At 72.6% G+C, this 224,779-nt stretch carries 213 protein-coding genes, 4 pseudogenes and 1 riboswitch (2 of these 218 cut by a window edge); of the genes and pseudogenes, 99 read left to right on the top strand and 118 right to left on the bottom strand.

Features of this window, described 5'->3' with window-relative positions; translation table 11 throughout:
- The 4 genes from SCK26_RS13855 to SCK26_RS13870 form a co-directional block, all read left to right on the top strand.
- Positions 1-140 carry the 3' portion of a hypothetical protein gene (locus tag SCK26_RS13855; protein WP_318201620.1) on the top strand. It extends 127 nt beyond the left edge of the window, so 140 of the gene's 267 nt are visible here — the last part of the coding sequence; its start codon lies off the left edge, out of view; it ends in the stop codon at positions 138-140.
- Positions 137-1,465, top strand: coding sequence for an NAD(P)/FAD-dependent oxidoreductase (locus tag SCK26_RS13860; RefSeq protein ID WP_318201621.1), 1,329 nt, complete (start codon positions 137-139; stop codon positions 1,463-1,465). The genes SCK26_RS13855 and SCK26_RS13860 overlap by 4 nt, the downstream gene beginning before the upstream one ends.
- Positions 1,466-1,501: 36 nt before the next feature.
- Complete coding sequence (gene sbnB / locus SCK26_RS13865) at positions 1,502-2,503, top strand: 2,3-diaminopropionate biosynthesis protein SbnB (RefSeq protein ID WP_318201622.1); 1,002 nt, start codon at positions 1,502-1,504, stop codon at positions 2,501-2,503.
- 110 nt (positions 2,504-2,613) lie between these two features.
- Positions 2,614-3,429 carry a 4'-phosphopantetheinyl transferase family protein gene (locus SCK26_RS13870; protein WP_318201623.1) on the top strand — a complete coding sequence of 272 codons (816 nt, stop codon included), beginning with the start codon at positions 2,614-2,616 and terminating at the stop codon, positions 3,427-3,429.
- 777 nt (positions 3,430-4,206) lie between these two features.
- Here the strand turns inward: SCK26_RS13870 and SCK26_RS13875 are convergent.
- On the bottom strand, positions 4,207-4,989 hold the full coding sequence (locus SCK26_RS13875) for an AfsR/SARP family transcriptional regulator (protein ID WP_318201624.1): 783 nt from the start codon (positions 4,987-4,989) through the stop codon (positions 4,207-4,209).
- A 626-nt stretch (positions 4,990-5,615) separates the two neighbouring features.
- Here SCK26_RS13875 and SCK26_RS13880 point away from each other — a divergent pair.
- The 4 genes from SCK26_RS13880 to SCK26_RS13895 all read left to right on the top strand — a co-directional run bounded on the left by SCK26_RS13880 (position 5,616) and on the right by SCK26_RS13895 (position 10,042).
- A complete protein-coding gene (locus tag SCK26_RS13880) occupies positions 5,616-5,786 on the top strand; it encodes a hypothetical protein (RefSeq protein WP_318201625.1) in 171 nt (56 codons plus the stop codon).
- A complete protein-coding gene (locus SCK26_RS13885; RefSeq protein WP_318201626.1) occupies positions 5,783-8,071 on the top strand; it encodes a TOMM precursor leader peptide-binding protein in 2,289 nt (762 codons plus the stop codon). Before SCK26_RS13880 ends, SCK26_RS13885 begins: the two co-directional genes overlap by 4 nt.
- Before the next feature lie 214 nt (positions 8,072-8,285).
- Entirely contained in the window at positions 8,286-9,410 is a 1,125-nt protein-coding gene (locus SCK26_RS13890; protein WP_318201627.1) for a sensor histidine kinase, read from the top strand.
- A gap of 20 nt (positions 9,411-9,430) precedes the next feature.
- On the top strand, positions 9,431-10,042 hold the full coding sequence (locus SCK26_RS13895) for a DNA-binding response regulator (RefSeq protein ID WP_318201628.1): 612 nt from the start codon (positions 9,431-9,433) through the stop codon (positions 10,040-10,042).
- 138 nt (positions 10,043-10,180) lie between these two features.
- Here SCK26_RS13895 and SCK26_RS13900 read toward each other — a convergent pair whose 3' ends face one another.
- Complete coding sequence (locus tag SCK26_RS13900) at positions 10,181-11,086, bottom strand: hypothetical protein (protein ID WP_318201629.1); 906 nt, start codon at positions 11,084-11,086, stop codon at positions 10,181-10,183.
- Positions 11,087-11,526: 440 nt separating this feature from the next.
- Here SCK26_RS13900 and SCK26_RS13905 point away from each other — a divergent pair, with 440 nt between their 5' ends.
- Together SCK26_RS13905 and SCK26_RS13910 are read left to right on the top strand one after the other, a co-directional pair.
- The gene (locus SCK26_RS13905) at positions 11,527-12,096 is read left to right on the top strand and encodes a hypothetical protein (protein ID WP_318201630.1); all 570 of its coding nucleotides are present in this window, start codon (positions 11,527-11,529) and stop codon (positions 12,094-12,096) included.
- 211 nt (positions 12,097-12,307) lie between these two features.
- Positions 12,308-12,577 carry a type II toxin-antitoxin system Phd/YefM family antitoxin gene (locus SCK26_RS13910; protein ID WP_318201631.1) on the top strand — a complete coding sequence of 90 codons (270 nt, stop codon included), beginning with the start codon at positions 12,308-12,310 and terminating at the stop codon, positions 12,575-12,577.
- 135 nt (positions 12,578-12,712) lie between these two features.
- Here the strand turns inward: SCK26_RS13910 and SCK26_RS13915 are convergent, their stop codons facing one another.
- Positions 12,713-12,901 (bottom strand): hypothetical protein, encoded by a 189-nt coding sequence (locus SCK26_RS13915; RefSeq protein WP_318201632.1) that lies wholly within the window; start codon positions 12,899-12,901, stop codon positions 12,713-12,715.
- Positions 12,902-13,278: 377 nt separating this feature from the next.
- Here SCK26_RS13915 and SCK26_RS13920 point away from each other — a divergent pair, with 377 nt between their 5' ends.
- The 4 genes from SCK26_RS13920 to SCK26_RS13935 all read left to right on the top strand — a co-directional run bounded on the left by SCK26_RS13920 (position 13,279) and on the right by SCK26_RS13935 (position 15,674).
- Complete coding sequence (locus SCK26_RS13920; RefSeq protein WP_318201633.1) at positions 13,279-13,455, top strand: hypothetical protein; 177 nt, start codon at positions 13,279-13,281, stop codon at positions 13,453-13,455.
- Positions 13,456-13,739: 284 nt separating this feature from the next.
- The gene (locus tag SCK26_RS13925) at positions 13,740-14,282 is read left to right on the top strand and encodes a DUF6879 family protein (RefSeq protein ID WP_412080848.1); all 543 of its coding nucleotides are present in this window, start codon (positions 13,740-13,742) and stop codon (positions 14,280-14,282) included.
- 23 nt (positions 14,283-14,305) lie between these two features.
- Complete coding sequence (locus tag SCK26_RS13930) at positions 14,306-15,151, top strand: helix-turn-helix transcriptional regulator (RefSeq protein ID WP_318201634.1); 846 nt, start codon at positions 14,306-14,308, stop codon at positions 15,149-15,151.
- A gap of 142 nt (positions 15,152-15,293) precedes the next feature.
- Entirely contained in the window at positions 15,294-15,674 is a 381-nt protein-coding gene (locus tag SCK26_RS13935) for a glutamate ligase domain-containing protein (protein WP_318201635.1), read from the top strand.
- On the opposite strand, the gene SCK26_RS13940 is transcribed toward SCK26_RS13935, so the two are convergent.
- Both SCK26_RS13940 and ychF read right to left on the bottom strand, forming a co-directional pair.
- A complete protein-coding gene (locus SCK26_RS13940; protein ID WP_318201636.1) occupies positions 15,659-15,889 on the bottom strand; it encodes a hypothetical protein in 231 nt (76 codons plus the stop codon). The genes SCK26_RS13935 and SCK26_RS13940 overlap by 16 nt on opposite strands.
- A gap of 259 nt (positions 15,890-16,148) precedes the next feature.
- The gene (gene ychF / locus SCK26_RS13945) at positions 16,149-17,237 is read right to left on the bottom strand and encodes a redox-regulated ATPase YchF (protein ID WP_318201637.1); all 1,089 of its coding nucleotides are present in this window, start codon (positions 17,235-17,237) and stop codon (positions 16,149-16,151) included.
- A 410-nt stretch (positions 17,238-17,647) separates the two neighbouring features.
- Here ychF and SCK26_RS13950 point away from each other — a divergent pair, with 410 nt between their 5' ends.
- Complete coding sequence (locus SCK26_RS13950) at positions 17,648-18,097, top strand: DUF6542 domain-containing protein (RefSeq protein WP_412080737.1); 450 nt, start codon at positions 17,648-17,650, stop codon at positions 18,095-18,097.
- Between the two features lie 304 nt (positions 18,098-18,401).
- Here the strand turns inward: SCK26_RS13950 and ppgK are convergent, their stop codons facing one another.
- Complete coding sequence (gene ppgK, locus SCK26_RS13955) at positions 18,402-19,148, bottom strand: polyphosphate--glucose phosphotransferase (protein ID WP_318201639.1); 747 nt, start codon at positions 19,146-19,148, stop codon at positions 18,402-18,404.
- Positions 19,149-19,177: 29 nt separating this feature from the next.
- The gene (locus SCK26_RS13960; protein ID WP_318201640.1) at positions 19,178-20,194 is read right to left on the bottom strand and encodes a 4-hydroxy-3-methylbut-2-enyl diphosphate reductase; all 1,017 of its coding nucleotides are present in this window, start codon (positions 20,192-20,194) and stop codon (positions 19,178-19,180) included.
- Between the two features lie 64 nt (positions 20,195-20,258).
- Between SCK26_RS13960 and SCK26_RS13965 the strand changes: the two genes are divergently transcribed.
- The 4 genes from SCK26_RS13965 (at position 20,259) to SCK26_RS13980 (ending at position 23,974) form a co-directional block, all read left to right on the top strand.
- Positions 20,259-21,617: an APC family permease gene (locus tag SCK26_RS13965; protein ID WP_318201641.1), complete on the top strand. Its 1,359-nt coding sequence runs from the start codon at positions 20,259-20,261 to the stop codon at positions 21,615-21,617.
- 188 nt (positions 21,618-21,805) lie between these two features.
- Entirely contained in the window at positions 21,806-23,014 is a 1,209-nt protein-coding gene (gene xseA, locus SCK26_RS13970; RefSeq protein ID WP_318201642.1) for an exodeoxyribonuclease VII large subunit, read from the top strand.
- The gene (locus SCK26_RS13975; protein ID WP_318201643.1) at positions 23,011-23,241 is read left to right on the top strand and encodes an exodeoxyribonuclease VII small subunit; all 231 of its coding nucleotides are present in this window, start codon (positions 23,011-23,013) and stop codon (positions 23,239-23,241) included. The genes xseA and SCK26_RS13975 overlap by 4 nt, the downstream gene beginning before the upstream one ends.
- A gap of 142 nt (positions 23,242-23,383) precedes the next feature.
- Positions 23,384-23,974: a malonic semialdehyde reductase gene (locus SCK26_RS13980; RefSeq protein ID WP_318201644.1), complete on the top strand. Its 591-nt coding sequence runs from the start codon at positions 23,384-23,386 to the stop codon at positions 23,972-23,974.
- 72 nt (positions 23,975-24,046) lie between these two features.
- Here SCK26_RS13980 and SCK26_RS13985 read toward each other — a convergent pair whose 3' ends face one another.
- Positions 24,047-24,577: a DUF4245 domain-containing protein gene (locus SCK26_RS13985; protein ID WP_318201645.1), complete on the bottom strand. Its 531-nt coding sequence runs from the start codon at positions 24,575-24,577 to the stop codon at positions 24,047-24,049.
- A 127-nt stretch (positions 24,578-24,704) separates the two neighbouring features.
- Here SCK26_RS13985 and glpX point away from each other — a divergent pair, with 127 nt between their 5' ends.
- On the top strand, positions 24,705-25,739 hold the full coding sequence (gene glpX / locus SCK26_RS13990; RefSeq protein WP_318201646.1) for a class II fructose-bisphosphatase: 1,035 nt from the start codon (positions 24,705-24,707) through the stop codon (positions 25,737-25,739).
- Positions 25,740-25,820: 81 nt separating this feature from the next.
- On the opposite strand, the gene SCK26_RS13995 is transcribed toward glpX, so the two are convergent.
- Positions 25,821-26,195 carry a WhiB family transcriptional regulator gene (locus SCK26_RS13995; RefSeq protein ID WP_318201647.1) on the bottom strand — a complete coding sequence of 125 codons (375 nt, stop codon included), beginning with the start codon at positions 26,193-26,195 and terminating at the stop codon, positions 25,821-25,823.
- Positions 26,196-26,370: 175 nt separating this feature from the next.
- Entirely contained in the window at positions 26,371-27,060 is a 690-nt protein-coding gene (locus tag SCK26_RS14000; RefSeq protein ID WP_318201648.1) for a DUF1707 domain-containing protein, read from the bottom strand.
- Between the two features lie 146 nt (positions 27,061-27,206).
- Between SCK26_RS14000 and SCK26_RS14005 the strand changes: the two genes are divergently transcribed.
- Positions 27,207-28,877 (top strand): fumarate hydratase, encoded by a 1,671-nt coding sequence (locus SCK26_RS14005; RefSeq protein ID WP_318201649.1) that lies wholly within the window; start codon positions 27,207-27,209, stop codon positions 28,875-28,877.
- A 57-nt stretch (positions 28,878-28,934) separates the two neighbouring features.
- Here the strand turns inward: SCK26_RS14005 and SCK26_RS14010 are convergent, their stop codons facing one another.
- Entirely contained in the window at positions 28,935-30,458 is a 1,524-nt protein-coding gene (locus SCK26_RS14010) for a ricin-type beta-trefoil lectin domain protein (RefSeq protein ID WP_318201650.1), read from the bottom strand.
- Positions 30,459-30,560: 102 nt separating this feature from the next.
- Between SCK26_RS14010 and SCK26_RS14015 the strand changes: the two genes are divergently transcribed.
- The 3 genes from SCK26_RS14015 to SCK26_RS14025 all read left to right on the top strand — a co-directional run bounded on the left by SCK26_RS14015 (position 30,561) and on the right by SCK26_RS14025 (position 35,103).
- Positions 30,561-31,958, top strand: a complete 1,398-nt coding sequence (locus SCK26_RS14015; protein ID WP_318201651.1) for a class II fumarate hydratase — start codon at positions 30,561-30,563, stop codon at positions 31,956-31,958.
- A gap of 84 nt (positions 31,959-32,042) precedes the next feature.
- Positions 32,043-32,732 carry a DUF402 domain-containing protein gene (locus SCK26_RS14020; protein ID WP_318201652.1) on the top strand — a complete coding sequence of 230 codons (690 nt, stop codon included), beginning with the start codon at positions 32,043-32,045 and terminating at the stop codon, positions 32,730-32,732.
- A 268-nt stretch (positions 32,733-33,000) separates the two neighbouring features.
- The gene (locus tag SCK26_RS14025; RefSeq protein ID WP_318201653.1) at positions 33,001-35,103 is read left to right on the top strand and encodes a SpoIIE family protein phosphatase; all 2,103 of its coding nucleotides are present in this window, start codon (positions 33,001-33,003) and stop codon (positions 35,101-35,103) included.
- Between the two features lie 77 nt (positions 35,104-35,180).
- Here SCK26_RS14025 and SCK26_RS14030 read toward each other — a convergent pair whose 3' ends face one another.
- Positions 35,181-37,508, bottom strand: coding sequence for a transglycosylase domain-containing protein (locus tag SCK26_RS14030; RefSeq protein ID WP_318201654.1), 2,328 nt, complete (start codon positions 37,506-37,508; stop codon positions 35,181-35,183).
- Positions 37,509-37,721: 213 nt separating this feature from the next.
- Between SCK26_RS14030 and SCK26_RS14035 the strand changes: the two genes are divergently transcribed.
- The 5 genes from SCK26_RS14035 (at position 37,722) to SCK26_RS14055 (ending at position 42,584) form a co-directional block, all read left to right on the top strand.
- The gene (locus tag SCK26_RS14035; protein WP_318201655.1) at positions 37,722-38,633 is read left to right on the top strand and encodes an SPFH domain-containing protein; all 912 of its coding nucleotides are present in this window, start codon (positions 37,722-37,724) and stop codon (positions 38,631-38,633) included.
- Entirely contained in the window at positions 38,630-38,884 is a 255-nt protein-coding gene (locus tag SCK26_RS14040) for a hypothetical protein (RefSeq protein ID WP_318201656.1), read from the top strand. Before SCK26_RS14035 ends, SCK26_RS14040 begins: the two co-directional genes overlap by 4 nt.
- Positions 38,885-39,043: 159 nt before the next feature.
- Positions 39,044-39,568 carry a PadR family transcriptional regulator gene (locus SCK26_RS14045; protein ID WP_318201657.1) on the top strand — a complete coding sequence of 175 codons (525 nt, stop codon included), beginning with the start codon at positions 39,044-39,046 and terminating at the stop codon, positions 39,566-39,568.
- On the top strand, positions 39,565-40,254 hold the full coding sequence (locus SCK26_RS14050; RefSeq protein WP_318201658.1) for an ABC transporter ATP-binding protein: 690 nt from the start codon (positions 39,565-39,567) through the stop codon (positions 40,252-40,254). Before SCK26_RS14045 ends, SCK26_RS14050 begins: the two co-directional genes overlap by 4 nt.
- The gene (locus SCK26_RS14055) at positions 40,251-42,584 is read left to right on the top strand and encodes an ABC transporter permease (protein WP_318201659.1); all 2,334 of its coding nucleotides are present in this window, start codon (positions 40,251-40,253) and stop codon (positions 42,582-42,584) included. Before SCK26_RS14050 ends, SCK26_RS14055 begins: the two co-directional genes overlap by 4 nt.
- A gap of 63 nt (positions 42,585-42,647) precedes the next feature.
- Here SCK26_RS14055 and SCK26_RS14060 read toward each other — a convergent pair whose 3' ends face one another.
- Complete coding sequence (locus SCK26_RS14060; RefSeq protein WP_318201660.1) at positions 42,648-43,601, bottom strand: LysR substrate-binding domain-containing protein; 954 nt, start codon at positions 43,599-43,601, stop codon at positions 42,648-42,650.
- Positions 43,602-43,733: 132 nt separating this feature from the next.
- Here SCK26_RS14060 and SCK26_RS14065 point away from each other — a divergent pair, with 132 nt between their 5' ends.
- Complete coding sequence (locus SCK26_RS14065) at positions 43,734-44,288, top strand: peroxiredoxin (protein ID WP_318201661.1); 555 nt, start codon at positions 43,734-43,736, stop codon at positions 44,286-44,288.
- Between the two features lie 3 nt (positions 44,289-44,291).
- Positions 44,292-44,825 (top strand): alkyl hydroperoxide reductase, encoded by a 534-nt coding sequence (locus tag SCK26_RS14070; RefSeq protein ID WP_030778759.1) that lies wholly within the window; start codon positions 44,292-44,294, stop codon positions 44,823-44,825.
- Between the two features lie 30 nt (positions 44,826-44,855).
- On the opposite strand, the gene SCK26_RS14075 is transcribed toward SCK26_RS14070, so the two are convergent.
- From SCK26_RS14075 to SCK26_RS14100, 6 genes are all read right to left on the bottom strand, one after another.
- Complete coding sequence (locus SCK26_RS14075) at positions 44,856-46,373, bottom strand: AI-2E family transporter (RefSeq protein WP_318201662.1); 1,518 nt, start codon at positions 46,371-46,373, stop codon at positions 44,856-44,858.
- A gap of 151 nt (positions 46,374-46,524) precedes the next feature.
- Positions 46,525-47,259 (bottom strand): transglycosylase SLT domain-containing protein, encoded by a 735-nt coding sequence (locus SCK26_RS14080; protein WP_318201663.1) that lies wholly within the window; start codon positions 47,257-47,259, stop codon positions 46,525-46,527.
- A gap of 381 nt (positions 47,260-47,640) precedes the next feature.
- Entirely contained in the window at positions 47,641-48,966 is a 1,326-nt protein-coding gene (locus tag SCK26_RS14085) for a PhoH family protein (RefSeq protein WP_318201664.1), read from the bottom strand.
- 345 nt (positions 48,967-49,311) lie between these two features.
- A complete protein-coding gene (locus SCK26_RS14090) occupies positions 49,312-50,085 on the bottom strand; it encodes an isoprenyl transferase (protein WP_318201665.1) in 774 nt (257 codons plus the stop codon).
- 711 nt (positions 50,086-50,796) lie between these two features.
- Positions 50,797-51,582 (bottom strand): methyltransferase domain-containing protein, encoded by a 786-nt coding sequence (locus tag SCK26_RS14095; protein ID WP_318201666.1) that lies wholly within the window; start codon positions 51,580-51,582, stop codon positions 50,797-50,799.
- A gap of 208 nt (positions 51,583-51,790) precedes the next feature.
- Positions 51,791-52,699, bottom strand: coding sequence for an LLM class flavin-dependent oxidoreductase (locus tag SCK26_RS14100; protein WP_318201667.1), 909 nt, complete (start codon positions 52,697-52,699; stop codon positions 51,791-51,793).
- Positions 52,700-52,749: 50 nt separating this feature from the next.
- On the opposite strand from SCK26_RS14100, the gene SCK26_RS14105 reads away from it, so the two are divergent.
- Positions 52,750-53,130, top strand: coding sequence for a DUF192 domain-containing protein (locus tag SCK26_RS14105; protein WP_318201668.1), 381 nt, complete (start codon positions 52,750-52,752; stop codon positions 53,128-53,130).
- Positions 53,131-53,137: 7 nt separating this feature from the next.
- On the opposite strand, the gene SCK26_RS14110 is transcribed toward SCK26_RS14105, so the two are convergent.
- The 14 genes from SCK26_RS14110 to SCK26_RS14175 form a co-directional block, all read right to left on the bottom strand.
- The gene (locus SCK26_RS14110) at positions 53,138-53,761 is read right to left on the bottom strand and encodes an OmpA family protein (protein WP_318201669.1); all 624 of its coding nucleotides are present in this window, start codon (positions 53,759-53,761) and stop codon (positions 53,138-53,140) included.
- 7 nt (positions 53,762-53,768) lie between these two features.
- Positions 53,769-54,350 (bottom strand): hypothetical protein, encoded by a 582-nt coding sequence (locus tag SCK26_RS14115; protein WP_318201670.1) that lies wholly within the window; start codon positions 54,348-54,350, stop codon positions 53,769-53,771.
- A gap of 17 nt (positions 54,351-54,367) precedes the next feature.
- Positions 54,368-55,057 carry a pilus assembly protein TadG-related protein gene (locus tag SCK26_RS14120; protein WP_318206000.1) on the bottom strand — a complete coding sequence of 230 codons (690 nt, stop codon included), beginning with the start codon at positions 55,055-55,057 and terminating at the stop codon, positions 54,368-54,370.
- A complete protein-coding gene (locus SCK26_RS14125) occupies positions 55,054-55,251 on the bottom strand; it encodes a Flp family type IVb pilin (protein WP_318201671.1) in 198 nt (65 codons plus the stop codon). Before SCK26_RS14125 ends, SCK26_RS14120 begins: the two co-directional genes overlap by 4 nt.
- Before the next feature lie 113 nt (positions 55,252-55,364).
- A complete protein-coding gene (locus SCK26_RS14130; RefSeq protein ID WP_318201672.1) occupies positions 55,365-56,114 on the bottom strand; it encodes a response regulator transcription factor in 750 nt (249 codons plus the stop codon).
- An 11-nt stretch (positions 56,115-56,125) separates the two neighbouring features.
- On the bottom strand, positions 56,126-57,511 hold the full coding sequence (locus tag SCK26_RS14135; RefSeq protein ID WP_412080738.1) for a sensor histidine kinase: 1,386 nt from the start codon (positions 57,509-57,511) through the stop codon (positions 56,126-56,128).
- A 7-nt stretch (positions 57,512-57,518) separates the two neighbouring features.
- Positions 57,519-58,406 carry a DUF5936 domain-containing protein gene (locus SCK26_RS14140; RefSeq protein WP_318201673.1) on the bottom strand — a complete coding sequence of 296 codons (888 nt, stop codon included), beginning with the start codon at positions 58,404-58,406 and terminating at the stop codon, positions 57,519-57,521.
- Between the two features lie 12 nt (positions 58,407-58,418).
- Positions 58,419-59,363, bottom strand: a complete 945-nt coding sequence (locus SCK26_RS14145; protein ID WP_318201674.1) for a type II secretion system F family protein — start codon at positions 59,361-59,363, stop codon at positions 58,419-58,421.
- 11 nt (positions 59,364-59,374) lie between these two features.
- Entirely contained in the window at positions 59,375-60,712 is a 1,338-nt protein-coding gene (locus tag SCK26_RS14150) for a CpaF family protein (RefSeq protein WP_318201675.1), read from the bottom strand.
- Between the two features lie 19 nt (positions 60,713-60,731).
- Complete coding sequence (locus SCK26_RS14155; RefSeq protein WP_318201676.1) at positions 60,732-61,073, bottom strand: TadE/TadG family type IV pilus assembly protein; 342 nt, start codon at positions 61,071-61,073, stop codon at positions 60,732-60,734.
- 1 nt (position 61,074) lies between these two features.
- Positions 61,075-61,488 carry a pilus assembly protein gene (locus SCK26_RS14160; protein ID WP_412080739.1) on the bottom strand — a complete coding sequence of 138 codons (414 nt, stop codon included), beginning with the start codon at positions 61,486-61,488 and terminating at the stop codon, positions 61,075-61,077.
- Between the two features lie 41 nt (positions 61,489-61,529).
- Positions 61,530-62,765 (bottom strand): AAA family ATPase, encoded by a 1,236-nt coding sequence (locus SCK26_RS14165; protein ID WP_318201677.1) that lies wholly within the window; start codon positions 62,763-62,765, stop codon positions 61,530-61,532.
- Between the two features lie 9 nt (positions 62,766-62,774).
- On the bottom strand, positions 62,775-63,479 hold the full coding sequence (gene cpaB, locus SCK26_RS14170; protein ID WP_318201678.1) for a Flp pilus assembly protein CpaB: 705 nt from the start codon (positions 63,477-63,479) through the stop codon (positions 62,775-62,777).
- Positions 63,480-63,538: 59 nt separating this feature from the next.
- Complete coding sequence (locus tag SCK26_RS14175; RefSeq protein WP_412080849.1) at positions 63,539-64,375, bottom strand: hypothetical protein; 837 nt, start codon at positions 64,373-64,375, stop codon at positions 63,539-63,541.
- Between the two features lie 336 nt (positions 64,376-64,711).
- On the opposite strand from SCK26_RS14175, the gene SCK26_RS14180 reads away from it, so the two are divergent.
- From SCK26_RS14180 to SCK26_RS14190, 3 genes are all read left to right on the top strand, one after another.
- Positions 64,712-66,430, top strand: coding sequence for a chitinase (locus SCK26_RS14180; protein WP_412080740.1), 1,719 nt, complete (start codon positions 64,712-64,714; stop codon positions 66,428-66,430).
- A 113-nt stretch (positions 66,431-66,543) separates the two neighbouring features.
- The gene (locus tag SCK26_RS14185; protein WP_412080741.1) at positions 66,544-67,800 is read left to right on the top strand and encodes a DUF1266 domain-containing protein; all 1,257 of its coding nucleotides are present in this window, start codon (positions 66,544-66,546) and stop codon (positions 67,798-67,800) included.
- A gap of 211 nt (positions 67,801-68,011) precedes the next feature.
- Complete coding sequence (locus SCK26_RS14190; protein ID WP_318201680.1) at positions 68,012-69,328, top strand: M14 family metallopeptidase; 1,317 nt, start codon at positions 68,012-68,014, stop codon at positions 69,326-69,328.
- Between the two features lie 3 nt (positions 69,329-69,331).
- Here the strand turns inward: SCK26_RS14190 and SCK26_RS14195 are convergent, their stop codons facing one another.
- The 5 genes from SCK26_RS14195 to SCK26_RS14215 form a co-directional block, all read right to left on the bottom strand.
- The gene (locus SCK26_RS14195) at positions 69,332-69,889 is read right to left on the bottom strand and encodes a hypothetical protein (protein WP_318201681.1); all 558 of its coding nucleotides are present in this window, start codon (positions 69,887-69,889) and stop codon (positions 69,332-69,334) included.
- Positions 69,890-69,954: 65 nt separating this feature from the next.
- Positions 69,955-71,433 carry a gluconate:H+ symporter gene (locus SCK26_RS14200; protein ID WP_318201682.1) on the bottom strand — a complete coding sequence of 493 codons (1,479 nt, stop codon included), beginning with the start codon at positions 71,431-71,433 and terminating at the stop codon, positions 69,955-69,957.
- A 120-nt stretch (positions 71,434-71,553) separates the two neighbouring features.
- A complete protein-coding gene (locus tag SCK26_RS14205; protein ID WP_318201683.1) occupies positions 71,554-71,964 on the bottom strand; it encodes a RidA family protein in 411 nt (136 codons plus the stop codon).
- A complete protein-coding gene (locus tag SCK26_RS14210) occupies positions 71,961-72,725 on the bottom strand; it encodes an IclR family transcriptional regulator (RefSeq protein WP_318201684.1) in 765 nt (254 codons plus the stop codon). Before SCK26_RS14210 ends, SCK26_RS14205 begins: the two co-directional genes overlap by 4 nt.
- On the bottom strand, positions 72,722-73,735 hold the full coding sequence (locus SCK26_RS14215; RefSeq protein ID WP_318206005.1) for a sugar kinase: 1,014 nt from the start codon (positions 73,733-73,735) through the stop codon (positions 72,722-72,724). Before SCK26_RS14215 ends, SCK26_RS14210 begins: the two co-directional genes overlap by 4 nt.
- Positions 73,736-73,908: 173 nt before the next feature.
- On the opposite strand from SCK26_RS14215, the gene SCK26_RS14220 reads away from it, so the two are divergent.
- The gene (locus SCK26_RS14220) at positions 73,909-75,204 is read left to right on the top strand and encodes an amino acid deaminase (protein WP_318201685.1); all 1,296 of its coding nucleotides are present in this window, start codon (positions 73,909-73,911) and stop codon (positions 75,202-75,204) included.
- Between the two features lie 9 nt (positions 75,205-75,213).
- On the top strand, positions 75,214-76,824 hold the full coding sequence (locus tag SCK26_RS14225) for a D-aminoacylase (protein WP_318201686.1): 1,611 nt from the start codon (positions 75,214-75,216) through the stop codon (positions 76,822-76,824).
- Positions 76,825-76,831: 7 nt separating this feature from the next.
- Here the strand turns inward: SCK26_RS14225 and SCK26_RS14230 are convergent, their stop codons facing one another.
- From SCK26_RS14230 to SCK26_RS14240, 3 genes are all read right to left on the bottom strand, one after another.
- A complete protein-coding gene (locus SCK26_RS14230) occupies positions 76,832-77,695 on the bottom strand; it encodes a serine protease (protein WP_318201687.1) in 864 nt (287 codons plus the stop codon).
- A gap of 111 nt (positions 77,696-77,806) precedes the next feature.
- On the bottom strand, positions 77,807-78,505 hold the full coding sequence (locus SCK26_RS14235) for a hypothetical protein (protein ID WP_318201688.1): 699 nt from the start codon (positions 78,503-78,505) through the stop codon (positions 77,807-77,809).
- 59 nt (positions 78,506-78,564) lie between these two features.
- Positions 78,565-79,320: a hypothetical protein gene (locus SCK26_RS14240; RefSeq protein WP_318201689.1), complete on the bottom strand. Its 756-nt coding sequence runs from the start codon at positions 79,318-79,320 to the stop codon at positions 78,565-78,567.
- A gap of 124 nt (positions 79,321-79,444) precedes the next feature.
- Between SCK26_RS14240 and SCK26_RS14245 the strand changes: the two genes are divergently transcribed.
- The gene (locus tag SCK26_RS14245) at positions 79,445-80,656 is read left to right on the top strand and encodes a pyridoxal phosphate-dependent aminotransferase (protein ID WP_318201690.1); all 1,212 of its coding nucleotides are present in this window, start codon (positions 79,445-79,447) and stop codon (positions 80,654-80,656) included.
- 89 nt (positions 80,657-80,745) lie between these two features.
- Positions 80,746-81,162 (top strand): hypothetical protein, encoded by a 417-nt coding sequence (locus tag SCK26_RS14250; protein WP_318201691.1) that lies wholly within the window; start codon positions 80,746-80,748, stop codon positions 81,160-81,162.
- Between the two features lie 484 nt (positions 81,163-81,646).
- Here SCK26_RS14250 and SCK26_RS14255 read toward each other — a convergent pair whose 3' ends face one another.
- A complete protein-coding gene (locus SCK26_RS14255) occupies positions 81,647-83,470 on the bottom strand; it encodes a phosphoenolpyruvate carboxykinase (GTP) (RefSeq protein ID WP_318201692.1) in 1,824 nt (607 codons plus the stop codon).
- A 290-nt stretch (positions 83,471-83,760) separates the two neighbouring features.
- Between SCK26_RS14255 and trhA the strand changes: the two genes are divergently transcribed.
- Positions 83,761-84,474: a PAQR family membrane homeostasis protein TrhA gene (trhA, locus tag SCK26_RS14260; protein WP_318201693.1), complete on the top strand. Its 714-nt coding sequence runs from the start codon at positions 83,761-83,763 to the stop codon at positions 84,472-84,474.
- A gap of 57 nt (positions 84,475-84,531) precedes the next feature.
- Complete coding sequence (locus tag SCK26_RS14265) at positions 84,532-85,266, top strand: Mut7-C RNAse domain-containing protein (protein WP_318201694.1); 735 nt, start codon at positions 84,532-84,534, stop codon at positions 85,264-85,266.
- Between the two features lie 45 nt (positions 85,267-85,311).
- On the opposite strand, the gene SCK26_RS14270 is transcribed toward SCK26_RS14265, so the two are convergent.
- Positions 85,312-87,345: a thioredoxin domain-containing protein gene (locus SCK26_RS14270; protein ID WP_318201695.1), complete on the bottom strand. Its 2,034-nt coding sequence runs from the start codon at positions 87,343-87,345 to the stop codon at positions 85,312-85,314.
- Between the two features lie 232 nt (positions 87,346-87,577).
- Here SCK26_RS14270 and SCK26_RS14275 point away from each other — a divergent pair, with 232 nt between their 5' ends.
- Together SCK26_RS14275 and SCK26_RS14280 are read left to right on the top strand one after the other, a co-directional pair.
- Positions 87,578-87,850, top strand: coding sequence for a hypothetical protein (locus SCK26_RS14275; protein WP_318201696.1), 273 nt, complete (start codon positions 87,578-87,580; stop codon positions 87,848-87,850).
- Positions 87,847-88,254 (top strand): type II toxin-antitoxin system VapC family toxin, encoded by a 408-nt coding sequence (locus SCK26_RS14280; RefSeq protein ID WP_318201697.1) that lies wholly within the window; start codon positions 87,847-87,849, stop codon positions 88,252-88,254. The genes SCK26_RS14275 and SCK26_RS14280 overlap by 4 nt, the downstream gene beginning before the upstream one ends.
- Positions 88,255-88,287: 33 nt before the next feature.
- On the opposite strand, the pseudogene SCK26_RS14285 reads toward SCK26_RS14280, so the two are convergent.
- The 3 genes and pseudogenes from SCK26_RS14285 to mca form a co-directional block, all read right to left on the bottom strand.
- A pseudogene (locus tag SCK26_RS14285) lies at positions 88,288-88,443 on the bottom strand (DUF255 domain-containing protein); the annotation flags it as partial.
- 257 nt (positions 88,444-88,700) lie between these two features.
- Positions 88,701-88,943: a hypothetical protein gene (locus SCK26_RS14290; protein WP_318201698.1), complete on the bottom strand. Its 243-nt coding sequence runs from the start codon at positions 88,941-88,943 to the stop codon at positions 88,701-88,703.
- Complete coding sequence (gene mca / locus SCK26_RS14295) at positions 88,936-89,796, bottom strand: mycothiol conjugate amidase Mca (protein WP_318206006.1); 861 nt, start codon at positions 89,794-89,796, stop codon at positions 88,936-88,938. Before mca ends, SCK26_RS14290 begins: the two co-directional genes overlap by 8 nt.
- A 178-nt stretch (positions 89,797-89,974) precedes the next feature.
- Here mca and SCK26_RS14300 point away from each other — a divergent pair, with 178 nt between their 5' ends.
- Both SCK26_RS14300 and greA read left to right on the top strand, forming a co-directional pair.
- The gene (locus SCK26_RS14300; RefSeq protein ID WP_318201699.1) at positions 89,975-90,373 is read left to right on the top strand and encodes a DUF4307 domain-containing protein; all 399 of its coding nucleotides are present in this window, start codon (positions 89,975-89,977) and stop codon (positions 90,371-90,373) included.
- A 194-nt stretch (positions 90,374-90,567) separates the two neighbouring features.
- Entirely contained in the window at positions 90,568-91,065 is a 498-nt protein-coding gene (gene greA, locus SCK26_RS14305) for a transcription elongation factor GreA (RefSeq protein ID WP_318201700.1), read from the top strand.
- Between the two features lie 127 nt (positions 91,066-91,192).
- Here the strand turns inward: greA and SCK26_RS14310 are convergent, their stop codons facing one another.
- The 3 genes from SCK26_RS14310 to ilvA all read right to left on the bottom strand — a co-directional run bounded on the left by SCK26_RS14310 (position 91,193) and on the right by ilvA (position 94,500).
- On the bottom strand, positions 91,193-92,050 hold the full coding sequence (locus tag SCK26_RS14310; protein ID WP_318201701.1) for an ABC transporter permease: 858 nt from the start codon (positions 92,048-92,050) through the stop codon (positions 91,193-91,195).
- A complete protein-coding gene (locus SCK26_RS14315; protein WP_318201702.1) occupies positions 92,047-93,048 on the bottom strand; it encodes an ATP-binding cassette domain-containing protein in 1,002 nt (333 codons plus the stop codon). The genes SCK26_RS14310 and SCK26_RS14315 overlap by 4 nt, the downstream gene beginning before the upstream one ends.
- 222 nt (positions 93,049-93,270) lie before the next feature.
- Positions 93,271-94,500, bottom strand: coding sequence for a threonine ammonia-lyase (gene ilvA / locus SCK26_RS14320; protein WP_318201703.1), 1,230 nt, complete (start codon positions 94,498-94,500; stop codon positions 93,271-93,273).
- A gap of 161 nt (positions 94,501-94,661) precedes the next feature.
- On the opposite strand from ilvA, the gene SCK26_RS14325 reads away from it, so the two are divergent.
- The 3 genes from SCK26_RS14325 to SCK26_RS14335 all read left to right on the top strand — a co-directional run bounded on the left by SCK26_RS14325 (position 94,662) and on the right by SCK26_RS14335 (position 96,180).
- Positions 94,662-95,168 (top strand): MarR family transcriptional regulator, encoded by a 507-nt coding sequence (locus SCK26_RS14325; protein ID WP_318206007.1) that lies wholly within the window; start codon positions 94,662-94,664, stop codon positions 95,166-95,168.
- A gap of 99 nt (positions 95,169-95,267) precedes the next feature.
- A complete protein-coding gene (locus SCK26_RS14330) occupies positions 95,268-95,771 on the top strand; it encodes a sigma factor-like helix-turn-helix DNA-binding protein (RefSeq protein WP_318201704.1) in 504 nt (167 codons plus the stop codon).
- 160 nt (positions 95,772-95,931) lie between these two features.
- A complete protein-coding gene (locus SCK26_RS14335; protein WP_318206008.1) occupies positions 95,932-96,180 on the top strand; it encodes a hypothetical protein in 249 nt (82 codons plus the stop codon).
- A 25-nt stretch (positions 96,181-96,205) separates the two neighbouring features.
- Here the strand turns inward: SCK26_RS14335 and SCK26_RS14340 are convergent, their stop codons facing one another.
- The gene (locus SCK26_RS14340) at positions 96,206-97,360 is read right to left on the bottom strand and encodes a cystathionine gamma-synthase (protein WP_318201705.1); all 1,155 of its coding nucleotides are present in this window, start codon (positions 97,358-97,360) and stop codon (positions 96,206-96,208) included.
- 153 nt (positions 97,361-97,513) lie between these two features.
- Here SCK26_RS14340 and SCK26_RS14345 point away from each other — a divergent pair, with 153 nt between their 5' ends.
- From SCK26_RS14345 to SCK26_RS14365, 5 genes are all read left to right on the top strand, one after another.
- Positions 97,514-98,632 (top strand): hypothetical protein, encoded by a 1,119-nt coding sequence (locus tag SCK26_RS14345; RefSeq protein WP_318201706.1) that lies wholly within the window; start codon positions 97,514-97,516, stop codon positions 98,630-98,632.
- Positions 98,633-98,867: 235 nt separating this feature from the next.
- Entirely contained in the window at positions 98,868-100,499 is a 1,632-nt protein-coding gene (locus SCK26_RS14350) for a M48 family metalloprotease (protein ID WP_318201707.1), read from the top strand.
- Positions 100,500-100,621: 122 nt separating this feature from the next.
- Positions 100,622-101,749: a hypothetical protein gene (locus tag SCK26_RS14355; protein ID WP_318201708.1), complete on the top strand. Its 1,128-nt coding sequence runs from the start codon at positions 100,622-100,624 to the stop codon at positions 101,747-101,749.
- An 85-nt stretch (positions 101,750-101,834) separates the two neighbouring features.
- Positions 101,835-102,500 (top strand): peptide-methionine (S)-S-oxide reductase MsrA, encoded by a 666-nt coding sequence (msrA, locus tag SCK26_RS14360; protein WP_318201709.1) that lies wholly within the window; start codon positions 101,835-101,837, stop codon positions 102,498-102,500.
- 118 nt (positions 102,501-102,618) lie between these two features.
- Complete coding sequence (locus SCK26_RS14365; RefSeq protein WP_318201710.1) at positions 102,619-103,344, top strand: hypothetical protein; 726 nt, start codon at positions 102,619-102,621, stop codon at positions 103,342-103,344.
- A gap of 88 nt (positions 103,345-103,432) precedes the next feature.
- Here the strand turns inward: SCK26_RS14365 and SCK26_RS14370 are convergent, their stop codons facing one another.
- Together SCK26_RS14370 and SCK26_RS14375 are read right to left on the bottom strand one after the other, a co-directional pair.
- The gene (locus tag SCK26_RS14370) at positions 103,433-104,473 is read right to left on the bottom strand and encodes an NAD(P)-dependent alcohol dehydrogenase (RefSeq protein ID WP_318201711.1); all 1,041 of its coding nucleotides are present in this window, start codon (positions 104,471-104,473) and stop codon (positions 103,433-103,435) included.
- Between the two features lie 12 nt (positions 104,474-104,485).
- On the bottom strand, positions 104,486-104,623 hold the full coding sequence (locus SCK26_RS14375; protein WP_318201712.1) for a hypothetical protein: 138 nt from the start codon (positions 104,621-104,623) through the stop codon (positions 104,486-104,488).
- 21 nt (positions 104,624-104,644) lie between these two features.
- Here SCK26_RS14375 and SCK26_RS14380 point away from each other — a divergent pair, with 21 nt between their 5' ends.
- Positions 104,645-105,556, top strand: a complete 912-nt coding sequence (locus SCK26_RS14380; protein ID WP_318201713.1) for a helix-turn-helix transcriptional regulator — start codon at positions 104,645-104,647, stop codon at positions 105,554-105,556.
- A 119-nt stretch (positions 105,557-105,675) separates the two neighbouring features.
- Here the strand turns inward: SCK26_RS14380 and SCK26_RS14385 are convergent, their stop codons facing one another.
- From SCK26_RS14385 to SCK26_RS14395, 3 genes are all read right to left on the bottom strand, one after another.
- Positions 105,676-108,972: a S8 family peptidase gene (locus SCK26_RS14385; RefSeq protein WP_318201714.1), complete on the bottom strand. Its 3,297-nt coding sequence runs from the start codon at positions 108,970-108,972 to the stop codon at positions 105,676-105,678.
- A gap of 420 nt (positions 108,973-109,392) precedes the next feature.
- On the bottom strand, positions 109,393-110,643 hold the full coding sequence (locus SCK26_RS14390; RefSeq protein WP_318201715.1) for a L,D-transpeptidase: 1,251 nt from the start codon (positions 110,641-110,643) through the stop codon (positions 109,393-109,395).
- Positions 110,644-110,872: 229 nt separating this feature from the next.
- Complete coding sequence (locus SCK26_RS14395; protein WP_318201716.1) at positions 110,873-111,217, bottom strand: hypothetical protein; 345 nt, start codon at positions 111,215-111,217, stop codon at positions 110,873-110,875.
- A 109-nt stretch (positions 111,218-111,326) separates the two neighbouring features.
- On the opposite strand from SCK26_RS14395, the gene SCK26_RS14400 reads away from it, so the two are divergent.
- Positions 111,327-111,656, top strand: a complete 330-nt coding sequence (locus SCK26_RS14400; protein WP_318201717.1) for an LAETG motif-containing sortase-dependent surface protein — start codon at positions 111,327-111,329, stop codon at positions 111,654-111,656.
- A gap of 284 nt (positions 111,657-111,940) precedes the next feature.
- Here the strand turns inward: SCK26_RS14400 and hutH are convergent, their stop codons facing one another.
- The 5 genes from hutH to SCK26_RS14425 all read right to left on the bottom strand — a co-directional run bounded on the left by hutH (position 111,941) and on the right by SCK26_RS14425 (position 118,619).
- A complete protein-coding gene (hutH, locus tag SCK26_RS14405; RefSeq protein ID WP_318206009.1) occupies positions 111,941-113,479 on the bottom strand; it encodes a histidine ammonia-lyase in 1,539 nt (512 codons plus the stop codon).
- An 88-nt stretch (positions 113,480-113,567) separates the two neighbouring features.
- Positions 113,568-114,710: a GGDEF domain-containing protein gene (locus tag SCK26_RS14410; protein ID WP_318201718.1), complete on the bottom strand. Its 1,143-nt coding sequence runs from the start codon at positions 114,708-114,710 to the stop codon at positions 113,568-113,570.
- Between the two features lie 111 nt (positions 114,711-114,821).
- Positions 114,822-115,616 (bottom strand): enoyl-CoA hydratase/isomerase family protein, encoded by a 795-nt coding sequence (locus SCK26_RS14415; protein WP_318201719.1) that lies wholly within the window; start codon positions 115,614-115,616, stop codon positions 114,822-114,824.
- 524 nt (positions 115,617-116,140) lie between these two features.
- The gene (locus SCK26_RS14420; RefSeq protein ID WP_318201720.1) at positions 116,141-117,256 is read right to left on the bottom strand and encodes an adenylate/guanylate cyclase domain-containing protein; all 1,116 of its coding nucleotides are present in this window, start codon (positions 117,254-117,256) and stop codon (positions 116,141-116,143) included.
- A 502-nt stretch (positions 117,257-117,758) separates the two neighbouring features.
- Positions 117,759-118,619, bottom strand: coding sequence for a biotin--[acetyl-CoA-carboxylase] ligase (locus SCK26_RS14425; RefSeq protein ID WP_318201721.1), 861 nt, complete (start codon positions 118,617-118,619; stop codon positions 117,759-117,761).
- Between the two features lie 110 nt (positions 118,620-118,729).
- On the opposite strand from SCK26_RS14425, the gene SCK26_RS14430 reads away from it, so the two are divergent.
- The 4 genes from SCK26_RS14430 (at position 118,730) to SCK26_RS14445 (ending at position 121,433) form a co-directional block, all read left to right on the top strand.
- Positions 118,730-120,331, top strand: a complete 1,602-nt coding sequence (locus tag SCK26_RS14430) for an acyl-CoA carboxylase subunit beta (protein ID WP_318201722.1) — start codon at positions 118,730-118,732, stop codon at positions 120,329-120,331.
- A 24-nt stretch (positions 120,332-120,355) separates the two neighbouring features.
- The gene (locus SCK26_RS14435) at positions 120,356-120,571 is read left to right on the top strand and encodes an acyl-CoA carboxylase epsilon subunit (RefSeq protein WP_318201723.1); all 216 of its coding nucleotides are present in this window, start codon (positions 120,356-120,358) and stop codon (positions 120,569-120,571) included.
- 83 nt (positions 120,572-120,654) lie between these two features.
- Complete coding sequence (gene mmpB, locus SCK26_RS14440) at positions 120,655-120,783, top strand: morphogenic membrane protein MmpB (RefSeq protein WP_318201724.1); 129 nt, start codon at positions 120,655-120,657, stop codon at positions 120,781-120,783.
- 32 nt (positions 120,784-120,815) lie between these two features.
- Positions 120,816-121,433, top strand: coding sequence for a nucleoside triphosphate pyrophosphatase (locus SCK26_RS14445; protein WP_318201725.1), 618 nt, complete (start codon positions 120,816-120,818; stop codon positions 121,431-121,433).
- Here the strand turns inward: SCK26_RS14445 and SCK26_RS14450 are convergent.
- Positions 121,405-121,992, bottom strand: coding sequence for a hypothetical protein (locus SCK26_RS14450; protein WP_412080742.1), 588 nt, complete (start codon positions 121,990-121,992; stop codon positions 121,405-121,407). The genes SCK26_RS14445 and SCK26_RS14450 overlap by 29 nt on opposite strands.
- A gap of 379 nt (positions 121,993-122,371) precedes the next feature.
- Between SCK26_RS14450 and SCK26_RS14455 the strand changes: the two genes are divergently transcribed.
- Complete coding sequence (locus SCK26_RS14455; RefSeq protein WP_318201727.1) at positions 122,372-124,144, top strand: acetyl/propionyl/methylcrotonyl-CoA carboxylase subunit alpha; 1,773 nt, start codon at positions 122,372-122,374, stop codon at positions 124,142-124,144.
- A gap of 317 nt (positions 124,145-124,461) precedes the next feature.
- Here SCK26_RS14455 and SCK26_RS14460 read toward each other — a convergent pair whose 3' ends face one another.
- On the bottom strand, positions 124,462-125,406 hold the full coding sequence (locus SCK26_RS14460; RefSeq protein WP_318201728.1) for a DeoR/GlpR family DNA-binding transcription regulator: 945 nt from the start codon (positions 125,404-125,406) through the stop codon (positions 124,462-124,464).
- A gap of 167 nt (positions 125,407-125,573) precedes the next feature.
- A complete protein-coding gene (locus SCK26_RS14465) occupies positions 125,574-127,022 on the bottom strand; it encodes an NAD(P)H-quinone dehydrogenase (protein ID WP_318201729.1) in 1,449 nt (482 codons plus the stop codon).
- A gap of 96 nt (positions 127,023-127,118) precedes the next feature.
- Between SCK26_RS14465 and SCK26_RS14470 the strand changes: the two genes are divergently transcribed.
- The 3 genes from SCK26_RS14470 (at position 127,119) to SCK26_RS14480 (ending at position 130,288) form a co-directional block, all read left to right on the top strand.
- Positions 127,119-127,556, top strand: coding sequence for a gamma-glutamylcyclotransferase (locus SCK26_RS14470; RefSeq protein WP_318201730.1), 438 nt, complete (start codon positions 127,119-127,121; stop codon positions 127,554-127,556).
- Between the two features lie 136 nt (positions 127,557-127,692).
- The gene (locus SCK26_RS14475; protein ID WP_318201731.1) at positions 127,693-128,517 is read left to right on the top strand and encodes a purine-nucleoside phosphorylase; all 825 of its coding nucleotides are present in this window, start codon (positions 127,693-127,695) and stop codon (positions 128,515-128,517) included.
- Between the two features lie 139 nt (positions 128,518-128,656).
- A complete protein-coding gene (locus SCK26_RS14480) occupies positions 128,657-130,288 on the top strand; it encodes a phospho-sugar mutase (RefSeq protein ID WP_318201732.1) in 1,632 nt (543 codons plus the stop codon).
- A gap of 502 nt (positions 130,289-130,790) precedes the next feature.
- On the opposite strand, the gene SCK26_RS14485 is transcribed toward SCK26_RS14480, so the two are convergent.
- Entirely contained in the window at positions 130,791-131,492 is a 702-nt protein-coding gene (locus SCK26_RS14485; protein WP_318201733.1) for a PH domain-containing protein, read from the bottom strand.
- Positions 131,493-131,708: 216 nt separating this feature from the next.
- On the opposite strand from SCK26_RS14485, the gene deoC reads away from it, so the two are divergent.
- From deoC to SCK26_RS14500, 3 genes are read left to right on the top strand one after another with little or no spacing between them, the layout of a single operon-like run.
- Positions 131,709-132,668, top strand: coding sequence for a deoxyribose-phosphate aldolase (gene deoC, locus SCK26_RS14490; RefSeq protein WP_318206010.1), 960 nt, complete (start codon positions 131,709-131,711; stop codon positions 132,666-132,668).
- A 3-nt stretch (positions 132,669-132,671) separates the two neighbouring features.
- A complete protein-coding gene (locus SCK26_RS14495; RefSeq protein ID WP_318201734.1) occupies positions 132,672-134,102 on the top strand; it encodes an aldehyde dehydrogenase family protein in 1,431 nt (476 codons plus the stop codon).
- Entirely contained in the window at positions 134,095-134,979 is an 885-nt protein-coding gene (locus tag SCK26_RS14500; RefSeq protein ID WP_318201735.1) for an aldehyde dehydrogenase family protein, read from the top strand. Before SCK26_RS14495 ends, SCK26_RS14500 begins: the two co-directional genes overlap by 8 nt.
- Before the next feature lie 20 nt (positions 134,980-134,999).
- On the opposite strand, the gene SCK26_RS14505 is transcribed toward SCK26_RS14500, so the two are convergent.
- Positions 135,000-135,401 carry a hypothetical protein gene (locus SCK26_RS14505; RefSeq protein WP_318201736.1) on the bottom strand — a complete coding sequence of 134 codons (402 nt, stop codon included), beginning with the start codon at positions 135,399-135,401 and terminating at the stop codon, positions 135,000-135,002.
- Between the two features lie 127 nt (positions 135,402-135,528).
- Here SCK26_RS14505 and SCK26_RS14510 point away from each other — a divergent pair, with 127 nt between their 5' ends.
- Positions 135,529-136,173 (top strand): uridine kinase, encoded by a 645-nt coding sequence (locus tag SCK26_RS14510; RefSeq protein ID WP_318201737.1) that lies wholly within the window; start codon positions 135,529-135,531, stop codon positions 136,171-136,173.
- A gap of 186 nt (positions 136,174-136,359) precedes the next feature.
- On the opposite strand, the gene SCK26_RS14515 is transcribed toward SCK26_RS14510, so the two are convergent.
- The gene (locus SCK26_RS14515; protein WP_318201738.1) at positions 136,360-137,097 is read right to left on the bottom strand and encodes a SigE family RNA polymerase sigma factor; all 738 of its coding nucleotides are present in this window, start codon (positions 137,095-137,097) and stop codon (positions 136,360-136,362) included.
- Between the two features lie 238 nt (positions 137,098-137,335).
- Here SCK26_RS14515 and afsQ1 point away from each other — a divergent pair, with 238 nt between their 5' ends.
- The 5 genes from afsQ1 (at position 137,336) to SCK26_RS14540 (ending at position 141,240) form a co-directional block, all read left to right on the top strand.
- Positions 137,336-138,013 (top strand): two-component system response regulator AfsQ1, encoded by a 678-nt coding sequence (gene afsQ1 / locus SCK26_RS14520; protein WP_318201739.1) that lies wholly within the window; start codon positions 137,336-137,338, stop codon positions 138,011-138,013.
- Positions 138,010-139,608, top strand: a complete 1,599-nt coding sequence (locus SCK26_RS14525) for a HAMP domain-containing sensor histidine kinase (protein ID WP_318201740.1) — start codon at positions 138,010-138,012, stop codon at positions 139,606-139,608. The genes afsQ1 and SCK26_RS14525 overlap by 4 nt, the downstream gene beginning before the upstream one ends.
- Positions 139,605-140,204 carry a hypothetical protein gene (locus SCK26_RS14530; protein WP_318201741.1) on the top strand — a complete coding sequence of 200 codons (600 nt, stop codon included), beginning with the start codon at positions 139,605-139,607 and terminating at the stop codon, positions 140,202-140,204. The genes SCK26_RS14525 and SCK26_RS14530 overlap by 4 nt, the downstream gene beginning before the upstream one ends.
- Before the next feature lie 162 nt (positions 140,205-140,366).
- Positions 140,367-140,933 carry a VanZ family protein gene (locus SCK26_RS14535; RefSeq protein ID WP_318201742.1) on the top strand — a complete coding sequence of 189 codons (567 nt, stop codon included), beginning with the start codon at positions 140,367-140,369 and terminating at the stop codon, positions 140,931-140,933.
- Between the two features lie 106 nt (positions 140,934-141,039).
- The gene (locus tag SCK26_RS14540) at positions 141,040-141,240 is read left to right on the top strand and encodes a PspC domain-containing protein (protein WP_318201743.1); all 201 of its coding nucleotides are present in this window, start codon (positions 141,040-141,042) and stop codon (positions 141,238-141,240) included.
- A gap of 80 nt (positions 141,241-141,320) precedes the next feature.
- Here the strand turns inward: SCK26_RS14540 and SCK26_RS14545 are convergent, their stop codons facing one another.
- Together SCK26_RS14545 and SCK26_RS37975 are read right to left on the bottom strand one after the other, a co-directional pair.
- Positions 141,321-141,704, bottom strand: a complete 384-nt coding sequence (locus SCK26_RS14545) for an ATP-binding protein (protein ID WP_318201744.1) — start codon at positions 141,702-141,704, stop codon at positions 141,321-141,323.
- A 202-nt stretch (positions 141,705-141,906) separates the two neighbouring features.
- Positions 141,907-142,032, bottom strand: a pseudogene (locus tag SCK26_RS37975) (adenosine deaminase); the annotation flags it as partial.
- A 139-nt stretch (positions 142,033-142,171) separates the two neighbouring features.
- Here SCK26_RS37975 and SCK26_RS14555 point away from each other — a divergent pair.
- The gene (locus SCK26_RS14555) at positions 142,172-142,933 is read left to right on the top strand and encodes an alpha/beta hydrolase (RefSeq protein ID WP_318201745.1); all 762 of its coding nucleotides are present in this window, start codon (positions 142,172-142,174) and stop codon (positions 142,931-142,933) included.
- 12 nt (positions 142,934-142,945) lie between these two features.
- Here the strand turns inward: SCK26_RS14555 and SCK26_RS14560 are convergent, their stop codons facing one another.
- Entirely contained in the window at positions 142,946-143,899 is a 954-nt protein-coding gene (locus SCK26_RS14560; RefSeq protein ID WP_318201746.1) for a LysR family transcriptional regulator, read from the bottom strand.
- Between the two features lie 63 nt (positions 143,900-143,962).
- Between SCK26_RS14560 and SCK26_RS14565 the strand changes: the two genes are divergently transcribed.
- Together SCK26_RS14565 and SCK26_RS14570 are read left to right on the top strand one after the other, a co-directional pair.
- Positions 143,963-145,273: an MFS transporter gene (locus tag SCK26_RS14565; RefSeq protein WP_318201747.1), complete on the top strand. Its 1,311-nt coding sequence runs from the start codon at positions 143,963-143,965 to the stop codon at positions 145,271-145,273.
- 116 nt (positions 145,274-145,389) lie between these two features.
- Entirely contained in the window at positions 145,390-146,403 is a 1,014-nt protein-coding gene (locus SCK26_RS14570) for a sigma-70 family RNA polymerase sigma factor (protein WP_318201748.1), read from the top strand.
- Here the strand turns inward: SCK26_RS14570 and SCK26_RS14575 are convergent.
- From SCK26_RS14575 to SCK26_RS14630, 12 genes are all read right to left on the bottom strand, one after another.
- Positions 146,287-146,643: an STAS domain-containing protein gene (locus SCK26_RS14575; protein ID WP_318201749.1), complete on the bottom strand. Its 357-nt coding sequence runs from the start codon at positions 146,641-146,643 to the stop codon at positions 146,287-146,289. The two genes, SCK26_RS14570 and SCK26_RS14575, sit on opposite strands and share 117 nt — an antisense overlap.
- 128 nt (positions 146,644-146,771) lie before the next feature.
- Complete coding sequence (locus SCK26_RS14580; protein ID WP_318206011.1) at positions 146,772-148,049, bottom strand: thymidine phosphorylase; 1,278 nt, start codon at positions 148,047-148,049, stop codon at positions 146,772-146,774.
- A 77-nt stretch (positions 148,050-148,126) separates the two neighbouring features.
- Complete coding sequence (locus SCK26_RS14585; RefSeq protein WP_318201750.1) at positions 148,127-148,531, bottom strand: cytidine deaminase; 405 nt, start codon at positions 148,529-148,531, stop codon at positions 148,127-148,129.
- Entirely contained in the window at positions 148,528-149,814 is a 1,287-nt protein-coding gene (locus tag SCK26_RS14590; protein ID WP_318201751.1) for an ABC transporter permease, read from the bottom strand. The genes SCK26_RS14585 and SCK26_RS14590 overlap by 4 nt, the downstream gene beginning before the upstream one ends.
- Positions 149,814-150,944: an ABC transporter permease gene (locus SCK26_RS14595; protein ID WP_318201752.1), complete on the bottom strand. Its 1,131-nt coding sequence runs from the start codon at positions 150,942-150,944 to the stop codon at positions 149,814-149,816. Before SCK26_RS14595 ends, SCK26_RS14590 begins: the two co-directional genes overlap by 1 nt.
- Positions 150,941-152,500 (bottom strand): ABC transporter ATP-binding protein, encoded by a 1,560-nt coding sequence (locus SCK26_RS14600; RefSeq protein WP_318206012.1) that lies wholly within the window; start codon positions 152,498-152,500, stop codon positions 150,941-150,943. Before SCK26_RS14600 ends, SCK26_RS14595 begins: the two co-directional genes overlap by 4 nt.
- Before the next feature lie 164 nt (positions 152,501-152,664).
- Positions 152,665-153,720, bottom strand: coding sequence for a BMP family ABC transporter substrate-binding protein (locus SCK26_RS14605; protein WP_318201753.1), 1,056 nt, complete (start codon positions 153,718-153,720; stop codon positions 152,665-152,667).
- A gap of 351 nt (positions 153,721-154,071) precedes the next feature.
- Entirely contained in the window at positions 154,072-155,307 is a 1,236-nt protein-coding gene (locus SCK26_RS14610; RefSeq protein WP_318201754.1) for an amidohydrolase, read from the bottom strand.
- A gap of 209 nt (positions 155,308-155,516) precedes the next feature.
- Positions 155,517-156,878, bottom strand: a complete 1,362-nt coding sequence (locus tag SCK26_RS14615; RefSeq protein WP_318201755.1) for a hypothetical protein — start codon at positions 156,876-156,878, stop codon at positions 155,517-155,519.
- 36 nt (positions 156,879-156,914) lie between these two features.
- On the bottom strand, positions 156,915-157,853 hold the full coding sequence (locus SCK26_RS14620; protein WP_318201756.1) for an N-acetylneuraminate synthase family protein: 939 nt from the start codon (positions 157,851-157,853) through the stop codon (positions 156,915-156,917).
- 12 nt (positions 157,854-157,865) lie between these two features.
- Positions 157,866-159,095 (bottom strand): N-acylneuraminate cytidylyltransferase, encoded by a 1,230-nt coding sequence (locus SCK26_RS14625; protein WP_318201757.1) that lies wholly within the window; start codon positions 159,093-159,095, stop codon positions 157,866-157,868.
- A gap of 23 nt (positions 159,096-159,118) precedes the next feature.
- Positions 159,119-160,429, bottom strand: coding sequence for a DUF6716 putative glycosyltransferase (locus SCK26_RS14630; RefSeq protein ID WP_318201758.1), 1,311 nt, complete (start codon positions 160,427-160,429; stop codon positions 159,119-159,121).
- A gap of 198 nt (positions 160,430-160,627) precedes the next feature.
- Between SCK26_RS14630 and SCK26_RS14635 the strand changes: the two genes are divergently transcribed.
- The 3 genes from SCK26_RS14635 to SCK26_RS14645 all read left to right on the top strand — a co-directional run bounded on the left by SCK26_RS14635 (position 160,628) and on the right by SCK26_RS14645 (position 164,260).
- On the top strand, positions 160,628-161,605 hold the full coding sequence (locus SCK26_RS14635; RefSeq protein WP_318201759.1) for a glycosyltransferase family 2 protein: 978 nt from the start codon (positions 160,628-160,630) through the stop codon (positions 161,603-161,605).
- Positions 161,602-162,936 (top strand): alpha-2,8-polysialyltransferase family protein, encoded by a 1,335-nt coding sequence (locus tag SCK26_RS14640; protein ID WP_318201760.1) that lies wholly within the window; start codon positions 161,602-161,604, stop codon positions 162,934-162,936. Before SCK26_RS14635 ends, SCK26_RS14640 begins: the two co-directional genes overlap by 4 nt.
- Before the next feature lie 151 nt (positions 162,937-163,087).
- Positions 163,088-164,260 carry an acyltransferase gene (locus SCK26_RS14645; RefSeq protein WP_318201761.1) on the top strand — a complete coding sequence of 391 codons (1,173 nt, stop codon included), beginning with the start codon at positions 163,088-163,090 and terminating at the stop codon, positions 164,258-164,260.
- A 39-nt stretch (positions 164,261-164,299) separates the two neighbouring features.
- On the opposite strand, the gene leuE is transcribed toward SCK26_RS14645, so the two are convergent.
- Both leuE and SCK26_RS14655 read right to left on the bottom strand, forming a co-directional pair.
- On the bottom strand, positions 164,300-164,950 hold the full coding sequence (leuE, locus tag SCK26_RS14650) for a leucine efflux protein LeuE (protein ID WP_318201762.1): 651 nt from the start codon (positions 164,948-164,950) through the stop codon (positions 164,300-164,302).
- 80 nt (positions 164,951-165,030) lie between these two features.
- Positions 165,031-166,620, bottom strand: a complete 1,590-nt coding sequence (locus tag SCK26_RS14655) for a methylmalonyl-CoA mutase (protein WP_318201763.1) — start codon at positions 166,618-166,620, stop codon at positions 165,031-165,033.
- A 179-nt stretch (positions 166,621-166,799) separates the two neighbouring features.
- Between SCK26_RS14655 and SCK26_RS14660 the strand changes: the two genes are divergently transcribed.
- The gene (locus SCK26_RS14660; protein ID WP_318201764.1) at positions 166,800-167,705 is read left to right on the top strand and encodes a L,D-transpeptidase family protein; all 906 of its coding nucleotides are present in this window, start codon (positions 166,800-166,802) and stop codon (positions 167,703-167,705) included.
- Between the two features lie 189 nt (positions 167,706-167,894).
- Here the strand turns inward: SCK26_RS14660 and SCK26_RS14665 are convergent, their stop codons facing one another.
- The 8 genes and pseudogenes from SCK26_RS14665 to SCK26_RS14700 all read right to left on the bottom strand — a co-directional run bounded on the left by SCK26_RS14665 (position 167,895) and on the right by SCK26_RS14700 (position 174,203).
- On the bottom strand, positions 167,895-169,046 hold the full coding sequence (locus SCK26_RS14665; RefSeq protein WP_318201765.1) for a hypothetical protein: 1,152 nt from the start codon (positions 169,044-169,046) through the stop codon (positions 167,895-167,897).
- Positions 169,046-169,708, bottom strand: a complete 663-nt coding sequence (locus SCK26_RS14670) for an RNA polymerase sigma factor (protein ID WP_318201766.1) — start codon at positions 169,706-169,708, stop codon at positions 169,046-169,048. The genes SCK26_RS14665 and SCK26_RS14670 overlap by 1 nt, the downstream gene beginning before the upstream one ends.
- Positions 169,709-169,970: 262 nt before the next feature.
- Positions 169,971-170,168, bottom strand: a complete 198-nt coding sequence (locus SCK26_RS14675; RefSeq protein ID WP_318201767.1) for a hypothetical protein — start codon at positions 170,166-170,168, stop codon at positions 169,971-169,973.
- Entirely contained in the window at positions 170,161-170,790 is a 630-nt protein-coding gene (locus SCK26_RS14680) for an RNA polymerase sigma factor (RefSeq protein WP_318201768.1), read from the bottom strand. The genes SCK26_RS14675 and SCK26_RS14680 overlap by 8 nt, the downstream gene beginning before the upstream one ends.
- A 150-nt stretch (positions 170,791-170,940) precedes the next feature.
- Positions 170,941-171,252, bottom strand: coding sequence for a hypothetical protein (locus SCK26_RS14685; protein WP_412080850.1), 312 nt, complete (start codon positions 171,250-171,252; stop codon positions 170,941-170,943).
- A gap of 232 nt (positions 171,253-171,484) precedes the next feature.
- A pseudogene (locus tag SCK26_RS14690) lies at positions 171,485-172,053 on the bottom strand (hypothetical protein).
- A gap of 93 nt (positions 172,054-172,146) precedes the next feature.
- The gene (locus SCK26_RS14695) at positions 172,147-172,425 is read right to left on the bottom strand and encodes a DUF4328 domain-containing protein (protein WP_318201770.1); all 279 of its coding nucleotides are present in this window, start codon (positions 172,423-172,425) and stop codon (positions 172,147-172,149) included.
- 98 nt (positions 172,426-172,523) lie between these two features.
- Positions 172,524-174,203 (bottom strand): beta-N-acetylhexosaminidase, encoded by a 1,680-nt coding sequence (locus tag SCK26_RS14700; protein ID WP_412080743.1) that lies wholly within the window; start codon positions 174,201-174,203, stop codon positions 172,524-172,526.
- A 158-nt stretch (positions 174,204-174,361) separates the two neighbouring features.
- Here SCK26_RS14700 and SCK26_RS14705 point away from each other — a divergent pair, with 158 nt between their 5' ends.
- From SCK26_RS14705 to SCK26_RS14740, 8 genes are all read left to right on the top strand, one after another.
- Positions 174,362-174,910, top strand: a complete 549-nt coding sequence (locus SCK26_RS14705; protein WP_318201771.1) for a 2-oxo-4-hydroxy-4-carboxy-5-ureidoimidazoline decarboxylase — start codon at positions 174,362-174,364, stop codon at positions 174,908-174,910.
- 192 nt (positions 174,911-175,102) lie between these two features.
- Complete coding sequence (sdhC, locus tag SCK26_RS14710; protein ID WP_318201772.1) at positions 175,103-175,483, top strand: succinate dehydrogenase, cytochrome b556 subunit; 381 nt, start codon at positions 175,103-175,105, stop codon at positions 175,481-175,483.
- A gap of 5 nt (positions 175,484-175,488) precedes the next feature.
- Positions 175,489-175,971, top strand: coding sequence for a succinate dehydrogenase hydrophobic membrane anchor subunit (locus SCK26_RS14715; RefSeq protein ID WP_318201773.1), 483 nt, complete (start codon positions 175,489-175,491; stop codon positions 175,969-175,971).
- A 19-nt stretch (positions 175,972-175,990) separates the two neighbouring features.
- On the top strand, positions 175,991-177,745 hold the full coding sequence (sdhA, locus tag SCK26_RS14720) for a succinate dehydrogenase flavoprotein subunit (RefSeq protein ID WP_318201774.1): 1,755 nt from the start codon (positions 175,991-175,993) through the stop codon (positions 177,743-177,745).
- Positions 177,745-178,524 carry a succinate dehydrogenase iron-sulfur subunit gene (locus tag SCK26_RS14725; RefSeq protein WP_318201775.1) on the top strand — a complete coding sequence of 260 codons (780 nt, stop codon included), beginning with the start codon at positions 177,745-177,747 and terminating at the stop codon, positions 178,522-178,524. The genes sdhA and SCK26_RS14725 overlap by 1 nt, the downstream gene beginning before the upstream one ends.
- A gap of 145 nt (positions 178,525-178,669) precedes the next feature.
- Positions 178,670-179,080: a VOC family protein gene (locus SCK26_RS14730; protein WP_318201776.1), complete on the top strand. Its 411-nt coding sequence runs from the start codon at positions 178,670-178,672 to the stop codon at positions 179,078-179,080.
- A gap of 96 nt (positions 179,081-179,176) precedes the next feature.
- Complete coding sequence (locus tag SCK26_RS14735) at positions 179,177-179,926, top strand: TetR/AcrR family transcriptional regulator (protein WP_318201777.1); 750 nt, start codon at positions 179,177-179,179, stop codon at positions 179,924-179,926.
- A gap of 90 nt (positions 179,927-180,016) precedes the next feature.
- Entirely contained in the window at positions 180,017-180,634 is a 618-nt protein-coding gene (locus tag SCK26_RS14740) for a Uma2 family endonuclease (RefSeq protein WP_318201778.1), read from the top strand.
- 68 nt (positions 180,635-180,702) lie between these two features.
- On the opposite strand, the gene SCK26_RS14745 is transcribed toward SCK26_RS14740, so the two are convergent.
- Complete coding sequence (locus tag SCK26_RS14745) at positions 180,703-180,942, bottom strand: SCO4848 family membrane protein (protein ID WP_030600834.1); 240 nt, start codon at positions 180,940-180,942, stop codon at positions 180,703-180,705.
- Here SCK26_RS14745 and SCK26_RS14750 point away from each other — a divergent pair.
- Positions 180,941-182,215, top strand: coding sequence for a D-alanyl-D-alanine carboxypeptidase family protein (locus SCK26_RS14750; protein ID WP_412080744.1), 1,275 nt, complete (start codon positions 180,941-180,943; stop codon positions 182,213-182,215). The genes SCK26_RS14745 and SCK26_RS14750 overlap by 2 nt on opposite strands.
- On the opposite strand, the gene SCK26_RS14755 is transcribed toward SCK26_RS14750, so the two are convergent.
- Complete coding sequence (locus SCK26_RS14755) at positions 182,163-183,089, bottom strand: YihY/virulence factor BrkB family protein (protein ID WP_318201780.1); 927 nt, start codon at positions 183,087-183,089, stop codon at positions 182,163-182,165. The genes SCK26_RS14750 and SCK26_RS14755 overlap by 53 nt on opposite strands.
- 85 nt (positions 183,090-183,174) lie before the next feature.
- Between SCK26_RS14755 and SCK26_RS14760 the strand changes: the two genes are divergently transcribed.
- The gene (locus SCK26_RS14760) at positions 183,175-183,930 is read left to right on the top strand and encodes an SDR family NAD(P)-dependent oxidoreductase (RefSeq protein ID WP_318201781.1); all 756 of its coding nucleotides are present in this window, start codon (positions 183,175-183,177) and stop codon (positions 183,928-183,930) included.
- A 17-nt stretch (positions 183,931-183,947) separates the two neighbouring features.
- Here SCK26_RS14760 and SCK26_RS14765 read toward each other — a convergent pair whose 3' ends face one another.
- The 3 genes from SCK26_RS14765 to SCK26_RS14775 all read right to left on the bottom strand — a co-directional run bounded on the left by SCK26_RS14765 (position 183,948) and on the right by SCK26_RS14775 (position 187,244).
- Positions 183,948-184,529 carry a 2'-5' RNA ligase family protein gene (locus SCK26_RS14765; RefSeq protein WP_318201782.1) on the bottom strand — a complete coding sequence of 194 codons (582 nt, stop codon included), beginning with the start codon at positions 184,527-184,529 and terminating at the stop codon, positions 183,948-183,950.
- A gap of 148 nt (positions 184,530-184,677) precedes the next feature.
- Entirely contained in the window at positions 184,678-185,691 is a 1,014-nt protein-coding gene (gene trpS / locus SCK26_RS14770; RefSeq protein ID WP_318201783.1) for a tryptophan--tRNA ligase, read from the bottom strand.
- A 98-nt stretch (positions 185,692-185,789) separates the two neighbouring features.
- A complete protein-coding gene (locus SCK26_RS14775; RefSeq protein WP_318201784.1) occupies positions 185,790-187,244 on the bottom strand; it encodes a glycine hydroxymethyltransferase in 1,455 nt (484 codons plus the stop codon).
- Positions 187,245-187,277: 33 nt separating this feature from the next.
- Positions 187,278-187,366: riboswitch (ZMP/ZTP riboswitch) on the bottom strand.
- 102 nt (positions 187,367-187,468) lie between these two features.
- Between SCK26_RS14775 and rocD the strand changes: the two genes are divergently transcribed.
- Positions 187,469-188,680 (top strand): ornithine--oxo-acid transaminase, encoded by a 1,212-nt coding sequence (gene rocD, locus SCK26_RS14780; RefSeq protein ID WP_318201785.1) that lies wholly within the window; start codon positions 187,469-187,471, stop codon positions 188,678-188,680.
- Here rocD and SCK26_RS14785 read toward each other — a convergent pair whose 3' ends face one another.
- Positions 188,681-189,142: a nuclear transport factor 2 family protein gene (locus SCK26_RS14785; RefSeq protein WP_318201786.1), complete on the bottom strand. Its 462-nt coding sequence runs from the start codon at positions 189,140-189,142 to the stop codon at positions 188,681-188,683.
- 97 nt (positions 189,143-189,239) lie between these two features.
- On the opposite strand from SCK26_RS14785, the gene SCK26_RS14790 reads away from it, so the two are divergent.
- Positions 189,240-189,812 (top strand): TetR/AcrR family transcriptional regulator, encoded by a 573-nt coding sequence (locus SCK26_RS14790; protein WP_318201787.1) that lies wholly within the window; start codon positions 189,240-189,242, stop codon positions 189,810-189,812.
- Here SCK26_RS14790 and SCK26_RS14795 read toward each other — a convergent pair.
- The 3 genes from SCK26_RS14795 to SCK26_RS14805 form a co-directional block, all read right to left on the bottom strand.
- Positions 189,809-190,993: a glutathionylspermidine synthase family protein gene (locus SCK26_RS14795; RefSeq protein WP_318201788.1), complete on the bottom strand. Its 1,185-nt coding sequence runs from the start codon at positions 190,991-190,993 to the stop codon at positions 189,809-189,811. The two genes, SCK26_RS14790 and SCK26_RS14795, sit on opposite strands and share 4 nt — an antisense overlap.
- Positions 190,994-191,006: 13 nt before the next feature.
- On the bottom strand, positions 191,007-191,447 hold the full coding sequence (locus tag SCK26_RS14800; protein WP_318201789.1) for a hypothetical protein: 441 nt from the start codon (positions 191,445-191,447) through the stop codon (positions 191,007-191,009).
- Positions 191,448-191,548: 101 nt separating this feature from the next.
- Positions 191,549-192,940, bottom strand: coding sequence for a PLP-dependent aminotransferase family protein (locus tag SCK26_RS14805; RefSeq protein ID WP_318201790.1), 1,392 nt, complete (start codon positions 192,938-192,940; stop codon positions 191,549-191,551).
- 47 nt (positions 192,941-192,987) lie between these two features.
- Here SCK26_RS14805 and SCK26_RS14810 point away from each other — a divergent pair, with 47 nt between their 5' ends.
- From SCK26_RS14810 to SCK26_RS14820, 3 genes are read left to right on the top strand one after another with little or no spacing between them, the layout of a single operon-like run.
- A complete protein-coding gene (locus tag SCK26_RS14810; protein WP_318201791.1) occupies positions 192,988-193,488 on the top strand; it encodes a carboxymuconolactone decarboxylase family protein in 501 nt (166 codons plus the stop codon).
- Complete coding sequence (locus SCK26_RS14815; RefSeq protein ID WP_318201792.1) at positions 193,485-193,955, top strand: carboxymuconolactone decarboxylase family protein; 471 nt, start codon at positions 193,485-193,487, stop codon at positions 193,953-193,955. Before SCK26_RS14810 ends, SCK26_RS14815 begins: the two co-directional genes overlap by 4 nt.
- Complete coding sequence (locus tag SCK26_RS14820) at positions 193,952-194,674, top strand: isocitrate lyase/phosphoenolpyruvate mutase family protein (RefSeq protein ID WP_318201793.1); 723 nt, start codon at positions 193,952-193,954, stop codon at positions 194,672-194,674. Before SCK26_RS14815 ends, SCK26_RS14820 begins: the two co-directional genes overlap by 4 nt.
- Before the next feature lie 15 nt (positions 194,675-194,689).
- Here the strand turns inward: SCK26_RS14820 and SCK26_RS14825 are convergent, their stop codons facing one another.
- From SCK26_RS14825 to SCK26_RS14850, 6 genes are all read right to left on the bottom strand, one after another.
- Complete coding sequence (locus SCK26_RS14825; protein WP_318201794.1) at positions 194,690-195,640, bottom strand: ABC transporter substrate-binding protein; 951 nt, start codon at positions 195,638-195,640, stop codon at positions 194,690-194,692.
- A 1-nt stretch (position 195,641) separates the two neighbouring features.
- Positions 195,642-197,594, bottom strand: coding sequence for an ABC transporter permease (locus SCK26_RS14830; RefSeq protein WP_318201795.1), 1,953 nt, complete (start codon positions 197,592-197,594; stop codon positions 195,642-195,644).
- Positions 197,594-198,742 carry a glycine betaine/L-proline ABC transporter ATP-binding protein gene (locus SCK26_RS14835; protein WP_318201796.1) on the bottom strand — a complete coding sequence of 383 codons (1,149 nt, stop codon included), beginning with the start codon at positions 198,740-198,742 and terminating at the stop codon, positions 197,594-197,596. Before SCK26_RS14835 ends, SCK26_RS14830 begins: the two co-directional genes overlap by 1 nt.
- Entirely contained in the window at positions 198,739-200,274 is a 1,536-nt protein-coding gene (locus SCK26_RS14840; protein ID WP_318201797.1) for a GMC family oxidoreductase, read from the bottom strand. Before SCK26_RS14840 ends, SCK26_RS14835 begins: the two co-directional genes overlap by 4 nt.
- Positions 200,275-200,348: 74 nt before the next feature.
- The gene (locus SCK26_RS14845; RefSeq protein WP_318201798.1) at positions 200,349-201,869 is read right to left on the bottom strand and encodes an aldehyde dehydrogenase family protein; all 1,521 of its coding nucleotides are present in this window, start codon (positions 201,867-201,869) and stop codon (positions 200,349-200,351) included.
- Positions 201,870-202,011: 142 nt separating this feature from the next.
- Positions 202,012-202,971, bottom strand: a complete 960-nt coding sequence (locus SCK26_RS14850; RefSeq protein WP_318201799.1) for a LysR family transcriptional regulator — start codon at positions 202,969-202,971, stop codon at positions 202,012-202,014.
- 99 nt (positions 202,972-203,070) lie between these two features.
- Between SCK26_RS14850 and SCK26_RS14855 the strand changes: the two genes are divergently transcribed.
- Positions 203,071-204,468: an MFS transporter gene (locus SCK26_RS14855; protein WP_318201800.1), complete on the top strand. Its 1,398-nt coding sequence runs from the start codon at positions 203,071-203,073 to the stop codon at positions 204,466-204,468.
- Between the two features lie 59 nt (positions 204,469-204,527).
- Positions 204,528-205,349 (top strand): serine hydrolase domain-containing protein, encoded by an 822-nt coding sequence (locus tag SCK26_RS14860; RefSeq protein WP_318201801.1) that lies wholly within the window; start codon positions 204,528-204,530, stop codon positions 205,347-205,349.
- 212 nt (positions 205,350-205,561) lie between these two features.
- On the opposite strand, the gene SCK26_RS14865 is transcribed toward SCK26_RS14860, so the two are convergent.
- The 4 genes from SCK26_RS14865 to SCK26_RS14880 form a co-directional block, all read right to left on the bottom strand.
- Positions 205,562-206,551: a malate dehydrogenase gene (locus SCK26_RS14865; protein WP_318201802.1), complete on the bottom strand. Its 990-nt coding sequence runs from the start codon at positions 206,549-206,551 to the stop codon at positions 205,562-205,564.
- Between the two features lie 325 nt (positions 206,552-206,876).
- Positions 206,877-208,466, bottom strand: a complete 1,590-nt coding sequence (locus tag SCK26_RS14870) for a helix-turn-helix domain-containing protein (protein WP_318201803.1) — start codon at positions 208,464-208,466, stop codon at positions 206,877-206,879.
- Positions 208,467-208,675: 209 nt separating this feature from the next.
- Positions 208,676-209,149: a DUF3017 domain-containing protein gene (locus SCK26_RS14875; protein ID WP_318201804.1), complete on the bottom strand. Its 474-nt coding sequence runs from the start codon at positions 209,147-209,149 to the stop codon at positions 208,676-208,678.
- A complete protein-coding gene (locus SCK26_RS14880; protein WP_318201805.1) occupies positions 209,139-209,993 on the bottom strand; it encodes a bifunctional methylenetetrahydrofolate dehydrogenase/methenyltetrahydrofolate cyclohydrolase in 855 nt (284 codons plus the stop codon). The genes SCK26_RS14875 and SCK26_RS14880 overlap by 11 nt, the downstream gene beginning before the upstream one ends.
- A 240-nt stretch (positions 209,994-210,233) precedes the next feature.
- Here SCK26_RS14880 and SCK26_RS14885 point away from each other — a divergent pair, with 240 nt between their 5' ends.
- Complete coding sequence (locus SCK26_RS14885; RefSeq protein ID WP_318201806.1) at positions 210,234-210,800, top strand: hypothetical protein; 567 nt, start codon at positions 210,234-210,236, stop codon at positions 210,798-210,800.
- Between the two features lie 85 nt (positions 210,801-210,885).
- Here SCK26_RS14885 and purH read toward each other — a convergent pair whose 3' ends face one another.
- Entirely contained in the window at positions 210,886-212,448 is a 1,563-nt protein-coding gene (gene purH, locus SCK26_RS14890; protein ID WP_318201807.1) for a bifunctional phosphoribosylaminoimidazolecarboxamide formyltransferase/IMP cyclohydrolase, read from the bottom strand.
- A complete protein-coding gene (purN, locus tag SCK26_RS14895) occupies positions 212,445-213,083 on the bottom strand; it encodes a phosphoribosylglycinamide formyltransferase (protein ID WP_318201808.1) in 639 nt (212 codons plus the stop codon). Before purN ends, purH begins: the two co-directional genes overlap by 4 nt.
- A gap of 603 nt (positions 213,084-213,686) precedes the next feature.
- On the opposite strand from purN, the pseudogene SCK26_RS14900 reads away from it, so the two are divergent.
- Positions 213,687-214,475 (top strand): annotated as a pseudogene (locus tag SCK26_RS14900) (hypothetical protein); the annotation flags it as partial.
- A 67-nt stretch (positions 214,476-214,542) separates the two neighbouring features.
- Here SCK26_RS14900 and SCK26_RS14905 read toward each other — a convergent pair.
- Positions 214,543-216,393 (bottom strand): DUF6350 family protein, encoded by a 1,851-nt coding sequence (locus SCK26_RS14905; protein WP_412080745.1) that lies wholly within the window; start codon positions 216,391-216,393, stop codon positions 214,543-214,545.
- Positions 216,394-216,504: 111 nt separating this feature from the next.
- Between SCK26_RS14905 and SCK26_RS14910 the strand changes: the two genes are divergently transcribed.
- Positions 216,505-217,470 carry an RNA polymerase subunit sigma-70 gene (locus SCK26_RS14910; RefSeq protein WP_318201811.1) on the top strand — a complete coding sequence of 322 codons (966 nt, stop codon included), beginning with the start codon at positions 216,505-216,507 and terminating at the stop codon, positions 217,468-217,470.
- A gap of 248 nt (positions 217,471-217,718) precedes the next feature.
- Here SCK26_RS14910 and sucD read toward each other — a convergent pair whose 3' ends face one another.
- The 5 genes from sucD to SCK26_RS14935 form a co-directional block, all read right to left on the bottom strand.
- Positions 217,719-218,603, bottom strand: a complete 885-nt coding sequence (gene sucD, locus SCK26_RS14915) for a succinate--CoA ligase subunit alpha (RefSeq protein ID WP_318201812.1) — start codon at positions 218,601-218,603, stop codon at positions 217,719-217,721.
- A gap of 26 nt (positions 218,604-218,629) precedes the next feature.
- Complete coding sequence (sucC, locus tag SCK26_RS14920) at positions 218,630-219,805, bottom strand: ADP-forming succinate--CoA ligase subunit beta (RefSeq protein ID WP_318201813.1); 1,176 nt, start codon at positions 219,803-219,805, stop codon at positions 218,630-218,632.
- 340 nt (positions 219,806-220,145) lie between these two features.
- Positions 220,146-221,345 (bottom strand): VWA domain-containing protein, encoded by a 1,200-nt coding sequence (locus SCK26_RS14925; protein ID WP_318201814.1) that lies wholly within the window; start codon positions 221,343-221,345, stop codon positions 220,146-220,148.
- Positions 221,342-224,113 carry a DUF5682 family protein gene (locus SCK26_RS14930; protein ID WP_318201815.1) on the bottom strand — a complete coding sequence of 924 codons (2,772 nt, stop codon included), beginning with the start codon at positions 224,111-224,113 and terminating at the stop codon, positions 221,342-221,344. The genes SCK26_RS14925 and SCK26_RS14930 overlap by 4 nt, the downstream gene beginning before the upstream one ends.
- A protein-coding gene (locus tag SCK26_RS14935; RefSeq protein WP_318201816.1) for an AAA family ATPase crosses the window boundary here: on the bottom strand, positions 224,110-224,779 show its 3' portion. 461 nt of this gene lie beyond the right edge of the window; 670 of the gene's 1,131 nt are visible here — the last part of the coding sequence; its start codon lies off the right edge, out of view; it ends in the stop codon at positions 224,110-224,112. The genes SCK26_RS14930 and SCK26_RS14935 overlap by 4 nt, the downstream gene beginning before the upstream one ends.

A 224,779-nucleotide genomic window follows, 5' to 3' on the forward strand; every position in this document is an offset into this window, starting at 1 on the left:
GGATCGCGCTGCTGCAGGCCTTCATCCTCAACGAGTGGGACGTCTCCGTGCCCGCCGTCCGGATCGACGCGAAGAACTTCAAGAACGCCGCCTCGATCGCCACCATGATCTGCGAGCTGGAGCAGGAGACCGTCCGATGAACACCACCGACTTCGACATCGCCGTGATCGGCGGCGGGCCCGCCGGCTCCACCGCCGCCTCCTACCTGGCCCGCGCCGGGCTCTCCGTGATCGTCTTCGAGAGCGAGACCTTCCCCCGGCCGCACGTGGGCGAGTCGCTGGTGCCGGCCACCACGCCGGTACTGCTGGAGATCGGCGCCCTCGACAAGATCGACGAGGCCGGCTTCCCGCGCAAGTACGGCGCCTCCTGGACCTCGGCGGAATCCCGCGACATCCCCCGGCTGGGCTTCAGCGGCCTCCAGCACGACTGGACCGCGGACATCCAGTTCGTCGAGCGCGACCAGCAGGGGGTGGACCGCGACTACACGTACCACGTGGACCGGTCCCGCTTCGACTCGATCCTGCTGCGGCACGCCGAGGAGCAGGGCGCGACCGTCCTCAACGGGGCCCGTGTCCTCGGCGTCGACTTCGGCGACCCGGAGGTCGTGGTCCGCACCCGGATCGCGGGCAAGCGGGTGGACTACACGGTCGGGATGGTCGTGGACGCCTCCGGCCGGCAGACGATGCTGGGCCGGCAGCTGAAGACCAAGGTGCCCGACCCGGTCTTCGACCAGTACGCCGTGCACGCCTGGTTCGAGGGGCTGGACCGGGAGGCGCTGTCCACCTCCGCGGCCCAGGCCGAGCACATCTACGTGCACTTCCTGCCGATCAACGACTCCTGGGTCTGGCAGATCCCGATCACCGACACGATCACCAGCATCGGCGTGGTGACCCAGAAGAAGCGCTTCTCCGAGGGCAGCGGCGACCTCGACGAGTTCTTCTGGGAGTTCGTCGGCAGCCGCCCCGAGCTGTACGACGCGCTCAAGGGCTGCCGCCAGGTCCGCCCGCTCAAGGCCGAGGGCGACTACAGCTACTCGGTCAAGGAGATCACCGGCGACCGCTACGTCCTGATCGGCGACGCCGCCCGCTTCGTGGACCCGATCTTCTCCAGCGGGGTCAGCGTGGCCCTGAACAGCGCCCGCATCGCCTCCCGGGACATCATCGCGGCGCACGCGGCCGGCGACTACGGCAAGGACCGGTTCGCCGCCTACGAGACCAAGCTCCGCAGGGCGGTGCGCTACTGGTACGAGTTCATCTCCATCTACTACCGGCTCAACGTCCTGTTCACCGCGTTCGTCCAGGACCCCCGGTACCGCAAGGACGTGCTGAAGATGCTCCAGGGCGACGTGTACGACGACGAGGAGCCGAAGGCCCTGGTCGCCATGCGCGAGGCGGTGGCCGCGGTGGAGGCCAACCCCGACCACCTGTGGCACCCCTACCTGGGCACCCTCAAGGCCACCCGCTGACCGGCACCGCTCCTTACGGAAGGAACTGAATCCGTCATGCTCATCCTGCGACACAGCGAGGTCGCGCGGCTTCTCGACGGCTGCGAACTCGACACCATGTCGGTCGTCGCGGACGCCTACCGCCTGCACGAGCAGGGCGACACCGCGGTGCCGCACTCGACGTTCCTGCGGTTTCCCGGGCAGCCGCGCGACCGCATCATCGGGCTGCCCGCCTACCGGGGCGGGCAGCGGCCGGCCGCCGGCATGAAGTGGATCGCCTCCTTCCCCGCCAACATCGAGCGCGGGATCCAGCGGGCCAGCGCGGCGATCATCCTCAACTCCCTGGAGACGGGCCGGCCCGAGGCCCTGGTCGAGGGCTCGCTGATCTCCGCCAAGCGCACCGCGGCGAGCGCGGCCCTCGCCGCGGAGCTGCTCACCCGCGACCGGCGTCCCGACGGCCTGTCGCTGATCGGCTGCGGGGTGATCAACCTGGAGATCCTGCGCCACGCGCACGCGACACTGCCGGACCTCACCTCGCTGGCGGTGTACGACAGTTCGCCCGAGCGGGCCGCCGCCTTCGCCGCCCAGGCGGCCGAGGCGGTGCCCGGGGCGCGGGTCCTCGTGCTCGACAGCGCGGAGAAGGCGCTGGCCGCGCACGGCCTCGTCGCCATCGCCACCTCGGCCGTCGAACCGCACCTGGACCTGGGAGCGGCCGAGCCGGGCACGGTCGTGCTGCACATCTCGCTGCGGGACCTGCTGCCCGAGTCGCTGACCGGCGCGTACAACATCGTCGACGACACCGAGCACGCGCTGCGCGAGCGCACCTCCCTCGACCTCGCCGTCCGGGCGGCGGGCCACCGCGACTTCATCGCACCGACGATCGGCCGGCTCCTCCTGGACGAGGACACCGGGAAGGGATTCCGCCCCGAGCCGGGCCGGACGGTCGTCTACGCCCCGTTCGGTCTCGGCGTCCTGGACATCGCGCTGGCCGACCACGTCCTCACCGCCGCCCGGGCCCAGGGGCTCGGCGTACGGGTGGAGGGCTTCCTGCCCGCCTGACCGGCCGGGAGCCCTCGCCACCGAAGCAGGGCCAGGGCCGGTACATCCCCCGGCCGGCCCTGGCCCTCCCCTCTTCCGGCGCCGCCCGGCTCCTCGCAGAGAGGCACGTCATGCCCCGAACCCCGCCCGCCGCCGACGCCCCCGGACGAGCGGTCCACCGGACGATCCACCGGGGCCGCGCGCCGTCGGTGGGCGACGGCGCCGGCCGCTTCGGCCGGAGCAACGCCGTGCACGTGTGGCACGGCCGGGTCGCGGACCTTCCCGACCCGGCCGACACGGCCCTGCTGGACGACACGGAACTGAGCACGTTCCGGCGGCGCGGCGCGCCGTTCGCCGGCCGCTACGCGGGCGCGCACGCGGCCGTGCGCCGGATCCTCGCCGACCACTATCTCGGGGGCCCGCCGGCCGCGATCCGGTTCGGCCGGCACCGGTGTCCGCGGTGCGGCGACCCCACGCACGGGCGGCCCAGGATCGTGGCGCCCGCGACCCGGCTGGACTTCAGCCTGTCGCACTCCGGGCCGTACTGGCTGCTCGCCGTCACCGCCGGCGGTCAGGTGGGCGTCGACATCGAGGAGCACACCGGGCGCGGCTTCGGTGACGCGCCCCGGATCGCGCTGTCGGACGCCGAACTCGACGTCCTGAGCGGGGCCGGGGACGAGCGGGAGCACGAGGCGCTCTTCCTCCGCGCCTGGACCCGCAAGGAAGCGGTCCTCAAGGCCGTGGGCGTGGGCATCGTCGCCGACCTGCGCGCCCTGGACACCCTCACCCACCCGCACGGCCCGCTCCGCGTCGACCACGCCGAACCGGGCCGCCCCACGGCGTGGACCGTCCAGGACCTCCCCTTGGGCCCGGCCCGCACAGCGGCCCTGGCCCACGAACACACCCGCCCGGGCCCCGTACTCCTACGCCACCCGCCCACCCCTTAGAACCGGCCCTGCCGGCACCCGCCTCTCCGACACCGCCGAAGCCCCCGGCGGCCCGACCCGGCATACCTCCCGTCACCTGACGCGCCACCGCCCAACCTGCCTGAGCGCAACCAGCCCTGCCGGCACCCCGGTACGACCCGCCCTCTCATGCACCGCCGGTCCGGTGGCCCGAACCGGCATACCTCCCCTCACCTGACGCGCCACCGCCCAACCTGCCTGAGCACAACCGGTCACGCCGGCACCCCGGTACGGCCCGCCGTCCCGCGGCCTGGTGCGCCCGACCGCCGGCGGCCCGGTGCGGGCCGGTCCACCCACGGCCTGGTGTCGCCGGGTCCCTGCTGCGGGCCGGTACGACCCGCGCTCTCAAACACCGCCGAGTCCCCGGCGGCCCGACCCGGCCGGTTTCCCGTCACCTGGCGCACCACCGCCCAGCTGGCCTGAGCGCAACCGGTCACGCCGGCACCCGGGTACGACCCGCCGTCCCGCGGCCTGGTGCGCCCGACCGCCGGCGGCCCGGTGCGGGCCGGTCCTCCCACGGCCTGATGTCACCGGGTCCGTGGTGCGGGCCGGTCCCGGACGGCCGGGTGCCACCGGGCCTCTGATGGCCCGGTGACACCCGTTTCCGCTGCCCGGCGTCGCCGGGCCTTCGGCGGCCCCGTGCCGCCGGACCGGCCGGACCGGCCTGGCGGGCGGGCCGCCCGGGCCGTCGCGCCTTTCCTCTGCTCTCCAGCTTGTGCGCAGTGCTGTCGTGGAACTGCGCACAAGCTGGAGCCCCCGTCACCCTGTCGGACCGGCCACGAGATCTGCCCGGCCGGAAAGCGCCGGCGCGAAGTCGTCCGCCAGAATCGCCTGGTGGGCGCTGCGCAAGGTCGGCCCCGGATCGACCCCCAGCTGTTCCCGCAGCAGACCGCAGCCCGCGTGGAACGTCTCGAAGGCCTCGGCCTGCCGGTCGCCGCGATGCAGGGCGATCATCAGCTTCGCGCGGAACGTCTCCCGCAAGGGATGCGCTCCCACCAGCTGCGTGAGTTCGCCGATCAGCTGCCGGTGCCGGCCCAATTGGAGATCCGCGTCGATCCGGCTCTCCAGCACTTCCATCCGGGCCATCTCGATCCTGGACCGCTCGTTGTCGACCAGCGCATCCGTCACCCCCGTGAGAGTGGGACCGCTCCACAGGTCGAGCGCCGCCCGGAACCGGGACGCCGCGTCCCCGATCCGCTCCGCGCGCATCAACGCGTGACCCTCTTTGGCCAGCTTGTAGAACTCGTCCAGATCGAAGCGGGCGCCCCCTCTCTCGATACGGTATCCGCGGCCGCACCGCGTGATCGTCGCACCGCCGTGGAAATGACCCCGCAGCCGCGAGGCGTAGGTGTAGATCTGTGCCTGGTACGTGGCGGGCGGCCGCCGTTCCCACAGAACCCCGCCGAGGTCGGAGTCCGAGACGACCCAGCCGTCGGCGAGCAGGAGGGCGGCCAGTATGGTCCGTTGCTTGCAACCGCCCAGTGGAGCCTCCACCTCGTCGGACCACAGTCCGACGGGCCCGAGAACGCGGAACTCTAGCATGACCGTCAGTCAGCTCCCATCTGTGTCTCCCTGTGCGTACACGACGACAACTCCTGCCCGGTGCCTACGGGTTCGCGGGTCAGGATCTCCTTGGCGCCCCTCCCCCTGGGGTCGCCGAACGAGGTGCCGATCAGCTTCTGTGGCTGGCCGTGTGGGGGGAGGTGGACGAGCAGCTGCCGCTGTTCGGCCGCGGTCGGGGGGATCCGGACGCCGGCCGACTCACGTCGAGCGGGCCCAGCACACTGATCTCCATGGCAACTCCAGGTCGATTCACCTGAATCGGCGGGCCGGAGCCCGGTGTAGTCGACAGTGCCACGCGGTGCGGAGGCGGCCCAGTGCCGTCGTACCGGGGCCGGTGTGTGTTCCTCAGGTGCTGGATCATGAAGAAATCACGGTGCCGTGCCCCACGACCCGCCGTCCCGGCGGATCACCGCAGGCCGGCGGTGCTCTGTCGGCATCGGTGGGGGATGTCCCCGGTCCGCCCCGAACGCCGTGGGACGGCCTCGTGTGAAAAGTTCACCCCTCGCTGATGACCCGCACACTGGGGGCGCTCCGCCGTGCTTCGCAGAATCGTTCCCGAACCAAGCGAGCCCATGGCAAGCCCACTGCGAAGGGAACCGATCGCGATGACCCCGCACACCCCGCACCAGGGCACTTCGAGGCACACCCCGGTCGCCGCCGTACCGGCCGGTCAGCTGGTGATCGAGAACCTGGACGTCCCGGCCGAACAGTACGGCGCGCTGTTCACCGTGACGTACACGAACGTCGTCCCGGCGCCGGCGAGTACCGCCGCATGACCGCCACCGGGACGCACCGCGGCGCCGCAGGCCTCCTCGGCTTCAAACGTCACCTGCGGGCCGCCGTCGTGCCCGGAGAAGCCGCCTATCTGCTCTCGCAGCGCGGGGTCACCGCACTGCGCGGGCTGCCGGCCGAGGTGCTGGCACCTCTGCTGGACGGCACCCGCGACCGGGAGACGGTGATCCGCGACGCCGCCCCGGCCCTCGACCCCGAGGCGGCCCGGTCGGCGCTCGCCGCCCTGGAGGCCGCCGGCCTGCTCAGGCTGCACGCCGCCCCCGCCGCCACGGCGCACCCGTCCGCCGCCGCGGCCGAGGCCTACTGGGACCTCGCCGGACTGGACGGCGGGCGGGCCACCCGCGACGTGGCCGCGTCCCTCGTACGGCTCGTGGCCCTGCCCGGAACGGACCCCGGCCGGCCGCACACGGCGCTGCGGGAGTCCGGCATCCGGGTCGCGGACGCCGGCGCGGACGCCGGCTTCGCGCTCGTCCTCTGCGACGACTACCTGGACCCGGCCCTGGCGGACGTCGACGCCGTCCTCCGCGACCAGGGCACACCGTGGCTGCTGGCCCGTACCGGCGGCGCCGACCCGTGGGTGGGACCGGTGTTCCGGCCGGACACCGGCCCGTGCTGGTCCTGCCTGGCCGTCCGGCTGCGCGGCCACCGCCGCTCGGAACTGCCCCTCCAGCGTCATCTCGGGCTCGCCGGCCCCGCCGGCCGGCCGACGGCCGGTCTGCCGGCCTGCGCGTCGGCGGCGGCCCAGCTCGCCGCCCTGGAGACGGCGAAGTGGCTGGCCGGCATCCGGCATCCCGGCCAGGACGCCGTACACATCCTGGACACCCTGCGGTTCGCCTCCGCCGCGCACCCGGTGGCCCGGCTGCCGCAGTGCCGGGTGTGCGGCGACCCGCGGCTCGTCACCCGGCGCGTACGCGCCCCGTTCGTACCGGTGTCCCGACCCAAGGCCGACCAGGACTCGGCCGGCCACCGGGCGCTCACGCCGCGCCAGATGCTGGACCGCTACGGCCATCTGGTCGGCCCGGTCACCGGCATCATCAAGGAGATCAGCCGGGCCAAGCACTGCCCGGACTTCGTGGAGTCCTTCCTCTCCGGCCAGAACCTGGCCATGGGCGCCGCCTCCCTGGCCGGCCTGCGCGCCGGCCTGCGCGCGCTCAGCGGCGGCAAGGGCGTCACCGAGACCGAGGCCAGGACCAGCGCCCTGTGCGAGGCGGTGGAGCGCTACAGCGGCACCCGGCACGGCGACGAACCGGTGGTACGGGACACGTACGCCGCGCTCGGCCCGGCCGCCGTACACCCGCGCGCGTGCCAGCTCTACGCCGACCGCCAGCTGCGCGACCGGAGGGCGTGGAACGCCACCGGCTCCTGGCTCAGCCACGTACCCGAACCGTTCGCCGAGGACCGCCCGACGGACTGGACACCGGTGTGGTCGCTGACCGGCGGCACCCAGCGGCTGCTGCCCACGTCCATGCTCTACTTCGGCCAGGAGCCCGCCGCCGACGGCCTGTGCGCCGACTCCAACGGCAACGCCGCCGGCAGCAGCCCGGAGGACGCCCTGCTCCAGGGCTTCCTGGAACTGGTGGAGCGGGACGCCGTGGCGCTGTGGTGGTACAACCGCACCCGCCGGCCCGCCGTGGACCTCGACGGCGCGGACGAACCGTACGTCGAGCGGATCCGCGCCGGCTGCCTGCGGGCCGGCCGCGAGCTGTGGGCGCTCGACCTCACCTCGGACTTCGGCATTCCGGTGGTGGCGGCGCTCTCCCGGCGCACCGACGGGCCCACCGAGGACATCGTGTTCGGCTTCGGCGCGCACTTCGACCCGCGGATAGCGCTGCGGCGCGCGCTCACCGAGATGGGGCAGCTGCTGCCCGCGGTGGCGCCCGGCCCCGGCGGCACCGGATACGCCATCGCCGACCCGGACCCGGTGCGCTGGTGGCGCACCGCCACCCTTGCCAACCAGCCTTATCTGGCGCCGCATCCGTCCGCTCGGCCGGTCCCGGCCCACGGCCGCGGCTACCGGCCCCGGGCCGATCTGCGCGACGACGTCACGGCCGTCACCGAACTGGTCCGGGAGCGCGGCATGGAGCTGCTCGTCCTCGACCAGACCCGCCCGGATCTGCAACTGCCCGTGGTGAAGGTGATAGTTCCCGGAATGCGCCACTTCTGGCCGAGATTTGCCCCCGGACGGCTCTTCGACGTCCCGGTCGCCCTCGGCGCGCTGTCCGAACCCACCCGCTATGCCGACTTGAATCCTGTGCCGATGTTCGTTTAGCCCGGCAACTTCTGACCGGCGACTACCTTCACCTATTATCCCTCTCAGTGCGCGTGGCCGCGGGCTAGCGGAGGGGGCCGGTAGGACGATGTCGCCACACAACGCTTTATCTCATTCGGCCGTCGAAACGGCGGATAATCCCGAACCACCCGAAGGGCGGGCGGAGTCGGGACCGCCCGATCCGCCCGCGCCGCGCCTGGCCCGGGTCATCCTCATGGCCGCGCTGCTCAGCTTCCTGCTCATCACGATGCTCAACGTGCTCAGCGCGGGCCTCGGCACCGGCATGAACCTGGTGGCCCTGACCTGCCTGGCCGCCGTCTTCGCGCTGCAACTCAGACATTCGCGACCGGAAGCGCATCGGGCCCCCTGGCGGCGAAAAGCAGTCGCTCTGGGGGTCCAGGCACTTCTGACGTACCTTCCCATCCTCGTCTTCCGGGCCGAGTGGGGCGGTATGGCCGGGTTCCTCGCCGGCTCGCTGCTGCTCCTGCTGCCGCCGCGCCTGGCCTGGCCGCTGTACGCGGCGGTGGGCCTGTCGATGCTGCTGCCGCCGGCGCTGGAGGGCCGCACGGTGCTGGACAGCGTCTATCTGTGCCAGTCCACGCTGCTGACCGGCCTGATCGTGTTCGGCCTGAGCCGGCTGGCCGACCTGGTGCACGCGCTGCACGACACCCGGGGCCAGCTCGCGCGGATGGCCGTCACCAAGGAACGGCTGCGCTTCGCGCGGGACTTGCACGACCTGCTCGGCTACAGCCTCTCCGCCATCACCCTGAAGAGCGAACTCGTCCACCGCCTGGTCCCGACGCATCCGCAGCGGGCCCTAGCGGAGATCCGCGATGTGCTCGCCATATCCCGGCAGTCGCTGGCCGATGTCCGTACGGTCGCCAGCGGGCTGCGCGACATGTCCCTGGCGGAGGAGATCACCACCGCCGAGGGCCTGTTGACCGCCGCCGAGGTGGACATCCGCGTCACGCTGCGGCTGGGGACGATGAGCCAGCAGGTCAGCACCGTGCTCGCGGCCGTACTGCGCGAGGCGGTCACCAACCTGCTGCGGCACACCAAGGCCGACGTCTGCGTGATCGAGGCGGTGCAGGAGGAGGGCCGGGTGCGGCTGCGGGTGGAGAACAACGGCGTGGACCCCGACTACCGGGACCCGTCCGCGCACAGCGGCAGCGGCCTCGGCAACCTCGCCACCAGGATGCGCGAGATCTCCGGCGAGCTGACGGCCGACCGGGGACCGGACGACACCTTCCGGCTCGTCGCCGAGGCTCCGGCCTTTCCCGAACGACCCCGGTCCGGCGCCGACACCGCGGTGCCGATGACCCGAAAACCGGCCGCCTGAGCCGGAGAGGAGAACCGTCGGTGGCCATTCGCCTGCTGCTGGCAGAGGACATGAACATGGTGCGCGGCGCGCTGGTGGCGCTGCTCGACCTGGAGGACGACCTGGAGGTGGTCGCCGAACTGGAGCGCGGAGACGAGATCGTGGACGCCGCGCTCGCCTGCCGGCCCGATGTGGCGATCATCGACATCGACCTGCCCGGCATCGACGGCCTGACCGCGGCCGCCCGGCTCAGGGAGAAGCTGCCCGAGTGCCGGACCCTGATCCTCACCAGCCTCGGCCGGCCCGGCACGCTGCGCCGCGCGCTCAGCGCGCAGGTCAACGGCTACCTGCTCAAGGACGCCCCACCGCCGGAACTCGCCAACGCGGTACGCCGGGTGGCCGCCGGGCAACGGGTCATCGACCCGCAGCTCGCGCTGTCCGTCTGGGGCACCGCGGAGACCCCGCTGACGGAACGGGAGACGGAGGTGCTGCGGCTGGCCGCGGAGGGCCTGGAGGCCGGCGAGATCGCCGACCGACTGCATCTGGCACCCGGCACCGTGCGCAACTACCTCACCACGGTGGTGACGAAGCTCCTCGCCCGCAACCGGGTGGACGCGATCCGCATCGCCCGCGAGGCGGGCTGGCTGCCGTAAGGGACGGGAGCGGTACGCGTCTCCGGGCCTGCTGCCCTCGTGTACCGCCACCTCCTGACCACTCACGGCCCGGCAGTCCCCGACCGTTCACGGCGCCACCGTTTCCCGGACGCCGGCGGCGCCACGGCTCAGGGGTGATCACGGCGCCGCCGCACCACCCCCGAGGTTTCCTTCGGCGGAACTCCAAAGGATGCCTCCGGGGCGGCCGCGCCCGAAGGTGTCCTCCCCCAGGTCGCTCCCGAAGCCGTCCCCCAGGCCGCGCCCGAAGGTGCCTCCCACATCGCTCCCGAAGCCGTCCCCCAGGTCGCGCCCCAAGCCGCTCCCGAAGTCGCTCCGGAGGCCGCCTTCGACGGGGCTTCCGGGACTGCTGCCCCCGGGGCCGCCCTCGAGATCGCATCCGGGAAGGACGTAGGAGGGCATCCGATCGTCCTCCGCCTCGGCGGTCAGGCCCGCCGCGGCGAGGTAGTCCATGATCCGCTCGGCGACCCCGGCCGGCAGGGCGAGCGCGGCCGAGACCTGGTCGGGGGTGACCGGCCAGGCCAGCCGGCCCAGCACCCAGACGGCCTCGGGCCGATGGACGAGCACGCGGTAGGAGGAGCCGGGCGACTGCACGGTGACGCCGTCGCGTCCGACGGTGAGCGAGACCCCGCTGGGCAGCCGCACGGGTCGCCGGCCGGGCAGCTTCGCGAGGGCGAAGTGCGCGACCGGCGACACCGGTGTGGCCGACAACAGCGGGCCGGCTAAGTCGTCGATGCCCAGCGTACGGACGATCAGGTGGGAGAGCCGTTCCAGGTGGAGCAGCAGGCAGTACCAGACGTCCTGGCCCGCCGCGTCACCCGCCCCGGGTTCGAGGTTGGCCAGCAGGACCGGCCCCAGCTCCATGCGGCGCAGCGCCTCCTCGACCACCGGATGCGGCGCGGTGACCCGCTCGGTGCCCCAGCGACCGGTGAGCACCAGCTCGCCCTCGAGATCCCCGGGCCCGACCACCACATCCTCGGTGAGCGACCAGAGGTCGACAGTGGTCCCGCCGGCCTCGTCCGGCATGACAAACCTCCTCGTGGGCGCCTTTTCGCACGAACGCCCAGGTGCATTCACCGGGCACCTGATTGTGGGTCGGCACCGGGTGCGGCAGACACCTAGCCCGTCACAGCCTCCGCGTGAAGATTTCACGCGAGCGCGGCGCGGACGGAAGAACCGGTGCTCAGGGCACATCAGGAGCGGAGAGGGAACCGCCCGGACAAGGCACCGCACCCCCGGAACCGCGCCGCACCGCACCCGAAGAAGAAGCGCGCAGGCCCCCGCCCACCGGACAGAACGCGGACCCACCACGCCTCCGGCCACCGGCAGGGGCGCGCACCGACACCGCACCACGCGCCCCCGAGATCCCCGCTCCCCGGCCCACCCAACCCCTAGGGGACCTGCCCGGGACCGCTGGGGGATGGTCCCGATACCCCGGGCCCACCCCGGACCGCGACCGTAGAACCATGACCTCGACGCCCCCCGCGACCCGCCTCTCCCGACTGTGCTGCGTCCTCATCCCCCTCCTGCTGCTGTCGTACGGCGTGCTGCGCCTGATCGACGGCATGGACGGCACCCACGGCCCGGGGATGGCCTGGAACCTCGGCCACTTATGTTTCCTGGCCGCGTTCCTCCTGCTGGGAACCTTGGTGAGGGAGCTACGCGGCCTGGTCCCCGCGGCCGGCGCCCGGATGAGAACCGCCGCGGGTGCCGCCACGGTCGCCGGACTACTGGGCGCGGCCTGCTTCGTGTGGGTGATCCTGGGCGACCTGTTCCCCGCCCTGTCCGACAAGGCCCCCCTCCCCGCCCCTCTGCAACTGGCGGGCCCCCTGGCCTTCCAGCTCGGCCTGCTCACCCTCCTGATCATGCTGGTCACCACCCGCCCCAGGCAGCTCCCGGTCTGGAGCCCGGCCCTGGTGTTCCTCTTCTTCCTCCTGATCACCGTCAACCTCGACCTGATCCCCCTGGCCTCCCTCCTCCTCATGGCCGGCCTCACCCCCCTGACCCGCAGCCGCACACCCCACATGGCGCAGTAGGCACCCACACCGGCCCAAGAAGAACGACGACCACCCCAAACCCCCACCCCCCGACCGAACGCGCCCACCGAACGAGGAAGACCGGTTGAATCCGTGTAGCTCACGCCCGACACCTCGCTCCCACCGAGAAGCGGACCCGAGCGACGGCCGACGAGGCACGGCATTGCCATGGCCGTTGTGTACACATGGCACACCCGGCACCTTTGAGCGCATGACGCAACCACTCCCCATAGAGTCCATCCGCGATGTCCGGGCGCACCTCGCCGAGGTCGTGGAGCGAGCAGACCGGGACGACGTACCCACCGTGATCACCCGACGCGGCAAGCAGGTCGCCGCGGTGGTCTCCATCGAGGTGCCGCGCAAGTACCAGGAATGGGAAGAGCTCGAGATCAACCGGATCATCGACGAGCGTATGGCCGATCCGGCTGCCGGCATCCCGATCGAGGACATCATGAGGGAGACGCTGGCGCGCAGTGAGTGAGTACCGCGCTGTCTTCCGGCCCGAGGCTCAGGCCGAAGCAGCCAGGCGCCTTCGGTGCCGGCGAGATCGTCGCCCGGCTGAGTTCAGGGAAGGGCTCCAGGGCGAAGGCGGAGAAGCCGGAAGTCGGGGCGGCGGTCATCGGCGGGCTCCTGCGGCGGTGTGCAGTCGGGCGTGAGTGGTGGCGAGTATCCCGGCCCGCTGCCGGAGCACGGCGTACTGTCCGGTGGTGAGCCAGTCGGCTGCGGTGGGCTTTCCCGGCCACACCGCAAGGCGGCCGTCGTCCGGCTCGCCGAGGACGACCAGGGAGTCCGCAACCCGTACCATGCGGGCGTCACGGTAGACACAGTCGATCACCTCCAGCGGGTGCCGCAGCGCGGCCAGCGGGAACAGGCAGGGTTGGATTGGACGCCCGTCGGCGGCGTCCATAACTGCGGCCTACATCGCGCTCCGCAGTTCCTCATGTGTGGGAGCGCTGGCCGGCGTGCCGAGTCCGGCTTCGAGGTGATGGCCTGCTGTGCAGCACCCCGCCGGCGGTGGCGTAGGCACGGCGCCAGGTGCGGAAGCAGCCGGGATCGCGTCGCACGGCCGGCATCACATCCGCGCGTACGACGGCCGGAGGATGACGTGGGTGCTGGTCGCCGGACGGGAGGACTGGTGACGACCTCGGCCAGGCAGCGGCCGTTCTGAGTGAGGAGATCGGGATGGCCGTTGCACGCACGAGCGGCATGGACGCCGACGCCCAGTCCCGCCTCCGCGAGACATTCCTCGGCTCCGTTCACAAGAGCCTCGTCACCGATGGCTCGGCGGCGGTCGAATCCGGCCACTTCTGGAGTGCGGCGGCCGGTCCGCTCCTCGTCACCCTGAGCCCTGCGGCGTAAGGTCACCTCGCCGATCTCTGGCAAGTTCGGGCAAGTTCCTCGCCTCTCCGTGACGGTGCGGGCAAGCTCTGGCACAGCATTCGTTACCGGCACCGGAGGTGGTCATCATGGCCCTGATCAAGCTCGGTAAGGACCCAGAGAGCCCCAGCGGCGGTTCCCCCACCGTCTACCTCGACGACGAGAAGGACACCTATCTCGTGCAGGGGCGGAAGGTGGAGGACATCGAGCGGCTGAGGCAGATGGACATCCCCGGCCACGAGACGGTGGTGGAGGTCCCCCGGCGCATGGTGCAGTTCTTCCAGGAGGTGAAACAGGGTGACGAGTACCCGACGTTTGAGGAGCTGTTTCGTGACTGCCAGAGGACTGCCGTCCATCTGGAGATGCGCGATGCCTACATGAAGGCGGACCCGGCCTTCATCGACTGGAAGGCCGGTAAGACCTTCGATCCTGCCGAGCGCTGGGCCGACTGGCACGCGATCGTCACGGAGGCAACCGGACGAGGCGTGGAGGTCCGACGTGCCCGCATCGTCTCCACGCCCGTCAGCGAGTACATCCGCTTCGAGTACGACGTGACGGACGGGCTGAACATCGCGGCCGGCGAATCCGTGCGGTGGCTGTCGCGGCGGACCGCGACCGACCTCGCCCTTCCAGGCAATGACTTCTGGCTGTTCGACTCCTCGCTCGTCCTCGTCAACCACTTCGACGGCGAGGGCGAGACGCTCGAGCTGGAGCTGACGGAAGACCCGGAGGTGGCGAAGCTCTGCGAGTCGGCCTTCGAGGCCGTGTGGAAGCGGGCGACGCCACACGCCGAGTTCAAGTTGGCCTGACGGCCCGATCCGCACTTCCGCACATGACATCGCCCTCTTCGAGCGTCCAGGAAGCCCGCAAGGCGCTCGGGAAACGCCTCGCCGAGATCCGGGAAGGAGCCGGACTCACCAAGCGAGCGCTGGCCCAGGGGCTGGGCTGGCACGAGTCGAAGGCTTCGCGCTTCGAGAGAGGCACCCGTGCCCCCTCGGAGCGCGACCTTCGTGACTGGTGCAGGGCCTGCGGCGCGGAAGGCGAGGCGGAGGATCTCATCTCGACCGCCCGCGGCATCGAGGGCATGTATGTCCAGTGGCGCGACATGGAACGAGACGGTCTGGAGTTCGCGCAGAAGTCCGTTCTTCCGCTCTGGGAGCGCACCCAGCGATTCCGTATTTACTCGCCTTGGCTCATCCCAGGCCCTGTGCAGACGGCTTCCTATATCAACGCGCTGTTGACTTCCATTCGTGACCGCCGAGGACTCGTCGACGACGTGCCAGAGGCCGTCAAGGTGCGCGTGGAGAAACAGAAGATCGTTTACGGGCCTCACCAGTTCGCCATCCTTCTTGAGGAAAGCGCCCTGCGGTACCGCATCGGCGGCACCGACGTGTTGGCAGGCCAGCTCGGCTATCTCCTGAGCGCTACGGCGCTGCCCTCGGTGAGCATCGGCATCATCCCCCAGAACGCCGACCGCTCGGGCCTCTGGCCCGTCGAGGGCTTCTTCCTGTACGACGACGACACGGTGAACGTCGAGCTGGTGTCGGCTCACCTCACGATCGTGGCCAAGCACGAACTTGCCATGTATGCCAGAACGTTCAGCGACCTGTACGAACTTGCCGTCCACGGCCCGGCCGCACGTGAACTCATCACGGCAGCCATCGAATCTTTCGGGTGAACGTCTGGCAAGTATGGGCATACTTTCCGGGACCCGTCAGCGTAGGGCCAGACGCACGATCGCCTCCCGCTCAGCCGCCTGTCCCATTCCTACACCGGACGCGCGATCACCTTCGCGCCCCTGACCTCGACGGAGACTGCCGATGACCGAGGTTGACGGCAAAACGGCCCAGGCCGCGGGCGGTCGGAGGATCGCCGTACTCGGAGAAATGCTGGAGCTGGGCGACGAGGCGGTGGAGGCTCACCCCGAGGTCGGCCGCTTCGCGGCTGAGAGCGGAGTCGATCTCGTCGTAGCAGTCGGCGGAGACCTCGCCGAGCAGCTCGCCCTCGCGGCGGGCGCAGCAGGCGTACCCGAGGTGGCGATGGTGGGCGACAACAAGACCGCCGCTGCCTACCTCCACACCGTCATCAGGCCGGGCGACACCGTTCTCGTCAAGGCTTCGCGCGGCGGACAGCTCTGGCAGATCGCCCAGTCTCTCTCCGGCCAGACTGTCACAAACCTGTCCGGTCAGCCTGCGGACTGAGGCGGCCCGGCCGCGTCCTCGCTTCGGGGGGTGCCCTGGGCGTCAACCAACGTCGACACGTCCTCGTCGGTGACCGCGCGAGCGGGGTCGGCCGGATCGTCGACTCCACTGGCGCCCACCACGACTTCGACCACCTCGCCGATGGCCGCCTGGGAGATGCTCTCCGGTTCCTCCACGACGACCGGTTCCGCCGGCACGATCACCTCACTCGTCACCGGGTCGGCCAACGTGACTGCAATGACGAGCTAGTGCTCCCGCTTATCGAACATGGAACATGCGTGGCCCCAGGGCCTGCGGAGTCACCCAGCACGAATCCAGCACGGGACGGATGACAAGGGATGACGACAGGTGACGAGGTGTCAGCCATCCCAGCACCATCCCAGCACGGGAAAAACCAGGGGCCCGACCCCGAAGAGCCGGACCCCTTCCGACCTGCATGGTTACCAGATCAGTGAAGTAGTGGTACGTCACCCGCTACACATTGAACCGGAACTCCACCACATCCCCGTCCTGCATCACATAGTCCTTGCCCTCCATGCGGGCCTTGCCCTTGGAGCGGGCCTCGGTGACCGAGCCGGCTTCGACGAGGTCGGCGAAGGAGATGACCTCGGCCTTGATGAAGCCCTTCTGGAAGTCGGTGTGGATGACACCGGCCGCCTCGGGAGCCGTGGCGCCCTTCTTGATCGTCCAGGCGCGGGACTCCTTGGGGCCGGCCGTCAGGTACGTCTGCAGGCCGAGGGTGTCGAAGCCGACGCGGGCCAGCGTGGCGAGGCCGGGCTCGTCCTGGCCGACGGACTGCAGGAGTTCCAGGGCCTCCTCCTCGTCCAGCTCGGCGAGGTCCGCCTCCAGCTTGGCGTTGAGGAAGATCGCTTCGGCGGGGGCGACCAGGGCGCGCTGCTCGTTCTTGAAGTCCTCGTCCGTCAGCTCGTCCTCGTCGACGTTGAAGACGTAGAGGAACGGCTTGGTGGTGAGCAGGTGCAGGTCGTGCAGCAGCTCGGCGCGCTCGCTGCCCTGGACGATGCCGTGCGCGAAGAGCGTGTCGCCCTTCTCCAGGATCTCCTTGGCCTCCTCGACGGCCTTGACCTTGGGCGCGACGTCCTTCTTGATCCGCGACTCCTTCTGGAGGCGCGGCAGGACCTTCTCGATGGTCTGGAGGTCGGCGAGGATCAGCTCGGTGTTGATCGTCTCGATGTCGTCCTTCGGCGAGACCTTGCCGTCGACGTGCACGACGTTCTCGTCCTTGAAGGCACGGATCACCTGGCAGATCGCGTCCGACTCGCGGATGTTCGCCAGGAACTTGTTGCCCAGGCCCTCGCCCTCGGAGGCACCGCGCACGATGCCGGCGATGTCCACGAAGTCCACCGTGGCCGGGAGGATGCGCTCCGACTTGAAGATCGAGGCCAGCTGGGCGAGGCGGGCGTCGGGCACGCCGACCACGCCGACGTTCGGCTCGATCGTGGCGAACGGGTAGTTGGCCGCCAGCACGTCGTTCTTGGTCAGGGCGTTGAACAGGGTCGACTTGCCGACGTTGGGCAGGCCGACGATTCCGATCGTGAGCGACACGTTGCGACTTCCCGTAGTTGAGTGGGCCAGGGGCTGCCAGGGGCCAGAGACCGACACTGGCCGATCCACCAGTTTACGGCGTCCCGGCCGTCCGTCTCGCGAGAGTGCCGGACGCCCGGCCAAGCTCTCGCACCCGGCGTGTCTGAGGGCTGATTCAGCACATAAACAGACCTAGGTTGGTCCCTGTGGAGCAACACAGGCAGCGACCCCCGAACGACGGACCGCGACGCGGCATGCCGCCACAGCGCCCCAGAAGCGCCCGGCAGCCCCCGCCGTCGCAGGGTCCCCGGGCCGCGGACGCTCCCCTGGCTTCGTCCGTCCCGGAGCCCGCCCAGGCCCGGCCGCGCCCGGGCGGCGCCCGTGCAGGCGGCGGGGGCAGTGGGAGCGGAGGCAGTGGGAGCGGTAGGGGTGTGGCGGGTGCCGGTCGCGCCGGGCGGACCCGGGCGGCGGCGCCGAGCGGGTCCGCGGGACCCCGGCTGCCGAATCCCCGGCTCACCGGGCTCGGCAGCGGTCTGTTCTGCGCCGTCGCGATGTTCCTGCTCGGCTGCCTGGACCAGTTGCTGTTCGGCGCGTCGCCGACGGTCTACGGCGTGCTGTTCCTGCCCGTGTGCGCACTGACCGCGCTGTGGGTGCGCGGCGGGGACGTGCTGAGCGCGCCCGTGGTCGTGCCGATCGCGTTCGCGGTGGGGCTGCTGCCGGTCGCGGAGGGCGGCGGGGGTCTGCTCGGCCGGATGATGGGCCTGGTGACCGGGCTCGCCACCCAGGCCGGGTGGCTGTACGGGGGGACGCTGCTCGCCGCGGCGGTCGTGCTGGTCCGCCGGGTGCGGTGGGTGCGGGGCCGGCGGCGCCGCGGCGGCTGACGGCACGCGGGCGCCCGCGCCGACGGACGCCATCACTGTATGACCAGCAGCGGCAGCCGGCACCGGTACAGGCTCCCGCCCGAGCGGATGGATTGAGTCGGCTCACGACGGCGCGCCGGGCGCGCCGTCGCATGGGCCGCCCAGGCGGACCAAGCCGCCGAGAAGGGCCGTGCCGCCGGCCAGGGCCAAGACAGGCCCGTCAGGCCGGCGCAAGCCAAGTCAGCCAGCCGGCCAGCCAGCCGGACCCACCAGGCAGCGCAAGCCGGTAGGCCAGGCCGGCCCGCCCCCTCGGGCCCGCCGCCCCTCAGGCCGACCGCGCCGCTCTCATCGCCGCCCCCACGATCCCCGCGTTGTTCTGCAGCTGCGCGGGGACGATCTCGGCCTTGACGTCCTGGATGAGGTGCAGGAACTTGTCCGCCTTGCGGCTGACCCCGCCGCCGATGATGAACAGCTCCGGCGAGAACAGCATCTCCACGTGCCGCAGATACCGCTGGACACGGCGCGCCCACCGCTCCCAGCTGAGGTCGCCGTCCTCCTTGGCCTTGCTGGAGGCGCGCTTCTCGGCCTCGTGGCCGTTCAGCTCCAGGTGGCCCAGCTCCGTGTTCGGGAGCAGGACGCCGTCCACGAAGACGGCGCTGCCGATGCCCGTGCCGAAGGTGAGCAGGACGACCGTGCCGCGGCGGTCCCGGCCGGCGCCGAACTCCATCTCGGCGACGCCCGCCGCGTCCGCGTCGTTGACCACGGTCACCGGCAGTCCGCCGAGCCGCTCGCCGAACAACGCGCGCGCGTCCGTGTCGATCCAGCCGCTGTCCACGTTCGCGGCCGTACGGACCGTGGCGCCGCCGGTGACCACTCCGGGGAAGGTCAGGCCGACCGGCCCGGTCCAGCCGAAGTGGTCCACCACCTGCCTGACCCCGTCGGCGACCGCGTCGGGTGTCGCCGGGTGCGGGGTGAGCACCTTGTGGCGCTCCTGGGTGAGGTCGCCCCGGTCGAGATCCACTGGAGCGCCCTTGATCCCGGATCCGCCGATGTCCACGCCGAAGATCTGCATGGCTCCACGTTACGACGGACCACTGACGGTCACGCCGCGGGCGTACCGCTTCCGCCGCGCTCGGCCACCAGCGCCGCCGCCTCCTCGCGCAGGTCGCGGCGCAGCTCCTTGGGCAGCGAGAAGGTGATGGTCTCCTCGGCGGCCCGGACCAGCTCCACGTCGCCGTAACCGCGCTCGGCGAGCCACTCGAGGACCTGCTCGACCAGCACCTCGGGCACGGACGCGCCGGAGGTGACGCCGACGGTGGTCACGCCCTCCAGCCAGGACTCGTCGATCTCGTCGGCGAAGTCGACCAGGTGGGCGTCGCGGGCGCCGGCCAGCTTGGCGACCTCGACCAGCCGCTTGGAGTTGGAGGAGTTGCGCGAGCCGACGACGATGACCAGGTCGGCCTCGGCACCCATCTGCTTCACCGCGAGCTGGCGGTTCTGGGTGGCGTAGCAGATGTCGTCGCTGGGCGGGGAGACGAGGCCGGGGAACTTCGTCTTCAGGGCGTCGACGGTCTCCATGGTCTCGTCGACGGAGAGGGTGGTCTGGGAGAGCCAGACGACCTTCGACGGGTCGCGGACCTCGACCTTGGCGACGTCCTCGGGGCCGTCGACGAGCTGGATGTGGTCGGGGGCCTCGCCGGAGGTGCCGATGACCTCCTCGTGGCCCTCGTGTCCGATCAGGAGGATGTCGTAGTCCTCGCCGGCGTACCGGACGGCCTCCTTGTGGACCTTGGTGACGAGGGGGCAGGTGGCGTCGATGGTGGCGAGCCGGCCCTGGCGGGCCTCCTCGTGCACCACGGGCGCGACGCCGTGCGCCGAGAACATGACGATGTTGCCGGGCGGCACTTCCTCCGTGCGCTCCACGAAGACGGCGCCCTTCTTCTCCAGGGTCTGCACCACGTACTTGTTGTGGACGATCTCGTGCCGGACGTAGATCGGAGCCCCGTACTGTTCCAGGGCTTTCTCGACGGCGATCACGGCGCGGTCCACACCGGCGCAGTAGCCCCGGGGGGCGGCGAGCAGGACACGGCGGCCAGACGAAGCGGTCATGCGACCCATCGTAAGGCCGCGTCCGAAAGCGCAGAGATCGCTTCCCCACACTCCCCGGGGAAGACTCGTGTGTATGTGCACCACCGGAACCACGCCCTCCGGGGCCGGCGAGGAGCATCGTCTGCGGCGCAGCCTGGGCCTGCGCGACCTCGTGGTCTACGGGCTGCTGTTCATCGCCCCGATGGCGCCGGTCGGGGTGTTCGGCGCGCTGGACGCCAGGTCGCACGGCGCGGTGGCGCTGGTGTACGGCGTGGCGACGGTCGCCATGGGGTTCACCGCGTTCAGCTACGCGCAGATGGTGCGGGTCGTACCGCGGGCGGGATCGGTGTTCGCCTACGCGCGCGCGGGGCTCGGCGAGGGCGCCGGGTTCGTCGCCGGCTGGATGGCGGCGCTGGACTACGTCCTGATCCCCGCGGTGGCCTACCTCTTCTCCGGCATCGCGATGAACGCGCTGGTCCCGGAGGTGTCCCGGTGGGTGTGGACGGCGCTGGCGGTGGTGCTCACGACGCTGCTGAACCTGTGGGGCGTACGGGCCGCCGCGCGCGTGGGCTTCGCCGTACTGGTCCTGGAGATCGCGGTCCTGCTGGTGTTCGCGGTCTCGGCCGTGGTGGTGCTGGCGCGGGACGGTGCGGAGCGCGGGCTGCTGTCGCCGCTGACGGGAGACGGCACGCAGGGCGGGTTCGCGCCGGCCGCGGTGCTCGGCGCGGTGTCCGTGGCGGTCCTGTCCTATCTGGGTTTCGACGCGATCGCGACCTTCGCCGAGGAGGTCACCGGGGGGTCGGCGCGGGTGGCGCGGGCGCTGCTGTTCTGTCTGGCGCTGGCGGGCGTGCTGTTCGTGGCGCAGACGTATCTGGTGGCGCTGCTGGAGCCGGTGTCGTCGGCGCGGCTCGCACGCGATCCGGGGTCGCAGGGTTCGGCCTTCTACGACGCGGTGGACTCCGCGGCCGGTGCGTGGCTGCGCGATCTGGTGGCCGCGAGCAAGGCGGTCGGGGCGGCGTTCGCGGCGCTGGCGGGGCAGGCGGCGGCCGGGCGGCTGCTGTTCGCGATGGGCCGTGACCGGCGGCTGCCGCGCGGGCTGTCCCGGACGGACGGAGGCGTGCCGCGGGTCGCGCTGCTGTGCGCGGCGGTGGTCACGCTGGTGGCGGCGGGGTGGGCGGCGCGGCGGGACGACGGGCTGGACAAGCTGGTCTCGGTGGTCGACATCGGCGCGCTGTCCGCGTTCACGCTGCTGCACGCGAGCGTGGTGGGGTATTTCGTACGGCGCCGGGAGCGGCCGAGCTGGTGGCGGCATGTGCTGGTGCCGGTGGTGGGAGCGGGGATCACGGTGGCCGTCATCGTGGCGGCGTCCGGGGTGGCGCAGGTGGTGGGGGCGGTGTGGCTGGTGGTCGGTCTCGGGGTGCTGGCGGGGCAGCGGGGCCGGGTTTCCGGGTAGCTGAGCCGCGCGGGTACGAGGAGCGGCCCGAAGGGGCACCGGGACCTGCACGCGAGCGACCACGACGCACCGGCGCTCGCACCGGCACCCGCACCCGCACCCGCACCCGCACCCGCACCCGGCAGCGCGGACCCGTCCCCACGGCGCACGGCCGCCCGCTGTCGGTACCGGCCGTTACTCTCGACCGCATGGCTGTGAACACGTCCCCGGAGTCCCCCCTGCCCGTAGGCGAGGTGTCGCGGCTGATCGGGGGCTGGATCGACCGGCTCGGCGCGGTGTGGGTGGAAGGACAGATCACGCAGTTGTCGCGCCGCCCCGGCGCGGGTGTCGTGTTCCTCACGCTGCGCGACCCGTCGTACGACATCTCCGTCAGCGTGACCTGCTACCGCCAGGTCTTCGACACGGTCGCGGACATCGTCGGCGAGGGCGCCCGGGTCGTCGTCCTGGCGAAGCCGGAGTGGTACGCGCCGCGCGGCCAGCTGTCCCTGCGCGCCGCCGAGATAAGGCCCGTCGGCGTCGGTGAGCTGCTGGCGCGGCTGGAGCAGCTGAAGAAGTCGCTCGCGGCCGAGGGCCTGTTCGCGCCGGAGCGCAAGAAGCCGCTGCCGTTCCTGCCGCAGCTGATCGGGCTGGTGTGCGGCCGGGCCTCGGCCGCGGAGCGCGACGTGCTGGAGAACGCCCGGCACCGCTGGCCCGCCGTCCGTTTCGAGGTGCGCAACGTTCCCGTGCAGGGCGTGCACGCCGTCCCGCAGGTCGTCCAGGCGGTCAAGGAGCTGGACGCGTCGGACGAGGTGGACGTGATCATCGTGGCGCGCGGCGGTGGCAGCGTGGAGGATCTGCTGCCCTTCTCCGACGAGCAGCTGGTGCGCGCGGTGGCCGGGTGCCGTACGCCCGTGGTGTCCGCGATCGGGCACGAGCCGGACAATCCGCTGCTGGACCACGTCGCCGATCTGCGCGCCTCCACGCCGACGGACGCGGCCAAGAAGGTCGTACCCGACGTGGGCGAGGAGCTGGAGCGGGTGCGGATGCTGCGGGACCGGGCGCGGCGCTGCGCGGCCGCGTTCGTGGAGCGGGAGGAACGCGGTCTGGCGCACGCCCTGGCCAGGCCGGTGATACAGGATCCGCACCGGATGCTGGACGAGCGCGCCGACCACGTGCTCGCCCTGCTGGAGCGCGGCCGGCGGACCCTCGGGCATCTGCTGGACCGCGCGGATTCGGAGCTGGCGCACACGCACGCGCGCGTGGTGGCCCTCTCCCCCGCGGCGACGCTGCGGCGCGGTTACGCGGTGCTGCAACGGGCGGACGGGCACGTGGTGCGCGATCCGGCCGAGGTGACGGCGGGCGAGGCGCTGCGGGCCCGCGTCGCCGACGGTGAACTGACTGTGAAGGTGGACGGATGACGAGCAAGGCGGACGAGGCGCTCTCCTACGAGCAGGCCCGGGACGAGCTGATCGAGGTCGTACGGCGGCTGGAGGCGGGCGGTACGTCGCTGGAGGAGTCCCTGGCGCTGTGGGAGCGCGGCGAGGAGCTGGCCAAGGTGTGCCGGCGCTGGCTGGAGGGGGCGCGGGCCCGGCTGGACGCGGCGCTGGCCGAGGAGGAGGACGGGGCCGCGGGGGACGGCGAGTAGGCGCATGCGGGCCACCGGGGCTGTGAGGCGGCTCACCGCGCCCTCGTCTTAGTTGAACGTTAAACCTCACTGGCGTAGGGTCGTCCGCGTCAGCCGGTCCGGCCTCCCGTCGGACCGGACGCGCACCCCAGGAAGTACACGCATGTCTCTCGTTCTTGACCCCGCCGCCCAGGACCTGCTGTTCCGTGAGGCCCGTACCGCCAACACCTTCACCGACGAGCCGGTGACCGAGGAGCAGGTGCAGGCGATCTACGACCTGGTCAAGTACGGCCCCACCGCCTTCAACCAGAGCCCGCTGCGCATCACCCTGGTCCGCTCCGCCGAGGCCCGCGAGCGCCTGGTCGGGCTCATGGCCGAGGGCAACCAGGCCAAGACCGCCGCCGCCCCGCTGGTCGCGATCCTCTCCGCGGACAACGAGTTCCACGAGGAGCTGCCGGCCCTCTTCCCGCACTTCCCGCAGGCCAAGGACGTGTTCTTCGGCGAGCGTCCGGTCCGGGAGGGTGCCGCCGCGATGAACGCCACGCTCCAGGCCGCGTACTTCATCATCGGCGTCCGTGCCGCGGGCCTCGCCGCCGGCCCGATGACCGGCCTGGACTTCGAGGGCGTCCGCAAGGAGTTCCTGGACGACGACCACACCCCGCTGATGGTCGTCAACATCGGCAAGCCGGGCCCGGACGCCTGGTTCCCGCGCTCCCCGCGCCTGGCCTACGAGGACGTCGTCACCACCGTCTGACGGCTCCCGGACACGCGAAGGCCCCCGGCACTGCCGGGGGCCTCTTCGCTACGTCCGGGAGCCGTCGCGCGGTCACTCCGCCTTCAGCGCCGCCGCCAGTGCCGTCAGGTCCTCGAAGGGAGCGGTGCCGGCCACCACCGTCGTGACGCCGGGAGTGTCCTTGAGGACCAGGGCGTCGTACCGGCCGCCGGTGTAGCGGGTCCAGGTACGGCCGTCGATCCGCTCGGTGTGCCTGCTGGCCGAGCCGCCCTGGCTCGCGTCGTCGATGAAGTCGGCGCGCTTGTGCGTGGTGGACTGCTCGACCTGCGCGTACTGGCCGCCCGGGGTCTCGAAGCCGAGGTGCCAGCGGTCGGAGTCCGCGCCCTGGAAGCGTACGGAGGTGGCTTTCCAGGTACTCGGCAGGCCCTCGGGCGCGGCCACCGGATAGCTCGCCGCCCGGCGGGCCGTGAGCAGTTCGACCTGGTAGTCGACCCGCTTGATGTCGGGAGCGTGATCGTCGTGCGGGATGGTGAAGAAGTAGACGACCAGCGACGCGACGACGATCAGGGCCAGGGAGAGCACCATGTCCCGGGCCGTCTTCTGCTTGCGGTTCGAACCTGCCACGCCCCCTATCGTCGCAGGTGCCCCGAGCGCTCATCCGTGGGGTCCCCTGCTCATTTTGTATGCCTAACGATAGAGTCGGGTCCAAGACCCTCATCCGGCCGTCGTCGTATCAGAAAGGTGCGCTCCGATGACCGAACACCATCACCTGCCGTCCGAGCTCGATGTTCCCTCGGAGGCCCCCGACCGCAACCTCGCCCTGGAACTGGTCCGGGTGACCGAGGCCGCCGCCATGGCCGCGGGCCGCTGGGTGGGGCGCGGCGACAAGAACGGCGCCGACGGTGCCGCGGTGCGCGCCATGCGGACCCTCGTCTCCACCGTGTCGATGAACGGCGTGGTCGTCATCGGCGAGGGCGAGAAGGACGAGGCCCCGATGCTCTTCAACGGGGAGCACGTGGGCGACGGCACCGGTCCCGAGGTGGACATCGCCGTCGACCCGATCGACGGCACCACGCTGACCGCCAAGGGCATGCCGAACGCGATCGCCGTCCTCGCCGCCGCAGAGCGCGGCGCCATGTTCGACCCGTCCGCGGTGTTCTACATGGACAAGCTGGTCACCGGCCCCGAGGCGGCGGACTTCGTCGACATCAACGCGCCCGTCTCGGTGAACATCCGCCGGATCGCCAAGGCCAAGCGGTCCACGCCGGAGGACGTCACCGTCGTCATCCTCGACCGGCCGCGGCACGGGGAACTGATCCGGCAGGTCCGGGAGGCCGGCGCGCGCATCAAGCTGATCTCGGACGGCGATGTCGCCGGCTCGGTGTACGCGCTGCGCGAGGGCACCGGCGTCGACCTGCTGCTCGGCATCGGCGGCACTCCCGAGGGCATCATCTCGGCCTGCGCCGTGAAGTGCCTGGGCGGGACCATCCAGGGCAAGCTGTGGCCGAAGGACGACGAGGAGCGGCAGCGGGCGATCGACGCCGGGCACGATCTGGACCGGGTGCTCACCACGGACGACCTGGTCTCCGGCGAGAACGTCTTCTTCGTCGCGACCGGGATCACCGACGGCGAGCTGCTGCGCGGGGTCCGGTACCGCTCGGAGACGGCGCTGACCGAGTCCATCGTGATGCGGTCGAAGTCGGGGACGGTCCGCCGGATCGACTCCGAGCACCGGCTGAGGAAGCTGCGGGCCTACAGCGCGATCGACTTCGACCGGGCGAAGTAGGGCCGAGGAGCCCGAGAGCCGAAGGCCCGGAAGAAGGGGCACCCTCCGTGCGCGGAGGGTGCCCCTTCTGCGGTGTCCGTCTCAGCCCGCCATGCGGTTCGCCGCCGCCCGCGCCGCCTTCTTCAGCTCCACGTCCCGGCGGCGGCGCCGGGCCAGGACGACCCGGCGCTCGGCCGCCGTCAGGCCGCCCCAGACGCCGTAGGGCTCGGGCTGGAGCAGGGCGTGCTCGCGGCACTCGACCATGACCGGGCAGCGGGCGCAGACCCGCTTGGCCGCCTCCTCGCGGGAGAGGCGGGCGGCGGTGGGTTCCTTCGACGGGGCGAAGAACAAACCGGCCTCGTCGCGCCGGCACACCGCCTCGGTGTGCCAGGGTGCGTCTTGGTCCCTGTCTCGCGCTGGCACCCGCTGGACCGGAACGCCAGCTACCTGCAGGGACGAATGCGGCGGTTGCAGCACGGTCTACTCCTGACGACGGCTTCGCGAGCGAGAGACGATGCAGCAAGGCCTACCCGCTGTGCGCGCGCCTATGCACAGCGTTGGCACCGGCGAGCACGCGGCGGCTCGTTCCCGTCCCCGCGCACGGCGGCGCCGGCGCACCGGACCGTTCCGGTCACCGGCGGATTCGCGACCGTCAGCGGCCGAGGTGCCGGCGCAGTTTCCGGTCGACCTTGTCCTGGACGCGCTCCAGGATGTCCGAGACGGTCCTGCCGCGCCGGGGCCGCGCCTCCACGGTGCCGAGGACCGCCCAGCCGTCGACGTAGACCACCGGCGCACCGGAGTCGACCGAGTCCAGCGGGCTCACCTCGAACTTGCCGAGCACTCCGCCGCCGGTGCCGCGCAGCGAGATGTTCTCCGGGACGCGGATCTGGACGTCGCCGAAGACGGAGACCGCCTTGACCACCACCTGCTGGTACTCGAAGATCGCCTCGCTGAGGTCGATCTCCACGCTGCCGAAGACCGCGTACGCGTGCAGCCGGCGCCCGGCGCGCCAGCGGCCCCGGCGCATCGCGCTGCTGAACACCGCCACCACGCTCGCGTCGGCCTCCGCCGGGACGGCGCCCGGCTCGGGGCGGGGCGGCACGGGGGTGTAGGCGGGGGCGGCCGGGCGTTCGTAGGCGGCGGGCAGGTCCCGGATGAAGACCTCCAGCTCGCCCACCGTCTTGGCGTTGAGGACCCCGTCCACGCGCTCGGCGTGCTCGTCGGCGGTCAGCCGGCCCTCGGCCAGGGCCTCGCGGAGGATGTCGGCGACCCGGTCGCGGTCGGCGTCCGAGGCGCGCAGCTCGGTCGCGGGCGTGGGTGCGGTCTGCTTGTGAAGGTCCACGGCGGCAGCGTACCGAAAACACGATAGATCGCGACAGTCCCAACTGAGCCTCACCTCACAGGTTCACGGCCGGCGGGGGGTTCTACGCTGGGGAGGCCCGCCAGCGTCGGCGGGCGGTCGTCCGTCACAGTGAGGAATGGGCTGAGATGCCTGAGTTCGCGTACACCGATCTGCTTCCCCAGGGAGAAGACACCACCCCGTACCGGCTGGTGACGTCGGAGGGCGTCTCCACCGTCGAGGGCCCGGACGGGCGGACGTTCCTGAAGGTGGAGCCGGAGGCGCTGCGCAAGCTGGCCGAGGAGGCCATCCACGACATCCAGCACTATCTGCGCCCGGCCCACCTCGCGCAGCTGCGCCGGATCATCGACGACCCCGAGGCGTCGGCGAACGACAAGTTCGTCGCGCTGGACCTGCTGAAGAACGCGAACATCGCGGCGGCCGGCGTGCTGCCCATGTGCCAGGACACCGGCACCGCGATCGTCATGGGCAAGCGCGGGCAGGACGTGCTGACGGCGGGCGAGGACGAGAAGCACCTCTCGCACGGCATCTTCGACGCCTACACCAGGCTGAACCTGCGCTACTCGCAGATGGCTCCGCTCACCATGTGGGAGGAGAAGAACACCGGCTCCAACCTGCCGGCCCAGATCGAGCTGTACGCGACCGACGGCGGTGCCTACAAGTTCCTGTTCATGGCCAAGGGCGGCGGCTCGGCCAACAAGTCCTTCCTGTACCAGGAGACGAAGGCCGTCCTGAACGAGTCCTCCATGATGAAGTTCCTGGAGGAGAAGATCCGTTCGCTCGGTACGGCCGCCTGCCCGCCGTACCACCTGGCGATCGTCGTCGGCGGCACCAGCGCCGAGTTCGCGCTGAAGACCGCGAAGTACGCCTCCGCGCACTACCTGGACAACATGCCCGCCGAGGGCTCGCCGCTCGGCCACGGCTTCCGGGACAAGGAGCTGGAGGAGAAGGTCTTCGAGCTGACGCAGAAGATCGGCATCGGCGCGCAGTTCGGCGGCAAGTACTTCTGCCACGACGTCCGCGTGGTCCGGCTGCCCCGGCACGGCGCGTCCTGCCCGGTCGCCATCGCCGTCTCCTGCTCCGCCGACCGCCAGGCGCTGGCGAAGATCACGCCCGAGGGCGTCTTCCTGGAGCAGCTGGAGACCGACCCGGCGCGGTTCCTGCCCGAGACCACGGACGAGCACCTGGACGAGTCGTCCGACGTGGTGAAGATCGACCTGAACCAGCCGATGGACACGATCCTCGCCGAGCTGACCAAGTACCCGGTCAAGACCCGGCTGTCGCTGACCGGCCCGCTGGTCGTGGCCCGGGACATCGCGCACGCCAAGATCAAGGAACGGCTGGACGCGGGCGAGGAGATGCCGCAGTACCTGAAGGACCACCCGGTGTACTACGCCGGCCCGGCCAAGACGCCCGAGGGCTACGCCTCCGGTTCCTTCGGCCCGACCACGGCCGGCCGCATGGACTCCTACGTGGAGCAGTTCCAGGCCGCGGGCGGCTCGAAGGTGATGCTCGCCAAGGGCAACCGCAGCAAGCAGGTCACCGACGCGTGCGCGGCGCACGGCGGCTTCTACCTCGGCTCCATCGGCGGCCCGGCCGCCCGCCTGGCCCAGGACTGCATCAAGAAGGTGGAGGTCCTGGAGTACGAGGAGCTGGGCATGGAGGCCGTCTGGAAGATCGAGGTCGAGGACTTCCCGGCGTTCATCGTGGTGGACGACAAGGGCAACGACTTCTTCCAGGACCCGGCGCCCCAGCCGACGTTCACCACCATCCCGGTACGGGGTCCCGGGCTGGCCTAGTCCGCACGCGGGGCCCGGGGCGGGCATCGTACGAAGGTGCCCGCCCCGGGCCTGCGGTCAGCTGAAGCGCTGGGCCGCCGAGCCGTCGCAGGTCTGGAGCCTTGCCCGCTCCTTCGCCGCCGTCAGGGTCAGGCACAGGCCCGGTGCCGCCGCCGGGCGGATGGTGCCGGACCGGCGGACGAACCGCTGGTTGGCGCCGCCGTGGCAGTTCCACAGGACCAGGCCGGTGCCGGCGGTGTAGGAGCCGTCCGGCACGTCCAGGCACCGGTCGTGGGTCAGCTCCACGTGCAGCGCGCCCCGCCCGGTGTCGTACCACCAGCCCTGGTTGCGGCCTCCGTGGCAGTCCCAGCCGACGACCTCGGTGCCGTCGGCGCTCGATCCGCCCGAGGCGTCGAGACAGGCGCCGGTGGCCTGGCCGGTCAGCGGGCGGAACGCGTCGTCCCAGGCGCCCGGGTACAGCTCGGGCGTGCCGGTGCCCGCCGGGTCGGCGCAGCTTGCCTCGCGCAGCCCGGAGTCGTGGAACCGGGTCAGACAGGCGGCGAAGGCGGCGTGGCCGCGGGCGTTGGGGTGGAAGGACTGGCGCACCGAGTCGGCGTCGGGCGGGAAGGGGCCCGCGAGGTCGACGTACAGGCCCCGCGCCCAGGTGTCCTCCATGCAGACCTCGTGGCCGTGGAAGAGCCGGGAGGCGTCCAGGTAGGAGGCGCCGCTCCGGCGGGCCGCCTCGCGCATGCCGCGTTCGAAGAGCGGGACGGCGCTGTCGCGGCCCCAGGCGCTGTCGGAGTCGTAGCCGGCGCAGCCGCCCGGGAGCTTGCCCGGGAAGCCCGGGTTGTCGTGGAAGTCGGGGCCGATGGGACTCGGGTAGCCCATGAGGACGAGTCTGTAGTCGCCGTCGGCGTAGCCCGCGTCCCGCATCACCGTCTTGAGGTCGGCGACGGTGGCCTCCACCTTGGGTACGAGGGCGTCCACCCGGGCCTGCCAGCCGGGCGCGTACTTCGGCTCGCAGGCGCCCTGGAGGGTCAGGTAGCGGGTGACGCAGTCGGTCATCACGGGCCCGAACCGGAGGTCGTCGTTGGCGCCGGCGACGAGGACGATCATCTTGATCCGGGTGGTGCGCGCCTTGACGGCGAGGCTGTCGCTCTGGACCGGTTCGTCGGCGTACTGCCTGCTGCCGCCGATGCGGATGTTGCCGGTGGAGGCGCCGGAGCAGGCGACGTTGTAGGTGACGTCGGCCGGGATGCCGGTGCGGTGGACGGCGGCCAGGGGCGAGCGGTGGCACCAGTTGTCCGGGCCGTCGGTGCCGGCTTCGTAGGTGCCGACGCCCTCGCCGGATATCTCGCTGTCGCCCAAGGAGACGAGCGAGGTCTTGCGGTCGGCGAGGGGCCGCTCGGCCGGGTCTCCGTAGAGGGCGGTGGACTCGGCGGCCCGCAGCCGTTCCAGGCCGGGCGGGAGAGGGGTGGCCGCCGCGGCGGCGGGAGTCGCGTGGGCGGTGGGGGCCGTGAGGCCCGCGAACACGGTGGCGGCCGTCGCGACAGCGGCGGCCGTGCCTCCGATCCTGGACCGGATGGATCCGGCGCGTTGCATGAAGCCTCCCGAATCAGGTGTCACCTCCGGTATGTACTGGCGGGTAGCCGGATGGGGAATAGGCGTGACGCGACACGTGCTCATGTTTTCGGAGGTACGACGATGACGACCGAAGAGCCGCAGTACCGGATCGAGCACGACTCGATGGGCGAGGTCCGGGTCCCGGCCCACGCCAAGTGGCGCGCGCAGACCCAGCGCGCCGTCGAGAACTTCCCCGTCTCCGGACAGCGCCTCGAACGGGCCCACATCGAGGCCCTGGCCCGCATCAAGGCGGCGGCGGCGAAGGTGAACGCCGAGCTGGGCGTGGTGGACGAGGACGTCGCGCGGGCGATCCGGGAGGCGGCCGGGGAGGTCGCCGCCGGCACCTGGGACGAGCACTTCCCGGTGGACGTGTTCCAGACCGGCTCCGGCACCTCGTCCAACATGAACGCCAACGAGGTCATCGCGACGCTGGCCACCGAGCGGCTCGGCCGCGACGTGCACCCCAACGACCACGTCAACGCCTCGCAGTCGTCCAACGACGTCTTCCCGTCCTCGATCCACGTCGCGGCCACCGCGGCCGTCACCCACGACCTGATCCCCGCGCTGGAGCACCTGGCCGAGGCACTGGAGCGCAAGTCCGCCGAGTTCGCCGACGTGGTGAAGTCCGGCCGGACCCACCTGATGGACGCCACCCCCGTGACCCTCGGCCAGGAGTTCGGCGGATACGCGGCCCAGATGCGGCACGGCGTCGAGCGCCTGAAGGCGTCCCTGCCGCGCCTGGCCGAGCTGCCGCTGGGCGGCACGGCGGTGGGCACCGGCATCAACACCCCGCCCGGGTTCTCCGCCGCCGTCATCGAGGAGGTCGCCCGGGTCACCGGGCTGCCGTTCACCGAGGCCCGCGACCACTTCGAGGCCCAGGGCGCCCGCGACGGCATCGTGGAGACCAGCGGGCAGCTGCGGACCATCGCGGTCGGCCTGACGAAGATCGCCAACGATCTGCGCTGGATGTCCTCCGGCCCGCGCACCGGTCTCGCCGAGATCCGGCTGCCCGACCTCCAGCCCGGCTCCTCGATCATGCCGGGCAAGGTCAACCCGGTCGTCCCCGAGGCCGTGCTGATGGTCGCCGCGCAGGTCATCGGCAACGATGCCACCATCACCACGGCCGGCGCCGCGGGCAACTTCGAGCTGAACGTCATGCTCCCGGTCCTCGCCAAGAACGTCCTGGAGTCGGTCCGGCTGCTCGCCAACGTCTCCCGGCTGCTGGCCGACCGGACGATCGACGGCATCACCGCCGACCGTGAACGCGCCCGCGAGTACGCCGAGTCGTCCCCGTCCGTGGTCACGCCGCTGAACAAGTACATCGGTTACGAGGAGGCCGCGAAGGTCGCCAAGAAGTCCCTCGCCGAACGCAGGACGATCCGCGAAGTCGTCCTGGAGAGCGGGTACGTGGAGCGCGGCGACCTGACGCTCCAGCAGCTCGACGAGGCGCTGGACGTCCTGCGGATGACCCGCCCGTAGCCCGCGGGCGAACGTTTCCGGCCACCCGGGGCGGCCGTGACGTGCACCGCAGCGTCGTATGCCGCGGGCACCTAAAATCTGTCCATGACGGACGACGGAGCGATGGCACGAGCGGCGGCGGGAGCGGTGACGCGCTGGACCCCGGGAACGCACATCCTGTGGCGCTACCGGGCGAACGGGGGCGAGCAGTTCCACATCGCCCGGCCCGTCACCGTCGTACGCGACGACGCCGACCTGCTGGCGGTGTGGCTGGCCCCCGGCACCGAGTGCGTGCGACCGGTCCTGGCCGACGGCACACCCGTGCACCTGGAGCCGCTGGAGTCCCGCTACACCAAGCCGCGCACGGTCCGGCGGGACCGCTGGTTCGGCACGGGCGTGCTGAAGCTGGCCCAGCCCGGCCGGCCCTGGTCGGTGTGGCTGTTCTGGGAGCCGGGCTGGCGGTTCAAGAACTGGTACGTCAACCTGGAGGAGCCGCTGGCCCGTTGGGCGGGCGGAGTGGACTCCGAGGACCACTTCCTGGACATCACCGTCGGTCCCGACCGCAGGTGGCACTGGCGCGACGAGGACGAGTTCGCCCAGGCCCAGCGGGACGGCCTGATGGACCCGGCGACCGCCGAACGGGTGCGGGCGGCGGGCCGTCAGGCGGTGGACGTGATCCGCGCGTGGGGCCCGCCGTTCCCGGACGGCTGGCAGGACTGGCGCCCGGACCCCTCCTGGGCGGTACCTTCTCTACCCGAGGACTGGGACCGCACGCCCGCGCATGTGTCCTCATGAGACCCTTGATGCGCCCCCGGGCAAGAAACGTAGGATCGTCCTCCGCAAGGGCGCGTGAACGCAACTACCGGAGCATGCGCCGGGGCTGACCGATCGTCACCGAGGGACGGCAGGACGTGAGCGAGGGGTACCAGGGCACCACCACGAAAGCCGGCCCCGCGGGAATTCCGTTCCCTGGGCACGTATTGCGGGTATCGGGACTTCGGCGGGACCAACTGCGCGCCCGGCGCATCCGGCGCGCAGCCCCGGACGGACGGATGCGACACGCGTGACGGAGCAGCCCACCTCCATCGAGCGCCCCCAGCCGGGCGCCGACCCCGCGGAGGCCCGCGGGGTGCCCCTGCGTGCCCCGGAGCAGTCCGCGCGGCAGCTCGGCGACCCGGCCTTACCCGCGCAGGCCCGTGCCGACACCACGTCCGCCGGGCCCGGCACGGCCACGTCCCGTGGCAAGGGAAAGGACGGCATGGGGAAGGAGCACCCGGTGGGCGGCCCCGAACACTCCCAGCCCGCCATCACCGAACCCGGCGCGCTGCGCCCGCGGCCCGCGCCGGACGGCATCCCGGCGCAGCCCGGGGCGGGCCAGGAGCGCGCGCCGGACGGTCCGGAGCGCCGTACCGGGCGGGCGGTGCTCCCGGGGCGGCCGATGCCGATGCGGCGCGACGGGGACCGGCTCAGGTTCGTGGGGGCGGCCACCCGGCGCATCGCCCGCGGGCTCGACCTGGACGAGATCGTGATGGGTCTGTGCCGGGCCACCGTGCCGACGTTCTCGGACGCGATCCTGGTCTATCTGCGCGATCCGCTGCCGGTCGGCGACGAGCGGCCCACCGGCCCGGTGGTGCTGCGGCTGCGCCGTACCGACCGGATACCGGACGAGCGGGACACCGACGGGGTGCTGCTGCCGTCGGCGTTCGAGCCGGAGCCGGAGCCGTCCGTGCTGGCGGACCTGTCGGCGCTGACCACCGAGCTGTGCGAGGTGCGGCCGGGCGGCGCGCTGAACGAGGTGCTGCGCGGAGTGCGCCCGGTGTTCGCCGACGCGCCCGCCGCCCGGGCCGCGCTGCCCGAACTGCTCGGCGAGAGCGGCGAGGCGGTCGTACCGGACGGGCAGCACGCGATCCTCGCGCCGCTGCGCGGCCGGCGCCGGGTGATCGGCGCGGCGCTGTTCCTGCGCCGCCCGGACCAGCCGGCGTTCGAGGCGGACGACCTCCTGGTGGCCGCCCAGCTGGCCACGCACAGCGCGCTCGGCATCGACAAGGCGGTGCTGTACGGCCGGGAGGCGTACATCGCCGACGAGTTGCAGCGCACCATGCTGCCCGAGACCCTGCCCCGGCCCACCGGTGTCCGGCTGGCCTCGCGGTATCTGCCGGCGGCGGAGACGGCGCGGGTCGGCGGCGACTGGTACGACGCGATCCCGCTGCCCGGCAGCCGGGTCGCCCTGGTCGTCGGCGACGTGATGGGCCACTCGATGACCTCGGCGGCGATCATGGGCCAGCTGCGCACCACCGCGCAGACGCTGGCCGGGCTCGACCTGCCGCCGCAGGAGGTGCTGCACCACCTGGACGAGCAGGCGCAGCGCCTGGGCACCGACCGCATGGCGACCTGTCTGTACGCGGTCTACGACCCGGTGACGCACCGCATCACGATCGCCAACGCCGGTCATCCGCCGCCCGTGCTGCTGCACCTGGGCGGCCGGGCCGAGGTGCTGCGGGTGCCGCCGGGCGCGCCGATCGGGGTCGGCGGGGTGGACTTCGAGGCGGTGGAGCTGGACGCGCCCGCCGGAGCGACCCTGCTGCTGTACACCGACGGGCTGGTGGAGTCCCGGCTGCGGGACGTGTGGACCGGTATAGAGCAGCTGCGCGAGCGGCTGGCCGCGACCGCGCGGCTGACCGGGCCGGACCATCCGCCGCCGCTGGAAGCGCTGTGCGACGAGGTGCTGGACATGCTCGGCCCGGGCGACCGGGACGACGACATCGCGCTGCTCGCCGCCCGGTTCGACGGGATCGCGCCGAGCGATGTCGCGTACTGGACGCTGGAACCGGAGCGCACGGCCCCCGGCCAGGCCCGCCGGCTGGCCCGCCGCGCGCTCGCCCGCTGGGACCTGGAGGACCTGTCGGACTCGGTGGAGCTGCTGGTCAGCGAGGTCGTGACGAACGCGGTGCGGTACGCGTCGCGGCCGGTGACGCTGCGGCTGCTGCGCACGGACGTGCTGCGCTGCGAGGTCGGCGACGACGTGCCGCAGCTGCCGCGCCTCAGGCAGGCCCGGGCCACCGACGAGGGCGGGCGCGGCCTGTACCTGGTCAACAAGCTGGCCCGGCGCTGGGGCGCGACCCGGCTGAGCACCGGCAAGGTGGTCTGGTTCGAGCTGAACCGCTGAGCCGTCGAGGACGGCACAACGCGAGGGGGGCGCCCGGAATTCTCCGGGCGCCCCCCTCGCGTTGTGCCCCGCGTGCGTCAGCCGGTGCGCCACTCCTGCCCGAAGTCGTCGTCCGGGTCGAGCGGGTCCTCGGTGGCGGGCTCCGTCGGCGGCTCGCTGGTCGGCGTCGTGGACGGCGTCTGCGACGGCGTGTGGGACGGCGTCTGCGTGTGGCTCGGCGTCTGGGACGGCGTCCGCGACGGCGGCGCGGAGGAGGTCGGCGGCTCGCTGGTCGGCGTGTGCGACGGCGTCCGGGAGGGCGTCGGCGCCTCGCTGGTCGGCGTCTCGGTCGGCGCGACGGCGGCGCCCTGGGTGGTGTCCAGCTCGAACTCGGACCGGTCGGTCACGCCGAAGGTGTAGGCGGCCCAGATCTCCGCCGGGTAGCCGCCGCCGTTGATCCGGCCGGGCGCCGGCAGCAGTCCGGTGGCGCCCGTCATGGACACGTGCTTGTGGGTCTTCGGGTCCTCGCCGAACAGGCCGACGGAGGTGACCAGGTCGGGGGTGTAGCCGGTGAACCAGGCGGACTTGTTCTCGTCGGAGGTACCGGTCTTGCCCGCCACCTGCTGGCCGTCGCGCAGCGGGTTGGCGGCCACGGACCGGCTGGCCGTGCCGTCGTCCACCACGCCGGTGAGCACCGAGGTGACCGTGTCGGCGGCCGTGCGGCTGATCACCGAGCCGCCGACCGGGTCCGGCAGGTCCACCGTGCGGCCCTGGTTCTCCGCGGACTTGATGATGGCCGGGGTCACCTTGTGGCCGTGGTTGGCGAAGGTGGCGTAGATGCCGGCCATCTCCAGCGGGCTCGCGCCCATCGAGCCGAGCGTCTGGGCGGGCACCGCCTGCATGCCCTTGGTGTTCATGCCGAGGCTGCTCGCGGTGCTCATGACCTTGTCCATGCCGACGTCCACGCCCATCTGCGCGAAGACGGAGTTGACGGACTTGTTCATCGCCTGCTGGACGGTGATCGGGCCGTAGTCGACGTCGTCCTCGTTGGGCGGGGCGAAGCCGACCGGGCGGCCGTGGTCCAGCACCGGGCGCCGGTTGCTGCCGTCGTAGACGGTGTCGGCGGTGATGGGCTTGCCGTCCTGCGTGGTGGCCTCGCGCTCCAGCGCGGCGGCGAGGATGACCGGCTTGAAGGTGGAGGCCGGCTGGTAGTCCCTGCGGGTGGCGTTGCTCGTCCAGTGCTCGTAGTAGTTCTGGCCGCCGTAGAGCGCGACGATCTTGCCGGAATCCGGGTCCACGGAGACGGCGCCGGGCTGGATGTCGCCGTCGACCTTGCGCTTGGTCTTGTTGAGCTTGCCGGTCAGCTCGTGGCGGACGGCCTTCTCCAGCGCGGCCTGCTTCTTGCGGTCGATGTTGAGGGTGATGGTCCAGCCCTTCCCCATGACCGCGTTCTCCGCCTGCGACTGGGTCAGGCCCTCCTGCTCCATGAGCCGCTGTTCGAGCTGCTGGTTGGCCAGCTCGACCAGATAGCCCTTCTGCCCGTCGAGCCCGGGAGCGCCCTTGGGCTCCTTGATCTTCGGGAAGTGCATGGCCGTGCGCCGGGCCTTGGAGAGCCAGTCCTCCTCGACCATGTTGTCCAGGACGTAGTTCCAGCGCTCGGTGACCAGCCGCTTGCCGGTGTCGGTCGCGACGGCCCAGTCGTACTGGCTCGGCGCCTGGAGCAGCGCGGCGAGATAGGCGCCCTGCTCCACCGTGAGGTCCTCGGCGTCGACGCCGAAGTAGGCCTGGGCGGCGGCCTGGATGCCGTAGGCGCTGCGGCCGTAGTAGCTGGTGTTGATGTAGCCGGCGAGGATGTCGTCCTTGGACTTCTCGCGGTCCACCTTCAAGGAGATGACCAGTTCCTTGAGCTTGCGCGTGACGGTCTGGTCCTGGTTGAGGTAGTAGTTCTTGACGTACTGCTGGGTGATCGTGGAGCCGCCCTGCTTGCCCCTGCCGCGCAGCGTGTTGAGCAGGCCGCGGGCGGTGCCCTTGAAGTCGACGCCGGAGTCGCTGTAGAAGCTCTTGTTCTCGGCGGCGACGAAGGTCAGCTGGACCTTGCGGGGCACCTTGGACAGGTCGACGATCTCGCGGTTGACCTTGCCGCTGCGGGCCAGCACCGTTCCGTCGCTGAACTTGTAGACGTTGCTCTGCTGCCGGGCGGCGGCGTTGCCCTCGGGGATGTCGACGTACAGGTACAGGCCGACGAAGCCGAGGATGGCCAGCAGGCACACCCCGAAGACGGTGCCGAGGATCTTCTTCCAGGTGAACATGCGGCGCAGGAGGCTCTTCGCGGGCTTGCCGGCCGCCGCGGGTTCGGAGCGGCGGCGCTGGGGCGCCGCGCGGTGACCACCACGCTGTCGCGCTCGTCTCTCTTCCGCTCGTCCCATGGGTCCCTACGCTCGCTTCCGTCTCGGGGTCAGCTCCGAAAGCTAACACCCGCCTATATGACAAAGGGCGTCCGATCCGGTCTTTTGCGGACGTGACAATCAGCACCCGCCCCTAGGGAACCGACGTTCGGGAGTGGCACAGGGTTGCCCGCATCGAAAAAGTGCTATCACTTAGCTAGATAGTTCCAGAGGACGACGAACCGGGGGTCACCCATGTCCGACATACCCGAGATGCCCGCTCCGCGCGTACGCGAGTTCCAGGCACACAGCATCGGCGGCGGGCTCGCCCTGCTGCTCGGCCTGCTCGGGCTCGGCGCAGCGGCCGCGCTGTTCGCCTCCGCCGGTGCCACCTCCTCGCCCGCCGTGCGGGGCGGGCTCGTCGCGGCCGGCGTCGTCGTGCTGCTCGCGGCCCTCATCGCGATGCGCGGCCTGAACACGGTCGCGCCGGGCGAGGCCCGGGTGGTCCAGCTCTTCGGGCGCTACCGGGGCACGATCCGGCAGGACGGACTGCGCTGGGTGAACCCCTTCACCTCCCGGACCCGGATCTCCACCCGGGTACGCAACCACGAGACCGCCGTGCTGAAGGTCAACGACGCCTACGGCAACCCGATCGAGCTGGCCGCGGTCGTGGTGTGGAAGGTGCGGGACACCGCGCAGGCCACCTTCGAGGTCGACGACTTCGCCGAGTTCGTCGCCACGCAGACCGAGACGGCCGTACGGCACATCGCCATCGAGTACCCCTACGACGCCCACGACGAGGACGGCCTCTCACTGCGCGGCAACGCCGAGGAGATCACCGAGAAGCTGGCCCGCGAACTCCAGGCGCGGGTGGAGGCGGCCGGAGTGGAGATCGTCGAGTCGCGGTTCACGCATCTCGCGTACGCTCCCGAGATCGCCTCGGCGATGCTCCAGCGGCAGCAGGCGGGCGCGGTCGTCGCGGCCCGGCGGCAGATCGTGGACGGCGCCGTGGGCATGGTGGAGGCGGCGCTGGCCCGGATAGCGGAGGCGGACATCGTGGACCTGGACGAGGAGCGGAAGGCGGCGATGGTGTCGAACCTGATGGTGGTGCTGTGCGGGGACCGCGCACCGCAGCCGGTCCTGAACACCGGAACCCTCTACCAGTGACCGACCCGTCGCAGACCCCTCGGGACCGGCCGCGGCAGCGCAAGCAGGTGCTGCTGCGGCTGGACCCGTCGGTGTACGAGGCACTGGCCCGCTGGGCCGGGGACGAGCTGCGGTCGGCGAACGCGCAGATCGAGTTCCTGCTGCGGCGCGCCCTCGCGGAGGCCGGCCGGCTGCCGCGTGACGCCGGCCCGCTGCCGCGCCGCGGCCGGCCGCCCGGCGACCGGGAGCCGGGCACTCCGCCGCCGTCCTGAGCCGGACCCCTCCACGAGGGGCCCGGCCGTCGCCGTACGCGCGCTCCGGCTGTTACCGAACCCTGACAAAGGCGCCCCACCTGCACCGACACACCCCGCCCTCCGGGCTTCGCACGGCACGTATACACCGTGCGTATACACGATGTGTAGAGTGCTGCCATGTCCATCGGTCACACCCTCCTCGGGCTCCTGGAGTCCGGCCCGCGCCACGGCTACGACCTCAAGCGGGCCTTCGACGAGAAATTCGGTCACGACCGGCCGCTGCACTACGGCCAGGTCTACTCCACGATGTCCCGGCTGCTGAAGAACGGTCTCGTGGAAGTCGACGGGATCGAGGCCGGCGGCGGCCCCGAGCGCAAGCGGTACGCCATCACCGACGCCGGCGTCACCGACGTCGAGCGCTGGCTCGCCACCCCGGAGAAGCCCGCGGAGTACCTCCAGTCGACCCTCTACACCAAGGTCGTCCTCGCCCTCCTCACCCACCGCGACGCCGCCGACATCCTCGACACCCAGCGGGCCGAGCACCTGCGCAGCATGCGCATCCTCACCGACCGCAAGCGCAAGGGCGACCTCGCGGACCAGCTGATCTGCGACCACGCCCTGTTCCACCTGGAGGCCGACCTGCGCTGGCTGGAACTGACCGCCGCCCGCCTCGACAAGCTCCGCGCGGAGGTGACCCGGTGACCCCTCCCCCCGGCTCCCTGCTCGCCGCCGAGAACCTGCGCAAGGCCTACGGCCCCACCGTCGCGCTCGACGGCGCCGACTTCTCCATCCACGCCGGCGAGGTCGTCGCCGTGATGGGCCCCTCCGGCTCCGGCAAGTCGACGCTGCTGCACTGCCTGGCCGGCATCGTGCCGCCCGACTCCGGCTCCATCACCTACGACGGCCGCGAACTCGCCGGCCTGGGCGACACCGAGCGCAGCGCGCTGCGCCGCAGCGACTTCGGGTTCGTCTTCCAGTTCGGCCAGCTCGTCCCGGAGCTGACCTGCGTGGAGAACGTGGCCCTGCCGCTGAGGCTGAACGGCCGCCCCCGCAAGGAGGCCGAGCGGGCCGCGCTCACCTGGATGGAACGCCTGGAGGTGGACGACCTCCAGGACAAGCGGCCCGGCGAGGTCTCCGGCGGCCAGGGCCAGCGGGTCGCGGTGGCGCGGGCCCTGGTCACCGGGCCCCGGGTGATCTTCGCCGACGAGCCGACCGGCGCCCTCGACTCCCTCAACGGCGAGCGGGTGATGGAGCTGCTGACCGACGCGGCCCGCTCCGCCAACACGGCCGTGGTGCTGGTCACCCACGAGGCCCGGGTGGCCGCCTACTCCGACCGGGAGATCGTCGTACGCGACGGCAGGTCCCGCGACATGGAGCGCGCCATATGAACATCCGGCAGTGGACCAGGGACCTCGGCATGGGCCTCCGGTTCGCCGTCACCGGCGGACGCGAGGGCTGGGTCCGGATGGTGCTGACGGCGGTCGGCGTCGGCCTGGGCGTGGCGCTGCTGCTGCTGACGACCGCGCTGCCGAACGTGCTGACGGCACGGCACCAGCGCGAGGAGGCCCGCACGGACCTCACCTACAGCGCGAAGGTGCCGCCGAAGGGCGAGAACACCGTGCTGGTCGGCTCGGGCGACACCAAGTGGCACGACAAGGACGTCCGGGGCCGTTTCCTGGAGCCCGAGGGCGCGCGGGCACCGCTGCCGCCGGGCGTGGACCGCTTCCCCGCGCCGGGCGAGATGGTGGTCTCGCCGGAGCTGAGGAAGGTGCTCTCCTCCGACGGGGGCCGGCTGCTGCGGGAGCGGCTGCCGGAACGGATCACCGGCACGATCGGCGAGGCCGGGCTGATCGGATCGCACGAACTGGCCTACTACGCGGGCGCCGACGACCTGGCGGTGCAGGAGAACAGCTCGCACGTGGTGCGCCTGACCGCGTTCGGCGACCGGCGTCCGACGTCCGAGCGGGCCGACCCGGTGCTCATCATGATGACGCTGGTGGTGTTCGTCGTCCTGCTCACGCCGGTCGCCGTGTTCATCGCCGCGGCCGTGCGGTTCGGCGGCGAGCGGCGCGACCGCCGGCTGGCCGCGCTGCGGCTGGTGGGCTCCGACCGCCGGATGACCCGCCGGATCGCGGCGGGCGAGGCACTGGCCGGAGCGGTGCTCGGGCTGGCCGTCGGTACGGTCTTCTTCCTGATCGGACGGCAGGCGGCGGGCTCGGTGGAGGTGCTCGGCGAGAGCTTCTTCCCCAGCTACCTGAACCCCTCCCCCGCGCTGGTCGTGCTGGTCGGGGTGGCGGTTCCGGCCGCCGCGGTGGGGGTGACGCTGTTCGCGATGCGCGGGGTGGCCGTCGAACCGCTCGGCGTGGTGCGCACGGCCAAGCAGGCCCGGCGGCGCCTGTGGTGGCGACTGCTGCCGCCGGTGGCGGGCCTGGCGATGCTGGTCCCGATGATCGGCAACGGCCGCTCCCACGGCGACTTCAACGAGTACCTGGTCGTCGGCGGCGTGCTGCTGCTCCTGGTCGGCGTCAGCGCGCTGCTGCCCTGGCTGGTGGAGGCGGCCGTGGCCCGGCTCGGCTCGGGACCGGTCTCCTGGCAACTGGCCGTGCGAAGGCTTCAGTTGAGCAGTGGCACGGCGGCCCGCATGGTCAACGGCATCGCCGTGGCGGTGGCCGGGGCGATCGCGCTGCAGATGCTGTTCGCGGGCGTGGAGGGCCAGTACACCAAGGAGACCGGCCAGGACCCGGAGCGCGCGTCGGTGCAGATCGACCTCTCGAACGGGTCCGCGCTGCCGGCGGCGGCCCGCGAGTTCCCGCGCACCAAGGGCGTCCGGGCGGCGGTGGCGATCTCCTCCGGCTCGCTGGGCGACCGGCGCCGCGATCCCGGCAACACGACGGGCCTCACCGTCGGCGACTGCGCCGCGCTGCGCGAACTGGCCCACCTGCCGTCCTGCCGGGACGGCGACGTGTTCCTCATCCCGGACCCGAACGACGGCGCCGCGGCCCGGGCCGCCCTGCGACCGGGCCGGGAGGGCTTCATCGACGCCACCTATTCGGAGAGCGTACGCGGGCGCGAGATCCCCTGGACGGTACCGGCCGGACTGCGCCGGGTCACCGCGCGCGAGGACTCGCTCCGGTCGAACGTCAGCGGCCTGCTGCTCACCCCGTCCGCGCTGCCCGCCGAGGCCGCGCCGGCCCTGTACCACCAGGTCTACGTCCGCCTGGACCTGTCGGTGCCGGACGCGGACCAGTACGTACGGAACACGGCGGCACGGGTGGACCGGCTCTCGAGCGTCTGGCACTGGGCGGCGACCACGCAGTCCCGCAAGTACACCTCCCTGCGCACCGGCCTGTTCCTCGGCGCGGTCTGCGTGCTGGCGCTGATCGGGGCGAGCCTGCTGGTCTCCCAGCTGGAGCAGTTGCGCGAGCGGCGCAAGCTGCTGTCGTCGCTGGTCGCCTTCGGCACCCGGCGCCGCACGCTGGGGCTGTCGGTGCTGTGGCAGACGGCGGTACCGATCACGCTCGGCCTGCTGCTGGCCTCGGCGGTGGGCCTGACCCTCGGCGCGGTCCTGCTGAAGATGACGGACACGACGGTGTCCGTGGACTGGTCGAACGTGCTGTCGATGGCGGGCGCGGGGGCGGGAGTGGTCCTGGCGGTCACCTTGCTGAGCCTGCCGCCGCTGCTTCGCATGATGCGGCCGGAAGGGCTGCGGACGGAGTAGGCGTGGTCCCGCGCCCGCAGGGGCGCGGGACACCGCGCGCCCGGTTCCCGCCGGCCCGGAGCGCTAGTCGGAACCGTCCAGCACCCGGACCGGCAGAGCCCGCAGCGCGTCCCGCAGTGCCGCCGCCAGCTCCTCGTACTCCGCGGCGCGGGCCGCGCCCGCGCGCATGGCGAAGGCGACGCGGCGGCTCGGGGCGGGGTCGGCGAAGGCACCGGTGAGCAGCTGGCTGCTGCGGGAGGTCTCCAGCTTCAGCGCGGTGCGCGGCAGCAGCGTGCAGCCGAGGCCGCCCGCCACCAGCTGGACCAGCGTGGACAGTCCGGCGGCCGTGGTGGTGACCGGCGCGTCCTCGCGGCCGGCCTCCCGGCAGATGTCGAGGGCCTGGTCGCGCAGGCAGTGGCCCTCGTCCAGGAGCAGCAGATGCAGCTCCTTCAGCGCTTCGCGGGGTATGCCCTCCCGGCCGCCGAGCCAGTGGTCGAGCGGGGTGACGAGCACGAAGTCCTCGTCGAACAAAGGGAGTTCGACCACGCCGGGGACGCCGAGCGGCACCGCGAGCAACAGCAGGTCGAGCCGGCCGGAGTGCAGGCCGTCGAGCAGGCTGGCGGTCTGCTCCTCGTGCACCTGGAGGTCGAGCTGCGGGTAGCGCTCGTGGACCAGCCGGAGCACGGCCGGCAGCAGATACGGCGCGACGGTCGGGATCACGCCGAGGCGCAGCGCGCCCGTGAACGGCGCCCGGACCGCCTCGGCCTCCTCCAGCAGCGCGCCGACCTCGTCCAGCACCGCCTTGGCCCGCACGGCCAGCCGCTCACCCGCGGACGAGAGCAGCACCTTGCGCGTCGTACGCTCGAGGAGGGTCACCCCGAGGGTCTCCTCCAGCGCGGAGACGGCGCCGGACAGGGCGGGCTGGCTCATCCCGATGGCCGCCGCCGCGTCCCGGAAGTGCAGATGCTCGGCCACGGCGACGAACGCCCGCAGCTGGGACAGCGTGGGCTGCCGCCGTTTCCCGTTCCCGGTCGTCACTGATAACCGCCTCCAATCAACACGACCGAGTGTAGCTATTTCACTAATCAATGCACCCTGTGCCACCATCAACAGAGTCCAACCCCTGGGAAACGCCCCAAAAGGGAAGTTTCTTCGCTGCAAGGAGAGTCTGTGCTCACTGTCGGTGACAAGTTCCCCGAGTTCGACCTGACCGCCTGTGTCTCGCTGGAGAAGGGCAAGGAGTTCGGGCAGATCAACCACAAGTCCTACGAGGGCAAGTGGCTCGTGGTCTTCGCCTGGCCCAAGGACTTCACCTTCGTGTGCCCGACCGAGATCGCCGCGTTCGGGAAGCTGAACGAAGAGTTCGCCGACCGCGACGCGCAGATCCTCGGCTTCTCCGGTGACTCCGAGTTCGTGCACCACGCCTGGCGCAAGGACCACCCGGACCTGACCGACCTGCCGTTCCCGATGATGGCGGACCCCAAGCACGAGCTGATGCGCGACCTCGGCATCGAGGGCGAGGACGGCTACGCCCAGCGCGCCGTCTTCGTCGTCGACCCGAACCACGAGATCCAGTTCACGATGGTCACCGCCGGTTCCGTGGGCCGCAACCCCAAGGAGGTCCTGCGGGTGCTGGACGCCCTGCAGACCGACGAGCTGTGCCCCTGCAACTGGACCAAGGGCGAGCAGACCCTCGACCCGGTCGCGCTGCTGGCTGGTGAGTGACCCGTGTCGCTCGACTCCCTGAAGTCCCGTATCCCGGACTACGCCAAGGACCTGAAGCTCAACCTGGGCTCGGTCATCGGCAACTCGGACCTGCCGGCGCAGCAGCTGTGGGGCACGGTGCTGGCGACCGCGATCGCCTCCCGCTCCCCGATCGTGCTGCGTGAACTGGAGCCGGAGGCGAAGGCGAACCTGTCGCCGGAGGCGTACCAGGCCGCCAAGTCGGCCGCCGCCATCATGGCGATGAACAACGTCTTCTACCGCACCCGGCACCTGCTGTCCGACCACGAGTACGGCACCCTGCGCGCGGGCCTGCGGATGAACGTCATCGGCAACCCGGGCGTGGAGAAGGTCGACTTCGAGCTGTGGTCGTTCGCGGTCTCCGCGATCAACGGCTGCGGCATGTGCCTGGACTCGCACGAGCAGGTGCTGCGCAAGGCCGGCGTGGAGCGCGAGACCGTCCAGGAGGCGTTCAAGATCGCCTCCGTGGTGCAGGCGATCGCCGTCACCGTGGACGCCGAGGCCGTCCTGGCCGAGTAGGACTCGTCCCGAAGGTCCCGAAGACCCCGCTCACTCCGTGTGGGCGGGGTTTTCGCCGTCCTCGGCACCCTCGCGGGGAGCGGTCTCCGCGCTCGCGCCGGAAGCCTTCTCCCCGGCGCTCTCGCCGAGGCCCTTCCCGGCGCTCTCCCCGGTCGCCTTCGCGGCGCTCTCGCCGGGCGCCTTCGCGGCGTCCTCGCCGAGGGCCTTGCTGCCGCTCTCGCCGGAGGCCGCGGCGTCCGGCCCGGCCTCGGCGGGCTCGTCGTCGCCGGTCTCGCCGGCCTGCTGCCGCGCGTACGTCCGCAGGTATCCCACCACCGTGTTCGTCACCGCCACCAGCGGCACGGCCACCACCGCGCCGCCGATGCCGGCCACCATGCCGCCGGCGGCCACGGTCAGGACCACCGCCAGCGGGTGCACCCGGACCGCGCGGCCGAGGATGAACGGCTGGAGCACATGGCCCTCGATCTGCTGGACCGCGAGCACCACCACCAGGGTCATCAGCGCCGTGAACACGCCCTGGGTGACCAGCGCGACGATCACCGCGAGCGCGCCGGAGGCGACCGCGCCGACCAGCGGGATGAACGAGAACAGGAAGATGAACACGGCCAGCGGGACGGCCATCGGCACGTCCAGGAAGTAGATGCCGATGCCGATGAAGATCGCGTCGATGAGGGCGACCAGCACCGTGCCGCGCACGTACGCGGTCAGCGTGCGCCAGGCCCGCGGACCGGCGCCGGCCACGCCCGGGCGGGCGGCGGCGGGCACCAGCTTCAGGAACCACTCCCAGATCCGCTTGCCGTCGTAGAGCAGGAAGAGCGTCGAGAAGAACACCAGCAGTATGCCGGTCAGGGCCTCCACGATGACCTGGACGCCCTCCAGGCCCGCGGACGTTATCTGGTCGGCGTTGGCGCCGATCGCCTCGCGCAGGTTCTTGGCGATCTGGTTGATCTGCTTGTCGGTGACGTGGAAGGGGCTCTTCAGCAGCCAGTTGCGCAGGTCGTCGATGCCGGACTGGATCTGGCTGGAGAGCGTGTCGATGTTCTCCATGACCTGCCAGGTCACGAACCAGCCCATCAGGCCGATGACGACGAAGCCGCTGATGGCGGTGAGCGCGGTGGCCGGTCCGCGCGGCACCCCGCGGCGGGTGAGCCGGGCGACCGTCGGCTGGAGCAGGGCGGTGACCAGCAGGGCGATGACGAAGGCGAACACCACCAGCTGCACCGCGCTGATGACCCGCATCAGCACCCACAGCGTGCCGGCCAGCACCAGCAGCCGCCAGCCCGCCTCGGCGGCGACCCGGACACCCCAGGGCACGGCCTCGGCGGGGTCGGGACGGCGCCCGGACGGCGGGGCGGTGCGGCGGGCGGGGCCCGGCGCGCTCGCGCGGGCCGGCGGGGCCGCCTCGGCGCCGGACGCCTCGGCGGCGGACTCGGGGCCGACGGGCTCGTCCTGCTCCTTCTCCACCTCCGCGCGGCGCTCGTCCAGCCGTTCGCTCATCTCGGCCAGACCACGCCCGATCCGGCCCAGCCACCGTGGCACTCGCGCCATGCTCCGTCCTCTTCCCCCGCGTCGCCGCGTGCTCGCCACTACTCCCCCGTGGAGTCGTCCGCGTTAGACCGTACAGGGCGAAAGCCCCTCCCCTGAGGACGGGGAAGGGCTGCGCGAGGGTGAGCTGCGGCCGGGCGGACCGGCGCGCGGGTCAGTACCAGTGGTTGGCCGACCAGAACGACCAGGCCTGGCAGGGGCTGCCGTACCGCTCGTTCATGTAGTTGAGGCCCCACTTGATCTGGGTCGCCGGATTGGTCCGCCAGTCGGCACCGGCCGAGGCGTACTTGCCGGCGGGCAGGGCCTGGAAGAGACCGTAGGCACCGGAGGAGGCGTTGACCGCCTGGTAGTTCCAGCTGGACTCGTGGTCCACGATGTTGCTGAAGCACTGGAACTGGTTGCCGGCCACCATCTGGCGCGCCATCGCCTGGATCTGGGCCACGCTGTAGCTGCCCTGGACCGGGAAGGTGGAGGAGTCGCGGACGTCGGTCCCGCCGCGGCTGGCCGCGGCCTTGGCCTCCAGGCGCTCCTTGGCCTCCTTGGCGGCCTCGGCCGCCTTCTGCTCGGCGGCCTTCTTCTTCGCGATCGCGGTCTCGGCGGCCGCCATGCGGGCCGCCTCCTCGGCGTCCTTCTTGGCGGTCGCGTCCGCGGCGATGGCCTGGGCGTCCGCCTGCTGCGTGAGGGACGCGGTCTGCACCTCGACCTGCTGACCCGCGGGTATGTCCGCGAGGAGCGTGGCGTCGGCTGCCGTAGCCTCGGCGGCGTCGTTGGTCTGCGCGGTGCTGCCCGAGGCAACGCCGACGACGCTTCCGACAGCGGTGACCGCGGTGGCCGAGGCCACTGCGAATCCCCGGACCGAAATCCGGCTCACACGGTTTCCTTCCAGCATCGCCCGCTTCGGTGACCCTGGCGGACGCGATCGTGCCCCTGACACAGGCCTCCCAACTGCGGGGTCACGGGAGGCGCGGGCCCGGTGGGCAACTCTCCGGCGGAGAGCGCCGCGTGGTGCGCGGGCGGCATACGACGAACTGTATGGAGTTGGTGGGGCCTGCGGGGTGCTGCACCGCTGGGGGTACAGCTGTGTCGTATGCGGGGCCTGACAGGAACGAGACTCTGCCGTAACCGGACGCCGCGTGGCAATTCTGTGTTGCGTGTGAAAGCTCACATCCCGTTTGGCCCTGGCGATTTCAGGAAAGCTCCACGCACGACGGCGCCGCCCGGCTAGGCTCTTGGCCTTTGCCGGACGGCGCCAACCGCTGGGCGGGGTGCGTCAGATGTGACCGTCCTCCAGCATTTCGGTCACAAGTGCGGCAATCTGGGATCTCTCGGACCGCGTCAGCGTGACGTGGGCGAAGAGCGGATGCCCCTTCAGCTTCTCGACCACGGCGACCACTCCGTCGTAGCGGCCCACGCGCAGGTTGTCCCGCTGGGCCACGTCGTGGGTGAGCACCACCCGGGAGCCCGCGCCGATCCGGGACAGCACCGTCAGCAGGACGTTCTTCTCCAGCGACTGCGCCTCGTCCACGATCACGAACGCGTCGTGCAGCGAGCGGCCGCGGATGTGGGTCAGCGGGAGGACCTCCAGCATCCCGCGGGCGGTGACCTCCTCGATGACCTCGCGGCTGGTGACCGCCGAGAGGGTGTCGAAGACGGCCTGCGCCCAGGGGCTCATCTTCTCCGCCTCGGTGCCCGGCAGATAGCCCAGTTCCTGCCCGCCGACCGCGTACAGCGGCCGGAAGACCATCACCTTCTTGTGCTGCCGGCGTTCCAGGACGGCTTCCAGGCCCGCGCACAGCGCCAGCGCCGACTTGCCGGTGCCGGCCCGGCCGCCCATCGAGACGATGCCGATGTCCGGGTCGAGGAGCAGGTCGAGCGCGATGCGCTGCTCGGCGCTGCGGCCCTTGATGCCGAACGCCTCCCGCTCGCCGCGCACCAGGCGGACGTTGCCCTCGGCGGTGACCCGGCCGAGCGCCTTGCCGCGTTCGGACTGGATGGTCAGGCCGGTGTGCACGGGCAGGCCGGACGCCTCCGGGACGTACACGTGTCCTTCCTCGAAGAGGATGTCCACCTGTTCGCCGGGCAGGGTGAGTTCCGACATCCCGGTCCAGCCGGAGTTCTCCGTGATGGCGAGTTCGGCCCGGTACTCCTCGGCGAGGAGACCGACGGAGGACGCCTTGATCCTCAGCGGGAGGTCCTTCGACACGACGGTGACGTCGTATCCCTCCGCCTGGAGGTTGCGGGCCACCGCGAGGATGCGGGAGTCGTTGTCGCCCAGTCGGTAGCCCGAGGGCAGCACGCTGGGGTCCGAGTGGTTCAACTCCACCCGGAGCGTTCCGCCGAGGTCCCCGGTCGGAATGGGGGCGTCGAGGCGGCCGTGCCGGACCCGGTAGTCGTCGAGCAGGCGCAGGGCCTGCCGGGCGAAGTAGCCGAGTTCGGGATGGTGCCGCTTGGCCTCCAGCTCCGTGACCACCACGATGGGGAGCACGACCTCGTGCTCGTCGAAGCGGGTCAGGGCGTTCGGGTCGGCCAGCAGGACGCTGGTGTCGAGAACATACGTGCGCCGGTCGGGCTTGTGGCGCTGTGTGCTGGTCACCACGGAAGGACGTACCCCCTCGGATGTGGTCGGGGAGCGACGAGGAGTTGCTGGACCGGTGTCCGGCCCCCGCACGGCGGGCCGTGAACCGGCCCCCGCGGCTGATGCCGTGCCGTGACCGCACGGTCGGGCTGGTGCAAGGGGCCTCCCGGGCGGACGGCCCCGAGCCGCCCGCTGAGATACGACGCCCGTGGTTCGGGTGTCGACCTGTTGGGTTTATGCCCTCGAACGGACGGCGCCATGCAAATGCGGCCACCGGCGCGCTGGTGAACTCCTTGTGACGTGTGTGCCAATCGGGGGGCACGACGACGCCCCGTCACCGGGGGCGACGGGGCGGGGCGGGCCGGTTCAGCCGCCGTAACGGCGGTGACGTGCGGCGTAGTCGCGCAGGGCGCGCAGGAAGTCGACCTTCCGGAAGGCCGGCCAGAAGACCTCGCAGAAGTAGTACTCGGAATGAGCGGTCTGCCAGAGCATGAATCCGGACAGCCGCTGTTCACCGCTGGTGCGGATCACCAGGTCCGGGTCGGGCTGGGCGCCGGTGTAGAGGTGACGGCCGATCATGTCGACGTCGACGGACTCGGCGAGGTCCTCCAGGGACAGGCCCCGGTCGTGCGCCTCGTGCAGCATCGAGCGCACGGCGTCGGCGATCTCCTGCCGGCCGCCGTAGCCGATGGCCACGTTGACGAGTATGCCGTCGGTGTGGGCGGTGCTCTCCTCGGCTTCCTTCAGGGTGCGCTGCATGCCGGCGGGCAGCAGGTCCATCGTGCCGACGTGGTGCACCCGCCAGCGGCCGTCGGCGGCGAGGGTGCGTACGACGTCCTCGATGATGCCGAGCAGGGGGACCAGTTCGTCCTGCGGGCGGTCGAAGTTGTCGGTGGACAGCAGCCAGAGCGTGACCACCTCGACGTCGGTCTCGGAGCACCAGCCGAGGAACTCCTCGATCTTCTCGGCACCGGCCCGGTGCCCGTGCACGGTGGTCGAGCCGGACGCCTTCGCCCAGCGGCGGTTGCCGTCCATGATGACGCCGATGTGCTTGGGCACCTGAGCGTGATCCAGGTGACCTTCCACCCGGCGTGCGTAGAGCCTGACGAGCAGACCGCGCAGCTTGTCGCGCAGGTTCACGTGACCCTCCGGGGGTTGGGCGCGGGGTAGGGGGGTGCCGGAGCCGTAGGGGGTGCCGGAGCCGTCGAGCCTACCGCTGCCGCGGGCCCGGTCCGGCCCGGGGTTTGGCCACGCGGCGGCGGTGTGCGCCGCCGGGGCCGCGCCCCTTGGCGGGGACGCCGGGCCGGGGCCGGGCGGTTCCGGAACCCCGTCGTCCTCCCGCATGAAAAAAACGGGCCGGTCCGTGGGGGGGAGACGGACCGGCCCGAGGGGGGGTTTCCACCATAACCCTTCGTAAGTGATGGTGGGTGCATCGGCGTGCCACAACTACTCTCCGGAATCGTCCGGCAACGCCGACGTGGTCACGGAATGCGGGATTCCGGAGCGTTTCCCGGGCCATTCACAGCGGAATCACAGGCAGATCCGGCCGAGCGCGATGGGATTCGCAAGGATTACGCCGTCCTGGGGGAATCATCGGGAGGGTGGCCGGAGTCCCCCCGATGGGCGACCCCGCCGGCGAGCAGTGGACTTGACCGTTCCGCTACGGCGTCCCGGCCGGGCCCGGCCGCGCCCGGCGGAATACCCGGACGGCTCCACGGCGCCGCGCGGCCCCCTCCACCGCGCGCCGCCGGCCGCGTGGCTTTGCCGACGCGAATCACCTGGTCCGAACTTATGTGACGGCCGGGGCGTATGTGAACCCAGGGGCGATGGCGACGGGGAGATCCGGTGTCGTCAGCGTCCGGGTTTGCGTACGTCGAAGAGGTGCCGGGCGCTGTGCGCGACGAACGGCCCCTCCTTCCCGATCCGCTCGTGCAGCGCGCGGAGCCGTGGCTCGTACGCCTCGACCGTGAAGCCCGGGACCATCCAGACGACCTTGCGCAGGAAGTGGACGACGGCGGCGATGTCGTGGAACTCCATCCGCAGCCGTTCGGCCCGCAGGCCGGTGACCTCCAGCCCCGCCGCCTCGGCGGCGGCCCGCTCCCGCTCGGGGTCGCGGGCGCGGCGGACCTCCTCCGGCTGCGGCCCGAGGAAGTACTCGACCAGCTCGAAGACGCTGGCGGGTCCCACGTGCTGGGCGAAGTACGTCCCGCCGGGCCGCAGCACCCGGGCGATCTCCGTCCAGTGGGGGCGGACCGGATGCCGGCTGAGCACCAGGTCGAACGCCTCGTCCGCGAAGGGCAGCGGCGCGTCGGCCGGGGCGGCGACCACGACGACGCCGCGGGGCCGGAGCAGGGCGGTGGCCTTGGCCACGTTCGGCGGCCAGCCCTCGGTCGCCGCCACGAGCGGCGGCCGGGCCGGCTCCGCCCGGCCCAGCGCGAAGTCCAGCACCTCGCCGCCGCCGGTCTGGACGTCGAGCGCGGCCCCGGCCCCGGCCAGCCGCTCCGCCGCCGACCGGGCGTAGCCCCACGACGGCCGCGCCTCACTGGCCCGTCCCTCGAACCAGGAGAAGTCCCACCCCTCGGTGGGCACACCGGCCCCCTCGGCCACCAGTTCCTCGAAGGACCGCTCCGCACTCATACGCCCATGATCCCAGCGACCCGCGAAGGCGGCCCGCGATTTTTCCGTCAGCGGCGGTGTGGAGCGGCCCGGCGCGACGGCGGACGCGTCCGGGGCGAGGAGTGCCGCTCCTGCGGGGCGGCTGCCCGCGCGCGGGGACTGCCGGGCCGGTTCGGAGGGAGCCGCCGGGGCACGGGCAGGGTGGTGCCCGCGTCCTCGGCGGCGGTCGTCATCGGATCAGCGGGGCGACGCGCTGGGCCGCGAAACGGATGAAGCCCTCCGGGTCGGGTTCGTCCGCCGTCGGCTGGAGCACGACGGTGTCCGCGCCGGCCTCGGCCAGGCGCCGCACCGCCTCGGCCACCGCCTCCGCGTCCCCGGCGACGCCCAGGCCCGGGACCTGCCCCAGGCCCTCGGCGCTGAGTTCGGCGCGCAGCCGGGCCTCGGCGTCCGTACCCGTGGCGGCCAGCAGATAGACGACGATCCGGTGCGCGCCCGTGCGGCCCGCCGCCCGGCGGCCCTCCTCGATCAGTTCCCGGGCCCGCCGTACGCCGTCCGCCGAAGTGGCGATGGTCAGGAGGGTGCCGTCGGCCTTCTCGCCGGTGAGCCGGAGCGTACGCGGCCCGGTGGCGCCCGCGAGGATGTCGACCGGGCGCTCCGGCGGCCAGTCGAGGGCGACGTCGTCCAGCCGGACGTACCGCCCGCGCACGTCGAGCCGCTCGCCGCGCAGCAGGGCGCGCAGGGCGTCGAGGTGTTCGCCGAGGAGGCCGAGCGGCGAGGCGGCCCGGGCGCCGACCTGGCCCATCCACTCCTGCACCCCGTGCCCCACGGTGAGGACGGCCCGGCCGGGGAACATGCGCTCCAGCGAGGCGGCCTCCATCGCGGTGACGGCCACGTTCCGCAGCGGTACGGGCAGCAGTCCGATGCCGACCCGCACCCGTTCGGTCCAGGCGAGCGCGGCGGCGGCCGTGGACACCCCGCCTTCCAGGAAGCAGTCCTCCCACAGCCACAGTTCGTCGAGCCCCGACTCGTCCGCGGCGCGGGCGACGGCCCGGAGGCGTTCGGGAGGGAGCTGGGGGCGGAACACGGCACCGAGTCCTGTCATAGCGCCCTTCCTAGTGGGGAGGACGGGAAAGGACAACACAATTACGGGCGCGGGCGGTCGACGGGCACGGAAGGGGTGGGCGGGGCATGGGGCGATGGCGGGACGGGCGGGGACGGCTGACCGTGCGGACGGACGCCGGGGAGGTGCCGGCACTCTCCGTTCCCCTGGAGATCTCGGCCTCCTACCGGGCCCGGACGAAGGGATTGCTGGGCCGGGACGCGGTGGACGGGGCGATGCTGCTGTCACCGGCGAGCGGGGTGCACACGTTCGGGATGCGGATCCCGATCGACGTGGCCTACCTGGACCGCCGCCTCACCGTGATCGCCGTCCGCACGATGCCCCCGGGCCGCCTGGGCCTGCCCCGCCCGCGGGCCCGGCACGTGCTGGAGGCGGCGGCCGGGGCGATGGCGGGGTGGGGGGTGCGGACGGGCGTGCGCGTGGAGGTGGACGTGGAGGCGGAGCCGTAGCCGGCGGTCACCGGTCGGTGCGCGGGAAGGACACCTCGACCCGGCGGTTCTTCTTCCGGCCGGCCTCGGTGGAGTTGTCGGCGATCGGGTACTGCTCGCCGTAGCCGCGGACGTCGAAGGTGATGGACGGCGTGTTCAGGTCCTGGTCCAGCACGGCCTGCACGGCGTCGGCGCGCCGCTTGGAGAGGGCGACGCCGTGGGTGGTGGTGCCGAGGCTGTCGGTGAAGCCGAAGACGCGGACCCGGGTGGCGTGCTGTGCGCGGATCTCCTCGGCGATGGTGGCGATGCGGGTCTTGGCCGCGCCGCCGACCGTGGCGCTGTCCTTGCCGAACAGCACCTCGGTCTGGAGGGCGAAGGTCACGTCGGCGTTGGTGTCCTCCCGCCGTTCGTCCCCGCTCTGCTCCTCCACGACCAGCTTGATGTCCAGCACCTTCGCCCCGGCGAGCGTGGCGCCCTCCGGGAGCTTGAGGTCGGGGTCGGTGGGGTCGACGTCGACGGGGGCGGCGGCGGTGGGTTCGGTGAGAGGGGGTTCGCCGGGGCCGGTGCCGTCGGCGGCGGCCGGAGCGGCGGGCAGGTTCAGGACGCACAGCAGCAGGGTGCCGAGGAGGGCGAGGCGGGGTGTGGTGGTCACGCGCGCCTCACCCGGAGATCTTGATGCCGGCGGAGGTGAACGTCGGCAGCTGGAAGTCCACCTCGGTCACCCCGGCCGGGGGCGCCGGGAACTGCATGAAGACGGCGAGGGTGGCGCCGGACTTGAGGGTGGTGAAGCCGGTCGTCGTCAGCGGCCGGCCCTCGGTGTCCCGCAGCACGTAGTACCGCTTCTTGCCCCGCGGGTCGACCAGCGTGGCCCCGCCCAGCGATCTGCCGTTCTTGATGATCTCGGTCTCGTTGCCGCTCAGCGCGGAGGGGATGACGGCGGTCCGCGCCCCGTCGTTCTTCAGCGTGCCGTTGACCGTGACGAAGCCGCCCGTGTCGCGCTCGGCGGAGGTGATCTGCAGGAGCAGGCCGTCGGACCCGCGCAGCTCCGCCAGCGGCCGGCCCGGGTCGTCCTCCTGGGTGCTCGGGCCCGGGTCGCCGGCCGTCGGGGCGGACGCCGGCCCGCGTGGCTTGTCCTCTCCGCCTCCGCTGCCCCCGCAACCGGTCGCACCGGCGGCCAGACCGGCCGCCACGGTCAGGGCGACCAGTCCTCTGCGGGCCTTCGCAGTGAACCGCATGCTCATCACTGTCGCTTCCTTCGTCATCGGTCGTTCGCCGGGGAGTCGGCCAGGTGGACGTCGAAGAGGTCCTCGGGCCCCGGCAGCTCCGTGGTGTCGTCCGGCTCGGGGTGCCAGACCTTGTCCTCGCAGGTGAGCGGGGGCAGCGGTGCGTCCTCGGGCGGGTCGGCGCCCTCCCCGGGCGACGCGGACCCCGCTCCCGGCGACGGGGTTCCGGTCCCGGGCGGGCCGGGCGGACCGGGTGGTTCGGGCACGTCTTCGGGCGGTGTGCAGAGCGGTTCGATGACGGCCCTGGCGTGCGCCGTCGCGTGCACGTTCTCGGTGCCGGGTACGACGGAGTCGCCCACGGACTTTTCCGCCCGGGTGTCGACGACATAGCTCAGCGGCGGCTCGAACACGCAGCGCACCGTCGTCGCGTCGTTCCGCGCGGCGAGCTGGTCGGCACGCCCGCAGAAGTCGCGGGCTCCCGCACCGTCGAAGATGTCCTGCCAGCTTCCCGGGTCGTCCACGTGGGCCCGCCACAGGTCGAAGAGCTGGTCCCGGGTTTCCTGCGCCGCCGCCAGTGCCGCCGCGTCCGCCGCCGTCTGGGCGCCGCCGCGGTTCACGGCCGCCTGACCGACCGCGAGGTAGGCCAACGCGAGAAAGAGCAGGCCCGCCACCACCGTCAGGTAGATGGGGAAGGCCTGCCCCGCGTCGTGCCGTGGACGAGTCAGCCGCCGGTGACCTCGGCGATCTTGTTGGTGATCGCGTCGTAGATCGACTGGCCGATGCTCGTGCCGGTGATCGCCAGGACGATCGCGACGACCACCGCGATGATGCCGAGGTACTCCACCGCGGTCTGTCCCCGGTCGCCGCGCGCGGCACGGGTCTGCAGATACGCGACGGTGGTGCGGAACCATTTGCTCACGGTCTTCCCCTCCAGCTTCGCCTCCGGTCCGCGCACCGTACGGCCGGACGCGCCCGGTCCCGAAGGGTCCCAGGGCCCAACCGCGGACCCATTCGTTCCGCCGCGCCGCCATCTCAGGCCACCCCCAGCCACTTCGCGGTCGCCTGGGACCTGGTCGTGCTCTGGAGCTTGGCGAAGATGCGGTTGATGTGGTTCTTGACGGTCTTCTCGCTGATGAAGCAGGCGGCGGCGATCTGCTGGTTGGTCATGCCGGACGCGATGAGGTCCATGATCTCCGCCTCCCTCGTACTCAGCCGGAACCGCGAGCGGAACGACTGTCCCACATCTGGTTGCACATGCGAAAGAGACATGGCGTCGGAATTTGCCGTCATATCAACGGAGTTGGAGTCGGCGTGTGCAGTTGCATCGGAGTGGAGGGCCGCCAGCAACGCCCTCGTCGCGCCGGGTGTGACCTGCGGACGGCCCTCCCGTACGTCCCGTACCGCCCGTACCAGCTGCTCCGTCGTGAACTCGCCGTGCACCAGGTATCCCCCCGCCCCCAACCGCAGCGCCTCCCGCACGGTCTGCGTCTCGTGGCTGTAGGTGAGCATCATGACGGGGGCCAGCCGCACCAGGTGGGGCAGCGCCGAGATCCCGTCCACACCGGGCATGCGGACGTCGAGCAGGATGACGTCCGGCCGGTGCCGCAACGCCTCCTCGTACGCCTCCCGGCCGTCCCGCGCCTGAGCCACCACCGTGGTCCCGGCGCGGTCCGTGAGCAGGGCCGCGAGACCGGCCCGGACCACGGGGTTGTCGTCGGCGATCAGCAGCCGCAGCGGCGGCGGAGCCGGGGCCGGCGGCGGGAAGGCGGGCAAGGGCCGCATGGTGCCTCCTCTCAGGGGGTGCCGGGTGCGTGGGACGCGGGCCCGGACAGGGGGATGTCGAGGCGTACCTCCGTGCCCCGGCCGTGCGCGCCCCGGCCGACGCGTATGCGGGCGCCCGCCTGCGCGGCCCGCTCGGCCATGCCGAGCAGCCCGAAGTGCCCGCGGTCGCGCAGCCGTTCCAGGGTGGTGCCGGGCGGCAGGCCGGTGCCGTCGTCGTGGAGGACGAGGCGGAGCAGGTGTCCCTCCACCGAGGCCCGTACGTCCACCCGCGCGGCGGACGCGTGGCGGTGGGCGTTCTCCAGGGCCTCGGTGGCGATGGCGAGGACGTGCCGGGCCGCCGGCGCGGGCGGCGGCGGGAAGGGGGCGGGGTCGTCCGCGGGCCAGTGGCAGACGACCTCCAGGCCCGTGCGCCGGGCGAACTCGCGGGTCCGGCGGGCGAGGCCCGGCCAGAACGGGTCCTCCTGCGGCACCTGCGACGGGTCCCGGCGCAGGTCCGCCAGCAGTTCCCGGGACTCCGCCGCCGCCCGGCGCGCCGAGCGGGACACCAGGTCCGCCTGCTGCCGGATGCGAGCGGGGTCCGGAGCGTCGACCGAGGCGGTCGCGGCCAGCCCGTCCGCCGCCAGGGCCACGCCGTACAGCGTCTTGGCCACGGAGTCGTGCATCTCCCGGGCCAGCCGGGCGCGTTCGGCGCTGACCGCCTCCGCCGCCGCGAGCCGGGCCCGGGCCGCGGTCAGGGCCCGGGTCGCGGCGCCGAAGCGGAGCATCAGATTGCGCAGGGTCGAGCCCATGGCGCCGGCGACGACGCACAGGCCGGGCAGCAGCAGGGCCTGTGCGACGGGCTCGGGCCGGCCGGCCCTCAGGGTGGTGTGGACCAGCAGCAGGATCAGGGCCTGCAGCGAGGCGAAGCAGGCCGCGCCGCGCCAGCCGTAGACCAGGCCGGCCAGCAGCGGGGTGCAGACGCTGACGTAGGCCAGGGTGGTGTCCGGGCCCGCCGAGACCAGGAGGAAGGAGCCGAAGAGGGTGTCGGCGGCCAGCAGGACGGGGTGGCGCAGCAGGAGGGGGCCGAAGCGCTCCCAGTCGCGGAAGAGGACGTAGGACACCATGACGGTGACGACCACGGCCGTGCCGGCCAGGCGGACGCCCAGGCCGGGAGCGGCGTGCAGGAGGGCGGCGGGAGCCGATACGACGATCATCGCGAGCCGGAACCCGAAGACCTGCCGGCACATCGCCTGAAGCGCGCTGACCTGGAGCTTCTCGGAGGGCTCGGCCGACGGCACGAGACCGCGCGCCGCCTGGCGCACCCGGCGTCCCGGCCACGCCCGGCGGCGTCCGCCGCCCGTCCCGCGTAACCGCTCCAGCAACCGCACCCCTCTCCCCGCCGCCCCCGCCGCCGTCATGCCGTCCTCACTTCCCGGTGAGCGAGCCGAAGTCCACGCCGGAGCCGAGCAGCAGGCCCGCGCCCAGCAGGAGCATCGTCGCCGGGACCATGAACGTGGTGATCATCAGCGTGGCCTTGGGCACCGCGCGCGCGGCCTTGCGACGGGCGTTCTGGGCGTCGGTGCGGCGCATGTCCTTGGCCAGGGAGACCAGGGTGTCCACGATGGGCGCGCCCAGCTCCTCGCCCTGCTGCAACGCCGTCACGAACATCGCCACCTGCTCGGAGTCGTTGCGCCGGCGCAGCTCCGCGAAGGCCTGGCGGCGGCTCACGCCGAGGTCCATCTGGCGCAGGGTGATGCGCAGTTCGTCGGCCCACGGGCCCTCGTAGCGGGCGGCGACCCGGTCCAGGGCCTGCCGGAACCCGAGGCCCGCGCTGACCACCACGGCGAGCACGTCCAGGAAGTCCGGCAGGGTGCGTTCGATGACGTGTCTGCGGACCCGGATCGCCGACCAGAGGCCGACCTCGGTCCACAGCGCCCCGAAGGCCAGCAGGAGCAGCGCCACGAACCACTGGCCGCGCAGCAGGAAGACCAGGAAGCCGACGCCGCCCAGCGCGCCGTAGACCGCGCGGCGGGCCGCGTAGCGGTCGAGGGTCAGGCCGCCGGGGTTGCCGGCGAGGTCGATCCGGCGGCGGTAGCGGGCGACGAGCCGCGGGCCCATCAGCCGCAGCACCAGCGGTGCCCAGCGCATGCCGAGGCGGTCGACGACCGAGCCGACCGCGCCGGTGCGGGTGGCGCCGACCTCCAGGGCCACGGCGAGGTCGGCGGGGAGCCGGGCGTCCGCGCGGTACATGCGCAGGCCGGCGAAGACGCCCCAGACGCCGGCGCCCATCAGCAGGGCGAGCAGGAACTCCACGGGTCACCTCCCTCAGACGTCGATGCGGCTCAGCCGGCGGATCAGGACGAAGCCGACGGCGTACATGACGAACGCGACGATCACGCACGCCTGGCCGGCCGGTGAGCCGGTCATGCGGTCGAGCGCGCCGTCCTTGACGCCGTTCATCAGGAACAACGCGCCGACCCCGAGGACGGGCACGGCGTAGGAGGTCATGGTCACCTGGGAGAGCTGGGTGCGGATCTCGCGCCGGGTCTCCTTGCGCTCCTCCAGGGTCTCGGTCAGGTTGCGCAGCGCCGAGACCACCTGGCCGCCGGCCCGGTTGGACAGCACCAGCGTGGTGACCAGGACGACGAGTTCCCGGGAGGGCAGCCGGCCGGCCAGCTCGCCGAGCGCGTCGTCCAGGGAGTGGCCGATGGCCAGCTGGTCGGCGACCTTGGCCAGTTCCTCGCCGGCCGGTGCCTCCAGCTCCTCCGCGGCCATGCCGATCGCGGTGCGCAGGGCAAGCCCGGCGTGGGTGGCGTTGGCCAGGATGCGGGCCAGCTCGGGCAGTTGGCCGATGAAGCGCTCGATGCGTCTGCGGTGCTGCCAGCCGAGGAACTGGAAGGCCGCCCAGACGCCGAGGAGCCCGGCGAGCGGGCCGAAGAAGGGCGCCAGGGTGGCCTGGCCGATCAGCCAGAGCGCGGCGACGGCGGTGAGCACGGCGGCGGTGAACTCGCCCGGGGTGACGTCCAGGCCGGTCGCCGCGAGGCGCCGCTCCAGCCGGCGGCCGGGCCCGGTGCGGCGCAGCCGCCGGTCCAGTGCGCGGAAGCGGCGTCTGCGGCCGGTGGCGGCCGGCGGGCCGGTGAGCGCGAGGCGGTCCACGAGGGCGGCGCGCCGGGCCCGGCCGGAGGCGTAGGCGTGCACGCCGGCCACCGCCAGGACGCAGGCCAGCAGGGTCACGCCGGTGGTGAGCTGGGCGAGGGTGCTCGGTTCCATGGTCGGGGGTCCTACCTGGCTTCTCGGGTGGCGAGCTGGTCGGCGGAGCGGGCCACGCCGAAGGCCTGCGGGAGGGGCTGGCCCGCCATGTGGAGGCGGTCGGCGGCGCGCCGCGGGAGCGGGAAGTGGCGGAAGGTGCCGTGGACGCGGCCGTCCGGGGTCATCGGCCGCGCCTCGAAGCGGGCGACGGTGGCCAGCCGGTACGGCTCCCCGCCGTGGCTGTCGAGCATCGCGATCTCGGTGATGCGGCGGGCGCCGTCGGCGAACCGGGTGAGCTGGACGAGGACGTCGACGGCGCTGTTGATCTGGTCGTGCAGGGCGACGAAGGGGACCTCCACGTCGGACATCGAGGCGAGGGTCTGCAGCCGGGTGAGGGCGTCCTCGGCGCTGTTGGCGTGCACGGTGGCCAGCGAGCCGTCGTGGCCGGTGGACATGGCCTGGAGCATGTCCAGGGACTCGCCGCCGCGGACCTCGCCGACCACGATCCGGTCGGGCCGCATGCGCAGCGAGTTGCGGACCAGGTCGCGGATGGTGACCTGGCCCTTGCCCTCCACGTTCGGCGGGCGGGACTCCAGGCGGACCACGTGGTTCTGCTGGAGCTGGAGTTCGGCGGAGTCCTCGATGGTGATGATCCGCTCGTGCGGCGGGATCAGCCCGGACAGGGCGTTCAGCAGGGTCGTCTTGCCGGTGCCGGTGGCGCCCGAGACGATGATGTTGAACTTGGCCTGCACCAGCCCGGCCAGCAGGTACACCATGTGCTCCTCCAGCGAGCCGAAGCCGATCAGCTCCTGGAGCGTGAAGGAGCGCGGGAAGCGGCGGATGGTGAGCACCGGGCCGGTCAGGGACAGCGGCGGGATGATGACGTTGACGCGCTCGCCGGAGGGCAGCCGGGCGTCCACCATCGGGTTGGACTCGTCCACCCGGCGGTTGACCGTCGACACGATCCGCTCGATGGTCTGCATCAGCTGGTCGGCGGAGACGAACCGCAGCGGCAGCTGTTCGACCCGGCCGCCGCGTTCCACGAAGATCGCGTCGGGTCCGTTGACCATGATCTCGGTGATGGACGCGTCCTCCAGCAGCGGTTCCAGGATGCCGAGGCCCAGCGCCTCGTCCACCACCCGGCGGATCAGCCGGGCCCGTTCGACGGTGGACAGGACCGGTCCCTCGCGGCTGATGATGTGCCCGAGCACCCGCTCCAGGCGGGCCCGGCGCTCGGCGGCGGCCAGCGCGCTCATCTCCGCGAGGTCGATCTCCTCCAGCAGCTTGGCCCGGTAGGAGGCGACCAGGTGTCCGTCCTCGCCCCGGCTGCCGTGCTCCTCCGGAGTGCTGATGCGTGCCCGCAGGCTCATGGGCTGGTCGCCTCCTTCGTCAGTGGTCGAGCGGCATGGTGGCGGACTTGGTGGCGTCGCCGAGGTCCCACACGAGGGCGGGGATGCGCACGGTGGCGGTGACGGTCACCGTGTCGTCCCCCGCGGCGGCCGAGCAGGACACCTCCAGCACGCCGCTCACCGCGTCGGCGCAGGCCTGGGCGTAGGACTGGTCCAGGGACGCGGCCCGGGCCCCGGCCCGGGCCGCCGTGCCGGCCTGTTCGGCGGCGTAGGCGACGGCGCCGAGCTGGACGCCGGCGAGCCCGACGATCAGCAGGACGGGGACGAACCCCAGGTATTCGAGGGCGACCTGGCCCCGGTCGCGCGGTCGGCGCTGCGGCATCTCAGCGCTTCACCTCCTCCACGGCTCCGGCGTGGCCGTGCACGGTGGCGGGGAAGGAGATCACGCCCGGGAAGAGGACCGGGACCTTCAGGGAGACGTCGGCCGTGACGTAGCCGGACGCGCTGCACCGCACCGACGCGTCCCCCCGCCAGGCCCCCGACAGGTGTCCGAGCCCCGCCCGCGCGCACGCGGCCTGCCGGGCGGCGCCCCGGGGCGCCGCCGTGCCGGCCCGCACCGCCTCGTCGGCGGCGTTCCCGGCGAGCGTGAAGGTGTAGCCCACCAGCACGGCCTGCCACATCAGCACCAGCGTCAGAAGGATCAGCGGGGTCATCCCGAGCAACTCGACGCTGACCTGTCCGCGGTCCCCGACCGGCCTTCTCGTGGCACGTCCCCGGTCCACGTCCGGCCTTCTCATGGCACGTTTCCGGTCCCCGTCCGGCCTTCTCATGGCACCGCTCACTCCTTCCGCCGCCGGAAGCCCACCGCTGCCCGGCCGGCTCCGCGATGGCCGGCCTGTTCGGCCGTCCCGGCCAGCCCCAGTTCGCCCGCGAGCGCCCACAGCGCCTGCTTCACCGTGCTCCTGCCGTCGAGTTCGTGGAGCCGTCCGGCGTCCACGACGGCCTGCAGTTCCTTGTAGGCCGCGGGTACGGCGGTCCGGGCCAGCGCGGTGCCGGTGATGCGCTGCACCAGCGCGGGCTGGATCTCCGAACCGCGGGTGTGCCGGTTGACGACGACCGTGGTCTCCTCGGCCTTGCGGATCTGGAGCCGGTCCCACATCCGTACGGTGCGTTTGGCGGCGCGTACGGCGATCACGTCCGGGGTGGTGACCAGCAGCGCGGTGTCGGCCGTCTCGACGGCCGCGGCGCCGGCCCCGCTCAGCTGGGCGCCGCAGTCCACGACGACGACCTCGTAGCGTGCGCGCAGGGCGCCGATGAGCTGGCGGGCGGCCCGGTCGGTGACCTCCTCGCCGCGTTCGCCGTCGGCGGGCGCGAGCAGCAGGGCGAGGCCGGTGTCGTGGCGGAAGACGGCGTCGGCGAGGACGCGCGGGGAGATGTCGGTGATGGCGGCGAGGTCGGCCACCGACCGGCGGAACTGGATGTCCAGGTAGGAGCCGATGTCACCGCTCTGCAGGTCGAGGTCGGCCAGCGCGGTGGCGCGGCCGGAGGCCTGGGCGGCCAGGGCCAGCTGGATCGCGGTGAGCGTGGCGCCGACGCCTCCCTTGGCGCCGCTGACCGTGACCACGGTGCCCCCGGCCCCGGCCGGCGCCTCGCCCCCGAGCCCGAGGTGCCGTCGTACCCCGGCCGACCACTGGGCGACGGCCTGGACCCGGCCGGCCAGTTCCTCGTACGACAGCGGGAGCCCGACCAGGCCGCGGGCGCCGGAGTCCATGGCGGCGGCGAACAGTCCGGGGCTGGCGTCACTGGTGACGAGGACGACTCCGGCGGCCGGGAAGCGCAGGGCGACCTCGCGGATCAGCTCCAGGGCCGGGACGGGGCCGATGCGTTCGTGGACGACGACCACCTCGGGCAGTTCCCCGACCGACTCGGCGGCCAGCCGGGCGAGGGTGTCCACCAGCTGGGTGGAGTCGGTGACCGGGGGCTGCGGCTCGGCGTCGGGGAGCTGGCCGAGCAGGGCGGTGAGGGAGCGGACGGCGTCCGGGTCCGCGCCGGCCGGGAGGATCCTGGTGGGCATGGCCGCCTCTCACTTGTCCGTCGCGAGTTCGTAGGTGCGGTCCTGGTCGGGGACGCTGGTCTCGCTGCCGGGGGCCACGAGCGCGAGCCGGACGCGCTGGGCGAAGGACTCGGCGTAGGTGACGCGCTGGGCGTCGAGGGTGGACAGCGCGAAGGTGATGGGGACGGCGTCGGTGGGCCGGCGGCGGCTGTCGTCGTCGGGGTCGAGGGCGGTGATCTGGCCGACGTCGATGACCTGGGCGTTGGTCACGATGATCTTCGACTGGTCGGGGTCGCCTTCCTTGCGCCCCTCGAAGGTGGCGTAGACGTTGACCCGCGAGCCGGGCGTGATCTTCCCGGCCACGCCGGTCGCCGCGTCGATCATGATGGCGACCTCCTGCTGGCCGGGCCGGAGGGCGGGCCGGTCCACGATCATGTCGGTCTGGAGCAGGGAGCCCGCGCGCAGCGTGGTCACGGCGATCTTGCCGCGGATCTGGCCGAGGTCGGTGACGGCGTTGCCGGACAGCCACCGCCTGGGCATCTCGATCTCCTCGAACTGGCCGGCGTCCAGGGTGGTGTACGGCTTGACCTCGGACCTGACCCGGTAGGCCGTGGTCCCGGGCCCGACCTTGGAGTTCACGTCGTGGACGACGGAGAGCACGCCGGCGAACGCGCCCAAGGCGCACAGGGCCGACAGGATCAGCAGTATCACGCCGCGGCGCTGACGGGAGTTCATGAACCGTGCAACCTCGTTGGGGGAATCGGTCGAGCGGGACGGGTCGGGTTCGCGAGGGGTCAGGCGGGCGTTCTCGGTTCCAGGGCGCGAAGGGCCGCGGGGGCGGGCGGGGTGGCGCCGCAGAAGACGCAGCGGTCGCCGATGACGTCGAGGCCGCACCAGTGGCAGGTGGTCCGCCGTACGGAGGTGACCAGTTGGTACAGGACGGACAGGTCGGCGAGATAGCCGCAGAACTCGACCAGGCGGCCGGTCCCCCACCACACCGCGGACTCGGCGGGCAGCGGGACCTCGCGCAGTCCGTGCACGCCCCACCGGGTGCCGAGCGCGGTGACCCACTCGCTGTGCGGCTGGCCCTTGGCGACCAGCATCCAGGTGCTGAACTCGGGTCCTTTGAGGGTGGCTTCGGGACCGGCCCTGACCAGCTGCGGTTCGGGGTGGGCGAGGACGGCGAACTGACTGCCGGGCATCCAGGACCTGGCGTGCGCCTTCAGGCCGACCGGGACCCGGTCCAGCCGGGCGACGGAGCCGAGGACGGCGCCGGCGTGGATGTAGTGGGTGAGCAGCCGTCCGGCGGAGGCGAGCACGCCCGGGCTCAGGTCGCAGGAGGCCAGCTGGCGTAACTGCCGGGCCAGGACGGCGACGCCGAGCGGGGGCAGGCCGGGCCGGAAGAGGGCGACGCGGTCGCTCTCCAGCAGTGCGCGCAGGGTGTACAGCCGCCGGACGACCGGCTCCGGAGTGGCCTGCGAACAGACGACGACCACGTATCCGTACTGCTCGACGAGCCGGTGCAGTCCGGTGAGGCCCTCGTCCAGCGGACCGCTCTCCAGGCCGGTCAGCACGACGGCGGGCACGGTCCGCTCGTCCTGCGCCGGCAGCGCCATGTCGGCGCTGGTCACGGCAATGGCTGTTGGCACGCGCAGCTCTCCGCTCTTCACATCCGTCGGCCCACCGTGATCACTGCGGTGCGCCGGGACGACTTCATTGCGTGACTACCCGAGCACTGTATCCACGGCCGTATGGCCGGAGAACAGCGTTGGTGAAGCCGGTGGGGAACTCTCCCGCCGCAAGCCCCGCCAAACCAGGACAGGTTGAGCCGCCGCCGCGAAACCGTTTTGGTCTGGACCTCTTGACACCCCGATTGGTCTGGACCAACTTGTAGGGCGAGCGGTGGCCACCGTCCTCTCCTTCCTCTCCCCTCCTCCTTCCCCGCCCACTCCCCACCGGAGGCTCCAGTGGACCGCGCACCAGGCATACCCAGACCCACCGGACGGCGGTTCGCGGCATGGTCCGCCGCCACCGCCCTGGCCCTCTCGGTCGCGGGCCTCGCCGCGGCCTCCCCCGCCTCGGCGGCCGACGTCAACAACGTGAAGAACGCGGGCTACGAGTCGGGCCTCGCCAACTGGACGTGTACGGCCGGCAGCGGCGCCACGGTCACCTCTCCCGTGCACGGCGGCACCGGCGCCCTGAAGGCGACCCCGGCCGGCCAGGACACCGCCAAGTGCTCCCAGGCGGTCGCGGTCAAGCCCAACTCGACGTACACGCTGAGCGCGTGGGTCCAGGGCGGCTACTCCTACCTGGGCGTGACGGGCACGGGCACCACGGACGTCTCCACCTGGACTCCCGACTCGCCGTCCTGGAAGCAGCTCCAGACGACGTTCACCACCGGCTCCTCCACCACCTCGGTCACGGTCTACACCCACGGCTGGTACGGCCAGGCGGCCTACTACGCCGACGACATCTCCGTCTACGGCCCCGACGGCGGCGGAGGCGGCGAACCGGCCCCCACGATCCCGGCGGCCCCCTCCGGCCTCTCCGTCGCCGGCACCACGTCGTCCTCGGTCTCCCTGTCCTGGCCGGCGGTGTCCGGCGCGACGGGCTACAACGTCTACCGCGACGGCACGAAGGTCACGGCGGTGTCGGGCACGTCGGCGACGGTGACCGGTCTCGCGGCCTCGACGGCGTACTCGTTCCAGGTCACGGCCACCAACGCGGCGGGCGAGTCGGCGAAGTCGGCGACGGTGACCGGCACGACGACCTCCTCCTCGGGCGGCGGTGGCGGCGGCTCGCTGCCCAAGCACGCGGTGACCGGCTACTGGCAGAACTTCAACAACGGCGCGACCGTCCAGAAGCTGTCGGACGTCCCCGCCGCCTACGACATCATCGCGGTGTCCTTCGCGGACGCCACGTCCACGCCGGGAGCGGTGACCTTCAACCTGGACTCGGCCGGCCTCGGCGGCTACACGGTCGACCAGTTCAAGGCCGACCTCAAGGCCAAGCAGGCGGCCGGCAAGAAGGTCGTCATCTCCGTCGGCGGCGAGAAGGGCTCGGTGTCGGTCAGCGACTCGGCGTCGGCCGCGAACTTCGCGAACTCCGTGTACGGCCTGATGCAGACGTACGGCTTCGACGGCGTCGACATCGACCTGGAGAACGGCCTGAACGCGACGTACATGACGCAGGCCCTGCGGTCGCTGTCCGCGAAGGCGGGCCCGTCCCTGATCATCACGATGGCCCCGCAGACGATCGACATGCAGTCGACGTCGAACTCGTACTTCCAGACGGCCCTGAACGTCAAGGACATCCTGACGGTCGTCAACATGCAGTACTACAACAGCGGTTCCATGCTGGGCTGTGACGGCAAGGTCTACAGCCAGGGCACGGTCGACTTCCTCACCGCGCTGGCCTGCATCCAGCTGGAAGGCGGCCTGTCCCCGTCCCAGGTCGGCCTCGGCCTCCCGGCCTCCACCCGCGCGGCGGGCGGCGGCTACGTCTCCCCGACGGTCGTCAACAACGCCCTGGACTGCCTGACGAAGGCCGCCAACTGCGGCACCTTCAAGCCGTCCAGGACCTACCCCGACCTGCGCGGCGCGATGACCTGGTCCACCAACTGGGACGCGGCCTCGGGCAACGCCTGGTCCAACAGCGTGGGAGCCCACGTCCACGCCCTCCCGTAACCACCCCCGTCCCCTCCCCAGGCGCCCGGACCACCCCACGGTCCGGGCGCCGTCACGGAAGCCGGCCGGTACCCTGGGCTCGCCACGGCCGGGAAGAGGAGCGGAAGGGTTTCATGTCGTTCGGGCCGCCTCCTGCGGGATTTCCTCCTGCCGCCGCCTCTGCCTGGACTCCTCCGTCGGAGATCGAGCAGGCCTTGTCCGAGGCCAAGGGGCGGGGGGACTGGGTCGCGTACTTCGGGGCGCTGGCGCGGGCGCGGTTGTTCTTCGAGATAGACAAGGCCGGTGCGGACGCCACGCCCAGGGCCACGTACGCCGTGTTCGGGTACGACCCACGGGTCGCCGGCGGGCGGATCTGGGCCGTGTACACCGAGGGCATGCTGCCCGCCCCGGAGCCCCACCGGGTGTTCGACTGGAACAACCTGGAGTGGTTCGCCAAGGTCTGGCAGCCGGCCGATCCGCCGATGATCGTCGTCAACCCGGGAAGCCCCTGCGAGGCGTTCCTGCCCTCCGCGCCGCCGCATTCGGCGGCCTGGGCGCAGTACGGAGAACAGGCCCCGCCGCGGGACCGGTCGATGCGGCTGCGCACCCTCCGCGTCGGCGGCCCCCTGCACGGCCCGGTCGCCCACGGACTCGCCTGCGGCGCCCTCCTGTGCGTCAACAACGGTTCCTTCTGGAACGGCATGGCCTGGCACGGCACCGGCTACCCGGACGAACGCAGACGGCTGGACGAATGGTGGGGCATCACCACCCGCGAGCAGTGGCAGCACTACCTGCGCGAACTCCTCGCCTGCGAACAGCACAGCCCCGTATGGGACTTCGCCCTCGGTCTGCGCCGCACCATCGCCCGTGACTTCGGCGGGCACGTCGACGTGGGCTACTGGCGCCAGGCCGCCGCCGACGTCGTCCGCGCCAGGTCCGAGGGCTCGGTCGTGGTCGGCGAGGACGGGGTCACGAAGACCGAGCCCCGGCCCGCGTCCGAGGTCGAGGCGCGGATCGAGGGCGTACAGCGGCTCATCGGGCGCATCACCCGCTACGAGGCCCGCATGCGCGCCGACGGTGTGCTCGACGGCAGCCGGTACGTCTCGTCCGTCGACGCCTGGGACCTCGGCCGCGCCTCCAAGATGGCCCGGTGGGGGCTCGGCGCCCGCCTCGGCACGCTCGCGGAAGCCGAGGCCGCCGTCCTTCGGGCCGGCCGGGCCGCCGCCCTGTCCTACAAGTCCTGGCAGGACTTCTCCGCCGGCTACATCCTCGGCCGCTGCCTCCACTTCGACGACGAGGAGTTCGGCGACTGGTACCAGGACATGGTCTCGGCACATCGCATTCTGATGTCCGACCCCGGCAGTCCGTGGCGCACGATTCCGTTCCGCTGACGGTCGTCCGCTCGGCGGGCGGGAGGACCGAGGAGCCCCCGGCCGGTTTCCGTCGGCGCCCCGCCGCCGCACTTGACGTGTGCATGCCCGACCCGCACCATGAGCGCCACTCGCACAGCGAACCCACAGGGAGCCCCACGAACGGCTCCCGGCAGGTTCGTATCCGCACGTCGCACGGGAACACCCACTCCGACCCCCACAAGGAGCGTTCATGCGACTTCGCAGACGGGCCGCCGCGCTCGGCGCGCTGCTGGCCCTCGCGCTCGCCGCGCCGGTCTCGGCCGGCCTCGACCAGGCCGGCGCCGACAGCGCGCGGAAGGCCGCATCAGGCGACGACGACATCCGGCAGTACGAGATCCATCAGCGCACCACACCCGTGACCCGTACGGCCATCCAGGCGGCCGGTGTGACCGTCGACGAGGCCGACGAGGAGAGCGTCGTCGTCTCCGGGCGGGCGGAGCAGGCCGCGAAGCTGCGCCGGATGGGGTACGACGTGCAGCCCGTGGGAGCCGCTCCGCAGCGCGGGCAGGCCCGGCTCTACGACTTCCCCGGTGCCGACGCGAAGTACCACAACTACGCCGAGGCGAACGCCGAGATCGACCAGCGGCTCGCCGCCTACCCGGGCATCATGAACAAGCGGGTGATCGGGAAGTCGTACCAAGGGCGGGACATCATCGCCATCAAGGTCAGCGACAACGTCGCCGCCGACGAGGACGAGCCCGAGGTGCTGTTCACCGCGCACCAGCACGCCCGGGAGCACCTGACCGTGGAGATGGCGCTCTACCTGCTGCGCGAACTCGGCGCGGGATACGGGACCGACTCGCGGATCACCGGCCTCGTCGACAGCCGTGAGATCTGGATCGTGCCCGATCTGAACCCGGACGGCGGCGAGTACGACATCGCCAGCGGGTCGTACCGGTCGTGGCGGAAGAACCGGCAGCCCAACTCCGGTTCCACGAACGTGGGCACGGACCTGAACCGGAACTGGAACCACAAGTGGGGCTGCTGCGGCGGGTCGTCGGGCTCCACGTCCTCCGAGACCTACCGCGGGTCCGCCGCCGAGTCCGCGCCCGAGGTGAAGGTGGTCGCCGACTTCGTGCGCGGCCGGGTCGTCGGCGGCAGGCAGCAGATCAAGGCCGGGATCGACTTCCACACCTACAGCGAGCTGGTGTTGTGGCCGTTCGGGTACACCTACGCGGACACCGCCACCGGGATGACCGCCGACGACGCCGCCGCGTTCCAGGCCGTCGGGCGGAAGATGGCCGCCAGCAACGGGTACACCGCCGAGCAGTCCAGCGACCTGTACATCACGGACGGCACGATCGACGACTATCTGTGGGGTACGCAGAAGATCTTCAGCTACACCTTCGAGATGTATCCGACCTCGTCCTCGGCAGGCGGGTTCTACCCGCCCGACGAAGTCATCGAGCGGGAGACCTCCCGTAACAAGGACGCCGTGTTGCAGCTGCTGGAGAACGCCGACTGCATGTACCGGTCGATCGGCAAGGCCGCCCAGTACTGCTCCTAGCGGCTACGCCTCCTCGAAGTAGGCGTCGAGCACCGTGTCGAGCCGCTCGTCCCACTCCTTGAAGCGCGCCCTGGCCGGCGCCTCGATCTCGATCGGGAACCAGCGGCGGTCAGGGGTGTGGACGGTCACGGTGAACCGCTTGCCGAAGCGGGCCGTCTCCGTCTCCACCGCGGCGATCTCGTCCCAGCGGAACTCACAGGCCTCCTCGTCCAGGCTGAGGCGGACGCCCTTGCGGTCGGCCACGATCCGCGCCCGCCGGTCCGCCGCCTCGAAGACCGGCCCGTCGTCCGCCACTTCCTGGGAGGCTTCGTCGGCGGATTCCCCGGAGGCCTTCTGGAGGACCTCCCCGGTGTCCGCCGGCTCCGCCTCGTCCCCCGGACCCGGCCGGCCCGACGGCTCCGACGGCTCTCCCGACTCCTTGGACACCGGCCCCGCCTGACTCGGCATCGGGCCCGTGATCCCCGGGATGAAGGCCGGGTCGAAGCCGGCACCCGTCACGGGCTCGGTCCTGGGCGGCTCGGCCTTCGCCGGCTCGCTGCTCGATCCTATGCGCTGCTCCACGGCGGCAGTATGGACGACTTCCCTGTGCCGGAACCAGTCGGCCCACGAACACGCCGTGGAACCGGTCAGCCCACGAACACCCCGGCCACCACCGCCACCGCGAACCCAGCCAGCGACAACACCGACTCCAGCACCGTCCAGGAGCGCAGTGTGTCCCGTTCGCTGATGCCGAAGTACTTGGCCACCATCCAGAAGCCGCCGTCGTTGACGTGCGAGGCGAAGATGGAGCCCGCCGAGATGGCCATGATGACGAGCGCGGCGAAGGCCTGCGAGTGCCGGCCCTCCGCCAGCAGCGGGGCCACGATGCCCGCCGTCGTCACGATCGCCACCGTCGCCGAGCCCTGGGCGACCCGCAGCACGAGCGCGATCAGGTACGCCAGGACGAGCACCGGCAGCCCGACGTCGTGGAAGGTGTCCGACAGGGCCTGGGCGACCCCGCCGGCCTTGAGTACGGCGCCGAAGATCCCGCCCGCGCCGACCACCAGCAGGATGTTGCCGACCGGCTTCAGGGACGCGGTCGACACGGTCTCCAGGGACCTGCGGGACCAGCCGCGGCGGATGCCGAGGAGGTAGTAGGCGAGGAGCAGCGCGAGGGTGAGGGCGACGAAGGGGTTGCCGAGGAACTCCAGGACCGAGCGGACCGGGGAGGGGTCCAGGGCGATCGAGGAGAACGTGGCCGCCAGGATGAGCAGCAGCGGTGTGCCGATGATGGTGAGGACCGTGGCCAACGGTACCGGAGCCTCCCCGGCCGGCACGCCCTGCGCGCGCTGCTCGGCCGCCACCGCCCGCTTGGCCTCCTCGGCCGCCTCGACCATGTCCTGCGGTACGGCGACGAAGATCCGCTTTCCGGCCCAGGCGGCGTACGCCCAGGCGGCCAGTACGGCGGGGAGGCCGCAGACGATGCCCATGAGGACGACCCAGCCGAGCTGGACGTGCAGCAGTCCGGCGGCGGCGACCGGGCCGGGGTGCGGCGGCAGGAAGGCGTGGGTCATGGACAGGCCGGCGAGCAGCGGGAGGCAGTAGAGCAGCACCGACTTGCCGGATCGTTTCGCTGCCGCGTAGACGAGCGGGGCCAGGACGAAGATGCCCACGTCGAAGAAGACGGGGATGCCGAACAGCAGGCCGGTCAGGCCCATGGCGAGCGGGGCGCGGCGCTCGCCGAACAGGGACAGCAGACGCGCGGCCAGCACCTCGGCGCCGCCGCTGACCTCGAGGATCGCGCCGAGCATCGTACCGAGGCCGATGATGATGGCGACGTGGCCGAGGATGCCGCCCATGCCGGACTCGACGGTGGAGACCGCGTCGGAGCGCTGGACGGTGCCGAAGAGTTCGGTGACCGAGAGGCCGGCCAGCAGGCCGACGGCTATGGAGACGGCGAGGAGGGCCACGAAGGGCTGGAGCCGGACCTTGATGATCAGGAAGAGCAGCAGGGCCATGCCCAGGGCGGCGACCGTGAGCAGGCCGGGCGTGCCGTCGACGAGGAGGAGCATGCCTCCGGTGTGGGGTGGCGCGGTGGGAGCGGAAGCGGCGAGCGGAGCGGACATACGGGGGTCCTCTACGTAAATGCATCGTGCTTTCGGGCAGGGAGGAGCGCGGCACGGCACCTCGGGAAGTGCCGTGCCGTGCGGACACGCGGGAAACGGAGACGAGGACGCGGGCGGGCGTCAGCCCAGTACGGCGAGCGCGTCGATCTCGATGAGGAGGCCGGCCGGCAGACCGACGTAGACCGTCGTGCGGGCGGCGGGCGGCTGGGTCAGGCCCTGGTCCTCGAAGTAGGCGTTGTAGAGGTCGTTCATCTCGGCGAAGTGGTCCACGTCGGTGAGGTAGACGCGGATCATCATCACGTCGTCCCACGTGGCGCCGCCCTCCTCCAGGATCGCCTTGACGTTGGCGAGGGTCTGGAGGGTCTGCTCGCGCAGGGTCGGGCCGGCCGGCGTCGGCGGCTTGCCCTCCTCGGCGGGCAGGAAGCCGACCTGGCCGGCGACCTGGAGGATGTTGCCCTTGCGCACGCCGTGCGAGAACTTCGCGGGCGGGGTGGTGTGGGTCTTCGGGGTGAGCGCGGTCTTCTCGGTCATGCGGGGGTGCCCTTCACTGGCGTTCTTCCGGAGTACTCGCCGCTGATGGCGTCCGCCGTGCGGCGTACCAGCGGGAGCAGGCTGAGGAGTTCCTCGGCGGTGACGACCACGTTCGGCGCGGAGACCGACATCGCGGCGACCACCCGGCCGTCGGCCCCGCGCACGGGGGCGGCGACGCAGTTGATGGACTCCTCGTGGCCACCGAGGTCGGTGGCCCAGCCCTGTTCGCGCACCGCGGCCAGTTCCTTCAGGAATGCCTCGGCGTGGGGGGTCGAACGGGGCGTGTACAGGGGGTAGTCGAGCTGCTCGGCGAGGGCGCGGCGCTCGGGCGCGGGCAGGTCGGCGAGGAGCAGCTTGGCGACGGCGGCGACGGTGATGGCCACCGGCTTGCCGATCCGGGAGTACATGCGGACCGGGTAGCGGCTCTCGACCTTGTCGATGTACAGCACCTCGTTCTCCTCGTACACGGCGAGGTGGACGGTGTGGCCGCACTGTTCGTTGAGGCGTACGAGGTGGGGGTGGGCGATCTCGCGGATGTCGAGGTTCTCCATCGCCTCCTGGGCGAGCGCGAAGAGCCGGGCGCCGAGACGGTAGCGCTGGTCGGACTGGCGGTAGACCAGGCCGTGTTCGTGCAGGGTGCGCAGCAGGCGCAGGGCGGTGGACTTGTGCACGCCGAGGCGGTCGGCGACCTGCCCGAGGTCGGCGGGGCCCTCGGCGAGCAGCGGCAGGATGCTCAGCGCGCGGTCGACGGTCTGACTCATGGGGTGTTCGCCTCCTCCTCGGCCTGCTCGGCTTGCGTCCAGCCGGGGCCGAGTCGAAGTCTCCCCCATGCCCCGTCGTCGAGGGCGGCGAGGCGGTCGGCGTGGTCGCGGGCGGGAGGTGCGGCCAGGTCGCCGGGGACGGTGAGGGCGGCGGCGGCGAAGAGGTGGCCGTGCCTGAGGCGGGCCCTGAGGGCGAGCCCGCGCAGGGTGGCGGAGAGGAACCCGGCGGCGAAGGCGTCCCCGGCGCCGGTGGTGGCCACGACGTCGGTGCGCAGGGCGGGCTGGAAGGTGCCCTCGGGGTGGACGCGGGTGAAGGCCGTGGCGCCGCGCGCTCCCTCCTTCACCACGAGCAGGTGCGGCTCGGGCAGCAGCCGGCGGACGGCGGCCGGTCCGCCGGTGACCCCCCAGGCGTGGCCCGCCTCGTCCTCCCCCACGAACACGAGGTCGGCGCGCCGGGCCAGTTCCAGCAGGACCCGGGCGCCGTCGCCGTCCCGCCACAGCCCCGGCCGGTGGTTGACGTCGAAGGACACCAGCGGGCGGTCAAGCCCGGGTGCGGTCAGCTCGTAGAGCAGCTCACGGCAGTCCCTCGACAGCGCGGCCGTGATCCCGGACAGGTGCAGCACCCGTGCCGCGCGGGCCGCCGCCAGGTCCACGTTCCGTACGGACATCGCGGAGGCGGCCGATCCGGCCCGGTAGTACGCCACCTCGTGCGCGCCCGTGCCCCGCTCACCGGCGGTGCGGAAGTAGACGCCCGTGGGCCGGCCGGGGTCCCGGCGGACGGCGGTGACGTCGACGCCGTGTCCGGCGATCCGTTCCACCAGGTGGTCGCCGAAGCCGTCCGCGCCGACCCGGCTGACCCAGCGGACGGGATGCCCGCGGGCGGCCAGGGCGCACAGCACGTTGGACTCGGCGCCGCCGATGGCCCGGTCGAAGGAGGGCACGTCGGCGAGGCGGCCGGGGCGGCCGGGCAGGAAGGTGACCATGGACTCGCCGAGCGCCGCCACGTCCACGGTGTCGGGCGGGCGCGCAACGGCCGGGGCGTAAGCAGCGTCGTCGATGATGACTCCTGTCGATGACCGGGGCGGCGGCTCCGTTGACCCGGTGTTCGGCGAGATGCTAGACACCAGTAAGCAGCACACGCAATGGTCGTTGCACATATCGCAACGACCGGGAGAGGGGCTCCATGAGCACCGAAGCGCTCGCCCGCCAGGCCGCCCAGCGCCTGGCCCGCCTCGCCGAGGAACGTGTCGACCACCGCTTCAAGGGCCTCCCGCCGGACGCCGACGGCCTGACCGTCGCCGAGCTGGCCGCCCAGCGCCGCAACCTCTTCCGGGACGGCGACGGCTTCACCACACCCGTCCTCGCGCTGTCCGCCGAGCGCCTGGCGCACAACCTCGCGCTGATGGAGACCTACACCGCCCGGCACGGCCTGGCCTTCGCCCCGCACGGCAAGACCTCCATGGCCCCGCAGCTCTTCCACCGCCAGATCGAGCACGGCGCATGGGGGATCACCCTGGCGGTGCCCCACCAGGTGCGCGTCGCCCGGGCGTTCGGCGTCCGGCGGGTCTTCCTCGCCAACGAGCTGGTGGACGCCCCCGCCCTGCGCTGGATCGCCGCCGAGCTGGCCGCCGACCCGGAGTTCCGGTTCGTCTGCTACGTCGACTCGGTGCGCGGAGTGGAGCTGATGGACACGGCCCTGCGCGGCGCCGCCCGCCCGGTGGACGTGGTCGTGGAGCTGGGCGCGGGCGAGGGTGCGCGCACCGGCGTGCGCACGGAGGCGGAGGCCGAGGAGGTCGCCGCGGCCGTGGCCGCCGTGCCGGCCCTGCGCCTGGTCGGCGTGGCGGGGTACGAGGGCGAGGTGCCGCAGGCGGATCCGGAGCGGGTGCGGGCGTACCTGCGGCGGCTGGTGGCGCTGGCCGCCGGGCTGGACCGGGCCGGGCGGTTCGGCGCGGTGGACGAGATCGTGGTGAGCGCGGGCGGCAGCGCCTGGTTCGACGCGGTCGCCGAGGTCTTCGCCGGGATTCCCGCGCTGTCGAAGCCGGTGCTGAAGCTGCTGCGCTCGGGCGCGTACGTCTCGCACGACGACGGGCACTACCGCAGGCTCACGCCGTTCGGCCGGGTCCCCGAGGAGGGCGCGCTGGAGCCCGCCTTCCGGCTGTGGGCGCGGGTCGTCTCCCGGCCCGCCGCCGGGCAGGCCTTCGCCAACGCGGGCAAGCGGGACGCGGCCTACGACCTGGACCTGCCCACCGCCCAGGTGGTACGCCGGGACGGCGAGGAGCGCCCGGCCGCCGGCATCACCGTCACCGGCCTGTCCGACCAGCACACCTGGCTGCGCACGGACCCGGAGGCGGACGTCGAGGTCGGCGACTGGATCGGCTTCGGCCTGTCCCACCCGTGCACGTCCTTCGACAAGTGGCAGCTGATCCCGGTGGCCGAGGCGGACGGCACGGTCGTGGACTACATCCGTACGTTCTTCTAGGAGGCCCGCGTGGAGGACCTGGTCATCCGGGACGCCGACGTCGTCGACGGCAGCGGGGCGGACGCGTACCGCGCCGATGTCGTGATCGACGCCGGCCGCATCGTCTCGATCGTCAAGGAGGCCGCCGCGGCCGGCTGCCAGCGCCCGCGTGCGGTACGGGAGATCGACGCGGAGGGCCTGGTCCTCTCCCCCGGCTTCATCGACATGCACGCCCACTCCGACCTGGCCCTGCTGCGCGACCCCGACCACAGCGCGAAGGCCGCGCAGGGGGTCACGCTGGAGGTCCTCGGCCAGGACGGGCTGTCGTACGCCCCGGTGGACGACCGCACGCTGCAAGAGGTGCGGCGGGCGATCACCGGGTGGAACGGGTACGGCGAGGACGTCGACTTCGACTGGCGGTCGGTGGGCGGGTACCTGGACCGGCTGGACCGAGGCATCGCCGTGAACGCGGCCTATCTGGTCCCCCAGGGCACGGTCCGGGCGCTCGTGGTCGGCTGGGAGGACCGCGCGGCCACGCCCGAGGAGCTGGACCGGATGCGGCGGCTGGTCGCGGAGGGGCTGGAGCAGGGCGCGGTGGGCATGTCGTCCGGGCTGACGTACACGCCGGGCATGTACGCGCGGGACGCCGAACTGACCGCGCTGTGCCGGGTGGTGGGCTCCTACGGCGGCTACTACTGCCCGCACCACCGCTCCTACGGCGCCGGCGCGCTGGAGGCGTACGCCGAGATGGTCGACCTCGCCCGGGAGGCGGACTGCCCGCTGCACCTGGCGCACGCGACGATGAACTTCGGGGTGAACGAGGGCCGGGCGCCGGAGCTGCTGGCGCTGCTCGACCGGGCCCTGGACGCGGGCGCGGACCTCACCCTGGACACCTATCCCTACACCCCCGGCTGCACCACCCTCGCCGCGCTGCTGCCGAGCTGGTCGAGCGAGGGCGGGCCGGAGGAGATCCTGGCCCGGCTCGCCGACCCGGTGACGGCCGGGCGGATCCGGCACGACCTGGAGGTCACCGGCTCCGACGGCTGCCACGGCGTGCCGGTGGAGTGGGAGACGATCGAGATCTCCGGGGTGGCCGACCCGGCGCTCGGCGACCTCGTGGGCCGCACCGTCCGGCAGGCGGCGGACCTGCGCGGCGAGACGCCCTGGGACACCGCCCGCCGCCTGCTGGTGCGGGACCGGCTCGGCACGACGATCCTCCAGCACGTCGGCCACGAGGAGAACGTCCGCGCGATCATGCGGCACCGCGCGCACACCGGCGGCTCCGACGGCATCCTGCGCGGCAGCAAGCCGCACCCGCGGGCGTACGGCACCTTCCCGCGCTATCTCGGCCACTACGTGCGGGAGGCGGGCGTGCTGACGCTGGAGGAGTGCGTGGCCCACCTCACCTCCCGGCCGGCGGCGCGGCTGCGGCTGCCGGACCGCGGGCTGGTGCGCGAGGGGTACCGGGCCGACCTGGTGCTGTTCGACCCTCGCACGGTCGGGCCCGGTGCCACCTTCGCCGAGCCGCGCCGGCTGCCGACGGGCATCCCGTACGTGCTGGTCGACGGCCGGTTCGTCATCGAGGACGGCCGGCGGACGGATGCCCTGCCGGGCCGCTCCGTCCGCCGTACGCCGCTGTGAGCCGTGCTTACGGCTTGGGCAGGGTGCAGCCGGCCGCACTCAGGTTGAGCTTGTTGCCGGTGGTGAAGCAGGCCGGGATGTTGTAGGTCTCCTGGGCGTAGTTGATGCCCTGGCGGACGGTGACGTTGCCGCTCGCGTCGACCTCGCACGGGTTGTTCACCGTGCACCGCCCCCCGTCCTCGTTGCCGGTGTTGTTGACGGCGACGACCTTGCCGGTGGCGGCGTCGATCACCGGGGAACCCGAGGTGCCGCCGATGGTGTTGCAGGCGGAGGTGTAGCGGACCGAGTCCTTGAAGGTCCAGTCGCCCTCCTTCAGCCGGTACACGAACCCGTCGATGTTGCAGCTGTAGATGCGCTTCCAGTAGCCGGAGACCACCTTGATGGCGGTGCCGGCCACCGGGTGGGTGTCCTGCACGGTGAGCGGGCTGATGCCGTAGGAGCTCTTGATCGCCGCGTACGTGGTGGTGGTGCGGTAGATCGTGACGTCCGTGTCGGTCATGGTCGAGTAGACGACCTGGTTGGCGCGGAGGGTGGCGATCTTGGTGCCGGCGGAGTTCAGCAGGCCGAAGGTGCGGCTGGAGGACTGGCCGGTGATGACCTGGCCGGCGCTCGGCATGCCGGTCTCCAGGCAGTGGCCGTTGGTCAGCACCAGGGCCGGGTCGGTGTCGGCGGAGCCCGGGAAGCGGATGACGGAGCCGGAGCAGTTGCTGAGCGAGACGGTGCCGGCGAAGTCGACGGTGACCGCGGCGGCCTTGGCGGAGTGCGGGGCGGAGGCGTGCGGGGCGGTGGTGTGCGGCGCGGCCAGCGCCGGGGTGGCGCCCAGCCCGACGGTCGCCAGGGTGGAGAGCGCGGCAAGGAGAGGCTTGTTCACGTGGGGGTCCCCTCGTACGACGGAGGCGACCGGAGGTCTTCCGGCCGCCCACACGGTTGTCATGCGCATTCTCAGCAGCAGAGAGGGGCCGGGACAAGAAGGGGCGGCGGGTCATAGGGGTTTCCCTCGGCGCCGGGACGGAAGGTTTCCCCGGCGCCGGGACGGAGGATCGCCCCAACCTCGCGGCGGAGGATTCACCCGCGGTTCGGCTTGGTGACGACGGCTCAGAAGAGCGCGAGGCCCTTGACGACGGCGCGCGGGACGCCCGGCCGTGCCGTCCCGGCCGGCCCGCGTCTCGCGTCCGCCGAACACGCCGAACAGGCCGAAGCCCTCGACCTCGACGTCGATGCCGTCCGGCACGACGATCCCGGTGCCGCCCCACAGGGCCACGGCCCGGACCGCCGTCTCCCGGGCGGCGAAGCGGGCCTCGGTCGGATCGAGCCGGCCGCCGCCCCACACCGACCAGGCGGTGAACCGGGACGGCACCACCCATCCGCCGTCCCGCCGGAACCCGCCGAACACGCCCGGCGCCCACCGGGACGCGGGCGCGGTGCCCACCACCAGCGCGTCCCTGGGCCCCGGTTCCGGCAGCCCGCTCGCGGCCGCCCGCACCTCGCGCCGCGTCCGGGCGGCGTGGATGCGGCGTGGATGCGGCGTGGATCCGGTCGAGGCGGCCGTCCGGATCGTCCAGCGGCAGCCGCCGTCCGCCACGGCGGCCCGTGCGCGCTCGACGGCCCGCTCCCGCTCCTCGTCGCCGACGAGCACGTCCCCCTGCCCGTCACGATCGGCTCCGGACACTCGTTCGCTCATGGCGCCACTTCACACGGCGGCCGACTCCTCTGCCGGGAAACGGCGTCGCGTGCGGACGGTCAGCGGGGCCACCTCGGCGTGTCGTGGTCGTGGCCCCAGCCGTGGCGGCCGTCGTGGCCGAACGCCGGCGAGGCGGTGGGCGAGGCCGTGGGCGAGGCGCCGGCCGTGGGAGTGGCGGGCCGGACGACGGCGGACGCGGTGGCGGTCCGCGGGCCGTCGTCCGGGCGGCTCGGAGTGGTGCTCGGGCGCGGGACGGCGGCCGGACGGGCGGTCGCGGCCGACGGCGTGGCCACGGCGGAACCGGCGGAACCGGCGGAGGAGACCGGAGCCGACGCGGACGGCGCCGTGGTGGGCGCGCCTTCGCCGGTCGCCGCGGGGCCGTCCGTCGCGGGGCCGTCGGCGATCCGGCTCCCGCCGGCGGGCCGGGACTCGTCCGGGGAGCCCGCGCCGGACATCGCGGCGATCACCGCGACCGTGCCGGCCGCCGCCGCGAGCGCGCCGGCCGCGACCACCGCCCGGCGGCGCCCGCCCGCGCGCCGCCGCGCCCGCCTCCGCCCGGCCCGGTCCGCACCCGGCTCGGGCCGAGGAGGCCCGGCCCGGCGCACGGCGCGCGGGGGCTCCCCGGCCGCCGGCGGCAGCTCGCGCGTCGCGTCGTAGTCGTTCTGCCAGCCGTGCGCGGCGGCCGGGTCGGCGTACTCCTCGTACGCGGGGGCCGGAGCCGGCAGCGGGTGGTACACGTTCGGCCGGATGCCGGGCGTGCCGCCCGCTCCGTGCGGGTCGTGCGCTCCCGCCTCGTACTCCCGTTCCGTGGACATGTCAGCGGATTCTAGGGACGCAAGGGCCCCGGAAGACATCCGGCGGCGTTTTCCGGGCATCCTTCGCGTCTCGCGTGGTGGAAAACACCGCCCATGAGGCGGGAGCGGGCCGTAAGCTCACGGCATGCAGGTGATCCAGTCGACCAAGCTCGCCAACGTCTGTTACGAGATCCGGGGCCCGGTTCTCGAAGAGGCCATGCGACTGGAGGCGGCAGGCCACCGCATCCTCAAGCTCAACACCGGCAACCCGGCCGCCTTCGGCTTCGAGTGCCCGCCGGAGATCCTGGAGGACATCCTCCGCAACGTCTCCACCGCGCACGGCTACGGCGACGCCAAGGGCCTGCTCGCCGCCCGCCGCGCGGTCGTGATGCACAACCAGACCATCGGCATCGAGACGGACGTCGAGCACGTCTTCATCGGCAACGGCGTCTCCGAGCTGATCGTGATGGCGATGCAGGGCCTGCTGGACGACGGCGACGAGGTGCTCGTACCGGCCCCGGACTACCCGCTGTGGACGGCGGCCGTCTCGCTGTCCGGCGGCACGGCGGTGCACTACCGCTGCGACGAGCAGTCCGACTGGATGCCCGACCTGGCCGACATCGAGCGCAAGGTCACCGACCGCACCAAGGCGATCGTCGTCATCAACCCGAACAACCCCACGGGCGCGGTCTACGACGAGGAAGTGCTCAAGGGCCTGACGGACATCGCCCGCCGGCACAACCTGCTGGTCTGCTCGGACGAGATCTACGACAAGATCCTCTACGACGGCACCACGCACACCCCCACCGCGAAGGTCGCCCCCGATCTGCTCACCCTCACCTTCAACGGCATGTCGAAGGCGTACCGGGTGGCCGGCTACCGCGTCGGCTGGATGTCGGTCTCCGGCCCGCGCGCCCACGCCGACTCCTACATCGAGGGCCTGACGATCCTGGCGAACATGCGGCTGTGTGCCAACATGCCGGGCCAGCACGGGGTGGTCGCCGCGCTCAGCGGACGCCAGACGATCAACGACCTGGTGCTGCCGGGCGGGCGGCTGAAGGAGCAGATGGACGTCGCCTACGACCTGCTGACCCAAATCCCCGGCGTGAGCTGTGTGCGGCCCAAGGGCGCGCTGTACCTCTTCCCGCGGCTGGACCCCCAGGTCTTCAAGGTCAAGGACGACCGGCAGCTGGTGCTGGACCTGCTGCGGCAGGAGAAGATCATGGTCGTCCACGGCACGGGCTTCAACTGGCCGGAGCCGGACCACTTCCGGGTGGTGACCCTGCCGACGGTCGGCGATCTCCGGGACGCGATCACCCGCATCGGCACCTTCCTGGACGGATACGGCCAGCCGTAGCCGGCGGACTCCACTCCGTGACTCGACTCAACTTTAGACGAAATCCAAGCTAAGATGGTTTCCTGTCACAGCACAGGAGGCCATCCCCCATGTACGAACCGATCCGCACCAAGTCGGTCCACACGATGGCCGGCACTTCCTGCGACTTCCCCCACCGGTCGCGCGAGGAGGAGCTGGACATCCAGCTCGCCGGACACCTCGCCGCGCTGCTCGCGGTCACCGACGAACTGCGCGCCCTGACCTCGTCCGCCGACCTGGACACCGCCGCGGAGCGCCTCGCGGCCCAGGTGGCCCGGCTGCGCGGCGGGCGGGCGCCGCTGCGCGCGGCGCCGGCCGCGGCGGGCGACCCGGCCGCACTGCACCGGCGGGCGCACACGCTCGCCGGACGCGCCCTGGTGGTCGCCGCCTCCCGCGCGGACACCGCGGCGGCCATCCTCGCGGCCGAGCGGATGGACGCCCACGCCGTCGCCGAGACCGACCCGAAGACACTCAGCCCGGCCCGCTGACCCCGCCGAGGGGTCCCCTGACGGCCCCGGTCCGCGCGCACCCGCAGCGACGCGCGGACCGGGTGCCACTCACCCCGCCGGCCGGCCCGCCTCCTCCGCTGCCGGGACCGGACCGCCCGGACGACGGCCGTCCCCCGCCGCCGGCCAGGCCGGTCCGGCGCGGAGCCGCAGGACCGTCTCCGTCGGTGAAGAGCCTGCCGCACGTGTGATCGAGGCCCTGAACGCCGACCGGGAACCGGGCCCGCTCCGGGACGGCGCGGTCGGCCCCGGAAGCGCCGGCACGCGCCCTTCGGGCCGCCGGCCGATTTTCGCGCCGGCCGGGGAGTCCTCGGCCGGACCGGACGCCGAAGGACCCGGGCAGCCGAAAGCCCGGGGCCCCGCACGCCGTTGTGCGGGGCCCCGGGCGGGCGGTCACCGCGGCCGGTCGTGACGATCGCTGGTCAGGGCACATCCGGACCGGCCGCGGAGTCTTCGTGCGCGGGCCTCAGCCCAGGCGCTCCACCAGCGCGTGGTACTGGTCCCACAGCTCCTTCGGCGTGTGGTCGCCGAAGGTGTTCAGGTGCCCGGGGACCAGGGCGGCCTCCTCACGCCAGACCTCCTTGTCCACGGTGAGCAGGAAGTCCAGGTCGGCCTCGGGCAGTTCGAGCCCGTCGGTGTCCAGCGCCTCCTTGGTCGGCAGGACGCCGATCGGCGTCTCGACGCCCTCGGCCCTGCCCTCCAGCCGCTCCACGATCCACTTCAGGACGCGGGAGTTCTCGCCGAAGCCCGGCCAGACGAACCTGCCGTCGTCGTCCTTGCGGAACCAGTTGACGTAGTAGATCTTCGGCAGCCTGGACTGGTCCTTGTCCTTGGCCACGTCGATCCAGTGGGCCATGTAGTCGCCCATGTTGTAGCCGCAGAACGGCAGCATCGCGAACGGGTCGCGGCGCAGCTCGCCGACCTTGCCCTCGGCCGCCGCGGTCTTCTCGGAGGCCACGTTGGCGCCGAGGAAGACGCCGTGGTTCCAGTCGAAGGACTCCGTCACCAGCGGCACGGCCGAGGCGCGGCGGCCGCCGAAGAGGATCGCGGAGATCGGCACGCCCTTGGGGTCCTCCCACTCGGGCGCGATGGTCGGGCACTGCGCGGCCGGCACGGTGAAGCGGGCGTTGGGGTGGGCGGCCGGGGTCTGCGACTGCGGCGTCCAGTCGTTGCCCTTCCAGTCGGTGAGGCGGGCCGGGGGTTCCTCGGTCATGCCCTCCCACCACACGTCGCCGTCGTCGGTGAGCGCGACGTTGGTGAAGACCGCGTTGCCCCACAGCGTCTTCATCGCGTTGGCGTTGGTGTGCTCGCCGGTGCCGGGCGCGACGCCGAAGAAGCCCGCCTCGGGGTTGATCGCGTACAGGCGGCCGTCCTCGCCGAACCGCATCCACGCGATGTCGTCGCCGACGGTCTCCACCGTCCAGCCGGAGATCGTGGGCTCCAGCATGGCGAGGTTGGTCTTGCCGCAGGCGGAGGGGAAGGCGGCGGCGACGTACTTGGCCTCGCCCTGCGGCGGGGTGAGCTTCAGGATCAGCATGTGCTCGGCCAGCCAGCCCTCGTCACGCGCCATGACCGAGGCGATGCGCAGCGCGTAGCACTTCTTGCCGAGCAGGGCGTTGCCGCCGTAGCCGGAGCCGTAGGACCAGATCTCGCGGCTCTCGGGGAAGTGCGAGATGTACTTGGTCGCGTTGCAGGGCCAGGGGACGTCCTCCTGGCCCGGCTCCAGCGGGGCGCCGAGCGTGTGGACGGCCTTGACGAAGAAGCCCTCGTCGCCCAGCTCGTCCAGGACGGCCCGGCCCATGCGCGTCATCGTGCGCATGGAGACGGCCACGTAGGCGGAGTCGGTGATCTCCACGCCCAGCGCGGACAGCGGGGAGCCGAGCGGGCCCATGCAGAACGGGACGACGTACATCGTGCGGCCCCGCATCGAGCCGCGGAACAGGCCCTGGTCGCCGGTGAAGATCTCCCGCATCTCGGCGGGCGCCTTCCAGTGGTTGGTCGGGCCCGCGTCCTCCTCCTTGTCGGAGCAGATGAAGGTGCGGTCCTCGACGCGCGCGACGTCGGTCGGGTCCGAGGCGGCGTAGTAGGAGTGCGGGCGCTTGACCGGGTCCAGCTTCTTGAACGTTCCCTTGGCGACCAGTTCCTCGCACAGCCGCTCGTACTCGGCCTCGGAGCCGTCGCACCAGACCACGCTGTCCGGCTGCGTCAGTTCGGCGATCTCGTTGACCCAGGAGATCAGTTCCCGGTGCTTGGTGGGGACGACGGTGGGAGCCGCGTTGTCGCGCGCCACGATTGCTCCTAAGTGAGGGTTTTTTGTTGGTTCGCCCCGTGGGGGCCGCGACCCGGATGCTTCGTAGCCCGCTCATCCGGTGCCGACCGCACTCATTTGATCATCCGAGTCTAGTGCCCATCTGTCCAGGGGGCATCACAGGTGAGCGGCGTGAGGAATGCCACGATGTCCAGGTCGTTTTGCGTCCACGTTGGGTTCGCCTGAAGGACTTTTTGCCAACGGATCTTCGAGGTGGCGTGGATGCGTATACATTGACGATCGATTTACGGCAGCCTGGGTACCATCCCCGCATGACTGCGTCCGTCCCCGACGCGCCCACGGACACGCCGGCCGCCGGCCGCGGTCCCGTCGCGCTTTCCCTGCCGCATCCGGTCAAGCCCCGTCTCCGCGGCTGGCTGCACCTGGGCATGTTCCCGGCCGCGCTCGTCGCGGGCCTCGTACTCACCGCGCTCGCCGACTCGACCAGAGGCCGCATAGCCTGCGGCGTCTACGCCCTGACGGCGTGTCTGCTCTTCGGTGTCAGCGCGCTGTACCACCGGGGCAACTGGAGCCCCCGCATGGACGGCGTGCTGCGCCGCCTGGATCACGCCAACATCTTCCTGATCATCGCGGGCACCTACACCCCGCTGACCCTGCTGCTCCTGCCCGGCGGGAAGGGCCGCTGGCTGCTCTGGAGCATCTGGGCCGCCGCCGCGGCCGGCATCGTCTTCCGCGTCTTCTGGGTCGGCGCCCCGCGCTGGCTGTACACGCCCTGCTACATCGCGATGGGCTGGGCCGCCGTGTTCTTCCTGCCGGACTTCCTGCGCACCGGCGGCATCGCCGTCCTGGTCCTGGTCGTGGTCGGCGGCCTGCTGTACAGCGCCGGCGGCGTGATCTACGGCATCAAGCGCCCCAACCCGTCACCGCGCTGGTTCGGCTTCCACGAGGTCTTCCACTCCCTCACCCTCGCCGCGTTCGTCGTGCACTACGTCGGCATCTCCCTGGTCGCCTACCAGCACGCGTAAGCCGCTTCCCGGAGAAAAACGCCAGGTCCGCGCGGCATCCCGTGCCATGCTGGCCGGGTGAACGGAACCGAGATCCACGTCGAAGTCGACCCCGGACTGCATCTGTTCGTGCCGGCCGCCCGCCGCCGCGGGTCCACACCGGTGGCCACGGACGGCGTCTCGACGCTCGGCCATGTCGTCGAGTCCCTCGGCATCCCGCTCACCGAGGTCGGCACCCTGGTCGTGGACGGCCGCCCGGTCGCGCCCGGACACATCCCGGGGGCGGCCGAGCGGGTCCTCATCCGGCCGGTGGAACGACCGCAGCGGGTGCCCGGCGCGCCGCTGCGCTTCCTCCTCGACGTCCACCTCGGCACGCTGGCCCGCCGGCTGCGGCTGCTCGGCGTGGACACGGCGTACGAGTCGACGGACATCGGCGACCCGGCGCTGGCCGCCCGCTCGGCGGCCGAGAAGCGGGTGATGCTCAGCCGCGACCGGGGGCTGCTGCGCCGCCGGGAGCTGTGGGCCGGCGCGTTCGTCTACAGCACCCGCCCCGACGACCAGCTGGACGACGTCCTCGACCGCTTCGCCCCCGAGCTGCGTCCCTGGACCCGCTGCACCGCGTGCAACGGCCTGCTGCGGGACGCCGCCAAGGAAGAGGTCGCCGACCAGCTCAAGAGCGGCACCCAGCGCACCTACGACGTGTTCGCCCGGTGCGCGGACTGCGGCCGCGCGTACTGGAAGGGCGCGCACCACGACCAGCTGGAGGCCATCGTGGAGCGCGCCCTGAACCGGCGCGGCGCGGCCCGCAGCTGACGGCCGCTCACTCCTCCGCGCCCGCGCGGCGGCCGTGGCCCTCGTTCAGGAGGCGGTCAGCCGCGTCCGCAGGGCCTGCGGGTCCGTCACCGGCAGGTCGCAGACGAAGCCCCGGCAGACGTACGCGGCCGGGGCACCGTCGACGAGGGTGCGGCCGGCCAGCAGCGGGAACTCGTCGCTGTCCGGGATGCCGCAGGCGACGACGGCCCCCGGGGCGGCGCCCAGCAGGGCCGTACGGTACAGGGCGGCCGTCCGCTCGTCGTCCGGGCCGGGTCCCACGACGGCCACCTCGCGCGGCCCGTCGAGCAGCGCCTCGGCCACGGCCAGCCCCCATCCGATGAACCGCGGCACGCGCGGCCCGAGGGTCTTCACGACGCCCAGGGCCCGCTCGGCGGCGGCCCGGTGGGGCTCGGAGCCGGTGTGGGCGGCGTAGCTCAGCAGGGCGCCGGCCGCGGCGGTCCAGCCGGAGGGGGCGGCGTTGTCGGTGGGGTCCTGGGGCCGGCGGATCAGCCGCTCGGCGTCGGAGGCGGTGTCGAACAGGGCGCCGGTCTCCGGGTCGGCGAACCGGTCCATGACATGGTCGAGCAGCAGTCCGGCGAACTCCAGCCAGACGCCCTCGCCGGTGACCGAGGCGAGCGCGAGGAAGCCCTCGGCGACGTCGCCGTAGTCCTCCAGCACACCCGCGTTGGGGCCGACCCGGCCGTCCTTGCTGGTGCGGGCGAGACGGGCGTGGTCGTCCAGGTGGACGCGGACCAGCAGGTCGGCGGCGCCGACCGCGGCCTCGACCAGGTCGGGCCGGCCGAAGTAGGCACCGGTCTCGGCGAGCGCGGCGACGGCGAGCCCGTTCCAGGCGGCGACGACCTTGTCGTCCCGGCCGGGGGCGGGCCGCAGGGCGCGGGCGTCGAGCAGCCGGCGCCGGACAGAGGCGACCTTCTCCGCGTCGAAGACCCCTTCGGTCTGCGGCAGTTGCAGCACGGACCGGCCGTGCTCGAAGGTGCCCTCCTCGGTCACGCCGAAGTACTGGGCGGCGAGTGCGGCGTCGTCGCCGAGGACGTCGCGCAGTTCCCCGGGCGTCCACACGTAGTACGCCCCCTCCACGTGCCGTCCGGTGCCGTCGTCGCTGTCGGCGTCCAGGGCGGAGGCGAACCCGCCCTCGGGCGTGCGCAGTTCGCGGACGAGGAAGTCGGCGGTCTCCAGCGCGACCCGCCGGGCGAGGTCCGAGCCGGTGGCCCGCCACAGGTGGGCGTAGACCCGGCACAGCAGGGCGTTGTCGTAGAGCATCTTCTCGAAGTGCGGCACGACCCAGTCCCGGTCGACGGAGTAGCGGGCGAACCCGCCGCCGAGCTGGTCGTAGATCCCGCCCCGCGCCATCCGCTCACAGGTGTCCGCGGCCATCTGCAGCGCGCCTTCGGCGCCCGTGCGGGCGTGGTGGCGCAGCAGGAACTCCAGCACCATGGACGGCGGGAACTTGGGCGCGCCGCCGAATCCGCCGCGCTGCGGGTCGTACTCGCGGGTGAGGCCGAGCAGGGCCTGCGCGAGTTCCTGCTCACCGGGCGCCTCGGCGGCCTGCCGGACGATCTCTCGCTGGGCGAGATCGCGGACGATCTTCCCGGCGACCTCGCTGACCTCGTCGTGCCGGGTGGTCCAGGCCTGCTGGACGCCCTCCAGCACCTGCCGGAAGGAGGGCATGCCGTGGCGCGGGGCCGGCGGGAAGTAGGTGCCGAAGTAGAAGGGCTCGGCGTCGGGCGTGAGGAAGACGGTCATGGGCCATCCGCCGTGCCCGGTGGCCGCCTGGACGGCCTCCATGTACACCGCGTCCACGTCCGGCCGCTCCTCGCGGTCGACCTTGACGCTGACGAAGTGCTCGTTCAGGTAGTCGGCGGTGGCCCGGTCCTCGAAGGACTCGTGGGCCATGACGTGACACCAGTGGCAGCTGCTGTACCCGACGCTCAGCAGGACCGGTCTGTTCGTCCTGCGGGCCTCCGCGAAGGCCTCGGCCGACCACGGCCACCAGTCGACGGGGTTGTCGGCGTGCTGGAGCAGATACGGGGACGTCTCATGGGCCAGTCGGTTCCGCATGGTGCCCATCCTGCCGCAGTACCCCGGAATCGGCGCACGGTCACCGGGACGCGCCCGAAGCGCGGGGGCGGCCCGGGGAGCCGGCCGGCAGAGAGGGCAGGGGTTCTCCTTCTCGATCCGGGTCCCCCGCTGTCCCACCTGCTTCGCTCCAGTAAAAGATCAGGAGAAAACGTGGCTCGCGGGAGGCGACGGAACCCTCTCCTTGTAATAGAGGTTGTCCTACACTTTGGGCATGAAGCCGACCCGAGCCGGGACCACTGAGAACATCTCCGTGTCCATGCCCGCCGAACTGGTCAGTGAGCTCCGCTCTCGAACCGGTCGTCGCGGACTGTCCGGCTACATCACCGAAGCCGTCAGGCACCAGCTCGCCATGGACGGGCTCGCCGAGATCGTCGCGGCCCACGAGGAAGTGCACGGCGCGCTCACAGAGCACGAGATCGAAACCGCTCGTCGCGAGCTGTTCGGGGACGAGAACGCCAGGGATGTCGAGCGGGGCGTTGCGTGAAGGAGCAGCCGGCCCGCTCGCTGGTGCTCGACTCCGAGGCGCTCTCCCTGCTCCTGCGCAACGACCGCAAGATGGCCGCTCGCATCGAGGCATCCCGGCAGGTCGGAGTTCCCGTCCTCGTGTCTGCGCTGACCATCGTCGAAGCCGTGCACGGGAAGACCGATCTGGCGCGCTTGAAGTGGGTGCTCTCCCGGTTGCGGGTGGAACCGGTCAGCCAGGAGGACTCCCTGACCGCGGTGGAGCTGCTTCAGGACGCAGGCGGGCTGCACGGGCACAAGTACGCGATCGACGCCCTCGTCGCCGCGCTCGCGCTCCGCGTCCCAGCCCCCGTGATCGTCCTGACTTCCGACCGCGATGACTGGTCGAAGCTCTGCGGGAACCGCGTGATCATCAGAGAGGTGTGAGCACCGCCGACTACTGGGTTCGCGAGTTCACTGGCACCAGTGGCAGCTGCTGTACCCGACGCTCAGCAGGACCGGTCTGTTCGTCCTGCGGGCCTCCGCGAAGGCCTCGGCCGACCACGGCCACCAGTCGACGGGGTTGTCGGCGTGCTGGAGCAGATACGGGGACGTCTCATGGGCCAGTCGGTTCACCGTTCCGCTCTCCCACGGGCCCCGGCGGCACGGAGGACCGCGGGAGCCCCGAGCGCGCCCCGTACGGCGCTCCTCACGCGGGCGGCTGCGGCGGCCGGCAGGCGTCGTGGTGCGCGCCGGCGCACGCCCTGCCGCCGGAGCGGGGCGTACGGCCGGTGGCCGCCCGGCGGGACCGGCGGCTGCGCATGGCTCCGGACCGCCACGCCCGTGGGTGTACGGGGTGGCGGCGCGGCGGGACGGTGAGCCCCGGGGCCGGTCTACTGCGCCGGGGAACCGGCCTTCTTCCCGGCCGGCTCCGCCCCGGTGTCCGGGGCCTCCTTGAAGTCGACCTTCTGCATGTGCTTGCTCATCGACTTCATCAGGCCCCAGACGGCCACGGCCATCACCGCGAAGACGATGAAGCCGAGGACACCGGGGGTGACCTTGTTCTGGTCCACCTCCTTGGCGAGGGGGACCAGGTGCGTCATTGCGAGGCTCACGCTTGCGCTCATGTCAGGCATTGTCCCGGATGCCCGCGAAGAGGTCGTCCTCGGGGAGGGAGGTATCGACCAGAGACTTCGCCAGCTCGTACTCCTCGGTGGGCCAGACCTCCTTCTGGAGCTCCAGCGGCACCTTGAACCAGCCGCCGTCCGGGTCGATCTGCGTGGCGTGGGCGATCAGCGCCTTGTCGCGGATCTCGAAGAAGTCCGCGCAGGGGACGTGCGTGGTGAGGGTGCGCTCGGTGCGCTGCATCTCGTCCCAGCGCTTGAGCCAGTCCCCGTACGGCGACTCCAGGCCGCGGTCGAGCATGGCCTGGTGCAGCGCCTCGGTGCGGGGACGGTTGAAGCCCTGGTTGTAGTACAGCTTCAGCGGCTGGTAGGCGGGCCCGTACTCGTCCTCGGGATACTTCCCGGTGTCCGCCGCGCCCTCGAACGCCACCATGGAGATCTTGTGGGTCATGATGTGGTCGGGGTGCGGATACCCGCCGTTCTCGTCGTAGGTGGTGATCACCTGCGGACGGAAGGAGCGGATCTTGCGCACCAGCTCGCCGGCCGCCCGGTCGACGTCCTCCAGCGCGAAGCAGCCCTCGGGCAGCGGGGGCAGCGGGTCGCCCTCCGGCAGGCCGGAGTCGACGAAGCCCAGCCACTCCTGCTTGACGCCGAGGATCTCGCGGGCCTCGTCCATCTCCTTCTTGCGTACCTCGTGGATGTGCTCCTCGATGTAGGCGTCGCCCTGGAGCTTGGGATTGAGGATGGATCCGCGTTCTCCGCCGGTGCAGGTCACCACCAGCACGTCCACCCCCTCGGACACGTACTTCGCCATGGTGGCCGCGCCCTTGCTCGACTCGTCGTCGGGGTGCGCGTGAACGGCCATCAGTCGCAACTGGTCAGTCAAGACTCAATCCTCGGTAACTCGGCGCCCCCGTGGCTCCGGGTGCGATCAAACAGGTGCCGTCCCGAAGGGACGTCGTTGAGGGTGGCGGTCGGGTGACAGGTGGGAGCTTCTATAGTGACCCAAGCGGGGGGCGAATAATTCCGCGGAGAGGACGATCATGAGTACCGCGAGCACGCGGCTGCCCGAGGGCCGCTACGGCCGCGCCTCGGACGAGCGCGCCGACCGCAAGCTCAAGATCGCCGCCTTGGTGCTGGGCGCGGCACTGCTCGCCCTGGTCGGTTACTTCGCCTACCACTATGTGGCGCGGAACGAGATCAGCGCCCAGGTCATCGCCTTCCAGGCGTCCGACGACGCGGTCCGGGTCCATCTGGAGGTCCGCAAGGACGCCGGTGCGTCCGGCTACTGCACCGTGCGGTCCCAGTCGGAGGAGGGCGCCGAGGTGGGCCGGGCCGACTTCCGCTTCACCGGTCCGGACACGCGCGTCGACAAGGTCGTCACGCTTCGGACGACCTCCCGGGGGACGACGGCCGAGCTGCTGGGCTGCCACGCCGACTGACGGCGACCCCTCGGACACTCCCCGGCCCCACCCGGAATACGTAGGCACTGACCTGCGTTGATGAGATTTACACGGCTTATGTCCTCCCCCTTTCGCCCATGAATTGTTAGGCTCGTGGTTTCGCCCATCCATGAGGGAACATTCTTCTGGGTAGGGCGATGCTTTGTATTCCCAGTACCGACGAGGAGCACCCTGTGACCCAGACCAGCGAGAACGTCACCTGGCTGACCCAGGAGGCGTACAACAAGCTCAAGGACGAGCTTGAGTACCTTACTGGTCCTGCGCGCACGGAGATCGCCGCCAAGATCGCGGCTGCGCGTGAGGAGGGCGACCTGCGCGAGAACGGCGGGTACCACGCGGCCAAGGAGGAGCAGGGCAAGCAGGAGCTGCGCGTGCGCCAGCTGACCCAGCTCCTCGAGAACGCCAAGGTCGGCGAGGCGCCGGCCGCGGACGGTGCCGTCGCGCCGGGCATGGTCGTCACGATCGCCTTCGACGGTGACGAGGACGACACGCTGACGTTCCTGCTCGCCTCCCGCGAGTACGCGAGCGCCGACATCGAGACGTACTCGCCGCAGTCCCCGCTGGGTTCCGGCGTCATCGGCCACAAGGTCGGCGAGGACGCGCAGTACGAGCTGCCGAACGGCAAGAAGGCCTCGGTGCGGATCCTGAAGGCCGAGCCGTACAACGGCTGATCCGGCCCGCTGGCTCGCTTCCGGCCCCCGGCCGCCCCTCAGGGGCGGCCGGGGGCTTTGCCGTGCTGTCGTGCCCGGGCCGGTGCCCGGCCGATGAGGCGGGGCGAGGCCGGCCCGCCGGACCGGGTCAGGCGGTGGCGGAGCGGTACTTGCGCACCGCGAGCGTGCGGAAGACGACGGTGATCAGGATCGAGTAGATCAGCGAGGCCCAGACCGGGTGCTCCATCGGCCAGGCGCCCGAGGCGGACCGCCCGGGGTTGGCGAACAGCACACGGGCCGCCTGCACGGTGGCGCTGAACGGGTTCCACTCGGCTATGTGGCGCAGCCAGGGCGTCATGTTGGCGGTGTCCACGAACGCGTTGGAGAGGAAGGTGACCGGGAAGAGCCAGACCAGCCCGCCGGAGGTGGCCGCCTCCGGAGTGCGCACGGTCAGGCCGATCAGCGCGCCGATCCAGGTGAACGCGTAGCCGAGCAGGAGCAGCAGGCCGAACCCGGCGAGGATGCGGCCGGCGTCGGTGTCGCCGTCGGAGCCGGTCCGCCACCCGACCAGCAGCGCGACGATCGCGAGGACCAGCACGGTGAGCGCCGTCTGCACCAGGTCGGCGAGGGTGCGGCCGGTCAGCACCGCGCCGCGCGCCATGGGCAGCGAGCGGAAGCGGTCGATGAGCCCCTTGTGCATGTCGTCGGCGATGCCGGCGCCGGCACCCGCGGTGGCGAAGGTGACGGTCTGCGCGAAGATGCCGGCCATCAGGAAGTTCTTGTAGTCGAGCGCGCTGGTGCTGGCGCCGATCTTCATGGAGCCGCCGAACACATAGGTGAACAGCACCACGAACATGATCGGCTGGATCAGCCCGAAAATCAGCATTTCGGGGATTCTGGACATGCGGATCAGGTTCCGCTTGGCGACGATCAGCGAGTCCCGGACGGACCGGCCGACGGCGTTGCCGGGCGCGGCGGCGGGCGCCGCCTCGGTGAGGGCGCTCATTTCACGGTCTCCTTGCCGCTCCGCTCGTTCTGTTCGTCCCGCCGGCTCGGGTCTGCGTCTTCGGCAGCGTGGCCCGTCAGGGACAGGAAGACGTCGTCGAGGGTGGGGCGGCGCAGCCCGATGTCGGCTATCTCGATCCCCCGGGTGTCCAGCTCGCGGATGATCTCGGCGAGCAGCTTGGCACCGCCGGTGACGGGCACCGTGAGCCTGCGGGTGTGCTCCTCGACCGTCGTCCCGCCCTTGCCGAAGCCGCGCAGCACCTCGGCGGCGGCCGCCATCCGGGCCCGGTCCTGCACCACGACCTCGACGCGCTCGCCGCCGGTGCGGGCCTTGAGCTGGTCGGAGGTGCCCTGGGCGATGACCCGGCCGTGGTCGACGACCGCGATGTCATGGGCGAGGTGGTCGGCCTCCTCCAGATACTGCGTGGTGAGCAGCAGTGTCGTACCCCCGGAGACCAGTTGCTTGATGACCTCCCACAGCTGCTGGCGGTTGCGCGGGTCGAGGCCGGTGGTGGGTTCGTCCATGAACATCACCGGCGGGGAGACCACGAGGGCGGCGGCGAGGTCCAGCCGGCGGCGCATGCCTCCGGAGTAGGTCTTGGCCGGCCGGTCGGCGGCGTCCGCGAGGTGGAACTGCTCCAGCAGCTCCGCCGCCCGGGCCTTGGCCGCCTTCGCCCTCATCTGGTACAGCTGCCCGACCATCTGCAGGTTCTCCCGGCCGGTCAGATACTCGTCGACCGCCGCGAACTGGCCGGACAGGCCGATGGAGCGGCGGACGGTGTCGGGGTGGCGCAGGACGTCCACGCCCGCGACGACCGCCTTGCCGCTGTCGGGGCGCAGCAGGGTCGTCAGGCAGCGGACGGCCGTCGTCTTGCCGGCGCCGTTCGGCCCGAGCAGGCCGAGGACCGTGCCCTCGGGCACGTCCAGGTCGACGCCGTCCAGTGCCCTTACGTCGCCGAAGGTCTTCACCAGGCCTTCGGCATAGATGGCCCCTGGCATGTCTGTCTCCACGTCGTCGGGGATTTCGGGACGGGCTCTTCGCAAAAGTTAGGCGTGTTCGCCCGGCCGCGCCCCCCTTTTCCCCATAGGCGCGGTCGTCCCTCGCACAGGTACGGACAGGCGGACCGGCGACCACACGAGATACCGTAACGCGATGTATCGCGTCTCTCAAGAGGCCTCACCCGAAAGGGTGGTTGGCGCTCGGGCGTCAGGCGATGGGTGTCAGGCGATGACCGTGTAGCCGGCGTCCCGCAGAGCCTGGCCGACCTCCGCGCAGTGCGCCGGGCCCCCGGTCTCCAGGTGCAGCTCGACCTCCGCCTCCGTGAGCCCGAGGCGGGGGTCGGTGCGGACGTGGCTCACGTCGAGGACGTTGGCGTCGGCCGCCGACAGCACACCGAGCAGCGTGGCGAGCGCACCCGGCCGGTCCGTCAGCCGCAGCCGCACGGCCAGGTAGCGCCCTTGCGCGGCCATGCCGTGCCGCAGCACGCGCTGCATCAGCACCGGGTCGACGTTGCCGCCGGACAGCACCGCGACGACCGGGCCCTCGAAGCCGTCCGGCGCGGCCAGCAGCGCGGCGACCGGGCTCGCCCCGGCCGGCTCCACGACCAGCTTGGCCCGCTCCAGGCAGTGCAGCAGCGCCGCCGACAACTGGTCCTCGCTGACCGTGCGCACCTCGTCGACCAGCTCGCCGACGATCCCGAACGGCACCACGCCGGGCCGTCCCACCCTTATGCCGTCGGCCATCGTCACCGGGTTCCGCAGCGACACCGGGCGCCCGGCGGCCAGCGAGGGCGGATAGCAGGCGGCGCCCTCCGCCTGCACGCCGACGATCCGCACGTCCGGCCGCAGCGCCTTCACCGCCACCGCGATCCCGGCCGCGAGCCCGCCGCCGCCCATGCCGACGACGATCGTGCGCGCCTGAGGACACTGCTCCAGGATCTCCAGGCCGACCGTGCCCTGACCGGCGATCACGTCCGGGTGGTCGAAGGGATGGATGAACACCGCGCCGGTCCGGGCCGCGTACTCCTCGGCGGCGGCCAGCGTCTCGTCGACCACCTGGCCGTGCAGGCGCACCTCGGCGCCGTACTCCCGGGTCGCGCTGACCTTCGGCAGCGGCGCGCCCTGCGGCATGAACACCGTGGCGTGCACGCCCAGCAGCGAGGAGGCCAGCGCCACGCCCTGCGCGTGGTTGCCGGCGCTCGCGGCCACCACTCCCGCGGCCCGCTCCTCCGGCAGCAGCCCGGCGATCCGCACATAGGCGCCGCGCAGCTTGAACGAACCCGTCCGCTGGAGGTTCTCGCACTTCAGGTGCACCGGCGCGCCGACCAGCCGGGACAGGTACCGGCTGCCCTCCAGCGCGGTCACCCGGGCCACGCCCGACAGCGTCTTCCGTGCGCCGCGCACGTCGTCGAGGGTGACGGAGCGCAAGGAGCCGGCCGTGCGGTAGTTCATGCCACCAGCATCGCAGTTCACGTTTGCGCACGACGGGTGTGACCAAGCTGCGAGACCGGTTCGCCCAGCGCCGGTACGGGCCGGCCCCGGGCCGCGTACCCTGTCCCCCAACCCAGCAGCCCTCATGAAGTGAGCCTCCGGCCATGCCCACAACACCAGGAATGTCGATGGACATGACGACCGTCGGTGACACCGGTCTTCTCGAATCCCTCCAGCACGAGGTGGCGGTGTTCGCCCGCCGTGCCGAGCAGACGCGGCTCGGCGGCGTAGGCCAGGTGCGCAACTCCATGGACCGTGCCGCGTATCTGCTGCTCAACCGCCTCGACAAGGAAGGCCCTATGGGGGTCAAGGCGCTGGCGGCGAGCATGGGCATCGACTCCTCCACGGTCACCCGGCAGGTGGCGCCGCTGGTCGACACCGGCCTGGTCAAGCGCACCTCGCACCCGGAGGACGGGCGGGCGGTGGTGCTCCAGCTGTCGCCGCGCGGCGCCGTCCGGCTGGAGGAGGTGCGCTCGTCCCGGCGTCAGCTCATGGCCGAGCTGACACACGACTGGGCGCCGGAGGAGCGCGAGCAGTTCTGCACGCTGCTGACCCGCTTCAATCACGCGCTCTCCGCGCGGATGTCCGTGCCGGGCGTCGGGCCGGCGGAACAGCCGTCGGCCTCCTGAGCCGCGACCGCACCGGAGGGATCCCACGTCTTGACCCCCGGGCCGCCCCTGGCTTGATATGAGACCGGGTCCGGACCGGACCCGGTCAGGGGAGGCGCGGTGCGTGATCGGCAGCCGGCTCGCGACGAGCGCCGGGCCCGGGAGTTCGAGGCGTTCGTCGCGGGCGCGGCGGGGCGCCTGCTGCTCGCGGCCACGCTGCTCACCGCGGAGGCCCCGGACGCCAACCCGCGCGCACGGCGCCTGCTGACGCTCGCCCTCGCCCACACCTACGCCCGCTGGGACCGGCTGCGCGGCGATGACCCGTACGACTGCGCGCGCCAGTACCTCGCCACCCGCTTCGCGCGCACCGTCTGGCACCGCTCCGGCGCCTTCGGACGTGCCCGGTCCGGTCCGCGCGGCCCGCTCGCCGGGCTCACCGCGCGGGAGCGGCTGGTTCTGGTGCTGCGGGTCTACGAGGGCCTGGCCGAGGAGCGGACGGCGGCGCTGCTCGGCCTGCCCGCGGAGCGCGTCCGCACCGTCTGCGACCGCGCGACGGCCACCGTGCTGCACCCCGCCCGGCCGGCGCCGGCGGGCCGGGCGGTCACGAAGGCGGCCCCGTCATGACCCGCGCACCCGGAAGGCGCGCAGGGACAAGCGTGCTGGCCCACGGCATGGCATACGCGGCCATGAGGGCGCGTCGCCGTCCCGCGCGCGCGTGTCCGCTCTCGGGGAGGCCGGCGCGGGGCGCCCGGCCGCCGTCGCCCCGCCGGTGCCGGAGGCCATGGTGAGGCGCGGGGAGCGGGAGGACGCCGTGCGGGCGGTGCTGGGCCGGGCCGTCGCGCCGGTGCCGCCGGCACTGTACGCGGACGCGGTGCGCCGCGGGGACCGGCTGCTGCGGCGCCGCCGGCTCGCGCGCCGGGTGCTGTGGCTGCTGGCGTGCGCGGCGGTCCTCGCGTTCGCCGTGTGGGCGGCCGAGGCCCGGCCGTGGGTGGAGCCGCCCTCGCGGACGACTCCACCGGTCACCGGCCGGTGATCCCGCCCGGCCCGTGGGGCCGTGCCTAGCCGAGGGCCCGCTTGAGGTCCTCCAGCAGGTCATCGACGTTCTCGATGCCCACGGACAGGCGCACCAGGTCGGCCGGGACCTCCAGCTGGGAGCCGGCCACGGAGGCGTGCGTCATCCGGCCGGGGTGCTCGATCAGGGACTCGACACCGCCGAGGGACTCGCCGAGGGTGAACACCTCGGTACGGCCGCACACCTGGAGCGCGGCCTCCTCGCCGCCCGCGACGCGGAACGACACCATGCCGCCGAACGATTTCATCTGCTTGGCGGCGACCTCGTGGCCGGGGTGGTCGGGCAGGCCCGGGTAGTACACCTGGGTCACGCGCGGGTGCCGGGTCAGCATGTCGGCGATCTTCGTGGCGTTCTCGCCGTGCCGGTCCATGCGCACCGCGAGGGTCTTGGTGCCGCGCAGCACCAGCCAGGAGTCGAAGGGGCCGGCCACGGCGCCCATCGCGTTCTGGTGGTAGGCCAGTTCCTCGCCCAGCGCCTGGTCCGCGACGACCAGCGCACCGCCGACGACGTCCGAGTGGCCGCCCATGTACTTCGTGAGCGAGTACACGACGACGTCGGCGCCGAGCGCCAGCGGCTGCTGGAGGTAGGGGGTCGCGAAGGTGTTGTCGACGACGAGCTTCGCGCCCGCGTCGTGGGCGACCTGGGCGACGGCGGCGATGTCCGTGATGCCGAGCAGCGGGTTGGAAGGGGTCTCCACCCAGACGGCCTTCGTCTTCGGGGTGATCGCGGCCCGGACGGCGGCCGGGTCGGCGGTGTCGGCGACGGACCACTCCACGCCCCAGCGGGTGGCCACCTTGGCGAAGAGCCGGAACGTGCCGCCGTAGGCGTCGTCGGGGATCACCACGTGGTCGCCGGGACCGAGGAGCGTACGCAGCAGCGTGTCCTCGGCCGCCAGGCCCGACGCGAAGGCGAGGCCGCGGCGGCCGCCGTCCAGCGCGGCGAGGTTCTCCTCCAGCGCGGTCCGGGTCGGGTTGGCGCTGCGGCTGTACTCGTAACCGCCGCGCAGCCCGCCGACGCCGTCCTGCTTGTAGGTGGACACCTGGTAGATCGGCGGGACGACCGCGCCGGTGAGAGGGTCCGCGGTGTTGCCCGCGTGGATCGCGAGGGTCTCGAAGTGGTCGCTGATGTGCCTGTCGCTCATGTGCATCGAGCGTAATGCGCCCGGCCGGTTTCCGACGCCCGGCAGGAGTCTTCGCCCTCTTCTGCAACATTGCTGTCATGCTCTGATCGAGAGTTTTCCACAGGGTGGCGGCGGGGTTCGCCAATTGTCGGCGGGGTCTGGTTCGCTTGATGCATGGCGATTCTCTGGCTGCTCATGGCGCTGCTCGTGCTGAGCCTCGTCCTGCTCCCGGTTCTGCGGCGCGGGCGCGGCGGGATCCAGCGGGTCCCGGCGGGACACCCGGACGCCGCCGACCCGGCGGCCTACGGCTTCCTGCGCGAGGAGGAGCTGGACGTGCGTCTGCCCGGCCCGGACCAGGACCTGCTGAAGACCCTGGACCTGGTGCAGCGCACCCAGGACTACCGGGCCGCCGCCCAGCTGCTGGCCGGCACCGAGGCCCGGGGCGAGCTGCGCTGGCAGCGGGTGCAGGCATTCGCCGGCGCCGCCGCGCTGGAACTCCAGCAGCGGCCCGGCGGGGTGCACGAGACGCCGGGCGGCCAGTGGCTGCGGGTGTGGCGGGCGGAGAAGCCCAAGGACGCGGGCGCCGCCGCCGTGCACGCGGAGTTCCTGGTGCAGCAGGCGTGGCGGACGTCGACACCGGGCACGGACGAGTTCCGGATCATCATGGAGGAGGCCCGCAAGGCCTGCGCGGAAGCCGCCCTGCTGGCGCCCGGCGATCCGGTGCCGTACGTCATAGAGCTGTCCATCGGGCGCGGGCTGGCCTATCCGCCCGCCGAGTTCGAGCAGCTGTGGGCCAAGATCCTCGACCGTGCGCCGTATCACATGGGCGCGCATCTGGCCGCGCTGCACTACTGGTGCGAGAAGTGGCACGGCTCGCGTGCGCAGGCCTACTCCTTCGCCGAGAACGCGGCGGCCCGCGCGCCGGAGGGCTCGCTGCTCGCCGCGCTGCCGCTGTTCGCGGTGTTCGAGCACCTTCCCGAGGTGAATCTGGTCGCGAGCTTCTACCAGAGCGAGGTCGTCACCAAGGCGATCCACGGCGCGCTGCACGCGGTGCACGCCGCCGGCCCCGACGACCCGACGCTCCCGCACGTCCGGCATCTGCTGGTCTTCTTCCTGGTCCGCGCCGAGCGCTGGGCCGAGGCCATGGACCAGCTCGTCCACGTCGACGGGCATGTGGGCGCGCTGCCGTGGACCCTGGCCGACGACCCTGCCGCCGCCTTCGCCCTGCACCGCGCGCTGGCGGTGGCCGGTTACGAGTCCAACGGCGGCAGCCCGGCGGGCCTGCCCGGCTGACGGGGCCGGCCGGCCAGGCGGGCCGGGCCGCCCGCCTTTATATGTTCCTCACATTGCCCTTCTGACCTGCGGTAGGGCATACTCCGCTTCCCCCCACACCGCACCACCAGCACCATCCACACCACATCACCAGCAACACCCGCACCGGCCGTCCGCCGACCCGGTCCGGCCGTCATGTCCTTTTCCGCCGCTTCGCCATGTCCCGTTTCCGGGGTCCTGTGGGGGGATCTGCCCGATGGGCGCAATGCTGCGCGCGCTGCGCGCACTCGTTCTGCTGCTCGGCTTCTATCTGCTGAGCCTCGTCCTGCTCGCCGCGCTGATCGGCCTCGACGTCCTCGTCTTCACCTGGGGCCACGGCCCGCTCACGGCGAAGGTCGGCTTCGTCACGGTACTGCTGGCCATCCCCGTCGTACGCGGCATGCTGATGCTGCGCACCCCGAAGGGCGAGGACCCGCCCGGCGTCCCCGTCACCGAAGCCGCCGAACCGCGGCTGTGGGCGCTGGTCCGGGAGCTGGCCGCGGCGGCCGGCACCCGCGCCCCCGACCGGGTCCTGCTCACCGGCGAGGTCAACGCGTCCGTCAGCGAGCAGCCGCGGCTGCTCGGCCTGCTCCCCGGCCCACGGCACCTCACGCTCGGCGTGCCGCTGCTGACGGGTCTGACCGAGGCCCAGCTGCGCGCCGTACTCGCCCACGAGTTCGGGCACTTCACCGGCGGTGACACCCGGCTGTCCGCGCTCGTGGTGCGCGGGCGCGTGCAGATCGGCCGGGTCATCGGGCAGTTCCACGCCAAGGCGGACGACAAGGTGGCCGCCGACCGGACCCGGCAGCAGAGGGCGTCCGCCAAGCGGGTGGCCAAGGGCAAGAAGGCCAAGGAGATCGACACCTCGGGCGTCGGGGCGACGTACCGGACGATGGCCCGGATCTACACCGCCTACGGCAAGCTCTACCTGCGCGCCTCCCTGTCCACCGCGCGCGGCCAGGAGTACGCCGCCGACCTGACCGCCGCCCGGATCGCCGGCCGGGACGCGACCGCGTCGGCGCTGCGCGAGATCCCGGCGCTGACCGCCGCCCACGACTTCTACCTGGACTCCTACGCCACGCTGGGCCTCGCCGCCCGGCTGCTGCCGCCGCGCGGCGAGTTCTTCGGCGGCTTCGGCCAGCTGCTGGCCGCCCGGGAACCGGAGCCGGCGGGCCTCCGCACGAAGCTGCCTCGGGTGCCGGTGGGGCCGTACGACTCCCACCCGCCGACCGCCGACCGCGTGCGCCGGATCGAGGCGCTGCCCGCCGACGGGCGCGCCGACGAGGCCACGGGAGCCGCACTGGCGCTGCTGACCGACCCGGCGCGCACCCTGGCCGCACTGGAGGACGCCGTCCTCCTCGACGAGCTGCTCGCCTACCCGCGCGCCTCCGGCTGGGAAGAGCTGCTGAACGCCTCGATGGCCGCGGACCTGTCCGCCGCGCGGACCCCGCTGCACCGGGCGCTGACCGCGTACACCGGGCAGCCGGCGACGCTGGCCGCGCTGCTGGACGTCATCGACGACGGCCGGCTGTGGCGGCTGGCGGAGCGGCTGCCGCTGTCGGAGGAGGCGGCGGCCGCGAAGGGACGGGCGTTCCGCGCGTTCGTACGGCCCACGCTGCACCGCTCGCTGCGCACCATGGTGCTGGCCGAGTTCAGCGCCCGTTCGCTGCTGCGCTGGGAGTTCTCCTGGACCGGCCCGGCGACGGTACGGCTGCCCGGCTGGGGCGCGGGCGCGGAGGGCGACAGCCCCGAGGCCGTGCTGGACGCGGCCCTGGAGGACGCGGTCGCCGACCACCCCGACACCGACCGGCTGCGCGCGCTGCTGCCACCGGTGATCCAGCACGCCTGACCCGCCACCCGCACCACCACGGCCGGGCACACCGCCCCCGCCGGAACGCCTGGCCAACCCGCACCGCCGGGATCCGGACGCCCGACCCCGCCCGTACCACCGAAACGAACGGACCCACCCGCATGACCGTCCTCTTCTGGATCCTCGGCATCCTGGCCGTCCCCACGGCGATCTTCCTGCTGTGGCTGCTCTGGGTGTTCCTGAAGGAACTCTTCTCGCCGAGCCCCGACGACGACGCGGACACCGACGCCGACACCGAGGCCGCACAGGCGGCCGAGGCCGCCGGGAAGCTCGGCCTGCTGCCCGCCGAACGGCAGAACACCGACCTCGCCGCTCCGCTGCCGGCGGAGTGGACGGCCGCGCTGACGGCCGTGCGCGGCGGTGACTGGCGGCCGGCCGCCGACCTGCTCGCGGCGGTCGGCCGGGACTGGGAGCGCCGCTCGGCCCTCGCCTACCTGCTGGCCGACCGCGCGGCCGAGGAGGACGCGTGGCTGCTGGCCTGGGAGGCGGTCCGGCCCGACGACCCGGACGCGGCCGTGGTCCGCGCACGCAGCACGGTGATCCTGGCCTGGAAGATCCGGGGCGGGAAGAAGGCGAAGTACACGACCCAGGAGCAGTTCGACGGCTTCCGCCGCACGCTGACCTCCGCCCGCGAGGACGTCGCGCGGGCAGCGGCGCTGAACCCCGACGACCCGACCCCGTTCGTCGCGGAGATCTGGGTGGCGCTGGGCCTCGGCTATCCGAACGCGCGGATGGACGACCTGTGGGCGGAGGTCACCCGCCGCGCCCCGCACCACTACGAGGCGCACTTCTCGGCGCTCCAGTACTGGTGCGCGAAGTGGCGCGGCTCGGAGCGGCTGGCCCGCGAGTTCGCCGAACGGGCGGCGGCCGGCGCGCCGCTGGGCAGCCTGCTGACCGCGCTGCCGCTGATCGCGCACTTCGAGCACGACGAGTCGGACGACACCGAGGCCGACAACACGCCGGAGATGCGGGCGCGGGTCGAGGCGGCGCTCGCGGACGCGGCGGCGGCCGACCCCTCCCACCCGCGGTTGCCGGAACTGCGTCACCTGCTGGCGTACTACCTGCACCTCCAGGACCGCAACGAGGCGGCGCTGGAGCAGTTCAAGCTGGTCGACGGGCATGTGAACGCGCTGCCGTGGCGCTACCGCGGCGACATGGCCGAGTACTACTGCCGGGTCCGGAACACGGCGGTCCGGCTGGTGGAGGAGACGGCCGCGGCGCGCGTCTGACCGGAATGCCCGGGGGTGCGCGGGGCGTTGTACGGGTGCCGGCGCGCCGCCCGGGCGCCCGACCCCGACCGACCAGGGAGACCCGATGCTCTTCGGCCGCACGCCCCAGCTGCCCACCCCCGAGCAGGCACTCAAGGGCCGCCCCGCGCTCGCCTACGCGGTCCCGGAACGCCACACCGTCCTCGGCACGCCGCTGCTGGGTCCCTACCCCGAGGGCCTGGAGACCGCCGACTTCGGCCTGGGCTGCTTCTGGGGCGCCGAGCGCAAGTTCTGGCAGCTCCCGGCGGGCGTGTACACGACCCTGGTCGGCTACCAGGGCGGTTACACGGAGTATCCGACGTACGAGGAGGTCTGCTCGGGCCTGACCGGTCACACGGAGGCGGTCCGGGTGGTCTACGACCCGCGGCAGGTCTCCTACGACAGCCTGCTGAAGACCTTCTGGGAGTCGCACGACCCGACGCAGGGCTTCCGGCAGGGCAACGACGTGGGCACGCAGTACCGCTCGGCGATCTACACGCACACCCCGGAGCAGGCCGCGGCGGCCGAGGCCTCCCGCGACGCCTACCAGAAGGTCCTGACCTCCTCCGGCTACGGCACGATCACCACGGAGATCCTCCCGGCCGAGGGCCGCACCTTCTACCCGGCCGAGGCATACCACCAGCAGTACCTGGACAAGAACCCGGCGGGCTACTGCGGTCTCGGCGGCACGGGTCTGTCCTGCCCGGTCGGTGTGGCCAGGGCGAACGGCTGAGCCATCGCACGGCGCCCGAGCGTGCCGGCGAGGACGCCGCCGGCGTAAACGAGGCGACGGCGTCGGCCCGTACCCCGTACATTCGCCCCTTGTGCCATCGGGGACTGAAGGGGAGAGCATGGGCAGTCGTACGTTCCTGATCGGGGGTGGCTGGGAGCGCGCCGAGGTGTACGAACCGTTTCTGCGGGAGGTGCGCGGCGAACGGCGGGTCGGCTGTCTGATCCTGGACGAGGGAGACGGCGCGGCGCAGTTCGAGCGGTACGCGGCGGCGCTGCGGAAGGCCGGTCCGGGGTGCGTGCCGGTGCCGCTGCCGGTGCCGCTCGGCGGCCGGTTCGCGCCGGAGGCCGCGCTGGACGGGATCGACGGGCTGCTGGTGTGCGGTGGGCTCACGCCCGCGTATCAGGAGGCGCTCGCGGAGTGCCTGGAGCGGCTGCCGGCGCTGCTGGCCGGGCGCGGGGTGCCGTACGCGGGCTTCTCCGCCGGTGCGGCCGTCGCCGCGCGGCGGGCCGTGGTCGGCGGGTGGCTGGTGGACGGCGTCCCGGTGTGCCCGGAGGAGACCGGCGAGGACCTGGCCGAGGTCGAGGTCCGGGCCGGGCTCGGGCTGGTGCCGTTCGCGGTGGACGTGCACGCCGCCCAGTGGGGGACGCTGGCGCGGCTGGTCGCGGCGGTCGGGCGGCGCATGGTTCCGTACGGGGTCGCCGTGGACGAGAACACGATGCTCACGGTGGGCGACGGGGAGGCGCTGGTGTCCGGTGCCGGGCGGGTGCACGTGGTGCGGCCCGCGGCGGACGGGGGCGTGGTGGTGCGGGCGTACGGCGCCGGTGAGGGCTTCGGTCTGGAGTAGCGGCGCGTCCGGGCGGGCGAGCCGCCGCGGGCCGCAGCCCCGCAGGACTGCGGCCCGGCAGAGCACTACGGCCCGGCGGGAGAGCGGGTCAGATCGTCGCCGTGTCGATCACGAAGCGGTAGCGGACGTCGCTGGCGAGGACCCGCTCGTACGCCTCGTTGATCTCGGACGCGGCGATCAGCTCTATCTCGGCGCCGATGCCGTGCTCCGCGCAGAAGTCCAGCATCTCCTGGGTCTCGCGGATGCCGCCGATCATGGAGCCCGCGAGGGTCTTGCGGCCGCCGATCACCGAGAACAGGTTGAGGGAGACCGGCTCCTCGGGCGCGCCCACGTTCACCAGCGCGCCGTCCACCTTCAGCAGCGACAGCAGCGCGCCGAAGTCCATCGGGGCGGAGACGGTGGAGACGATCAGGTCGAAGGTGCCGGCCAGTTCCTCGAAGGTCTTCGGGTCGCTGGTGGCGTGGTAGTGGTCGGCGCCCAGCTTCAGCCCGTCGTCCTTCTTGCGCAGGGACTGGGACAGCACCGTCACCTCGGCGCCCATGGCGTGCGCGAGCTTGACGGCCATGTGGCCGAGGCCGCCCAGGCCGACGATCGCGACCTTCTTGCCGGGGCCCGCGTTCCAGTGGCGCAGCGGGGAGTACGTGGTGATGCCCGCGCACAGCAGCGGCGCGGCCACGTCCAGGGACAGGCCGTCGGGGATGCGGACGACGTAGTTCTCGTCGACGACGATCTTCTCGGCGTAGCCGCCGTAGGTGGGCTCGCCGTCCTTGCCGATGGCGTTGTAGGTGCCGACCATGCCCTTCAGGCAGTACTGCTCCTCGCCGCGCAGGCAGTTCTCGCACTCGCGGCAGGAGTCGACCATGCAGCCGACGCCGACCCGGTCGCCGGCGCGGAACTTCGTCACACCGCTGCCGACCTCGGTGACGACGCCCGCGATCTCGTGGCCGGGGACCATCGGGAAGATCGCCTCGCCCCAGCCCTCGCGGACCTGGTGGATGTCGGAGTGGCAGATACCGGCGAACTTGATGTCGATCAGGACGTCGAACTCGCCGACCGCGCGGCGCTCGATGGTCGTCCGCTCCAGCGGGGACTTCGCGGCGGGCGCGGCGTATGCGGCAACAGTGGTCATGCCGGGGTTCTCCTAGCGGTCGATCTCGCGCCCGGGCTTCTTTGGTGCCGGGCAGGCGTCCAGCCTGCCGCGTACCCGGCCGCGCACCCAGACCACGCCTTTGCGTACGACCGCTGTGCCTACCACCAGCGAGGTCAGGCTCGCGGGCATACGACCAGGAATACTGGTCGTATGGACAGCAGGGACGAGCAGCCGGACACGACAGCCCTCACCGGCCGGACCCTGGACCGGCGGGCGGAGCTGAGCGAGTTTCTGCGCAGCCGGCGGGCCCGGCTGAAGCCGGAGGACGTGGGGCTGTCCGGTTTCGGACGGCACCGGCGGGTGCCGGGGCTGCGCCGGGAGGAGCTGGCGCAGCTGGCCGGGGTGTCGGTGGCGTACTACACGCGCCTTGAACAGGGCAACGGCCGGAACGTGTCGGCGGAGGTGCTCGACGCGATCGCGCGGGCCCTGCGGCTGACGGACGCCGAGCACGCCCACCTGACCCATCTGGCCAAGCCGAAGGCGCTGAAGAAGAAGCAGGGGGCGCGCCCGCAGCAGGTGCGCCCGGCGCTGCGGCAGCTGCTGCGGACCATGGAGGGCGTGCCGGCGTACGTCGTGGGGCGGCGGGCGGAGATCCTCGTCTGGAACCCGATGGCGGCGGCCCTCTTCGGCGACTGGGCGGAGCTGCCGCCGGGCGAGCGCAACTGGGCCCGGCTGGTGTTCCTGCGCCCCGACTACCGGACGCTGTTCGTCGACTGGGAGCAGAAGGCGATCGACATCGTGTGCGCCCTGCGCATGGATGCGGGCTGCCACCCGGACGATCCGAAGCTGTCGGCGCTGGTGGGCGAGCTGTCGGTGAAGAGCGAGGAGTTCCGCCGGCTGTGGGCCACGCACGACGTCAAGGAGAAGAGCCATGGCGTCAAGCACCTGCACCATCCTCTGGTGGGCGACCTGGCGCTGAACTTCGAGAGCTTCCGCCTGACGGACGGCTCGGACATGTCGCTGGTCACCTACCACGCCGACCCGGACTCTCCCACCGCCGACTCCCTGCGCCTGCTGGCCAGCTGGGGCACGGACGCCGCCCGGGCGATCCCCTCCGTCTAGTCCCGCCGTGGTGAGGGCGCCGGTCACGGTGGAAGGGTCCCGGTCACGAGCGGCGAACGGCCCGCAGCGGGCGGGTGCCTGCTGCGGGCCGCTGGTGCGGACGGTCGGCTAGCGAGGGATCACTTGCCGAAGTACGCGTTGTAGATCGTGATCTCCGACGTGTTGCCCTTCTTGTCGGTGATCTTGGCGCGGAACGAGACGGCCTTGTTCTTCGCCGGGTTCTTGACGGTGATCTTGCCGTTCTTGACGGTGGTCTTCTTGAAGTTCTTGCCGTCGTAGGAGACGTAGACGGCGAGGGACTTCAGGTTGCGGCCGGCGGCGGCGCCCTCCACGGTGACCGGGAAGGTGACCTTCTTGCCCGCGGCGACCCGGCTGTCCAGGCCGGTGGTGGCACCGAAGTGCAGGGCGGAGGCGGGCAGCTGGGTGAGGCTGCCCGGCTTCTTGGAGCGGAAGGTCCAGGCCGCGTCGATCCGGGTGGACGCCTCGGACACCTTCGCGGACCGCTTGACCGAGGTCGTCAGCTTGTACGCCGCGTCGCCGGCGGGGACCTTGAAGGTCTTGTCGCCGAACAGCGGGTCGTCGTTGCTGCCGACCTTGGTGCCGTTGCGGTACAGGGTGGTGTTCGCCGAGGTGTAGGCCGAGTACCCGGCGTGCTTGGCGGAGTCGGCGAACAGCGGCAGCGCGCCGAAGATCTCGTTGCCGTCCCGGAAGATGCCGAAGTCCTTGCCCACGTGCGGGCCGAAGACCGCGGTGTTGACCGTCTTGGTGTAGCTCTGGCCGGCCTTGAAGGAGAACCGGCCGAGCGAGTAGCCGGCGTCGGAGACCGGGAAGCCGTCCTGGTCCACCCCGCCGTTCTGGCCGAACTCCAGCTCCCAGCGCACGCCGTCCTTGGCGGACAGGTGCAGGGTGCGGGTGCCGGGCAGGTTCTGCGGGATGCTGATGGAGGAGGCGCCGGAGCTGCCGGGCAGCCAGCCGACCGCGTCGACGGAGCCCTTCTTGCCGCGGGCCGCCGCGCCCATCCGGACCTTCACCGTGGCCAGGTCGCCCGCCTTGTAGTGCCGGGTGTAGCCGGTGGCGAGCTGCTTGACCTGGCCGCCGGAGGTGACGGCGTACTCCTCCGTCGCGCCCTTGGTCCAGTGGCCGTCCCACTGCTGGCGCAGCGTGCCGGCGGGCAGCTGCGGGCCCAGGTGCGCGGTGCGGAAGTTCTTGTACGAGTCCAGGAACCAGCCGTAGCCGTACTGGCCGTCGCCGATCGTGACGTCGAAGGCCGGCGAGGCGAACTGGGACTTCAGGCCCGAGCCCGGGACGGTGATGTCCACCGGCTTGGTCTTGCGCGCGTCGAGGGTGATCGTCTGCTTCTTGCCGACGGTCAGCTTCGGCTGCGCGATCCAGTCGGTGCCCTTGGCGGCGTTCTTCGGGTCGGCGTAGACGGCGGTGTTGAGGATGTACGTGCCCTTGGGCGCGCGCACCTTCACCGTGCCGGACTTGTCGTACGGCGTCAGCCAGGTGCCGTTCGCCAGGCCCGCCACGCCGCTGAGGTCGACGTTGTAGTACGGGGCGGGCTTGCCGTCCCGGCCGATGACCTTCAGCGTGACGTCGTAGGACTCCACCTCGCGCTGCACCGCGGCGGCCGTGCGGACGCTCTGGCCGTCGCCCGTCGCCGTGACGTACGCGGAGTAGGCGCCGTCGACGGTGCCGCCCAGCCTGGTGTCGACGGTGAGGTCGACCGCGGCCGTGCCGTGCGCCGGGACGGTGACCCGGTCCGCGCCGAGCTTGAAGAAGCCGGCCGGGGCCGCCGCGCCCTTGGGGTCGGTGGCGGAGCTGGTCAGGGTGAGCGTGACGTCCTTGTCGCCGAGGTTGCGGTAGGTCAGCTTCTTGGTGACCTGGGTGTCGTCGGTGTGCGGCCACTGCTGGACGCCGAAGCTCAGCGAGACCGGGTCGGCGACGACCGACTGGTTGATGGCCTTGTCGACCTGGATGCGGCCCGAGCCCTGCTCGAAGGGGGTGTACGCGCCGCCCTTGGTGGAGCCGGTCAGGGCGCCCTTCAGCTCGGTGGAGCGCCAGTCGGGGTGCTCCTGCTTCAGCAGGGCCGCGGCGCCCGCGACGTGCGGGGTGGCCATCGAGGTGCCGGAGATGGTCAGGTAGCCCTCGGGCTTCTGGCCGACCTCCTGGTCGATGACGCTGCCCGCGGCCGCGGCGGCGGTGATGTCGACGCCCGGCGCGGTGACGTCCGGCTTGATGGCGCCGTCGCCGGCGCGCGGGCCGGTGGAGGAGAAGTCCGCCAGCTGGTCCTTGTCGTCGACGGCGCCGACGGTGAGCGCGGCGTCGGCGCTGCCCGGCGAACCGACCGACTGGGGGCCGTCGTTGCCCGCGGCGATCGCGAACAGGACGCCCTTCTCGGCGGAGAGCTTGTTGACCTCGGCTTCGAGCGGGTCGATGCCGGGAGAGTCGTAGCCGCCGAGGCTGAGGTTGACGACGTCGGCGCCCTGGCCGGCCGCCCACTCCATGCCGGCGAGGATGCCGGAGTCGTCGCCGTAGCCGGAGTCGTCCAGGACCTTGCCGTTGAGGAGCTTGGCGTCCGGGGCCACACCCTTGTACTTGCCGCCGGACTTGGCGCCGGTGCCCGCCACGATGGAGGCGACGTGCGTGCCGTGGCCGAAGTGGTCGGTGGCGTCGGCGGCGGAGGTGAAGTTCTTCGCTCCGGCCACCTGGTCCTTCAGGTCCGGGTGGCGGGTGTCCACGCCGGTGTCCAGGACGGCGACCTTGACGCCCTTGCCGGTGTAGCCGGCCTTCCAGGCGGCGGGCGCGCCGATCTGCGGCACGGACTTGTCGAGGCTGGCCTTGCGGACCCCGTCGAGCCAGACGTGCGCGATGCCGGAGGCGGTCTTGTCGCCGTTGGTGACGGCGTCCCACAGTCCGGCGGTGTCCTCGGCCGGGGTCTGGACGGCGTCCGCGTTGAGCGTCTTCAGGCTGCGGCGCAGGGTGCCCGCGTCCCGGACGTCGGCCTTGGCCGCGGACGCGGTGCCGCGGTAGCCGACGATGACCTTCAGGCCGCTCTTGTGCGCCTTGCGGGTGGCGGCCTTGTTCAGCTCGGTCACGTCGAACAGGCGCTGGTCCAGCGTGCCGGAGGCGACCAGGCGGGCCGCGTCGGCGGGGATGACCAGCGTGTGGCCGGCCGCCTTGCGGACCTGGAAGGGTATGTGCTCGCGGCCCTTGGCCCGCTCCAGGCCGACGATGCGGCCCTTGGCGTCGAGGGCGACGCGGTCACCGGTGATCAGGGTGACGTGGTGCTGGGCGGTGAGCGCGGAGGCGCCCGCGGAGGTGCGGGCGGGCTTGGCCGACGCGGGGCTGGTCATACCCGCTGCGAGGGCTACCGCCGCGGCCGTCGCCACGGTGGCCGCGGCCGCTCTTTTCACTTGTACGCGCAAGATCTCCCCCTGGAGATGAGGTACCGGGCGAATTCCCCGTTCACCCGGCCGGGGGCGGACTCGCACAATTGCGCGTCGGCCTCCCGGGCAACGAAGTATGCCGGGAGGCGATCACGCGGCTCAATAGCGGAGGGAACGGTGGGAAAGCACGGCCGGAAACTGTTACGCGCCCTCCGGAGCACCGTTACAGAATCGCGAAGTCCCTTGGAACCAGGCGGTGTTATGGAGTGTCAGGCGTCCGCGTTCTCTCTCGCGGCGAGTCTCCCCTTGCGCGGGATGGCCGGGCGATGGCGGCGCGCTGCCGCCGTCCTCCGGACCTCTCGCCGGGCACATGCCCGAGGCGCGGTCCGTGAAACGACGATGCCGCCCCGGGAAGGGGCGGCATCAACGCGAGGTGCTGCGGGGTCGTCAGACGGCCGAACCGGCCTTCCACTGCGCCCAGTCCATGTTCCAGCCGTTGAGGCCGTTGTCCGGCGAGACCGTCTTGTCGCCGGTGTGCTGGACGACCACGACGTCACCGATCAGCGTGTGGTTGTAGAACCAGGCCGCGGGCGTGCTCGGGTCGTTCGCGCCCTTCGCGTCCCGCAGGCCGACACAGCCGTGGCTGGTGTTCGCGCTGCCGAACACCGACGGCGCGCCCCAGTAGTTGCCGTGGATGAAGGTGCCCGAGGTGGTCAGGCGCATGGCGTGCGGCACGTCCTTGATGTCGTACTCGCCCTTGCCGTCGTCGTCGGTGAAGCCGACCGTGGCGCCGTTCATGCGGGTCTGCTTGAACTTCTCGGAGATCACCATCCGGCCCTCGTACGTCTTGTTGTCGGGCGAGCCGGCGGAGATCGGTATGGTCTTGACGACCTTGCCGTCCTGCGTGATCTTCATCTGCTTGGTCTGCGCGTCGACGTAGGAGACCTGGTTGCGGCCGATGTGGAAGGTGACCGTCTTCTGCTGGACGCCGTAGACGCCGTTCGCGCCCTGGACGCCGTCGAGCGCCAGCTTCAGGGTGACGGTGGAGCCTTCCTTCCAGTAGTCCTCCGGGCGGCAGTCCATGCGGTTGGCGCCGAACCAGTGGCAGGCGATCTCCTGGCCGCTGCTGGAGCTGACCGTGATGCCCTTCTGCACGGCCGCCTTGTCGGTGATCGCCTTGTCGAAGTTGATCGACACGGGCATGCCGACGCCGACCGTGGAGCCGTTGTCCGGGGTGAAGGTGCCGATGAAGCTGTTGGCCGGGGAGACCGTGGTGAAGGAGGCGTTCTCGTGGGCTATGCGGCCCTCGGAGTCCTTGGCCTCCGCGGCGACCTTGTAGGTGGTGGACCGCTCCAGCGGGGTGCTGGGCTTCCAGCTCTTCTTGTCGGCGGACAGCTGCCCGGCGACGGACTTGCCGTCCTGGGCGGTCATGGTGACGCCGGTGAGCGTGCCCTTGCCGACCGTCACGGCGGCGGAGTTGTTGATCGACGCGTTGGCCGAGCCGTCCTTCGGCGTGATCGTGATCTGCGCCTCGGAGGACTTCTTGGCCGCCGCCTCGTCGACCTTGGCCTGCGAGGTGTCGCCGCTGCCGCCGCCGGAGGCGTCGGCGTCGCCGCCGGAACACGCCGTGAGCACCAGCACACCGCCGAGCAGAGCGGAAGCGGCCGCCAGGCGCCCGCGCCGCTTACTGTCCGTCATCACAAGCTTCTCCATCGTTGCCGAGTCGCGATAACCCCGAGAGTCCCCCGTCAAGAACCTTCAACGCTACGGCCGGTTCGTCCCGTTCCCGCCCCGTGGATCTGTGGGGCATCCCACGTCCGCGGCTCGCGGCGGGTGACGGAGGTGCGGGATACGGTCCGCGCGTCCCCTGGGACGACGAAAACCCCGGACGGCGGGTGCCGTCCGGGGTTCTGGTGCCCCGGGACGCTCAGCCGATGCCGTCCTCTTGTTCGTCGTCCTCCCCATCATCCTCGTCCAGGTCCCACTCGGGCGAATCGGGGTCGTAGTCGATGCGCTCGCTGGACCAGGACGCCTGCTGCAACTCCACCCCGGGCACCTCGCTGACCAGGTCGAACGGATCCACGAGATACGCCAGGGCCTCGGCGGTGTCTTCCGTCACAGCGGACTCGGCGTGGGCCCGCTCCGCCTGCGGCAGCTCGTCGTCCCCGGCGAGGCGGCGCAGCGCGGCCTTGGTCAGCTCGCCCTCGTCCTGCACCTCCAGCACCAGCTCCACCCGAAGCCGCACAAAGCGTGATGTCTCTTCTGTGCTCATGGCGGGAGCGTACGGCCGAAACCTCCCGTGACTTTCCTGTGACCCGCGCCTTTCACTAACATCGCCCCACACGGCCAATTCGCCAGCGTCACAAGGGGATCGATATTCCGTGTCATCCGTTCGCCGTCCGCTGCTGACCGCCACCGCCGCGGGCACCCTGCTGTGCGCACTGTGGTTCGTCCCGTCCGCGAACGCCTCGCAGAACACCCCGGACAGAGAGACGGCGACCACCTCGACGCCGGCGCGGGTCACGCAGGCCGTGCAGGTCAGAGCGGTGTCGGCGCCGGCCGGGAGCACGGACCGGGCGACCGCGGAGGCCGAACTGGCCGACACCGGCTCGTTCGACACCACCCCGTACGTCGTCGGCGGCAGCCTGCTGCTCGCCGTGGGCGCCGGTTTCGTCGTGTACTCGGTGCGCCGCGAACGCCTGGGGCTTTAGCTTTCCTTGACGAAATCTTGACGATGGCGGTGACCGGCTTCCGCGGCGGTGTCCCCGGCCGGAGCGAGGCCGGGTCCGCGGACGCCGAGCGCGACCCGGTGCTCCAGACGTTCACCGGCATCGCGCCCGGCGCCCCTCGCGGTGTACACCGCGGCCGGCCTCGGCGCGATGACGAGCGAGAAGCCCTGCGCGGTCTCCCGCCGGTCGCGAAGGCGCGGGCCGCCGGGCCGAGGTGACGGTCCGCCACGGACCGGCGGGGCCCCGGCGCGGGGCCCCGCCCTCGTTCACCGGAGCGGGCCGGTGACCTCCTCCACGGCCGCCACCAGCTTCCCGCCGCGCACGAAGGCGTCGGCGGCGGCCAGGTCGGGCGCCAGGAACCGGTCCGGGCCCGGGCCCTGGACGCCGGCGGCGCGCACGGCGTCGAGGACGGCCCGCGTGGCGGGCGCCGGGGTGAGGCCCTCGCGCAGCTCGACGGCGCGGGTGGCCGCGTACAGCTCGACGGCGATGACCCGGGTGAGGTTGTCCACGGCGGTGCGCAGCTTGCGCGCGGCCGACCAGCCCATGGAGACGTGGTCCTCCTGCATGGCGGAGGACGGGATGGAGTCCGCGGAGGCCGGTACGGCGAGCCGCTTCAGCTCGCCGACCAGCGCGGCCTGGGTGTACTGGGCGATCATCAGCCCGGAGTCCACACCGGCGTCGTCGGCGAGGAACGGCGGCAGGCCGTGGCTGCGGTTCTTGTCCAGCAGCCGGTCGGTGCGGCGCTCGGCGATGGAGCCGAGGTCGGCGGCGGCGATGGCGAGGAAGTCCAGTACGTAGGCCACGGGCGCGCCGTGGAAGTTGCCGTTGGACTCCACCCTTCCGTCGGGCAGGACGACGGGGTTGTCCACGGCGGAGGCCAGCTCCCGCTCGGCGACCAGGCGGGCGTGCGCGAGCGTGTCGCGTCCGGCGCCGGCGACCTGCGGGGCGCAGCGCACGGAGTAGGCGTCCTGGACGCGCGGGGCGTCGTCCTGGTGGTGTCCGGTGAGCCCCGAACCCTTCAGCACGGCGAGCATGTTGGCGGCGCTGGCGGCCTGCCCCGGGTGCGGGCGGATGGCGTGCAGCTCGGGTGCGAGCACCTTGTCGCTGCCGAGCAGGGCCTCCAGGGTGAGGGCGGCGGTGACGTCGGCGGACTTGTAGAGGGTGTCCAGGTCGGCGAGGGCCATGACCAGCATGCCGAGCATGCCGTCGGTGCCGTTGAGCAGGGCGAGGCCCTCCTTCTCGCGCAGCTCGACGGGCCGGATCCCGTGCTCGTCGAGCAGCTCGCCGGCGGGCCGGACACGTCCGTCGGGGCCTTCCGCCTCGCCTTCGCCCATGAGGGTGAGGGCGCAGTGGGACAGCGGGGCCAGATCGCCGGAGCAGCCGAGGGAGCCGTACTCGTGCACGACCGGCGTGATCCCGGCGTTCAGCACGTCGGCCATGGTCTGCGCGACCTCGGGCCGCACTCCGGTGTGGCCCGAGCAGACGGTCTTGAGCCGCAGGAACATCAGGGCCCGTACGACCTCGCGCTCCACCCGGGGACCCATGCCGGCGGCGTGCGAGCGGACGATGTTGCGCTGCAGCTGGGCGCGCAGCTCCGGGCTGATGTGCCGGGTCGCCAGGGCGCCGAAGCCGGTGGAGACGCCGTAGACCGGGTCGGGCTTGGCCGCCAGCGCGTCCACGATCTCCCGGGCCGCCGCGAGGGCCGCCACCGCCTCCGCCGACAGCTCGATGCGGGCACCGCCGCGCGCCACGGCGAGAACGTCGGACGCCGTGACCCCGGACGTCCCCACCACCACAGTGTGCATATCCATATTCAGGAGCCTACGCATTGAATGCGGCGGTGTCACTAGTGGACACCGGAGGCACCCCTTACCGCACGGTGTGGGCTTCGCCTCACGGCAGGCGCCCGCGGAACCGGCGCCGCTCGGCGCGCGGAGGCGGCGGCTCGTCGGCCAGCCGGACCACCGGGTCGCCCGGCCCCTCCCGCCCGGCCACCACCGGCCGGTCCAGGCGCAGCGCCTTCGCCCGGTACTGGGCGGCGTCCGCGAGCCGGAACAGCCGCCGGGCGTCGCGCACCTCGCCGATCGCCTCCTCGGTCGAGGCGACCCCGCACGCGACCCCCTCCCCCGGCTCCAGCTCCCCGGCCCTGCGGCACAGCTCGTCCGCCGCCTTCACCACGTCGTCGGCGGGCGGCCCGACCGCGACCAGGCAGAACTCGTCCCCGCCGAGCCGCGCGACCAGCGCGCCCGGCACCATCGCGCCGCACAGCGACAGCACCGAGCCGAAGCGCTCCAGGAGCCGGTCGCCGACGGCGTGCCCGAGGGTGTCGTTGACCCGCTTGAGCCCGTTGAGGTCGCAGACGACGAGGCTGACCACCGCGCCCTCCGCGCGGTGCCGCTCGACGGCCTCCTCCAGGCACACGTCCACGGCCCGCCGGTTGGCGAGGCCGGTGAGGGCGTCGGTGTAGGCGAGCCGGCGGGCCTCCTCCAGCCGCTCGGTCTGCGCGATGCCCGCGGCGACGACGGCGGCGAGCACGGTGGCGAAGTCGGAGTCGGCCCGCGCGAACACCGGGGCGCCGGGCGGGCGGGCCACGTACAGCTCGCCCCAGGCCCGGCCGTGCAGCACGACGGGGGCGACGACACAGCACCCGCGTCCCCGGCGCCGCAGGGCGGCGACCCGCTGGTGGAAGTAGCCCGGGGTTCCGGCGGCCGAGCCGTCGGCGGTCTCCACCCAGGCGTTGGGCCCTCCGCCGCCGGCCCACCGCTCGTGCAGGAACTCGGTGATCTCCGGGAACTGGTGCACCGGGTAGGTCTCGGCCTCCGGGAACTCCTCCTCGTCCGCGGCCCTGTCCCCCACGTTCGCGAGGACCCGGAGCCGGCCCAGCTCCCGCTCCCACACCGACAGCGCGGCGAAGCCGCCGTCCAGCGCGTGGCAGGCGCCGAGGGCGGCGGCCTGCCAGCACTCGCGCGGGGTGTGCGCCGCCGCCATGCCCTGAGCCAGCGCCACGACCGCGGCGAGCCGCTTGTCCTCAGCCATTACTCCAGATTAGGGAGTAATGCGGATATAAGGGATGTCTGTGCGGCGATCAGGTGGACAATGACCGGCCCCGCGGCCCGGCACCCTTCCCCGTGCCCCGTCGGCGGACCGCTACTCCCCGGGCCACTCGGGCTTGCGCTTCTCGTTGAAGGCGGCCACGCCCTCCGCCCGGTCGCCCGAGAAGGCCACCGAGCGCCATGCCGCGTCCTCGACCTCCAGACCGGCCCGCAGGTCCAGCCCGTGGCCGAGCCGCAGCGCCCGCTTGGCGGCCCGCAGTCCGACCGGCGAGTTCCCGGCGATCCGCGCCCCGAGCGCCAGCGCCTCCTCGCGGTCCCGGCCCTCCTCCACCAGCCGGTCCACCAGCCCGAGCCGGGCGGCCTCCTCCGCCTCCACCCGCCGGGCCGAGAAGATCAGCTCGGCGGCCCGCGCGGCCCCGACCCGCCGGGGCAGCAGCTGCGTGCCGCCGCCGCCCGGGATCACGCCCACGGACACCTCCGGCAGCCCCACCACGGCCGTACGGTCCGCCACGATCAGGTCGCAGGAGAGCGCCAGTTCGAAACCGCCGCCCAGCGCGAAGCCGTGCACCGCGGCGATCGTCGGCATGGGCAGCTCCAGCACCCCGGTGTACGCCGCCCGCGCCACCGGCCGCTGCCGTACCAGGTCGGCGTCGGTGAAGGAGTTCCGCTCCTTCAGGTCCGCCCCGACACAGAACGCCCGTTCGTGCGACGAGGTCAGCACGACCACCCGGGCATCTCGGTCACCGGCGAGCGCGGCGCACGCGCCCGCGAGGGAGCGGGCCATCCCGGTGGAGACGGCGTTCATCGCCTTGGGCCGGTCCAGCACCAGCTCCGCGACCTGCCCGTGCCGCCGCACCAGCACGAACTCCCCGTACCGCTCCTCGCTCATGACACCCTCCGGTTAACGCGGGTTAACTCACTGTGGGACCGATCATCGCAGCCGTACCCGATCCGGGAAAAGACCCGGGGTCCTACGCCCGTTCGAGTGACGTCCCGGCCGTCTCCCGGCGCACCGCCCACGGCACCGCGGAGCGCGCGCCGGCCATGGCCCGCGGCGCGGAGGCAACCGTGACACACAGCTGCGCGATCCGTCGGGGACGGGGCGCACGCGCCGGCGGGCGTCCTCGGTGGGAGCGGTGAGGGCCGGGGGCCGTGGACGGCGGTGCGGTGGGCCGGGTCGCGCCGGACGGCGGTGCAGGGCTCGGTGCCCGGGGCCCGGCGGCCGGAGCGGTGGGCGGTCCGGTGCGCCGGCGTCCGGGGCCGGGCGCGGCGCGGCCCGCCGGCCCGAGCGCGTCCCGGCACCGGCATCCACCGCCACTGCGGCCAGGCCGAGCCCGGCACCGGCTCCCACCGGCATGTGCCCGCTCCTGATCGGCCTGTGCGCGGACGTGCTCGACGGCCCGGCGGGCGCGGCTAGGAGGACCGGCCCTCACGGCGGTTGAGCAGCCACGGCTCGACCACGCCGAGCCCGCGCACCGGCCGCTGCCACATCGGCTGGAGAGCGAAGCGGTACGACGGCGGGTCCTCGCCCTCCTTCTCGGCCGCCGCGGCCTCCGCCTCGGAGACGGGCGCCTCGCCGGTACGGATCAGCTCCTCGGCGAAGGCGCTGTCCACCAGCACGGCATCACGCGGGGCTATCGAGGTCAGCCGGGAGGCCAGGTTCACCGTCGTACCGAACACATCACCCATCCGGGTGGTCACCGTGCCGAAGGCCATGCCGACCCGCAGCTCGGGCATCGTCTCGTCGTTCGCCAGCGTCTCCACCAGGCGCAGCGCGATGTCCGCGGCGATCCCGGCGTCGTCCGCCGCGTACAGCACCTCGTCGCCGAGGGTCTTGATCAGCCGGCCGCCGCGCGCGGCCACCAGGTCGGCGGCGGTGGTCTCGAAGGCCTCCACCAGCTCGCCCAGCTCCTCTTCCTCCATCCGGCGGGTGAGCCGGGTGAAACCGACGAGGTCGGCGAAGCCGACGGCGAGCCGCCGGTCGACCATCTCCTCGTCGTCGGCGGCCTGCACGACCCGGCCCGTCGCGGCGGCGAGCTGCCGCCGCCAGACGTAGACCAGGAACTCCTCCAGCTCCGGCAGCAACAACTCGACCAGCGGGTACGTCACCTCGGTGCGGGTCATGCCGGGCTCCGGAGGCTCGGTCAGCCCCTCCAGGAACGAGTCGATCTGCCACTCGGCCAGCCGGGCGGTGGTCTGCCCCGTGGACCGGGCCACCTGCACCGCCATCGCCTCGCTGAGCAGCCCGGCCTCCACCAGACCGGCGAGCCGCCGCAGGGCCAGGACGTCGGCCTCGGTGAGCGCCTTCGCCTGCCCTATGTCCGCGAACCCCATGGCCCGCCAGAACCGGGACGCCAGCTCCATGGAGACACCGGCGCTCCGGGCCGCCTGGAACGGGGTGTAGCGGCGCTCGGCACCCAGGATGAGCTGTTCGAGCCGCAGGGCCAGCGGGTCCTCGCCGTTGTCGGGGGCGTGGGGATCCACCCGGCCGTCCCCGCCAGCGCCGGAGCCCGTGTCGTCGACGGTCACGCCTGCTGCCCTTCCGATCTGCCACGGTCAGGTTTCGACCGGCCTCAACTCTACGGCAGGTGTGCGCCAGCTCACTCCGTCGGGTTGAGCCGACGGGCCCCTTCCCGGCACCGGGAACACCAGCCGGCACCAGCGCCTCGGCCGCGGGTGGCGGCGCCGCCGAGGCCCTTCCGTCTTAACGGAACGCGCCGGTGAGTGCCCGTCCGCGGCGGCTGGCGCGGCGGCACGAGAACCTCTACGGCCAACCGATTCCGCGCCGTTCCGAGCACGGACACCTCCGGCGCGGGCCTCCGGCGTGACGCGCACCCCCACATCCCCGCACAGGCACCGCAGGCATCCCGCCCATGCCCCGCACCGGGACACCACGGGACACCGAGACGAACCCCGAACGCGCACCGCACCCCGCACAGCCGCCGCAGGCACCCGCCACGCCCTGCACCCCGGCACCACACCGGACCGGACCACACCGCACCCGAAGACCCCGGCCGAGCCCCCGGAAGGGTCACGCCGGCCGCAGATGGACGATGTCGCCCGCCCCCACCGGCTGCTGGACCCCTTCCTCCGTGGCGATGACCAGCCGTCCGTCACCGTCCAGCGCCACGGCCTCCCCCACCACCGACCGGTCGCCGGGCAGCTCGGCCCGGACCTCCCGCCCGAGCGTGGCGCACCCCGCCGTGTACGTCTCCTGCAACCCGCACTCCGCGGGATCGCCGCCCGCCGCCCGCCAGCGCCCGTACCAGTCCTCCAGCGCCCGCAGCACCGCCCGCAGCAACGGGTCCCGGTCCGTCCCCGCCGCCCCGGCCAGCGCCAGCGACCCCGCCTGCGGAACCGGCAGCTCCTCCGCCCGCAGGCTGACGTTGATGCCGACGCCGATGACGACACCGTCGTCACCGGCCCGCTCCGCGAGGATGCCCCCGGCCTTCCGCTCCTGACCGCCGACGGTCACCAGCAGGTCGTTCGGCCACTTCAGCGCCGTGTCCACGCCCGCCGCCCGCGCCAGCCCGGTCGCCACCGCGACCCCGGTCAGCAGCGGCAGCCAGCCCCACCGTTCCACCGGCACCTCACGGGGCCTGAGCAGGACGGAGAAGAACAGCCCGGACCGCGGCGGCGCGCTCCACCGCCGGTCCAGCCTGCCCCGGGCCGCCGTCTGCTCCTCCGCGACCAGCACCACCCCCTCCTCGGCCTTGCCGGCGGCGGCCCGCGCCACGAGGTCGGAGTTGGTGGAACCGGTCTGCCGTACCACCTCGATGTCGCGGTACAGCCCCCCTTCCCGGACCAGCCCGCGCCGCAGTGCCGCGGCGTTCAGGGGCGGGCGGTCGAGGTCGGACCAGCGGCTGTCGTCTGATGGATTCTGCGGCGTCATGCAAGCCACCCTAGGTGTGGTAAACGACGCACTGCCGATCGGTAGCCCCACCACTACTCTACGAACGAGTAACCGTCCCCCCTTTTGAGCAGGCAGGGAGCCGCATCCCGATGTCCGAGCCGGAAGAGCGTCACGAGATCCAAGGGATCGACATTCACACGACCGCGGGGAAGCTCGCGGATCTCCAGCGGCGCATCCACGAGGCGACGCACGCCGGTTCGGAACGCGCCGTCGAGAAGCAGCACGCCAAGGGCAAGCTGACGGCCCGTGAGCGGATCGAACTGCTGCTGGACGAGGGCTCGTTCGTCGAGCTGGACGAGTTCGCCCGGCACCGCTCCACGAACTTCGGCCTGGACCGCAACCGTCCCTACGGCGACGGTGTGGTCACCGGCTACGGCACCGTCGACGGCCGCCCGGTCGCCGTCTTCTCCCAGGACTTCACCGTCTTCGGCGGCGCCCTCGGCGAGGTCTACGGCCAGAAGATCGTCAAGGTCATGGACTTCGCGCTGAAGACCGGCTGCCCCGTCATCGGCATCAACGACTCCGGCGGCGCCCGCATCCAGGAAGGCGTCGCCTCCCTCGGCGCGTACGGCGAGATCTTCCGCCGCAACACGCACGCCTCCGGTGTCATCCCGCAGATCAGCCTGGTCGTCGGCCCGTGCGCCGGCGGCGCGGTCTACTCCCCGGCCATCACCGACTTCACCGTCATGGTCGACCAGACCTCGCACATGTTCATCACCGGCCCGGACGTCATCAAGACCGTCACCGGCGAGGACGTCGGCTTCGAGGAACTGGGCGGCGCCCGCACCCACAACACCGCCTCCGGCGTGGCCCACCACATGGCCGGCGACGAGAAGGACGCCATCGAGTACGTCAAGCAGCTGCTGTCGTACCTGCCGTCCAACAACCTCTCCGAGGCGCCGGCCTATCCGGAGGAGGCGGACCTCGCCGTCACCGACGAGGACCGCGAGCTGGACACGCTCGTCCCCGACAGCGCCAACCAGCCCTACGACATGCACACGGTGATCGAGCACGTCCTGGACGACGCCGAGTTCTTCGAGACCCAGGCCCTGTTCGCGCCGAACATCCTCACCGGCTTCGGCCGCGTCGAGGGCCGCCCGGTCGGGGTGGTCGCCAACCAGCCGATGCAGTTCGCCGGCTGCCTGGACATCACCGCCTCCGAGAAGGCCGCCCGCTTCGTGCGCACCTGCGACGCCTTCAACATCCCGGTGCTGACCTTCGTGGACGTGCCCGGCTTCCTGCCGGGCGTCGGCCAGGAGCACGAGGGCATCATCCGGCGCGGCGCCAAGCTGATCTACGCCTACGCCGAGGCCACCGTCCCCCTCATCACCGTCATCACCCGCAAGGCATTCGGCGGCGCCTACGACGTCATGGGCTCCAAGCACCTGGGCGCCGATCTCAACCTGGCCTGGCCCACCGCCCAGATCGCCGTCATGGGCGCCCAGGGCGCGGTCAACATCCTGCACCGCCGCACCATCGCCGAGGCGGACGACGCCGAGGCCACCCGCGCCCGCCTGATCCAGGAGTACGAGGACACGCTCCTCAACCCCTATGTCGCGGCCGAACGCGGCTACGTCGACGCCGTGATCATGCCCTCCGACACCCGCGCGCACATCGTCCGCGGCCTGCGTCAACTGCGCACCAAGCGGGAATCCCTCCCTCCGAAGAAGCACGGCAACATCCCCCTGTAGGCCCCGCCGACCCCGGGAGCGGTCATGAACATCAAGGTCGTACGAGGCAACCCGACCCCGGAGGAGCTGGCCGCCGCCCTGGCGGTGGTCCGCGCCCGCGCCGCGGCGGCGGCCACCGCGCCGTCCGGCGCGCGGGGCCCGAGGGACGCGTGGTCCGATCCGGCCCGCCTCGCGTCCCGGCACGTCCCGGCGCCGGGACCGGCGTCGTGGACGCGGACCTACTGGCCGGGCCAGGGCTGACCGGACGGCGGCGGGAGCCCCGGGTGCCGATTTGAGTACGCCTACTCAGGCACCGGCACCCGGGCCGGCCGCACGCTGGGAGCATGCTGTGGTCAGATCCGGAGAACGAGCCGCCCGAGGAGCTGCGCGAGGCGCAGAACATGCTCCGGCGGCTCGGTCTCCTCATGGCGCTGGCCATGGTCCTGGTGATGATCGTGATCGGCCTGAGGTGAGCCGCCCGGCGCGCCGTGGCTAACCTGACCGCATGACTGCCAACCACCGCAGGCGACTCGTGCTCGCCTCCCAGTCCCCCGCCCGGCTGGGCCTGCTCCGGCAGGCCGGACTCGCCCCCGAGGTCATCGTGAGCGGCGTCGACGAGGACGCCGTCACCGCGCCGACCCCGGCGGAGCTGGCGCTCGCCCTGGCCGAGGCCAAGGCGTCGGTGGTCGCGGCACGGCCCGAGGTGCAGGGCGCCCTGGTGATCGGCTGCGACTCGGTGCTGGAACTGGACGGCCGGGCGCTCGGCAAGCCGGCCGACGCCGAGGAGGCCACCGCCCGCTGGAAGGACATGCGCGGGCGGGCCGGGGTGCTCCAGACGGGGCACTGCGTGTGGGACACGCAGGCCAAGCGGTACGTGTCGGCGACCGCCTCCACCGTCGTCCGGTTCGGCGAGCCCAGCGACGCCGAGATCGCCGCCTACGTGGCCTCCGGAGAGCCCCTCCACGTGGCCGGCGCCTTCACCCTGGACGGCCGTTCGGCGCCGTTCATCGAGGGCATCGAGGGCGACCACGGCAATGTGATCGGCATCAGCCTGCCCCTGATCCGCAGGCTCCTGGCGGAACTGGGCGTCGGCATCACGGAGTTGTGGGCGCCGGAGCGGTGACCTCGGCACGGACGGCGCCCCGGGGCGGGACGGAATCCCGGGGTTCGTCGTCGCCGTCCCGGGGCTCGTGCGTACGGTCCGCCGGCGCGTCCCCGTCGACGGGTTGCGCGTCCGGCCCCGGCCCCGCCGCCGGCCCGGCGCCCGGCCCGGGCGGACCGCCGGCGGCCACACCCTGCGGGCCGGCCGCGCGGTCGTACGTCATCAGCAGCAGCACGATCAGCCCGAGGACGACGATCATGAACACGAACGCCGTCCAGCCGAACAGACCCCAGGCGAACGCGCCGAGCAGGCCGTGCACCACGGCGGCGCTGATCAGCGCGACGCGGCCGAAACCGGCCGGCGCGCGGTCGCGTACCGCGACGAGCAGGGCCACCAGTGCGCACAGCGCGAAGTAGAGCCCGAAGACGATGCCGGCGATCTTCGAGGACATCGCCATGACGTCCGGATCCAGGCCGGCCAGGGACATCTTCTGGCGGTCGACGACCACGCCGAGGAGCCAGTTCACCGCCACGACGAACAGCGCCTCCGCGAGGAGGACGACCGCCACGACCCATGCCACCGGTCTGCGCACCACCGGGCCCCACCCACTCTCACGCCGACAGCCTGTTACTCCAGGTACGTTCGAGACACCGCGAACGCTACTAACGGGTAAACCAAGGGACAAGGGTTCGGGTGGCAGCAAAGAATCATTGGGCCATTCGTAGGGACTCGACAAAGAATCAGAGTGGGCCGCAGCACGCCCGCACAGAGACCTTGGCCACATGACAGGGCTAGGGTTTCCCGCAGGAGTCCTGCGTACCGCGGTGCGACATGGGCTTTCTCTGGTCGAGCGAGCCTCGTATCACGCTCCGTGTGGGCAAGCTCACCATCGGGGACGGGTCGAAGTGCCGTGTCGGCAGTCCCTAAACTCGGCTTGTTTCAAGGAGGGAGCCTCAATCGTGCGCAAGGTGCTCATCGCCAACCGTGGCGAAATCGCTGTCCGCGTGGCCCGGGCCTGCCGGGACGCCGGGATCGCGAGCGTGGCCGTCTACGCCGACCCGGACCGGGACGCTCTGCATGTCCGCGCCGCGGATGAGGCGTTCGCCCTGGGCGGTGACACCCCGGCCACCAGCTATCTCGTCATCGACAAGATCCTGAACGCCGCCCGCGAGTCCGGCGCGGACGCCGTCCATCCGGGTTACGGCTTCCTGTCGGAGAACGCGGAGTTCGCGCAGGCCGTCCTGGACGCGGGTCTGGTCTGGATCGGCCCGCCGCCGCAGGCCATCCGGGACCTGGGGGACAAGGTCGCCGCCCGGCACATCGCGCAGCGCGCGGGTGCGCCGCTGGTCGCCGGCACACCGGACCCGGTGAGCGGTGCGGAGGAGGTCGTGGCGTTCGCCGAGGAGCACGGCCTGCCGATCGCGATCAAGGCCGCGTTCGGCGGTGGCGGCCGCGGCCTGAAGGTCGCCCGCACCCTGGAGGAGGTCCCCGAGCTGTACGAGTCCGCCGTGCGTGAGGCGGTCGCCGCGTTCGGCCGCGGCGAGTGCTTCGTCGAGCGCTACCTCGACCGCCCGAGGCACGTGGAGACGCAGTGCCTGGCCGACAAGCACGGCAACGTCGTCGTGGTCTCCACCCGCGACTGCTCCCTGCAGCGCCGCCACCAGAAGCTGGTGGAGGAGGCCCCCGCACCGTTCCTGTCCGAGGAGCAGCGGGCGGAGCTGTACCGGGCGTCGAAGGCGATCCTGAAGGAGGCCGGCTACGAGGGCGCGGGCACGTGTGAGTTCCTCGTCGGGCAGGACGGCACGATCTCCTTCCTGGAGGTCAACACCCGCCTCCAGGTCGAGCACCCGGTCACCGAGGAGGTCGCCGGCATCGACCTGGTCCGCGAGATGTTCCGCATCGCCGACGGCGAGGAACTCGGCTACGGCGATCCGGTCCTGCGCGGTCACTCCTTCGAGTTCCGCATCAACGGCGAGGACCCCGGCCGGAACTTCCTGCCCGCTCCCGGCACCGTCACCCGCTTCGACGCGCCCTCCGGTCCCGGTGTCCGTCTGGACGCGGGCGTGGAAGCCGGCAGTGTGATCGGCCCGGCCTGGGACTCCCTGCTCGCCAAGCTGGTCGTCACCGGCCGCACCCGCAGGGAGGCGCTCCAGCGGGCCGCGCGGGCTTTGGAGGAGTTCCAGGTCGAGGGCATGGCCACCGCGATCCCCTTCCACCGCAAGGTGGTCACCGATCCCGCCTTCGCCCCCGAGGTCCACGGTCAGGACGGCCCGTTCACGGTCCACACCCGCTGGATCGAGACCGAGTTCGTCAACGACATCAAGCCCTTCACCGCTCCCGCCGGCACCGAGGCGGAGGAGGAACTGGGCCGCGAGACCGTCGTGGTCGAGGTCGGCGGCAAACGCCTGGAGGTCTCCCTCCCCTCGTCCCTGGGCATGAGCCTGGCGCGTACGGGTCTGGCGGCCGGGGCCAAGCCCAAGCGGCGCGCGGCGAAGAAGTCCGGCCCCGCCGCCTCCGGTGACACCCTCGCCTCCCCGATGCAGGGCACCATCGTCAAGATCGCCGTCGAGGAAGGCCAGCAGGTCGAGGAAGGCGACCTCGTCGTCGTCCTGGAGGCCATGAAGATGGAACAGCCCCTCAACGCCCACAAGTCCGGCACCGTCAAGGGCCTCACCGCCGAAGTCGGCGCCTCCCTCACCTCCGGCGCCGCCATCTGCGAGATCAAGGACTGAACCGCAGTCGTACGGCAGCGAGCCGGCCCCTGGCGCACGTCGCCGGGGGCCGGCCGCGTTCGGGGGCGCGGTCGGCACGGTCGGTGGCGGGAGGCGCGGTGAGAACGTGCACGCGGCGGCAGCGCCGCCCGGCCGCCCCGGGCTGCCACCGGACATTCCCGGGGGCCGGCTGAGCCGCCGTGGCCCGCCACGGTCCCGCGACGGTGGCCGCGACCACGCTGTGAACGGCGTCGGCGCACGCCGTGGTCACTCTCGTCCGGCGAGCCGCCGGCCGGGCCGTCCGCGCCCGTGCGCAGCGGCCCCCTTGGGCAGGCCGCTCAGCGCCGCCGCAGATCCGCCACGCGTCCCCGTTCGGACGGGGCCGGGTCGGGGAGAGGGGTGGTGGAGCGGAGGGCGGACGTGCCGGGGAGGTGGCTTCTGCGGGGTCCCGGCAGGGGCGTGCGGCGGCCCGCCGGGACCTGGTCACCCCCCGGGTTTCCGCTCGCCCCCGCAACGGCGATCTGGACGCCCTGGTCGGCGAGGGCCTGGAGTTCGGTGACCGCGCGGTCGTCGTGGGCCGGGGGCTCGTCGGTGACCAGGCGGGTGATCAGGTCCGTCGGCACGGTCTGGAACATCGTGTCCGTGCCGAGCTTGGTGTGGTCGGCGAGGACCACGACCTCCGCGGCGGCCTGGACCAGGGCCCGGTCGACGGATGCCGAGAGCATGTTGGAGGTGGACAGGCCCCGTTCGGCGGTCAGGCCGCTTCCGGAGAGGAAGGCCTTGGAGACGCGCAGGCCCTGGAGGGACTGTTCGGCCCCGGAGCCGACGAGGGCGTAGTTGGAGCCGCGCAGGGTGCCTCCGGTCATCACGACCTCCACCCGGTTGGCGTGGGCCAGCGCCTGGGCCACCAGGAGGGAGTTGGTGACGACCGTCAGGCCCGGCACGCGCGCGAGGCGGCGGGCCAGCTCCTGCGTGGTCGTACCCGCCCCGACCACGATGGCCTCGCCCTCGTCGACGAGGCTCGCGGCGAGATCGGCGATGGCGGTCTTCTCGGCGGTCGCGAGGTGCGACTTCTGCGGGAAGCCGGACTCGCGGGTGAACCCGCCCGGCAGCACCGCACCGCCGTGCCGGCGGTCGAGGAGTCCTTCGGCCTCCAGTGCGCGCACGTCCCGCCGTACGGTCACTTCGGAGGTCTGGACGACGCGGGCGAGTTCACGGAGCGACACGGCACCGTTCGCTCGCACCATTTCGAGGATCAATTGGCGACGTTCAGCAGCGAACACGAAACTGACAGTAACCCCAGCGACCGTCTGCTTTCAGCAGTTTGCGCCGAATAGCAGAAGTTGTTCGCAGAGTGCGGTGCGAAGTGATATAGGGCGCCGACCGGCCCGGCCTCGCCGTCCGTCGGCGCCCCGATCCCCCGTGACCAGCGGAAAGCCGGCCGGGTCCGTCAGCCCTCCGCGCTCGCCCTGCGGGTGTGCAGCTGGCGGGCGACCTCCGCGATCGACCCCGAAAGAGAGGGGTACACGGTGAAGGCGTTCGCGATCTGTTCGACCGTCAGATTGTTGTCGACGGCGATCGAGATGGGGTGGATCAGTTCCGAGGCGCGCGGCGCCACCACGACACCGCCGACGACGATCCCGGTGCCCGGCCGGGAGAAGATCTTCACGAAGCCGTCCCGGATGCCTTGCATCTTCGCGCGCGGGTTGCGCAGCAGCGGCAGCTTGACCACGCGCGCGTCGATCTTGCCGGCGTCCACGTCCGCCTGCGTGTAGCCGACGGTGGCGATCTCGGGGTCGGTGAAGACGTTCGAGGAGACCGTCTTCAGGTCCAGCGGGGCCACCGCGTCGCCCAGGAAGTGGTACATGGCGATGCGCCCCTGCATGGCGGCGACGGACGCGAGGGCGAAGACGCCGGTCACGTCGCCGGCCGCGTAGACGCCGGGAGCGGTGGTGCGCGAGACCTTGTCGGTCCAGATGTGCCCGGACTCGCGCAGCTTGACCCCGGCCTCCTCCAGGCCCAGGCCCGCGCTGTTCGGAATGGCGCCGACGGCCATCAGGCAGTGGCTGCCGGTGATGACCCGGCCGTCGGCCAGCGTGACCTCGACCCGGTCGCCGACGCGCTTGGCGGACTGCGCGCGGGAGCGGGCCATGACGTTCATGCCACGGCGCCGGAAGACGTCCTCCAGCACGGCGGCGGCGTCCGGGTCCTCGCCGGGCAGCACGCGGTCGCGGGAGGAGACGAGGGTGACCTTGGAGCCGAGGGCCTGGTAGGCGCCGGCGAACTCGGCACCGGTGACGCCGGAACCGACCACGATCAGCTCTTCGGGCAGCTCGGTGAGGTCGTAGACCTGGGTCCAGTTGAGGATGCGCTCGCCGTCGGGGCGGGCGTCGGGCAGCTCGCGCGGGTGGCCGCCGGTGGCGATGAGGACGGCGTCGGCGGTGAGGGTCTCCTCGGTGCCGTCGGCGGCGGTGACGACGACCTTCCGGGACCCGTCCAGGGCCTGCATGCCGTCCAGCCGGCCGCGCCCGCGCATGACCCGGGCGCCGGCGCGCGTGACGGAGGCGGTGATGTCGTGGGACTGGGCGAGCGCGAGGCGCTTCACCCGGCGGTTGACCTTGCCGAGGTCCACGCCGACCACCCGGGCCGACCGCTCCAGCGGCGGGGTGTCGTCGGCGACGATGATCCCCAGCTCCTCGTAGGAGGAGTCGAAGGTGGTCATCACCTCGGCCGTAGCGATAAGGGTCTTCGACGGCACGCAGTCGGTCAGCACCGACGCTCCGCCCAGACCGTCGCAGTCGACGACGGTCACCTCCGCGCCGAGCTGGGCGGCCACCAGGGCCGCCTCGTATCCGCCGGGTCCGCCACCGATGATCACGATCCGAGTCACGTACTCCATTGTCCCGCACGCTTCAAGGTGCCACTGCCCCGGGGCACCGCCGGGTCGCTCCCGTGACGCACGGGGTGCGCGGGGCGGCTGCCGTACCCTCTCCCCATGTCGCTCTATGCCGCCTACGCCGGCAACCTCGACGCGCGCCTGATGTCCCGCCGCGCCCCGCACTCCCCGCTGCGCGCCACCGGCTGGCTGAACGGCTGGCGGCTGACCTTCGGCGGCGAGCAGCTGGGCTGGGAGGGCGCGCTGGCGACGATCGTCGAGGACCCACTGGCCCAGGTATTCGTCGGGTTGTACGACATCGCGCCCATGGACGAGGAGGCGCTCGACCGGTGGGAAGGGGTGGGGCTCGACCTCTACCGCCGGGTCCGCGTGCGCGCGCACACCCTGGACGGTGAGGAGCCGGCCTGGGCCTACGTCCTCAACGGGTACGAGGGCGGGCTGCCGTCGGCGCGCTATCTGGGCGAGATCGCCGACGCGGCGGAGTCGGCGGGGGCGCCGCACGACTATGTGATGGAACTCCGCAAGCGTCCCTGCTGAGTCCGGGCCGAGTCCGGCGCCAGGCCCGTTATCTCCCGTTTTGCCCACCCTTTGTGGAAAACGACAAGGCAACGGACCCAATCCCGTGCGCTCTGTCATCTACGCGCGTAGGCGAAGAGCGGTTACCCTCATCGGCGTGAACGCATCTCTTCTTCCGGACGACATCCAGGGCGACCCCTACGCCGCCGCCGACGCCGCCGCCGCGCGCCTGCGCGCCCTCACCGGCGCCGAGACCCACGACGTCGCCCTCGTGATGGGCTCCGGCTGGGCTCCGGCCGTCGACGCGCTGGGCGCTCCCGACGCCGAGTTCCAGGTCACCGAGCTGCCCGGCTTCCCGCCGCCGGCCGTCGAGGGCCACGGCGGCAAGGTCCGCTCGTACTCCTTCGGTGACAAGCGCGCCCTGGTCTTCCTCGGCCGCACGCACTACTACGAGGGCCGTGGCGTCGCGGCGGTGGCGCACGGCGTGCGCACGGCGGTCGCGGCCGGCTGCAAGACCGTGGTGCTCACCAACGGCTGCGGCGGTCTGCGCGAGGGCATGCGCCCCGGCCAGCCGGTGCTGATCAGCGACCACATCAACCTGACGGCGACGTCCCCGATCGTCGGCGCGAACTTCGTCGACCTGACGGACCTGTACTCGCCGCGGCTGCGCGCCCTGTGCAAGGAGATCGACTCCACGCTGGAGGAAGGCGTCTACGCCCAGTTCCCCGGCCCGCACTACGAGACCCCGGCCGAGATCCGCATGGCCCGCGTCATCGGCGCGGACCTGGTCGGCATGTCCACGGTCCTGGAGGCCATCGCCGCGCGCGAGGCGGGTGCCGAGGTGCTGGGCATCTCCCTGGTCACCAACCTGGCCGCGGGCATGACCGGCGAGCCCCTCAACCACGAGGAGGTCCTCCAGGCCGGCCGTGACTCGGCGGCCCGGATGGGCCAGCTGCTGACGCAGGTGCTGGGCCGCATCTGAGCCGGTGCGGCGCCGGGCGCGTGCGGCCGTGACGGCGGCGCGCCCGCTCGTCCCCGGTCCGGCCGGGCAGGTGGGCAGACGGGGCCCGGGGGCGGAGCCTCCGGAAGGACCAGGCAAACACGGAGAGGTTGATCCCAAGGTGCACGACGATCTCATCGCCCGGGCCGAGGCTTGGCTCGCCGAGGATCCCGACCAGGACACTCGCGACGAACTCGCCAAGCTGATCGACGCCGGCGACACGGCGGAACTGACGGCCAGGTTCAGCGGCACGCTCCAGTTCGGCACGGCGGGCCTGCGCGGCGAGCTGGGCGCCGGCCCGCTGCGCATGAACCGCAGCGTCGTCATCCGCGCCGCCGCGGGTCTCGCCGCGTACCTGAAGAAGCAGGGCCGAGGCGACGGCCTGGTCGTCGTCGGCTACGACGCCCGGCACAAGTCGGCCGACTTCGCCCGGGACACCGCCGCCGTGATGACCGGCGCCGGCCTGCGTGCCGCCGTGCTCCCCCGGCCGCTGCCCACCCCCGTGCTCGCCTTCGCGATCCGGCACCTCGGCGCGGTCGCCGGCGTGGAGGTCACCGCCAGCCACAACCCGCCCCGGGACAACGGCTACAAGGTCTACCTCGGCGACGGCTCCCAGATCGTGCCGCCCGCCGACGCGGAGATCGCCGCCGAGATCGACGCCATCGCCTCCCTGCACGACGTGCCGCGCCCGGACTCCGGCTGGGAGATCCTGGACGACTCGGTCCTGGACGCCTATCTGGCCCGTACGGACGCCGTCCTGGCGCCGGACTCCCCGCGCACCGCCCGCACCGTCTACACGGCCATGCACGGCGTCGGCAAGGACGTGCTCCTCGCCGCCTTCGCCCGGGCCGGCTTCCCCGAGCCGGTCCTGGTCGCCGAGCAGGCCGAGCCGGACCCCGACTTCCCGACGGTCGCCTTCCCGAACCCGGAGGAGCCGGGCGCGATGGACCTGGCCTTCGCCCGGGCCCGCACGGCCGGCCCGGACCTCGTCATCGCCAACGACCCCGACGCCGACCGCTGCGCGGTGGCCGTCCGGGACGGCGCCGACTGGCGGATGCTGCGCGGCGACGAGGTCGGCGCGCTGCTCGGCGCCCACCTGGTGAACCGCGGTGCGCGAGGCACCTTCGCGGAGTCGATCGTCTCCTCCTCCCTGCTCGGCCGGATCGCCGGGAAGGCGGGGCTGCCGTACGAGGAGACCCTGACCGGCTTCAAGTGGATCGCCCGCGCCGACGGCCTGCGCTACGGCTACGAGGAGGCCCTCGGCTACTGCGTGGACCCCGAGGGCGTGCGCGACAAGGACGGCATCACCGCCGCGCTGCTGATCACCGAGCTGGCGTCGGTGCTGAAGGAGGAGGGCCGGACCCTTCTCGACCTGCTCGACGACCTCGCCGTGGAGCACGGCCTGCACGCCACCGACCAGCTGTCGGTGCGGGTCCAGGACCTGTCGCTGATCGCGGACGCGATGCGCCGGCTGCGCGAGCGGCCGCCGGCCGAGCTGGCCGGCCTGCCCGTCGTCCGGGCCGATGACCTGAGCCTCGGCTCGGAGAGCCTGCCGCCCACCGACGGCCTGCGCTACACCCTGGACGGCGCCCGGGTCGTCGTCCGCCCCAGCGGCACCGAGCCGAAGCTGAAGTGCTACCTGGAGGTCGTCGTGCCGGTCTCCGCACCCGCCGGCCTGCCGGCCGCCCGCGCCCGCGCGGCCGACCTCCTCACCGCCATCAAGCACGACCTGTCGGCGGCCGCGGGCATCTGACCCACGTCCCTTCGAGCCGCCCGGGGCCGGGCACCCTCAGCAAGGAGCCCGGCCCCGACACCACGCCTCCGGCGGCCCGACCCCGCACCCGGGCGTCCGAACCCCTTCACCGGCCACTCCGCGCCTGCGGACGCCGAGGGCGCCGCCTTCGCGCCGGGACGCCGCGGAAACCCCTCACCGACCCGACGGCCCGACGCCCTACGCCGGAACGGACCCCGTACCACCGGCAAGAGACCGGCCCGGGTCCCGGGCCGTTCACCGGCCAGACCCGCCCTCATCCCACCCCGCACCCGCGAACGCCGAAACCGCCGCCGCACCGAGACTCTCCGGAAGCCCGCCACCGGCTCGAGGGCCCGACGCCCTCCGGCGGAACGGGCTCCGTGCCGCCACGGCGAACGGCGCCGGGCCCTCGTGGGAGCCCGGCGCCGCGGAAGAGTCGCAGGGCGGCCTCGGCAGTCGTGGAAGCCGCAGGCCGGCGGGAGCGGACCGCGTCCGGCCGGTCTCAGCCCGTGGCGAGCAGGATCGCCAGGAGTACCGCGCCGGCGACCGCGGGGGCGGCCACCTCGTAGGCCCAGCGGACCGTGACCTCCCCCTGCGCCGGCTCGGTCTCGCCGTGCTGTTCCAGGAGGGCGCGCAGGTCGTCCATGACCTTGTCGGTGTCGGCGCGGGCCGGGCCGGTGTCCGGGCCGCGCAGGGAGAACCCGCCGAGGCCCAGGCCGCTCGGCCCGAGCCCGCCGCCCCGGCCGCCCGGCGCCACGCCCCGGGCCGCGTCCGCCGCCGCCCGCTGCTGCCGGCGCGCCGCCTTCTTGCGGGCGCGCAGCGAGACGGGGACCGCCCACAGCTGGTACTTGGAGCCGGACCTGGCGAGGACCTCGTTGGTGTAGCCGGAGCGCAGGCCGGAGACCTCGCCCCAGGGCAGGCTGATCACCCGGAACGGGTTGCGCACCCGCAGCCGCTCCTCGTTGGCGAAGACCGCCGGGCGGAGCGTGAAGGCGAGGATCAGCGGCACGACCAGGATCAGGCCGGCCAGCGCCAGCCACGGGGTGCGGCCGTGCCCCTTGAACAGCGCGTCGAAGCCCAGCCAGAGCACGACCAGGAGCAGCAGCGCGCCCCCCGCCAGCCCCAGGGGTGAGCGGTAGATCCGGTCCTTGCCGGCGGGCACCGGAGGCTGTGACGCGGGTGACGGGTGGTCCGGGGTGGTCATAGGCCCGATTCTGCCCCACGCCCCTCGCCGTGCCACCGCCCCGCCCGGAAGCGGTGCGACCACCCCGCCCGGAAGCCGTGCGGCCGTCCCGCCCGAACCACCCCTCACGCGTCACCGTCATGCGCCCGGCGCCATCCCCGCGACGGGCCCCGCGTCCGGTGCGCCGTCTCGGGACTTCCCATCCGCTACGCGCGTAGATATGCTCGTCTGGTGACCATGCCCACTACCGCATCCTCAGCCCACGTTCTCTCGGACGTCGCCGCGTCCGACAGCACGCTGCGCCGCTTCCTGCACGGGCTGCCCGGCGTCGACGCGGTCGGCCTGGAGGCGCGCGCCGCGTCCCTCGGCACCCGCTCCATCAAGAACACCGCGAAGGCGTACGCCATCGACCTCGCCATCTCGATGGTCGACCTGACGACGCTGGAAGGCGCGGACACCCCGGGCAAGGTCCGGGCGCTCGGCGCCAAGGCGGTCCACCCCGACCCCACGGACCGTACGACGCCCGCGACGGCCGCGGTCTGCGTCTACCCCGACATGGTGGCCGTCGCCAAGGAGGCCGTCGCCGGTTCCGGCGTGAAGGTCGCCTCGGTGGCCACCGCCTTCCCGGCCGGCCGCGCCGCGCTCGACGTGAAGCTGGCCGACGTGCGCGAGGCCGTCGCCGCCGGCGCCGACGAGATCGACATGGTCATCGACCGGGGCGCCTTCCTGTCCGGCAGGTACCTGAAGGTGTACGACGAGATCGTCGCCGTGAAGGAGGCCTGCGGGACGAGCGCCCGGCTGAAGGTCATCTTCGAGACCGGCGAGCTGTCGACGTACGACAACATCCGCCGCGCCTCCTGGCTCGGCATGCTGGCCGGCGCCGACTTCATCAAGACCTCCACCGGCAAGGTCGCCGTGAACGCGACCCCCGCGAACACCCTGCTCATGCTGGAGGCCGTGCGCGACTTCCGGGCGCAGACCGGCGTCCAGGTCGGCGTGAAGCCGGCCGGCGGCATCCGCACCAGCAAGGACGCGATCAAGTTCCTGGTGCTGGTCAACGAGACGGCGGGCGAGGACTGGCTGGACAACCACTGGTTCCGCTTCGGCGCCTCCTCGCTCCTCAACGACCTGCTGATGCAGCGCCAGAAGCTGGCCACGGGCCGCTACTCCGGCCCCGACTACGTAACGGTGGACTGAAACATGGCATTCGAGTACGCTCCCGCGCCCGAATCGCGCGCGATCGTCGACATCGCCCCGTCGTACGGCCTGTTCATCGATGGGGAGTTCGTCGAAAGCTCGGGTGGGGGTCTCAGCAAGACGGTCTCCCCGGCCACCGAGGAAGTACTCGCCGAGTACACCCAGGCCAACGCGGAAGACGTCGACCGCGCGGTCAAGGCCGCCCGCAAGGCGTTCGAGAAGTGGTCGGCGCTGCCCGGCGCCGAGCGCGCCAAGTACCTGTTCCGCATCGCCCGGATCATCCAGGAACGCAGCCGCGAGCTGGCCGTCCTGGAGACGCTGGACAACGGCAAGCCGATCAAGGAGACGCGCGACGCGGACCTCCCGCTGGTCGCCGCGCACTTCTTCTACTACGCGGGCTGGGCCGACAAGCTCGACCACGCCGGCTTCGGCGCGAACCCGCGCCCGCTGGGCGTGGCCGGCCAGGTCATCCCGTGGAACTTCCCGCTGCTGATGCTGGCCTGGAAGATCGCCCCGGCGCTCGCCACCGGCAACACGGTGGTGCTCAAGCCCGCCGAGACCACCCCGCTGTCGGCCCTGTTCTTCGCGGACATCTGCCGCCAGGCCGGCCTGCCCAAGGGCGTGGTCAACATCGTGACCGGTGACGGCCGGACGGGCGCCGCGCTGGTCGCGCACCCGGACGTGAACAAGGTGGCCTTCACCGGCTCCACGGCCGTCGGCAAGGAGATCGCCCGTACGGTCGCCGGCACGGCGAAGAAGCTCACGCTCGAACTGGGCGGCAAGGGCGCGAACATCGTCTTCGACGACGCGCCGGTCGACCAGGCCGTCGAGGGCATCGTGAGCGGCATCTTCTTCAACCAGGGCCAGGTCTGCTGCGCGGGCTCCCGCCTGCTGGTGCAGGAGTCGGTCCGGGACGAGGTGCTGGACGCCCTCAAGCGCCGGCTGTCCACGCTCCGCCTCGGCGACCCGCTGGACAAGAACACCGACATCGGCGCGATCAACTCCGCCGAGCAGCTGGCCCGGATCACCGCGCTGGCCGAGCAGGGCGAGGCGGAGGGCGCCGAGCGCTGGTCCCCGGCCTGCGAACTGCCCTCCTCCGGCTACTGGTTCGCCCCGACGCTGTTCACGAACGTCACCCAGGCGCACACCATCGCCCGTGAGGAGATCTTCGGCCCGGTGCTGTCGGTCCTCACCTTCCGTACGCCCGACGAGGCCGTCGCCAAGGCCAACAACACCCAGTACGGCCTGTCGGCCGGCATCTGGTCCGAGAAGGGCTCGCGCATCCTGGCCGTCGCGAACAAGCTGCGCGCCGGTGTCGTCTGGTCCAACACGTTCAACAAGTTCGACCCGACCTCGCCGTTCGGCGGTTACAAGGAGTCGGGCTTCGGCCGCGAGGGCGGCCGCCACGGCCTGGAGGCGTACCTCGATGTCTGACCGTTTGAGTGTCTTCAAGACCTACAAGCTGTACGTCGGCGGGAAGTTCCCGCGTTCGGAGAGCGGCCGGGTGTACGAGGTGACGGACTCGAAGGACAACTGGCTGGCGAACGCGCCCCTCTCCTCCCGCAAGGACGCCCGGGACGCGGTGGTCGCCGCGCGCAAGGCGTTCGGCGGCTGGTCCGGCGCGACCGCCTACAACCGCGGCCAGGTCCTCTACCGCGTCGCGGAGATGCTGGAGGGCCGGCGCGAGCAGTTCGTGCGCGAGGTGGCCGACGCGGAGGGCCTGTCCAAGTCGAAGGCGGCGGCCGTCGTGGACGCGACGATCGACCGCTGGGTCTGGTACGCGGGCTGGACCGACAAGATCGCCCAGGTGACCGGCGGCGCCAACCCGGTCGCGGGCCCGTACTTCAACCTCTCCTCCCCCGAGCCGACCGGCGTGGTCGCCGTCGTGGCCCCGCAGGAGTCCTCCTTCCTGGGCCTGGTGTCGGTCGTGGCCCCGGTGATCGCCACCGGCAACACGGCGGTCGTCATCGCCTCCGAGAAGGCCCCGCTGCCGGCCCTGTCCCTCGGTGAGGTGCTGGCCACGTCCGACGTCCCGGGCGGTGTCGTCAACGTCCTGTCCGGCCGTACGGCGGAACTGGCGGCGCCGCTGGCCGCGCACCAGGACGTCAACGCGATCGACCTCGCGGGAGCGGACGAGGCGCTGGCGAAGGAGCTGGAGGTCGCGGCGGCCGACAATCTGAAGCGGGTCCTGCGTCCACAGGCTGTGGACTATTTCGAGACGCCCGGGACCGAGCGGATGACGGCGTTCCTGGAGACGAAGACGGTGTGGCACCCGACGGGGTCGCTGGGCGCGGGAGGATCTTCCTACTGAGAAGTTCCGTCCGGGGCTCCTCAGTGGCCCAGGGACGCGAGGACCGGGCCCGCCAGCGGCACGCTGCCCAGCGACGGGGCCTGGGCCAGCGGGCGCGTCAGCATCTGGGTGCCGACCGGCTGGAAGTCGGCCACCTGGGTGCCGACGCCGTTGTCCAGCGGGTCGACACCCGTGCCCGCCAGCGGGTTGGGCTTGAGGCCGGCGACCGGGCCGGTGACGTAGCCGACGATGCCGGTCAGGGCGCGCAGGCCGGCCTCGGGGTCGATGGTGCCGGTGTCGACGGGACGGTAGGTCACGCCCGTACCGGGGATCGTCTCGGCGGACGCGGTGACCGCGCCGGCGCCCAGGGCCGCTCCCGCGACGGCGAGGACGACCAGGGCGCGCTGCGCGGCGGAGTGCTGGGGAGAAGCGTGTCGGGCCATTGCTGATGCCACCTTCTGCTGCACTGGGTGATCGTGTCGGCACGAAGGGTAGTTGAGGTACGGCTCACGCTCAAAAGCCGACCCGCGGGCTCGGCAGGCGGTCCACCATGCGTCAAACTGGTGTTCCGTGAGCATTCATCCTCCGTCTCCCGCCCGTGTCGTGCTGCTGTGCGGCCCCTCGGGCTCGGGCAAGTCCCTCGTCGCCGCCCGCTCCGGGCTCCCGGTACTGCGCCTGGACGACTTCTACAAGGAGGGTGACGACCCGACCCTGCCGCTGGTGGAGGGGAGTTCGGACATCGACTGGGACCATCCGCGGTCCTGGGACGCGGACGTCGCGGTCGAGGCCATCGTCCGGCTGTGCGCCACGGGTTCGACGCCGGTGCCGGTGTACGACATCGCGCTGAGCGCCCGTACCGGCGAGGAGACACTGAGCATCGGCCGTACCCCGCTGTTCATCGCGGAGGGCGTCTTCGCCGCGGAGATCGTCGAACGCTGCCGGGAGCTGGGGGTGCTGGCGGACGCGCTGTGCCTGTCCCGCGGCGCGTTCACCACCTTCCGGCGGCGTTTCGTGCGCGATCTGAGGGAGGGCCGCAAGTCGGTGCCGTTCCTGCTGCGCCGCGGCTGGCGGCTGATGCGCGCGGAGCGCTCGATCGTCGCCCGTCAGGTGTCCCTCGGCGCGCACCGCTGCGACCGGGACGAGGCGCTGGGCCGGCTGGCGGCAGCGGCGGCGGGCCGCCAGGCGCGGCAGCAGACGCCGGCCCGGGCGTCGTAGCAAAGGCGCGGACCGCCGGGCGGCGGACACGCGAAACGGGACCGGCAGGCCCCCCGGACCACCAGTCCCGTTCCCGTTGTTCCCCCGTGTTCCCCCGTGTTCCCCCGCGGCTCCACTCCCCGGTGGAGCCCCGTATCCCCGTGCCCCCGCATTCCCCCCTCGGGCCACCCCCCGGTGGCCCCGCCCTCAGGCGACCAGTTCGCCGAAGGCGGCCTCTTCGTCGCGGCCGAAGCTGAGCACCTCGTCGTCGCGCAGGCGGCGCAGCGAGCGCCAGATGCTGGACTTCACCGTGCCGACGCTGATGCCGAGGATGTCGGCGATCTCCGGGTCCGTGCGGCCCTCGTAGTAGCGCAGGACCAGCATGGTGCGCTGGAGTTCGGGCAGCCGGGCCAGCGCCTGCCACAGGACCGCGCGCAGCTCGGTGCCGCGCATCGCGTCCGTCTCGCCGGGCGTCTCCGGCAGTTCCTCGGTCGGGTACTCGTTGAGCTTGCGCCGCCGCCAGGCGCTGATGTGCAGGTTGGTCATGGTGCGGCGGAGGTATCCGCCGACCGCGGCCTTGTCGCTGATCCGGTCCCACGCCCGGTACGTCGAGAACAGCGCGCTCTGCAGCAGGTCCTCGGCCTCGTGGCGGTCGCCGGTCAGGTGGTAGGCGGTGGCGTACAGGGAGGAGCGGCGCTCCTGGACGTAGGCGGTGAACTCCGCCTCCGACAGCGAGCGGCGCTCCCCCGGGCCCTCCCCGTACGCGGTTCCCCCGTGCATTTCCCCCGTGTGCGCGTCAACCACCGACATGTACGCCGGGTGCTGACGCCCGGTGCCGCGAGCGCACCCCCGCATGCCCGCGGCACCGGACTTCTCGGACCCCCGGTGCACGTCGTGCAGACGCGTGACCACTGCGCTGGTGCTGATGCCGTGCAGCGTGTTCATCTCGCGCTCCCCGTCGTGGACTTCCGGTGAATCGGTCTTGCCGGACCGGCTCGGCTCCCCGTCCGGCCCGTGACGAAAAGCCTGCCGGGGCCACTTCATGGCCGTGTCCGCCGACTGTCACAGACCTGTCACAGGGGTCCGGCCGGGCCGGTCACCGGCCGCGTACGGTGCGTGGCGGTGTACGAGGAGTGGTACGGGCAGGTCGTACGACACCCCGTCCATGGGCCAGAATGAGCCCGTGCCTTCCCTGTTGCTGATCGAGGACGACGACGCCATCCGTACGGCCCTGGAGCTCTCCCTGACGCGCCAGGGACACCGGGTCGCCACCGCTGCCAGCGGCGAGGACGGTCTGAAGCTGCTGCGCGAGCAGCGGCCGGACCTGATCGTGCTGGACGTGATGCTGCCCGGCATCGACGGGTTCGAGGTCTGCCGCCGCATCCGGCGCACCGACCAGCTCCCGATCATCCTGCTGACCGCGCGCAGCGACGACATCGACGTCGTGGTGGGGCTGGAGTCGGGGGCCGACGACTACGTCGTCAAGCCGGTGCAGGGCCGGGTGCTGGACGCCCGGATCCGGGCCGTGCTGCGGCGCGGCGAGCGCGAGTCCAGCGACTCGGCGACCTTCGGCAACGTCGTCATCGACCGCTCGGCGATGACGGTCACGAAGAACGGCGAGGACCTCCAGCTGACCCCGACCGAGCTGCGGCTGCTGCTGGAGCTGAGCCGGCGGCCCGGGCAGGCGCTGTCCCGGCAGCAGTTGCTGCGGCTGGTGTGGGAGCACGACTACCTGGGCGACTCGCGCCTGGTCGACGCGTGTGTGCAGCGGCTGCGCGCCAAGGTCGAGGACGTCCCGTCGTCCCCGACGCTGATCCGTACCGTCCGCGGTGTCGGCTACCGCCTGGACGTCCCTCAGTGACCGGTACGCGAGGGAGGCTGCGCGGCTGGGCCGCGGGGCGAGGGGGAAACCTGTCGCGCCTGAGGCTGACCAGCCTGCGGCTGCGCCTGGTGGTGGTGTTCGCGCTGGTCGCGCTCACCGCCGCGGTGTCGGCGTCGGGCATCGCCTACTGGCTCAACCGGGAGGCGGTGCTCACCCGCGCCCAGGACGCGGTGCTGCGCGACTTCCGGCAGGAGATGCAGAACCGCGCGGGCGCGCTGCCCGAGCACCCGAGCCAGGACCAACTACAGCGCGCCGCCGGCCAGATGGGCGCCAGCAGCCAGCGCTTCAGCGTGCTGCTGGTCGCCACGGACGCCGACGGCAAGACGGTGTACGGCAACTCGGGCGGCATCAACGGCTTCGCGCTGGAGGACGTGCCGTCCTCGCTGCGCTCGGCCGTGACCAGGCGGCAGCAGGTGGGCGACCAGAACAAGCAGCCGTACCACCTGTACTGGCAGCGGGTCGTGGACCACGGCACGCCGTTCCTGGTGGCCGGCACGCGCGTCATCGGCGGCGGTCCGACCGGCTACATGGCGAAGTCCCTGGAGCCGGAGGCGAAGGACCTCAACTCGCTGGCCTGGTCGCTGGGCATCGCCACCGGGCTCGCGCTGATCGGCGCCGCGCTGCTCGCGCAGGCCGCCGCCACGACCGTACTGAAGCCGGTGCACCGGCTCGGGGTGGCCGCGCGGCGGCTCGGCGAAGGCAGGCTGGACACCCGGCTGCGTGTCTCCGGCACCGACGAACTCGCCGATCTGTCGCGGACGTTCAACAACGCGGCCGAGGCGCTGGAGAAACGGGTCGCGGAGATGGCCGCGCGGGACGAGGCGTCCCGCCGGTTCGTCGCCGACATGTCGCACGAGCTGCGCACCCCGCTCACCGCCATCACCGCCGTCACAGAGGTGCTGGAGGAGGAGCTGGAGGCGGAGACCGGCAGCATGGACCCGATGATCGAGCCCGCGGTCCGGCTGGTGGTCAGCGAGACCCGGCGGCTGAACGACCTGGTCGAGAACCTGATGGAGGTCACCCGCTTCGACGCGGGCACCGCCCGGCTGGTCCTCGACGACGTCGACGTCGCCGACCAGATCACCGCCTGCATCGACGCCCGGGCCTGGCTGGACGCGGTCGAGCTGGACGCCGAGCGCGGCATCCATGCCCAGCTGGACCCGCGCCGCCTGGACGTCATCCTCGCCAACCTGATCGGCAACGCCCTCAAGCACGGCGGGTCGCCGGTGCGGGTGTCGGTGCGGGAGGCGGACGACTCGGTCGAGATCCGGGTCCGCGACCACGGGCCGGGCATCCCCGAGGACGTGCTGCCGCACGTCTTCGACCGCTTCTACAAGGCGAGCGCCTCCCGGCCGCGCTCCGAGGGCAGCGGGCTCGGCCTCTCCATCGCCCTGGAGAACGCCCACATCCACGGCGGCGAGATCATCGCCGCCAACTCCGCCGAGGGCGGCGCGGTGTTCACGCTCCGGCTGCCCCGGGACGCCTCGCGGCTGACCGAGCAGGACGGCGGGGACGACAAGGGCGCCAAGGGCGCCGGGACCGAGCGGGAAAGCGCGGGGAAGGAGGGGTCATGACCGTACGACGCCTGGTGGCGCTGCCCCTCCTCGGCGCGCTGCTCACCGGCTGCGGCATCCGGGCCACGGAGGTGCCGACCGACTTCGGGGCGGCGCCGTCCCGGGTGCCGTGCTCGCTGACCGGACCGGACCGGTCCACGCAGTCCTCGCGCGGGGTGCCGGTGCAGGTCTTCCTGCTGTGCGGGGCGTCCCTGGTGGCCGTGGACCGCACGGTGCCGGTGCCGGAGGGCACACCGGACGCCCGGCGCCGGGTGATCGTGGCGCAGGGGCTGCTGGACCAGCTCGCCGCGTCCCCGTCGGCCGCGGAGCGCTCCGCGGGCTATACGACGTACGTCCCGGGCGGACTCGGGGTGCGCGGGCCCGGCCCGAAGGATCCCGAGGACGCGCTCCGGCTGAGCACGGCGCCCTCGCGGCTGACCTCCTACGCCCTGGCCCAGCTGGTGTGCACGCTGTCCGACTCGGCGGCCACGGAGGGCGACGGCTCGGTCATCCTGGGCGGCCCGGACGCGGGCCCGCTGCGACGGTTCGAGTGCACGGACGAGGTCCGCGACCACCCGGGCAGCAGCCAGCCGCCGTCCGGCGAGGTCACGGAGTAGGCGGGCACGGCCGGCCGGCACCTCGAGGTGCGCAGGACCGCCCCTACGGGTGTTCCCCGGCGCGGGCGCTTACCGGTGCGCCCCCGCCGAAACGGCGGCGTGCCCGTGCCGAAACGTTTTCACCGCGGAACCGTTCTGCCCCGTGCCCGCGTCTAGGGGGGCGTGCAGCGTCAAGGCTCCATCGGCGGCAGCGCCGCGATCCGCATCCGTGTGACGGGGGGTGTCCTCCTCGCCACGCACCTCGCCCTCGTCGCCTGGCTGATGCTGCGCCCCTTGGACGTCCCCTGGGTGATGCCCCCGAATCTGCGTCCGCTGGCCGGCATCCGGGCCGATCTGGCGCTGGGCTGGCCGGGTGCCGCCCGGCCGCTCGGCGAGGGTCTGGCGCTGCTCGCCCCGCTGGGCGTGCTGCTGCCGGCGGCGCACGGCAGGCTCACCGTCTCCCCGCTCGCCTCGCTGCTGCGGACGGCCGCGGCCGGCGCGCTGATCTCGCTCGGCATCGCGCTGTTGCAGACCGGTGTGCCGGGCCGGGTGGTGGACGTCGACTCGGTGCTGCTGAACACGGCGGGGGTCGTGCTGGCCCACCTGGCCGTGGTGCCGGCCGGGCGGTCCCGGCTGCGGCGGCGGACGGCGCGGGAGCCGGGTGCGGCGGCCGGGCCGGCGGTCGGCCTCGCGGAGGAGCTGTCTCAGGGCCGTACCCCGACGATTCCCAGGGTCGGGATCGCACCTTAGAGTGATGCTTCGTCCTCTTCGTCCGCCTACCGTGGAGGGAAGTTGAGGGGCCCGCGGGGTCCCGCCACCGGCTCGGGAGCGAGCCGACGACCACGGAGGAGCCGACATGGCCGCCCTTTCCCGCCCCACCCAAGGCCGCGTGATCGGCGGAGTCTGCGCCGGACTGGCCCGGCGCTTCGGCACTTCGGCCACGACGATGCGGGTGATCTTCCTGGTGTCCTGCCTGCTGCCGGGCCCGCAGTTCCTGCTGTACATCGCGCTGTGGCTGCTGCTGCCGTCCGAGGACAAGGTCCGTACCGCCTGGTGAGTGCCGCGGTGCGGGCGAGTGCGCCACGGGGGCGCGTCCGGACGGGCCGGAGCGCCCCGCGCGTCCCGCGTCGGCCGGGGTCAGCCGAGCGGAAGTCCGTTGACCGGCGTGCCCTTCGTCGGCAGGCCCTTCAGCGGCAGTCCGCCGAGCAGCCCGGCGACCGGCTTGGTCGGGCCCTCGGCGACGGCGCGCTCGGCGACGGGCTGCGCGGCGGCCGCGCCCTTGCGGACGACCGGCACCGCGGCGGCGACACCGCGCTTGGCCAGGGGCTTGAGCGTCTTCACCGCTCCGCTGTCGGGCAGCGCGTCGACGACCTGCCCGGGCGGCAGCAGCTTGGTGACGGTGTCCAGGGTGTGGGCGGCGTCCGGGGCGGCCGGGGCCGCGTTGGCCGCGCCCGCGCCGATGACGGCGACGGCGGCGCCCAGGGCGGCGACACCGAGGGTCTTGGCAGCAGACTGCTTCATGGTGCATGCGTCCTTGCGTGCGGAGACGGGAGATCGCGAACGATCTGAGCGATCCACGACCGTAAACAGCGCACGCCACTCACCGCAAACACCGAAATGCGGACGCCGAGTGACATCACGTCCGCTTTCCTCGCCGTCCGGCATAGGGCGGCCAGGCGCCCGGACGGCCGGAACCGCTGGTGGACGCGGTCTGCCGGAACAGTCATTCGGATTTCAGCCCGGCGTATCCGGCCTTGACGACGTCGTTGATCACCGCGCGACGTTCATCGAAAGGAATGAACGCCGATTTCATCGCATTGACGGAGAAGCGCAGCGGATCACCGAGCGTGCGAGGCGGGTGGCCGGCTCCGGCACCGGCGAGGTCGAGCACCTGCCGCGCGCCATTGTTTCCGGCGCTTTCCCGTCGATACGCAATGGTGACCCGCCGTACGGGTTTCGTATACCGCCCCTTCTGACACTGTTCTGTCATGGGACAGCGAGTGTCGCCGGTGCGAACGGCCCGGCTGGGAAAGGCGGTCGGCCCGGCGCCGGCTCCGGTGTGCGGAGCGGTGCTGCTGCTCCCCGGCGGTGAGGAGGTCTCCGACCGCCGGCCCTTCCCCGTGCGCCCCCTCCCCCTGATCCGCTCCCTGGGCCGCGCCCTCGCCCGCGCCGGCCGCGCCGAGGGACTGGCCGTCCACCGCGTCCACTACCGCTACCGCGGCTGGAACGGCGGCGACGCGCATCCGGCGGCGGACGCCGAGTGGGCCGCCGACGAGGTCGTACGCCGCTACGGCGATGTCCCCGTGTGCCTGGTCGGCGTCGACATGGGCGGCCGGGCGGCACTGCGCGCCGGCGGCCACGAGGCCGTCAACTCCGTGGTGGCGCTCGCCCCCTGGCTCCCGGAGGACGATGTCGCCGCCCCCGCCGAGCCGGTGAAACAGCTGGCCGGCCGCCGGGTCCTGATCGCGCACGGCACGAACGACGAACGCACCGACCCCGAACTGTCCTTCCGCTACGCGGAGCGGGCGAAGAAGGCCAACCGCGAGGTGTGCCGCTTCGAGGTGCACTCCGACGGCCACGGCCTGCACGGCCACCGCTCCGAAGTCCTCGCCCTGACCGCCGACTTCACCCTCGGCGCCCTCTTCGGCCACTCCGTCTCCCGCCCGGTGGAGGACGCCCTGGCCGCGCCCCCGCCGATCGGCCTGCGGATGCCGCTGGCGGCGGGGTTCGGACGGTCGTTGCGGCGGTGACCCACGCGGTCCTCACGTGGGCAGCAGACTGCCCCGTCTCGACAGCAGGAACTTCTTGAACGCCGCCACCGGTGGGGTGTCCGGGCGGTCCGTCAGCCAGGCCACGCCGATCTCGCGGGCCGCCCGGGGAGACGTGACCGTCAGTTCCACGACGCCCGGGCGGGGGACCGCCGGCGGGGGCAGGAGGGCCACGCCGAGGCCGGCCGCCACCAGCCCCCGCAGGGTTTCGGCCTCCTCGCCCTCGAAGGCGATCCTCGGGCGGAAGCCCGCCTGGCGGCAGAGGTCGTCGGTGATGCGGCGCAGACCGTAGTTGGGTTCCAGGGTCACGAAGGTCTCCTCCGCCGCCTCGGCCAGGCGGACGCGGCGGCGGGCGGCCAGCCGGTGGTCCGCGGGGACGACCAGGCGCAGCTTCTGCTCGTCGAGGCGGCGGGCGACCAGATCGGGGGCGTCGGGCACCGGCGAGGTCAGGCAGAGGTCCAGTTCACCGGCGCGCAGCCGCTCCAGCATCGCCTCGCCGTAGTTCTGGACCAGGCTGAAGCGGATGCGCGGATGGTCGGCGCGGAAGGCGTGCAGCAGGCCGGGGACGGTCTCGGCGCCCATGGTGTGCAGGAAGCCGAAGGCGACCTTGCCGGTGGCCGGGTCGGCGTCCGCGCGGACCTCCTCGGCGGCCCGTTCGATCTCGGCGAGGGCCCGCTCGGCGGAGGCGAGGAACGTGCGGCCGGCGGTGGTCAGGGAGACCGAGCGGCCGTGCCGGGCGAACAGGTCGACGCCGAGGTCCCGTTCCAGGCGGGCCATGGCGCGCGAGAGCGTGGACTGCGGGACGTTCATCTCCTGCGCGGCCCGGGTGACATGCTCGGTGCGGGCCACCCCGGCGAAGTAGGCGAGGCGTGGCGCGAGCGACAGCGCCATGTCTTCTGTGTCACCGAACGATGACAGCCGAGGCCGTGAGCTGTGCTGATGCGCCATGGGAACGATTATGGCCGTTCCATGCATTGGACGCATGAACCGCACCGCTCCTACGGTCGGGGTATGTCTCCCGCCAGTACCGGGGCGTCCACCGCCGTGGGCGCCGTACCGTCCGTTCCCGTCCCCGACTCCTCCGGCTCCGACGTCACCGGCTCCGACTCCCGTATGACTCCGGGCGGCCCCGGCTACCGCCGGATGAGCCTCGCCCTCTTCCTCGCCGGCGTCGCGACCTTCGCCCTGCTGTACTCCACCCAGGCCCTGCTGCCGCTGATCTCCGGGGAGTTCGGGGTCGCGGCGAGCGAGGCGAGCTGGACGGTGGCGGCGGCGACCGGCGGACTGGCCCTGTTCGTGCTGCCCATGAGCGCCCTGTCGGAGCGGTTCGGGCGCCGTACGGTGATGACGGCGTCGCTGGCCGTCGCCGTCACCGTCGGACTGCTGGTGCCCTTCGCGCCGTCCCTCGGCGCGCTGGTGGTGCTGCGGGGCGTGCAGGGCGCGGCGCTGGCCGGGCTGCCGGCCTCGGCGACGGCCTATCTGGCCGAGGAGGTCCGGCCGAAGGCGCTGGTCACCGCCATCGGGCTGTTCGTGGCGGGCAACAGTGTCGGCGGCATGAGCGGCCGGGTGATCACCGGCTGGGTCGCGCAGGAGTGGGGCTGGCGGGTCTCGGTCGGCGTCATCGGCGCCCTCGCGGTCGCGTGCGCGGTGGCGTTCCGGCTGCTGCTGCCCGCGCCGCGCCACTTCACGCCCGGCTCGCTGCGACCCCGGGTGCTCCTCGGCACGGTCCGCGGCCACCTCGCCGACCCGCTGCTGCGCCGCCTGTACGCGATCGGCGCGCTGTTCATGACGGTGTTCGGCGGGGTCTACACGGTGATCGGCTACCGGCTGACGGCGGCGCCGTTCGGGCTGCCGCAGGGCATCGTGGGCTCGATCTTCCTGGTGTACCTGGTGGGCACGGTCTCCGCGTCGGGCGCGGGCCGGCTGGTGGGCCGGTTCGGCCGCCGCGGCGCGCTGTACCTGGCGGGCGGTACGACGGCGGCGGGCCTGCTGCTGTCGCTGGCCGCGCTGCTGCCGCTGGTCCTGCTGGGCCTGGTGCTGATCACGGCGGGCTTCTTCGCCGGGCACGCGGTGGCCTCCTCCGCGGTCGGCAAGACGGCCACGCACGGCCGCGCCCAGGCCTCGGCGCTGTACCAGTCCGCGTACTACATCGGCTCCAGCGCGGGCAGCACGGTCGGCGCGCTGGCCTTCCGCTCGGGCGGCTGGACGGGCACGGTCGGCGTCGGCCTGCTGGCGGTGCTGGGCGTGGTGGCGATCACCGTGCTCGGCTCCGTGGCGGCGCGGCGGACGGCCGTCCATCCGGCACAGGCGCCCGCGCGCTGAACCGGGGTGGCCGGCATTTTCCGGCTCCGGCGGCCATTGTCGGTGGGCTGCGGTAGCTTCCGAGGTGCTGGGGCGCGACAGTGCGCCACCGGAACGGCCGCAGGGGTGGGTGGACGATGGGCGACGGAACGGCGACGGCGGATCTCGATGCCACGCTGGAGAAGCACCGGACCGAGCTGACGGGGTACTGCTACCGGATGCTGGGCTCCTCCTTCGAGGCCGAGGACGCGGTCCAGGACACCCTGGTACGGGCCTGGCGGAGCCACGAGAAGTTCGAGGGCCGCTCCTCGCTCAGGTCGTGGCTGTACCGGATCGCGACGAACGTGTGCCTGGACATGCTGTCGGCGGGCAACAAGCGGGCCCGGCCGATGGATCTGACGGAGTCGACGCCGCTCGCGCAGGCCGCGCTCGTGCCGCGCCCGGATCACACCTGGCTGGAGCCGATGCCGGACGCCCGGGTGCTGCCGGCCGTGGCGGACCCGGCGGAGGCGGCGGTCGCCAAGGAGTCGGTGCGGCTGGCCTTCATGGCGGCGCTCCAGCAGCTGCCGCCCAAGCAACGGGCGGTGCTGATCCTGCGCGAGGTGCTCGCGTGGAAGGCGAGCGAGGTGGCCGAGCTGCTGGAGACCTCGGTGGCGTCGGTGAACAGCGCGTTGCAGCGGGCCCGGGCCACGCTCGCGGAGCGCGCGGAGTCGGGGGCCGAGGGGGCGGTGTCCGATCCGCTGGACGAGGAGCAGCGCAAGCTGCTGGAGCGGTACGTCAAGGCGTTCGAGGGCTACGACATGGCGGCGCTGACGGCGCTGCTGCACGAGGACGCCATCATGACGATGCCGCCGTTCGACCTGTGGCTGCGCGGCACCTCGGACATCACCGGTTTCATGCTGACCATCGGCGCCTCCTGCGCCGGGTCCCGGCTGGTGCCGGTCCAGGCCAACGGGCTGCCGGCGTTCGCGCACTACAAGCCGGACGAGGAGAACGGCGGGTTCACGCCGTGGGCGGTGCAGGTGCTGGAGATCTCAGCCGGGCGGATCACCGGTTTCCACTGCTTCCTCGACACCCAGCGCTGGTTCCCGCTCTTCGGCCTGCCCCTCCGTCTGGAAGCGCAGTCCGACCAGCTCCAGCAGCGCGCCTAGCGCCGGATCGGCGTCGCGCAGCCGTATCCGCCCGCCGGCCCGGCGGGCGGTCAGCTCCAGCCTCGCGAGCAGGTCGACGGCCGCCAGTCCCGGCGGCCCGAGTCCGCCCACGTCGCACACGACGATCCCGCCTCCGCCGCCCGCCAGCGCTTCCCGCACGACGGCACACCACCCCGCCACCTCCTCCCGGCGGACGGGTCCGGTCAGCACGAGCACGACGGCGGGCGTCTTGGCATCCACGTGCGGATAGACCGCCGGGACGGCCGGAACTCATCGCGGCCGGCTGACGGCCTTCCGCCCGCCCCCGCCGGGCGGCGGGACCGGTGCGCCGTCCGCCGGTCCCGCCACCCGCACGAGGACATCGCAGGTCAGGCGATGCGCTCCAGGACCACCGGCGTGGCCTGGAAGTCCGTGCCCGGCGCCGCGATGTCGTACGAACCCGCCACCGCCTGGAGGGCGTACTCGAAGCGCTCCGGGGTGTCGGTGTGGAGGGTCAGCAGGGGCTGGCCCTCGGTCACCCGGTCGCCCGGCCTGGCGTGGAGCTCCACGCCCGCCGCCGCCTGCACCGGGTCCTCCTTGCGGGCGCGGCCGGCGCCCAGGCGCCAGGCGGCGATGCCGATGTCGTAGGCGTCGAGGCGGGTCAGGACGCCGGTGGACGGCGCCTTCACCACGTGCTGCTCCTTCGACGTGGGCAGCGGGGCGTCCGGGTCGCCGCCCTGGGCCGCGATCATCCGGCGCCAGACGTCCATCGCCGAGCCGTCGGCCAGCGCCTTCGCGGGGTCGGCGTCCTTCAGTCCGGCGGCGTCCAGCATCTCGCGGGCCAGCGCGAGCGTCAGCTCCACCACGTCCGCGGGGCCGCCGCCGGCCAGGACCTCCACGGACTCGCGGACCTCCAGGGCGTTGCCGGCCGTAAGACCGAGCGGGGTGGCCATGTCCGTCAGCAGCGCGACCGTCCTCACGCCGTGGTCGGTGCCGAGGCCGACCATCGTGGACGCCAGTTCGCGGGCGTCCTCGATGGTCTTCATGAAGGCGCCCGAGCCGACCTTCACGTCCAGCACCAGCGAGCCGGTGCCCTCGGCGATCTTCTTGGACATGATCGAGGAGGCGATCAGCGGGATGGCTTCCACCGTGCCGGTCACGTCACGGAGCGCGTAGAGCTTCTTGTCCGCGGGGGCCAGGCCGTCGCCCGCCGCGCAGATCACCGCGCCGGTGGTGTCGAGGACGTCCAGCATCTCCTCGTTGGAGAGCAGCGCGCGCCAGCCGGGGATCGACTCCAGCTTGTCCAGGGTGCCGCCGGTGTGGCCGAGGCCCCGGCCGGAGAGCTGCGGGACGGCGGCGCCGCAGGCCGCGACGAGCGGGGCCAGCGGCAGGGTGATCTTGTCGCCGACGCCGCCCGTGGAGTGCTTGTCGGCGGTCGGGCGGGACAGCGCAGAGAAGTCCATGCGCTCGCCGGAGGCGATCATGGCCGCCGTCCAGCGGGCGATCTCGCGGCGGTTCATGCCGTTCAGCAGGATCGCCATGGCGAGCGCGGACATCTGCTCGTCGGCGACCTCGCCACGGGTGTACGCGTCGATGACCCAGTCGATCTGCTGGTCGGTCAGCTCGCCGCGGTCCCGCTTGGTGCGGATGACGGAGATGGCGTCCATGGCCATGGCTGGGGCTTCCTTCCGGAGGTGCGAAGTGTGCGGCCCCCCTGCGGACGAGGCAGGGGGGCCGCACGGCGTTACTGGGTGAGATGGTCCGGGCCGAAGGCCTGGGGCAGCATCTCGGAGAGCGGGAGTACGCCGGCCGGGGTGTCCAGGAGCAGGTCCGGGCCGCCGAACTCGTAGAGCAGCTGGCGGCAGCGGCCGCACGGGACCAGCGGGGCGCCGGTGCCGTCGACGCAGGTGAAGTGCGTCAGCCGGCCGCCGCCGGTGCGCTGGAGCTCGGAGACCAGGCCGCACTCGGCGCACAGGCCGAGGCCGTAGGAGGCGTTCTCGACGTTGCAGCCGGTGACCGTGCGGCCGTCGTCGACCAGGGCCGCGACCCCGACCGGATAGCCCGAGTAGGGGGCGTAGGCGTGGGCCATGGCCTCCCGTGCCCGGGCGCGCAGCGGCTCCCAGTCGAAGGTGTCCTCCTCGCGGGTCACTTGCCCTGGCCCTTCCGGTAGCGCATGCCGTCCGCCTTGGGCATCCGCAGCCGCTGCGCGGACAGCGACAGCACGAGCAGTGTGACGACGTACGGCGTGGCGCCCACGAAGTCGCTCGGGACCTCGTCGGTGAGCAGGTACCAGACCAGCACCAGCGCGGCCGTGACGGCGCTGACCACGCCCTGGACCACGGCCTTCTTGTACAGCTTCCAGCCGGCCAGCAGCGCGAGCAGGACGACCAGGAGCAGCAGCAGCGCGTGCACGGTGACACCGCCGTTGCGCAGTTGGAGGGCGTCGGAGTAGCCGAACAGGCCCGCGCCCATGGCCAGCCCGCCGGGCCGCCAGTTGCCGAAGATCATGGCGGCGAGACCGATGTAGCCGCGGCCCGCGGTCTGGCCCTCCAGATAGGTGTGCGAGGTGACCAGCGCGAGGAACGCGCCGCCGAGGCCGGCGAGGCCGCCGGAGACGGCGACGGCCGCGTACTTGTACCGGTAGACGTTGACGCCGAGGGACTCCGCGGCGACTGGGTTCTCGCCGCAGGAGCGCAGCCGCAGCCCGAACGGCGTGCGCCACAGCAGCCACCAGCTGCCGACGAACAGCAGCACCGCCACGATGGTGATCACGGACAGGTTGGTGACCAGGCCGCCGATGATGCCGGCGAGGTCGGAGACCAGGAACCAGTGGTGCTTCTCGATGGAGGCGAGGCCGTCCGACAGACCGGGGACGGTGATGTCGGGCAGCGAGTCCGCGGGCGGCGACTGCTTGGGGTTGCCGCCTCCCTGGGCGGCGTCGCCGTCGGCGAAGAACAGCTTGGCGAGGTACTGGGTGGCGCCGAGCGCGAGCAGGTTGACGGCGACACCGGAGACGATGTGGTCGACACCGAAGGTGATGGTGGCGACGGCGTGCACCAGGCCGCCGAGGACACCGAAGCCGATGCCGCACAGCAGGCCGAGCCAGGGGCTGGACTGCCAGCCGACCCAGCCGGCGCCGAAGGTGCCGAGGATCATCATGCCTTCGAGGCCGATGTTGACCACGCCGGCCCGCTCGGACCACAGGCCCGCGAGTCCGGCGAGGCCGATCGGCACGGCCAGGCCGAGCGCGGCGGCGACCTGGCCGGAGGAGTCCAGCTGCTGGGAGTCGGTGATCATGCGGACGGCCGCGAGGAGCAGCAGGGCGCCGGCGACGATCACGAGGATCCGGCCGAGCGAGCGGCCCGTGCGCTGAGGCGCGCCGGGCGCCTTGGGCGCCGCGGGCGGCGGCGTGTCGGTCATCGTGGCAGTCATCACGCCACCTCCTGCTTCTTCGTCGGGGCGGCGGCGGCCTGGGCGGCGAGTTCCGCGCCGACCCGCTGCTGCTGGCGCTTGAGGCCGTAGCGTCGGACGACCTCGTAGGCGATCACGACGCACAGGACGATGACGCCCTGGATCACGCCGAGGATCTCCTTGTCGTAGCCCTGGAACTCCAGGTGGTTGGTGGTGCGCTCCAGGAAGCCCCAGAGCAGGGCGCCGAGCGCGATGCCGATCGGGTTGTTGCGGCCGAGCAGCGCGATGGCGATGCCGGTGAAGCCGATCCCGGTGGGGAAGCTGTTGTCGTACTGGTGGCTCTCGTTGAGCAGGGTCGGCATGCCGATCAGACCGGCCACCGCACCCGAGATGATCATGCTGGTGGCGACCATCTTCTTCACCGACACACCGCTCGCGGCGGCGGCGCTCTCGGACTGGCCGACGGTGCGCAGGTCGAAGCCGAACCGGGTGCGGCCGAGCACGAACCAGTAGGCGAGGCCGACGATCACGGCGACGACGATGAAGCCGTCCAGCACGCCGGCCGGGCCGGTGTCGATGCTGAAGAAGAACGAGGACGACGGCAGCGGCTCGGTGGAGACCAGGGTGCCGCCCTGCTGGAGTTCGCCGAGCCGCTCGGGCTGGAGCAGATAGCCGATGACGGCGGTGGCGATGGAGTTCAGCATGATGGTCGCGATGACCTCGCTGACGCCGCGGGTCACCTTCAGCACACCGGCGATGGCCGCCCACAGGGCGCCGGTCGCCATGGCGCAGATCATGATCAGCGGGATGGCGATCCAGCCGGGCACGGCCAGCGCGCCGCCGAGGACGGCGGCGATGAACGCGGCGAGCCGGTACTGGCCGTCGACACCGATGTTGAACAGGTTCATCCGGAAGCCGACGGCGACCGCGATACCGGCCAGGTAGTACGTCGTGGCCTTGTTCAGGATGTAGACCTGGCTGTCGCTGGCGAAGCCGTAGGTCATCATGTCGCTGAACGCTGCGCCGGGGTTCTTGCCGGTCGCGAGGATCACCAGGGCGGTGACGACGAGCGCGGCGACGACCGCCAGCAGCGGCGCGGCGATGCCGAGGGCCAGCCGCTCCTTGTCGATGCGTGAGGTCAGCTTGTTCATCGCTCGTCGTCCTCTGTGTGCTCCAGGTGGCCGGTGGCCGCACCCGTCATGGCGGAGCCCAGCTCTTCGGGGGTGATGGTGGCGGGGTCGGCGTCGGCGACCAGACGGCCCCGGTACATCACCCGCAGGGTGTCGGAGAGGCCGATCAGCTCGTCGAGGTCGGCGGAGATCAGCAGCACGGCCAGGCCCTCGCGGCGGGCCTCGCGGATGTAGTCCCAGATGGCGGCCTGCGCGCCGACGTCCACACCGCGGGTGGGGTGGGCGGCGATGAGCAGCTTGGGGTGGTGGCTCATCTCGCGGCCGACGATCAGCTTCTGCTGGTTGCCGCCGGACAGCGAGGCCGCGGTCACGTCGATGCCAGGGGTGCGGACGTCGTACGACTTCACGATCCGCTCGGTGTCGGCGCGGGCCGCCTTGATGTCGAGCAGCGCGCCGCGCGAGTTGGGCTTCTCGCTGACGTGGCCGAGGATGCGGTTCTCCCACAGCGGCGCTTCCAGCAGCAGGCCGTGGCGGTGGCGGTCCTCGGGGATGTAGCCGATGCCGGCCAGGCGGCGGTCACGGGTGGCCGCGCCGGAGATGTCCGCGCCGTCGAGCGTGACGACGCCGGCGTCGGGCTGCCGCATGCCCATGATCGCCTCGACCAGCTCGGACTGGCCGTTGCCCTCCACGCCGGCGATGCCGAGGACCTCGCCCTTGCGGATGGTGAAGGAGATCTCGTCCAGGATGACCCGCTCGATGCCGTCGAGGCCGGTCTGCGTCAGGTGCAGGCCGTCCAGCGTCAGCATGGGGACGTCCGTGACGGTGGACTCCTCGGTGTCCGGCGTGGGCAGCTCGCTGCCGACCATCAGCTCGGCGAGCTGCTTGGGGGTGGTGGTGCGCGGGTCGGCCGTGCCGACGGTGGTGCCGCGCCGGATGACGGTGATCTCGTCGGCGACCGACAGCACCTCGCCCAGCTTGTGGGAGATGAAGATGACGGTGAGGCCCTCGGCCTTCAGCTCGCGCAGGTTGTCGAAGAGCGCGTCGACCTCCTGCGGCACGAGCACGGCGGTCGGCTCGTCGAGGATGAGGGTGCGGGCGCCGCGGTAGAGGACCTTGAGGATCTCCACGCGCTGGCGGTCGGCGACGCCCAGCTCCTCCACGAGGACGTCGGGCCGGACGTTCAGGCTGTACGCGTCCGAGATCTCCTTGATGCGGGCGCGGGCCCGGCCCCCGATGCCGTACAGCTTCTCCGCGCCGAGGACGACGTTCTCCAGCACGGTGAGGTTGTCGGCGAGCATGAAGTGCTGGTGCACCATGCCGATGCCGCGGGCGATGGCGTCGCCGGGGTTGTGCAGGACGACCTGCTCGCCATTGACCGTGATGGTGCCCTCGTCCGGCTGCTGCATGCCGTAGAGGATCTTCATCAGGGTGGACTTGCCGGCGCCGTTCTCACCGCACAGGGCGTGGACGGTGCCCGTGCGTACGGTGATGTCGATGTCGCGGTTGGCGACGACGCCGGGGAAACGCTTGGTGATGCCGCGCAGTTCGACGGCAGCGGGCGGGCTGGACGCGTTGATGGCGCACTCTCCTCGGGGAAAGAGGCTGCGGGGAGGGGGCAGGGCGTCGGCGACGCTAGCGCGCCAACTCCGCGCTACACGCGTAGAGTTGACACATTGTTATGGCCCGGCGGGGGGCTGGGGAGGCCCCCGCGCCGAGCCCGGGTCCGAGCGGACCCCTCAGGTCACGGAGTGGTCTTGACCTTGATGGAGCCGTCGACGATCTTCTTCTTCGCCGCGTCCAGCTTGGCCTGGATGTCGTCGATGAAGCCACCGCTCGGGGAGAGCTTCACGCCGTCCTGGGCGAGGGCGTAGGTGTGGGTGCCGCTCAGCGGCTTGTCGTCGCGGACGGACTTGACGAAGTCGTACACGCCGAGGTCCACGTTCTTGACCATCGAGGTCAGGATCGCGTTCTTGTACTTGGCCAGACCCGGGACGTTGTACTGGTCCGAGTCCACGCCTATCGCCCAGGCGCCCTTCTTGCCGGCGACGGCCTCGATGGCGCCGTTGCCGGAGGAGCCGGCCGCCGTGTAGACGACGTCGGCGCCGTTGTCCAGCATGCCCTGCGCGGCCTCCTTGCCCTTGTCGGGGCTGGCGAAGCCGGAGGTGTCCGAGCCGTGGGACAGGTACTGCGTGTCGACCTTGATCTTCGGGTCGGTGTCCTTGACGCCCTGGACGTAGCCCGCCTCGAACTTCTTGATCAGCGGGACGTCGACACCGCCGATGAAGCCGACGTGCTTCGACTTGCTCTTCAGCGCGGCGGCGACACCGGCCAGGTAGGAGCCCTGCTCCTCGGTGAAGGTGATGCTGTCGACGTTGTCGCCGTTCACGACCGAGTCGACGATGCCGAAGCTGGTCTTCGGGTACTTCGCGGCGACCTTGGTCATGGAGGCGGCGTAGGCGTAGCCGATGCCGACGATCGGGTTGTAGCCGGCCTCCGCCAGGTCCGAGAGGCGCTGCTCGCGGTCGGCCTCGGTGTCCGAGGTCTTGGCGGTCAGCTCCTTGATCTCGCCGCCGAACTCCTTCTTCGCCTTGTCGGCACCGCGCGCGGCGGAGTCGTTGAAGGACCGGTCGCCACGGCCGCCGACATCGAAGGCGAGGCCGACCTTGACGCCCTTGCCGCCGCCGGCGGAGGACGAGGGGGACTCCTTCTCGGAGGACGTGCTGCCACAGGCAGTGGCAGTCACGGCGAGAGCTGCGGACGCGATACACGCAGCAGAAAGCTTGGCTACCCGGCGCACGGGAAGGCTCCTTCACCTGACCTGAGCGCCATGTCGGCGCTTGATGGGAGCACCATGTCAGTGCTCCGGCCGAGTCGCCCGTTCGGCGTCGGCTTCGCGGCATCGTAACGCGCGTAGATGTCGCAAAAAACCCTCTCGCGAAGCCGTTATCGATTCGAGGCAAACACCACCTGAACTCGGACTCCCGGTCGTATACCGACCGTGTCGCCGACCGTGTGCGAATGGCTCGGATCCGTGTTGCGCCGGAGGGGGGAACGGCTCCGGAGCCGTCCGGACATCCCTGCGCGCCGGCCGCACGGCCCCCTTCCGCACCGGCCGCACGGCCTCCCCCGGCGGCCCCGGCCGCCCCGGTCAGTCCTGGTCCGTCGTGGAATCCAGGAAGGCGGCGGCGGTGAACATCTCCACGCCCACCGTGATCGCGTGCTCGTCGGCGTCGAAGTCGCCTTGGTGCAGGTCGCGGATCCGGTGCTCGCCGGGCCGGCACACGCCGAGCCGGGCCAGCGCGCCCGGGACGTGCTCCAGGTACCAGGAGAAGTCCTCGCCGCCGAGGCTCTGCTGGGTGCTCTCCACCGACTTCGTGCCGCGCCGGGCGACCATGGCCCGGCGCAGCAGCTCGGTGGTCTCCCGGTCGTTGACGACCGGCGGCACTCCGCGCACATAGGTGATCTCGGACTTGGCCCGGTGCAGGGTGGCGACCTCGTCGATGGCCGCGTGCACGACGTCCGGGGCCTCCCGCCAGGTCTCCAGGTCCAGGCAGCGCACCGTCCCGGACAGCTCCGCGTGCTGCGGGACCACGTTCGGGGCGTGTCCGGACTCGATCCGGCCCCAGGTGAGGGCGAGGCCGGCCCGGGTGTCGACCCGGCGGGCGATCAGCGCGGGCACGTCGACGGCCACCCGGGCGGCGGCGGTGACCAGGTCGGTGGTCAGGTGCGGGCGGGCGGTGTGCCCGCCGGGGCCGTCGAGGGCCACCTCCAGGCAGTCGCAGGCGCTGGTGATCGGCCCGTGCCGCAGCCCGATCTTCCCGGCCTCCACCCTGGGGTCGCAGTGCACGGCGAGGATCCGGCCGACCCCGCTCAGCGCGCCGTCGTCGATGGAGGCCAGGGCCCCGCCGGGCAACACCTCCTCGGCGGGCTGGAAGATCAACCGCACCGGACGCGGCAGCAGGCCCTTGGCGTGCAGGTCGGCGAGGACCAGCCCGGTGCCGAGGACGACGGTGGTGTGCACGTCGTGACCGCAGGCGTGGGCCCGGTCCGGCACGGTCGAGCGGTACGCGCAGCCGTCCTTGGTGTCCGGGATGGGCAGCGCGTCGATGTCGGCGCGCAGCGCGAGCAGCGGCACCTTGGACCGCTCACCCTCCGCGAGCCCGATGTCACAGACGAGTCCGGTGCCGGTGCCGAGCACACGGGGCCTGAGCCCGGCTTGCTCCAGCCGCTCCTTGATCGCGGCGGTCGTACGGAACTCCTGGTTGCCAAGCTCGGGATGCATGTGCAAGTCGCGCCGGAAGGCGACGAGTTCGGCGTGCAGGGACTCGCTCAGCACGCCGGGGAGCACATCCCCCGAAAGGCCGGACTCGGACTCTAGGGACATCAATTGCTTCACCCTCTGAAGGGTAGAACGCCCACCGTTCAACTACCCCCGGAATGACGAAACTTCAGTCCGTTAGGGGACGTAAATCTGACCGGCGGACGCATGGCTGCGGACTCTGGCGGGTAAACCCTCTGCTTCTCTCCTTCCACGCATACCACGCCTCGACGGGATCACGCGCGCGATATCCGCGAACGGACCCGCCGGCTCCGCTACGCCGGGCTCGTCACCGTCGCCAGTCGGTGCACGTCGCGGGCCGTGCCGGTCACGCCGGACAGGAAGCCCTGGGCGCGCGGTGAGGCGGTGTCCGTGAGCCAGGCCGGGTCGATGTCGCACACCGCCACCCGCACCCCGGTGCCGGCCAGGGCCAGCGGGAGGGTGTGGACGACCGTGGAGGGGAAGCTGAGGATGGTCCGGCCTACGGGGCCGCGCCGGGCGACCAGCTCCAGCGGGAGTTCCGGACGCACTATCTCCAGGCCCGTCTCGGCGGCCAGCCGGCGCAGCTTGTCGGGGCTCTCGCGGCGGTGCGCGAAGTAGCGGGTGGCGCCGTGGGCCCTGGCCAGCGCGCGGACCGCCTCCAGATAACGCTCGCCGTCCACCACTCCGGTCTCCACCAGGGAGGTGCCGACCATGTCCGCGCCTGCGGTGACGACGGGCGGCCCGAAGCGGGCGCGGGTCCAGGCGAAGTCGTTGGCGGTGACGGTGACCCCGTCCGGGATCTCCGACACCGGCATGGAGGAGAACACCTCGACGCGCCGCCCGGCGCTCGGGGTGAGGCGGCGCCGGGCGGAGGAGGAGACCGGCGCGAACAGCAGGTCGCGCGCGCCGGGCCGGCCGCCCTTGCGGTGCCAGCGGACCAGGCGTTCGCCCCGGGCCAGCTGGGCGACGAACTCCATCGTCGCGGTGCCGTCGTCGACCACGACCAGGTCCTTGGCCCGGGTGATCGTCAGCAGCAGCTGGACGTAGCGGGAGAAGGGGTCTCCCATGACGATGCGGCGGGCCCGGCGCAGGGCGCCCGCCAGCCCGCCGATGGTGTGGAAGGGCGCGGTCGTGCCGCCCCGCGCCTCCTCCCAGCGCACCCGGTACCCCTCGTCCCGGGCCAGGTCGGCCATGCGGCGCAGCTGGCCCCGGGTCATGGGGTCGGTCGGGGACAGCACGACGACGGTGAGGTCCGCACCGGCCGCCGTCCCGTCCCCCGCCGCCCGCCGGACGGCAGCCCGCCGGGACTGCGGGGGCACGGCGGGCCCGGGGCCGGCCGGTGCGGGCGTCGGGGCCTGCGCCGGCATGAAGGCCGTGGCGGCGTCGGCGCCGCCCGGCCGGGCCGCCGCGGCCGGGGCGGTGCCGGAGCCGGCCGCCGCGGCCGGGGCGGTGCCGTCCGGGCCGGTCGCCCTGCCCGGGTCCGCGCCGTCGTGACCCGGCGGCGCGGCGGGGCCCCCCTCCCGCGCACTCGGCGGGACGGCCGCTTCCCGGCCGTGCAGGTGTGCCCACTCCAGTACGTTCAGCAGCTGTACCGGGCTCTCCACGAAGGCGAGCGTGCGGGCGGTGTGGCCGGCCTGACCGGCGCGGGGGCTCATTCGGCGTACGACCGTCCCGTCGTCAGTGACCTGGATTCACACCGTGACCGGCTCGCCGGCCGCCGCGGCGATCTCCGCCTCGGCGACGACCCCGGTGACCCGGCGCAGCTTCTTCATCGGGCCCATCTCGGAGTCGTAGACCTTCTTGACGCCGTCGCCGAGGGAGGCCTCGATGGTGCGGATGTCGCGGACCAGGCGGGTGAGGCCCTGCGGCTCCACGGAGGCGGCCTGGTCGGAGCCCCACATGGCGCGGTCCAGGGTGATGTGGCGCTCGACGAAGGTCGCCCCGAGCGCGACCGCGGCGAGGGTGGTCTGCAGGCCGGTCTCGTGGCCGGAGTACCCGATCGGGACGTTCGGGTACTCCTTCTCCAGCGTGTTGATCACGCGGAGGTTCAGCTCGTCGGCCTTGGCCGGGTAGGTGGAGGTGGCGTGGCAGAGCAGGATGTTGTCGCTGCCGAGGACCTCCACCGCGTGGCGGATCTGCTTCGGCGTGGACATGCCGGTGGAGAGGATGACCGTGCGGCCGGTCGCGCGCAGGGCGCGCAGCAGCTCGTCGTCGGTCAGGGACGCGGACGCGACCTTGTGGGCGGGCAGGTCGAACTTCTCCAGGAAGGCGACGGCCTCGGTGTCCCACGGGGAGGCGAACCAGTCGATCCCCTTCTCCTTGCAGTACGCGTCGATCTGCCGGTACTCGTCCTCGCCGAACTCCACCCGGTGGCGGTAGTCGATGTAGGTCATCCGGCCCCACGGGGTGTCGCGCTCGATGTCCCACTGGTCGCGGGGGGTGCAGATCTCCGGGGTGCGCTTCTGGAACTTCACGGCGTCACAGCCGGCCTCGGCGGCCACGTCGATCAGCTTGAAGGCGTTCTCCAGCTCACCGTTGTGGTTGATGCCGATCTCGCCGCAGATGTAGACGGGCTTGCCGGGGCCGACCTCGCGCGTACCGAAGGTGCGCAGACGGGAGTGGGTGCTCATCAGGGGGTGTCCTTACTTGGGGAGGGAATCGAGAGAGGGGCCGAGGATCCAGCTGGCGATCTCTCGGATCGCGCCGTCACCGCCGGGGACGGTGGTGACCGCGCGTGCGGCGCCGCGCACGACGTCATGAGCGCTCGCGACCGCCACGGGCCAGCCCACGAGGGCGAAGCACGGCAGGTCGTTGACGTCGTTGCCGGCGTAGAGCACGCGCTCCGGCGCGATGCCCTGCTCCTCGCACCACTGCTTCAGCGCGAGGTCTTTGCGGTCGATGCCGTGCAGCACGGGGATGTCGAGCTTGCGTGCGCGGGCGGCGACGACCGGGTTCCGTTCCGTGGACAGGATCAGCAGCTTCAGGCCGCTCCTGCGGAGGGCCGCGATGCCGAGGCCGTCACCGCGGTGCACGGCGACGAACTCCCGTCCGTCGGAGTCGATCAGCACCCGGTCGTCGGTCTGGGTGCCGTCGAAGTCCAGTACGACCGCGTCCACGTCGGCGGCGGTCGGCAGCGCGCCGGGACGGTCCGCGTCGAAGAGCGGCGCGAGGGCGCGGGCCCGGGCCAGGTCGTGCGGGTCGTCGATCTCCAGCACCCGGGCGGGGTCGGTGCGGACCAGCTCGGTGCGGCCGAAGAAGCGGTGGCCGTGCGCGCGGAAGCCGGCCGCGTCCATGGCGTAGGCGGCGCCGGTCTCCAGGAAGTCCTGGGGGCGGTCCTGGCGGCGCGGGCGGTAGGACTTGTCGTGGTTGACGCCCGCCCCGCCCTCGGCCTCGGTGTCGCCGTCGCGCCAGACGAAGCCGTGGAAGGGGGCCACGGTGACGGCGGTATCGGCGCCGTGCTCGACGACCGCGGCGGCCACCCCGTCGATGTCCTCCCGGAGCAGGAAGGGGCTGGTGCACTGCACGAGCAGGACCGCGTCGACGGCCGCGCCGTGCAGCGCCTCGTGGGTGTCCATGGCGTGCCGGACGGCGGCCTCCGAGGTGGCGGTGTCCCCGGCGATCGCGGCGGGCCGCAGCACGACCTCGGCGCCGGCCTCCCGGGCGGCGGCGGCGATGGCGTGGTCGTCGGTGGACACGACGACGTCGGTCACCAGCCGGGTGGCCCGGCACTCGCGCACCGCGCGCGCCACCAGCGGGACACCGCCGACGGGGGCAAGGTTCTTCGCGGGCACGCCCTTGGAGCCGCCGCGCGCGGGGATGACGGCGAGCACCCGGCGGACCGAGGCGCCCGGGTCCGCTTCCGAGTGGGACATGGGCTCTACTCCTTGCGATGAGGTCACAGCTCGCCCATCCGCCGGATCACGGGGGCGACCCGCTGGACGCCGTGCCGGTAGGCGCCGCGGGCGGCGCGGCGGACGATCTGCCGGACGGGGCCGGGCGACTTGTCGGCGGCGGGCGCGCCGGGCAGCGGGGCGCCGTCGGGGCCGAGGTGGTGGCGGGCGAGGATGCCGGGCAGATAGCCGGGCGCGGTCTCGGGGGTGTAGTAGGGAGTCAGGGGCGGCAGCCCGCCGGGCCGGTCGAGCAGCCTCGCGATGCGTTCGCGGGCCGCGTCGAAGGCGGTGGCGTACGAGCCGTCGGCGGCCACGCCCTGCCGGGCCACCCACTCCTCGTCGGGCACCGGCCGGTGGCCCGCGTCGAGCTGCTCCCAGGAGGCGAGGCAGCCGGAGCCGGTGAAATGGTGGTTGCCGAGCGCCTCGCGCACTCCGAGGTCGGTGAGGACGGCCGTCGGGATACGGCGGTGCAGGGCCTCCAGGGCGGCGGTGGAGCTGACCGTGACCAGCAGGTCGGTGCGGTCCAGCACCTCGCCCATGTGGCCGTACACCAGCCGGAAGTTGGCGGGCAGGTCCTTGCCCTGGACCAGCTTCTGGTACGGCAGTTCCTCGATGTGGGTGGTGTGTTCGCCGGGCTTGGAGCGCAGCTTGAGCAGCACCTCGCGCTCGGGGTGGCGGCGGGCGTGCTCGACGAGGCGGTCCAGCAGGTAGGCGCGGTCCCGGCGGTTGTCCGGCACGGACGGCTGGGCGGCGAACACCACGGTGTACGGGTCGTGTCCGCCGGTGTACGGCGCCCCGCCGAGGAAGGGCAGCGCGACCTCGGTGACCGCGGAGGCGTCGGCGCCCACGCCCTCGTACACGGCCCGGAAACGGTCCGCGTCGTGGGCCGAGTTGGCGAGGACGAGGTCCGCGCCGTGCCGCAGCAGCAGTCCGTCGGCGAGCTTCTCGTAGACGACGCCGACATAGCCGGTGACGACCACGGGCCGCTGTCCGGAGCCCCACGCGGCGCGCAGCCCGTGCAGCATCGCCTGGACGCCGCCGCCGACCAGGGCGAGGACGAGGACGTCGGGAGCCGACTCGCCCATCTCGCGCAGGAATTCGACGCCGGTGACCTCGCGCAGGGAGTCCGCCGGGACGCCGACCTCCGCCAGCTGGCGGGCGGTCGGCGTGGCGCGCCCGCGCAGGAGGTAGCCGTCGAGCCGGACCTCGGCAGCCGCGGGAGTGATCCGGCGCGCGGTGAGCGCGCCCCACTTCCACCGGGTGTCGGAATCCGCGAGGACGGCGACCCGCAGGGACTTCGTAGCACTTGCTGGCACGTCCAAGACGCTAGGAAGCGTGGGAGAGGAACCGCCCAACCGGAATACAACAAACGGTTAACAGCACACCGACGGAAGGCGAATCGAGGCGCGATCGGCCCTGAAACAGGCCTGGTTAACGACTTAGCCATGCTTCGTTCACCTGGTATCAAGGAAGTCGTCAAGACGAATGACGGGCCGCGCCCTAACGTCCCTGACGTGGTCAAGCTCTCCGTCATCGTGCCGTTCTACAACGTGCAGCAATACGCGCCGGACACACTGAGGAGCCTCAGTGCGAACACGCGTGACGACTTCGAATTCATTCTCGTCGACGACTGTTCGCGCGACGGGACACCAGACATTCTCGCGCGCGCGGAACGGGAACTGCCCGGGGCGGTACTGGTCCGGCACGAGCAGAACGGGGGGCTCGCCACCGCCCGTAACACCGGAATAGACCGGGCGCGCGGCGAGTACGTGACCTTCCTGGACGGTGACGACTGGCTCGCGCCCGGCTATTACGAGCGGCTGCTGGCCGCCATCGAGGGCCTGGGCTGCGACTTCCTGCGCACCGACCACGTGCAGTGCACCGCGCGGGCGCGCAGTGTGCACCGGGTGCCGGTGGGCCGGCGCAACGTGGTGCTGGAGCCTCGGCAGGTGATCCTGCCCGCCGACCGTTCGACCTCGGTCGACTACGCGTTCGCGTGGGCGGGCATCTACCACCGGCGGCTGCTGGACCGGGGACTGCTGCACTTCACCGACGGGCTGCGCACGGCCGAGGACCGGCCGTGGATCTGGAAGCTGCACCGCGAGGCGGAGTCCTTCGCCGTGGTCAATCTGCTCGGGGTGTTCTACCGGCGCGGGGTCGCCTCGTCCCTCACCCAGATCGGCGATGTCCGGCAACTGGACTTCATCCGCGCCTTCGACCAGGTGATCGCGGAGACCGCCGCGGACCCGGACGCCGACGCGCTGCTGCCGAAGGCGGTGCGCACGTACTGCGCGATCATCTCCCATCACCTGGGATCCATCGAAAGGTTCGAGCCGACGGTGGCGAAGAAGCTGACATCCATGAGCGCCGCAGCGCTGCGGCGCATGCCGCAGGCCGTGCTGGACGAGGCGCTGGACTCGATGGACCTGCAGCGCGCCACCAAGCTGCGCCGGCTGCGCCGCCGTTCCGTCGCCGCGGGGGCCGCCGCGTGACCACCCAGATCTTCCAGGCGTCGACGCTGTACGGCACGGCCACGCTCGCCGCCGCACTGGACTCCGGCTGCTTCGGGCCCGCCGACCGGCGGATCCTGCTGGTCTGCAACAACGCGGCCACGCCCGAGACGACGCCCGCGCTGGACGCGATGCCCGGCTTCGAGCGGCTGCGCGACCGCTTCGACGACGTGATCTCGTACAACGAGACCATCTTCCCCTTCCATCCGGGCGGCTGGTCGCCCCGCGTGGACGACATGCCGCTGTGGGAACGGTTCCTGCGGCACGAGTGGCGGCTCGGCGACGACGACGTGCAGTTGGCGGTCGAGTCGATCCAGGTGAACCCGTCGCTCGCGCTCGCGCAGATCTTCACCGGCGCCCCGGTCACGGTCTACGCGGACGGCCTGATGAGCTACGGCCCCACCCGTAACAAGATCGACCCGCTGGTCGGCACCCGCGTGGACCGCGTGCTCCACCTCGATCTGGTGCCGGGTCTGGAACCGCTGCTGCTCACCGAGTTCGGCGTGCCCGGCGAGACGGTCCCGACGCCCGCCGTCCTCAAGGCGCTGGCCGACCTGGCGCCCTTTGGCGGTGACCTGCCGCAGGTGGAGGAGCCGGCGCTGCTGCTGGGCCAGTACCTGTCCGCGCTGGACATCCTCACCGCCGAGGAGGAGGAGGACCTGCATGTGCGGATGGTGCGGGGCGCGGTCCGGCTCGGCCACAAGCGGGTGGTGTTCAAGCCGCACCCCTCCGCCCCGGCCCGCTTCACCCGCTCCCTGGAGGAGGAGGCGGAGAAGCTCGGTGTCGACCTGACCGTGCTCGGCACGCCGGTCCTGGCCGAGGTGCTGTACCAGCGGATGCGCCCGGCGCTGGTCGTCGGCTGCTTCTCCACCGCGCTGCTGACCGCCTCCGCGCTGTACCACCTGCCCGTCGCGCGGGTCGGCACGGAGTTGCTGCTGGAGCGGCTGACGCCGTTCGAGAACAGCAACCGCGTCCCCGTCACCATCGTCGACGCGCTGGTGCCCGACCTGGCCGACCCGGCGGCGGTCACCGGGCAGCGCCGGCGGATGGACGTGACGGCGCTGGGCGGGCTGGTGCGCGCGGTCGGCTTCGCGATGCAGCCGAAGATCCTGCCGAGGCTGCGCGAGGAGACCGAGGCGTACCTCACCGCGCATCTGAACGACGGGATACTGCGCTACTTCAAGCGCAGGCGGCTGACCGCGCTGGCGCTGCCGGGCGGGCTGCCCGTCCAGATGGCGTTCATTCCGCGCAACGCCACGGTCCGCCGCGTGGCCCGCAAGGCGCGCAATCTGCGCCGGGCTGTACGCCGCTGACCGTTCCTGATCACAAGAGGCGGGTCCGTGCGCGGGCCCGCTTCTTTACATCTGTCTTTCGTCCAAGTGACGCCCAGACGATCGCTCCCGCCGGGGATATTCACACCAATTCCCTGATGCCTGGCGCGGGGTCGGGTAGGCGCCGGACACCATGTCTGCTTCGCTGCCCACCGCTCCCTCTCCCGCTCCCGCGCCGGAGAGAACCACCGTCCCCTCCCCCGACGCCCGCCCCGTCCCCGGCGCACGCCACAGCCGGCTGCTCGCGCTGGACGGACTGCGGCTGCTGGCCGCGCTGACGGTCTGCCTCTACCACTACGCCGGACGCGGCGGCACGGTCTCCGAGTCCTGGCACCAGGCACCTTCCCGGCTCTTCCCGGTCCTGTCCCAGGTGGCCGTCTACGGCTGTCTGGGCGTGCAGTTCTTCTTCGTCATCAGCGGTTTCGTCATCTGCATGAGCAGTTGGGGCCGCACCCTCGGCGACTTCTTCCGCTCCCGGGCCGCCCGCCTCTACCCCGCCTACTGGGCCGCGCTGGTGCTGGTCACCGCCGCGTCCCTCGCCCTGCCGGCCGTCGTCCGCGCCGTACGGCCGGACGAGTTCCTGGTCAACCTGACGATGCTCCAGCAGCCGATGGGCGCGCCGCGTGTGCTCGGCGTGTGCTGGACGCTCTGGGCGGAGGTCCGCTTCTACGCGCTGTTCGCCCTGCTGGTCGTCGTACGCGGGGTGAGCTACCGCCGGGTGGTGCTGTTCTGTGCGGGCTGGACGCTGGCGGCGGCACTCTGCCGGACCACCGGCAACGACCTCCTCGAACAGCTGGTCATGCCCGACTACGCCCCGTTCTTCATCGGCGGCCTCGCCCTGTACCTCGTCCACCGGTTCGGCGGCGGCCTGCTGCCGTGGGGCCTCGTCGGCACGTCCTGGGTGCTCGGCCAGTACACCGCCGCCCGCGGCCTGTGGCACCACGGCGCCGGCGACGGTCCGGTGCGCAGTCCCTACGTCGTCCTGCTGATCGTCACCCTCGCCTTCGCCGCCGTCGCCGCCGTCGCCCTGGGCTGGACCCGCCGGGCCGACCGGCCGTGGCTGGCCACGGCGGGCGCCCTGACGTACCCCTTCTATCTGGTCCACGAGCACCTGGGCTGGTTCGCCATCCGCGTCCTGCGCCACACCCTCGGCCTGCCTCCCTGGCCGACCCTGATGGCGACGGTCGCCGCCATGCTGGCTCTGGCCTGGCTGATCCACCGCTTCGTGGAGAAACCATTCGGCCCCCGGCTGAAGAGGGCACTGAAGGGCCCGCGTCCACCAGGTGCTCCCCGCAGGTCACCGTGAGGAACCGGGTCGCCGTTTGCGCCAAGGCCGGCCGCGGTGTCACGCGCTGGCCAGTGACAGCTTCACCGCGAACCCGAGGAACAGCGCGCCCGCTGCCGACGTGGCCGTGGCCGAGAGGCGTTTGCGGCGGCGGAAGGCCGCGGCGAGGCGGGTGCCGCCGAATATCAGGGCGCTGAGGTAGAGACAGCTGGCCACCTGCGCGAAGGTGCCGAGGACGACGAAGGAGAGGGCCGGGTAGGCGTAGCCCGGGTCCACGAACTGGACGAAGAAGGCGACGAAGAACAGGATCGCCTTGGGGTTGAAGAGGCTGACGACGAGGGCCCGGCGGAAGGGGCGCTCGTCGGCGGTCCTCGCGGGCTCCGTCTCCTCGGCGGACGGCTGGTGGCGGGTCCGCCACATCTGCCACGCGGCCCGCAGCATCCCTATCGCCAGCCAGGACAGATAGCCGGCGCCGGCGTACTTCACGATGCCGAACAGCAGGGCGTTGGCCTGGAGCAGGGAGGCCACCCCGGCGGCGGACAGGGTCATCAGCACGGTGTCGCCGCACCACACGCCCGCTGCCGCGGTGTATCCCGCCCGCACGCCGCGGCGGGCGGCGACGGACAGGACGTAGAGGGAGTTGGGGCCGGGCAGCAGGACGATCAGGAGCAGGCCCGCGAGATACGTGGGGAGGTCGATGACACCGAACATGGGGGGAGTGTCGCACGCGGGTACGACAACGGGACCCGCTCGGTCCGGCCGCACGGGACCCGGCGCGGGCGGCGGACGGCTCAGAACGCGTCCGACGGTACGTGGCTGCCCCAGACCTCCCGCAGCGTCCCGCACACCTCCCCCACCGTCGCCCGGGCCCGCAGCGCCTCCTTCATCGGGTACAGGACGTTGGCCTCCCTCTCCTTCCCCTCGGCCGCCTTCCGCAGCGCGGCCAGCGCCGCCGCCACCGCCCGCCGGTCCCGTCCGGCCCGCAGCCGGGCCAGGCGCTCGGCCTGCCGGGCCTCGATCGCCGGGTCCAGCCGCAGGGACGCGTACGGCTCCTCCTCGTCGAGCCGGAACCGGTTGACGCCGACGACCACCCGCTCGCCGGACTCGGTCTCGCGCGCGATCCGGTACGCGTTCCGCTCGATCTCGGCCTTCTGCAGGCCCTGTTCGATCGCCGCGACCGCGCCGCCGACGTCCTCCACCCTCCGCATCAGGTCCAGCGCGGCCTCCTCCAGGTCGTCCGTCATCCGCTCCACCGCGTAGGAGCCCGCGAAGGGGTCCACCGTCGCCGGCACGTCCGTCTCGTGGGCCAGCACCTGCTGGGTGCGCAGCGCGAGGCGCGCGCTCTTCTCCGTGGGCAGCGCGATCGCCTCGTCGAAGGAGTTGGTGTGCAGGGACTGGGTGCCGCCGAACACGGCCGCCAGGGCCTGGACGGCGACCCGGACCAGGTTCACCTCCGGCTGCTGGGCCGTCAGCTGGACCCCGGCCGTCTGGGTGTGGAAACGCAGCATCCACGACCGGGGGTCGCGCGCGCCGAACTCCTCGCGCATCACCCGCGCCCAGATCCGGCGCGCCGCGCGGAACTTGGCGACCTCCTCCAGCAGCGTCGTACGGGCCACGAAGAAGAAGGACAGGCGGGGCGCGAAGGCGTCCACCTCCATGCCGGCCGCCACCGCCGTACGGACGTACTCGATGCCGTCGGCGAGCGTGAAGGCGATCTCCTGCGCGGGGGACGCGCCGGCCTCGGCCATGTGGTAGCCGGAGACCGAGATCGTGTTCCACTTCGGGATCTCGCTCGCGCAGTAGCGGAAGATGTCGGCCGTCAGCCGCAGGGACGGCCGGGGCGGGAAGATGTACGTGCCGCGCGCGATGTACTCCTTCAGCACGTCGTTCTGGACCGTGCCGGTGAGCCGGTCCGCGCCGATGCCCCGCTCCTCGGCGACCAGTTGGTAGAGGAGCAGCAGCAGGGCCGCCGGGGCGTTGATCGTCATGGAGGTGGAGACCCGGTCCAGCGGGATGCCGTCGAACAGCACCCGCATGTCCTCCACCGAGTCGACGGCCACGCCCACCCTGCCGACCTCGCCGTGCGCCAGGGGCGCGTCGGAGTCGTGGCCCATCTGGGTGGGCAGGTCGAAGGCGACGGACAGGCCCGTGGTGCCGTGGGCGATGAGCTGCCGGTAGCGGGCGTTGGACTCGGCCGCCGTGCCGAAACCGGCGTACTGGCGCACGGTCCAGGGGCGGCCGGTGTACATGGTCGGGTACACGCCCCGGGTGAACGGGTACGCGCCCGGTTCGCCCAGTTTCCGTTCCGGGTCCCAGCCGGCCAGGTCGGCCGGCCCGTAGACCGGCTCGATGGGCAGACCCGATTCCGACTCACGTGCCATGGCCGCCTCCGCGCAACGACGCGTACCCCTCCACCATGCCCCGTCGCCCGGCGCCGGTCACGCGGGGAGCGCCGGCCGGCGGCGGACGCGCGGGAGAACGCCGCGCGGAGACGTGGCGCGGCGGACGGTCGCCCGGGAAACGCCGTTCGGCGGCCGGTTCCGCGGGGAACATCCCCGGCATGAGGATTACGGGGAGACCCGCCACCCTGTTCGCGTCGGCCGCCGCCGTCACCGCGCTCGCCGCCCTGTGCGGCTGCACGGTGCAGCCGCAGAGCCCCGACGGCAAGCGCGGCCAGCCGGTGCGCGTCGAGCTGCCCTCCGGCCCCGCTCCCGCGCCCACCGGGATGGCGGGCACCAGACCCGCCGCACCGGCCCCGCGGGCCACCACGCCCGCACCCGTCCCCCGCGCCGCCCGGGCCACCCCCGCGCCCAAGGCACCGCCCGCGCCCCCGGCCCGCGTGCTGTGGGCGCGCGGGGACAGCGGGCCGGCCGTGCGGGAACTCCAGGCGCGGCTGCGCCAGGTGGCCTGGCTGTCCGCCGGGCCGACGGGGACGTACGGCCCGCAGACCGAGCGGGCCGTCATGGGCTTCCAGAACAAGCGCGGGCTGCCGCCGACCGGGAGGCTGGACACCGTCACCTGGCAGCGGCTGCTCGCCATGACGCACCAGCCGACCCGCCAGGAGCTGTATGTGAGGAGCGGTCAGCCGGCCGCCGCGCCCGACGCGCGCTGCCGGACCGGCCGGGTGCTGTGCATCGACAAGACCAGCCGGACGCTGCGCTGGATGATCGACGGGCGCACGGTCGACACGCTGTCCGTCCGGTTCGGCACGCAGTACACGCCCACCCGGGAAGGTGTGTTCAAGGTCTACTGGAAGTCACGGCACCATGTGTCGACGCTCTACCACTCCGCGATGCCGTACGCGATGTTCTTCAGCGGCGGCCAGGCGGTGCACTACTCCGCCGACTTCGCGGCGCGCGGCTACGCGGGCGGTTCGCACGGCTGCGTCAACGTGCGGGACGAGGCGGGGATCGCGCGGCTGTTCGCCCAGGTGAAGGTCGGCGACAAGGTCGTCGTGTCCCGGTGAGGCTGCGGGGCGCGGGCGGGACCGGGGGAACGTGTCCCGCCCGCGCCAGGTGCAGGAGCCTTGGGTACGGGGGGAACCCCGGCTCCGTGCGACGGCCGATGACCAGTCGGCTCACTCAGTACTGCGTCACGGACTGCGAAAACGTCACACCTGCACGGAAAAATTTTCTACGGCTTGCAAAACCGCAGGTCAGGCGCGTGCGGACGGTGCCGTGCGGAGCGCGGTGGAAGTGGGGCTCGGCGCGGGGTCCGGCCGTTTCCCCTCCGGTCCGCCGGGACGCGGGGCGCCGGCGGAGGGACCGGGGCCGGGCACGGCGGCGCCGCGGTGCCCTACGCCGTGGCCGCGACGGGCGGCGCCGTCGCCGCCTTGGCCGCCACCCTTGCCGCCCGCGTCACCCTTGCCGCCTTGGTCGCCTTTCCCGCCCTTGTCCTCCTTGGTTCCGCCCTTCTTGGCCCCGTCCTTCTTGCTCCCGTCCGCCTTGCCGGCGTCCTCGCTCCGGCCGTTCGCGGAGCCGGGCACGTGGCCGCCGGCGGTCAGCAGGACCTCGCAGTAGCGCGTCGTCCGGCCGGGACCGCCCGCCAGGTGTTCCAGGGCGCGTCTGCGGCCGGCGTCCAGGCCCTTGCCGTCCCGCAGGGCGCGGCAGGCGTCGGCGGGGCGGAGCCATCCGGTGCCGGAGGACGGCGTGGAGCGGGTGCCGGAGCCGGGCGCGGTGCTCGGGCCGGGGCCGTCGTCCGGCCGGCCCGTGCCGCCGCTCTCTTCCGGCCGGCCGTCCGGTGTGCCCTCGGTATCCGGGGCGCCGGGGCCCGTCACGGTGGCCGGCGGGACCGGGGAGGCGAGCGGCTGTCCGGTGGTCGTACCGGCGGTGACGGAGGCGGCGGGACGGGGATGGTCGTCGCCGAACGGCGTGGGCAGTACTCCGCTGCCCGCGGCCACGGCGACCCCGCCGAGGGTGCCGACGGCCAGCACGGCGGCGAATGCCAGCCGCGCCGGGCGGGCCCGGCGCGGGCGCCGGGCCGGGATTCCGGTACGGGCCGGGCCGGCGATGCGGATCGGACCGGCGTCGGTGCCGGACGCGGGCGCGCGGGCGGCGGAGGGGGCGTGCGCGGCGGCGGTGCGTTCCGCCTCGGCGGCCTCGCGGGCCTTGCGGAACGCGGCCAGGGCGCTCTGCTCGCCGGGGAGTTCACCGGTGGCCGGGGCCGCCTCGGCGGACAGCGCGCCGAGCGCCCGGGAGAGGCGTTCGGCCTGGTCACGGGCGCAGGGGTCGACGGCTTCCAGCGACTCGCCGCGCAGCAGACGTTCCGCCGTCTCACGGTCCAGCCACTTGTCCTGCTCGTCGGCCATCACATGTCCTTCTGCGTCCGCGCACGCGTATGCGTCACAGTTGCGGACGTCACCGCGCCGCGGCGCGGTTCTCGCTGTGGCGGGAGGGCGTCGAGTCCGCCGGCCGATTCCGGATCCGCGCCGATCAGCTCGGCGAGCCGTTTCAGGCCGCGGTGCGCGGCGGTGCGGACGGCTCCCGCGCGTTTGCCGAGCGTCTCGGCGGCGGTCTTGGCGTCCAGGCCGACCACCACGCGCAGGACGACCGCCTCGGCCTGGTCCTGCGGAAGCCGGGCGATCAGGGACAGGGTGCGGTCGGTGGACAGGGCCTCGATGGCCTCGCCGGCGGTGTCGGACTCGGCGGGCCGGCCGGTCAGCTCGGTCTCGTCGCCGCCTATGGCGGGCCGCCGGCCGCGCATGCGGATGTGGTCCAGGGCGCGGTTGCGGGCGATCCGGGCGGCCCAGCCGCGGAACCGGTCCGCGTCGCCGCTGAAGCGGTCGAGGTCGCGGGCTATCTGGAGCCACGCCTCGGAGGCGACGTCCTCGGCGTCCGGGTCGCCGACGAGGGTGCGGACGTATCCGAGCAGCCGGGGATGCACCGCGCGGTACATCGTGCGGAACGCGGTCTCGTCCCCGCCCTGCGCCGCGCGCACCGCGGCGGTCAGCTCCGCGTCGTCCCCGAGCACCGTACTCCCTTTACGCCTGTCTCCGGTCGGCGCGAAAGGCACGTTACGGCGTGAAAGGGCAGCTCGTCCATGTCCATAGAAGATGCAACTGACTCGTGACCGAGTGGCCGTGTGCGCACGGTGAGGAGGTGATGTGGCCGGGTGTGACACAAACGGCACGCACGGCGCTGAAGGAAGTACGGGCCGTGTTCGGCCCGTCCGCGCGACGGCCGGGGCCTCTCCTGTGGGGGGTGGCGGCCCCGGCCGTTCGCCTCTCCGCGGTCTACCTGCTCCGGCGCCAGTCGTCGCGCGCGCGGGTCCGGGTGTCGTGCGCGCCGGCGTCGCGGGCGGCCCGGAAGGCGGCCACCGCGGTGCGCTCGGCCTCCGGGTCGACGCCTTCCGCGCGCAGTACGGCGCCGAACCGCCTCTCCAGCCCGGCCGGCACGTCCGCGCGGCCACGACCGCCGTGCCGTTCAGCCATGCCCGTCCCCGTCCTCCGGCCCGTACCCGCGCCCGGTGTCCCGCGGGCCGTCGGCGGCGAGCCCGCGGGCCAGGCGGCGCAGGCCCCGGTAGGCGGCCGTGCGCACGGCGCCGGGACGTTTGCCGAGGACGCGGGCGGCGGCCGGGCCGTCGAGTCCGACGACCACCCGCAGCAGCACCGCCTCGGCCTGGTCCCGGGGCAGCGCGCGCACCAGCTCCAGCGCCCGTGCGGTGGACAGCGCCTCCAGGGCCTGGTCGTGGGTGCTGTGCCGGCCGGGCAGGTCCAGGGCGTCCTGCTCCAGCGGCGCGGGCCGGGGCCGGGACCGCTGCCGGCGCAGGTGGTCCAGCGCGCGGTGCCGGGCGATGGTCGCGGTCCAGCCGCGGAAACCGGCCCCGTCGCCCCGGAACCGGCCGAGGTCCCGGGCTATCTCCAGCCAGGCCTCGGAGGCGACGTCCTCCGCCTCCTCGCCGACCAGGCCCCGCAGATAACCCAGCAGTCCCGGGTGCACGATGCGGTAGGCCACCGCGAAGGCGGTCTCGTCACCGTCCTGGGCCCGCGCGACGGCCGCGCCCAGCTCCCCGTCCCGCGGCTGCGGGCGGCGGGGTACCCCTCCCTGGCCCAAGACCGTCCTCGTTCGTGCCGAGTTCCTGGCCACTGCGTGGCGCCTGCCTCACGGTGCGACACGCTCCGGCCGTGTCGGTCGCCCTTCACGATCATCAGCGCCGGTCCCGGCGGAAGTGTCACAGCCGGACGGCGCCCGGCCCGGCCGGCCTCAGGCGGGTGCGGTCGCGTCCCGGCACAGCAGCCGGAGCGAGCCGTGGCCGCCGTAGCAGCGGCGGGCCTCGTCGATGGGGTCCCACAGCCGGCCGTCCGGCGTGCGCACCCAGTGCTCGCCGCCCGTCGCCCACCACTCGGCGCCGGCCTGGCGGACGATCACCTCGCCGGCGTAGGCGCCGAAGCCGCGCAGGACGTCGCGGACGGCGGCGTACGGCGGTCGCTCCCGGCGTATCTCCTCGATCATCCGGTCCACCCGCCACAGGCTCTGCGCCGAGTAGTCGAGCCGCATCCGGGCGCCCTCGCGCATCGTCGCCACCGCGTCCGCCGCCCAGCGCGCGGGTTTCACCGCGGCGTGCGGCCTGGTCTCCTGCCGTGCCGTGTCGTACCGGGCCGTCGGATGAGCTGTCACTTGGGCTGTCACGTGGGCTGTCACATAGGGAAGAGCGAGCCGGGGCGGGGTTGCGTCACGGGGTTCCGCCGCGTTTCGCCAAACGTTCCGCCAACCGCCGCAGGTCCGCCCCACGTCCACCGCACGAAGGTCACAGGCCCGCTCCCGCCGTGCCGCGCGCCCGGCGCGAGACCACGGCGCGCAGCACCCGGCGGCCCTCCGCCGACACCTCCAGCGCCCGGCGCAGTCCCTGCGCGCCGTGTCCGGCGAGCAGTTCCAGGACGGTGGTCTGGCGGCGCAGCTCGGCGGCGACGAGCGGCGGCAGGCCGGCGGTGTCCGCCGCGTCCGGCCGGCCGGAGCCGCCGGGGGCGGCTCGTCTCCGGCCGCCGGGTCCAGCAGCCGGTGGACGCGCAGCGAGGCGGCCGAGCAGGCGTCGGCCCAGGGCCGTACCGCGCCGGCGCCGCGCTCGGCCGGCGCGGACTCCAGCATGCGGTGGACGAGCAGCGCGGCCTCGCCGCCGGCGGGCCGCCCGGCGCCGAGCGCCGCGCGGGCCCGGGCGAGGTCCCCGGCCCAGTCGGAGCCGTCGGCGAGGCTCGCCCACAGCGGACGCAGTACCTCGTCATCGCCGCCGAGCAGCGGAAGGCACCGATCAAGACAAGCCAGCCCGCCGGCGGCCAGTGCGCGTTCGTCGGCCTGCGCGATCAGTTCCACCAGGCCCATGGAAAGCCTCCCTCGCCAGGGCACCGACCGGTACGGAGCCCGCGTTTCCCCTTACTGCGTGCCATGGCGCGGGAGTGTCACAGTGGCGGGTTTTCAGCCAGGCACCGGCGCCGGGAAGGGCACCTCGCCGGAGCGGACCTTGTGCTCCTGCATCCGGGGCAGGCGGAGCACCACCGCGAGGGCGAGGACGGCGGCCACGATGTCGAGCGCGTCACAGATCAGCATCGTCCGCACGGCCTCGTGCGGTTCGTCCGCCGTCTCGGCGTGCCGGGACTCACCGGTCGCGGCCCGGGCCGCGAAGAGGCCGACGAGCCACAGCGCCCACGCAGGCGTTGACCAGCGCGTGCCCGGTCCGCGCGCCCCAGGGCGCACAGGCGTCCCAGCCGGTGGCGCCGGCGCGTACGTCCGTGACGTACGCGCCGGTGCCACCGGAACCCACGGGCGGACGCCGCCGCGCGTCCACCGGGTTCTCAGCCCAGCCGGTCCGCCAGTTTCCGGAACTCCGTCCAGGACAGCGCGGGGCTGCCCGGGTCCCACAGCTTCTGCGCGGTGGCCCGCAGCGGCATCCGGATCCCGGCGGCGACCTGGGCCTCGGTCTGCGCGTGCGGGAAGTCGCACCACACCGCGAACGACCCGCCGAGGATCTGCCCGTCGTAGCGGGCGGGCACGGCGGTGGTGCCGCGCAGCACCCGCGGCGTCCACTGCTCGTAGATCCGCCGTCCGGTCGGGTAGACGAAGGTCTGCGGCTGGCCGAGCACGTAGTAGAGGAACTCGTCGTTGTAGTTGAGCACCTGGCGGCCGGCGCTCAGGTACTCGGCCGGGGGCCGGGCGCCGATCTCCTTGCCGGTCCAGTAGGCCACCTGGAGCTTCGGGTCGGGCCGCACGGAGGTGCCCCGGAAGAAGCCGTCGTTCCAGGCCCGCACGGTCTTGCCGTGGGCGCGGACGGTGGCGGCGCGCCGGTCGAGCCAGCCGGTGGTGAGGTCGGCGACGGTCCCGCCGGGCCCGTACGCGCGCCGTGCGGCGGCGGCCAGCTGCGGATACGACGCCTGCGGGTCCCGCGCGGTCAGCGCCTGGTACTCGTCCCCGCCCAGGTGCCACCGGCCGCCGGTGAACAGGTCGGCGTACTCGTTCAGCAGGTCGTCGACGAGCCTGGCCGAGGCGTCCTTGGAGATGTCGATCGCACCGCGTATCACCACGCCGTTCGCGTTGCGCAGCACCAGGTCGGGATGGGCGGCGAGGACCGCGCCCAGGTGTCCCGGAGAGTCGATCTCGGGCACGACGGTGATGTGCCGGCTGTTCGCGAGCGCCACGATCTCCTTGACCTGCGCCTTGGTCAGGTGGTCGGCGGAGACGATCTCGGGGTGGCCGGAGGACTCGATGCGGAAGGCCTGGTCGTCGGAGAAGTGCAGGCCCAGCTCGTTGAACTTCAAGTCCCCCAGCTCGCGTATCCGGTCCTCGATCCAGGCCGCGGTGAACGGTTTGCGCGCGATGTCCAGCATGAACCCGCGCACCGGCTTGGCCGGCCGGTCGCGCACGACACCCTCCGGTGCCGTACCGCCGCCGCGGATCGCCTGCTTCAGGGTGCGCGTGCCGTAGAAGACACCGGCCTCGCCGGGCCCGCTGATGTCGACCCGCCCGCCCCGGACGGTCAGGGTGTACGACTCCTGGTTCCCGCTTCCGCCGAGCGAGAGCCGGACGTCACCGGCCCGCGCGTCGTTCCTCTCCCCCGCGTACGCCAGCCCCAGCTCCCCGGCTATGAGCCGTCCCTCGTCGGCGAGCGCCGGGTCGGCCACCACCACCCGCGCACCGGGCGCGGGGCGCCAGCCGGGGCCGCGCGCCGGGGTGTGGGAGCGGACCGCGGGGATCGTGCGCGGCGCCCGGGAGAGGGGATACGTCCTGCTCGGGCTCGGGCTCGGGCTCGGAGCCGCCGACGGGCTGTCCGATGCCGTGGGGCCGGTCCGGGTGCCGGCCGCTTCGCCGGACGAGGACTGCCGGGCGGTGTGCGCCCTGGGCCCGCCGCCGTCGGCCGAGGCCCACACGCCGACGCCCGTGCCGAGCGCGACCGTCCCGGCGAAGACGACGGCCGTCACCGCCCGCTTCCGTGCCACCTGTCGCGCCGGGTCCCGGCGCCTGCGCCTGTGCTGGGTCACCCTGCCAACGTACGACCGCTCCCCGGATCAGCGGTCAGCCGGACGACGCGAAACTCTGCCGTTCGAGTGAAATTCGGTTATCGCTCGGACACCGTATGACCACTCTCGATAACCTGACGACACTCACATCCTTCACACAATCCCCTGCCGCACCCCCTGTGACGCGAGGACCCACGCTGCCCGCCCATCCCCTGCCCTCCCTCCCCAAGCCGCTCGACGCCTTCAACACCGCCGCCGCCGGCGAGGCCCGCGCTCTGCTCCTGCACTGTCTGCACAGCCCGCGCTGGTCGGACCGGCTCACCGCGCACCGCCCGTACCCCGACCTGGACGCCCTGCTGGCCGCGGCCGACGAGGCGGCGTACGACCTCTCCCCGGCCGACCTGTCGCAGGCCCTGGCCGGCGAGTCCCTGCCCGAGCTGCCGGAGGGCATCTACTCGGCGGCCCACATGGCCTGGAGCGCGGCCCACGCGGCCTACGAGGCCCGGTTCGGCCACGCGTTCGTCATCTACCTGGGCGACGTGCCGCCGGACGAGGGGCTCGACCGCATCCTCGAAGCCATCCGATCACGATTGGCGAACGATCCCGAGGAGGAACGGGTGACGGCGGCGGAGGAACTCCGGCGCCTGGCACGGGGACGGCTGCGGCTCCTGCTCAGCGGCACGGCGGCCCGCACGACCAGCCCAAACGCACCCGCATCCGGCAAATAGCGGGCGGCGGCGGCCCGGCACCCGCCCTCGCTAGCCCAACCGCGTGCCAAATAGATCACACAAGGTAGGCCCCCTGTAAGCGGCACGGCGGCACGTGGATACCATGCAGAGGGCCGGTGGACCGTACCCGGCCGGGCCCGACCGACAGTGAAGCCGGCGCGGCCCTAGTCCCCGCTCCCGGAGGGTTCTTCCGTGCCGGCTGGAACGCTGTACCGCGGCCGGGAAGGAATGTGGTCCTGGGTGGCTCACCGAGTCACCGGCGTCCTCATTTTCTTCTTCCTGTTCGTTCATGTGCTGGACACCGCTCTCGTGCGTGTCTCCCCCGAGGACTACGACAAGGTCGTAGCCACGTACAAGACGCCGATCGTCGCGCTGCTGGAGTACGGCCTCGTCGCCGCCATCCTCTTCCACGCGCTCAACGGCCTGCGTGTCATCGCCGTCGACTTCTGGTCGAAGGGCCCGCGCTACCAGAAGCAGATGTTCTGGACCGTGATGATCGTCTGGATCGTCCTGATGCTCGGGGCGATCTACCCGGTTCTCGGCCACGCCTACCGAGTCCTCTTTGGGAGCTGACGCCGATGTCCACGACTGAAACCACGGCCTCCGGAGTGGGCCCCGTCGAGGGCGCCCCCGTCTACACCGTCGATCATCCGGCCCCGCTGATCGAGGCCCCGCGCAAGCGCACCAAGAAGACCCCGAAGTCGACGCGGGGCAACTTCGAGCTGGCGGCGTGGCTGTTCATGCGCCTGTCCGGCATCGTGCTGGTCGTCCTCGTCCTCGGCCACCTGCTGATCCAGCTGGTGCTGGACGGCGGCGTCTCCAAGATCGGTTTCGCCTTCGTGGCGGGCCGCTGGGCGTCCCCGTTCTGGCAGGTGTGGGACCTGGTCATGCTGTGGCTGGCGATGCTGCACGGCGCCAACGGCCTGCGCACGGTCATCAACGACTACGCCGAGCGGCCGGCCAGCCGGCTGTGGCTGAAGGCTCTGCTCTACACCGCCACGGTGTTCACCATCCTGCTGGGCACGCTGGTGATCTTCACCTTCGACCCGAACATCCGCTAGGCACGGGGCTGCGAGAATCATGAAGATCCACAAGTACGACACCGTCATCGTCGGCGCCGGCGGCGCGGGCATGCGCGCCGCCATCGAGGCGACGAAGCGCAGCCGCACCGCGGTCCTGACCAAGCTCTACCCCACCCGCTCCCACACGGGCGCCGCGCAGGGCGGCATGGCCGCCGCGCTGGCCAACGTGGAGGAGGACAACTGGGAGTGGCACACCTTCGACACGGTCAAGGGCGGTGACTACCTGGTCGACCAGGACGCCGCCGAGATCCTGGCGAAGGAGGCCATCGACGCCGTCCTCGACCTGGAGAAGATGGGCCTGCCGTTCAACCGGACCCCGAACGGCACCATCGACCAGCGCCGCTTCGGCGGCCACTCCCGCAACCACGGCGAGGCCCCGGTCCGCCGGTCCTGCTACGCCGCGGACCGCACCGGCCACATGATCCTCCAGACGCTGTACCAGAACTGCGTCAAGGAGGGCGTGGAGTTCTTCAACGAGTTCTACGTCCTGGACCAGCTGATCACCGAGGTCGACGGCGTCAAGCGGTCCGCCGGCGTGGTGGCGTACGAGCTGGCCACCGGCGAGATCCACGTCTTCCAGGCGAAGGCCGTGATCTACGCCTCCGGCGGCACCGGCAAGTTCTTCAAGGTGACGTCGAACGCCCACACCCTCACCGGTGACGGCCAGGCGGCGGTCTACCGGCGCGGGATCCCGCTGGAGGACATGGAGTTCTTCCAGTTCCACCCGACCGGCATCTGGCGCATGGGCATCCTGCTCACCGAGGGCGCGCGCGGCGAGGGCGGCATCCTGCGCAACAAGGACGGCGAGCGCTTCATGGAGAAGTACGCTCCCGTCATGAAGGACCTGGCGTCCCGTGACGTCGTGTCCCGCTCCATCTACACGGAGATCCGCGAGGGCCGCGGCTGCGGTCCCGAGGGCGACCACGTGTACCTGGACCTGACCCACCTGCCGCCGGAGCAGCTGGACGCCAAGCTCCCGGACATCACCGAGTTCGCGCGGACCTACCTCGGCATCGAGCCGTACACGGACCCGATCCCGATCCAGCCGACCGCGCACTACGCGATGGGCGGCATCCCGACGAACGTCGAGGGTGAGGTCCTGGCGGACAACACCACCGTCGTCCCGGGTCTGTACGCGGCCGGCGAGGTCGCCTGCGTCTCCGTGCACGGCGCCAACCGCCTCGGCACCAACTCGCTGCTGGACATCAACGTCTTCGGCCGCCGCGCGGGCATCGCCGCCGCCGAGTACTCGGCCAAGGCCGACTACGTCGAGCTGCCGGAGAACCCGGAGTCCTTCGTCGTCGGGCAGATCGAGCGGCTGCGCACCTCCACCGGCAACGAGCGGGTGGCGACCCTGCGCCGCGAGCTGCAGGAGACCATGGACGCCAACGTCATGGTGTTCCGCACCGAGCAGACGATCAAGACGGCGGTCGAGAAGATCGCCGAGCTGAAGGAGCGCTACAAGAACGTGGCGATCCAGGACAAGGGCAAGCGTTTCAACACGGACCTCCTTGAGGCGATCGAGCTGGGCAACCTGCTCGACCTGGCCGAGGTCATGGCCGTCTCGGCCCTCGCCCGCAAGGAGTCCCGCGGCGGTCACTACCGCGAGGACTACCCGAACCGCGACGACGTCAACTTCATGCGCCACACCATGGCGTACCGCGAGGTCGGCGCCGACGGCTCGGAAACCGTCCGTCTCGACTACAAGCCGGTCGTCCAGACCCGCTACCAGCCGATGGAGCGTAAGTACTGATGGCTACCCCTGTTCTGGACAAGGCGGACGCGGCCGGCCGGCCCGAGCCCGGCTTCGCCGACTCCCCCTACATCACGGTCACCTTCCGCGTCCGCCGGTTCAACCCGGAGGTCTCGGCCGAGGCCACCTGGGAAGACTTCCAGCTGGAGATCGACCCCAAGGAGCGGGTCCTCGACGGTCTGCACAAGATCAAGTGGGACATCGACGGCAGCCTCACCTTCCGCCGCTCGTGCGCGCACGGCATCTGCGGCTCGGACGCGATGCGGATCAACGGCAAGAACCGCCTTGCCTGCAAGACGCTGATCAAGGACATCAACCCCGAGAAGCCGATCACGGTCGAGCCCATCAAGGGCCTGACGGTCCTGAAGGACCTGGTCGTCGACATGGAGCCGTTCTTCCAGGCGTACCGGGACGTCATGCCGTTCCTGGTCACCAAGGAGACGAACGAGCCGACCCGTGAGCGCCTGCAGTCCGCCGAGGACCGCGAGCGCTTCGACGACACGACGAAGTGCATCCTCTGCGCCGCCTGCACCTCCTCCTGCCCGGTGTTCTGGAACGACGGCCAGTACTTCGGTCCGGCCGCGATCGTGAACGCGCACCGCTTCATCTTCGACAGCCGTGACGAGGCGGGCGAGCAGCGCCTGGAGATCCTGAACGACCGCGATGGCGTGTGGCGCTGCCGCACGACCTTCAACTGCACGGACGCCTGCCCGCGCGGTATCGAGGTCACGAAGGCCATCCAGGAAGTGAAGCGCGCCCTGATCACGCGCCGCTACTGACCTGCCGAGGCACCGCCGAGGGCCCCGCTCCGTACAGGAGCGGGGCCCTCGCGCACGCGCCGCGAGCCGCCTTCGCCGAGCCCCACCGAAGTCCCTCCCGGTGGGGCTCCTCGATTCCCGGGGTCCGGGAACCTAATGTGACGACATGTCAGACGAAGAGTCGTACGAACTGCTCGGGTTCGACAACGTGCTGCTCCCCGTCGGCGACCTCGGCGAGGCCGTCGCCTTCTACGAGCGGGCCGGGTTCACCGTGGGCTTCCGGCTGGACGAGGCCGGGATCGCGGTGCTGAGGGTCGGCGCGGAGACGCCCGGCATCCTGTTGCGCGCCGAGGAGGGGCTGGGACACCGGTCGCCGCACTGGCCCTCGCCGCGGGTCTGGCTGGAGGTGCCGGACGCGCGGGTCGCGGCGCGGGAGCTGGCCGCCGCCGGGATCCCGCCGCTGGACGAGATCGGCCAGGGCGCCACCGGCTGGACCGTGGAGATCGCCGATCCCTGGGGCAACGTCCTGGGCTTCACGGACTACACCAAGCGTCCCTCCCTGGCCCGCCGCGCCTGAGCGGCGGGCCGAGGGCCGGTCCCACCGCACGGCACGGGCCCGCGTCCCGCCGTCCCGCGCGGGGACCGCCCCGGCCGGTCGTTAGGCTCTCCTACCGTGCCCGTGAAGAACGACGGCCCCGAGGCGGCCGGTCCCCAGAGCAGCAAGTCCGAGCAGACCCGCGCGCTGATCCTGGAGACCGCGATGCGGTTGTTCCAGGAGCGGGGCTACGACAAGACGACCATGCGGGCCATCGCCAAGGAGGCCGGGGTCTCCGTCGGCAACGCCTACTACTACTTCGAGGGCAAGGAACACCTGATCCAGGGCTTCTACGACCGGATCGCCGCCGAGCACCAGGCGGTGGTCCGGTCGGTGCTGGAGCGGGAGACCGACCTGGAGGAGCGGCTCGCCGGGGTGCTGACCGCGTGGCTGGACATCGCCCGGCCGTACCACGAGTTCGCGGTCCAGTTCTTCAAGAACGCCGCCGACCCCGACAGCCCGCTCAGCCCCTTCTCACCGGAGAGCGAGCACGCGCGCGAGCAGGCCATCAGCGTGCACCGGGAGGTGCTGGCCGGTTCGAGGTCCAAGGTGGCGCCGGAACTGCGGGACGTCCTGCCGGAATTGATGTGGCTCTCGCAGATGGGCCTGGTGCTGTACTGGATCTTCGACCGCACGGAGAACCGTGAGCGCAGCTACCGGCTGGCGCGGCGCGGGGCCCGGCTGACCGCGCGCGGGGTGGCCCTGGCCCGCTTCCGGGTGCTGCGGCCGCTGGTCATGGAGGTCCACGAGCTGTTCACGGACTTCCTGCCGGGGATGACGAGGGTCCTGCCGGACCCGGGGCGCGGGGACCGGGAGAGCGGCGGGTGATCACTTTCGGGTGAAGGCGCGGGAACGGGACACGTGGCCGGGGAACTGCCTACGATGATGCTCTCGACACCAGCCCCTAGGAGGCACGCGATGTCCGCTGCATCCGTCGAGCAGCCCTTCGACGCCGACGAGCCGTTCTCCCTCACGGCCATCGCCGACGAGATCATGGAGCGCCATCCGGGCTACCGCGTCGAGATCATCGGAGGCCATCTCCTCGTGACCCCTTCACCGGATGCCCCGCACGCCCGCGCTCTGACCAAGCTCATGCGGCCCTTCATCGCCGCGGGCCTCGATGACGGCGAGACCGAGGTCCTCCAGAGCGTCGCGATCAAGCTCCCCACCGGCGCCGAGGACTACTGCATCCCCGATCTCGTGGTCGTGGACGCCGACATCGACGACCACTTCATCGAAAACAACGCCTACGACCCGGTCTGCTTCCGCCTCGTCCTGGAGGTCACCTCCAACAACTGGCGCGACGACCTGAAGACCAAGGTCGGCGCGTACGCCGAGGTCAAGGTCCCGGTCTATGTGGTGGTCGACCGCAAGCACCAGCGCCTCCACGTGCTCACCGAGCCCGACGGCAGCGAGTACACCAGCCACCGCGTGCACGCCCCGGGTGAGAAGGTCACGCTGCCCGACTCGGTCGGTGCCGAGGTCACCCTCGACGTGGAGCAGATCATCAGGGCCGGACAGAGGAAGGCCGACTGAGCGGACCCGTCCCAGCCCGAAAACCCCCGTGTCCTCCCTCGGGCACGGGGGTTTTCCGCGTGCGTCCGCTATGAGTTGCGGCGCAGTGCGCGCACGCCGCGCAACCCGATGACCCCGATGACCGTCCCCAATACGAAGGAAACGACTGCGAGCAGCAGGTGCACCCAGAAGTACGCGGTCGGGTGACCGTCGTCGAAGGCCAGACCGCTGCCGTCCTTGACGAGATTCTTGACGAAAGTGACCCAGATGACCCAGCTCCACACCCCGAAGGCGAGCAGGAACCAGGAGACAGGGCGGCTGAGCTTCATGAGTCCAGTATCGCCGTCCGGTGTCCGGCTCCGTGCCGGGGGTGGGCGGCGGTCCCTGCTGGTCGCCTCCGCCACCGTGCTGTCCCTGTCCGTCACCGCGCCCGCCGCCCTGGCCGCGCCGGCCCCCACGGCCACCCCGACGGTCACGCCCCCGGCGCAGATGTCCACCCTCGGCGGCGCCCGGCTCGGCATGCCCGGCACGCAGGTGAACCTCGCGCCCGGCGTCCCGGTGCTGCCCAAGGATGTGACCGCCCGCTCCTGGATCGTCTCCGACGCCGAGTCGGGCCAGGTCCTGGCCGCGCACAACGCGCACTGGGCGCTGCCCCCGGCCAGCACGCTGAAGATGCTGTTCGCGGACACCGTGCTGCCCCGGTTCCCCAAGGACACCCGTTACAAGGTGACGCCGGCCGACCTCAAGGGCGTGGGCGCCGGCTCCAGCGTGGCGGGGATAAAGGAGGGCGTCACCTACTCCGTGCGCGATCTGTGGCTCGGGGTGTTCCTGAAGTCGGGCAACGACGCCGTGCACGTGCTGTCCGCGATGAACGGCGGGGTGGGGCAGACCGTCGAGGACATGCAGGAGCACGCCGAGGAACTCCAGGCGCTGGACACCCGGGTGGTCTCGCCCGACGGCTACGACGCGCCGGGCCAGGTCTCCTCTGCGTACGACCTGACGCTGTTCGCCCGCTCGGGCCTGCAGAAGAAGGACTTCCGGGACTACTGCTCGACGGTCAGCGCCAAGATCGGCTCGACCGAGCTGCGCAACACCAACCGGCTGCTGAGCGGCGACAGCGACGTTCCGGTCTACCAGGGCATCGCGGGCGTGAAGAACGGCAACACCACCCACGCGGGCGCCACCTTCACCGGGGTCGCCGAGCGTGGCGGCAAGGTGCTGCTGGTGACGGTGATGAACCCGGAGAAGCACGAGCACAACGAGGTCTACAAGGAGACCGCGAGGCTGTTCGACTGGGGTTTCCAGGCGGTGGGCAAGGTGAACGCGGTCGGCGAGCTGGTGCCGCCGAGGAGCGCCGCGGCGGCCTCCGCCGGGCCGGACGCCGCCGCCTCCCCCGGGGCGGGTCCGCAGCAGTCGTCCGGCACGGCCGGCGGACCGGGGGCGAAGGCCGTGGCGAGCGCCCCCGCCGGTTCCGGCTCCAGCGGCGTCGGGATCGCGCTGGCCGTCGCGGCCGGGCTGCTGGCGCTGCTCGGCGGCGGAGTGTTCCTGGTCAACCGCCGGTGGCCGCTGCCGGACCTGATGCGCCGCCGGTCCCGTCCCTGACCTCGGCGACCTCGGCGACCTCGGTCTCCTTGCTCTCCGTCGCCGTCCAGGAGGCACAGAACAGCACGATCTTCGCGGTGAAGTTGATCCACAGCAGCAGGGCCACGGGCACCCCGAACGCGCCGTACATGCTCTTCGCGGCCACACCCTGGACATAGCCGCTGAGCAGCAGTTTCAGCAGTTCGAAGCCGACCGCGCCGAGGAGGGCGGCGATCAGCAGGCGGCGGCGCGGCGGCTCGACCCCGGGCAGCAGGGTCAGGACGTAGAGCAGGACCAGGAAGTCGGCGAGCACGGCGACGACGAAGGCGGCGACCTGAAGCAGCGCGCTGCCCCAGCCGTGCTCGTCCAGGCCGAACTGCCGGGAGAGCAGGCCGACGGCGGCGGAGGCGAGGGTGGACGCGGCGAGCGTGACCAGCAGCGCGCCGCCGAGGCCGAGCAGGACGACGGTGTCCTTGACCTTGGTCAGGACCGGGTTCTCGTCCTGGTCCGGCAACTCCCAGACCGCGCGCAGGCAGTCCCGCACCTGGCCGACCCAGCCGATGCCCGTGAACAGCAGCACCGCGCCCGCGATGACCCCGACGGTGCCCGCGTTGTCCACCAGGGAGCTGAGGTCCAACTGGTCGGACAGGCCCGGGAACTGGTCGGCGATCCGCTGCTCCACGGTCTTCTGGCGGGCCGGGCTGAGCGTGCCGGCGGTGACCGCGGCGGCCACGGTCAGCAGCGGGAACAGCGCCACGAAGCTGACGAACGTCATGGCGGCGGCCAGCCGGGTCCACTTCACCCGGTCCAGTCGCTCGTAGCACCGCCACGCGTGGGTGATCGTCAGCCGGGTGACGACCGGCCCGATGCCGGGCAGCTTCTTCAGCCAGTCCATGATCCGACTCTGCCCGCTGCGCGGGGATGCCAACACCGCGTTTCTTCGCCGGAACGGTCATATGGGAGCGATACGGTCATCTGTCATGAAGGATGCCACCGAACTGCCCCGGTCCCTGCTCGTCCTCGGCGGCACGTCCGAGATCGCGCTGGCCACCGCCCGCCGTCTGATCGCCCGCCGCACCCGCACGGTGTGGCTGGCGGGGCGCCCCTCGCTCGCGCTGGAGAACGCGGCCGGGAGCCTGCGGGCGCTCGGCGCGGACGTGCACACCGTCGCCTTCGACGCGCTCGCTCCCGAGACCCACGAGGGCGTTCTCGGCAAGGTGTTCGCCGACGGCCCGGTCGACCTGGTGCTGCTCGCCTTCGGCATCCTCGGCGACCAGGCGCACGACGAACGGGACCCGGTCCGGGCGGTGCGGGTCGCCCAGACCAACTACACCGGAGCCGTCTCGGCGGGGCTGGTCGCCGGCCGCGCGCTCCAGGCCCAGGGCCACGGATGGCTCGTCGTGCTGTCCTCCGCCGCCGCCGAACGCGCCCGCCGCACCGACTTCATCTACGGCTCCAGCAAGGCCGGCCTCGACGTGTTCGCCCAGGGCCTCGGCGACGCCCTGTACGGGACGGGCGCGCGGGTCATGGTGGTGCGCCCCGGCTTCGTCCGCACCCGTGGCACGGCGGGCCGGTCGCGCACCCCGTTCGCCACCACCCCGGAGGCGGTGGCCACGGCCATCGAACTGGGCCTGCGCCGCGACGCGGAGACGGTCTGGGTCCCGGGCTCCCTCCGCCTGCTGACGACGGCGCTACGGCACACGCCCCGGGCGCTGTTCAGGCGCCTCGCGCTGTAGCCGCCCTCAGGAGCACGTCACGGCGCGACGCGCGGGGCGCAGACGTCCGCGTGGCCCGGCTGGGTCGGTACGACCGGCCCGCCGAACGTGTACTCGCGCAGCTTGCGCCAGACGGCGTCGGCGCCCTGTTCGTACAGCGCGAAGCCGGTGCACGGCCACGCCGCCTCGTAGTCCGCCAGTTCCTCGAAGGCGCGGTCCATCGCCGCCTCCTCGATGCCGTGCGCGACGGTGACGTGCGGGTGGTACGGGAAGAGCAGTTCGCGCGCCACCGGCCCGGACGCGTCCCGGATCGCCTGCTGGAGCCGGGCGCACGCCTCGGCTCCCTCGACGACGCGGACGTAGACCACCGGCGACAGGGGCCGGAAGGTGCCGGTGCCGGACAGCCGCATCGGGAACGGCCGGCCCGCCGCGGCGACCTCGGACAGGTGCGCGTCGACCGCGGGCAGGCCGGCCTCGTCCACCTCGGTCGGCGGCAGCAGCGTGACGTGGGTGGGGATGCCGTGAGCCGCGGCGTCGCCGAAGCCCGCGCGCCGCTCCTGGAGCAGGCTGCCGTGAGGCTCCGGGACCGCGATCGACACTCCGATCGTTACGGTCCCCACGTCGTCTCCTGTCGTCGCGTCTGTCGTCGTCTCGGCCGTCTCGCCCCGGCCGTTGGCATCGACTGTACGGCCACGGGTGTCCCGTGGGCAGGCGCGGCGGAAGTGATGTGCAGCGCTCTGCCCGCGCGGACCCGTGCGGTCGTACGCCTCAGTGCTTGGCGGGGAGGAAGCCCACGCGGTCGTACGCCTGCGCGAGGGTCTCGGCGGCGACGGCACGGGCCTTCTCGGCGCCCTTGGCGAGGATCGAGTCCAGCGTCTCGGCGTCGTCCAGGTACTGGTGGGTGCGCTCGCGGAACGGCGTGACGAACTCGACCATGATCTCGGCGAGATCGGTCTTGAGAGCGCCGTACATCTTGCCCTCGTACTCCTGCTCCAGCTCGGCGACGGTCTTGCCGGTGAGCGTGGAGTAGATGGTCAGGAGGTTGGAGACGCCCGGCTTCTCCACGGTGTCGTAGCGGATCACCGTGTCGGTGTCGGTGACCGCGCTCTTGACCTTCTTGGCCGTGGTCTTCGGCTCGTCCAGGAGGTTGATCAGGCCCTTCGGCGTGGACGCCGACTTGCTCATCTTGATCGTCGGGTCCTGGAGGTCGTAGATCTTCGCCGTCTCCTTGAGGATGTACGGCTTGGGGATCGTGAAGGTGTCGCCGAAGCGGCCGTTGAAGCGCTCGGCGAGGTCGCGGGTCAGCTCGATGTGCTGGCGCTGGTCCTCGCCGACGGGGACCTCGTGGGCCTGGTACAGCAGGATGTCCGCGACCTGGAGGACCGGGTAGGTGAACAGGCCGACGGAGGCCCGGTCGGCGCCCTGCTTCGCGGACTTGTCCTTGAACTGGGTCATCCGGGACGCCTCGCCGAAGCCGGTGAGGCAGTTCATGACCCAGGCCAGCTGGGCGTGCTCGGGGACGTGGCTCTGCACGAAGAGGGTGCAGCGGTCGGGGTCCAGACCGGCGGCCAGCAGCTGGGCCGCGGCCAGGCGGGTGTTGGCGCGCAGTTCCTTCGGGTCCTGCGGCACCGTGATCGCGTGCAGGTCGACGACCATGTAGAAGGCGTCGTGGGACTCCTGCAGGGCCACCCACTGGCGGACGGCGCCGAGGTAGTTGCCGAGGTGGAACGAGCCGGCGGTGGGCTGGATGCCGGAGAGCACGCGGGGTCGGTCAGTCGCCATGCTTCTCATTGTCTCAGAGCGGGCGGGGGGTTCTGTGCGTGGGGAACCGCCGACCGCGCAAGTCGGTCGCGCGGCTCCCCGTGCTCGTGCGGGACGGTTCAGCCGAGGTCGACCTGCGGGTACAGCGGGAAGCCCGCCACCAGGTCCGTGGCGCGCCGGGCGATCTCCTGGGAGACCTTCTCGTCCAGGACGTGGCTCGCCTTGGACGGGGCGCCGGACTTGGTGGTGCCCGGCTCGGTGGTGGTCAGGACGCGGTCGATCAGGGCCGCCACCTCGTCCATCTCGGCCGTGCCGAGGCCGCGGGTGGTCAGCGCGGGGGTGCCGACGCGGATGCCGGAGGTGTACCAGGCGCCGTTCGGGTCGGCCGGGATGGCGTTGCGGTTGGTGACGATGCCCGAGTCGAGCAGGGCCGCCTCGGCCTGGCGGCCGGTGAGGCCGTAGGAGGTGGCGACGTCGATCAGGTTGAGGTGGTTGTCCGTGCCGCCGGTGACGAGGGTGGCGCCCCGGCGCGTCAGGCCCTCGGCGAGCGCGCGGGAGTTGTCGACGATGCGCTGGGCGTAGTCCTGGAAGGCGGGCTGCCGGGCCTCGGCGAGGGCGACGGCCTTGGCGGCCATGACGTGCGGGAGCGGGCCGCCGAGGACCATCGGGCAGCCGCGGTCCACCTGGTCCTTGAGGGAGTCGTCGCACAGCACCATGCCGCCGCGCGGGCCGCGCAGGGACTTGTGGGTGGTGGTGGTGACGATCTGGGCGTGCGGGACCGGGTCGAAGTCGCCGGTGAGGACCTTGCCGGCGACCAGGCCGGCGAAGTGGGCCATGTCGACCATGAGGGTGGCGCCGACCTCGTCGGCGATCTCGCGCATGATCCGGAAGTTCACCAGACGGGGGTACGCGGAGTAGCCCGCGACGATGATCAGCGGCTTGAACTCGCGGGCCTGGGCGCGCAGCGCGTCGTAGTCGATCAGGCCGGTGGCGGGGTCGGTGCCGTAGGAGCGCTGGTCGAACATCTTGCCGGAGATGTTCGGGCGGAAGCCGTGGGTGAGGTGGCCGCCGGCGTCCAGGGACATGCCGAGCATGCGCTGGTTGCCGAAGGCCTGGCGCAGCTCGGCCCAGTCGGCGTCGGTGAGGTCGTTGATCTGGCGGGCGCCGGCCTTCTCCAGGAAGGGCACCTCGACGCGGTCGGCGAGGACGGCCCAGAAGGCGACGAGGTTGGCGTCGATGCCGGAGTGCGGCTGGACGTAGGCGTGGCGGGCGCCGAAGAGTTCGCGGGCGTGCTCGGCGGCGAGGGCCTCGACGGTGTCGACGTTGCGGCAGCCGGCGTAGAAGCGGCGGCCGATGGTGCCTTCGGCGTACTTGTCGCTGAACCAGTTGCCCATCGCGAGCAGGGTCGCCGGGGAGGCGTAGTTCTCCGAGGCGATCAGCTTGAGCATCCCGCGCTGGTCGGCGACCTCCTGGCCGATGGCGTCGGCGACGCGCGGCTCCACGGCGCGGATCACGTCGAGGGCGGCGCGGAAGGCGGTGGACTCGGTGGAGAGGGGGGCGGCGTTCTCGGGCATCAGGGACCTCCGGACGGTGTGCGTACAGCGTTCACGTTCGGCCCAGGCGCACGGCACTCTTACCGCTCGGGCCGCTCCCTGATGGTCCGTCCCATCCCAGCGCGCCAGTCACGGCCCGGCTCTCAGCGTACCGGGCGCGCCGGGCGGGGAAGATCCCGCGTCCACCATGCGAGCGGGGTTAAGAAGGAGGTCATCGTCGTATCCGGACCGATCCGGGAGAGTCCGTGACCGCTGCCGAAGAAGACCTCATCGCCCTCGCCGATGCGCGCTGCGCGCCCACCTACCATCCGCTGCCGGTGGTGCTCGCCACGGGTGAGGGGGCGTGGGTGACGGACGTGGCGGGGCGGCGGTACCTGGACCTGCTGGCCGGTTACTCGGCGCTCAACTTCGGGCACGGCCATCCGCGGCTGGTCGAGGCGGCCCGGCGGCAGCTGGAGCGGCTGACGCTGACCTCCCGCGCCTTCCACCACGACCGGCTCGCGGCGTTCTGCGCCCGGCTGGCCGAGCTGTGCGGGATGGAGATGGTGCTGCCGGTGAACACGGGCGCGGAGGCGGTGGAGAGCGCGGTCAAGGTGGCCCGGAAGTGGGGGTACCGGGTGAAGGGGGTGCCCGCGGAGATGGCGAAGATCGTCGTGGCGGGCGGCAACTTCCACGGCCGTACGACGACCATCATCAGCTTCTCCACGGACTCCGAGGCGCGGGCGGACTTCGGGCCGTACACCCCGGGGTTCGAGATCGTGCCGTACGGGGATCTGACCGCGATGCGGGCGGCGCTGACGGAGAACACGGTGGCGGTGCTGCTGGAGCCGGTGCAGGGCGAGGCGGGGGTGATCGTGCCGCCGGCCGGTTATCTGGCGGGGGTGCGGGAGCTGACCCGGGAGCGGAACGTCCTCTTCGTCGCCGACGAGGTCCAGTCCGGGCTGGGCCGGACCGGGCGGACCTTCGCGTGCGAGCACGAGGGGGTCGTGCCGGACGCGTATGTGCTGGGCAAGGCGCTGGGCGGCGGGATCGTGCCGGTGTCGGCTGTGGTGTCGAGCGCGGCGGTGCTCGGGGTGTTCCGGCCGGGCGAGCACGGGTCGACGTTCGGCGGGAATCCGCTGGCCTGCGCGGTGGCACTGGAGGTGATCGCGATGCTGCGGACCGGTGAGTACCAGGAGTGGGCGGCCCGGCTGGGCGAGCGGCTGCACCGGATGCTGGCCGGGCTGCCGGCGACCGGCCGGGTGACGGCGGTGCGGGGGCGGGGGCTGTGGGCCGGGGTGGACGTCTCCCCCGCGGTGGGCACCGGGCGGGAGATCGCCGAGCGGCTGCTGGCCCGTGGGGTCCTGGTCAAGGAGACCCACGGGTCGACGATCCGTCTCGCGCCTCCGCTGGTGATCGGCGAGGAGGACCTGGAGTGGGCGGTGGAGCAGCTGCGGGCGGTGCTGTCCGGGGGCTGATCAGCGCAGAGGGAGGTCGATGCCGTGCTCGGCGGCGGGCCGGGGTCCGAAAATGCGCCGGTCGGATTCCTCGATGGCCACGTCGTCGATGCTCGCCTCGCGGCGGCGCATCAGGCCGTGCTCGTCGAACTCCCACAGTTCGTTGCCGTAGGAGCGCCACCACCGGCCGTCGGTGTCGCGGCACTCGTACTGGAAGCGGACGGCGATGCGGTCCTCGTGGAAGCTCCAGAGGCTCTTGCGCAGCGCGTAGTCCAGTTCGCGGCGCCACTTCCCGGTCAGGAAGGCGACGATCTCCTCCCGGCCGGCGAGGAAGTGGTCCCGGTTCCGCCAGACGGAGTCCTCGGTGTAGGCGAGGGCCACCCGGTGGGGGTCGCGGGTGTTCCAGGCGTCCTCGGCCGCCTGGACCTTCTGCCGGGCGGTCTCGGGGGTGAACGGCGGACAGGGCGGGCGGTCTTCGGGCACGGCGGTCTCCTCGGCGGTTGAGAACGATCGTTCTCCATCGGTGCGGCTAAGGTAGAGAACGACCGTTCTCAACGTCAAGGAGACACGAGGAGTCCCGATGCCCGCCCCCGCCACCGCGGAACGCGACCGCCTGGACCGCGAGACGCTGCTGGACACCGCCGAGACGCTCTTCTACGCGCACGGCGTCCAGGCGGTCGGCATGGACCGGGTCCGGGAGGCCGCCGGGCTGCCCCTGAAGCGGATCTACCGGCTCTTCGCGACGAAGGAGGACCTGGTGGTCGCCGTGCTCCGGCGGCGCGACAGGCGCTGGCGGGAGAGCCTGGCCGCGCACGTGGAGCGCGTCGCGGAACCGCGCGAACGGGTGCTGGCCGTCTTCGACTGGCTCGCCGCGTGGTTCGCCGAACCCGGCTTCCGCGGCTGCGCCTGGATCAACGTCCACGGAGAACTCGGCACCGCCTCCGAGGCGGTCCTGCGGGAGGTCCGCGCCCACAAACGTGCCTTCCACGGCCAACTGGCCGCCTGGGTCCGCGCCACCGGCCTCCCGCTCGCCGAGCCGGTCTGTCTCCTGGCCGAGGGAGCGATGGCCACAGCGGGCATCATCCGCGACCCGTCCCCGGCCGGCCACGCCCGTACGGCGGTGGAGACGCTGCTCGGGGGCGCGGCGTCCTAGAGGATCACGTGCGGCAGGAAGCGGGCGTACTCGTCGGTGATCAGGCCGGTGGATTCGCGGATGCCGAGGCCCGCCGGTTCGCCGGCGACGATCCAGGTGCCGAGGACGACGTGGTTGCCGTCGAAGGTGGGCAGGGGGGCCAGCCGCTGGTAGCAGCAGGGGTCCTCGCGGGGGGCCGGCGGGGTGCCGGGTTCGTGGACGGTGATGCCCGCGCCCTCGCGGCCCAGCAGGGGCTTGGCGACGTAGCCGGTGGTGGCGGACAGGTCGCGGGGGCCGTCGAGGTAGGCGGGGAGGAGGTTGGGGTGGCCGGGATACAGCTCCCAGAGGATCGCCAGCAGGGCCTTGTTGCTCAGCAGCATCTTCCAGGCCGGTTCGATCCACAGGGTGCTGCCGGTGCCGCCGCCGTTGTCCAGCGTGTCCAGGACGTGGCCGCCGAAGGCGTCGGTGGTGAGCCACTCCCAGGGGTAGAGCTTGAAGATGCCCCGGATGAAGCGGAGCCGGTTGTCGACGAAGCGGCCGGAGAGGGTGTCCCAGCCGATCTCCTCCATCGCGAGCCAGTCCGTGGCGAGGCCGGCCTGCTCCGCCGTCTCCTTCAGATAGGCGACCGTCATCAGGTCCTCCCCGAGTTCGTCGGCGGCGGAGTGCGCGAAGTGCAAAGGAGCGCCGGGCGGCAGCAGCGCGGCCTGGGCGCGCCAGGCCTCCACCAGGCGTTCGTGCAGGGAGTTCCACTGGTCCGCGCCGGGAAAACGTTCCTCCATCCAGAACCACTGCGGGGAGGCCGCCTCCACCAGCGAGGTGGGCGTGTCGGCGTTGTACTCCAGCAGTTTCGCCGGCCCCGTGCCGTCGTAGCGCAGGTCGAACCGGCCGTACACGGACGGCAGTTCGGCCCGGCGGTGCCAGGACTCGGTGACCGCGGCGGCCACCCGGTCGTCGGTGATGCCGAGGTCGGCGAGCCGGTCCTGCGCCACGATGTGGGCCGCCGCCGCCAGGCACATGCGGTGCAGTTCCTCGACGGTCTCCTCCAGCGCCTCGATCTCCTGGAGGGAGAAGACGTAGCAGGCGCTCTCGTCCCAGTACGGGCGCAAGGAGCCATCGGGGTGGCGGGTGAGGGGGTAGACGAGACCCTGGGACTCGACGGTCTGCTGCCAGCCGGGGCGGGGGGTCAGGGTACGGCGTTCCATTCGTCCGCTCCGGTCAGCCGCCGGAGCTGCCGTGGCCGCCGCCGAAGCCGCCGCGGCTCACCCCGCTGTGGCTCCCGCCGCTGCCGTTGTCGTACGACGAGCCGCCCGAGCCGCCGCTTGTCGAACCTCCGCCCGATCCGCCGGACTTGGTGAAGGAGCCGCCGTCGACCCAGCCGTTCTTCTCCTTGCCGTCGTAGTACCAGTCGGCGTCGGCCGGCCGCTTGGCGCCCTTCTTGACGGACCTCTTCCGGCCCGACGAGGAGCCGCCGGTCCCCGTGGTCGTCTTGCAGTTCTTGTCGGAGACGACCTTGTAGCCCTTGGAGACGTTGTAACTGTCGCGGTCCACGCAGCGCTTGTCCGGATCGGACGAGCAGGCGGTGAGGGCGGCGGCCAGCAGGCCCACACCGCCCAGGACGACCGTGCCGGAGCGGAGTTGCCTTCCGGTCTGCGCCATGATGTGTCTCCCCCGTCGAGTGTGATGTCCGGCGGACAGCCTAGAGAGGCGGGCGGGCGCGCCCGACCCGGGGGTGGCTTCCGGCCGTCCGGCGCCGCGTCTTAGGGAAGTACCCGGCACAGGGCCTCCAACGCGCCCGTCCACGCGCTGTCCGAAGGCGTGCCGTAGCCGACCACCAGGGCGTCCGAGGGGTCGGCGACCGCCTCGGTGTGGCGGTAGTAGGACAGGCCGTGCAGGGCCAGGCCCTGGAGACCGGCGGCCTGGACGACCGGCTGTTCCAGGCCCGGCGGGAGCCGCAGCACCGCGTGCAGCCCGGCCGCGATGCCCGTCACCCGCACCGCCGGCGCACGGTCCGCCACGGCCGCGGCGAGGGCGTCGCGGCGGCGCCGGTAGCGCAGGCGGGCGGAGCGGACGTGCCGGTCGTAGGCGCCGGAGGTGAGGAATTCGGCCAGCGTCAGCTGGTCCAGCGACCCGAGGGTGTCGACATGGCCCTTGGCCTCGACCGCCTCCCGGGCCAGGGCCGGCGGCAGCACCATCCAGCCCAGCCGCAGCCCGGGCGCGAGGGACTTGCTGGCGGTGCCCAGGTAGACCACCCGGTCGGGGTCGAGGCCCTGGAGGGCGCCGACGGGCTGGCGGTCGTAGCGGAACTCGCCGTCGTAGTCGTCCTCCAGGACCAGTCCGCCGGTACGCCGCGCCCAGTCCACGACCCCGGCCCGCCGGTCGGGACGCAGCGGGGTGCCCGTCGGGAACTGGTGGGCCGGGGTGAGCAGCACCGCACCGGCGTGATCCGGCGGCCGGGGGTCGGTGCCGAGCGCGTCGTAGGGCAGCGCCGGGGTGGCCAGGCCCGCCGCGCGCAGCAGGCGCCAGTGGACGTCGAGGCCGTAGGACTCCACCGCGACCGTGTCCGCCCCGCGCGAGCGCAGCATCGTGCCGAGGACGCGCAGGGCGTGCGAGAAGCCGGCGGTGATCACGACGCTGTCCGGGGTGGCGCGCACGCCCCGGACCCGGGCGAGGTATCCGGCGAGGGCGGTGCGCAGCTCGCGCCGGCCGCGCGGGTCGCCGTAGCCGAGCGCGTCGGAGGGGGCCGTGGCCAGCGCCCGGCGGGCGGCCCTGAGCCACTCGGCGCGCGGGAAGGCGGCGAGGTCGGGGGTGCCGGGGACGAGGCTGTGGGCGGGGCGGCCGGGCTCCCGGCGGCCCGGGCCGGAGGCGGCGGACGGCGGGGCGACCGCACGGTCCGCGACCCGGGTGCCGGAGCCCTGCCGGGCGGTGAGCCAGCCCTCCGCGACCAGGTCGGCGTAGGCCTCGGCGACGGTGTTGCGGGCGATGCCGAGGTCGGCGGCGAGGGTCCGGGAGGACGGCAGCCGGGTGCCGGGAGCGAGCCGGCCGGTGCGCACCGCGTCCCGCAGGGCGTCCGTCAGGCCCCGGCGCAGGCCCCCCGCGAGGGCCGGTTCGAGGTGCAGGTCGACGCCCGAAGTGGCCCAGGATTCCGCCATGGGAATGGACCATACCCCTGGGCTGCCTCGGTTCTAGGGTCGAGGACATGAGCACTCAGGAAGAACCCGTCCCCTACGCCCCCGAGGAGCCGCCGCGGCTGCGCTGGGCCCAGCACGCGCCCGAGGTCTACAAGGCGATGATCCAGCTGGACGCCGTCGCCAACCAGGGCCTGGAGCCCCGGCTGCGCGAGCTGGTCAAGATCCGCGCCTCCCAGGTCAACCACTGCGCGCGCTGCCTCGACATGCACTCCAAGGACGCCCTCGCGGCCGGCGAGAGCGTGGAGCGGATCATCCAGCTCGGCGCGTGGGAGGAGTCGCGGCACTTCTACACCGAGAAGGAGCTGGCGGCGCTGGAACTGACCGACGCGGTCACCGTCCTGACCGACGGGTTCGTGCCGGACGAGGTGTACGAGCGGGCCGCCAAGCACTTCGACGAGGCCGAACTCTCCCAGCTGATCGCCGCCATCGCCGTGATCAACGCCTGGAACCGGTTCGGCGTGTCCACCCGGACGCCTCCGGGCCACTACCACCCGGGGCAGCACAAGTGAACCGCACCCAGCTGCTGGACCCGAAGGTCTTCCAGGCGATGGCCGCCGTCAGCGCGGCGGCGAAGAAGGGACTCGGCGACCCGGTCCTGGCCGAACTGGTGATGATCCGCGCCTCGCAGATCAACCACTGCGCGTTCTGCCTCGACATGCACCTGGGCCTGGCCCGGAAGAACGGGGAGTCGGAGGACCGCATCCACTTCCTCAGCGCCTGGGAGGAGACCGAGGAGCTGTACAGCGAGCGGGAGCGGGCCGCGCTGGCGCTCACCGAGGCGGTCACCGTGCCGACCGCGGGCACCTCCCGGACGAAGTCCGGAGGGGGGTTCGTGCCGGACGAGGTGTACGAGGCCGCCGCCGAGCACTTCGACGAGGCCGGACTCGCCCATCTCATCGCCCTGATCACCGTCATCAACGGCTGGAACCGCCTGATGGTCAGCCGCCGTGTGCCCCCGGGAGGCCGGCAGCCGTGAGCAGGACCGAGGAGTTCCGCGCCCTGCACCGAAGGCGCGCGCCGGACGACCCGCTGGTCCTGCCCGGACCGTGGGACGCGGCCGCCGCGCGGGTCTTCGCGGAGGCCGGGTTCCCGGCGCTGGCCACGCCCAGCGCCGGAGTGGCCGCCTCGCTCGGCTACGCGGACGGGGCCACACCGGCCGACGAGATGTTCGCGGCCGTCGCCCGGATCACCCGGGCGGTGGACGTGCCGGTGTCGGCGGACGTCGAGGGCGGTTACGGGCTCGCGCCGAAGGAGCTGGTCGAGCGGCTGCTGGAGGCGGGGGCGGTGGGCTGCAATCTCGAGGACTCGGACGGTGGTGTCCTGAAGGATCCGCACGCGCACGCCGAGTTCCTCGCCGGCGTGCGCCAGGCCGCCGCCGACCGGTTGTTCGTCAACGCCCGCGTCGACGTCTTCGTTCACGGCGACGGTGATCCGGAACGGGCCGTCGAGCGGGCCGCGCTGTACCGCGCGGCGGGTGCCGACTGCGTGTACCCGATCTTCGCTCCGGTGGACGTGGTGCCGCTGCTGCGGTCGGGGATCGAGGGCCCGCTGAACCTGCTGGCCCGGCTGGACGGGGACGGCCCCTCGCCCGCCGCGCTCGGCGAACTCGGGGCCACCCGGGTCACGTTCGGGCCGGGCCTCCAGCGGCGGGCCGCGGCGGCGCTGCGGGAGATCGCCGCCGGGCTGCTGCCGTAGGCCGGTGGTGTCCGGTCAGGACAGCCACTTCTTCCACACGGACGGGTGGCTGTCCACCCACTTCTTCGCCGCCTCGGCCGGGGAGAGCTTCTGCTCGGCGATCATCAGCGAGACCTCGTTCTGGTCCTCGGTGGTCCACCGGAACCTCTTCAGGAAGGCCGCCGCCTTGCCGCCGGACTTCGCGAAGCCCGCGTTGAGGTACTTCTTCAGCGGGGTGTGCGGGTAGGCGCAGGCGACCTTCGCCGCGTCCGCGTCGCAGCCCTCCTTGTACGGCGGCAGCCTCACCTCCGTCATCGGCACCTTCTCGAACAGCCACTGGGGGGAGTACCAGTAGGTCAGGAAGGGCTTCTTCTCCTTGGCGAACCGCTTGATCTGGGTGATCTGCGCGGCCTCGGAACCGGCGAAGACGACCTGGTAGTCCAGGCCCAGGTTCTTCACCAGGGCCTTGTCGTGAGTGACGTAGGACGGCGAGCCGTCCATCAGCTGGCCCTTGCCGCCGCTCTCCGCGGTACGGAAAAGCGAGGCGTACTTGTCCAGGTTCCGCCAGTCGGTGACGTCCGGGTGCCGCTCGGCGAAGTAGGCCGGCACGAACCAGCCGATGTGCCCGGTCACCCCGAGCCCGCCGCCGGGCGTGATGGTCTTCTTCTCCTTCACGTAGCGCTTCTCCTGCTCGGGGTGGCCCCAGTCCTCCAGGAGGACGTCCACCCGGCCCTGGCTGAGCGCGTCCCAGGCCGGTACCTCGTCGACCTGGACGGTGTCGACGCGGTAGCCGAGCTTGTGCTCCAGGATGTACCGGGCGACGGCCGCGTCGGCCTGTGCGCCCACCCAGGACTGCACGGACAGGGTGACCGTCTTCGCGCCCCGGGCGTTGGCGAACGGGCTGGCCTGCCTGGTCATGTCGGCGGCGCCGCAGCCGGTGGCGAGGGCCAGGACGGCCGCGGCGGCCGTGATCGCGGTACGGCGCATGTCAGGCTCCCTTCCCCGGGCGGCACCCGGTCGGCTGCGTCACGCGGTCGAGCATCAGGCCCAGGCAGACGATGGCGGCGCCGGCCACCAGGCCGGTGGCCAGGTCGCCCTGGGCGAGGCCGAAGGCGACGTCGTAGCCGAGGGCGCCGCCGCCGACCAGGCCGCCGATGATGACGACGGCGAGGACCAGGACCACGCCCTGGTTGACGGCGAGCAGCAGCGCGCGCCGGGCGAGCGGGAGCTGCACCTGCCACAGCTGCTGCCGTCCGGTCGCGCCGAGCGAACGCGCGGACTCCAGCGCGGCCGGGTCGACCTGGCGCAGGCCCTGCGCGGTGATCCGGACGACGGCCGGGAGGGCGTAGACGACGGCCGCGGCGACGGCGGGGGCACGGCCGACGCCGAACAGGGCGACGACCGGGATCAGGTACACGAACTGCGGCATCGTCTGCAGGACGTCCAGGACCGGGCGCAGGACGCGGTCGACGCGGTCGCTGCGGGCCGCGGCGATGCCGGTGGCGAGGCCGAGCACGAGGGTGACGGCGACGGCGGCCAGCACCTGGGAGAGGGTGTCGAGCGCCGGTTCCCACACGCCGAGCACGCCGATCGCGGCCATGGCGAGGACGGCGGTCAGCGCGGTGCGCCAGGTGCCGATCAGCCAGGCCAGGGCCGCCACCACGAGCAGCACCGACCACCAGGGCATGCCTTGCAGTCCGGCGCGGACGGGGTCCAGGACCCAGGCGGTGAAGCGGCCCGCCCAGTCGGCGGTGCCGCCGACGACCGGGATGCCGGAGTAGAGGTGGTCGGTCATCCAGTCGACGGCCCGGTTGACCGCTCCGGCGATGTCCAAGGTCCAGCCGGCGGGCCAGTCGGACGCGCCGAGCAGCCGGGCGGCGAGGGCGGCGGCGACGGTGCCGGCCAGCGTGGCGGCCCAGCCGGTGATCCTCGGCCGGCCGGCGGCCCGCGGGCGGGCGGTGTCCTCGCCCGCCGCCGCGGTGAGCCGGTCCAGCACGATCGCGAGCAGCACGAGCGGGATGCCGGCGGCGAGGGCGGCGCCGACGTCGACCGAGGCGAGCGCCTGGTAGACGCGGTCACCGAGGCCGCCGGCGCCGATGACGGCCGCGATGACGGCCATGGACAGCGCCATCATGATCGTCTGGTTGAGGCCGAGCAGCAGCTCTTCGCGGGCCAGCGGGATACGGGCGGTCAGCAGCCGCTGGCGGCGGGTGGCGCCGAGCGACTCCACGGCCTCCAGGACCTCCGGGTCGGCCCCGCGCAGGCCGAGCGCGGTGAGGCGGGCCATCGGCGGGGCGGCGTAGACGACGGTGGCGAGAACGGCCGCGGGGACGCCGATGCCGAAGACCAGGACGACGGGGAGGAGATAGGCGAAGGCCGGGAGCACCTGCATGGTGTCCAGGACCGGGCGCAGGGCGCGGTCCAGCCGGTCGGAGAGGCCGGCGGCGACGCCGAGGAGCGCGCCGACGGCGACGGAGGCGAGGACCGCCACGACCATCAGGGCGAGGGTCTGCATGGTCGGCACCCACATGCCGAGCGCGCCGCAGGCCAGGAAGGCGAGGGCCGTGCCGGCGGCCAGGCGCGGGCCGGCCAGGCGCCAGGCGAGCAGGGCGCCGAAGGCCGTGACGCCGGCCCAGCCCGCGGCGAGCAGGGTGAGGTAGACGGCGCGTACGGCGAGGACGACCGCGTTGCTGAGGTGGCCGAGGAAGTACAGGAACAGCGGGTGGCTGTCCCGGTTGTCGATGACCCAGTCGCTGGCGGAGGCGAGGGGCTTGTCGAGGCTGACGGTCAGCGAGTGGGGCCAGCTGCCGTTGCCCCAGCGGTGCAGGAAGGGCAGGAGGACGGCGGTGAGGAGGGCGAGGAGGAGGAGTTTGGCCGCCGCGCGGTTCTTGAGGAGGCGGGGGGCCTTGGTTCTGGAGGTCGGCAGACTGAGCGTGGCCATCAGACGGCCTCCGGGGTGGTGCTCGCCGGGGGCTGGGCCGTTCGCCGGCGTTCCGCGGGTGCCGTGGCGGTCCCGGGCGGGGTGCCGGGGGTGACGCCCGCCACGACGCCGAGCAGCCGGTCGTGGTCGACCACGCCCAGGCAGCGGCCCTCGTCCATCACCCGCGCCGGAGTGCCCGCCCGGGCCACCGCCTCGATGGCCTCGGCGACCGTGGCCTCGGGGCGCAGGGCCGGGCCGCCCGCGGCGTCGCCGGGGGACACGGGGCGCATGGCCGTACGGCAGGTCAGGACCTGTTCGCGGGGGACGTCGCGGACGAACTCGCGGACGTAGTCGTCGGCCGGGGAGCCGACGATCTCCTCGGGGGTGCCGAGCTGGACCACGCGGCCGTCGCGCATCAGGGCGATGCGGTCGCCGAGTTTGAGGGCCTCGGCGAGGTCGTGGGTGATGAAGACCATCGTGCGGCCCTCCTCCCGGTGCAGGCGGGTCACCTCCTCCTGCATGTCCCGGCGGATGAGCGGGTCCAGCGCGCTGAAGGGCTCGTCGAAGAGCAGCACCTCGGGGTCGACGGCCAGCGCCCGGGCGAGACCCACCCGCTGGCGCTGACCGCCGGACAGCTGGCCGGGGCGGCGCCGCTCCATGCCCGCCAGGCCGACCTTGGCGACGAACTCGGCGGCGCGCTCCCGGCGTTCGGACCGGCCGACGCCCTGGATCTCCAGGCCGTAGGCGACATTGTCGAGGACCGTGCGGTGCGGGAGCAGCCCGAAGTGCTGGAAGACCATCGCGGCCCGGTGCCGGCGCAGCTCGCGCAGCCGGGAGGTGTCCATCGCGCGGACGTCCTCGCCGTCGATGGCGATGGTGCCGGCCGTCGGTTCGATCAGCCGGGTCAGGCAGCGGACCAGGGTGGACTTGCCGGAGCCGGACAGGCCCATGACGACGAAGACCTCGCCCTTGCGGACGTCGAAGGAGACGTCCCTGACGGCGGCCGTGCAGCCGGTGCGGGAGCGGAGTTCGGCCGCGGGCAGGGCGCTGAGGCCGGGGTCGGCGGGGACGCGCTCGGGCTTGGGGCCGAACACCTTCCACAGGTGGGACACCGAGAAGACGGGGTCGGCCGTGGTGGGCGGCTTGCGGGTGGGGACGGTGAGGGTCATCGCAGGTCACCTCCGATCAGGTCGACGGCCTTCTCCCCGACCATGAGCACCCCGATCATCGGGTTGACGGCGGTCATGGTCGGGAAGACGGACGCGTCGGCGACGCGGATGCCGTCGAGACCGCGGACGCGCAGCTCGGGGTCGACGACGGCGAGTTCGTCGTCGGCGGCGCCCATCTTGCAGGTGCCGGCCGGGTGGTAGACGGTGTGGGCGGCCTTGCGGGCGTACTCGCTCAGCTCGGCGTCGCCGGTGATCTCCGGGCCGGGGCACACCTCGCGCTTGAGCCAGCCGGCCAGCGGCTCGGCCTTGGCGATCTCGCGGGCGATGCGGATGCCGTCGACCAGGGTCCGGGCGTCGTAGTCGTCCTCGTCGGTGAAGTAGCGGAAGTCGAGGGCCGGCTTGACGGCGGGGTCCGCGCTGGTCAGGTACAGGCGGCCGCGGCTCTTGGGCTTGGGGATGTTCGGGGTCATGGAGACGCCGAACTCCGGCCGCCGGTAGCCGAGGCGCTCCGGGTTGTCGGTGAACGGGATCTGGTAGAAGTGGAACATCAGGTCCGGGCCGGCGTGCTCCGGGTCGCGGCGTACGAACAGGCCCGCGTCGGAGTCCATCGCCGAGTTCTCCGGGATCGGGCCGTGGGTCTCCCACACGATGACCGACTCGGGGTGGTCGAGCAGGTTCTCGCCGACGCCCGGCAGGTCGTGCGCGACGGGGATGCCGAGCGCTTCGAGGTCGGCCCGGGGACCGATGCCGGAGTGGATCAGCAGGCGCGGGGAGTCGACGGCGCCCGCGCACAGCACGACTTCCTCGCGGGCGCGGACCAGCAGCTCCGTGCCGTCCTTGGTGCGCACGTGCACGCCCTCGGCGCGGGTGCCGTTCAGCTCCAGCCGGTACGCCCAGGTCTCCAGCAGGATCGTGAGGTTCGGGCGCTCGTCCATCACCGGGTGGAGGTAGGCGACGGAGGCGGAGGAGCGCTTGTTGTCCTCGGGGTGGTAGGCGAGGTCGAAGAAGCCGACGCCCTCGGTGAACGGCGCGCGGTTGAAGCCCTCGACCCGGGGTACCCCGAGTGCCGACCGGGCCGCGTCGACGAAGTCGCGGGCGATGGCGTTCCGGTCCTTCTCGTCCACGGAGACGATGTTGTTCTTCAGCCGGGCGAAGTAGGCCTCCATGGGGACGGCGCCCCAGCCCTTGGCGCCGGCGGCCTCCCACTCGTCCCAGTCGGAGGGCAGGGGCTTGAAGGAGATCAGGGTGTTGTGCGAGGAGCAGCCGCCGAGGACGCGGGCGCGGCTGTGCCGGATGTGGGAGTTGCCGCGCGGCTGTTCCACCGTCGGGTAGTCGTAGTCGAGTTCGCCGCCGAGCAGGCCCATCCAGCGGCGCAGGGTGAGGACGTCGTCGCGGCCGACGTCGCTCGGGCCGCCCTCGATGACGGCGACGGTGACGTCCGGGTTCTCGGTGAGGCGGGAGGCGATGACGGAGCCGGCCGTGCCGCCGCCGATGACGACGTAGTCGTAGACGTGGGGGGTGGTGTCGGGCATGGGGGTGCTACTCCAGGAACTGGGACTCGGTGCGGGGAGAGCCGACGGGGTGCCGGCCGGTGAGCCGAGGAGGGTCAGCCGGCGAACCAGCGCACCGGCCTCGGCGCGAGGTTCTCGTAGACGTGCTTGGTCTCGCGGTACTCGGCGAGTCCGGCGGGGCCCAGCTCGCGGCCGGTGCCGCTCCTGCCGAAGCCGCCCCATTCGGCCTGCGGCAGATAGGGGTGGAAGTCGTTGATCCAGACGGTGCCGTGGCGCAGCCGGGACGCCACCCGGCGGGCCCTGGCGGTGTCCGCGCTCCAGACCGCGCCGGCCAGGCCGTACTCGGTGTCGTTGGCGAGACGGACGGCCTCCTCCTCGGTGCGGAAGGTCTCGACGGTGACGACCGGGCCGAACACCTCCTCGCGGACGACGCGCATCTCGCGGTGGCAGTGGTCGAGGACGGTCGGCTCGTAGAACCAGCCGGACTCGGGGCGTTCGGGTGAGGGTTCGGGCCGCTTGCCGCCGCAGCGCAGGACGGCGCCTTCCTCGAGGGCGGAGGCGACGTACGCCTCGACCTTGGCGCGCTGCTGCTCGGAGACGAGCGGGCCGCACTCGACGCCGTCCGCGGTGCCGCGGCCGAGCCTGATCTTGCCGGCGCGGCGGGCGAGTTCGGTGACGAAGCGGTCGCGGACGGACTCCTCGACGATGAGCCGGGCGCCGGCCGAGCAGACCTGGCCGCTGTGGATGAAGGCCGCGTTCAGGGCCTGGTCCACGGCGGTGTCGAAGCCCTCCTCGGTGGCGCAGGCGTCGGCGAAGACCACGTTGGGGTTCTTGCCGCCGAGTTCGAGGGCGACCTTCTTGACGGTGGGCGCGGCGGCCCGGGCGACCTTGACGCCGCTGGCCAGGCCGCCGGTGAAGGAGACCAGGTCGACGTCGGGATGCTCGGCGAGCCGGGCGCCGACGGTGTGGCCGGGCCCGGTGACGAGGTTCGCCACGCCCGCGGGCAGGCCGGCCTCGGCCAGCAGGTCGATCAGCGCGATGGTGGTCATCGGGGTGATCTCGCTGGGCTTGACCACGAAGGTGTTGCCGGCCGCGAGCGCCGGAGCGATCTTCCAACTGGCTTGGAGCAGCGGGTAGTTCCAGGGAGTGATCAGCGCGCATACGCCGACCGGTTCGTGGACGACCACGCTGTGGATCTCGGGCGAGCCCGCGTCGACCACCCGGCCGGGCGCCTCGGCGGCCACCAGGTCGGCGAAGTAGCGGAAGGCGTCGGCGACGCAGTCGATGTCGACGCGGCCCTCCTCGACGGTCTTGCCGGCGTCCCGGCTCTCCAGCAGGCCGAGTTCCTCGCGGTCGCGCAGGAGGAGACCGGCGACGCGGCGCAGCAGCGCGGCGCGTTCGGCGACCGGGGTGCGGGGCCAGGGGCCGTGGTCGAAGGCGTGCCGGGCCGCGGCCACCGCGCGGTCGGCGTCCTTCTCGTCCCCCTCGGCGACCACGGCGAACGGCCGGGCGTCCGCGGGGTCGAGGATCTCCCGGGTCGCGCCGGAGACCGCTGCCAGCCACGCGCCGTCCGCGTGGATGGTCGCCTGGGGCTGTCGTTCCGTTCTGTCCGCCATGATCGGTGTTGCCTTCCGTTCCTGTTCCGTGCCCCTGTGTCACACGCGTGTCACGCTCGGGGACCGTCGCCGCCTGCCCGGGGCCACGGCCCGCCATGCGGAATCCGCGGCCGAACGTGCGCGGGGTCACGGAAAACGGGGGTCATACCGGACGGAAACGGAAGGCGGGCGCCGGCTGACCGGTCGCCGACCTCGCCGTCCTCGCCGTCAGCAGCTCTCGTACGCAGTCGCGCAGCCAGGCGTGGGCCGGGTCGGCGTCATGGCGCGGATGCCAGGCGAAGCCCACCCGCATCGCTGGCAGTGCGAGCGGGATCTCGAAGACGGCCAGCCCGAGGGCGTCGGCCAGCGGGCGGCCCCACTCGGTGATCAGCCCGACGAGGTCGGTCTCGCGCAGCACGAACAACGAGGCCGGATAGCTGCCGACGCTGCCCACCACCCGGCGCCGCAGGCCGAGCGCGGCGAGGGCGTCGTCGATCGGCCCGTGCTGCCGGCCGCGCCGGGAGACGCTGAGGTGCCCCGCCGCTCCGGCGAACCGCTCGGGCGTCAGCTCGCCGTCCAGCAAGGGGTGTCCGGGCCGTACGACGCCGAGCATGCGTTCCTCGTGCACGGTCTCCACCCGCACCTCGGGCGCGGCCGCGTCGATCACCCCGACCTCCAGGTCGGCGATGCCCTGCCGCAGATACGGGGCGTCGGTGTGGCTCTCGCTGAGGAAGCGCAGCCGGACGCCGGGGGCCTCGCGGGCGGCGCGGGCGAAGAGGGCCGCGCCGTGGGTGGCGGCGATCATGTCGTGGCCGAGGACGGTGAAGGTGCGGGTCACCGTGCGCAGGTCGGCGTCCCGGCCCGGCGCGAACAGGGCGCGGGCCCGCTCCACCACCGCGCCGACCTCGGCGCGCACGGCGAGCGCGTGCGGAGTCGGCACCATCCGGCGGCCGGCGCGCACCAGCACCGGGTCGCCGAGCGCCTTGCGGATCCGGCCGAGGGTGCGGCTCATGGCCGGCTCGGACAGGTGCAGCCGGCGGGCGGCGCCGCGCACGCTCTCCTCCTCCAGCAGCACGTCCAGCGCGACCAGCAGATTCAGGTCGAGGCCGGTGGATTGCGTCATGTGCAGGTATTCCTTGCGAAGGTTGCATTGGAAGTAAGGTCACCGGCGAGCCTACGGTGAGGGCGCATCCCACACCACCCACCAGCTCCCGGAGGAGCCGTGCCCGCGCACGCCCTGACCCGCCCCGTCCTGCTCACGCTGTGCGCCTGCGTCCTCGTCGCGCAGAGCATGGTCGCGGCCGTCAACCTGCTGATACCGCAACTGAGTTCGTCCGGACCGCACCTCTCGCACACCGAACTGCTGTGGACGGTCGACGCCTACGTCATCGTCTTCGCGGGCCTGCTGATCCCGGCCGGCGCGCTCGGCGACCGCCACGGCCGCAAGGGGGCCCTGCTCGCCGGGCTCGGCCTGTTCGCCGCAGGCGCGGCGACCAGCGCGCTGGCTCCCGGCCCGGCGCTGCTGATCGCGGGCCGGGGTCTGTCCGGCGCCGGGGCCGCGCTGATCACCCCGGCGACGATGTCGATCCTGGTGCACCTGGCCGGGCCCGAGCACCGGGCCCGGGCGATGGCGTCCTGGACGCTGGCCATCGGGCTGGGCGGCATGGCGGGCAACCTCGGCGGCGGCCTGGCCGGTCAGTACCTGTCCTGGCGGGCGCTGTTCGCCGCGATGGTGCCGCTGGCCGCCGTGCTCGCCGCCGCGGTGGCGGTGACCACCCCGCGCACCGCCCGCGCCGCGCAGGGCAGCCCGGACCCGGCCGGCACCCTGCTGCTCACGGCGGGCCTGGTCGCCGTGCTGTTCGGCATCATCGAGGGCCCCGGCCACGGCTGGACCTCGGTGCGCATCCTGACCGCGTTCACCGCGGGCGCCGTGCTGCTGGCCGCGTTCACCGGGCACGCCCTGCGCTCGCGCGCCCCGCTGTTCGACCCGCGGGTCTTCCGCTCCGGCGCGCTGCGGGCGACCACGCTGGGCCTGGCGACGGGCTTCTTCGGCCTGTTCGCGCTGTTCTTCGTCAACTCGCAGTACCTCCAGCGGGTCAAGGGCTACGGGCCGGCGGTAACCGGCGTCGCGATCGTGCCGCTGATCGTCGGCATGGCCCTGGTGCCGAGGTTCGCGGCCCGCTGGTCGGCGCGTCCGCGTCCGGTCGTCGGCACGGGGCTGGCGCTGATCGGCCTCGGCCTGCTGGCCGCGTCCACGGCGGACGCGCACACGCCCTACCCGCTGTACGCCTGCTGGCTGCTGGTCATCTCGGCGGGCACGGGCCTGGCCATGCCCGCGCTCACCCTGGGCGTCGTGGTGTCCCTGCCCGCGCACCGGGCGGGCCTCGGCTCGGGACTCGGCACCTCGGCCCGCGAGATCGGCGCCGCCCTCGGTGTCGCCGTCGCCGGCACCGCCCTGGCCTCCCACCCCGACTTCTCCACCGGCATGGGCCCGGCACTCCGGGTGGTGGGCCTGACGGTCCTGGTGGCGACGGCCGCGGTCGTCACCGGCTACCGCAACCCCGTCCACCCGTCCCCGAATGCTCCGGCGGCCCCGGCGACGCGGGAACCGGCGGCCTGAACCGTCCGGCGGGCCCCGCGCGTCACACACGGCAGGAGCCCCGACCGAGAGGACCCGCCGTGCGCCGTATCCCGGCCTGTGTACTGACCGACGCGGCCCCGCCCCGGGTGACCGGCGGACACGTACTGGACCGCTATGTACAGATCGGGTCCCTCACGAAGGCGCTGACCGGCACGTTGCTCGCCCGGCTGGCGGAGGCGGGCGTGGCCGGGCCCGACGACCCCGTCGAACGGTGGCTCCCGGCACCGCCGGGCACCGGCATCACCCTGCTGCACCTGGCCCGGCATACCTCCGGACTCCCCCGGCTGCCGCCCGGCCTCGCGGGCCGGGACCCGTACGCGGCGTTCGGCCGGGCGGAGTTGGAGCGGCTGGTCCGCGGCCTGGACACCGTCGCCGTACGCCCGCCGGGGGAGGAGGAGTACTCCAACCTCGGGTACGCCGTCCTCGGCGCCGCCCTGGCCGCCGCGGGCCGGGCCGGTTACGAGGAACTGCTGGAGACGTACGTCCTGCGGCCGGCGGGCGTCACCGAGGTGACCGCCCGTCCGGCTCCCGGGCAGCGGCTGACGGCGCCCGGGCTGTGGCCGGGGACGCGGCGCCGGCCCTGGACGATGGACGGCGCGATCCTCCCGGCGGGCGGCCTGTGGGCGACACCGCGTGCGGTCGCCGCGCTCGTCGTGGCGCTGCTGGTGGACCGGCGGCTGGGCGAACCGGCCGTGGGCTGGCAGTCGGCGGGAGCGCTGACCTGGCACAACGGCGCCACCCGGGACGCGTCCGTGTTCGCCGGGGCGATGGCGGACGGGCGGTGGGCCGTGGTGCACCGGCTGAACGGGCGGGCGGAGGACACCGACCGGGCCGGGATCGCGCTGCTGCGGCGGGCGTGAACGCAGGGCCGGATACGACGAAGTCCCCTTCCGCGGCAGCGGGAGGGGACTTCGTGTGTGGAGCGCCGGGCAGGCCTTGCACCTGCATCTCCCCGCAGGAAGCGGGGCGTCTTTCCTTGGACCACCAACGCACAGTCGGCTTCCGGGAGTTCCGGTGGCCGGTGTGTGATCAACTATAGCCCACGCCGGCCGCCGGAGTCACATCCGGACGCTCAGATGAGGCCGAGGCCGCGGACCGCCTCGCGCTCCTCCGACAGCTCCTTGACGGAGGCGTCGATGCGGGCGCGGGAGAACTCGTTGATGTCCAGGCCCTGGACGATCTCGTACTTGCCGTCCTTGCAGATGACCGGGAAGGAGGAGATCAGGCCCTCCGGGACGCCGTAGGACCCGTCCGACGGGATGCCCATGGAGGTCCAGTCGCCCTCGGCGGTGCCGTTGACCCAGGTGTGGACGTGGTCGATCGCGGCGTTGGCGGCGGAGGCGGCCGACGAGGCGCCACGGGCCTCGATGATCGCGGCACCGCGCTTGGCGACGGTCGGGATGAAGTCCTCGGCCAGCCACTTCTCGTCGTTCACGACCTCGGCGGCGTTCTTGCCGGCGACGGTGGCGTGGAAGATGTCCGGGTACTGGGTGGCGGAGTGGTTGCCCCAGATGGTCAGCCGCTTGATGTCGGCGACCGAGCTGCCCGTCTTCTTCGCGAGCTGGGTCAGCGCGCGGTTGTGGTCCAGGCGGGTCATCGCGGTGAAGCGCTCGGCCGGGACGTCCGGCGCGGCGGCCTGCGCGATGAGCGCGTTGGTGTTGGCCGGGTTGCCGACGACGAGCACCTTGATGTCGTCCGCCGCGTGGTCGTTGATGGCCTTGCCCTGCGGCTTGAAGATGCCGCCGTTGGCCTCCAGCAGGTCACCGCGCTCCATGCCCTTGGTGCGCGGGCGGGCGCCCACCAGCAGGGCCACGTTGGCGCCGTCGAACGCGACGTTCGGGTCGTCGGTGATGTCGATGCCCTGCAGCAGCGGGAAGGCGCAGTCGTCCAGCTCCATCGCCGTGCCCTCGGCGGCCTTGAGCGCCGGGGTGATCTCCAGGAGGCGCAGCCGGACCGGCACGTCCGCGCCGAGCAGCTGGCCGGAGGCGATGCGGAAGAGCAGGGCGTAACCGATCTGGCCGGCCGCGCCGGTGACGGTGACGTTCACGGGAGTGCGGGTCATGGCGTTCTCCGTATGACAGCTGGCGGTGGGGCGTCCCTGCCCCGGGCGGATGATCGATCTCTTGGTATCAAGAGAGATCAGCGCACAGGCTATCGCTCATCCGGCATGCGAGACGTCCGGGGCCGTGTGGCTCACCCCACAAGGGGATCAGTGGGACGTAACGCCTGGCGGGCCGCGGCGGGAGCGGAAGCGAAAGGCGGCCGTGCGCCGCCCGGGAGAGGTGGGACGACGACGGCCGCCGGTGGGGGCCGGAGATCCGGGCTCCCGTGGGGGTACGGTTCGCGTGCCCAGGATCCGGCGCCCTATGCGCGCCTACCGGAATTCTTCACTCCGTGCAGCCGGTCTGTCCCGAGGCGAGCGTGGCGCAGGCCCTGGCCCGGGCCGGGTTCCGTACGGCGACCATCGGCGTGTATCCGATGGTGTCCCCTGCGGCGGTGATGTCGCCCGTCTGCCGTTCCCTGCCCACGCTGACCCGCACGGAGTCGCCGGGCACGCCGCTGGTGATCCGGCCCCACGCGGTCCCGCAGACCTTGCTGTAGCGGACCTCCAGGGTGGTGGTGCCGACGGTGGCGGTCTTGGCGGTGGTCACCAGGTCGCCGCCGCAGCCCATGGCCTCGGCGTCCTTGCCGGTGCAGTCGGAGCCGGTGCACTTGACGCCGGGGGGCGGGGTGGTGCGGGCGGAGGCCGACGGGGAGGGCTTGGCCTCGTTCCCGGCCTTGCCGTCGCGGTGGGTGAAGTAGAAGACACCGGCGATGAGGGCGAGCACGCCGATCAGACCGGCGAAGAACATCACCACCGGCTGCCACCGCCCGGACCGTCCCTCCACCGCCGCGGGACGCCCATGGGGAGTACGGGCCGGGCCGGGCGCGGTGCCGAGGAGGCGGGTCGCACCGGGACCGGCGGGGGTGCCGGGGGCACCGGGAGCACCGACGGGGGTGCCGGGGGTACCGGCGGGGATGTTGAGGAAGTTGGCGTGGCTGCCCGGCGGGACCGCCGAGGTGCCCAGGGGGCGGGAGAGGCCGGCGGGGTTGCCGAGGGGGCCGGGCGGGGTGGTCGCCGGGGTTCCGGCCGGGCGGCCCGCGGGCCCGGCGCCCGGGCGGGCGCTCGCCTGCGACGGGCCCCGGTAACCGGCCAGGCCCCAGGAGTTCTTGACGGGCGTGCCGGCACCGCCGGCCGCCGCTTCGCAACCACCGGCGGCCGTGCCCGCGTCGCCCGCGCTCGCCGAACCGGCACCGCTCCGGCCGGCCGTGGTCGCGCCACTGCCGCTCGCCGAACCGTCCGCCGCACGGTCGCCGGTGTCGGCGTCCGTGGCCGCCGGCTGCGCGGGAACGGCCGGCGGGACCTCGCCGGAACCGGCACTTCCCGGCCCGACGGCGGTACCGGTGCCGCCCTGCCCGGACCCCTTGCCGACACCCTTGCCCACGCCCTGCCCGGCATTCACGCCGAGGCCCTTTCCGTCACCCTGCCCGGCGCCTCCGCCAAGCCCCTTGTCCACGCCCTGCCCGGCGCCCTTGCCGAGCCCCTTGCCCACGGTCTTCCCAGCGGACTTCCCGGCGGCCTTCCCGGTGTCCCCGTCCGTGGTCCTCCGGTCGTTCTCCCCCTCCGCCATCCGCAGCGCCTGCCGCGTGCTGTCGTTCCGCGACTCCGACCGGCTCCAGGCGCGTTCGGCCAGCTCCCACAGGGTGGTCAGCGGGCCCGGCTGGGTGCCGGTGGCCTCCGCGAGGGCGATGACCGCGCCCTTGGGCGCCAGCAGCCGGCCGTCCAGGTACCGCTCCCAGGACGTCGTGCCGTAGCCCGTCCGGTCGGCCAGTGCCGCGACGCTCAGACCGCTGCGGTCCACCAGTTGCCGCAGCCCGACGGTGAACTCCGTGATCTGCGGGTCCAGATCGTCCGGCAAGGCTGTCCATCGAGGCATGGGTTCCCCCTCTTCCCCCGGTCGTGCTGTCGATCTCGCGCGTCCCCGGCCACCCACAGGGATGCGTTGACCAAGGATTCCAGTTCCCGGGGCCGGACGCACACGACGGGTGGCCCGGCGGCCGGGAGTCGCCGGTCCCGTGCCGGGCGGACACGGCAGGTGGCCCGCGTCCCCCGGAAAGGCGCGGGCCACCTGCCGTACGGCGTGCGCTAGTTGGTGAGCGTGAAGTGCAGGATGTCCTTCAGGAAGGGCAGCTTCAGCAGCGGATCGGGCTGGATCATCAGCGCCAGCAGGAAGATGGCCAGGCCCAGGACGCCGTAGGTGGCGATGTCCGTGAAGCGGGAGCGTACGGCGAGCATGCCGACGTCGGGCAGCATCCAGCGCAGCACCGCGCCGGCCAGCAGGGCGAGACCGATGATCAGCGTGCCCGCGCGGAACGCGTCCAGCGCGGTCACCAGCAGGCCGAGCGCGACCAGGCCGACGACGGTGAGCAGCGGCCACTGCCGGGCGGGCGCCGGGGCGCCGCCGGGCGCGGCCCGGCCGCCGCCCTCGGGGCGCGCGGTGTCCCTGGTGAAGAGCGGGAAGCGGCGGGTGACACGGCGCGGGCGCCCCGAGGCGTCCGGGGCGCTGATCGCGTCGCGCACCGTGGGTTCCGCGTCCCCGCGGGCGTCCTCAGCCGGCACTGCGCTCCGCCGCCTCGACCACGTTGACCAGCAGCTGGGCCCGGGTCATCGGGCCGACGCCGCCGGGGTTCGGGGAGATCCAGCCGGCCACCTCGGTGACGTCCGGGTGGACGTCGCCGACGATCTTGCCCTCGGCGTTGCGGGAGACGCCGACGTCCAGGACGGCCGCGCCCGGCTTGACGTCCTCGGCGCGGATCAGGTGCGGCGAGCCGGCCGCCGCGACGATGATGTCGGCGCGCTTGAGGTGGGCGGACAGGTCACGGGTGCCGGTGTGGCACTGGGTGACGGTGGCGTTCTCGCTGCGCCGGGTGAGCAGCAGCGGCATCGGGCGGCCGATGGTGACACCGCGGCCGACGACCACGACCTCGGCGCCCTTGATCTCCACGCCGTGGCGGCGCAGCAGGGTGAGGATGCCGTTGGGGGTGCAGGGCAGCGGGGCGGGCTCGTTCAGGACCAGCCGGCCGAGGTTCATCGGGTGCAGGCCGTCGGCGTCCTTGGCCGGGTCCATCAGCTCCAGGATGCGGTTCTCGTCGATGCCGCGGGGCAGCGGGAGCTGGACGATGTAACCGGTGCAGGCCGGGTCCTCGTTCAGCTCGCGGACGACCGCCTCGATCTCCTCCTGGGTGGCCGTGGGGGGCAGTTGGCGCTGGATGGAGGCGATGCCCACCTGGGCGCAGTCGCGGTGCTTGCCGGCGACGTACTTCTGGCTGCCGGGGTCGTCCCCGACCAGGATCGTGCCGAGGCCGGGCGTGACGCCCTTCTCCTTCAGCGCCGCCACGCGGGCGGTCAGATCGGACTTGATCGCGGCTGCGGTGGCCTTGCCATCGAGAATCTGGGCGGTCATGTCCCCATCCTCGCGGATGACCCGCTCCCGGTTCCAATCCGGGTGCCACGGTTTGATCGTTGATGTTGCACTTGCACAACACATCCCGGCCCGGCTGGACAAGTAAGACGCTGTTAAAGAACGATGAGCACACAGTGCCGCGGGCAGTACCGGGGGGACGAACCGCATCTGTAGAACTTTCCTCCGCACCGTGCCGCGCGTCGTCCCCGCACTTGAGCAACACGACGGAGGAAGTCCGCCATGAGTTTCGGCGACCCGAACAATCCCTACGGCGCCCCGCAGGCGCAGCAGCAGGGCTACGGCTATCCGCAGCAGGGCCAGCAGCCCGGTTACGGCTACCCGCAGGCGCCGCCCGTCGGCGCGTACGGCATGCCGCCCGCGCCCGAGACCATGCCCGGCTCCGTCAGCGCGGCCCGGGTCATGATGTGGGTGATCGTCGGCCTGCAGATCATCGGCGTGGCCCTGTTCGCGTTCAGCGCGGTCAGCGTGAACGCCGCGAAGAACGACAGCGAACTCAAGGACGACGCCGCCTTCCAGCAGCTCGCCGACTACTCGTCGGGCCTGCTGTGGGGGCTCACGCTGTTCGCCGTGGCCTGGACGGTTCTCACCATCGTGCTGGCGCTCAAGTTCGGCAACGGCGGCAACGGCGTCCGCATCACCACGCTGGTCTACGGCATCATCACCGCGATCCTCGGCCTGTACCCGTTCGTCGTGGTCGGCCTGGTGCACACGGTGCTCGCCATCCTGATCGCCTGCTTCGTCGGCGGCTCCAAGGGCTCGGCCTGGTTCAACCGCCCGCGGTACTGATCCGCGACAGCGCCCTGTGGCCACAGGCCGCGTCCCGTCCGGGCGGACGGGACGCGGCCTGTGCCGTACGGTCCGGGCGCGGGGCTCAGTGGAAGAAGTGGCGCGTGCCCGTGAAGTACATGGTCACGCCCGCCTGCTTGGCGGCCTCGACGACCTGCTCGTCCCGGATCGAGCCGCCCGGCTGGACGATCGCCCGGACGCCGGCGTCGATCAGGATCTGCGGGCCGTCGGGGAAGGGGAAGAAGGCGTCGGAGGCCGCGTAGGCGCCCCGGGCCCGCTCCTCGCCCGCCCGCTCGACGGCCAGCTTGCAGGAGTCGACGCGGTTGACCTGGCCCATGCCGACACCGACCGACGCGCCGTCCTTGGCGAGCAGGATCGCGTTGGACTTCACCGCGCGGCAGGCCTTCCAGGCGAAGGCCAGCTCCTTCAGCTCCGCCTCGGAGAGCGCCTCGCCGCTGGCCAGCGTCCAGTTGGCGGGATCGTCGCCGTCGGCCTGGAGCCGGTCGGTGACCTGGAGCAGCACACCGCCGTCGATGGGCTTGGCCTCACCCGCGTTCGCGGGCGCGCCCGGGGCCTTCAGCACCCGGATGTTCTTCTTCTTGGCGAGGGCCTCCAGCGCGCCGTCCTCGTAGTCCGGCGCGACGATGACCTCGGTGAAGATCTCGGCGACCTGCTCGGCCATCTCCTTGCTGACCGGCCGGTTCACGGCGATCACACCGCCGTACGCGGAGACCGGGTCGCAGGCGTGCGCCTTGCGGTGCGCCTCGGCGACGTCCGCGCCGACCGCGATGCCGCAGGGGTTGGCGTGCTTGATGATCGCGACGCAGGGCTCGTCGTGGTCGTACGCGGCACGGCGGGCGGCGTCCGTGTCCGTGTAGTTGTTGTACGACATCTCCTTGCCGTGCAGCTGCTCGGCCTCGGCGAGACCGCCGGTGCCGTCCACGTACAGGGCGGCGTCCTGGTGCGGGTTCTCGCCGTAGCGCAGGGTGGCCTTGCGCGTGTAGGTGGTGCCCGTGAAGTCCGGGAAGCGGGAGTCGTCGAGGGGGGCGTAGGACGCGGCGAACCAGGAGGAGACCGCGAGGTCGTACTCCGCGGTGTGCCGGAACGCCTCGGCGGCCAGCCGCTTGCGGGCGGCGAGGTCGAAGCCGCCGTCCTTGACCGCGACGAGGACGTCGGCGTACCGCTCCGGGCTGGTCACCACGGCCACGGACGGGTGGTTCTTGGCGGCGGCGCGGACCATCGAGGGGCCGCCGATGTCGATCTGCTCCACGCACTCGTCGGGCGTGGCACCGGAGTCGACGGTCTCGCGGAACGGGTAGAGGTTGACGACCACCAGGTCGAACGGCTCCACGCCCAGCTCGGCGAGCTGCGCGCGGTGGCTGTCCAGCCGCAGGTCGGCGAGGATGCCCGCGTGCACCTTCGGGTGCAGGGTCTTCACCCGGCCGTCCAGGCACTCGGGGAAGCCGGTCAGCTCCTCGACCTTGGTGACGGGGACGCCGGCGGCGGCGATCCGGCCTGCCGTGGAGCCGGTGGAGACCAGTTCCACACCGGCCTCGTGCAGCCCGCGGGCCAGCTCCTCCAGGCCGGTCTTGTCGTAGACGCTGACGAGCGCGCGTCGGATCGCCCGCTTGTTGCTCTCGGCGGTCACTGGATAACTACCTTTCGTCCCTCAATGCGATAGCCGTTGCGGGCGAGCCGCCCCACGACCTCGACGAGCAGCCTTCGCTCGACTTCCTTGATGCGCTCGTGCAGCGCGCTCTCGTCGTCCTCGTCCCGGATCTCGACCACGCCCTGGGCGATGATCGGGCCGGTGTCGACACCGTCGTCGACGAAGTGGACGGTGCAGCCGGTCACCTTGGCGCCGTACGCGAGCGCGTCACGGACGCCGTGGGCACCGGGAAAACTGGGGAGCAGGGCGGGGTGGGTGTTGACGAAGCGTCCGCCGAACCGGGCCAGGAACTCCTTGCCGACGATTTTCATGAACCCGGCGGAGACCACGAGGTCGGGCTCGTACGCGGCGACGGCCTCGGCGAGGGCGGCGTCCCACTCCTCGCGGGTCCCGTGGTCCTTGACCTTTCGCACGAAGGTGGCGATGCCGGCGCGCTCGGCCCGGGCCAGCCCTTCGATGCCCTCGCGGTCGGCGCCCACGGCCACGACCCGGGCGCCGTACGCCTCGGGGCCGACGGCGGCGATCTCGTCCAGCAGCGCCTGCAGATTGGTGCCGGAGCCGGAGACCAGCACGACGAGGCGCTTGACTGCCGGGCCGGCGGAGGTGGCGGCCACGATGGGGCCCTTTCTCGGGTTGCGATTCGTGTTCGGCCGGTTTGTACGGTCGTACGAATGCTTCGCGCCCCCGGATACGGGGAAGTCTACGAAGCGGCCGGCCGTCAGCAACGATACCGGCACTCCGGACGGGCCCCTCGGGACGGGTGGCCGGCCGGACGGTAGCGTTCGCGGGGAATCACGAGAGAGCAGCCTCGGGAACGCGGTCGTCGTGCGGTGCGTTCACGGGGAGGAAGCTCACGACGGAACTGCCGTAGTCACCTAAGGGAAGACGCTCTTTTGATGCCCGATCGCAGCCTGCGACACCTCACGTTCCCGCCGCGCCCGGCCCAGGGAGGCGAGCGGGGCGCCGCACTGCTGCGGGAGCGTCCGTCCTCCCCGCCGGCCCGCACCCCCGGGGGTGGGGGCGACGGCTCCGGCCGGGGCGGCCTCGGCGGTTCGGGACACGGTGGACACGGCGGCGGGTACGGCGGCCCGGGGCACGGCGGAGCCGGCCAGGGGCCCGGTGGCTCCGGGCAGGGTTCCGGTGGCTCCGGGCAGGGTGGCGGTGGCTCCGGGCAGGGTTCCGGTGGCTCCGGGCAGGGTTCCGGTGGCTCCGGGCAGGGTTCCGGTGGCTCCGGGCAGGGTGGCGGGCGGCAGGACGACAATCCGTTCGCGCCGCCGCCGGAGGGCGCTCCGGACCGGCCCTGGCGGCCGCGGAATCCGGGTGATCCCGGGAGTTCGCAGGGAGCGGGCGGGCCGGGGCAGGACTCCGGCGCCGGGCAGCAGGGCCAGGGGCACGGCTATGCCCCGTGGCCGGGCGCCGGCGCGGGACAGGGGCACGGGCCCGGTCAGGGGCCGGGGCCCGGTTCCGGTCCCGGGGGCGGGGCGCCTTGGGGCGGTCAGTGGAGCGACCGGCAGCCCGGCTGCTCCCCCGGCGGCTTCGGCGAGCGGCCGGGCGGCGGACCGCAGGGGTCCGGCGGGCCGACCGGTCCCGGCATGCGCTGGGACCCGAGGGACCCGGCCCAGCGGCGCGCGCGGTTCGCGCTGCTGTCCGGCATGTGGGCGGTCTTCTTCGCCTTGTTCAGCTGGCCGTACGTGTCCCTGCTGCTGGGTGCGCTGTCCCTGTACTGGGGCAGCAGCGCGCTGCGCGCCAAGCCGCACCGGCCGGACCCGGACGCCCCGGCCGGCCCGACGCCCCCGCCCGGCCGGCCCCAGACGACGGCGGCCGTCGCCGGCCTGGTCACGGCGTCCCTGGCGCTGATCCTGGTGGCCTCGACCTTCACCGTCCAGCTGGTCTACCGCGACTACTACACCTGCGTCGGCGACGCCCTCACCCACGAGGCCAAACAGTCCTGCGAGACCTTGCTCCCGCACCAGCTGCGGGGCGTCCTGGGAGACCAGGACGGCTGAGGCCCGCTCCTGACCCGAGGACCCGCCGGAGCGATCGGGGCCCGGGACAGAGGCCGCCGGTTGCTCCTCACTCCGAGGAGTGCGGCCGAGTGCCGGGGCCGGGCTGTGGTGGCATCGGGTCGGTGCGCGGAGGGCTGATGGCGGGCGGTTCCGCGGGGGACGGCTCGGTGGGCGGTGCGGGAGCGGAGTCCGACGCGGCCTGTCTCAGGGCGGCCCAGCGGGAGGCGCGGGCCATGTCGTCGTGCCAGTCGCCGGCGTGGGTCTCGGTGAACGGCGTCGGGAACGGGTCCTCGGCGGGGAGGAAGTCGTAGAGGTCCTCCTCGGCGGCCTCCGGCCGAGCGGCCGCCCTCCGCCTCCCCCGGCCCCACCTCCCGGCCCCGGACGCGCTCGCGGCACTCCCGGCGTCCCCGTGACCGCCCCCCGCCGGAGCCCCGGCGGCACCCGCGCCCGGCCCCGGCGGCTCGCCCCTGTCCGGCGTCTCCCCGGTCGCCCCCGGCTCCACCGAGGCCACGAACGCGCCGGCGGCCGTGCCGCTCCCGCTCTCCCCCGGCGTCCCCTCCAGCGCCGCCCCTCCCGCCTCCGCCCCCTGCGCCGGTCCTCCGCCGGAGCGCGGATGCCGGCCGCGCAGCAGCCGCCACGCGCGGGCGGAAAGGGCCACCGGCAGCGCGAGCACCGACGTCCAGACCGCCGCCGCTCCACCGGCGCGCGCCCACAGCGGGCCTAGGCGGGACAGCGCGGCCACGCCCAGGGGTCCGCCGGCGAGCGCGGTGAGCAGGGCGACGGCCACCGCGCAGACCACCGCCGTCAGCAGCACCACTCCCGCCGTCTGGCCGGCCGTCCAGCGGGCCCGGACCGGCTCCCCGGGCCTCGGCCGCCGTACCGCCGCCCGCGCCACGAACCACCCCGCCGTCATCGCGGCCACCGCCGGCACCAGCCCCGCCGCCCAGTTCAGCGGCGCACCGGCACCCGGTTCCGGCACCGCGGCCAGCAGCGGGAACGGCGGCAGCAGCGGAGCGGGGTCGGAGGCGAAGGGGCTGACGAGATGTCCGGCGCCGACGGCGAAGCCGGGGCCGAGGGCGTAGGACGCGGCCCACAGCGCGGCGTTGGGGATCAGCGCGATGCCGAGCAACAGGACGGCGAACCGGCCCGTCCAGCCCTCCGTCAGCTGGAGGAAGGACGCCCGCGCCGCCGCGCCGTGCCACACCAGCGACACCCCGACCAGCAGGGCCCCGCCGCCGAGGAGTACCGCCGTGGCGGCGCCGGCGGCGCGCGCCGCCGCGCCCAGCCGGGCCCGTTCGTCGCCGCCGAACACCAGCCGTCGCACCCGTCCCGGCAGCACCGCGAGCACACGCAGCGCGGGCTCGGCCGGGTGGCCGTGGGCCGACCACACCCCGGCGCCGGCCGCGCCCGCCGCCACCGCCGGCAGGCACACCGTCAGCCAGCCCCAGTGCGGGCGCGGTTCGCCGCCCGCGCAGTACAGCGCCGCGGCGACGCCGACACCCAGATAGCCGAGGACCACGCCCGTCCACGCCGTGCGCGCGGGCACCGGTGGCGGGCCGTCCGGTTCGGCGGGCGCGTCGGTGGCTTCCCGGGCCGCCCGGTACAGCAGCCACACCGGCAGGACGAGCAGCAGCAGCGGGGTGACGCCGACGGGCATGGGGGTGCCGGAGAGCGTGTCGGCGCGGACCAGTTCGACGCCGTGCGCCAGCAGCCACAGGTCGGCGGCGACGTGCAGCGCACCGGCCGGTCCGCTGTCGGGGTACGGCGAGCTGACCCACAGCACCATCACGAGCACGGACAGCGCGCCGAGGCCCAGACCGGCCGCGACGGCACCGCCCAGCAGGCTCGCGGCGAGTCCGGGCGAGCGGTCGCGCAGCCGGGAGAGCGCGGGCGACGACGAGGAGGAGCGAACAGTCATCCGGATCACGCACGCCATGCTCCCAACGACACGCGCTTTCCCGGTGTAACGGGCGAACCTCCGATGTGTCGCCCAATATATGTTTATGTTCTTTTTCGTACGAAAGGGTGCATGGTGACGACGCAGACCACTGCCGGCCCGCCACCGCCGGGAAACCGCCGACGCCTGCGCCGGTCCCGGCCGCTGACGCCGGTTCAGGAGGCGTCCGGGCGGACGGGACCGGACACCACGGACGCGGAAGCGGAGAAACGGACCGGCGTACCGTCCGACCGGCCGCCGCAATTGACGCCCGATCAGGCCTTCGACGCGCTCTACGCCTTCTGCGCGCCCGCTCTCGTACGCCAGACCTATCTGCTCACCGGGCGCCGGGAGCTGGCCCGCGAGGCGGTGGAGCGGGCCTTCCAGCAGGCCTGGCAGCGGTGGCCGGACGTGGCCCGGGACCGGGACCCGGCCGGGTGGGTGCGGGCGGTGGCGTACGACTGCGCGCTCTCCCCCTGGCACCGGTTCCGCCCCCGCCACCGGTCCCCGGAGCCTCCGCCCGCCGACCCGGCCGACCGGGAACTGCTGCACGCGCTGCTCACGCTGCCGCCGCCGCACCGGCGCACGCTCGTCCTGTACGACGGTGTGGGGCTCGACCTGCCGGAGACGGCGGCGGAGACGGAGGCGAGCACACCGGCCGCGGCGAACCGGCTGACCCATGCGCGCGAGGCGGTGGCCGCGCGGTTGCCGGAGCTGGCCGATCCCGCCGCGCTCCACCGCCGGCTGCTCGAACTGGCCTCGGCCGAACGGCTGAGCGCGGCCCGGCCGGCACACGTGCGGACCGGTGGTGAACGCCGGAACGTCTTCTGGACCCGGGCGGCCATCGCCTTCACGGTGACGATCGTCGGCGCGACGACGCTCACGCTGCGGACGGCGCCGACGCGGTACGAGCCGCCGATCGCTCCGGCGCAGGCGGTACGGGGGGTACCGGCGGCGGGCGGGATGGGTCCGCTGTCCCAGGAGGAGCGAGCGCTCCAGGAGAAGCTGACCAGAGCGGAAACCAGCGGCCCGCAACGACTGGCTCCACAGCCGTGGTGAGGACGGCGGCCCGGCGGGAGCGGCATGTCGCGAGTACGGCTCGCCGGCTCACCGCAGGGGTGACTCGCCGGCGGGAGGGCTCCCGGTAGCGGCAACTTGCGGCGCCCCGCAGAGGGCACCGTAAGAGCGGCCGGCTGCACGGGTGGACCGCCGTGGCCGGTTGGGTTCGCGTGGTGGGGGTGGGTGGTGGAACGTCGGCAGGCCCGTCCCGGGGGTGGGACGGGCCTGCCGAGGGGTGGCTATGCCGTTCAGGCCGAGAGGATCTCCCGGGCCAGCTTCGCCGTCTCGGTCGGGGTCTTGCCGACCTTGACGCCGGCGGCCTCCAGGGCCTCCTTCTTGGCCTGTGCCGTGCCGGAGGAGCCGGAGACGATGGCGCCGGCGTGACCCATGGTCTTGCCCTCCGGCGCGGTGAAGCCCGCGACGTAGCCGACGACCGGCTTGGTCACGTTCTCCTTGATGAACGCCGCGGCACGCTCCTCGGCGTCGCCGCCGATCTCACCGATCATCACGATGAGGTCGGTCTCGGGGTCGTCCTGGAACGCGGCCAGGGCGTCGATGTGGGTGGTGCCGATGATCGGGTCGCCACCGATGCCGACGGCCGTGGAGAAGCCGATGTCGCGCAGCTCGTACATCATCTGGTACGTCAGCGTGCCGGACTTCGACACCAGGCCGATGCGGCCCGGCTTGGTGATGTCGCCCGGGATGATGCCGACGTTCGACTGGCCCGGGGTGATGATGCCGGGGCAGTTCGGGCCGATGATGCGGGTCTTGTTGCCCTTCTTGCCGGCGTACGCCCAGAACGCGGCCGTGTCGTGCACGGCGATGCCCTCGGTGATGACGACGGCCAGCGGGATCTCGGCGTCGATGGCCTCGACGACCGCGTCCTTGGTGAACTTCTCCGGCACGAAGATGACGGAGACGTTGGCGCCGGTGGCCTCGATGGCCTCCTTGACGGTGCCGAAGACGGGTACCTCGGTGCCGTCGAAGTCCACGGTCTGACCCGCCTTGCGCGGGTTCACGCCGCCCACGACGTTCGTGCCGTCACCGAGCATGAGCTTGGTGTGCTTCATGCCGGTGGCGCCGGTCATGCCCTGGACGATGACCTTGCTGTCCTTGTTGAGCCAGATAGCCATGGTGGTTTGAGTCCTCGTCCTCGTGCTTACTTGGCGGCGGCCAGCTCGGCGGCCTTGTCGGCCGCGCCGTCCATGGTGTCGACGCGCTGCACCAGCGGGTGGTCGGCGTCCGTGAGGATCTTCCGGCCCAGCTCGGCGTTGTTGCCGTCGAGGCGGACGACGAGCGGCTTCTCGACCTTCTCGCCGCGGTCCTCCAGGAGCTTCAGGGCCTGCACGATGCCGTTGGCGACCTCGTCGCAGGCGGTGATGCCACCGAAGACGTTCACGAAGACGGACTTCACGTCCGGGTCGCCCAGGATGATCTCCAGGCCGTTCGCCATCACCTGGGCGGAGGCGCCGCCGCCGATGTCCAGGAAGTTGGCGGGCTTGACGCCGCCGTGCTTCTCACCGGCGTACGCGACGACGTCCAGGGTGCTCATGACGAGACCGGCGCCGTTGCCGATGATGCCGACCTCGCCGTCGAGCTTGACGTAGTTGAGGCCCTTCTCCTTGGCGGCCGCCTCGAGCGGGTTGGCGGCGGCCTTGTCGTGCAGCTCGTCCCAGTCGTGGCGGAACTCGGCGTTGTCGTCCAGCGACACCTTGCCGTCCAGGGCGAGGACCTCGCCGGAGGCGACCTTCGCCAGCGGGTTGACCTCGACCAGGAGGGCGTCCGACTTGATGAAGGTGTCCCACAGCTTGACCAGGACGTTCGCGACCTTGTCCGCGACCTCGGCCGGGAACTTGGCGGCCGCCACGATCTCGCGGGCCTTGGCCTCGTCCACACCGTCGATCGGGTCGATCGGGGTCTTGGCGACGGCCTCCGGACGGGTGGCCGCCACCTCCTCGATCTCCATGCCGCCCTCGACGGAGGCGATGGAGAGGAAGGTGCGGTTGGCGCGGTCGAGGAGGAAGGAGACGTAGTACTCCTCGACGATCTCCGGAGCGGTCTCGGCGATCATGACCTTGTGGACCGTGTGGCCCTTGATGTCCATGCCGAGGATGTCCGTCGCGCGGGCAACGGCCTCGTCCGGGGTGGCGGCCAGCTTCACGCCACCGGCCTTACCGCGGCCACCGACCTTCACCTGCGCCTTGACGACGGACTTGCCGCCGAGCCGCTCGGTGATCTCGCGCGCCGCCTCAGGCGTGTCGATGACTTCACCGGCCAGCACCGGTACATCGTGCTTGGCGAAGAGGTCCCTCGCCTGGTACTCGAACAGGTCCACGCGCTTCCGTCCCTATCAGTGATCTCGCGGTTCGTTGGATGCGTGGGCGTGCCGCGAAGGGCAACGTGACGTCCGCTTGTCACAAGGGAGGCGCACACGGTGTCCGAGCGCGCGGCATGTCCGTCTCGCAGGTTATCGCCGCTTGAGGGGGCTCCCTAAATCGAGGGTCACACACGCGCGGTGATACCTGTCACATGATGCCGCGATCCCTGGCACGGCGTGCCGTCGTATGGGTGTCGTTGCGTGCCCGCGGGTGATCTGCGCGGTCTCACCGGGCGGGGACGGGCCCGGTGAGACGCGCGGCTGTGCCTGCTCCGGGCCGGTCTCGGGGCCGTCCGGGTCACGCCGGGTCGGGTATCGGCAGCGGGCGCTTCTCCAGGGCCGCCGCCATCACCTCGGGGAACAGGTCGGGGGTGCAGGCGAAGGCCGGTGCGCCGAGCGCGGCGAGCGCCGCCGCGTGCTCCCGGTCGTAGGCGGGCGCGCCCTCGTCCGACAGCGCGAGCAGGGCCACGAACTGCACGCCGGACGCCTTCATCGCGGCGACCCGCTTGAGCATCTCGTCGCGGATCCCGCCCTCGTAGAGGTCGCTGACCAGCACGACGACGGTCTCGGCAGGCCGGGTGATCCGCTCCTGGCAGTAGGCGAGCGCGCGGTTGATGTCCGTGCCGCCGCCGAGCTGGGTGCCGAAGAGCACGTCGACGGGGTCGTCCAGCTGGTCGGTGAGGTCGACGACCGCCGTGTCGAAGACGACGAGCCGGGTGCTGATCGAGCGCATGGAGGCAAGGACCGCCCCGAACACCGACGCGTACACCACGGACGCCGCCATCGACCCGGACTGGTCGACGCAGAGGACGACCTCCTTCCGCACCGACCGCGCGGCCCGTCCGTAGCCGACCAGCCGCTCCGGTACGACCGTGCGGTACTCGGGCAGGTAGTGCTTGAGGTTGGCCGCGACGGTGCGGTTCCAGTCGATGTCGTGGTGGCGCGGGCGCCGGACGCGCGCGCTGCGGTCCAGGGCGCCGGCGAGGGTGGCCCGGGTGCGGGTGGCGAGCCGCTTCTCCAGCTCCTCGACCACCGTGCGCACGACCGCGCGGGCGGTCTCCCGGGTGGTCTCCGGCATCGCCTTGTGCAGCGAGAGCAGCGTGCCGACCAGGTGCACGTCGGGCTCCACCGCCTGGAGCATCTCCGGTTCCAGCAGCAGGGAGGCGAGGTTGAGCCGGTCGATGGCGTCGCGCTGCATGACCTGGACGACGGAGGACGGGAAGTAGTCGCGGATGTCCCCGAGCCAGCGCGCCACGGACGGCGCCGAGGCCCCGAGCCCGGCCGAGCGGTCCCGTCCCGTCTGCGGCCTGTCCCCCTTGCCGTAGAGCGCGGCCAGCGCGCCGTCCATCGCCGCGTCCCGGCCGGACAGCGTGCACCCTGTGCCGTCGGCCTGGTCCCCGCCGAGCACCAGCCGCCAGCGCCGCAGCCGCTCCCGCGCCGGGTCGGTCGCCTGCGCCGGTGCCCGTACCGGTGCCTGTCCGGCCGTCGTGTCCCTCATGTGCCCACCCCCGCGAAGCTCTCGTGGTCTTCCGTGTCCGTCCTGTCCGTGCCGTCGTCCGCCGCCGGGCCGAGCAGCAGCCGCAGCACCGGCAGCACGGCGTCGGCGCGTCCGGTGTCCGGTTCGGCGGCGAAACCGGGGACCGCGGCCACCGGCGCCGTCCCGTCCGCACGGCCGCCGGGGCCGCGCCGGACCAGTTCGCCGAGGGTTCTGCGCACGCCCGGGTCGTACGCCGCGAAGGTGCGCCGCAGCAACGGCAGCACGTCGGTGAAGGCGTCCGCCGGCACCCCGGTCAGCCAGGTGTCGAGCAGGCCGAGCAACCGCTCGTCGTGGACCAGCAGCAGCCCGCCACCGCCACCGGCGAACCCCTCGATCCAGGCGGCGGCATCGGCCGGCGGCGTGCCCGGTGACAGCACGAGCCCCATCAGCCGGGCCGCCTCCTCGGGCCGGGCCGCACCGTCGTCCAGCAGCAGCCGCGCGGCCCGCCCCCGGATGACACCGGACACCGAGTCCCGCGACGACAGCGCCCGCAACACCGTCCGCCAGCGGTCCCGCAGACCACCGCCGGTGCCGTGGCTGCCGGGAAGGAGCGTGCCGTTCCCGCGCGAGGCCCCGCCGTCGCCGCCCGGGTCCGCACCGGCGCCACGCCCGGCACCCTCCGGGCCCGCACCGGTCAGGCTCTCCGTCAGCAGGCCCACCGCGGTGTGGACGGCGTCCACATGGGCGCGCATCTCGTCCGCCGCGTCGGCGTCGAGGGCGGTGCAGGCCGGTGGCAGGCCGACGAAGACGCGCTCGGCGAGGCCCTCGGCGACCTCGGCCAGCGCCCCGGTGCCGGTGCCGCGCACGTCGCCGTAGCGCAGGGAGCGGACCAGGGCGGGCAGGGCCTGGGCGAGGTGGCCGACGTCCGTGTCGAGGGCGGCCCGGTCGGCGAGCACCCGCATGACCACGGGCAGCGCCTCCGGCAGCCCGGCCAGCAGGCACTGCTCGGCGAGCGCGGTGACGTCGGCCAGGGCGCGCGCCGCCACCGCGTCCGCCTCGGCCTTGGCCCGCGCCGCCGCCTGCACGGTCGTCCCCCACACGCCCGCCTCGGCGACCCGCACCGACAGCTCGGGTTCCCAGCGCAGCCGCCAGGTCTCCCGGAACGTGCCCGTGCCGCCCCGGGACCGGGCCGGCTCCCCCCAGTCGACACCGAGCAGCCTCAGCCGGTGCAGCAGCCTGCTGCGTCCGGCGTCGGTGTCGCCGCGCAGGTCCAGCTCCAGGTCGCGCTCCAGCGCCTCGGGCTTGAGCCGCAGCGAGCGCTGCCGCCGGGCCAGATCGCGCTGCAACGGCACCGCGGGCGCCGACTCCGGCACCTCGCCGAGCGCGTCCCCGACCACCAGCCGGTCGTGCACCAGCGCCAGCGGCACGTCCGAGCCCTCGCACAGCACCGCGCGCACCGCGTCGGTGGTCTCGCCGAGGCCGGGCAGCGGGCGGCCCCGCAGCGCCGCCAGCGTCTCCGCGAGCCTGACGGCCTCGATGACGTGCGCGGAGGACACGATTCGGTCCTCCGCGCGCAGCAGCCCGGCCACCTTGGTCAGCCATCGCTCCACCGGCCGGTCGGGGACCTGGAAGAGGTGCTGGTACCAGCCGGGCGACACGATGCCCGCGCCGTACCCGCCGGCCCGGGCCAGCCGGCGATGCGTCCACGGCACCCAGGTGACGTCGGTCTTGATCTTCGGCAGGCCCCGGAGCAGGGCGCGGTCGGCTGCGACGGTGGTCCTGACGCGGAGCGCGGGCACGTGCCAGGCCCCGCACACCACGGCCACGGCGTGCCCGAACTCCTTGTGCGCCGCCCGCAACCGCAGCCGCATATGGGCCTCGCGGACGAGGTCCCGGCGTCCTCCGGCGCCGTACCGCTCGCGCAGCGCCGCCATGGCCTCCTCCACCGCGGCGAACGGCGCGAAGGGGTCGCCGGCGCCCGGTCCCCGGTGCTCGACGACGTCCTCCCACCAGCGCTCCGGATCGTCGTACCCGGCCGCCTCGGCGAGCACGGCGAGCGGATCGACCCGGACCTCCTCGACGCCACCGGCACCGCCGGACCCGCCCTCACGGTCACCCGGCCCCGACCCGCGCCCGTCCGGGCCGTGCCCACCCCCGTCCAGACCGTTCACGCCCCCGTCCGGACCGGAATGCCGGCCCTCGGAGCGGCTCTCCAGGCCATCGGAACCATTCCCGTCGCCGTCGGGGCCGCCGCCGCGCCCGTCCGGGTCGCGCCCGGGCCCCACCGGGCCGTGCCCACCCCCGTCAGATCCGTGATCGCGGCCCTCGGCGCGTCGCCCACGGCCGCCGGCACCACCCGCGTCGGCGTCCGAGCCGCACCCCCGGCCGCCGAGGCCGCCCCCGTCATCCTCCGCGTCGCACTCCCCCGGCTCCTCCCGCCACGCCAGCGTGTGCGTGGCCGGCAGGTCGATGAAGTGGGCCGGGACGTCGTGCGCCAGGGCCCAGCGGATGGCCGCCCACTCGGGGCTGAACTCGGCGAACGGCCAGAAGGCCGAGCGGCCGGGCTCGTCGACGGCGTGCGCGAGGAGGGCGACCGGGGGCCGCAGCACGGGGTCGGCGGCCAGCGGGATCAGCGCGTCGGCCTCGGGCGGGCCCTCGATGAGGACGACGGCGGGCCGGGCCGCGTCCAGCGCGGCCCGCACCGCGCGCGCGGAACCGGGCCCGTGGTGCCGTACGCCCAGCAGCAGCGGCCCCGCGTCGTAGGCCGTGCCCTCCCGGGTGCCGGTCATGCGCCGGCCTCCCGGCAGGCGCGGTAGAAGTCGCTCCAGCCCTCGCGCTCGCGCACGACCGTCTCCAGGTACTCCTGCCAGACGACCCGGTCGGCCGCCTGGTCGCGGACGACGGCGCCGAGGATGCCGGCGGCGACATCGCCGGGGCGCAGCACGCCGTCGCCGAAGTGGGTGGCGAGCGCGAGGCCGTTGGTGACGACGGAGATGGCCTCCGCGGTGGACAGCGTGCCGCTGGGCGACTTGAGCTTCGTCCGGCCGTCGGCGGTGACGCCGTCGCGCAGCTCGCGGAAGACGGTGACGACCCGGCGGATCTCCTCGATGCCGTCGGGCGCGGCCGGCAGATCCAGCGAGCGGCCGAGCTGTTCGACCCGTCGGGTGACGATGTCGACCTCGATGTCGGCGCTCTCGGGCAGCGGCAGCACCACGGTGTTGAAGCGGCGGCGCAGGGCGCTGGAGAGGTCGTTGACCCCGCGGTCGCGGTCGTTGGCGGTGGCGATGAGGTTGAAACCGCGGACCGCCTGGACCTCCTCGCCCAGTTCGGGGATGGGCAGGGTCTTCTCGGACAGGATCGTGATCAGCGTGTCCTGCACGTCGGCCGGGATCCGGGTCAGCTCCTCCACCCGGGCCGTCATGCCCTCGGCCATGGCCCGCATGACGGGGCTGGGC

The sequence above is a fragment of the Streptomyces sp. SCL15-4 genome, assembly GCF_033366695.1.
In the GTDB taxonomy this organism is placed as follows: Bacteria; Actinomycetota; Actinomycetes; order Streptomycetales; family Streptomycetaceae; genus Streptomyces.

Excerpts from the sequence above, each read along its gene's own strand:
- SCK26_RS14755 (WP_318201780.1), bottom strand. The coding sequence starts at position 183,089 with ATGGACTGGCTGAAGAAGCTGCCCGGCATCGGGCCGGTCGTCACCCGG.
- SCK26_RS14470 (WP_318201730.1), top strand. The coding sequence starts at position 127,119 with ATGTCGCTCTATGCCGCCTACGCCGGCAACCTCGACGCGCGCCTGATG.
- SCK26_RS14660 (WP_318201764.1), top strand. The coding sequence starts at position 166,800 with ATGAGGATTACGGGGAGACCCGCCACCCTGTTCGCGTCGGCCGCCGCC.
- ilvA (WP_318201703.1), bottom strand. The coding sequence starts at position 94,500 with ATGAACTACCGCACGGCCGGCTCCTTGCGCTCCGTCACCCTCGACGAC.
- SCK26_RS14740 (WP_318201778.1), top strand. The coding sequence starts at position 180,017 with ATGTCCGCTGCATCCGTCGAGCAGCCCTTCGACGCCGACGAGCCGTTC.
- SCK26_RS14105 (WP_318201668.1), top strand. The coding sequence starts at position 52,750 with ATGGGGCGATGGCGGGACGGGCGGGGACGGCTGACCGTGCGGACGGAC.
- SCK26_RS14530 (WP_318201741.1), top strand. The coding sequence starts at position 139,605 with ATGACCGTACGACGCCTGGTGGCGCTGCCCCTCCTCGGCGCGCTGCTC.
- SCK26_RS13900 (WP_318201629.1), bottom strand. The coding sequence starts at position 11,086 with ATGCCGGACGAGGCCGGCGGGACCACTGTCGACCTCTGGTCGCTCACC.
- SCK26_RS13860 (WP_318201621.1), top strand. The coding sequence starts at position 137 with ATGAACACCACCGACTTCGACATCGCCGTGATCGGCGGCGGGCCCGCC.
- SCK26_RS14135 (WP_412080738.1), bottom strand. The coding sequence starts at position 57,511 with ATGACGGCGGCGGGGGCGGCGGGGAGAGGGGTGCGGTTGCTGGAGCGG.
- SCK26_RS14580 (WP_318206011.1), bottom strand. The coding sequence starts at position 148,049 with ATGGACGCCATCTCCGTCATCCGCACCAAGCGGGACCGCGGCGAGCTG.
- sucD (WP_318201812.1), bottom strand. The coding sequence starts at position 218,603 with ATGGCTATCTGGCTCAACAAGGACAGCAAGGTCATCGTCCAGGGCATG.
- SCK26_RS14055 (WP_318201659.1), top strand. The coding sequence starts at position 40,251 with ATGAACATCCGGCAGTGGACCAGGGACCTCGGCATGGGCCTCCGGTTC.
- leuE (WP_318201762.1), bottom strand. The coding sequence starts at position 164,950 with ATGTTCGGTGTCATCGACCTCCCCACGTATCTCGCGGGCCTGCTCCTG.
- SCK26_RS14805 (WP_318201790.1), bottom strand. The coding sequence starts at position 192,940 with ATGGCGGAATCCTGGGCCACTTCGGGCGTCGACCTGCACCTCGAACCG.
- SCK26_RS14610 (WP_318201754.1), bottom strand. The coding sequence starts at position 155,307 with ATGTCCCTAGAGTCCGAGTCCGGCCTTTCGGGGGATGTGCTCCCCGGC.
- xseA (WP_318201642.1), top strand. The coding sequence starts at position 21,806 with ATGGCTGTGAACACGTCCCCGGAGTCCCCCCTGCCCGTAGGCGAGGTG.
- SCK26_RS14485 (WP_318201733.1), bottom strand. The coding sequence starts at position 131,492 with ATGACCACCCCGGACCACCCGTCACCCGCGTCACAGCCTCCGGTGCCC.
- SCK26_RS14410 (WP_318201718.1), bottom strand. The coding sequence starts at position 114,710 with ATGGCTGAGGACAAGCGGCTCGCCGCGGTCGTGGCGCTGGCTCAGGGC.
- SCK26_RS14245 (WP_318201690.1), top strand. The coding sequence starts at position 79,445 with ATGCAGGTGATCCAGTCGACCAAGCTCGCCAACGTCTGTTACGAGATC.
- SCK26_RS14435 (WP_318201723.1), top strand. The coding sequence starts at position 120,356 with ATGAACATCAAGGTCGTACGAGGCAACCCGACCCCGGAGGAGCTGGCC.
- SCK26_RS13915 (WP_318201632.1), bottom strand. The coding sequence starts at position 12,901 with ATGGTACGGGTTGCGGACTCCCTGGTCGTCCTCGGCGAGCCGGACGAC.
- SCK26_RS14810 (WP_318201791.1), top strand. The coding sequence starts at position 192,988 with ATGAGCACTCAGGAAGAACCCGTCCCCTACGCCCCCGAGGAGCCGCCG.
- SCK26_RS14445 (WP_318201725.1), top strand. The coding sequence starts at position 120,816 with ATGACTGCCAACCACCGCAGGCGACTCGTGCTCGCCTCCCAGTCCCCC.
- SCK26_RS14500 (WP_318201735.1), top strand. The coding sequence starts at position 134,095 with ATGTCTGACCGTTTGAGTGTCTTCAAGACCTACAAGCTGTACGTCGGC.
- SCK26_RS14080 (WP_318201663.1), bottom strand. The coding sequence starts at position 47,259 with ATGCTGGAAGGAAACCGTGTGAGCCGGATTTCGGTCCGGGGATTCGCA.
- SCK26_RS14910 (WP_318201811.1), top strand. The coding sequence starts at position 216,505 with ATGGTGACGACGCAGACCACTGCCGGCCCGCCACCGCCGGGAAACCGC.
- SCK26_RS14165 (WP_318201677.1), bottom strand. The coding sequence starts at position 62,765 with ATGCCCACCAGGATCCTCCCGGCCGGCGCGGACCCGGACGCCGTCCGC.
- SCK26_RS14840 (WP_318201797.1), bottom strand. The coding sequence starts at position 200,274 with ATGCCCGACACCACCCCCCACGTCTACGACTACGTCGTCATCGGCGGC.
- SCK26_RS14250 (WP_318201691.1), top strand. The coding sequence starts at position 80,746 with ATGTACGAACCGATCCGCACCAAGTCGGTCCACACGATGGCCGGCACT.
- SCK26_RS14505 (WP_318201736.1), bottom strand. The coding sequence starts at position 135,401 with ATGGCCCGACACGCTTCTCCCCAGCACTCCGCCGCGCAGCGCGCCCTG.
- SCK26_RS14495 (WP_318201734.1), top strand. The coding sequence starts at position 132,672 with ATGGCATTCGAGTACGCTCCCGCGCCCGAATCGCGCGCGATCGTCGAC.
- SCK26_RS13980 (WP_318201644.1), top strand. The coding sequence starts at position 23,384 with ATGTCTCTCGTTCTTGACCCCGCCGCCCAGGACCTGCTGTTCCGTGAG.
- SCK26_RS14930 (WP_318201815.1), bottom strand. The coding sequence starts at position 224,113 with ATGACCGGCACCCGGGAGGGCACGGCCTACGACGCGGGGCCGCTGCTG.
- SCK26_RS13935 (WP_318201635.1), top strand. The coding sequence starts at position 15,294 with ATGACCGAGGTTGACGGCAAAACGGCCCAGGCCGCGGGCGGTCGGAGG.
- SCK26_RS14665 (WP_318201765.1), bottom strand. The coding sequence starts at position 169,046 with ATGGCCGACGAGCAGGACAAGTGGCTGGACCGTGAGACGGCGGAACGT.
- trhA (WP_318201693.1), top strand. The coding sequence starts at position 83,761 with ATGACTGCGTCCGTCCCCGACGCGCCCACGGACACGCCGGCCGCCGGC.
- SCK26_RS13890 (WP_318201627.1), top strand. The coding sequence starts at position 8,286 with ATGGCCGCGCTGCTCAGCTTCCTGCTCATCACGATGCTCAACGTGCTC.
- SCK26_RS14715 (WP_318201773.1), top strand. The coding sequence starts at position 175,489 with ATGTCCACGACTGAAACCACGGCCTCCGGAGTGGGCCCCGTCGAGGGC.
- SCK26_RS14415 (WP_318201719.1), bottom strand. The coding sequence starts at position 115,616 with ATGAGCGAGGAGCGGTACGGGGAGTTCGTGCTGGTGCGGCGGCACGGG.
- SCK26_RS14200 (WP_318201682.1), bottom strand. The coding sequence starts at position 71,433 with ATGTCCGCTCCGCTCGCCGCTTCCGCTCCCACCGCGCCACCCCACACC.
- SCK26_RS14315 (WP_318201702.1), bottom strand. The coding sequence starts at position 93,048 with ATGCCAGGGGCCATCTATGCCGAAGGCCTGGTGAAGACCTTCGGCGAC.
- SCK26_RS14800 (WP_318201789.1), bottom strand. The coding sequence starts at position 191,447 with ATGGCGCAGACCGGAAGGCAACTCCGCTCCGGCACGGTCGTCCTGGGC.
- SCK26_RS14685 (WP_412080850.1), bottom strand. The coding sequence starts at position 171,252 with ATGCGCGAGGGCGCCCGGATGCGGCTCGACTACTCGGCGCAGAGCCTG.
- SCK26_RS14870 (WP_318201803.1), bottom strand. The coding sequence starts at position 208,466 with ATGCCTCGATGGACAGCCTTGCCGGACGATCTGGACCCGCAGATCACG.
- SCK26_RS14345 (WP_318201706.1), top strand. The coding sequence starts at position 97,514 with ATGGCGATTCTCTGGCTGCTCATGGCGCTGCTCGTGCTGAGCCTCGTC.
- SCK26_RS13885 (WP_318201626.1), top strand. The coding sequence starts at position 5,783 with ATGACCGCCACCGGGACGCACCGCGGCGCCGCAGGCCTCCTCGGCTTC.
- SCK26_RS13920 (WP_318201633.1), top strand. The coding sequence starts at position 13,279 with ATGGCCGTTGCACGCACGAGCGGCATGGACGCCGACGCCCAGTCCCGC.
- SCK26_RS14355 (WP_318201708.1), top strand. The coding sequence starts at position 100,622 with ATGACCGTCCTCTTCTGGATCCTCGGCATCCTGGCCGTCCCCACGGCG.
- SCK26_RS14775 (WP_318201784.1), bottom strand. The coding sequence starts at position 187,244 with ATGCCCGAGAACGCCGCCCCCCTCTCCACCGAGTCCACCGCCTTCCGC.
- SCK26_RS14795 (WP_318201788.1), bottom strand. The coding sequence starts at position 190,993 with ATGGAACGCCGTACCCTGACCCCCCGCCCCGGCTGGCAGCAGACCGTC.
- SCK26_RS14310 (WP_318201701.1), bottom strand. The coding sequence starts at position 92,050 with ATGAGCGCCCTCACCGAGGCGGCGCCCGCCGCCGCGCCCGGCAACGCC.
- SCK26_RS13960 (WP_318201640.1), bottom strand. The coding sequence starts at position 20,194 with ATGGGTCGCATGACCGCTTCGTCTGGCCGCCGTGTCCTGCTCGCCGCC.
- SCK26_RS14300 (WP_318201699.1), top strand. The coding sequence starts at position 89,975 with ATGAGTACCGCGAGCACGCGGCTGCCCGAGGGCCGCTACGGCCGCGCC.
- SCK26_RS14240 (WP_318201689.1), bottom strand. The coding sequence starts at position 79,320 with ATGTCCACGGAACGGGAGTACGAGGCGGGAGCGCACGACCCGCACGGA.
- SCK26_RS14845 (WP_318201798.1), bottom strand. The coding sequence starts at position 201,869 with ATGGCGGACAGAACGGAACGACAGCCCCAGGCGACCATCCACGCGGAC.
- SCK26_RS14075 (WP_318201662.1), bottom strand. The coding sequence starts at position 46,373 with ATGGCGCGAGTGCCACGGTGGCTGGGCCGGATCGGGCGTGGTCTGGCC.
- SCK26_RS14655 (WP_318201763.1), bottom strand. The coding sequence starts at position 166,620 with ATGGCACGTGAGTCGGAATCGGGTCTGCCCATCGAGCCGGTCTACGGG.
- SCK26_RS14905 (WP_412080745.1), bottom strand. The coding sequence starts at position 216,393 with ATGACTGTTCGCTCCTCCTCGTCGTCGCCCGCGCTCTCCCGGCTGCGC.
- SCK26_RS14370 (WP_318201711.1), bottom strand. The coding sequence starts at position 104,473 with ATGACCACTGTTGCCGCATACGCCGCGCCCGCCGCGAAGTCCCCGCTG.
- sdhA (WP_318201774.1), top strand. The coding sequence starts at position 175,991 with ATGAAGATCCACAAGTACGACACCGTCATCGTCGGCGCCGGCGGCGCG.
- SCK26_RS14350 (WP_318201707.1), top strand. The coding sequence starts at position 98,868 with ATGGGCGCAATGCTGCGCGCGCTGCGCGCACTCGTTCTGCTGCTCGGC.
- SCK26_RS14270 (WP_318201695.1), bottom strand. The coding sequence starts at position 87,345 with ATGCGGAACCGACTGGCCCATGAGACGTCCCCGTATCTGCTCCAGCAC.
- SCK26_RS14925 (WP_318201814.1), bottom strand. The coding sequence starts at position 221,345 with ATGAGGGACACGACGGCCGGACAGGCACCGGTACGGGCACCGGCGCAG.
- SCK26_RS14190 (WP_318201680.1), top strand. The coding sequence starts at position 68,012 with ATGCGACTTCGCAGACGGGCCGCCGCGCTCGGCGCGCTGCTGGCCCTC.
- mmpB (WP_318201724.1), top strand. The coding sequence starts at position 120,655 with ATGCTGTGGTCAGATCCGGAGAACGAGCCGCCCGAGGAGCTGCGCGAG.
- SCK26_RS14430 (WP_318201722.1), top strand. The coding sequence starts at position 118,730 with ATGTCCGAGCCGGAAGAGCGTCACGAGATCCAAGGGATCGACATTCAC.
- SCK26_RS13875 (WP_318201624.1), bottom strand. The coding sequence starts at position 4,989 with ATGCTAGAGTTCCGCGTTCTCGGGCCCGTCGGACTGTGGTCCGACGAG.
- SCK26_RS14150 (WP_318201675.1), bottom strand. The coding sequence starts at position 60,712 with ATGAGCCTGCGGGCACGCATCAGCACTCCGGAGGAGCACGGCAGCCGG.
- SCK26_RS14425 (WP_318201721.1), bottom strand. The coding sequence starts at position 118,619 with ATGACGCCGCAGAATCCATCAGACGACAGCCGCTGGTCCGACCTCGAC.
- SCK26_RS14145 (WP_318201674.1), bottom strand. The coding sequence starts at position 59,363 with ATGGAACCGAGCACCCTCGCCCAGCTCACCACCGGCGTGACCCTGCTG.
- SCK26_RS14035 (WP_318201655.1), top strand. The coding sequence starts at position 37,722 with ATGTCCGACATACCCGAGATGCCCGCTCCGCGCGTACGCGAGTTCCAG.
- SCK26_RS14745 (WP_030600834.1), bottom strand. The coding sequence starts at position 180,942 with ATGAAGCTCAGCCGCCCTGTCTCCTGGTTCCTGCTCGCCTTCGGGGTG.
- SCK26_RS14590 (WP_318201751.1), bottom strand. The coding sequence starts at position 149,814 with ATGACTGCCACGATGACCGACACGCCGCCGCCCGCGGCGCCCAAGGCG.
- SCK26_RS14675 (WP_318201767.1), bottom strand. The coding sequence starts at position 170,168 with ATGGCTGAACGGCACGGCGGTCGTGGCCGCGCGGACGTGCCGGCCGGG.
- SCK26_RS14020 (WP_318201652.1), top strand. The coding sequence starts at position 32,043 with ATGACGGACGACGGAGCGATGGCACGAGCGGCGGCGGGAGCGGTGACG.
- SCK26_RS14825 (WP_318201794.1), bottom strand. The coding sequence starts at position 195,640 with ATGCGCCGTACCGCGATCACGGCCGCCGCGGCCGTCCTGGCCCTCGCC.
- SCK26_RS14210 (WP_318201684.1), bottom strand. The coding sequence starts at position 72,725 with ATGAGTCAGACCGTCGACCGCGCGCTGAGCATCCTGCCGCTGCTCGCC.
- SCK26_RS13930 (WP_318201634.1), top strand. The coding sequence starts at position 14,306 with ATGACATCGCCCTCTTCGAGCGTCCAGGAAGCCCGCAAGGCGCTCGGG.
- SCK26_RS14885 (WP_318201806.1), top strand. The coding sequence starts at position 210,234 with ATGAGTTTCGGCGACCCGAACAATCCCTACGGCGCCCCGCAGGCGCAG.
- SCK26_RS13910 (WP_318201631.1), top strand. The coding sequence starts at position 12,308 with ATGACGCAACCACTCCCCATAGAGTCCATCCGCGATGTCCGGGCGCAC.
- SCK26_RS14375 (WP_318201712.1), bottom strand. The coding sequence starts at position 104,623 with ATGCCCGCGAGCCTGACCTCGCTGGTGGTAGGCACAGCGGTCGTACGC.
- SCK26_RS14750 (WP_412080744.1), top strand. The coding sequence starts at position 180,941 with ATGAGTCCAGTATCGCCGTCCGGTGTCCGGCTCCGTGCCGGGGGTGGG.
- sbnB (WP_318201622.1), top strand. The coding sequence starts at position 1,502 with ATGCTCATCCTGCGACACAGCGAGGTCGCGCGGCTTCTCGACGGCTGC.
- SCK26_RS14115 (WP_318201670.1), bottom strand. The coding sequence starts at position 54,350 with ATGAGCATGCGGTTCACTGCGAAGGCCCGCAGAGGACTGGTCGCCCTG.
- SCK26_RS14545 (WP_318201744.1), bottom strand. The coding sequence starts at position 141,704 with ATGAAGCAGTCTGCTGCCAAGACCCTCGGTGTCGCCGCCCTGGGCGCC.
- SCK26_RS14620 (WP_318201756.1), bottom strand. The coding sequence starts at position 157,853 with ATGAGCACCCACTCCCGTCTGCGCACCTTCGGTACGCGCGAGGTCGGC.
- SCK26_RS14790 (WP_318201787.1), top strand. The coding sequence starts at position 189,240 with ATGCCCGCCCCCGCCACCGCGGAACGCGACCGCCTGGACCGCGAGACG.
- SCK26_RS14015 (WP_318201651.1), top strand. The coding sequence starts at position 30,561 with ATGACGACCGAAGAGCCGCAGTACCGGATCGAGCACGACTCGATGGGC.
- SCK26_RS14880 (WP_318201805.1), bottom strand. The coding sequence starts at position 209,993 with ATGACCGCCCAGATTCTCGATGGCAAGGCCACCGCAGCCGCGATCAAG.
- hutH (WP_318206009.1), bottom strand. The coding sequence starts at position 113,479 with ATGCACACTGTGGTGGTGGGGACGTCCGGGGTCACGGCGTCCGACGTT.
- SCK26_RS13975 (WP_318201643.1), top strand. The coding sequence starts at position 23,011 with ATGACGAGCAAGGCGGACGAGGCGCTCTCCTACGAGCAGGCCCGGGAC.
- SCK26_RS14645 (WP_318201761.1), top strand. The coding sequence starts at position 163,088 with ATGTCTGCTTCGCTGCCCACCGCTCCCTCTCCCGCTCCCGCGCCGGAG.
- SCK26_RS14760 (WP_318201781.1), top strand. The coding sequence starts at position 183,175 with ATGAAGGATGCCACCGAACTGCCCCGGTCCCTGCTCGTCCTCGGCGGC.
- SCK26_RS14615 (WP_318201755.1), bottom strand. The coding sequence starts at position 156,878 with ATGAGCCCCCGCGCCGGTCAGGCCGGCCACACCGCCCGCACGCTCGCC.
- SCK26_RS14155 (WP_318201676.1), bottom strand. The coding sequence starts at position 61,073 with ATGCCGCAGCGCCGACCGCGCGACCGGGGCCAGGTCGCCCTCGAATAC.
- SCK26_RS14395 (WP_318201716.1), bottom strand. The coding sequence starts at position 111,217 with ATGAGCACAGAAGAGACATCACGCTTTGTGCGGCTTCGGGTGGAGCTG.
- mca (WP_318206006.1), bottom strand. The coding sequence starts at position 89,796 with ATGGCCGTTCACGCGCACCCCGACGACGAGTCGAGCAAGGGCGCGGCC.
- deoC (WP_318206010.1), top strand. The coding sequence starts at position 131,709 with ATGCCCACTACCGCATCCTCAGCCCACGTTCTCTCGGACGTCGCCGCG.
- SCK26_RS13880 (WP_318201625.1), top strand. The coding sequence starts at position 5,616 with ATGACCCCGCACACCCCGCACCAGGGCACTTCGAGGCACACCCCGGTC.
- trpS (WP_318201783.1), bottom strand. The coding sequence starts at position 185,691 with ATGGCGACTGACCGACCCCGCGTGCTCTCCGGCATCCAGCCCACCGCC.
- SCK26_RS14340 (WP_318201705.1), bottom strand. The coding sequence starts at position 97,360 with ATGAGCGACAGGCACATCAGCGACCACTTCGAGACCCTCGCGATCCAC.
- SCK26_RS13965 (WP_318201641.1), top strand. The coding sequence starts at position 20,259 with ATGTGCACCACCGGAACCACGCCCTCCGGGGCCGGCGAGGAGCATCGT.
- SCK26_RS14560 (WP_318201746.1), bottom strand. The coding sequence starts at position 143,899 with ATGGCGCATCAGCACAGCTCACGGCCTCGGCTGTCATCGTTCGGTGAC.
- SCK26_RS14850 (WP_318201799.1), bottom strand. The coding sequence starts at position 202,971 with ATGACGCAATCCACCGGCCTCGACCTGAATCTGCTGGTCGCGCTGGAC.
- ppgK (WP_318201639.1), bottom strand. The coding sequence starts at position 19,148 with ATGCAGATCTTCGGCGTGGACATCGGCGGATCCGGGATCAAGGGCGCT.
- SCK26_RS14045 (WP_318201657.1), top strand. The coding sequence starts at position 39,044 with ATGTCCATCGGTCACACCCTCCTCGGGCTCCTGGAGTCCGGCCCGCGC.
- SCK26_RS14325 (WP_318206007.1), top strand. The coding sequence starts at position 94,662 with ATGTCGATGGACATGACGACCGTCGGTGACACCGGTCTTCTCGAATCC.
- SCK26_RS14030 (WP_318201654.1), bottom strand. The coding sequence starts at position 37,508 with ATGGGACGAGCGGAAGAGAGACGAGCGCGACAGCGTGGTGGTCACCGC.
- SCK26_RS14465 (WP_318201729.1), bottom strand. The coding sequence starts at position 127,022 with ATGGAGTACGTGACTCGGATCGTGATCATCGGTGGCGGACCCGGCGGA.
- SCK26_RS14005 (WP_318201649.1), top strand. The coding sequence starts at position 27,207 with ATGCCTGAGTTCGCGTACACCGATCTGCTTCCCCAGGGAGAAGACACC.
- SCK26_RS14010 (WP_318201650.1), bottom strand. The coding sequence starts at position 30,458 with ATGCAACGCGCCGGATCCATCCGGTCCAGGATCGGAGGCACGGCCGCC.
- glpX (WP_318201646.1), top strand. The coding sequence starts at position 24,705 with ATGACCGAACACCATCACCTGCCGTCCGAGCTCGATGTTCCCTCGGAG.
- SCK26_RS14160 (WP_412080739.1), bottom strand. The coding sequence starts at position 61,488 with ATGAGAAGGCCGGACGTGGACCGGGGACGTGCCACGAGAAGGCCGGTC.
- SCK26_RS14555 (WP_318201745.1), top strand. The coding sequence starts at position 142,172 with ATGGGACAGCGAGTGTCGCCGGTGCGAACGGCCCGGCTGGGAAAGGCG.
- SCK26_RS14130 (WP_318201672.1), bottom strand. The coding sequence starts at position 56,114 with ATGCGGCCCTTGCCCGCCTTCCCGCCGCCGGCCCCGGCTCCGCCGCCG.
- SCK26_RS14390 (WP_318201715.1), bottom strand. The coding sequence starts at position 110,643 with ATGACGGACAGTAAGCGGCGCGGGCGCCTGGCGGCCGCTTCCGCTCTG.
- SCK26_RS14830 (WP_318201795.1), bottom strand. The coding sequence starts at position 197,594 with ATGGCCACGCTCAGTCTGCCGACCTCCAGAACCAAGGCCCCCCGCCTC.
- SCK26_RS14625 (WP_318201757.1), bottom strand. The coding sequence starts at position 159,095 with ATGTCCCACTCGGAAGCGGACCCGGGCGCCTCGGTCCGCCGGGTGCTC.
- SCK26_RS14365 (WP_318201710.1), top strand. The coding sequence starts at position 102,619 with ATGGGCAGTCGTACGTTCCTGATCGGGGGTGGCTGGGAGCGCGCCGAG.
- SCK26_RS14220 (WP_318201685.1), top strand. The coding sequence starts at position 73,909 with ATGAGCACCGAAGCGCTCGCCCGCCAGGCCGCCCAGCGCCTGGCCCGC.
- SCK26_RS14570 (WP_318201748.1), top strand. The coding sequence starts at position 145,390 with ATGGGCGACGGAACGGCGACGGCGGATCTCGATGCCACGCTGGAGAAG.
- SCK26_RS14275 (WP_318201696.1), top strand. The coding sequence starts at position 87,578 with ATGAAGCCGACCCGAGCCGGGACCACTGAGAACATCTCCGTGTCCATG.
- SCK26_RS14835 (WP_318201796.1), bottom strand. The coding sequence starts at position 198,742 with ATGACCCTCACCGTCCCCACCCGCAAGCCGCCCACCACGGCCGACCCC.
- SCK26_RS14730 (WP_318201776.1), top strand. The coding sequence starts at position 178,670 with ATGTCAGACGAAGAGTCGTACGAACTGCTCGGGTTCGACAACGTGCTG.
- SCK26_RS14095 (WP_318201666.1), bottom strand. The coding sequence starts at position 51,582 with ATGAGTGCGGAGCGGTCCTTCGAGGAACTGGTGGCCGAGGGGGCCGGT.
- SCK26_RS14515 (WP_318201738.1), bottom strand. The coding sequence starts at position 137,097 with ATGAACACGCTGCACGGCATCAGCACCAGCGCAGTGGTCACGCGTCTG.
- SCK26_RS14865 (WP_318201802.1), bottom strand. The coding sequence starts at position 206,551 with ATGACCCGCACTCCCGTGAACGTCACCGTCACCGGCGCGGCCGGCCAG.
- SCK26_RS14185 (WP_412080741.1), top strand. The coding sequence starts at position 66,544 with ATGTCGTTCGGGCCGCCTCCTGCGGGATTTCCTCCTGCCGCCGCCTCT.
- SCK26_RS14380 (WP_318201713.1), top strand. The coding sequence starts at position 104,645 with ATGGACAGCAGGGACGAGCAGCCGGACACGACAGCCCTCACCGGCCGG.
- cpaB (WP_318201678.1), bottom strand. The coding sequence starts at position 63,479 with ATGAACTCCCGTCAGCGCCGCGGCGTGATACTGCTGATCCTGTCGGCC.
- SCK26_RS14540 (WP_318201743.1), top strand. The coding sequence starts at position 141,040 with ATGGCCGCCCTTTCCCGCCCCACCCAAGGCCGCGTGATCGGCGGAGTC.
- SCK26_RS14725 (WP_318201775.1), top strand. The coding sequence starts at position 177,745 with ATGGCTACCCCTGTTCTGGACAAGGCGGACGCGGCCGGCCGGCCCGAG.
- SCK26_RS13905 (WP_318201630.1), top strand. The coding sequence starts at position 11,527 with ATGACCTCGACGCCCCCCGCGACCCGCCTCTCCCGACTGTGCTGCGTC.
- SCK26_RS14595 (WP_318201752.1), bottom strand. The coding sequence starts at position 150,944 with ATGAACAAGCTGACCTCACGCATCGACAAGGAGCGGCTGGCCCTCGGC.
- SCK26_RS14205 (WP_318201683.1), bottom strand. The coding sequence starts at position 71,964 with ATGACCGAGAAGACCGCGCTCACCCCGAAGACCCACACCACCCCGCCC.
- msrA (WP_318201709.1), top strand. The coding sequence starts at position 101,835 with ATGCTCTTCGGCCGCACGCCCCAGCTGCCCACCCCCGAGCAGGCACTC.
- SCK26_RS14565 (WP_318201747.1), top strand. The coding sequence starts at position 143,963 with ATGTCTCCCGCCAGTACCGGGGCGTCCACCGCCGTGGGCGCCGTACCG.
- SCK26_RS13925 (WP_412080848.1), top strand. The coding sequence starts at position 13,740 with ATGGTGCAGTTCTTCCAGGAGGTGAAACAGGGTGACGAGTACCCGACG.
- SCK26_RS14235 (WP_318201688.1), bottom strand. The coding sequence starts at position 78,505 with ATGAGCGAACGAGTGTCCGGAGCCGATCGTGACGGGCAGGGGGACGTG.
- SCK26_RS13870 (WP_318201623.1), top strand. The coding sequence starts at position 2,614 with ATGCCCCGAACCCCGCCCGCCGCCGACGCCCCCGGACGAGCGGTCCAC.
- SCK26_RS14290 (WP_318201698.1), bottom strand. The coding sequence starts at position 88,943 with ATGCCTGACATGAGCGCAAGCGTGAGCCTCGCAATGACGCACCTGGTC.